Annotated in this window: 191 protein-coding genes, 5 tRNA genes and 1 other RNA gene (2 of these 197 running past the window's edge); 137 read left to right on the top strand and 60 right to left on the bottom strand. The window is 51.5% G+C overall.

Annotated elements, in window-relative coordinates; genetic code table 11:
* The 4 genes from ACR64Q_RS17860 to ACR64Q_RS17845 all read right to left on the bottom strand — a co-directional run.
* A protein-coding gene (locus ACR64Q_RS17860; protein WP_483823355.1) for a type IV toxin-antitoxin system AbiEi family antitoxin crosses the window boundary here: on the bottom strand, positions 1 to 106 show its 5' portion. The gene continues 920 nt to the left of window position 1, outside the view; only the first 106 of its 1,026 coding nucleotides appear in the window; its start codon is at positions 104 to 106; the stop codon falls past the left edge of the window.
* A 106-nt stretch (positions 107 to 212) separates the two neighbouring features.
* Positions 213 to 1,010 (bottom strand): NERD domain-containing protein, encoded by a 798-nt coding sequence (locus tag ACR64Q_RS17855; protein WP_483823354.1) that lies wholly within the window; start codon positions 1,008 to 1,010, stop codon positions 213 to 215.
* A 731-nt stretch (positions 1,011 to 1,741) separates the two neighbouring features.
* Positions 1,742 to 1,996 carry a hypothetical protein gene (locus ACR64Q_RS17850; RefSeq protein ID WP_026602273.1) on the bottom strand — a complete coding sequence of 85 codons (255 nt, stop codon included), beginning with the start codon at positions 1,994 to 1,996 and terminating at the stop codon, positions 1,742 to 1,744.
* A 652-nt stretch (positions 1,997 to 2,648) separates the two neighbouring features.
* A complete protein-coding gene (locus ACR64Q_RS17845; RefSeq protein ID WP_155931119.1) occupies positions 2,649 to 2,978 on the bottom strand; it encodes a hypothetical protein in 330 nt (109 codons plus the stop codon).
* Positions 2,979 to 3,989: 1,011 nt separating this feature from the next.
* Here ACR64Q_RS17845 and ltrA point away from each other — a divergent pair.
* From ltrA to lhgO, 27 genes are all read left to right on the top strand, one after another.
* Positions 3,990 to 5,198: a group II intron reverse transcriptase/maturase gene (gene ltrA, locus ACR64Q_RS17840; protein WP_483823304.1), complete on the top strand. Its 1,209-nt coding sequence runs from the start codon at positions 3,990 to 3,992 to the stop codon at positions 5,196 to 5,198.
* 1,252 nt (positions 5,199 to 6,450) lie between these two features.
* A complete protein-coding gene (locus ACR64Q_RS17835) occupies positions 6,451 to 7,971 on the top strand; it encodes a B12-binding domain-containing radical SAM protein (RefSeq protein ID WP_036275929.1) in 1,521 nt (506 codons plus the stop codon).
* A gap of 4 nt (positions 7,972 to 7,975) precedes the next feature.
* Positions 7,976 to 8,971, top strand: a complete 996-nt coding sequence (locus ACR64Q_RS17830) for a GHMP family kinase ATP-binding protein (RefSeq protein WP_026602270.1) — start codon at positions 7,976 to 7,978, stop codon at positions 8,969 to 8,971.
* Positions 8,972 to 9,065: 94 nt separating this feature from the next.
* Positions 9,066 to 9,884, top strand: coding sequence for a transketolase (locus ACR64Q_RS17825; RefSeq protein WP_026602269.1), 819 nt, complete (start codon positions 9,066 to 9,068; stop codon positions 9,882 to 9,884).
* Positions 9,881 to 10,843, top strand: coding sequence for a transketolase family protein (locus tag ACR64Q_RS17820; protein WP_026602268.1), 963 nt, complete (start codon positions 9,881 to 9,883; stop codon positions 10,841 to 10,843). Before ACR64Q_RS17825 ends, ACR64Q_RS17820 begins: the two co-directional genes overlap by 4 nt.
* A gap of 16 nt (positions 10,844 to 10,859) precedes the next feature.
* Positions 10,860 to 12,029, top strand: coding sequence for a DegT/DnrJ/EryC1/StrS family aminotransferase (locus ACR64Q_RS17815; protein ID WP_036275926.1), 1,170 nt, complete (start codon positions 10,860 to 10,862; stop codon positions 12,027 to 12,029).
* 10 nt (positions 12,030 to 12,039) lie between these two features.
* Positions 12,040 to 12,759 carry a nucleotidyltransferase family protein gene (locus tag ACR64Q_RS17810; protein ID WP_026602266.1) on the top strand — a complete coding sequence of 240 codons (720 nt, stop codon included), beginning with the start codon at positions 12,040 to 12,042 and terminating at the stop codon, positions 12,757 to 12,759.
* Entirely contained in the window at positions 12,750 to 13,334 is a 585-nt protein-coding gene (locus tag ACR64Q_RS17805; protein WP_026602265.1) for a D-sedoheptulose-7-phosphate isomerase, read from the top strand. Before ACR64Q_RS17810 ends, ACR64Q_RS17805 begins: the two co-directional genes overlap by 10 nt.
* Before the next feature lie 25 nt (positions 13,335 to 13,359).
* Entirely contained in the window at positions 13,360 to 14,298 is a 939-nt protein-coding gene (locus ACR64Q_RS17800) for an NAD-dependent epimerase/dehydratase family protein (protein ID WP_026602264.1), read from the top strand.
* Positions 14,299 to 14,328: 30 nt separating this feature from the next.
* Positions 14,329 to 14,928, top strand: coding sequence for an NUDIX hydrolase (locus tag ACR64Q_RS17795; protein WP_026602263.1), 600 nt, complete (start codon positions 14,329 to 14,331; stop codon positions 14,926 to 14,928).
* A 107-nt stretch (positions 14,929 to 15,035) separates the two neighbouring features.
* Positions 15,036 to 15,827: an ABC transporter permease gene (locus ACR64Q_RS17790; protein ID WP_036275922.1), complete on the top strand. Its 792-nt coding sequence runs from the start codon at positions 15,036 to 15,038 to the stop codon at positions 15,825 to 15,827.
* 59 nt (positions 15,828 to 15,886) lie between these two features.
* Entirely contained in the window at positions 15,887 to 17,194 is a 1,308-nt protein-coding gene (locus ACR64Q_RS17785; RefSeq protein WP_036275920.1) for an ABC transporter ATP-binding protein, read from the top strand.
* The gene (locus tag ACR64Q_RS17780; RefSeq protein WP_313732604.1) at positions 17,184 to 18,746 is read left to right on the top strand and encodes a hypothetical protein; all 1,563 of its coding nucleotides are present in this window, start codon (positions 17,184 to 17,186) and stop codon (positions 18,744 to 18,746) included. The genes ACR64Q_RS17785 and ACR64Q_RS17780 overlap by 11 nt, the downstream gene beginning before the upstream one ends.
* Positions 18,747 to 18,805: 59 nt before the next feature.
* Positions 18,806 to 20,677 (top strand): hypothetical protein, encoded by a 1,872-nt coding sequence (locus tag ACR64Q_RS17775; protein ID WP_313732603.1) that lies wholly within the window; start codon positions 18,806 to 18,808, stop codon positions 20,675 to 20,677.
* Complete coding sequence (locus tag ACR64Q_RS17770; protein WP_313732602.1) at positions 20,674 to 22,830, top strand: glycosyltransferase; 2,157 nt, start codon at positions 20,674 to 20,676, stop codon at positions 22,828 to 22,830. Before ACR64Q_RS17775 ends, ACR64Q_RS17770 begins: the two co-directional genes overlap by 4 nt.
* 56 nt (positions 22,831 to 22,886) lie before the next feature.
* Positions 22,887 to 23,780 (top strand): hypothetical protein, encoded by an 894-nt coding sequence (locus tag ACR64Q_RS17765; RefSeq protein WP_313732601.1) that lies wholly within the window; start codon positions 22,887 to 22,889, stop codon positions 23,778 to 23,780.
* Between the two features lie 361 nt (positions 23,781 to 24,141).
* Entirely contained in the window at positions 24,142 to 24,867 is a 726-nt protein-coding gene (locus tag ACR64Q_RS17760) for a glycosyltransferase family 2 protein (protein WP_026602256.1), read from the top strand.
* Between the two features lie 357 nt (positions 24,868 to 25,224).
* A complete protein-coding gene (locus tag ACR64Q_RS17755; protein ID WP_483823353.1) occupies positions 25,225 to 25,686 on the top strand; it encodes a hypothetical protein in 462 nt (153 codons plus the stop codon).
* Positions 25,687 to 25,699: 13 nt separating this feature from the next.
* Entirely contained in the window at positions 25,700 to 25,852 is a 153-nt protein-coding gene (locus ACR64Q_RS17750) for a DUF5989 family protein (RefSeq protein ID WP_313732599.1), read from the top strand.
* Positions 25,853 to 25,869: 17 nt separating this feature from the next.
* Complete coding sequence (locus ACR64Q_RS17745; protein ID WP_313735035.1) at positions 25,870 to 27,702, top strand: carbamoyltransferase family protein; 1,833 nt, start codon at positions 25,870 to 25,872, stop codon at positions 27,700 to 27,702.
* A 324-nt stretch (positions 27,703 to 28,026) separates the two neighbouring features.
* A complete protein-coding gene (locus tag ACR64Q_RS17740; RefSeq protein WP_483823352.1) occupies positions 28,027 to 28,914 on the top strand; it encodes an SGNH/GDSL hydrolase family protein in 888 nt (295 codons plus the stop codon).
* Between the two features lie 12 nt (positions 28,915 to 28,926).
* Positions 28,927 to 30,324, top strand: coding sequence for an MBOAT family O-acyltransferase (locus ACR64Q_RS17735; RefSeq protein ID WP_313732597.1), 1,398 nt, complete (start codon positions 28,927 to 28,929; stop codon positions 30,322 to 30,324).
* Positions 30,325 to 30,497: 173 nt separating this feature from the next.
* Positions 30,498 to 31,622 (top strand): hypothetical protein, encoded by a 1,125-nt coding sequence (locus ACR64Q_RS17730; protein WP_313732596.1) that lies wholly within the window; start codon positions 30,498 to 30,500, stop codon positions 31,620 to 31,622.
* Positions 31,623 to 31,628: 6 nt separating this feature from the next.
* Positions 31,629 to 33,992, top strand: coding sequence for a hypothetical protein (locus ACR64Q_RS17725; RefSeq protein ID WP_313732595.1), 2,364 nt, complete (start codon positions 31,629 to 31,631; stop codon positions 33,990 to 33,992).
* Positions 33,993 to 34,424: 432 nt separating this feature from the next.
* On the top strand, positions 34,425 to 35,306 hold the full coding sequence (locus ACR64Q_RS17720) for a glycosyltransferase family 2 protein (RefSeq protein WP_313732594.1): 882 nt from the start codon (positions 34,425 to 34,427) through the stop codon (positions 35,304 to 35,306).
* Between the two features lie 15 nt (positions 35,307 to 35,321).
* Positions 35,322 to 35,903, top strand: a complete 582-nt coding sequence (locus ACR64Q_RS17715) for a D-glycero-alpha-D-manno-heptose-1,7-bisphosphate 7-phosphatase (RefSeq protein ID WP_313732593.1) — start codon at positions 35,322 to 35,324, stop codon at positions 35,901 to 35,903.
* Positions 35,887 to 37,083, top strand: coding sequence for an L-2-hydroxyglutarate oxidase (gene lhgO / locus ACR64Q_RS17710; protein WP_313732592.1), 1,197 nt, complete (start codon positions 35,887 to 35,889; stop codon positions 37,081 to 37,083). The genes ACR64Q_RS17715 and lhgO overlap by 17 nt, the downstream gene beginning before the upstream one ends.
* A 76-nt stretch (positions 37,084 to 37,159) precedes the next feature.
* On the opposite strand, the gene ACR64Q_RS17705 is transcribed toward lhgO, so the two are convergent.
* Entirely contained in the window at positions 37,160 to 37,690 is a 531-nt protein-coding gene (locus tag ACR64Q_RS17705) for a methylated-DNA--[protein]-cysteine S-methyltransferase (protein WP_231499614.1), read from the bottom strand.
* An 83-nt stretch (positions 37,691 to 37,773) separates the two neighbouring features.
* On the opposite strand from ACR64Q_RS17705, the gene ACR64Q_RS17700 reads away from it, so the two are divergent.
* The 4 genes from ACR64Q_RS17700 to ACR64Q_RS17685 all read left to right on the top strand — a co-directional run bounded on the left by ACR64Q_RS17700 (position 37,774) and on the right by ACR64Q_RS17685 (position 41,069).
* The gene (locus ACR64Q_RS17700; protein ID WP_026602245.1) at positions 37,774 to 38,496 is read left to right on the top strand and encodes a DUF445 domain-containing protein; all 723 of its coding nucleotides are present in this window, start codon (positions 37,774 to 37,776) and stop codon (positions 38,494 to 38,496) included.
* A gap of 11 nt (positions 38,497 to 38,507) precedes the next feature.
* A complete protein-coding gene (locus ACR64Q_RS17695; RefSeq protein WP_026602244.1) occupies positions 38,508 to 39,281 on the top strand; it encodes an alpha/beta fold hydrolase in 774 nt (257 codons plus the stop codon).
* Between the two features lie 113 nt (positions 39,282 to 39,394).
* Positions 39,395 to 39,769 (top strand): hypothetical protein, encoded by a 375-nt coding sequence (locus ACR64Q_RS17690; protein WP_313732590.1) that lies wholly within the window; start codon positions 39,395 to 39,397, stop codon positions 39,767 to 39,769.
* A gap of 70 nt (positions 39,770 to 39,839) precedes the next feature.
* Positions 39,840 to 41,069 (top strand): pyrophosphate--fructose-6-phosphate 1-phosphotransferase, encoded by a 1,230-nt coding sequence (locus tag ACR64Q_RS17685; protein WP_313732589.1) that lies wholly within the window; start codon positions 39,840 to 39,842, stop codon positions 41,067 to 41,069.
* A gap of 86 nt (positions 41,070 to 41,155) precedes the next feature.
* Here ACR64Q_RS17685 and ACR64Q_RS17680 read toward each other — a convergent pair whose 3' ends face one another.
* On the bottom strand, positions 41,156 to 41,623 hold the full coding sequence (locus ACR64Q_RS17680; protein ID WP_313732588.1) for a nuclear transport factor 2 family protein: 468 nt from the start codon (positions 41,621 to 41,623) through the stop codon (positions 41,156 to 41,158).
* A gap of 96 nt (positions 41,624 to 41,719) precedes the next feature.
* On the opposite strand from ACR64Q_RS17680, the gene ACR64Q_RS17675 reads away from it, so the two are divergent.
* Positions 41,720 to 42,340 (top strand): TetR/AcrR family transcriptional regulator, encoded by a 621-nt coding sequence (locus ACR64Q_RS17675; RefSeq protein WP_313732587.1) that lies wholly within the window; start codon positions 41,720 to 41,722, stop codon positions 42,338 to 42,340.
* Here ACR64Q_RS17675 and ACR64Q_RS17670 read toward each other — a convergent pair.
* Positions 42,311 to 45,001 (bottom strand): cation-transporting P-type ATPase, encoded by a 2,691-nt coding sequence (locus ACR64Q_RS17670; protein WP_313732586.1) that lies wholly within the window; start codon positions 44,999 to 45,001, stop codon positions 42,311 to 42,313. The two genes, ACR64Q_RS17675 and ACR64Q_RS17670, sit on opposite strands and share 30 nt — an antisense overlap.
* Positions 45,002 to 45,190: 189 nt before the next feature.
* Here ACR64Q_RS17670 and ACR64Q_RS17665 point away from each other — a divergent pair, with 189 nt between their 5' ends.
* The gene (locus tag ACR64Q_RS17665; RefSeq protein WP_020484649.1) at positions 45,191 to 45,397 is read left to right on the top strand and encodes a hypothetical protein; all 207 of its coding nucleotides are present in this window, start codon (positions 45,191 to 45,193) and stop codon (positions 45,395 to 45,397) included.
* Positions 45,398 to 45,462: 65 nt separating this feature from the next.
* Here ACR64Q_RS17665 and ACR64Q_RS17660 read toward each other — a convergent pair whose 3' ends face one another.
* The gene (locus ACR64Q_RS17660) at positions 45,463 to 46,209 is read right to left on the bottom strand and encodes a HesA/MoeB/ThiF family protein (protein ID WP_313732585.1); all 747 of its coding nucleotides are present in this window, start codon (positions 46,207 to 46,209) and stop codon (positions 45,463 to 45,465) included.
* 205 nt (positions 46,210 to 46,414) lie between these two features.
* Here ACR64Q_RS17660 and groES point away from each other — a divergent pair, with 205 nt between their 5' ends.
* The 15 genes from groES to ACR64Q_RS17585 all read left to right on the top strand — a co-directional run bounded on the left by groES (position 46,415) and on the right by ACR64Q_RS17585 (position 67,294).
* Positions 46,415 to 46,702 carry a co-chaperone GroES gene (gene groES / locus ACR64Q_RS17655; protein ID WP_020484651.1) on the top strand — a complete coding sequence of 96 codons (288 nt, stop codon included), beginning with the start codon at positions 46,415 to 46,417 and terminating at the stop codon, positions 46,700 to 46,702.
* A gap of 56 nt (positions 46,703 to 46,758) precedes the next feature.
* Positions 46,759 to 48,399 carry a chaperonin GroEL gene (gene groL, locus ACR64Q_RS17650; protein ID WP_313732584.1) on the top strand — a complete coding sequence of 547 codons (1,641 nt, stop codon included), beginning with the start codon at positions 46,759 to 46,761 and terminating at the stop codon, positions 48,397 to 48,399.
* Positions 48,400 to 48,576: 177 nt separating this feature from the next.
* Entirely contained in the window at positions 48,577 to 49,323 is a 747-nt protein-coding gene (locus tag ACR64Q_RS17645) for a response regulator (RefSeq protein ID WP_026602238.1), read from the top strand.
* A 127-nt stretch (positions 49,324 to 49,450) separates the two neighbouring features.
* Positions 49,451 to 50,941 (top strand): glucose-6-phosphate dehydrogenase, encoded by a 1,491-nt coding sequence (gene zwf, locus ACR64Q_RS17640; RefSeq protein WP_020484654.1) that lies wholly within the window; start codon positions 49,451 to 49,453, stop codon positions 50,939 to 50,941.
* A gap of 396 nt (positions 50,942 to 51,337) precedes the next feature.
* Positions 51,338 to 51,847, top strand: coding sequence for an RNA polymerase sigma factor (locus ACR64Q_RS17635; protein WP_313732583.1), 510 nt, complete (start codon positions 51,338 to 51,340; stop codon positions 51,845 to 51,847).
* A gap of 64 nt (positions 51,848 to 51,911) precedes the next feature.
* Complete coding sequence (locus ACR64Q_RS17630; protein WP_313732582.1) at positions 51,912 to 52,886, top strand: FecR family protein; 975 nt, start codon at positions 51,912 to 51,914, stop codon at positions 52,884 to 52,886.
* A 104-nt stretch (positions 52,887 to 52,990) separates the two neighbouring features.
* Positions 52,991 to 55,450 (top strand): TonB-dependent siderophore receptor, encoded by a 2,460-nt coding sequence (locus ACR64Q_RS17625; RefSeq protein WP_313732581.1) that lies wholly within the window; start codon positions 52,991 to 52,993, stop codon positions 55,448 to 55,450.
* A gap of 350 nt (positions 55,451 to 55,800) precedes the next feature.
* On the top strand, positions 55,801 to 57,063 hold the full coding sequence (locus ACR64Q_RS17620) for a PepSY-associated TM helix domain-containing protein (protein WP_313732580.1): 1,263 nt from the start codon (positions 55,801 to 55,803) through the stop codon (positions 57,061 to 57,063).
* Between the two features lie 65 nt (positions 57,064 to 57,128).
* A complete protein-coding gene (locus ACR64Q_RS17615) occupies positions 57,129 to 57,734 on the top strand; it encodes a sigma-70 family RNA polymerase sigma factor (protein WP_483823351.1) in 606 nt (201 codons plus the stop codon).
* Positions 57,735 to 57,824: 90 nt separating this feature from the next.
* Positions 57,825 to 58,814 (top strand): FecR family protein, encoded by a 990-nt coding sequence (locus ACR64Q_RS17610; RefSeq protein ID WP_313732578.1) that lies wholly within the window; start codon positions 57,825 to 57,827, stop codon positions 58,812 to 58,814.
* 192 nt (positions 58,815 to 59,006) lie between these two features.
* Positions 59,007 to 61,496: a TonB-dependent siderophore receptor gene (locus tag ACR64Q_RS17605; protein WP_313732577.1), complete on the top strand. Its 2,490-nt coding sequence runs from the start codon at positions 59,007 to 59,009 to the stop codon at positions 61,494 to 61,496.
* Positions 61,497 to 61,705: 209 nt separating this feature from the next.
* Complete coding sequence (locus tag ACR64Q_RS17600) at positions 61,706 to 62,935, top strand: PepSY-associated TM helix domain-containing protein (protein WP_026602230.1); 1,230 nt, start codon at positions 61,706 to 61,708, stop codon at positions 62,933 to 62,935.
* Between the two features lie 265 nt (positions 62,936 to 63,200).
* Complete coding sequence (locus tag ACR64Q_RS17595; protein ID WP_026602229.1) at positions 63,201 to 63,707, top strand: RNA polymerase sigma factor; 507 nt, start codon at positions 63,201 to 63,203, stop codon at positions 63,705 to 63,707.
* 90 nt (positions 63,708 to 63,797) lie between these two features.
* On the top strand, positions 63,798 to 64,808 hold the full coding sequence (locus ACR64Q_RS17590; protein WP_313732576.1) for a FecR family protein: 1,011 nt from the start codon (positions 63,798 to 63,800) through the stop codon (positions 64,806 to 64,808).
* 128 nt (positions 64,809 to 64,936) lie between these two features.
* Entirely contained in the window at positions 64,937 to 67,294 is a 2,358-nt protein-coding gene (locus ACR64Q_RS17585) for a TonB-dependent receptor domain-containing protein (protein WP_313732575.1), read from the top strand.
* Between the two features lie 231 nt (positions 67,295 to 67,525).
* Here ACR64Q_RS17585 and ACR64Q_RS17580 read toward each other — a convergent pair whose 3' ends face one another.
* Genes ACR64Q_RS17580 through ACR64Q_RS17560 form a run of 5 tightly spaced genes read right to left on the bottom strand, consistent with a single transcriptional unit; the run spans position 67,526 to position 74,624 of the window.
* The gene (locus tag ACR64Q_RS17580) at positions 67,526 to 68,161 is read right to left on the bottom strand and encodes an NAAT family transporter (protein WP_313732574.1); all 636 of its coding nucleotides are present in this window, start codon (positions 68,159 to 68,161) and stop codon (positions 67,526 to 67,528) included.
* Between the two features lie 32 nt (positions 68,162 to 68,193).
* A complete protein-coding gene (locus tag ACR64Q_RS17575; RefSeq protein WP_313732573.1) occupies positions 68,194 to 69,516 on the bottom strand; it encodes a sulfate adenylyltransferase subunit 1 in 1,323 nt (440 codons plus the stop codon).
* Entirely contained in the window at positions 69,516 to 70,451 is a 936-nt protein-coding gene (cysD, locus tag ACR64Q_RS17570) for a sulfate adenylyltransferase subunit CysD (RefSeq protein ID WP_026602223.1), read from the bottom strand. The genes ACR64Q_RS17575 and cysD (ACR64Q_RS17570) overlap by 1 nt, the downstream gene beginning before the upstream one ends.
* Position 70,452: 1 nt before the next feature.
* Entirely contained in the window at positions 70,453 to 73,035 is a 2,583-nt protein-coding gene (locus ACR64Q_RS17565) for a YbcC family protein (protein WP_313732572.1), read from the bottom strand.
* Positions 73,032 to 74,624 carry a proton-conducting transporter transmembrane domain-containing protein gene (locus ACR64Q_RS17560; RefSeq protein ID WP_313732571.1) on the bottom strand — a complete coding sequence of 531 codons (1,593 nt, stop codon included), beginning with the start codon at positions 74,622 to 74,624 and terminating at the stop codon, positions 73,032 to 73,034. Before ACR64Q_RS17560 ends, ACR64Q_RS17565 begins: the two co-directional genes overlap by 4 nt.
* Before the next feature lie 188 nt (positions 74,625 to 74,812).
* Here ACR64Q_RS17560 and ACR64Q_RS17555 point away from each other — a divergent pair, with 188 nt between their 5' ends.
* The 9 genes from ACR64Q_RS17555 to ACR64Q_RS17515 all read left to right on the top strand — a co-directional run bounded on the left by ACR64Q_RS17555 (position 74,813) and on the right by ACR64Q_RS17515 (position 86,865).
* Positions 74,813 to 75,742 (top strand): LysR family transcriptional regulator, encoded by a 930-nt coding sequence (locus ACR64Q_RS17555; protein ID WP_051067722.1) that lies wholly within the window; start codon positions 74,813 to 74,815, stop codon positions 75,740 to 75,742.
* A gap of 400 nt (positions 75,743 to 76,142) precedes the next feature.
* Positions 76,143 to 76,457, top strand: coding sequence for a hypothetical protein (locus tag ACR64Q_RS17550; RefSeq protein WP_020484673.1), 315 nt, complete (start codon positions 76,143 to 76,145; stop codon positions 76,455 to 76,457).
* A gap of 340 nt (positions 76,458 to 76,797) precedes the next feature.
* Positions 76,798 to 77,484: a molybdate ABC transporter permease subunit gene (gene modB / locus ACR64Q_RS17545; RefSeq protein WP_020484674.1), complete on the top strand. Its 687-nt coding sequence runs from the start codon at positions 76,798 to 76,800 to the stop codon at positions 77,482 to 77,484.
* 11 nt (positions 77,485 to 77,495) lie between these two features.
* Positions 77,496 to 78,572 carry a molybdenum ABC transporter ATP-binding protein gene (gene modC, locus ACR64Q_RS17540; protein WP_409521193.1) on the top strand — a complete coding sequence of 359 codons (1,077 nt, stop codon included), beginning with the start codon at positions 77,496 to 77,498 and terminating at the stop codon, positions 78,570 to 78,572.
* A gap of 358 nt (positions 78,573 to 78,930) precedes the next feature.
* The gene (locus ACR64Q_RS17535; protein WP_313732570.1) at positions 78,931 to 80,967 is read left to right on the top strand and encodes a TonB-dependent receptor plug domain-containing protein; all 2,037 of its coding nucleotides are present in this window, start codon (positions 78,931 to 78,933) and stop codon (positions 80,965 to 80,967) included.
* A 27-nt stretch (positions 80,968 to 80,994) separates the two neighbouring features.
* Positions 80,995 to 82,083, top strand: a complete 1,089-nt coding sequence (locus ACR64Q_RS17530; protein WP_313732569.1) for a lipocalin family protein — start codon at positions 80,995 to 80,997, stop codon at positions 82,081 to 82,083.
* A gap of 153 nt (positions 82,084 to 82,236) precedes the next feature.
* Positions 82,237 to 82,902, top strand: coding sequence for a YfiR family protein (locus tag ACR64Q_RS17525; protein ID WP_313732568.1), 666 nt, complete (start codon positions 82,237 to 82,239; stop codon positions 82,900 to 82,902).
* A 4-nt stretch (positions 82,903 to 82,906) separates the two neighbouring features.
* Positions 82,907 to 85,939 carry a response regulator gene (locus tag ACR64Q_RS17520; protein ID WP_313732567.1) on the top strand — a complete coding sequence of 1,011 codons (3,033 nt, stop codon included), beginning with the start codon at positions 82,907 to 82,909 and terminating at the stop codon, positions 85,937 to 85,939.
* 2 nt (positions 85,940 to 85,941) lie between these two features.
* A complete protein-coding gene (locus ACR64Q_RS17515; RefSeq protein ID WP_313732566.1) occupies positions 85,942 to 86,865 on the top strand; it encodes a diguanylate cyclase domain-containing protein in 924 nt (307 codons plus the stop codon).
* A 48-nt stretch (positions 86,866 to 86,913) separates the two neighbouring features.
* Here ACR64Q_RS17515 and ACR64Q_RS17510 read toward each other — a convergent pair whose 3' ends face one another.
* Entirely contained in the window at positions 86,914 to 87,768 is an 855-nt protein-coding gene (locus ACR64Q_RS17510; protein ID WP_026602215.1) for an SIR2 family protein, read from the bottom strand.
* Positions 87,769 to 88,017: 249 nt separating this feature from the next.
* Between ACR64Q_RS17510 and ACR64Q_RS17505 the strand changes: the two genes are divergently transcribed.
* Both ACR64Q_RS17505 and ACR64Q_RS17500 read left to right on the top strand, forming a co-directional pair.
* Positions 88,018 to 89,202, top strand: a complete 1,185-nt coding sequence (locus ACR64Q_RS17505; protein ID WP_313732565.1) for a WD40/YVTN/BNR-like repeat-containing protein — start codon at positions 88,018 to 88,020, stop codon at positions 89,200 to 89,202.
* 5 nt (positions 89,203 to 89,207) lie between these two features.
* Positions 89,208 to 89,486, top strand: a complete 279-nt coding sequence (locus ACR64Q_RS17500) for a ubiquitin family protein (RefSeq protein WP_313732564.1) — start codon at positions 89,208 to 89,210, stop codon at positions 89,484 to 89,486.
* 39 nt (positions 89,487 to 89,525) lie between these two features.
* Here the strand turns inward: ACR64Q_RS17500 and ACR64Q_RS17495 are convergent, their stop codons facing one another.
* The gene (locus ACR64Q_RS17495) at positions 89,526 to 90,077 is read right to left on the bottom strand and encodes a hypothetical protein (RefSeq protein WP_313732563.1); all 552 of its coding nucleotides are present in this window, start codon (positions 90,075 to 90,077) and stop codon (positions 89,526 to 89,528) included.
* A 148-nt stretch (positions 90,078 to 90,225) separates the two neighbouring features.
* Here ACR64Q_RS17495 and ACR64Q_RS17490 point away from each other — a divergent pair, with 148 nt between their 5' ends.
* Both ACR64Q_RS17490 and ACR64Q_RS17485 read left to right on the top strand, forming a co-directional pair.
* Positions 90,226 to 90,708 carry a YajQ family cyclic di-GMP-binding protein gene (locus ACR64Q_RS17490; protein WP_026602211.1) on the top strand — a complete coding sequence of 161 codons (483 nt, stop codon included), beginning with the start codon at positions 90,226 to 90,228 and terminating at the stop codon, positions 90,706 to 90,708.
* A gap of 200 nt (positions 90,709 to 90,908) precedes the next feature.
* Entirely contained in the window at positions 90,909 to 91,565 is a 657-nt protein-coding gene (locus ACR64Q_RS17485) for a redoxin family protein (protein WP_036275903.1), read from the top strand.
* 242 nt (positions 91,566 to 91,807) lie between these two features.
* On the opposite strand, the gene ACR64Q_RS17480 is transcribed toward ACR64Q_RS17485, so the two are convergent.
* On the bottom strand, positions 91,808 to 92,548 hold the full coding sequence (locus tag ACR64Q_RS17480) for a VPLPA-CTERM sorting domain-containing protein (RefSeq protein WP_026602209.1): 741 nt from the start codon (positions 92,546 to 92,548) through the stop codon (positions 91,808 to 91,810).
* 489 nt (positions 92,549 to 93,037) lie between these two features.
* On the opposite strand from ACR64Q_RS17480, the gene ACR64Q_RS17475 reads away from it, so the two are divergent.
* The 5 genes from ACR64Q_RS17475 (at position 93,038) to ACR64Q_RS17455 (ending at position 97,821) form a co-directional block, all read left to right on the top strand.
* Positions 93,038 to 94,543: a helicase HerA-like domain-containing protein gene (locus ACR64Q_RS17475; protein WP_026602208.1), complete on the top strand. Its 1,506-nt coding sequence runs from the start codon at positions 93,038 to 93,040 to the stop codon at positions 94,541 to 94,543.
* Between the two features lie 82 nt (positions 94,544 to 94,625).
* A complete protein-coding gene (locus ACR64Q_RS17470) occupies positions 94,626 to 95,000 on the top strand; it encodes a VOC family protein (RefSeq protein ID WP_026602207.1) in 375 nt (124 codons plus the stop codon).
* Between the two features lie 49 nt (positions 95,001 to 95,049).
* The gene (locus ACR64Q_RS17465; RefSeq protein ID WP_026602206.1) at positions 95,050 to 95,736 is read left to right on the top strand and encodes a helix-turn-helix transcriptional regulator; all 687 of its coding nucleotides are present in this window, start codon (positions 95,050 to 95,052) and stop codon (positions 95,734 to 95,736) included.
* Positions 95,737 to 95,854: 118 nt separating this feature from the next.
* Positions 95,855 to 97,276: a phosphomannomutase gene (locus tag ACR64Q_RS17460; protein ID WP_036275900.1), complete on the top strand. Its 1,422-nt coding sequence runs from the start codon at positions 95,855 to 95,857 to the stop codon at positions 97,274 to 97,276.
* A gap of 98 nt (positions 97,277 to 97,374) precedes the next feature.
* Positions 97,375 to 97,821, top strand: a complete 447-nt coding sequence (locus ACR64Q_RS17455) for a hypothetical protein (RefSeq protein ID WP_313732562.1) — start codon at positions 97,375 to 97,377, stop codon at positions 97,819 to 97,821.
* A gap of 102 nt (positions 97,822 to 97,923) precedes the next feature.
* Here ACR64Q_RS17455 and cysN read toward each other — a convergent pair whose 3' ends face one another.
* From cysN to cysD (ACR64Q_RS17430), 5 genes are read right to left on the bottom strand one after another with little or no spacing between them, the layout of a single operon-like run.
* Positions 97,924 to 99,549, bottom strand: coding sequence for a sulfate adenylyltransferase subunit CysN (gene cysN, locus ACR64Q_RS17450; RefSeq protein ID WP_313732561.1), 1,626 nt, complete (start codon positions 99,547 to 99,549; stop codon positions 97,924 to 97,926).
* 56 nt (positions 99,550 to 99,605) lie between these two features.
* A complete protein-coding gene (locus ACR64Q_RS17445; protein ID WP_313732560.1) occupies positions 99,606 to 99,983 on the bottom strand; it encodes a type II toxin-antitoxin system death-on-curing family toxin in 378 nt (125 codons plus the stop codon).
* A gap of 2 nt (positions 99,984 to 99,985) precedes the next feature.
* Positions 99,986 to 100,189, bottom strand: a complete 204-nt coding sequence (locus tag ACR64Q_RS17440; RefSeq protein ID WP_026602201.1) for a hypothetical protein — start codon at positions 100,187 to 100,189, stop codon at positions 99,986 to 99,988.
* A gap of 19 nt (positions 100,190 to 100,208) precedes the next feature.
* Positions 100,209 to 100,616 carry an excalibur calcium-binding domain-containing protein gene (locus tag ACR64Q_RS17435; RefSeq protein ID WP_313735034.1) on the bottom strand — a complete coding sequence of 136 codons (408 nt, stop codon included), beginning with the start codon at positions 100,614 to 100,616 and terminating at the stop codon, positions 100,209 to 100,211.
* A gap of 51 nt (positions 100,617 to 100,667) precedes the next feature.
* On the bottom strand, positions 100,668 to 101,576 hold the full coding sequence (cysD, locus tag ACR64Q_RS17430; RefSeq protein ID WP_036277398.1) for a sulfate adenylyltransferase subunit CysD: 909 nt from the start codon (positions 101,574 to 101,576) through the stop codon (positions 100,668 to 100,670).
* A 90-nt stretch (positions 101,577 to 101,666) separates the two neighbouring features.
* Between cysD (ACR64Q_RS17430) and ACR64Q_RS17425 the strand changes: the two genes are divergently transcribed.
* Positions 101,667 to 102,089 (top strand): hypothetical protein, encoded by a 423-nt coding sequence (locus ACR64Q_RS17425; protein ID WP_313732559.1) that lies wholly within the window; start codon positions 101,667 to 101,669, stop codon positions 102,087 to 102,089.
* Between the two features lie 115 nt (positions 102,090 to 102,204).
* Positions 102,205 to 103,575 (top strand): O-linked N-acetylglucosamine transferase, SPINDLY family protein, encoded by a 1,371-nt coding sequence (locus ACR64Q_RS17420; RefSeq protein WP_313732558.1) that lies wholly within the window; start codon positions 102,205 to 102,207, stop codon positions 103,573 to 103,575.
* Here the strand turns inward: ACR64Q_RS17420 and trxC are convergent.
* From trxC to ACR64Q_RS17400, 4 genes are read right to left on the bottom strand one after another with little or no spacing between them, the layout of a single operon-like run.
* Positions 103,570 to 104,004 (bottom strand): thioredoxin TrxC, encoded by a 435-nt coding sequence (gene trxC / locus ACR64Q_RS17415; protein ID WP_313732557.1) that lies wholly within the window; start codon positions 104,002 to 104,004, stop codon positions 103,570 to 103,572. The two genes, ACR64Q_RS17420 and trxC, sit on opposite strands and share 6 nt — an antisense overlap.
* A 56-nt stretch (positions 104,005 to 104,060) precedes the next feature.
* Complete coding sequence (locus ACR64Q_RS17410) at positions 104,061 to 105,014, bottom strand: zinc metalloprotease HtpX (RefSeq protein WP_313732556.1); 954 nt, start codon at positions 105,012 to 105,014, stop codon at positions 104,061 to 104,063.
* Positions 105,015 to 105,017: 3 nt separating this feature from the next.
* The gene (locus ACR64Q_RS17405; RefSeq protein ID WP_313732555.1) at positions 105,018 to 105,326 is read right to left on the bottom strand and encodes a chaperone modulator CbpM; all 309 of its coding nucleotides are present in this window, start codon (positions 105,324 to 105,326) and stop codon (positions 105,018 to 105,020) included.
* Between the two features lie 3 nt (positions 105,327 to 105,329).
* Positions 105,330 to 106,274 (bottom strand): DnaJ C-terminal domain-containing protein, encoded by a 945-nt coding sequence (locus ACR64Q_RS17400; RefSeq protein ID WP_313732554.1) that lies wholly within the window; start codon positions 106,272 to 106,274, stop codon positions 105,330 to 105,332.
* A gap of 260 nt (positions 106,275 to 106,534) precedes the next feature.
* On the opposite strand from ACR64Q_RS17400, the gene ssrA reads away from it, so the two are divergent.
* From ssrA to ACR64Q_RS17345, 11 genes are all read left to right on the top strand, one after another.
* Positions 106,535 to 106,915, top strand: a transfer-messenger RNA (tmRNA) gene (gene ssrA, locus ACR64Q_RS17395).
* Positions 106,916 to 107,077: 162 nt separating this feature from the next.
* Positions 107,078 to 107,386, top strand: a complete 309-nt coding sequence (locus ACR64Q_RS17390; RefSeq protein ID WP_313732553.1) for a nucleotidyltransferase domain-containing protein — start codon at positions 107,078 to 107,080, stop codon at positions 107,384 to 107,386.
* Complete coding sequence (locus tag ACR64Q_RS17385; RefSeq protein ID WP_313732552.1) at positions 107,383 to 107,841, top strand: hypothetical protein; 459 nt, start codon at positions 107,383 to 107,385, stop codon at positions 107,839 to 107,841. Before ACR64Q_RS17390 ends, ACR64Q_RS17385 begins: the two co-directional genes overlap by 4 nt.
* A 56-nt stretch (positions 107,842 to 107,897) precedes the next feature.
* Complete coding sequence (locus ACR64Q_RS17380) at positions 107,898 to 109,661, top strand: class I SAM-dependent DNA methyltransferase (RefSeq protein WP_313732551.1); 1,764 nt, start codon at positions 107,898 to 107,900, stop codon at positions 109,659 to 109,661.
* A complete protein-coding gene (locus tag ACR64Q_RS17375) occupies positions 109,654 to 111,177 on the top strand; it encodes a restriction endonuclease subunit S (protein WP_313732550.1) in 1,524 nt (507 codons plus the stop codon). The genes ACR64Q_RS17380 and ACR64Q_RS17375 overlap by 8 nt, the downstream gene beginning before the upstream one ends.
* Complete coding sequence (locus ACR64Q_RS17370) at positions 111,174 to 111,872, top strand: DUF3800 domain-containing protein (RefSeq protein WP_313732549.1); 699 nt, start codon at positions 111,174 to 111,176, stop codon at positions 111,870 to 111,872. The genes ACR64Q_RS17375 and ACR64Q_RS17370 overlap by 4 nt, the downstream gene beginning before the upstream one ends.
* Positions 111,872 to 112,351: a hypothetical protein gene (locus tag ACR64Q_RS17365; protein ID WP_313732548.1), complete on the top strand. Its 480-nt coding sequence runs from the start codon at positions 111,872 to 111,874 to the stop codon at positions 112,349 to 112,351. Before ACR64Q_RS17370 ends, ACR64Q_RS17365 begins: the two co-directional genes overlap by 1 nt.
* 357 nt (positions 112,352 to 112,708) lie before the next feature.
* Entirely contained in the window at positions 112,709 to 115,867 is a 3,159-nt protein-coding gene (locus ACR64Q_RS17360; RefSeq protein WP_313732547.1) for an HsdR family type I site-specific deoxyribonuclease, read from the top strand.
* Positions 115,868 to 116,072: 205 nt separating this feature from the next.
* Positions 116,073 to 117,245: a methyl-accepting chemotaxis protein gene (locus tag ACR64Q_RS17355; RefSeq protein WP_313732546.1), complete on the top strand. Its 1,173-nt coding sequence runs from the start codon at positions 116,073 to 116,075 to the stop codon at positions 117,243 to 117,245.
* A 22-nt stretch (positions 117,246 to 117,267) separates the two neighbouring features.
* Complete coding sequence (locus tag ACR64Q_RS17350) at positions 117,268 to 118,248, top strand: hypothetical protein (RefSeq protein WP_313732545.1); 981 nt, start codon at positions 117,268 to 117,270, stop codon at positions 118,246 to 118,248.
* A gap of 321 nt (positions 118,249 to 118,569) precedes the next feature.
* Positions 118,570 to 123,732: a RecQ family ATP-dependent DNA helicase gene (locus ACR64Q_RS17345; RefSeq protein ID WP_313732544.1), complete on the top strand. Its 5,163-nt coding sequence runs from the start codon at positions 118,570 to 118,572 to the stop codon at positions 123,730 to 123,732.
* Positions 123,733 to 123,839: 107 nt separating this feature from the next.
* Here the strand turns inward: ACR64Q_RS17345 and gatB are convergent, their stop codons facing one another.
* Genes gatB through gatC form a run of 3 tightly spaced genes read right to left on the bottom strand, consistent with a single transcriptional unit; the run spans position 123,840 to position 127,237 of the window.
* Complete coding sequence (gene gatB / locus ACR64Q_RS17340) at positions 123,840 to 125,435, bottom strand: Asp-tRNA(Asn)/Glu-tRNA(Gln) amidotransferase subunit GatB (RefSeq protein ID WP_313732543.1); 1,596 nt, start codon at positions 125,433 to 125,435, stop codon at positions 123,840 to 123,842.
* A 54-nt stretch (positions 125,436 to 125,489) separates the two neighbouring features.
* A complete protein-coding gene (gene gatA, locus ACR64Q_RS17335) occupies positions 125,490 to 126,941 on the bottom strand; it encodes an Asp-tRNA(Asn)/Glu-tRNA(Gln) amidotransferase subunit GatA (protein ID WP_313732542.1) in 1,452 nt (483 codons plus the stop codon).
* An 8-nt stretch (positions 126,942 to 126,949) separates the two neighbouring features.
* The gene (gene gatC / locus ACR64Q_RS17330) at positions 126,950 to 127,237 is read right to left on the bottom strand and encodes an Asp-tRNA(Asn)/Glu-tRNA(Gln) amidotransferase subunit GatC (protein ID WP_256606021.1); all 288 of its coding nucleotides are present in this window, start codon (positions 127,235 to 127,237) and stop codon (positions 126,950 to 126,952) included.
* A 114-nt stretch (positions 127,238 to 127,351) separates the two neighbouring features.
* Here gatC and ACR64Q_RS17325 point away from each other — a divergent pair, with 114 nt between their 5' ends.
* The 13 genes from ACR64Q_RS17325 to ACR64Q_RS17265 all read left to right on the top strand — a co-directional run bounded on the left by ACR64Q_RS17325 (position 127,352) and on the right by ACR64Q_RS17265 (position 144,644).
* The gene (locus ACR64Q_RS17325) at positions 127,352 to 128,395 is read left to right on the top strand and encodes a rod shape-determining protein (protein ID WP_020484718.1); all 1,044 of its coding nucleotides are present in this window, start codon (positions 127,352 to 127,354) and stop codon (positions 128,393 to 128,395) included.
* A gap of 167 nt (positions 128,396 to 128,562) precedes the next feature.
* Positions 128,563 to 129,459, top strand: a complete 897-nt coding sequence (gene mreC / locus ACR64Q_RS17320) for a rod shape-determining protein MreC (RefSeq protein ID WP_313735033.1) — start codon at positions 128,563 to 128,565, stop codon at positions 129,457 to 129,459.
* Positions 129,446 to 129,934 carry a rod shape-determining protein MreD gene (gene mreD, locus ACR64Q_RS17315; protein WP_020484720.1) on the top strand — a complete coding sequence of 163 codons (489 nt, stop codon included), beginning with the start codon at positions 129,446 to 129,448 and terminating at the stop codon, positions 129,932 to 129,934. Before mreC ends, mreD begins: the two co-directional genes overlap by 14 nt.
* Positions 129,935 to 129,940: 6 nt before the next feature.
* Positions 129,941 to 131,791, top strand: coding sequence for a penicillin-binding protein 2 (mrdA, locus tag ACR64Q_RS17310; protein WP_026602178.1), 1,851 nt, complete (start codon positions 129,941 to 129,943; stop codon positions 131,789 to 131,791).
* Positions 131,788 to 132,918, top strand: a complete 1,131-nt coding sequence (rodA, locus tag ACR64Q_RS17305) for a rod shape-determining protein RodA (protein ID WP_026602177.1) — start codon at positions 131,788 to 131,790, stop codon at positions 132,916 to 132,918. The genes mrdA and rodA overlap by 4 nt, the downstream gene beginning before the upstream one ends.
* A gap of 7 nt (positions 132,919 to 132,925) precedes the next feature.
* The gene (gene mltB / locus ACR64Q_RS17300) at positions 132,926 to 133,912 is read left to right on the top strand and encodes a lytic murein transglycosylase B (protein ID WP_313732541.1); all 987 of its coding nucleotides are present in this window, start codon (positions 132,926 to 132,928) and stop codon (positions 133,910 to 133,912) included.
* 119 nt (positions 133,913 to 134,031) lie between these two features.
* Entirely contained in the window at positions 134,032 to 135,444 is a 1,413-nt protein-coding gene (locus ACR64Q_RS17295) for an MBOAT family O-acyltransferase (protein WP_313732540.1), read from the top strand.
* Positions 135,419 to 136,492 (top strand): hypothetical protein, encoded by a 1,074-nt coding sequence (locus ACR64Q_RS17290; RefSeq protein ID WP_313732539.1) that lies wholly within the window; start codon positions 135,419 to 135,421, stop codon positions 136,490 to 136,492. The genes ACR64Q_RS17295 and ACR64Q_RS17290 overlap by 26 nt, the downstream gene beginning before the upstream one ends.
* Positions 136,493 to 136,594: 102 nt before the next feature.
* The gene (locus ACR64Q_RS17285; RefSeq protein ID WP_313732538.1) at positions 136,595 to 138,289 is read left to right on the top strand and encodes an FHA domain-containing protein; all 1,695 of its coding nucleotides are present in this window, start codon (positions 136,595 to 136,597) and stop codon (positions 138,287 to 138,289) included.
* 131 nt (positions 138,290 to 138,420) lie between these two features.
* A complete protein-coding gene (locus tag ACR64Q_RS17280) occupies positions 138,421 to 138,840 on the top strand; it encodes a hypothetical protein (protein WP_313732537.1) in 420 nt (139 codons plus the stop codon).
* Between the two features lie 404 nt (positions 138,841 to 139,244).
* Entirely contained in the window at positions 139,245 to 139,904 is a 660-nt protein-coding gene (locus tag ACR64Q_RS17275; RefSeq protein WP_313732536.1) for a hypothetical protein, read from the top strand.
* A 26-nt stretch (positions 139,905 to 139,930) separates the two neighbouring features.
* A complete protein-coding gene (locus ACR64Q_RS17270; RefSeq protein WP_313732535.1) occupies positions 139,931 to 140,566 on the top strand; it encodes a DUF2026 family protein in 636 nt (211 codons plus the stop codon).
* 397 nt (positions 140,567 to 140,963) lie between these two features.
* A complete protein-coding gene (locus ACR64Q_RS17265) occupies positions 140,964 to 144,644 on the top strand; it encodes a hypothetical protein (protein WP_483823350.1) in 3,681 nt (1,226 codons plus the stop codon).
* A gap of 8 nt (positions 144,645 to 144,652) precedes the next feature.
* Here ACR64Q_RS17265 and ACR64Q_RS17260 read toward each other — a convergent pair whose 3' ends face one another.
* Positions 144,653 to 145,747: an acyltransferase family protein gene (locus ACR64Q_RS17260; protein ID WP_313732533.1), complete on the bottom strand. Its 1,095-nt coding sequence runs from the start codon at positions 145,745 to 145,747 to the stop codon at positions 144,653 to 144,655.
* Positions 145,748 to 145,964: 217 nt separating this feature from the next.
* On the opposite strand from ACR64Q_RS17260, the gene gcvT reads away from it, so the two are divergent.
* The 5 genes from gcvT to ACR64Q_RS17235 all read left to right on the top strand — a co-directional run bounded on the left by gcvT (position 145,965) and on the right by ACR64Q_RS17235 (position 154,725).
* Entirely contained in the window at positions 145,965 to 147,056 is a 1,092-nt protein-coding gene (gene gcvT, locus ACR64Q_RS17255; RefSeq protein ID WP_313732532.1) for a glycine cleavage system aminomethyltransferase GcvT, read from the top strand.
* Between the two features lie 4 nt (positions 147,057 to 147,060).
* Entirely contained in the window at positions 147,061 to 149,970 is a 2,910-nt protein-coding gene (gene gcvP / locus ACR64Q_RS17250) for an aminomethyl-transferring glycine dehydrogenase (RefSeq protein WP_313732531.1), read from the top strand.
* Positions 149,971 to 149,978: 8 nt separating this feature from the next.
* Positions 149,979 to 151,361 (top strand): 3'-5' exonuclease family protein, encoded by a 1,383-nt coding sequence (locus ACR64Q_RS17245; RefSeq protein WP_313732530.1) that lies wholly within the window; start codon positions 149,979 to 149,981, stop codon positions 151,359 to 151,361.
* Between the two features lie 182 nt (positions 151,362 to 151,543).
* Positions 151,544 to 152,236 carry an imm11 family protein gene (locus ACR64Q_RS17240; RefSeq protein ID WP_313732529.1) on the top strand — a complete coding sequence of 231 codons (693 nt, stop codon included), beginning with the start codon at positions 151,544 to 151,546 and terminating at the stop codon, positions 152,234 to 152,236.
* A 596-nt stretch (positions 152,237 to 152,832) separates the two neighbouring features.
* Positions 152,833 to 154,725, top strand: coding sequence for a diguanylate cyclase (locus tag ACR64Q_RS17235; RefSeq protein ID WP_020484736.1), 1,893 nt, complete (start codon positions 152,833 to 152,835; stop codon positions 154,723 to 154,725).
* Positions 154,726 to 154,751: 26 nt separating this feature from the next.
* Here the strand turns inward: ACR64Q_RS17235 and ACR64Q_RS17230 are convergent, their stop codons facing one another.
* The 3 genes from ACR64Q_RS17230 to ACR64Q_RS17220 all read right to left on the bottom strand — a co-directional run bounded on the left by ACR64Q_RS17230 (position 154,752) and on the right by ACR64Q_RS17220 (position 156,720).
* Positions 154,752 to 155,000: a phosphopantetheine-binding protein gene (locus ACR64Q_RS17230; RefSeq protein WP_483823432.1), complete on the bottom strand. Its 249-nt coding sequence runs from the start codon at positions 154,998 to 155,000 to the stop codon at positions 154,752 to 154,754.
* Positions 154,990 to 155,784, bottom strand: a complete 795-nt coding sequence (locus tag ACR64Q_RS17225; protein ID WP_313732527.1) for a lysophospholipid acyltransferase family protein — start codon at positions 155,782 to 155,784, stop codon at positions 154,990 to 154,992. Before ACR64Q_RS17225 ends, ACR64Q_RS17230 begins: the two co-directional genes overlap by 11 nt.
* A 183-nt stretch (positions 155,785 to 155,967) precedes the next feature.
* Positions 155,968 to 156,720 carry a proteasome-type protease gene (locus ACR64Q_RS17220; protein ID WP_020484739.1) on the bottom strand — a complete coding sequence of 251 codons (753 nt, stop codon included), beginning with the start codon at positions 156,718 to 156,720 and terminating at the stop codon, positions 155,968 to 155,970.
* Positions 156,721 to 157,370: 650 nt separating this feature from the next.
* Here ACR64Q_RS17220 and ACR64Q_RS17215 point away from each other — a divergent pair.
* From ACR64Q_RS17215 to ACR64Q_RS17180, 8 genes are all read left to right on the top strand, one after another.
* The gene (locus ACR64Q_RS17215; protein ID WP_313732525.1) at positions 157,371 to 159,395 is read left to right on the top strand and encodes a cache domain-containing protein; all 2,025 of its coding nucleotides are present in this window, start codon (positions 157,371 to 157,373) and stop codon (positions 159,393 to 159,395) included.
* Positions 159,396 to 159,713: 318 nt separating this feature from the next.
* Positions 159,714 to 161,210, top strand: a complete 1,497-nt coding sequence (gene nifB, locus ACR64Q_RS17210; protein WP_020484741.1) for a nitrogenase cofactor biosynthesis protein NifB — start codon at positions 159,714 to 159,716, stop codon at positions 161,208 to 161,210.
* A gap of 145 nt (positions 161,211 to 161,355) precedes the next feature.
* Positions 161,356 to 161,640: a 4Fe-4S dicluster domain-containing protein gene (locus tag ACR64Q_RS17205; RefSeq protein WP_020484742.1), complete on the top strand. Its 285-nt coding sequence runs from the start codon at positions 161,356 to 161,358 to the stop codon at positions 161,638 to 161,640.
* Between the two features lie 5 nt (positions 161,641 to 161,645).
* Positions 161,646 to 162,071, top strand: coding sequence for an ArsC/Spx/MgsR family protein (locus ACR64Q_RS17200; RefSeq protein WP_020484743.1), 426 nt, complete (start codon positions 161,646 to 161,648; stop codon positions 162,069 to 162,071).
* Positions 162,068 to 163,345, top strand: a complete 1,278-nt coding sequence (locus ACR64Q_RS17195; RefSeq protein ID WP_313732524.1) for an FprA family A-type flavoprotein — start codon at positions 162,068 to 162,070, stop codon at positions 163,343 to 163,345. The genes ACR64Q_RS17200 and ACR64Q_RS17195 overlap by 4 nt, the downstream gene beginning before the upstream one ends.
* A 187-nt stretch (positions 163,346 to 163,532) precedes the next feature.
* Entirely contained in the window at positions 163,533 to 163,820 is a 288-nt protein-coding gene (locus ACR64Q_RS17190) for a 2Fe-2S iron-sulfur cluster-binding protein (RefSeq protein WP_313732523.1), read from the top strand.
* A 20-nt stretch (positions 163,821 to 163,840) separates the two neighbouring features.
* Positions 163,841 to 164,191 (top strand): 2Fe-2S iron-sulfur cluster-binding protein, encoded by a 351-nt coding sequence (locus tag ACR64Q_RS17185; RefSeq protein ID WP_026602163.1) that lies wholly within the window; start codon positions 163,841 to 163,843, stop codon positions 164,189 to 164,191.
* A gap of 36 nt (positions 164,192 to 164,227) precedes the next feature.
* On the top strand, positions 164,228 to 164,833 hold the full coding sequence (locus ACR64Q_RS17180) for a nitrogen fixation protein NifQ (RefSeq protein WP_313732522.1): 606 nt from the start codon (positions 164,228 to 164,230) through the stop codon (positions 164,831 to 164,833).
* A gap of 96 nt (positions 164,834 to 164,929) precedes the next feature.
* On the opposite strand, the gene ACR64Q_RS17175 is transcribed toward ACR64Q_RS17180, so the two are convergent.
* The gene (locus ACR64Q_RS17175) at positions 164,930 to 165,502 is read right to left on the bottom strand and encodes a hypothetical protein (protein WP_313732521.1); all 573 of its coding nucleotides are present in this window, start codon (positions 165,500 to 165,502) and stop codon (positions 164,930 to 164,932) included.
* Positions 165,503 to 165,506: 4 nt separating this feature from the next.
* Positions 165,507 to 166,208, bottom strand: coding sequence for a HupE/UreJ family protein (locus tag ACR64Q_RS17170; RefSeq protein ID WP_313732520.1), 702 nt, complete (start codon positions 166,206 to 166,208; stop codon positions 165,507 to 165,509).
* A gap of 329 nt (positions 166,209 to 166,537) precedes the next feature.
* Here ACR64Q_RS17170 and ACR64Q_RS17165 point away from each other — a divergent pair, with 329 nt between their 5' ends.
* A complete protein-coding gene (locus ACR64Q_RS17165) occupies positions 166,538 to 168,316 on the top strand; it encodes a choice-of-anchor Q domain-containing protein (RefSeq protein ID WP_313732519.1) in 1,779 nt (592 codons plus the stop codon).
* Between the two features lie 261 nt (positions 168,317 to 168,577).
* Here the strand turns inward: ACR64Q_RS17165 and ACR64Q_RS17160 are convergent, their stop codons facing one another.
* Both ACR64Q_RS17160 and ACR64Q_RS17155 read right to left on the bottom strand, forming a co-directional pair.
* Entirely contained in the window at positions 168,578 to 169,279 is a 702-nt protein-coding gene (locus ACR64Q_RS17160) for a hypothetical protein (RefSeq protein ID WP_313732518.1), read from the bottom strand.
* A 110-nt stretch (positions 169,280 to 169,389) separates the two neighbouring features.
* Positions 169,390 to 169,623 (bottom strand): antitoxin, encoded by a 234-nt coding sequence (locus ACR64Q_RS17155; RefSeq protein WP_313732517.1) that lies wholly within the window; start codon positions 169,621 to 169,623, stop codon positions 169,390 to 169,392.
* 209 nt (positions 169,624 to 169,832) lie between these two features.
* Here ACR64Q_RS17155 and ACR64Q_RS17150 point away from each other — a divergent pair, with 209 nt between their 5' ends.
* Together ACR64Q_RS17150 and ACR64Q_RS17145 are read left to right on the top strand one after the other, a co-directional pair.
* Positions 169,833 to 170,048 (top strand): addiction module protein, encoded by a 216-nt coding sequence (locus ACR64Q_RS17150; RefSeq protein WP_313732516.1) that lies wholly within the window; start codon positions 169,833 to 169,835, stop codon positions 170,046 to 170,048.
* A complete protein-coding gene (locus ACR64Q_RS17145) occupies positions 170,045 to 170,335 on the top strand; it encodes a type II toxin-antitoxin system RelE/ParE family toxin (protein ID WP_313732515.1) in 291 nt (96 codons plus the stop codon). The genes ACR64Q_RS17150 and ACR64Q_RS17145 overlap by 4 nt, the downstream gene beginning before the upstream one ends.
* A gap of 82 nt (positions 170,336 to 170,417) precedes the next feature.
* Here the strand turns inward: ACR64Q_RS17145 and ACR64Q_RS17140 are convergent, their stop codons facing one another.
* From ACR64Q_RS17140 to ACR64Q_RS17080, 13 genes are all read right to left on the bottom strand, one after another.
* On the bottom strand, positions 170,418 to 170,954 hold the full coding sequence (locus tag ACR64Q_RS17140) for an AAA family ATPase (protein WP_313732514.1): 537 nt from the start codon (positions 170,952 to 170,954) through the stop codon (positions 170,418 to 170,420).
* Positions 170,941 to 171,378 carry an ASCH domain-containing protein gene (locus ACR64Q_RS17135; protein WP_313732513.1) on the bottom strand — a complete coding sequence of 146 codons (438 nt, stop codon included), beginning with the start codon at positions 171,376 to 171,378 and terminating at the stop codon, positions 170,941 to 170,943. The genes ACR64Q_RS17140 and ACR64Q_RS17135 overlap by 14 nt, the downstream gene beginning before the upstream one ends.
* On the bottom strand, positions 171,341 to 172,825 hold the full coding sequence (locus ACR64Q_RS17130; RefSeq protein WP_313732512.1) for a PIN domain-containing protein: 1,485 nt from the start codon (positions 172,823 to 172,825) through the stop codon (positions 171,341 to 171,343). The genes ACR64Q_RS17135 and ACR64Q_RS17130 overlap by 38 nt, the downstream gene beginning before the upstream one ends.
* A 218-nt stretch (positions 172,826 to 173,043) precedes the next feature.
* Positions 173,044 to 173,316, bottom strand: coding sequence for a Txe/YoeB family addiction module toxin (locus ACR64Q_RS17125; RefSeq protein ID WP_313732511.1), 273 nt, complete (start codon positions 173,314 to 173,316; stop codon positions 173,044 to 173,046).
* Positions 173,309 to 173,563, bottom strand: a complete 255-nt coding sequence (locus ACR64Q_RS17120) for a type II toxin-antitoxin system Phd/YefM family antitoxin (protein ID WP_313732510.1) — start codon at positions 173,561 to 173,563, stop codon at positions 173,309 to 173,311. Before ACR64Q_RS17120 ends, ACR64Q_RS17125 begins: the two co-directional genes overlap by 8 nt.
* A gap of 196 nt (positions 173,564 to 173,759) precedes the next feature.
* Positions 173,760 to 174,017: a type II toxin-antitoxin system Phd/YefM family antitoxin gene (locus ACR64Q_RS17115; RefSeq protein WP_313732509.1), complete on the bottom strand. Its 258-nt coding sequence runs from the start codon at positions 174,015 to 174,017 to the stop codon at positions 173,760 to 173,762.
* Between the two features lie 87 nt (positions 174,018 to 174,104).
* Entirely contained in the window at positions 174,105 to 174,458 is a 354-nt protein-coding gene (locus ACR64Q_RS17110) for a helix-turn-helix domain-containing protein (RefSeq protein ID WP_020484756.1), read from the bottom strand.
* Positions 174,448 to 174,654 carry a type II toxin-antitoxin system HigB family toxin gene (locus ACR64Q_RS17105; RefSeq protein ID WP_313732508.1) on the bottom strand — a complete coding sequence of 69 codons (207 nt, stop codon included), beginning with the start codon at positions 174,652 to 174,654 and terminating at the stop codon, positions 174,448 to 174,450. The genes ACR64Q_RS17110 and ACR64Q_RS17105 overlap by 11 nt, the downstream gene beginning before the upstream one ends.
* Positions 174,655 to 174,666: 12 nt before the next feature.
* Positions 174,667 to 175,290, bottom strand: a complete 624-nt coding sequence (locus ACR64Q_RS17100) for an inorganic pyrophosphatase (RefSeq protein ID WP_020484758.1) — start codon at positions 175,288 to 175,290, stop codon at positions 174,667 to 174,669.
* A gap of 133 nt (positions 175,291 to 175,423) precedes the next feature.
* Positions 175,424 to 176,482, bottom strand: a complete 1,059-nt coding sequence (locus ACR64Q_RS17095) for a hypothetical protein (RefSeq protein WP_313732507.1) — start codon at positions 176,480 to 176,482, stop codon at positions 175,424 to 175,426.
* A 106-nt stretch (positions 176,483 to 176,588) separates the two neighbouring features.
* On the bottom strand, positions 176,589 to 180,740 hold the full coding sequence (locus ACR64Q_RS17090) for an EAL domain-containing protein (RefSeq protein ID WP_313732506.1): 4,152 nt from the start codon (positions 180,738 to 180,740) through the stop codon (positions 176,589 to 176,591).
* A gap of 165 nt (positions 180,741 to 180,905) precedes the next feature.
* Entirely contained in the window at positions 180,906 to 181,787 is an 882-nt protein-coding gene (locus tag ACR64Q_RS17085) for a transglutaminase family protein (RefSeq protein ID WP_020484761.1), read from the bottom strand.
* A 10-nt stretch (positions 181,788 to 181,797) separates the two neighbouring features.
* A complete protein-coding gene (locus tag ACR64Q_RS17080; RefSeq protein WP_026602147.1) occupies positions 181,798 to 184,329 on the bottom strand; it encodes a circularly permuted type 2 ATP-grasp protein in 2,532 nt (843 codons plus the stop codon).
* Positions 184,330 to 184,787: 458 nt separating this feature from the next.
* Here ACR64Q_RS17080 and ACR64Q_RS17075 point away from each other — a divergent pair, with 458 nt between their 5' ends.
* The 3 genes from ACR64Q_RS17075 to ACR64Q_RS17065 all read left to right on the top strand — a co-directional run bounded on the left by ACR64Q_RS17075 (position 184,788) and on the right by ACR64Q_RS17065 (position 190,851).
* On the top strand, positions 184,788 to 186,242 hold the full coding sequence (locus ACR64Q_RS17075) for a circularly permuted type 2 ATP-grasp protein (protein WP_020484765.1): 1,455 nt from the start codon (positions 184,788 to 184,790) through the stop codon (positions 186,240 to 186,242).
* Between the two features lies 1 nt (position 186,243).
* The gene (locus ACR64Q_RS17070; RefSeq protein ID WP_313732505.1) at positions 186,244 to 187,200 is read left to right on the top strand and encodes an alpha-E domain-containing protein; all 957 of its coding nucleotides are present in this window, start codon (positions 186,244 to 186,246) and stop codon (positions 187,198 to 187,200) included.
* A gap of 174 nt (positions 187,201 to 187,374) precedes the next feature.
* Positions 187,375 to 190,851 carry a PPi-type phosphoenolpyruvate carboxykinase family protein gene (locus ACR64Q_RS17065; protein ID WP_313732504.1) on the top strand — a complete coding sequence of 1,159 codons (3,477 nt, stop codon included), beginning with the start codon at positions 187,375 to 187,377 and terminating at the stop codon, positions 190,849 to 190,851.
* A 57-nt stretch (positions 190,852 to 190,908) separates the two neighbouring features.
* On the opposite strand, the gene ACR64Q_RS17060 is transcribed toward ACR64Q_RS17065, so the two are convergent.
* From ACR64Q_RS17060 to sucC, 5 genes are all read right to left on the bottom strand, one after another.
* Complete coding sequence (locus ACR64Q_RS17060; RefSeq protein WP_313732503.1) at positions 190,909 to 192,993, bottom strand: putative bifunctional diguanylate cyclase/phosphodiesterase; 2,085 nt, start codon at positions 192,991 to 192,993, stop codon at positions 190,909 to 190,911.
* Between the two features lie 301 nt (positions 192,994 to 193,294).
* Positions 193,295 to 194,422, bottom strand: a complete 1,128-nt coding sequence (locus ACR64Q_RS17055) for a hypothetical protein (protein WP_313732502.1) — start codon at positions 194,420 to 194,422, stop codon at positions 193,295 to 193,297.
* A gap of 3 nt (positions 194,423 to 194,425) precedes the next feature.
* The gene (locus ACR64Q_RS17050; protein WP_313732501.1) at positions 194,426 to 196,072 is read right to left on the bottom strand and encodes an NAD+ synthase; all 1,647 of its coding nucleotides are present in this window, start codon (positions 196,070 to 196,072) and stop codon (positions 194,426 to 194,428) included.
* Complete coding sequence (sucD, locus tag ACR64Q_RS17045; RefSeq protein WP_313732500.1) at positions 196,072 to 196,947, bottom strand: succinate--CoA ligase subunit alpha; 876 nt, start codon at positions 196,945 to 196,947, stop codon at positions 196,072 to 196,074. The genes ACR64Q_RS17050 and sucD overlap by 1 nt, the downstream gene beginning before the upstream one ends.
* Positions 196,947 to 198,113, bottom strand: coding sequence for an ADP-forming succinate--CoA ligase subunit beta (gene sucC, locus ACR64Q_RS17040; protein ID WP_313732499.1), 1,167 nt, complete (start codon positions 198,111 to 198,113; stop codon positions 196,947 to 196,949). The genes sucD and sucC overlap by 1 nt, the downstream gene beginning before the upstream one ends.
* Positions 198,114 to 198,211: 98 nt before the next feature.
* Between sucC and ACR64Q_RS17035 the strand changes: the two genes are divergently transcribed.
* Positions 198,212 to 199,837: a sensor histidine kinase gene (locus ACR64Q_RS17035; protein WP_036275887.1), complete on the top strand. Its 1,626-nt coding sequence runs from the start codon at positions 198,212 to 198,214 to the stop codon at positions 199,835 to 199,837.
* The gene (locus ACR64Q_RS17030; RefSeq protein ID WP_313732498.1) at positions 199,834 to 201,174 is read left to right on the top strand and encodes a sigma-54-dependent transcriptional regulator; all 1,341 of its coding nucleotides are present in this window, start codon (positions 199,834 to 199,836) and stop codon (positions 201,172 to 201,174) included. Before ACR64Q_RS17035 ends, ACR64Q_RS17030 begins: the two co-directional genes overlap by 4 nt.
* Positions 201,175 to 201,233: 59 nt before the next feature.
* On the opposite strand, the gene ACR64Q_RS17025 is transcribed toward ACR64Q_RS17030, so the two are convergent.
* A complete protein-coding gene (locus ACR64Q_RS17025) occupies positions 201,234 to 201,710 on the bottom strand; it encodes a hypothetical protein (RefSeq protein ID WP_313732497.1) in 477 nt (158 codons plus the stop codon).
* A 150-nt stretch (positions 201,711 to 201,860) separates the two neighbouring features.
* Positions 201,861 to 203,696, bottom strand: coding sequence for an EAL domain-containing protein (locus tag ACR64Q_RS17020; protein WP_313732496.1), 1,836 nt, complete (start codon positions 203,694 to 203,696; stop codon positions 201,861 to 201,863).
* Positions 203,697 to 203,874: 178 nt separating this feature from the next.
* Between ACR64Q_RS17020 and ACR64Q_RS17015 the strand changes: the two genes are divergently transcribed.
* The 3 genes from ACR64Q_RS17015 (at position 203,875) to ACR64Q_RS17005 (ending at position 207,649) form a co-directional block, all read left to right on the top strand.
* Positions 203,875 to 204,726 (top strand): HDOD domain-containing protein, encoded by an 852-nt coding sequence (locus tag ACR64Q_RS17015; RefSeq protein ID WP_313732495.1) that lies wholly within the window; start codon positions 203,875 to 203,877, stop codon positions 204,724 to 204,726.
* 275 nt (positions 204,727 to 205,001) lie between these two features.
* Positions 205,002 to 206,474, top strand: coding sequence for a porin (locus ACR64Q_RS17010; protein WP_313732494.1), 1,473 nt, complete (start codon positions 205,002 to 205,004; stop codon positions 206,472 to 206,474).
* A gap of 239 nt (positions 206,475 to 206,713) precedes the next feature.
* Positions 206,714 to 207,649 carry a cation diffusion facilitator family transporter gene (locus ACR64Q_RS17005; protein WP_313732493.1) on the top strand — a complete coding sequence of 312 codons (936 nt, stop codon included), beginning with the start codon at positions 206,714 to 206,716 and terminating at the stop codon, positions 207,647 to 207,649.
* A gap of 111 nt (positions 207,650 to 207,760) precedes the next feature.
* Here the strand turns inward: ACR64Q_RS17005 and ACR64Q_RS17000 are convergent, their stop codons facing one another.
* From ACR64Q_RS17000 to hemA, 4 genes are read right to left on the bottom strand one after another with little or no spacing between them, the layout of a single operon-like run.
* Complete coding sequence (locus tag ACR64Q_RS17000; protein ID WP_313732492.1) at positions 207,761 to 208,183, bottom strand: M67 family metallopeptidase; 423 nt, start codon at positions 208,181 to 208,183, stop codon at positions 207,761 to 207,763.
* The gene (prmC, locus tag ACR64Q_RS16995) at positions 208,180 to 209,040 is read right to left on the bottom strand and encodes a peptide chain release factor N(5)-glutamine methyltransferase (protein WP_483823349.1); all 861 of its coding nucleotides are present in this window, start codon (positions 209,038 to 209,040) and stop codon (positions 208,180 to 208,182) included. The genes ACR64Q_RS17000 and prmC overlap by 4 nt, the downstream gene beginning before the upstream one ends.
* Positions 209,033 to 210,118, bottom strand: a complete 1,086-nt coding sequence (prfA, locus tag ACR64Q_RS16990) for a peptide chain release factor 1 (RefSeq protein WP_313732490.1) — start codon at positions 210,116 to 210,118, stop codon at positions 209,033 to 209,035. Before prfA ends, prmC begins: the two co-directional genes overlap by 8 nt.
* Positions 210,119 to 210,126: 8 nt before the next feature.
* Positions 210,127 to 211,377 carry a glutamyl-tRNA reductase gene (gene hemA / locus ACR64Q_RS16985; RefSeq protein ID WP_026602130.1) on the bottom strand — a complete coding sequence of 417 codons (1,251 nt, stop codon included), beginning with the start codon at positions 211,375 to 211,377 and terminating at the stop codon, positions 210,127 to 210,129.
* 146 nt (positions 211,378 to 211,523) lie between these two features.
* Here hemA and ACR64Q_RS16980 point away from each other — a divergent pair, with 146 nt between their 5' ends.
* The 21 genes from ACR64Q_RS16980 to rpsL form a co-directional block, all read left to right on the top strand.
* Complete coding sequence (locus ACR64Q_RS16980) at positions 211,524 to 213,248, top strand: tetratricopeptide repeat protein (RefSeq protein ID WP_313732489.1); 1,725 nt, start codon at positions 211,524 to 211,526, stop codon at positions 213,246 to 213,248.
* Positions 213,245 to 213,814, top strand: coding sequence for a lipoprotein insertase outer membrane protein LolB (gene lolB, locus ACR64Q_RS16975; protein WP_313732488.1), 570 nt, complete (start codon positions 213,245 to 213,247; stop codon positions 213,812 to 213,814). The genes ACR64Q_RS16980 and lolB overlap by 4 nt, the downstream gene beginning before the upstream one ends.
* Positions 213,815 to 213,819: 5 nt before the next feature.
* Complete coding sequence (gene ispE, locus ACR64Q_RS16970; RefSeq protein ID WP_036277368.1) at positions 213,820 to 214,686, top strand: 4-(cytidine 5'-diphospho)-2-C-methyl-D-erythritol kinase; 867 nt, start codon at positions 213,820 to 213,822, stop codon at positions 214,684 to 214,686.
* Positions 214,687 to 214,695: 9 nt separating this feature from the next.
* Positions 214,696 to 214,770: transfer RNA gene (locus ACR64Q_RS16965), tRNA-Gln, on the top strand.
* A 35-nt stretch (positions 214,771 to 214,805) separates the two neighbouring features.
* Positions 214,806 to 215,759 carry a ribose-phosphate diphosphokinase gene (locus tag ACR64Q_RS16960; RefSeq protein WP_020484787.1) on the top strand — a complete coding sequence of 318 codons (954 nt, stop codon included), beginning with the start codon at positions 214,806 to 214,808 and terminating at the stop codon, positions 215,757 to 215,759.
* A gap of 45 nt (positions 215,760 to 215,804) precedes the next feature.
* Positions 215,805 to 216,401, top strand: a complete 597-nt coding sequence (locus ACR64Q_RS16955; protein ID WP_026602126.1) for a 50S ribosomal protein L25/general stress protein Ctc — start codon at positions 215,805 to 215,807, stop codon at positions 216,399 to 216,401.
* A 22-nt stretch (positions 216,402 to 216,423) separates the two neighbouring features.
* Entirely contained in the window at positions 216,424 to 216,978 is a 555-nt protein-coding gene (gene pth, locus ACR64Q_RS16950) for an aminoacyl-tRNA hydrolase (RefSeq protein WP_313732487.1), read from the top strand.
* Between the two features lie 75 nt (positions 216,979 to 217,053).
* A tRNA-Tyr gene (locus ACR64Q_RS16945) sits at positions 217,054 to 217,138 on the top strand.
* A gap of 18 nt (positions 217,139 to 217,156) precedes the next feature.
* Positions 217,157 to 217,230: transfer RNA gene (locus ACR64Q_RS16940), tRNA-Gly, on the top strand.
* 20 nt (positions 217,231 to 217,250) lie between these two features.
* A tRNA-Thr gene (locus tag ACR64Q_RS16935) sits at positions 217,251 to 217,326 on the top strand.
* A 41-nt stretch (positions 217,327 to 217,367) separates the two neighbouring features.
* The gene (tuf, locus tag ACR64Q_RS16930) at positions 217,368 to 218,558 is read left to right on the top strand and encodes an elongation factor Tu (protein WP_020484790.1); all 1,191 of its coding nucleotides are present in this window, start codon (positions 217,368 to 217,370) and stop codon (positions 218,556 to 218,558) included.
* Between the two features lie 34 nt (positions 218,559 to 218,592).
* Positions 218,593 to 218,668, top strand: a tRNA-Trp gene (locus ACR64Q_RS16925).
* A gap of 37 nt (positions 218,669 to 218,705) precedes the next feature.
* Positions 218,706 to 219,086, top strand: a complete 381-nt coding sequence (secE, locus tag ACR64Q_RS16920) for a preprotein translocase subunit SecE (RefSeq protein ID WP_020484791.1) — start codon at positions 218,706 to 218,708, stop codon at positions 219,084 to 219,086.
* Positions 219,086 to 219,619: a transcription termination/antitermination protein NusG gene (gene nusG / locus ACR64Q_RS16915; protein ID WP_020484792.1), complete on the top strand. Its 534-nt coding sequence runs from the start codon at positions 219,086 to 219,088 to the stop codon at positions 219,617 to 219,619. Before secE ends, nusG begins: the two co-directional genes overlap by 1 nt.
* 99 nt (positions 219,620 to 219,718) lie before the next feature.
* Positions 219,719 to 220,150, top strand: a complete 432-nt coding sequence (gene rplK, locus ACR64Q_RS16910; RefSeq protein ID WP_020484793.1) for a 50S ribosomal protein L11 — start codon at positions 219,719 to 219,721, stop codon at positions 220,148 to 220,150.
* Positions 220,150 to 220,845: a 50S ribosomal protein L1 gene (gene rplA / locus ACR64Q_RS16905; RefSeq protein ID WP_020484794.1), complete on the top strand. Its 696-nt coding sequence runs from the start codon at positions 220,150 to 220,152 to the stop codon at positions 220,843 to 220,845. Before rplK ends, rplA begins: the two co-directional genes overlap by 1 nt.
* A gap of 190 nt (positions 220,846 to 221,035) precedes the next feature.
* Positions 221,036 to 221,530: a 50S ribosomal protein L10 gene (rplJ, locus tag ACR64Q_RS16900; RefSeq protein WP_026147170.1), complete on the top strand. Its 495-nt coding sequence runs from the start codon at positions 221,036 to 221,038 to the stop codon at positions 221,528 to 221,530.
* Positions 221,531 to 221,576: 46 nt separating this feature from the next.
* Positions 221,577 to 221,945, top strand: a complete 369-nt coding sequence (gene rplL / locus ACR64Q_RS16895) for a 50S ribosomal protein L7/L12 (protein WP_020484796.1) — start codon at positions 221,577 to 221,579, stop codon at positions 221,943 to 221,945.
* Between the two features lie 122 nt (positions 221,946 to 222,067).
* Positions 222,068 to 226,144, top strand: coding sequence for a DNA-directed RNA polymerase subunit beta (rpoB, locus tag ACR64Q_RS16890; RefSeq protein WP_026602124.1), 4,077 nt, complete (start codon positions 222,068 to 222,070; stop codon positions 226,142 to 226,144).
* 61 nt (positions 226,145 to 226,205) lie between these two features.
* Positions 226,206 to 230,417, top strand: a complete 4,212-nt coding sequence (gene rpoC, locus ACR64Q_RS16885) for a DNA-directed RNA polymerase subunit beta' (protein WP_313732486.1) — start codon at positions 226,206 to 226,208, stop codon at positions 230,415 to 230,417.
* Between the two features lie 150 nt (positions 230,418 to 230,567).
* Positions 230,568 to 230,686 carry the 5' end (the start) of a 30S ribosomal protein S12 gene (rpsL, locus tag ACR64Q_RS16880; protein ID WP_013820393.1) on the top strand. Its footprint extends 256 nt past the window's final position, so the window shows 119 of its 375 coding nt (coding positions 1–119); the start codon lies at positions 230,568 to 230,570; the stop codon falls past the right edge of the window.

Below are 230,686 nucleotides of genomic sequence, written 5' to 3'. Positions count from 1 at the left end.
CGACGTAGTCTGCAGGAAAGTATTGAGTTATTTCGACAGTAAAGCCAGTGCTTTGCTTAAACTTCGTTATGGCGTTATCGAATAACTCGATTTCTGGTGTTCTCACGGTTGTTCGGCCTGTTGCTCAATTTCTTGTTCATTATTATAGCTTGTTCATAAATAATGTACATTGTTAGAAATTGAACACGAAGTCAATGGCAGTTCCTTAATCTTCAATTTACCGATTTGACAGTCCTGCATTTTGGAAATGCGCTACATCCCCAAAATTCATTACCTTCGTTTTCCCCCTTACGGACAGTCCTTAGAACCATAGGCTGACCACACTTCGGACAAGCATTCTCGCCACGTAACTGCTGTTTTTGTTCAACGATGCTTTTGACGTGATTAACGTGCGCGATATGAGTTTTGATAGATGGAGTCAGCCTGCCTGATTCAATCTTTTTGCAGATGTTTATCACCTCAAGGTCTGACAAGATGGGCTGCTTCTTGCTCTTGATGAACCGAATATAGCCACCAGCATAAACGACATTTTCCGGCATGGGTGTTTTGAAATCGCTGTCACCGATAAACACCACCAACGAAAACATCTTCTCTGATTCCAGTTCAAGGGATGTTTTCAATGCCTCAGTATGCTTGTAGTTCTGATGAAGTGGATTCTGGAATTGCGTTTTATGGCGATAGAGTTGCTGAGTCCACATCTTTTGGTTAGCGTTACCGAAAATCCAGCCTTTAATATTTTTGGTTTCGATCACGAAAACTCCGTACTTTGACACAATCACATGATCTATCTGAGTAGTGCCGTCTTCGGTTGGCAATGTCACGTTCTTGATCAGATGGTAGACATCTTTATCCAAACGTAATTTGGCAATCAGATTGACTTGAAATTCGCCGATCACGCCTTTCATAAAAGGTGTCTTCAAGATCGCCAACGTGATGGTGATCGGTATCATCCACCAATAAGCGCTGATCATTGGAGCAAAGGCTTGCATCAGAATATGGCTTAAATCCATTGTGATTCTCAGTTGTCTAGGTAAGGTGGCTATTTATATGAATAAATGGTAGCCGATTCTATCTTACCCATGGAGCTGTGTTGATAATAGTCAAGGGACTTTGGCCAATCCTATTCACTCCTTAAGCTGCTAAGGGGGGGGCTTCTTGGCGGAGCCTTTTGCAGGCTAATGGCAATAAAAATATCTTGAAAATCTTAACATTAAGAGGAATTTGTGGTAATGTAAAAGTATAGTTAATTCAGTGACTTAGGCTTGGACTGTTTGGTGAAAAACAATCACTAACTTGTTGATAAAAAAGGGTATTAAATAGCCAATTGGTGAAAAATAGCATTATGCAACCAATTGATTTTTAATAGAAAAATCCGCTGGGGTTTTGGATTGTGATTCCGGTTGTCGTGGGTTCGAGCCCCATCGTTCACCCCACCATTCCAACTTATTTATCAGTCTGATAGATAAGAAATTCTCCAAAGATCTGATTCTGCAAGTCAATCAATACTAGCTGTTCGTCCGTTTAAAAAGGACAAAAAAAGGACAGGGCTTCGCCTTGCCTGTATCTACTTTACTTCATTTTTTTCCTTTCTTCCTGTCAGTCCAAGCAAGTTCCTGGTCAATTTCTAATTCCTAGACCCTGGGGGGGGGGATGGTTAGATCTGGGGGCGTTTGGTAAGCTAGGGGTATATGATCTATTTCTGACTCTCTCTGGATGCCAATCTAAACAGGTGATAATGGCATCATTGGAATAGACGCTGCTGAATTTGCTGCTGCTGTTGCTGTTGCAGCATTTGAGTTTCCATACGATGCATCTGACTCTCCATCTGCATTTTTTGACCTTGGATACGAGCATTCATTTCAGCTTGTCGAGCAGACATTTGCCCATGTAACGCTGCTGCCTGATCACTCAATTTATCGCTATAACTGTCTGGTACTCCTTTGAGGATTTTTAATTTTGTATCTATCAAACTTTTAAGAGAATTGGCCGTTTGCATATCCCTTCGCTCCAAAGCATCCCGATACTTTCTGTCTAGTAAAGCAATTTCACCCTCATCTCGTCTCTTGGCTACGATAGCGGCCTCATCGGCTTAGCTCGAGCCTGTTCCTCGGGCGATCTAACATGGTAAGGCTGACGCTCCTCTTTCATCAGCTTCTCACTTTGATTCTCAGTGCAAGGAGAAGATGTATAGCCGTGCAGGCTTATCATGGGGAGGCCGAAAGTCGCGGTTTGCGAGGTAACCGCCAATAGGTTTTGCCGGGCCGAAAACGCTGGCAGCACGTGCAGTAATTGCTGTCGACCGCCGGCGATTTCAGAAAGGTGGGGTCGCATACGGGCGAATATGGCAATCGTTAAGCAAACGGGCAGGCGTCAAGTCGATCAGGGTGGGCGCTCACTGAGTAAGGCAAGCGCAACGGCACCGCCCATGCGGTAGGTCATTTGTGCGCGGGTTCAGCATTTTTGGAAATCGATAAATCGCCGGTTGACGTCGGTGACTGCATCATTGAAACGGCGGATGTGGCATGCTTCCTCGTCGTGTATTTTTATGAGCTTCAACGCGTACAGTAAGTCCTGTGTCCTGGTGAGCAGGTTGCGGTTCGCTTCTCCTGGCAGTATGCCGCTTTCCCTGCTTGCTCTGTCCGTGCTCCTTAGCAAAAGCCAAAGCAGTAAACCGATGCCCAGTGCAAGCAGAGTGAGAGGGGCGACATGCGGAAGGCGACGGACAGGTAGGCAAGTGCCAGCAGAGATAGGGTAAATAGGTGCATAAGGAAAAAGGTGCCGATGCCGATTCTCTGCGTCTCGGAAGTGAGAGCGTTGAAAATTTCGTCGCTGTGCTGGTCTGTTAGAAAGCTCCAGCGCGAATGGGCTGCCTCATCATAAAGCCGTTGTCTTAAATGATCGGCGAAGCGCAATTGCAGTGAGCGGCTTTCCCGGTCCCTGAGCGGCATGAGCCAGGCTTGCGCCGTGATCAGTCCCACAAAAATACAAGCGCGGTTTCGAAATCCCAGTTTAGCTTCAGCCTGGAGAGGAGGCGGTGAGCCACTGTAAAACGGCTACCTTCAGTTTCAAATCCGCCAGCTAAGGTCAGTAGCGGCAACAGCATTAGTAATCTCGCGTGTTCAGTGCCCGCTGACATAACGCTAAACAATGTAGTGCGCCGGATTGCTGGCGGATCGAAACGTAAAAACTCACGTGGATAAGCGCGAAAAAGCCAGTTGTTCCGGTTTGGGGTGGCTTGGTTGTTCGATGCCATAGCCGGGGGTGATAGCACGCGGCGGCAAGCGCTACTTCGTTCTGAAGCTAAGCCCGATTTGCGCATTATGCTCGGTATCACCGAGCAAGATAGCTTTTGGTCTTGGGGAAATTGCGTCCGCTGAAAATCTTGGAGTGTGCCACAGGCACACAAACTGAGGCTGTAAGGAAATAGCGATCAGATGTGTATAAGCTCATTGGAAGATGATGGTAGGCCCATCAAAGTCTGTTGTCGGAAACTGGCTTTAAACCACCTCAAGCTGCTTGTATTAAGAGTGCAGGTAGTGAGCGTTGAGGAAAAGCTAATTCATAATTAGTAGGTAGGGTACAGAGAGACGAGTTAAACCGAACCTATGTTGACGCGTCGTTATTCAGAGATTTGACATCAAAACCAGGGGCGTCCAAGACTCTTGGGATTAGCCTGTAAGCGAATCCGAAGGCTGTGCAGGCGGTGTCCGGCGTATAGTGGGCGTGACTCTGTACTGGGCTTTCAATGGGAACTGTGGGAACCAGTCATCATGATGCTAAGGGAGAAATGCAAATAACTCAATTTATGAGCATGAGAGTACCGATGCGTGATACTGGGGCGGAGTTGCCCGTAGTAGCGAGGAAACGTTTGTAATGAACGTGGAGCGAAGGGGCAACATCAGGCAGCCTTTGTTGATGTCACAACTGTCTAATGGCAGGAGGATGATGTGAGCGGGGCAAAGCCATTTGTCATCTCAAAAGGACAAGTCATGCGCGCATTTGAATTGGTGAAAGCCAATGCCGGTGCCGCTGGCGTTGATAAGCAATCGTTAGCAGATTTTGAAAGAAATCTGAAAGCCAATCTTTACAAGCTATGGAACCGGCTATCGTCTGGCAGTTACTTCCCGCCGCCTGTGAAAGCGGTAGCCATACCAAAGAAAGCGGGCGGCGAACGGATTTTGGGCATACCCACCGTGAGTGATCGTATTGCTCAAATGGTCGTCAAGCTGGAGTTTGAACCCCAGGTTGAGCCGCACTTTTTGCCTGACTCGTACGGATACAGGCCGAATAAGTCAGCATTGGATGCGGTGGGCGTCACGCGAGAACGTTGTTGGCGTTACGACTGGGTGCTTGAATTTGACATCAAGGGGTTGTTCGACAATATACCGCACAATTTATTGCTTAAAGCGGTCTATCAACATACGGATACACCCTGGGTGAGGTTATATATTGAACGTTGGTTGACGGCGCCGATGCAGATGCCAAATGGAGAGTTGATCAGTCGGGGAAAAGGCACGCCACAAGGTGGGGTTGTCAGTCCCGTGCTCAGTAATCTGTTTCTGCACTATGTATTCGACAAATGGCTGCAAACTCATTACCCGAATACAGTCTGGTGCCGTTATGCCGATGATGGTCTGGTGCACTGCTGTAGCGAGGCGGAAGCCCAACGTATGCTGGAAGTATTGAAACAACGCTTTCAGTCCTGTGGACTTGAACTTCATCCGGTGAAAACCAAGATCGTTTACTGTAAAGATGGTAGTCGCAAAGGGCAATATGAGCATACATCCTTTGATTTTCTCGGATATACGTTTAGACGGCGACTTTGTAGGAATCGTAAGAGAAACAGCGTGTTTGTAAACTTTACGCCCGCAGTGAGTAAAGCGGCGCTGAAGTCAATGCGGCAAAAGATTAGAACGTTACGGGTGCGAACACGTACCGAGTTGAGTTTGGGAGAGATCGCTAAATGGTTGAATCCCATCATCAATGGGTGGCTAGCCTATTATGGTTGTTATACCCGCTCAGCGTTGTACGGACTGTGTCGCCACGTGAATATGACTCTGGTGAGGTGGGCGAGGCGTAAGTTCAAGCCGCTTCGCCAGCACAAGATCAAGGCTATGATGTTTCTGGCGAAGATTGCTGATCAATATCCAAACTTGTTCGCTCATTGGCGAGCGGGAATGATAGGTGCGTTTGCCTGATGGGAGCGGTATGAATCGAGAGGTTCACGTACCGTTCTGCGAGAGGCTGCGGGGGAAGTGCCTGCGGTCTACTCAACAACGGAGCGCCAGCGAAGTGAAGATTTTTAGTCCCCGATAGCCGTAGCGCCGGGCGGGTTTTCGCAGCGAAGCGGAGAAAACCTGCAAGGCATCGCGACACGGCGTTAAGTCATGCGAGAGCCGATGTTTCGACCCCTTGTTGGGTCGGAACGAGGTGACGCGGACGAATCGGGGCGCCGAAGGCATAAGCGGTCGCGTCATTTTTGCCGATTTTTTCCAGCAGGATGCCCGAAAAAATCTTTCGGCAAAAATAGCGACTCCCCGGAGCAGGCCGTTTTCACCAATTAGGTCCTCGGATTGTTGATAACCCGAGTAAGATCTTGAACAATTCGGTTAGGATGGATTTTGACACGACCATTTTTTCTGTTTTAATCACCAGAAGCCTTCGAACTTAAATCTGTCTATAGGTGGAAGCGGGCAAGATCGGGGTGATACGGTGTAGGATCGCTGTGCAAATAATGCTTGGTTAATTTTGACGATTCAGAGCTGATCGATCATGGTTGTATCGAATGAAGTAAGTCATGGCTCTTATTAAATGGGTTGGCAACGTAGATTGCTTTTTTACAAAAAACATTTTAAGCTCTTAATATCGTGTTGAATAAATACAATAATTCAGAGATAAAGTATAAAGTTTCTGGTCAAATACTTACGTTTTATCTTCTGCTAATCGCCTTTTCAACAGTCTATTGAAATTATTTTTCACGTTGAGTAACCATAAGTATGGTTGCTACAAAATGTTGTCTATAATTTATTGATTTTTTGTTGTTGCCGATGAGTAAGCTTTAATGGTAAGGCTATATTTGGAGGGTGATTTTTGACCGAATTGCGTTTTTAACGGGCTCTTAAATCAACTAGCACCAGAAGCTAGTCAAGGATGCTATTATTGGTTTGAAATCGAACCGATTTATTAAATTGATTGAGTTTTCAATTTTAAAGAGAAGCGGGCGGGCACACCGTAATATATACAACGCTACTAAGGCTTCGGCAAGCAGTGTAAGGGTGTTTTATCGTGTACGAGTCAGCTGTCCCTGGAGAGACTTTTTTACAGCGTATGACAATTGATGCCGAATGAAAATTGAAGCGCAATTACAAAAGCGTCGATGCTTTAGATTGTGTTTTTTCGGTTATCTAGATGAGTCGCAACAGTCCTTGGCCCTACATATTTAAATACTAGATGGATGTATTGTTCATAAACCCAGATTCGTCTAATAAGGCTTATCAGGATCTCGCTAAAACCTATTCAGCTATCGAGCCCCCTACATGGGCACTGTTACTGGCGGAGTCATGCCGAAGCAAGGGATTTGATGTCGCCTTGATGGATTGCGACGCTGAGCGTTTGACGCTTGAACAATCGGTGCAACGCATTGATGAGTTCAATCCACGTCTGGTAGTGTTCGTCGTCTACGGGCAAAATCCCAATTCCGGAACAACCAGCATGATCGGTGCATTGGCTCTGGCTAGCGCGCTTAAGGATACTGTTGGTAACCAAATACGGATTGCCTTCGTTGGTTCTCATACGAGTGCTTTGCCGTTGGACGTTCTGGCTCATAATTGCGTCGATATTGTGTTGCTCAACGAAGGCGTTTACGCATTGCATAATCTGTTGAGAGGCAATCTCGAGAGCGACTTGGCGCATGTCAAGGGCATCGGCTATAAACAGGGCTCTTCGGCCTTGCCCGTGCTCAACCCGCCTCAGTCTGTGGTACCGCAGGAACGGATGGACGAAGACCTGCCGGGTTATGCTTGGGATTTGCTGCCTTACCGCGACAAGCCACTCGACCTTTACCGGGCGCATTTCTGGCATGCCGAGTTCAGCCACGATAAACGCACACCGTTCGCGGCTATTTACACCTCGCTAGGTTGTAATTTCGGTTGCGATTTCTGCATGATCAACATCGTCAATCGGTCCGATAACAGCGTCGGCATTGATGCCTCGCATTCCCGCGGCATGCGTTTTTGGTCGCCAGCCTGGGTGATTCGCGAAATGGAAAAACTGGCGACGCTTGGCGTTCGCACGCTACGCATCAGCGACGAAATGTTCTTTCTCAATCGTAAGTACTACGAGCCCATACTGCAAAACGTGGTCGATAGAGGTTTCGACTTTAATATGTGGACCTATTCCCGCGTCGATACTGTCAGGCGCAATGCGCTCGATTTATTCAAGCGCGCTGGTGTAAATTGGCTGGCATTGGGTGTCGAGGCGGGTAATCAGATGGTGCGTCAAGAAGTTTCCAAGGGGTCGTTCAAGGAAGTCAATATCCGTGACGTGTGCGACACGATCAGCGATGCCGGCATCAGCATCATCAGCAACTATATCTTTGGCTTCCCGGATGATACGCTGGAAACGATGCAGCAAACGCTCGATCTTGCCATCGAGCTCAATACCGAGATGGCCAACATGTATCCTTGTCAGGCCTTGCCGGGCAGTCCCATGTACCATATTGCCAAACGCAACGGCTGGAAACTGCCCAAGACTTACGAAGGCTTTGCCTTCCTGTCGTATGAATGCGAACCGTTGCCGACCAAGTATTTGAGTTCGGAGGATGTGTTGCGCTTCCGTGATCAGGCATGGCAAACCTATTTTTCAAATCCCGCTTATCTTGAGCTAGCCGAGCGCCGTTTCGGCGTGCAGGAGCGCAAGAATATCGAGGACATGGCGAGCATCCGCCTTAAGCGGAAATTGTTGGGAGATTAAGCACTTGATTATCACCAGAACCCCGTTCAGGATTTCGTTTTTCGGTGGTGGCACCGACTACCCGGGTTGGTATCGTGAGCATGGCGGCGCCGTGCTGTCGACCTCGATCGACAAATATTGCTACATCAGTTGCCGCCGTCTGCCGCCGTTTTTCGACCATAAACACCGCATCGTCTATTCCCTGATCGAAAACGTCAAACATAACGACGAAATTCAACATCCCGCGGTTCGCGCGGTGCTTAACTGGGCGAATGTTGAGGAAGGCCTGGAAATTCATCACGATGGCGACCTACCTGCCCGTTCCGGCTTGGGTTCCAGCTCGTCGTTTACCGTCGGCTTGTTGAACGCCTTGCAAGCCTTGCAAGGACGAATGACCAACAAGGATGGATTGGCTAGGGACGCGATTCACATCGAACAAAACTTGATTGGTGAGAATGTCGGTTCCCAAGATCAAGTGTCGGCGGCCTTCGGTGGTTTCAACCGGATCGAGTTTCATACCAACGATACCTTCGACGTTGCGCCGGTGATTCTCCCGCAACAGCGCCAACAAGAGCTTCGTCAGCATTTGATGCTGTGCTTTACCGGCTTCTCGCGTATTGCCTCCGAAGTCGCGAAGTCGAAAATCGACAATTTGAAAAATCGCGAGAAAGAGCTGAAGCTGATGCGGGCGATGGTCGACGAGGCTATCGCATTGCTGCAGGACGGCCGCGAACCCATCGAATCGTTCGGTAGGCTGTTGGATGCCAGTTGGCATTACAAACGCAGTTTGTCTGAACGGGTGTCCACCCCAGAGATCGACGAAATATACAATGCGGCAATGGATGCCGGCGCCATCGGCGGCAAGATTTTGGGTGCTGGTGGCGGTGGTTTCTTGTTGTTGTTTGCTAAACCGGAGAAACAGGCCGCGATTCGCGAACGCCTCGACAAGCTGATTCACGTGCCGTTCAATTTCGAAGACTCCGGCAGCCGTGTAGTTCTCTACCAACCCAACGGACTTTAATTGTGATGCACCAGTTCTTATGTCTTGGTCTTCATGCCGGGGAGACCAACGGTTCGACCCATTACCGAACCAACGCCGAAATGGAGGCGCTGCTGTGAATTCCGAAACCCTTGATTTGCGCGCCAAGGCCGATTGGGTCTGGAGAGAGACGCTCGCGATCCACCGTCGCGCGCCCGAGACTCGGCTTGCTTCGTCGCTATCAGCCGTTGAAATTTTTGTCGCGTTGTATTACGGAGGCGTATTGCGTTTCGATGCCTCTCAGCCATTGGCGGCGCATCGTGACCGTTGCGTGATCAGCAAGGGTCACGGTTCAATTTGTATGTATCCGATTTTGGCCGATCTTGGTTTTTTTTCGAAAGATGAATTGTTGAGGGTTTGCCATAGCGGCGGTTTTTTGGGCGGTATTCCCGATCCGGTGATTCCTGGTTATGAGACTGTCAACGGTTCGCTCGGCCATGGCCTGGGCGTAGCCACCGGTATGGCTCTGGGCTTGAAGCGGCTCGATAGTGACCGACAAGTGTTCGTCGTGTCAGGTGACGGCGAATTGCACGAAGGAGCCAATTGGGAGGCCGCGATGTTTGCCTCTCAACACAGGCTCGACAATCTGAATCTCATCATCGACGACAACGGTATCAGCATGCTCGGCTATACCGATGATATCGTCAGCCACCATTCGCTAAGCGAGCGCTTAACCGCGTTTGGCTGGGATTGTCGGCGAGTCGATGGTCACGATGTGTTGGCTGTGCAGGCGGGTTTGTTGGAGATGAAGGTGACGGCGGCCGGTAAGCCGAAAGCGCTGATCGCCAAAACCTTGAAAGGTCGCGGTGTGCCGGGATTGGAGAATGCGCCTTTGTCGCACATTCTTAATCCCAAGCCGGAATTAATTGACAGTCTACTGGAGCAATTGCCATGACGACCAAACCGCTACCGATGCGCGACGTTCTGCTTGATCGGGTTTGGCAAGCGATGGGGCAGGATACGAAAATATTTTTCGTCAGTGCGGATTTTGGTTCGCCGATACTGGATAAAATACGCGCCGATTTCCCCGACCGTTTTGTCAACGTCGGTATCGCCGAGCAAAATTTGATCAACGTGTCTGCCGGTCTGGCGCTCGAAGGGTTTACCGTGTTTGCTTACGCGATTGCGCCGTTCATAACCATGCGCTGCTACGAACAGATTCGTGTCAGCTTGGCATTGCTGTCGGAAGTGCGGCCGATTAACGTTAACCTGATCGGCGTCGGCGCCGGTTATAGTTACGTGGTTTCCGGGCCGACGCACCAGTGCTACGAAGATTTGACCCTTATGCGCGCGATGCCGAATTTCCAAGTGTTTTCACCCGCCGACCATGTAACGGCGGGAGCATTGTTCGAGCGCTGCGTATCGGCTACCGGCCCCAAATATTTGCGCTTTGACGCTCAGGTATTGCCGGTAATCTACGAACAAACGGCACCGGACTTACGATTGGGTTTTCACGTTCACCGTCGCGGCCAGCGCGTGTGTTTGCTGGCCACCGGCTACATGTTACATACCGCGCTGAAGGTGGCGGCTCAGCAAGACCCCGAGCACGATGTCGGTGTCATCGATTTGGTGGACATTGCGCGTTTCGATGCGGATCGATTAGCTGACGAACTCGCTGGCTATCAAGGCTTGGTCAGTCTGGAAGAAGGCTTTAGTGGTCGCGGAGGGGTTGATGCCATGCTATTCGATTTCCTGGCCCGACGTAAACTGCCCTTGACACTGCTCAATCTGGGGGTCAATGGCGGCTACCGTTTCGAACTGGGTACACGGGCCGAATTACACGAACAAGTCGGCATAGGGCCGGAAGCCGTGCAACGGCGCGTTGCGGCATTCATTCAATCACTTTCTCATTAACCGGGTATTCGACAACATGAAATTCCCCCTGATGCGTAACAACATTCTGCGCGAAGATCTCGACGCAGTGATCGAACATCTCAAACAGGACGATCCGATTTTGACTCATGGCGCAAACGTGCGCGCGTTCGAGGCCGAGTGGTCGGAGTGGCTGGGTGTGAAATACAGCGTTTTCCTGAATTCCGGTGCATCGGCCAACCTGCTGACCATGGCGGTGTTGAAGATACGCCATCCCGAAGGCGGCGAAGTCATCGTGCCGCCGCTGGCCTGGGTATCGGATGTTGCATCGGTGTTGCAGAACGGATTCACCCCGGTATTTGCCGACATCGATCCGGCAACGCTGGCGATGGATACTCAACAAATTCTGAGTAAAATTACCGACAAAACCCGCGCCGTGTTTCTGACTCACGTCCAAGGTTTCGATGGCCTGACCGACGAACTGGTCGCGGAACTTGAATGCCGCAACATTCCGTTGATCGAAGATGTCTGTGAATCGCACGGCGCCCGCCATAACGGTAAATTGCTCGGCAGTATCGGCTGGATTTCCAATTTTTCCTATTACTACGCCCATCACATGAGCACCATTGAGGGTGGCATGGTTTGCACCAACGACCCCGAGGTCTATCAGCAAGTGCGCATGTTGCGTTCGCACGGCATGGTGCGCGAGGCGACTGACAATGATTTGAAGGCACGTTACATCGACGAAAATCCGCAGCTCAACCCGGATTTCATTTTTGCCTATCCGGCCTATAACACCCGCAATACTGAAATCGGCGGCATAATGGGCCGTAGCCAACTCAAGCGCCTCGATATGATCGTGCAACGCCGTACCGAAAATTTGCTGCGCTTTCTCGATAAAATTGATGCGTCCAAATACCGCACCGATTTCAAACTCGAGGGTTCGAGCAATTACGCTTTTAATCTGATCCTCAATGAGGCCGACGATAATTTGGTTCAACGGGTGATGAAAAAAATGCGCGAATCCGGCATCGAATTCCGCCGAGGTAGCGCCGGCGGCGGCAATCAGATACGCCAACCTTATTTGAGAGGCATCGTGCCCGAAGGCCATCATCTGGAATATCCGAATACCGAACACGTTCATTTTTACGGGTTTTACATCGGCAATTTCCCCGACTTGAGGTTTGACGAAGTCGACGAACTGTGCGCGTTGCTCAACGCAGCTTGATGGCGACGTCGTGACCACGGCAATTGTTCTTGCAGGCGGCTTGGGCACGCGTTTGCGTCACGCGGTACCCGATTTGCCGAAACCGATGGCTCCAATCAATGGCCGTCCGTTTCTCGAATTTTTACTCGAGTATTGGCGTACTCAGGGCGTGGAGCGTTTCATTCTATCGGTTGGCTACCGGTGTGATGCGATCATTGATTACTTCGGTAATAATTACCGTGGTGCGGTGATCGAATACGTGGTCGAACAAACCCCCTTGGGTACCGGTGGGGGCGTACTATTAGCCGCACGCAACATCCCGGTCGGCGAACGTTTTCTCTTGCTCAACGGCGATACTTTCTTCGCTGTGGATTTGGAACAGTTGATGCGTTTCGCACAACGTAGCGATGCGGATTGCTGTTTTTCGTTGTTTCGTTCCAACGAAGAAGGCCGCTTTATGGCGTTGGAAGTATCCGGTGACGGGCGCATCGAGTGTTTGCAGTCCGGCAAAGGAGGCGTCCGCAGTCTGGCCAACGGCGGAGTGTACGTCCTGCGGCGCAGCGCATTGTTGGAAGAACGGTTTACGCCGAACGCCAAATGGTCTCTCGAAGACGATATTTTTCCAGCGGCTTTGACTGCCGGCCGTCGTTTAACCGGTGTCGAGTTTCCGGGAACCTTCATCGATATTGGCATTCCCGATGATTACGCGCGCGCCGCGCAAGTGTTGAGCGGGGAGTCGGAGTGGATATAGTTTCGCGCCTCATAACTAATGTTCAGGCCTCGATTGATGCCAAAAACAGGCTGTTGGCTGATACCGACGCGTTAGCCGAATTCGGAGCGGCCGTGGAAGCTGTGATCGCTTGTTATCGCAACGGTGGCCGCATCTACATTGCCGGCAATGGCGGCTCGGCGGCCGATGCTCAGCATTTGGCGGCGGAGTTCGTCAGTAAACTGGCGCGGGAACGTGATGCGTTGCCCGCAGAAGCCCTGACCGTCGATAGTTCCATTCTGACAGCAATCGGCAACGACTACGGCTTCGAACACGTATTTTCCAGGCAACTGGCCGGCAAAGCCTGCGGCAATGACGTTTTTTTGGGCATCAGCACGTCGGGCCAGTCGCCGAACATCTTGCAAGCGCTGGCGCAGTGCCGCGCTATGTCGATACCAAGCATCGCATTTTGCGGCCGCGATGGCGGCAAAGCCCGCGAACTTGCGATGTATGCAGTAGTCGTCCCGGGAACCGCGACCAGCACTATTCAGGAATTGCACATAGTCTTGGCACATACGCTGTGCGAGTGCGTCGAAGCGGCAATCTTTGGCGAATGAATTTTTTCGAACCGAAAGGAGAGTTATGAGTTACAACATTTTAGTAACCGGCGGCGCTGGCTATTTGGGCTCTACCATGGTACCCGACTTGCTGGCTACAGGACATAAAGTTACGGTGCTGGACAACTTCATGTTCAAGCAAAGCAGTTTGAACCACGTCTGTCACCACCCGAATTTCTCGGTCGTCAAGGGTGACATCCGCTTGGAAAAAAATGTCGCGCCGTTGCTCAAAAATGCCGATATTGTGATTCCGCTGGCTGCGCTGGTGGGTGCGCCGCTGTGCAATCTGGATCCAATCGGCGCAACAACTACCAACCACGACGCAATAACGCTGATGCTGAAGTTGTTGGCCAAGGATCAAATCGTGTTAATGCCGACCACGAATAGCGCTTACGGCACCGGCGATGAAAACAACTTTTGTACCGAGGAATCGCCGTTGCGTCCGATTTCGCAATATGCAATTGAAAAGGTCAAAATCGAACAGGAATTGATGCAGCGCGAAAACGCAATCAGCTTCCGTTTGGCGACCGTATTCGGCATGTCGCCTAGAATGCGCGTCGATTTATTGGTCAACGACTTTACCTACCGCGCGGTCAACGACCGATTCGTCGTGCTGTTCGAAGGCTATTTCAAACGCAATTATGTACATGTGCGCGACGTTTCCCGCGCTTTCCAACATGCGATTACCAATTATGACGCGATGAAGGGTCAGATTTACAACGTCGGTCTTTCAGAAGCCAACGTCTCTAAAAAAGAATTATGCGAAACAATCAAAAAGCAGATTCCCGACTTCGTGTTCATCGACGCGCCGGTCGGTAAGGATCCTGATCAACGAAACTACATCGTATCCAACGCCAAAATCGAGGCAACAGGTTACAAAACCTCTGTCAGCCTTGATGCCGGTATCTCCGAATTGATCAAAGGTTTTACCATGATCAAGAATTCGATGTACGGCAACGTTTGATCCAACACCAAACTAACTATCAGCTACGGCATGCAACACGAAGATAAGGTAACGGACCAGAACTTTCGGATCGAACTTTTGGGGCGACAAGAGGTATTCGAAAACGCGCTGTTTCGGGTTTATGCCGATCACGTCGTCGATTCTCACGGCAACGAAGTGCCTCGCTATCTGAGCGTCGTGCCTCGCTGTTTAGTCGACGACTCTGTCGCCGGCGTTGCGGTACTTCCGGTTGCCGGGCACGCTATTGGCTTGATGCGAGTGCTAAGGCACCCGTTACAGCGCTGGTCCTGGGAAGTGGTCAAGGGGCATGGGGAACCCGGCGAAAGCCCAGCCGCCATAGCGGAACGCGAGCTGATGGAAGAGACGGGGTTGGCGCTATTGACCGGCGGTTTGAGGGATCTGGGGTCGCTGTCGCCGGAAGCAGGCGTTATCCAGGCTCGCTCTCGGCTGTTTGCCGCTTTGGTCGATGCCGGTGCAGCCGTCAAGGTTGAACCGGAGTTCGGCCACGGCGAATTTCGCTTTTTCGACCGATCCACCGTATTACAAATGATTGCCGAGGGTGAAATCGAAGACGCCAGTTCGTTGGTGCTGGTTTATAAGTGGTTAATCGAACACGAGTCGAATGGTTGAAGACATTGTTGATTTGTTGGTCTGCTACCGCTTTTTAAACGTGCTAATAGCGCGTTTGGGTTCAACCAAATTAATTTGCCCGGTAATCTAATCCCCGCCTTGATTCCATGTTGGATATTGTCAGTAATATTATGAAGTATCGGTCACTAATTGGCGCACTTGCCTTGCGTGATTTGCAAAGTAGGTACGTTGGGACTATGGGAGGGGCGTTATGGTCGATCATTCAGCCGGCCTCTACGGTGGCCGTGTTTTATTTTGTGTTCTCGGTAGGTTTTAAAGCGGCCGCGCCCGCCGGTTCACCTTTTATTATGTGGTTCATCACCGGACTGATGGTCTGGTTTTATTTCAATGAAACTTTGATCACCATTACTGGTTCTGTAACCAGTAACGCTCATCTGATTAAGAAAACCGTTTTTCCAACCGAAATACTTCCCTTCGTGTTCATCACGGCGGGTATTGTGCCGCATATGATCTTCATGATCTTTGTGATAGGAATGCAAGTTTGGTATGACATTGCATTTTCGCCGATGCGTTTGTTGGTGGTCTATTTCATGCTGTGCAACGCCACATTGCTACTCGGGCTGGGTTGGTTGTTTTGCGCGCTACAAGTGTTTTACCGGGACATAGCACAAGCCCTTTCCGTGATATTGAATGTCCTGTTTTGGTTAACGCCGATTGTGTGGTCAATGGAACTGTTACCGGAAAATTATCGCCATCTATTATCTTATAATCCAATTTACTATATTGTTGAAGGGTATCGTGGCTTACTTATATTTCCTGAGCCGAAATTACCAAATTTAACGGATACTGTTTTTTTTTGGTGTGTGACAATTTCGATTCTATTTTTCGGCGCTTATATTTTTCGGCGGCTCAAGCCTGAGTTTGCCGATATGCTTTGAAAAATAATGGGCCATAATGTGATTAATAAGCGTTATTTAACTGAAATTGAGGGGGGTTAATGGAGTCGTTGCCCGCAATATCAGTTTGCAACGTTAGTAAGAAATTCAGATTGTTTTCTTCTCCGAAAGAACGGTTAATCGAGGCTATTCATCCCTTCCGTAAGCAATACCACAAAGAGTTTTGGGCGCTTAGGAATATTAGTTTCGATGTACATCGCGGGGAAATCGTCGGAATTTTGGGGCGTAACGGTTCAGGCAAGTCGACGTTATTGCAGATTATCTGCGCGGTGATGCAGGCTACTGGAGGAGAGGTTAAGTCCAGCGGCAGAATTTCCGCATTGTTGGAGTTGGGGGCTGGTTTCAATCCCGAATTTACCGGGCGCGAAAATGTCATCTTGAACGGCGCCATTCAAGGTTTTTCGAAACAGGAAATGCTGGAGCGTATTGACGATATCGCAGCATTTGCCGACATCGGCGAATTCTTTGATCAACCGGTTAAGCTTTATTCCTCGGGAATGTTTGTCCGGGTCGCGTTTGCAGCGGCGATTCATATAGACCCCGAAATCCTTGTCGTCGATGAGGCTCTGAGCGTTGGCGATTCAAAATTCCAACACCGTTGTTTCCAACGCATCCGAAACTTCATGGAGCAAGGCAAGACTATTTTGGTTGTGTCCCACAGCACGGACACCCTGTTAAGGATTTGCAGTCGTGGCGTCGTTCTGGATCGGGGAGAGTTGGTACACATCGGCCCGATCACGAGTGCTGTTAATCATTATCAAAAGTTGTTGTTTGGAGAGGCTCAAAACATATCGAAGAATAGCAACGTTAAACGAAAGAAGGCCTTGCTCTTCGTAGAAAGGGCGGACAAAACCGACAAAATCCCTTTCAAGCCTACCTATAACCGTCACGAAGCCAGAATGGGCTCCGGTAAGGCCCGGATTGTCGATTTCGATCTAGTGGTCGATGGAGATTTGAATCCTCCCGAGATTGCCTCGCATGCCAATTGCGAGCTGATCGTCAAATTAGTCAGTGACGAGTTCGTGCAACTCTCTGTCGGTTTTGCCATCGTTTCGCTTGAAGGAACTTATGTTTTTGGCACCAACCTGGCAATGATGGGACATCCTTTTGTTCAAATCGAACCTGATGGCTATGTGGCGTTAAAATTTCATTGGCAAGCACATCTTACCGGGGGCGAATATTTTCTCAATCTCGGTTGTAACGAATTTGTCGATGGGCAAGATAGTTTTGTCGATGTACGACGCTCAGTGGCTCGATTGAAATTTTCGGATACACCGCAATCGGTCGGTTTTGTTGACCTTGAAGTCGTGGCTGAATTAGTGGCTGTGGACATTCTGGATGAGCAGTAGCTTAATGGTAGCTCCACGGCCGTTGGTGGTAGGTTATCCCCGTAGCGGCTTCTCTTTACTCATCAATGTGATTGCTGAACTTGTCGGCCCGGCACGGGATAGGCGTACGCTTAGCATCAAAGCGCTGTGCGACACCGCCGGATTCCAGATTTCCCGGCGAATAGAAGACGTGTTTATTCGCCGCGGTTTGTCGCACGATCTCATTTACAATTACAACTTTCGACAATTGGCCGGAGGACCTAAATGGTTGGCCGGTTCCGAGTTTCGCGATGCTCGATTTCGAAAATATATCGGCCTGCGTGGCGGCGGGGATTTCACCTTAATTACTTCTCATCCCCGCGAAATTCTCAATTATTACGAGGTTGTCCATTCGCACGTTGGACCGGCGGCTTGGTTAAGCGCGCTTGATGTCCCGAAGGGCTTGCGTTTCGCATCAATGCGTCATCCCGCGGGAACGTTAACGTCCGCCTGTTTTTCGATCAATGCGCTGGCCAGCGAATATATCCAACGTTTTGTTCCCTGTCAGGAAGATAACGACTTTCTAAGACAACGCCTCGCTCTGTACAAGCTTAGCGATCTTAACTTTTTCGAAGCGCTACTGCCGCCTTTCAAGGCTTACCTTGAAGAGTTCACTCAGCAAGATCACAACTACTATTTGATGCGCTGGGAAGACTTAATTGACAGTCCCGTGAAGACCATTCTCGGTATTGCGGGCGAATTGGGTTACAACACAAGCGTACCTCAGGCGCAAGCCTTATGGGCAAAACTCGACCACGTGAACCTAACCGGCTCCCATAAGCACAATCTGCGTCGGGGGCATGGCATCGTTGAGGGTTGGAAGGATTGGATAACCAATACTCATCTTGATATTCTGCGCGACCACGGTATCGACACGTATGCCGCCCGCTACGGTTACGGACCCATCTCGCCTTTAGACGAAAGCACTTACACGCCATTTCAGCAAACGCTTGAGGACTATATTCGGCGGGGCGAAGTATTTCGTGATTACGGCGACGAAGATTTGTTTGGATTTGCCTTCAACAAGTCCAACATCGATTTTTCCCGTTTTGGTTTTCGCCAATATCCTTGGCGAACCCATACGGCCATCGAGCGGTCCTCGTGCCGCGACGAAAGTTTGGTCATGGAAGTGTCGGATGTGGCGGAGGAGGCGTGCGGCATTTTTAATGAAGCGGCCGCTATCTGGATTAACGCGGCGCAAAATGACGGTTTAGATACGGCGGCGATAGATTCTATAACGTCGGTGGTTTCAGAGCTTTACGCTAACGATGCCGAGCTTGAAGTGTTTGTATCCGCCATGACTGCTGCCATCAACGCTGATCGAGGCTCCAATGCCGATACCGGGAAGAAATATTCGGAGCCACTTTTGTTGGATAGCCTGGGAACGACAAATGTCGTATTTTTTCAAGGTAAGTATTATGCGGTTCCACAGGCGCTAGGGCCTGTTGATTTTAGCTTGCCGAATCTCTCCGGCATTGCTTTTACGGGAATTGCAGATTCTTTTTCCGAACTCATTTTGATGGTGAAGGAATGAAAGGAAACGGCAGCGAACTTAGATTTATCGAACCGGCTGCGCCAGCCTTTGCAGAAGCCTTGCGCAACAATCCGCCATTAACCGGGCCTGTTTATCTTGTGGGTCACGGCGAGCTTGCGGATACCATCGTGCGGGATGCTACTCACGAAGGTGTATCGGTTATTGCTCACACTGATATCCCACCACTGGAAGTTCTAAAACAAGCTCGCGTGTTGTTGTTTACAGAAACTCGGGGCGAGCAACTTGGGGATCTGTTGTTGGCATGTTTGGATCTGCAACAGGTCCGGATTTTTGCGCCGAAAAGTGATTGGCACATGAGTCGCAAACCCTTGTTTATAGTCTCTATCCCCAAGGCCGGTACGCATTTGGCCTACGAGTTTGCTCGAGCGTTGGGTTATGCTGCTGGTATCCAAATCCCTGATTTTCCCAAGCCAGGCACTTGGTATTGTATCGAATACAGTAACTCGCATACGGTTGCCCGAGATTTCTTTATCGATTCGGTGCGCCGAGCGCCATTTGGTAATCGGCACCATCCGGTTACTCAAACCCCTGTGCTTTTTGTCTACCGGCACCCGTTGGATATTCTGGTCTCTGAGGCGCATTACTACCATCGCGAAGGTAAAACGGTTTTTGCGGGCTATTTTTCCGGCAAGGATTTTGAACATCGGGTGCGGCAATTAGTAGACGACGAATGGTTGTTGGGCTCCTTAAGGCAGCGTGTGGGCGGTTTTCTGCCATGGCTGAATTTTCCTAATGTCATCCCGATCGCTTTCGAGGAACTGGTGGGCGGAGCTGGCGGCGGTTCGGCACGCGCTCAACTTAAATCGATTTGGGCTATACAGTTAAAACTTCAGGCGGACGGTATTACCAAAGACATTGCGGCTCAGGTCTTCAATCAGAATTCGGCGACCTTTCGTGAAGGCCGAATTGGTGGCTATCTTTCGCAATTGCCTTCAAACCTGATCGACGAATTAGCTGATCGATGCGCTGATGTTCTTTCCGGCTTCGGCTACACGGTAAGGGGAGACTCGTTGATTCCTCGCCGGGTTGCTGAATTCCAATCACGTCCGTTGCGGTATTCCGCCAAGGACTTCAACGAGATGCCTTTAACCGTGGAACAAGACTTCATGGGTTGCAACCTTGTCCGCTATGCCCACCGTTTTTATGCCGCCCCTCTTTCGGCGGGTGTCATCGCTCTGGACGAATGCACGGCCCAGCAACTTGCGCGCTTGCCTTCGGCAGCGACGCTTGCCGAATTAAAGTCCGTATTATTGATTGGCCGTAAGGCTTATGACCGGCAATTGGCGCAGCTTAACCAAACGGGATTCGAGTTGCATTCCAACACTACGAACAACGTTTCCCTGGCCTATTGGATGGAATCCGAACAGCCTTGTCTCTTTGACACGTATAAAGGCTTCAATTTGGTTGCCTGGAAGGGACGTTATTTCGCTTTGCGTCAGTCCGTTGGCATGATCGATTTGGCGCAAAATTTACAGACCTTGCTGTCCCTTTACACGCCGGACGCTATTCTAATGGCAAGGGATGTCGATACTCTGATGGATGATATAGATGGTATCTCGACGGCGGTTCGCCTGACGAATAATGCCAACGGAAATATCTCCGGGTTGCAAGCTCAGCTAGACGACTGCACGCGTTCGATCCAAACGCAATCGGAACAGTTACAGAACGTTTATGATATGGCCCGTTTATACGGAGAAAAAATCGAAGGTTCTCTACAGGCTTTGAGCCTGCAAATTGAGGACTCCGTGGTCAAAGGTTTGCAGAATACTTTAACTAGCATTATTCAACAGCACGCGGTCTTGCAAGGTGAACTACAAAAACAAGAAGAACAAATTATGGTCTTGAATAATAAGCTCGACATTCGTAACGCGAGTTTCCTATCGCGTCTGTTTCGGAGGAACCCCCGATGAGCGAACAGATACTAAACGTCGCAATTCCCTGGAGCCTGACACACTACATACCGCTGAATGGCTTTCATCCCCTCTACCGGGCGTTGTTCGAAGAGAAGCCCGACTGGTTGAATATCGCGGCATGGGACAATGTCGAGTTATCGCAATCTTTGCGCGGTGACAATGCGTTCAGAGAATCCCTGCTCGCGGAATTTGCGAAGGATGCCGCTAAGTTGGAAAACGTTTCCTTGTCGCCTATCGAGAAGGATTACTTTGCGCATTATTGGCCCGCCAATCAGGCTTTAACCCGTTTATTACCCGGTGAGATTGAAGTTCATCACACCGCGCCGTTTCCGAGTTTGTGCCGCCCTTTTGTATTTCATTGCGAATCGTTTGCGCCGGTTTTTTTTCCATTTGCGCATCAAGGAACCGGGAGCATGGAATCGCAAGAACAGGTACGAGCTTATTACAAGCGAATATTCGAAAATCCGCTGTGTCTTGGAATTTTCTCTCATTTACCGGAGACAATCACGGATTTGAGCTGTTTTTTTGCGTCGCCGATCATTGATGCCAAGCTTCATTTATCGCGCATTGGATTCATTGGCGTATCGGGCGGAGATAGGCAATCCAAAAAAGGGCTCGCGGCAGCTAGGTTTTTGTTCATCAATTCCGCGCATCAAAACCCAGACAACTTTTTCCTACGTGGCGGACATCTTGTGTTGCGTTTTTGGCAGGCACTATGTGCCGAGTCTGGAAACGAGCGATTGATTATGCGTTGTGGCCGGCCTTCGAATGCGATGTTGTGGGAATATGGGGTCGATTTAGACTGGTTGAGCTATCACGAAGGCCGCAGCATCATCTGGATTGAGAGTTATCTGACCGCGGGCGAGCTTGACGAACTTATGCGCGCCGCACATTTTTTGCTGCTTCCAAGTGCTTCCCTACATTCTGTTTCAATCATGCAGGCTATGGCGGCGGGAGCCGTACCGATTGTCTCCGATACGATTGGGACCAACCGCTATGTCGTAGACGGAAATGATGGGATAGTTTTGTCTGGCGTCTATGCCAACAATTGGCGGCGAGACCCCGAATCCGGAGTTATGACTGATCGATATGCTCGTAATCTTGATTTGGAGGATTCGCTCGTAGAACAAATGTTTTGCAGGGTTAGTGATTTGCTTAATCATCCCAACAAGTACGAATCGTTGAGTTTAAGGGCGTACAATAAAGCTCAAGTCGAATTTTCGGGGCGCGCTTTCAGTGAAGATTTCTGGAGTAAGGTTCGAACGATCTATTTTGATTATAAACGATCAGCGTGTTCTAGTAATGCTCTTGAAGAACAGGGAGAACATTTCAATACATGTTTAATCTGTGACGATGATTGGCCGAAAATAATTTCCAGTGTGCCGCAACCGGTGCCACGGCTTCAAGCGGGAAGAGGAAGAGTATTCGAAATAGGTGGCTATTTTGTGGCGACACCCCATTCCCAGATCATGAACTTACACGACTGGTCTCCAATTGCCGAGTTTGTAGATAGTGCGGCTCCTTCATTGAGTTTCTCAAACAGCCTAAAAGGTCTCAATGGCTGTTACATGGGATGTTCGATTGAGGATAATGGTATGTCGATCACAAGACGGATCGTCAAGATTATTGCAAAGTATTTAACGCCCTATCCGCGTCTGTATCTGGTTGCTTCTCAAATGCTTAGATTGTTGAGAGCGTGGAGGCGCCAATTCACTGTGAATTTGGCCTCTTCGTCCGATGTCGGTTTGATAGATGAAGGAGTTAGGCTAGTGATGCATGATGTTCGCGGATTGAACGTCATTCGCAGTGGGAAGCGCTTTTATGCCATTCCGATGAGTGAAGGTGAATTCTCTTCAGCTCGGGTGGACAAAGGTGGTTATAGCTTTTGCGTGACGGGGGACAATCTGAGAGACCTGTTAAAAAGAATCGATAGTTTACCCGTCCGCGTAGACCAAATCCACAACGTGGAATTAGTTGAGGAGGGGATGTATGGTTTCAATATCATCCGTTGTAGCGACAGGTTTTTTGCCATACCCCAATGTGACGGCGCGTTTAACCTACAGCGAGTTCTTGATAACGGTTATAGTCAAATATTTTCAGGCAATTCGGTAAATGAGGTTAGAGCAGTGGTAGAGCGGAGCATATTGTGATCGGGAGGCCCGCTAGACACCCTGTTCATCTGTGGGTATATAACCACCCCGTGCAAATGATTAGTGATCAGATTGAGTTCTTTTTTCTGATAATGCAGCAGCATGGTTATCCCGTAACAATGGGGCGTAACCCAAAGGATACTGCACTAAACGTGGTCATCGAGAATTTTTCGGAAATGACCAGCAGGACGCTCATCGATTATTGCGAACGCACCGGTAAGCGAGTAGCCGTTATCATGACCGAGCACCTTGATCTGGTTGGGGACGAATTGTTCATCCATGGCGACCGATTATGGAACAATAATGATTACATGCACCCGGCAACTCAAGTTTCGAGAATTAAGAATCTCATGGATTGCGTGCCCTATTTCCGGGCTGTTTTTGTGTTGGGAGATCTGCCCGAATTAATTGGGTCAGGGAGTATGTTTCCCGGCCTTACAGTCAGAACCCTACCGTTTCCCGAATTATTGAGTCTTGACTTAACGAATCAGGAGCCGATGCACGAAGTCGTTTTTTCCGGCGCACTTACTGCGTTTCGGGATCAAACGCTACGGGCTATTGCCGAACGTTTTGTGTTGGCGCAAACGTCGAAGTTTCTACCGAGAAAGGGGCGAGACCGACTCAACGAGTCTGCGCGTGTCGTGTTGAATATTCCCCAGCGACCCAACTGGCGTTGGCTTTCACTGATGCGCATCATTGCCGCATTGCGTTGCGGCCGGGCGACGGTTTCGATTGGAACTCAAGATCAATCCTGTATTGCTGAATGCTGTATTCAGTTGCATGAAGCAGGGTGGGAAGATGAATTAAGGCGGGTGGTGAATAATTGGCCCCATGCCTATCAAGATTGTTTAACGCGATATGAAAGCATGCGCCAATCTTTTCTCGCAAAGCATCTGTTTCCGCATGATTTGATAGAATATTGGAGTTTATTAGAACGTTTGGACACCTGATTAATAGTCATGAGCTTACTTATGAAAAAGATAAATATCGATCAATTATAAGATGGCGTATCAGCATCCCAAATAGCGATATTTTTCTTGCCGGCAGAAGTTTCAAGGGAGTTTTGATATAACTAAAGTCTCGTGGCGCTATTTATTCCGTTAAAGTAGAAGTACCAATTTAAATGATAGGATTGTTATTAATGTGCGCGTTAGTCAAGATGGGGTTGTTTATGCTATAACTCGCCATTGTATTGGTCTATATAATTTTAAAAAAATTATTTGACAGCATATTGTTGTTGGATTTTATTAAAAATCAAAAAAAACGAGTGACAAGCTGCGGTATAATGCGGCTGTTTATTTGAAGAATAAAATGGATAATTCGAAATTAAAATTTATAACAACGCTTTTTATTCCTGTAAAAAATGAAATAGATGCATTAAAGGTTATAATGCCGCGTATTGACAAAAGTTGGTGTGACGAGATATTGATTCTTGATGGCAGTTCTGATGATGGCTCAAAAGAATACCTTGTTTCTAAAGGATATAACGTCGTTAACCAAGAATCAAAAGGAGTCAAAGCTGCTTTTTGGGAGGCGTTTGAATTGGCTAAAGGTGATGTCATTATTCCGTTTTCGCCGGACGGCAACTCTATTCCGGAGGATATTCCAAGGCTAATTGAAAAGATAAACGACGGTTATGATATAGTTGTAGCATCGAGATACAAAGGCGATGCAATTTCGGAAGATGACGATTTCGCATCGGGAATTGCCAATAAGTTTTTTACCCATCTTATTAATATACTGTTCTCAACAAAATACACAGATGGGCTCGTGATGTACAAAGCATTCAAAAAGTCTCATCTATATGCATTGGAAATAGATAAATTCAAGAGTGAGTTTTCGGAAATAATGTTATTAACCCGTGGTGCGAGGTACGGTTTGAAGATAACGGAAATTTCTTCTTCTGAACCTCCTAGGATAGGTGTACAAGGAAGCCGAGCCCATCCTGGGGTGCTAGGAAAATATAAGAGCGCTCTTGTTTTATTAAAATCCATATTGCGAGATGCATTGTTTTATCATCCTGGTCTGAATAGATAACAAAACATACCGTAGAGAATAGCTTATATTCTTTCAATACAACAGGCTAACGAACAAAATTCATCCGGTTTTGAATTGGCCGCTCTTGAGTTCATCTATGGTTTGAGTGTCGCACTCGATTTTCTTGTTCCTGGCGTGCTTTTTTGTATTGCCTATCTGGCCAACCAAATAATAAGCAGGAAAAAAGTTTGGCGGTCATCGTCGCGATGGATGCGGGAGTCGGGGTGTTGATTAGCATCCTTCACGCTATTTGGATGAGGCGTCGAGCAATGGGATAGCGTTGTTCGGCAGTGTTATCGACCACTTTTTGCCAATGGTTAAACGCCGTATCGGCCAGTGCCGGTAGTATCAAAATCTATGAGAAAATCCACTTACAAACGATCAGGCTACGTGCTTGAAAACTCGCGGCAAGAAGAGAATGCACAAAAACCAACTGAACGCGGATTTGGAATAACTTTTGCTGCCATATTTTGCATTATAGGTTTTTTGAGGCTATATAAAGTCCATGACTTGCATGATCATTGGTGGATGATATGGTTATTCTTTGCTGCAGTTTTGCTTATCCTTGCATATTTTTGGGTAGCACCACTACGACCTCTTAACAATCTTTGGCATCGTTTCGGCCTCGTTTTATCTTATTTAATTAATCCCATCATAATGGGTGTCGTTTTCTTATTAACTATACTGCCGGTTGGGCTATTAATGCGCTTCCTCAAAAAAGATTTACTTAAGCTGAAAGTTGATCGCAAATCGTCAACATATTGGCAAAATACACCGCTTATTGCGGTTAAACAACAAAATATGAAAAATCAATTTTAATGTGGAATTAGCGATGCTGAATACCTTGCGAGAACTTTGGGTTTTCCTATCCATGCGAAAGAAGTATTGGCTATTGCCGATCATATTCGTGCTAGCCTTGGTCGGCGGTCTAGTTGTTTTAAGCCAAGGCTCCGCAATAGCGCCATTTATTTACGCCATATTTTGAAGTTTGCCGAAGAACCCGTGAACATATTAGGTATCTCGGCGTTTTATCACGATAGTGCGGCCTGTCTGATTGTAGATGGGCAAATAATCGCCGCCGCGCAAGAAGAACGTTTTACGCGCAAAAAACACGATGCGGGTTTTCCTAAAAACGCGATTGAATATTGCCTGAATGCGGCTGGTAAAAAGCTGGATCAAATTGAGTATGTTGTATTTTACGACAAGCCTTTTTTAAAATTCGAACGACTTCTTGAAACCTATATTGCCTTTGCTCCGCGTGGTTTTCAATCATTTTTAACGGCAATGCCGATTTGGCTGAAAGAAAAGCTTTTTCAAAAGTTAGTATTGCGGGATGAGTTGAAAAAGTTGGGTGCGGATTCGAATGTAGAAAGCCGTTTGTTATTTGCGGAACATCATCAAAGTCACGCCGCGTCGGCTTTTTTTGCTTCACCATTCGAGGAAGCCGTTGTGCTAACAATGGATGGCGTTGGCGAATGGACAACGACTTCAGTATCGATCGGATGCGAGAATCGCTTGGAGACGGCGAAAGAGATACATTTTCCTCATTCTATTGGCCTTTTATATTCAGCGTTTACCTATTATCTTGGTTTTAAAGTTAATTCAGGTGAATACAAGGTGATGGGGTTGGCTCCCTACGGAGAAGCAAAATATGCCGACATTATTCTGGATAAACTCATTGATCTGAAGGCTGACGGTAGTTTTCGGCTGGATATGCAATATTTTGATTATTGCACCGGCCTCAAGATGACCAACAAGAAATTCTACAAGCTTTTTGGTGAGCCGCCTCGAAATCCGGATCAGCCATTGACGCAAAAGCACATGGATATTGCGGCATCTATTCAATGGGTTACCGAAGAAATAGTGCTTCGCTTGACGCGTAGCCTTTCCAGTGAAAACAGCTGCAAAAATCTTTGTCTTGCCGGTGGTGTGGCACTAAATTGCGTGGCTAACGGCAGAATCTTGCGCGACGGTAAATTTGAAAAAATTTGGATTCAACCGGCCGCCGGCGATGCCGGCGGCGCTGTTGGCGCGGCATTGGCTGCTTATTACACACATCTTAACAAGCCGCGCCGAACAAACGGGCGTGATGCGATGTCGGGCGGCTACCTTGGGCCGAGTTACAGCAATAGTGAGATTGAACGGCAACTCGTCAATGCTGGCGCTGGCTTTGAAAAATTAGATGACTCCGATTTGATTCAGGCCACCGTAGATGCTTTGGTAGCGGGAAAAGCCGTGGGATGGTTTCAAGGGCGTATGGAGTTTGGCCCTCGCGCGCTCGGGGCCCGTTCTATACTCGGAGATCCTCGCAATCCAGTGATGCAGAAAACGTTAAACCTCAAAGTCAAGTATCGCGAGAGCTTCCGTCCTTTTGCGCCGGCAGTATTACGAGAAGATATGGTTGATTGGTTTGAGCTTGATTGTGATAGCCCATATATGCTTTTCGTTGCAAATGTAGCCGAAAATAAGCGCAGAAAAATAACGGAACAGGAGTCAGCGCTATTTGGAATCGATAAGCTTAATGTACAACGCTCCGAAATACCGGCCGTGACCCATGTCGACTATTCCGCAAGAATACAATCCGTGGATCGAGAAACCAATCCGAGGTTTCATGAACTCCTATCCTCGTTCAAAGCACGGACCGGTTGCCCTGTTCTCGTTAACACCAGTTTTAATGTTCGTGGAGAACCTATTGTTTGCAGTCCCGAAGATGCTTTTCGTTGTTTCATGGGCTCGGAGATCGAATTGCTGGTTATTGAGAACTACATTCTGTACAAAGAAAAACAGGATGCCCGCCTGAAAATAAATGACAGCCCTGCCTTTGAGCTGGATTAATTGCGCCGCTCGATAGTGGTCAATTTAAAGGCGGCCGGCGAATTACGGTAAAAGCAGCAGGTTATGGCATTAATAAATTCTCTCGATAATAAAGGCGCTCAAACTACAAGCTTCGGCGGAACACAATCTATATATAACTGCATGCGGGACGCCAAGTACAACGAAGATTTTTGAAATTGGGATGCCCGGATTTATATTCAAATTCTCTCAAAAGTTTTTATGCGGCAAACCAATAAAAAATTTCACTCAATTGCTTTAGTCTGTATTTCGTTGGCAATCTCACTAGGTCTCGCAGAAGGCCTCTTGCGCATAAAAAACAGTTCGATGACCAACTACGATATCGAGATGTGGCGCTACGGCAAAGAGCTAAAAATCCGCCGTTCCGAGCCTATGCTTGATTTCGATCACGTTAAGTCGAAATCGGCGATATTGCAAAATGTCGAAATTCGCCTTAACGAGCATGGATTGCGCGGTGGCCAGCTTTCCCCTTTACCGCCTGGCGGACGAAGAATCCTCTTTCTCGGCGCCTCCATCACGTTTGGCTGGGGTGTTCCTGAACAGGATACCCTTGAAGTTAGGCTTGAGAAGGCGCTGAACGCTATCGACAAACAGCCTGTGCAAGTGCTTAACGCCGGAGTCGGCAACTACAACACGGAGCGCTACGTTTCCCGTTTTTTTGATGAACTTGCCGATCTGAAGCCGACCGATATCGTCGTGCATTATTGTCTGCGCGACGCCGAAGATCTGCCTGCTGGCGGAGATAATTTGCTGTTACGTCACAGTCAACTGGCGGTGATCTTATGGGGCGTTTATCACCGGTTCTTCGATAAGAATGGAGAACAATCGATGGTTCAGTACTATCGCGACGTCTATCAGCCAGAGGCGCCCGGCATGCTCAAAATGAAAGAAAAGCTCAAGCAGCTTTCGGAGTATGCCAAAGCGAACAATATTCGTATATATCTGGCCATGACGCCCATCACATACAACTTAGTTGACTACAAATTCGGGTTTGTCCATGACATCATGAAGCAAGTATCCGCCGAGTATGGATACACTTATTGCGACCAACTGCCCACAATGAAAGGTGTGCCTCAGAAAGACATCTGGGCGACGCCGACCGATCCGCACCCCAACGCACTCGGCCACCGACTAATGGCCGAGGCAATCCTGCCAATGCTTTCCCAATCAGGCAACGCCTCAGTCAACAAGTAAACAGGATAAGGAATGCTATTTAGTTCGCCGGTGTTTTTTGTATTTTTTTCCGTTTACTTCCTGCTCCACTTCGTCATTCCCAAGCATTTTAGAATTTACCTGATCATTCTTGGCAGCACGATTTTTTATGGATGGTGGCGAATCGAATACATATGGCTGCCATGCTTATTGACGGCGATCGCCTACTTGGGCGTAATTTGTATGAATGGCGCGGTCAATCCAGTCGCACGCAAACGCCTGGCGGTTACAACCGTCATCGGTTTATTTTTGCCGCTCGTTTTCTACAAGTACACTGATTTTTTCTTTAGGGAACTGATCGGACCGTTTGTTGATATGCACGACAATTTGCTCAATTTGCCATTGCCGCTTGGCTTGTCTTTCGTCACTTTTACCCTCGCAGCCTATGTCATCGATATCTACAAAGGTCGGTTTCAGGCGACATCCTCCCTATCGACGGTACTTGCCTACGTCTTGTTTTTTCCGCACCTGATTGCCGGGCCGATTCTGCGCCCTGCCGAATTGTTGCCGCAACTCGAGCGGCAGCGTATCGCCACGTTACGCCGGTTTGCGGTGCCACTTACAATCTTTTCGCTCGGTTTGGTAAAAAAACTGGTTTTTGCCGATCAAGTAGGTTTTGCGGTCGATGATGTTTATAAACAGAATGGAACGCTTGGTGCGCCGGATGCGCTGTTGGCAATTTACGGTTTCTCGGTTCAAATATATTGCGACTTCAGCGGATATACGGACATGGCAATTGGACTTGCGCTCGCGATAGGAATTCATCTGCCTAATAATTTCCGCCGCCCGTACGCCGCGCGTTCGCTTAGCGACTTATGGACTCGATGGCATATTACGCTTTCATTCTGGTTTCGTGACTATCTTTTTCAACCGCTCGGCGGCTACCGGCACGGACGGTTCAAGGCCGTCCGTAATATATTGATCACCATGCTGTTAAGCGGTTTATGGCATGGTGCGAATTGGACCTTTTTGATCTGGGGCTTGTTGCACGGTATCGGTATATCGGTTAATTATTTGTTGCGGCCAGTCTTACGCGATTTGCCATCCGGCAAAATGCCCGATTGGATTGGAGTGTTGCTGACATTTCATTTTTTCGCTTTTGCAGCGGTCTTTTTTCGTAGCCCGACTATTGCAAAAGCGCTAGACATCTGGGCTGCCCCTTTTATCGGTGGTTGGGGCGGGATTGCTTCATTCGCCCACAATAATATTTTTCCGTTGTTGTTGATCTTAGTGTTCTTTGCGCTACATCGGTTTGACGACATCCGGAAGGTCAAATTTGCGGCCCATTATTTGCGACCGGAGCTTCTATGGACTGCGCTGGTTTTCTGTTGGCTTATGGCGATTACAGTAAGCCAAGGAAACACGGCGGCTTTTATCTATTTCGATTTCTGACGAATCGCACGAAACAAGGCTTTACCCATAAGCCGCCTACGACCCAAAACGGCTATTAAGCACAGAGACTGGAAACACCGGATCAACCGATAAGATTGAGGAGGTTGCTTATAGGCATGATTGGAGTCAAACCCTTTAAAGAACAATAACAAACCTTACGAGAGGAAGTATTGGTGACGGTGAAATTCGACAAAATATCTAATTTGATAATTGTCCTTGTGACTCTTATAGTTACGACCTATTTAATAGAAGTATGTAGCCAGCTCATTATAAAAAAACTGCCGGTATATGAGTCCCGGTGGGTTTTCCGGGCAAAAAAACCACCGGCATATTCTGATTCGCCTTACTTTAGCGCGGAATTCATTCATGAATCCTCTAACGGAGAAAAAGCAAAATTTGATGATAAAGTCCGTAGATTAGTAAATTTTGAAGGTAAGTATATCAATGTGATTGACGGGCACCGCCGGACTGCGTTTGTCCCGGAAGACGCGACAAATACTGTGTATATCTATGGCGCGTCCACAATATATTCGCAGGAAGTACCGGACGAATACACTATCCCAAGCATAGTGCAGCGCAAGATTAACGAAATTACGACTAAATATAAGGTCGTCAATTACGGTGCCTCATCAATGAACACCAAGCAGCAACTTCTTTTCTTACACGAAACAACGCTAAAAGAAGGTGATATCGTAATATTTTTCGATGGTGGCTGCGATATTATATATAACGTATACAACGATTATGAATATGGTCTCAACACAAACACTCTACGGAATTCAGAAAAACCGGGTGTCCTTGAATCACAAATATTGCCGGTTTTAGAGAAAGTAAAATTAATACACTTTGCCGAACTGCTCAAATATATCAAACAGAAGTCGCCCCCTCTAAATACGCGTAATGCCGAAGAGGTAAACGCAAGGGGGATTAAGGCAAGCGAGAATTTTGCCAATAATATTCGGTTAGCGCATCAATACAGCAAAACGTCGGGAGCTGATTTTTATCATTTTCTTCAACCGTCCATCTTTTCTCTTAAATCTCGCACTAAGCACGAGCAATTTCTTATTGATAACTTCTTGTTGACCCCACCAGGAATGGAGTTTGTATATACGCACAGCATCGACAAGTTTGCTAACCAGAGTGACGCATTGAATGCCAATGGAATTATATCGGTAGATTTGAGAAGTATTCTTGATAATAGACAAAGTGAGGTGTTTCTGGATTTCGCCCATACGACTGAACGCGCAAATGAAATTATTGCGGCTGCTATTTTTTCTACGGTCAGGTGGAAGCGGTAGTAATTCGTGACTGAAAGCACTCCTAAAAATCTTATAGGCAACTACCTGCCTTTTGACCTAGTCATCATTCTGAGTCTGCATGCCTGCCTATTTTGGGCTCTTGCAGCAGCCAATCTGCCATTGGCTCATGACACGATGATTAACTTCCAGATGTTTGGTACGGTCTATCGTGAATTTTTACTCTCTGATGAGTTTCCACTTTGGTTACCATTTACCAATCAGGGCGTCACGGCGGATTTTGCCTATGCTTTCACGTTCACGCCGGCCTTTTATGCGGCAGTTTTTTTGGGAAAACTCTTTTCCGTCACTGACACTCTATTACTGTTTCGGTTCGGACTTTATCTCGAAGAAGCTCTGCTGCTCTATGGTCTGTACCAACTGTCCTCGCTTTTCCATAGGCACCGCATCAGCCCTATCATCATTGGCATCACTGGCGTGCTTTCGGTTTCTTGGGGGACGCAGATTCATTGGAACTTCCACCTGATTTATCTGTATCCATTGATGTTGTATCACACCGCCCGGTATCTACGTGGTGAAGGCTTGGAACACTTAGCATTCGCGCTGATTGTGATGACGCTGGGCGGACTTTTTTATACGCAGATATTCATTGCGGCCACGCTGTGCGCATTCGTCTGTATCTGGCTGCTTCTACTACGGCCTCAAATATCGTCACTTCTAAGCTTCGCGGTTCCTAATCCAGGAGGGCTGCTAATCGTCTGCTTAGCGCTGGCCATTGCTTTTATGAACGTTCAATTTGCCCGGCATGTAATCGACGGCATGCAAAGCTTCACTTCCCTGCGGCAGTCCAACGGGTCCGTCGGGCTGGATATCTTCTTAACTTATGGGGGGTATGTATCACCCGTGAAATTTATGGAGTTCATCTATGCAGCGCCGGTTCGCTTTGCTTTTACTGCCTACTGCGGTCTGTTCACCATACTGTTCTTGATATTTGCACTGGTACACGCAAGGACAAAGGTCTTTGGGGTGTTCATGCTTTTAGCCGGGTTGGTGTTGCTGTTTTCTCTAGGCACCTCGGGGGGGGTGGCGGAAATTGCCTATAGGTTTTTTCCGGCGATGGATAAATTCCGCCACATCGGATTTGTCACGCCGGTCGCGAAGATTCTGCTTATCGTTGCTTCGGGATTTGGTGTTGATCATTATCTGGAAAGCATATCCATACGCAAGCGCAACACATTAATCCTTACAGCGCTCACTATTGTAATGGGTGCAGCTTTTGTGATGGTCGATGCCGCGCACGGATGGCGGTATGCTTATGTGACTGATTCCAGCCTGGATATACCTTTCACCTTTCACTACTTGCAGTGGGTTATCGTCCTTCTGTTTGTCCTGGTGGCATTTGGGCTAAGGACTGAGCGCATTGCACACGACATACTGGGTCCCAGTCTTGTGGTTTGCGTTTTGCTGGAAATGATGACTTACAAGTTCATGCTGGAGTGGTACGCTCCGGCCATGACGCCAAATTGGTTCAGGCACTGGCAGTCTCTCCGTCACGCCTACGATGTGCGTCCGTTGCTTTATAGCCCGAAGCGTCGAAGAGAAATCGAGCAAGACATCATTCACCGGTTATCCCTGATGGACGTATGGGGGGCGCGCAACAGCTTGGGATATGGAAGCTTGTCGCTCGACCTGTGTTTTCCTGTTCACCGCGTGGATATGACAAGTACGTCGTTTGATTCCCTTATCCAGACACGTCTTGCCGTAACGGATGGGCAGTCTCCGCAGGAATATTTCACGCTCGCAAGCGTAGTAAAAGATGCTGCACTAATGGCAGCAATTGGCTGCGAAACGCCAAAACTCTATTTAGCCCGTACACCCGTTGTCGCAGATAACGATGCCCAGGCGAGACATATCGTGAATACTGCGGCGACTCTTTACGAAACGCCAGTCGTCCAGACTAGTCATCCAAGGCGGTACGACGCGATGCCAACTTCACCATCAGTCGTTTCTTCGGACGTAATCACAATTCGCCGTTTCAGTGCCAACCAACTGATAGCCAATATTGATATGCCGTCCGGTTCAAACAGTTTCCTCATTTATTTGGACAGCCTGCATCCTGGCTGGCAAGCGCAGATCGATGGTCATGCCGCGCCAATTCTTCCAGCCAATATTGCCTTTAAGGCCTTAGAATTGACTCCCGGGCACCATGAGGTGACATTCCGCTTTACAGGAGGCTCCCGATGGACCGCCGCGACGATTTGGATCAATTACATTTTGACGATTGCCCTACTCTTGACGACTGTAGGCGTCTACGTGAGGTATATGTTGTCAAGGATGTCCTCACTTTTCTTGCTGCCTAATTCAGGGAGTAGCCAATATCCCGAGGGCGCCTCGAAAAAGCCTTCGCAATAAGAGTATTGAAACTGTCGAAACAGATTGCAATCCAACGACTTGCGTTCCAACAACGGCTTTGCAAAGGCAGGTAGAGTTTTTTTACAATCTCTCGCTTTTTGATGTTGGGGGATCGATCTGGTTGCTTTTATTGGGGATTGGCTATAGAAGGTGCGATTTGTCTTCAAGTCTGGCCGTATAAAGGATTCAGTTACAATTCCAACTCGTGTTGTCAAACTAAGGCTGTTATGATTCAGTTTATGTTGCCGAAAGGCAACGTCTGTTGGTGCCAATATTGTTGCGCGCTAAAACTACCTTAGTTTATGGAAAAACGGAATATCAAATCTCTAAATTGGAGAGCGAGGAATATTTGATCATCAACTTTAAATTTTGTTTAATGATTTATTCAAGCTCGGCTGGATTTTTTGAAAAATTAGATGGTATCGGGGCATTATGAAAAATACGCTGATTTCCCTTCTATTACCTAGCCGCGGCCGCTTGCAACGCGCCAACGAATTTTTACAAAGTGTTCTTGAGAATAGCGAGTATCCGGAATATGTGGAAGTTATTGTTTACCTGGATGAGGATGATTTTACTAGCCACTCGATGGAATGTCCCGGGCTAACGATTAAACGTATTATAGGACCTAGGGCAACCATGGGCGCATACAACACCGCGTGTTATGAAATGGCTGGTGGGGATATTATCGTTCTTGCCAACGACGACATGATTATTCGCACTCGTGGTTGGGATAGCATAATACGCCAATTACATGACAGTATTCCGGATCGTATCTATCTGGCCTATGGAAACGATTTATTTAAGAAAGGAAATCTTTGCACATTCCCCATCCTTTCTCGAAAAACGTGTGAGATTTTACGAGAGCCTTTTCCAATGGTATATAAAGGGGCCTTCATCGATTATCACCTTATGGATATTTTTAAGCGCTTGGAGAAGTTGGGCCTTAAACGTATTCGCTATTTACCTGAGCTGATATTCGAGCATATGCATTATCGGGCAGGAAAGGCGCCCATGGACGATACCTACCGGCAGCGAGGAAGGTTTGCAGATGATGGAGATTTCTTGTCGTTAATAACCATGCGGGCAAATGGCGCTCGGGCATTATCTCAAGTGAATCAGAAGGAAAAAGTGCAGGCCGCTTTGGATGATGGTGTTCCGAGCTCAGTGCCTCATGGAATGGTCGGTGTCGCTAGCTATATCACACGTTTTATTTTTTTAGATAAAGGTTTGCCGTTGCGCTGGCGCTTATCGTTATGGGTATGGTTTTTGGGTCGGCAGCTGGCGGCTCACGGTTTGCTGAAACCGTTTGTTTGATGGGTCAGCCATTCTATGACGAAAACTTACGCTAAGCCCGCATTGTTCTTGGATCGCGACGGCGTCATCAACGTCGAAAAAAATTACGTCTACCGTATCGAAGATTTCGACTTCGTTGATGGTATTTTCGACCTATGCCGACTGGCAACCCGGTTGGGCTTGGTGCTGGTGGTGGTGACCAATCAGGCCGGGATCGGACGGGGTTTTTATACGGAAGCACAATTTCATGTGCTGACGGCTTGGATGAGCGAGCGTTTCGCGACAGAAGGCGCACCGTTGACTGCTGTGTATTTTTGTCCGTTTCATCCCGAGCACGGTGTTGGCGACTACAAACGTGAGTCTTTCGAACGCAAGCCCAATCCGGGGATGATGTTGCGGGCCCGCGATGAACTTGGTTTGGACCTGTCCCGTTCCCTGCTTTTAGGCGACAAACATTCCGATATCGTTGCCGCAAAAGCGGCGGGGGTAGGCGTGACGCTGTTGCTAGGCGAGGATGCCGACAACGTCCGGCCGACTGTGGCGATATGTTCGCTTGCCGAGGCTTGCGCTGTTCTCGAGCGGTATTATTTGAAGGGGCAACATGACGACGTTTTCTGATTTTTGTATTATCGGCGGGGGTATCGTCGGTTTCGCAACTGCACTGACGCTGCAGGAACGCCATCCCGACGCTCGCATTCTGTTGTTGGAAAAAGAGGAGATGCCCGGCCGACATCAGACCGGTCACAACAGTGGCGTCATACACGCAGGTATTTACTACGAGCCGGGGAGCCTGAAGGCGCGTCTGTGTAGGGAGGGTTTGGTAGCGACCAAGGATTTTTGTCGCGCGCACGGGATTCCCTACGACGAGTGCGGCAAGCTGATCGTAGCGACTGATGGCGTGGAACACGAACGGATCAATACGCTATACGACCGCGCGTTTGCTAACGGTTTGCAATTGGAACGCCTTGACGGAGCTGAGCTTGCCCGCAGTGAGCCAAATATTCGTGGGGTTGCTGCCTTGTATAGCCGGGAAACGGCGATTGTAGATTACGGCTTGGTATGCCGTAAAATGGCGGAACAAGTGGTGCAAGGCGGTGCAGTGGTACGTTTCGGTTTGCAGGTGGATCGCATTGAGGAGAGTGCTCATTACGTTGAAGTCGGGGGCGGCGGTGAGCTCTTTCGCGCAGGCCAATTGATCGTCTGTGGCGGTTTGCAAGCCGACCGGTTGGCCCGCTTGGCAGGTCTGGATGTTGATTTTCGTATCGTGCCCTTCCGCGGCGAATATTTTCAATTGCCGCAATCCAAAAACGCGGTCGTTAACCACCTCATTTATCCTGCGCCCGACCCGGCGCTGCCGTTCCTGGGCATCCACTTGACCCGTATGATAGACGGGAGCGTGACTGTGGGGCCGAACGCGGTGATTGGTTTCGCCCGCGAAGGCTATCCCAAGTTATCGTTTTCCCGGCGAGATTGCGCAGATTTTTTAGGATTTTCCGGGTTCTGGAAATTGATTTATCGCTACCGCCACCACGCGCTGCAAGAGTTGGTGACGTCGTTGAGCAAACGGGTTTACCTTCGGAAATGCCGCAAATATTGCCCGTCGTTAAGCGTCGAAGATTTATTGCCGTTCCGGGCGGGTATCCGTGCTCAGGTTGTTACCGATGAGGGCCTGGCCGTCCACGATTTTCTGTTTAAGCAGACCGAGCGGATGCTGCACGTTTGCAATGCGCCTTCGCCGGCCGCAACCTCCGCACTTCCTATCGGCAGAATTATTGCGGAACGTTGCCAAGCCATTTAGTGGGCCTTGAATCAATGGGTTTTCATCGGCGCGGGCCGCCGATTTTCGGATTATAGTTCTACCATCTGCTTTCGATTTACAGCAACTCCCTGTGTAATAACGCTGCTTTGCGTTCCAAGCCCCAGCGATAGCCCGATAATTTTCCGTCAATGCTTAATACCCGGTGGCATGGTATTGCTATGGCCAAAGGATTGGCAGCGCAAGCGCTCGCCACCGCACGCGCCGAATTCGGCGAACCTATGCGCCGGGCAATTTCGCTGTAACTAGCGGTGGCGCCGACAGGGATTTCCCGTAATGCCTGCCAAACGCGCTGTTGGAACGGTGTTCCTCCAGTATCTAAAATTAACTCCAGTCCCAGCTCTGGTATGTCGATAAATTTTCGTAATTTGGCGAAAATGCGTTCTAATTCGGGGGAGACGTCTATATATTCCGCTTCGGGATATTTGTCCTGGAAGGCTGTCGTCAGTTTATCCGGAGCATCGCCCAAGGCAATTGCGCAAACGCCGCTTGGTTTTACAGCCACAAGCAGCCAGCCCAACGGACATATCCCGGTTGCAAATCGAATTTGGCTACCGGGTTCACCGTGATGATTCGGAGAAATAGTCATGTTCATATCTAGTCCCAATTTATGCTGGCCTACGGCAACAGTGTTTGGCAAAATTTGCTGTTCGCATGTTACTTAACAAAAGAATGAAAAAATTACTAAACCAAAGCTTTTTAACCAATTTTATCTCCCTGTTGATTATCGCTGCCGGCTATGTCAGCCCGTTTTATCCGGAAACTTTGAAAGCGATCGGTTTTTTTGCGTTTTCCGGGGCAATTACCAACTGGTTGGCCATTCATATGCTGTTCGAAAAAGTGCCGTTCTTATATGGATCGGGGATTATCCCGGCGCGCTTCGAAGAGTTTAAAGCATCGATCAAGGCCTTGATGATGCAGCAGTTTTTTACCGTCGAAAACATCGAACAGTTCATCGAAAGAGAAGAGCAACAAGGAGGGCGGATTCTGAATCTGCAACCTTTGTTAAACGCGGTCGATTATGACAAAGTCTATGAAGGCTTGGTGTCGTCGATCATGGCTTCGTCGTTTGGCGGCATGTTGTTGATGATGGGCGGCGAAGAGGCGTTATTGCCGCTAAAACAACCCTTTACCGAAAAAATGCAGCACACCCTATCGGAAATGGTGGAGTCCGAACGGTTTAAACACGCTTTGCAGCACGGGTTGAATGCGCACAAGATTGGCGAGGATTTGACCGGCAAAATCGAAATGGTGATCGATAGGCGTTTGAGCGAACTAACGCCGCAATTGGTCAAAGAAATGGTGCAGTCCATCATCAAGCAGCATTTGGGGTGGTTGGTCGTGTGGGGAGGCGTGTTCGGCGGGGTGTTGGGCGCAATTTTCGGCTTTGCTTGAGCGGAGTGACGATGACCACCATCGAACTGGCTTACGATAGTTTCGGGGAGCCCGGCGGCACACCATTACTCATTGTGCATGGTTTTCTGGCCGCCTCGCGTAACTGGCGCTCCGTGGCCAAACGCCTGGCCGAGCAGCAACATGTTTATGTGTTGGATATGCGCAATCATGGCAGTTCGCCGCATGCCGAGGTGCTGGATTATCCCAGCATGGCCGCCGATCTGTTGGCTTTCATGGATGATCATGGTATAGCAAGCGCGCACCTGCTCGGTCATAGCATGGGCGGTAAGGCGGTGATGTGGTTTGCGCTGCATTATCCGGAGCGGGTTGCCGGTTTGATCGTTGCCGACATCGCCCCGGTCAGTTATCAGCATAGCTTCGACGATCTGGTCGATGCCCTTAGTCGTTTACCGGTCGATAGCATTGGTAATCGTAAGCAAGCGGAAGAGGCGCTAGCGGAAGCGGTTCCCGATCTTGCTTACCGGCAGTTTTTATTGCAAAACTTGCTGTTGAAAGACGGCAATTACTACTGGCGGATCAATCTGGATATTATTCAAAGAAATGCCCATCACATCGTCGGTTTTCCGGATGTAGGTAACAGCCGATTTTTCCGGCCGGTTTTATTTATTGGTGGTGGAAACTCAAAATATCTGGATGAAGAGGCGATTTATGCGGTGTTTCCGCAAGCCAAAATCGCGAAAATTCCAGATACCGGCCATTGGCTTTACGTTGAAGAGCCGGACGCGTTTTGTCGCTTGGTTGAGGATTGGTTGCTTGCCGCGTAGCGCTTAAGTCCTTGATCTAGGTTGATTTAGAACCTTGGTACACTGGTCAGAAATCGGAATGACGATAAGCTTACCACCGCTATTTAGCTAGTTCAGTGCGGAGTAGGTACATCATGACAGTCAATTCATCTCAACAAACTCAAGGTGTCAGACGCGGCAAGCTTGCGGTGCCACTTGAGGATTTGTTACTCACTCAGTCCGAGCACGGGCTCAGCGATTATTTGTCGCTATCAGTCAGCGATTGCGGCGAACACACCAAAGTTAGTATCACTACGACCGATGTCGAGCCGTTAACCTATTCGGCGTTTATTCATGTTTCCGCGCCGCTGGATTTTGCTTCGGTAGTGTTTGTGGCGCAGCCAGTTAAGCTGGGTGAGTTGAGCGATCATCGAACATTGCCTGATAAAAGAAAAGCTTGTGTTAGAATCGCGCGGCTTGCACCGTTTTGGCGAGTGTTGCGGCAAAAGGGATCGCAACGCCGGCGCTAAGACGCGGCGATAGCTGATGGTTGGTACGCCGAGCCATCACTTTTTTCTTAACTTTTTATTCGAAACGCTCATGAACAAACCCAAAAAAGTTGCAATCCTCACGGCCGGCGGTTTGGCGCCTTGCCTGAACTCCGCTATCGGCAGCCTGATTGAACGCTACACAGAAATTGATCCCAGTATCGAAATTATTTGCTATCGCGGCGGCTACAAAGGTCTGCTGCTCGGCGACTCCTACCCAGTAACCGCTGAGGTACGCGCCAAAGCCGGCTTGCTGCAACGTTTCGGCGGTTCAGTGATCGGTAACAGCCGCGTCAAACTGACCAATATCAAAGACTGCGTGAAACGCGGCTTGGTGAAAGAAGGCGAAGATCCACAAAAAGTCGCGGCGGACCAATTAATCAAAGACGGCGTTGATATTCTGCACACTATCGGCGGCGATGACACCAATACTGCCGCTGCTGATTTGGCGGCGTTTCTAGCCAAAAACAACTACGGCTTGACCGTGATCGGTTTGCCGAAAACCGTCGATAACGACGTATTCCCGATCAAGCAATCCCTGGGTGCCTGGACCGCCGCCGAACAGGGCGCACGTTACTTCATGAACGTGGTGGCTGAAAACAATTCCAACCCACGCATGTTGATCGTTCACGAAGTGATGGGCCGTAACTGCGGCTGGTTGACCGCCGCGACTGCGCAGGAATATCGCAAATTACTGGATCGCGCCGAGTGGTTGCCTGAGTTAGGTTTGAGCCGCGAATCGTATGAAGTCCACGCGGTGTTTGTGCCGGAAATGGCTATCGATTTAGAAGCCGAAGCGGCGCGTTTACGCGCGGTGATGGATAAAGTCGATTGCGTCAATATCTTCGTTTCTGAAGGCGCCGGCGTTGAGGCCATCGTCGCCGAATTGCAAGCTAAAGGCCAAGAAGTGCCGCGTGATGCATTCGGCCACATTAAATTGGATGCGGTTAATCCGGGCAAATGGTTCGGCGAGCAATTTGCGCAAATGATCGGTGCGGAAAAAACCCTGGTACAAAAATCAGGTTACTTTGCCCGCGCTGCCGCAGCCAACGTTGATGACATGCGTCTGATCAAATCATGCGCCGACTTGGCAGTGGAATGTGCCTTCCGCCGTGAATCCGGCGTCATGGGTCATGACGAAGATAACGGCAACGTATTGCGCGCTATCGAGTTTCCACGTATCAAAGGCGGCAAGCCGTTCAATATCGATACCGACTGGTTCACCGAAACGCTGGCGGCCATCGGCCAGAAAAAAGGCGGCAAAGTCGAAGTTAGTCATTAATACGTTTTTGGCTTGATCACAGGGGCGGATTTATCCGCCCTTTTTTGTTTATAGAGGGCGAATAAATTCGCCCCTACCGGCAAATTTCACAAGCCCAATTCTGTTAAACTGGCATGATCGTCCGGTCGCCGGCCCAACGGCCAATGGAATAAGCGGTCATCGGTCTTAATCGGTAAATCGTTGATGCTGGCAAAGCGGCGCTGCATCAATCCGTATTCGTTAAACTCCCAATTCTCGTTGCCGTAGCTGCGAAACCAGTTGCCGGCGTCGTCATGCCACTCGTAAGCAAAACGCACCGCGATCCGGTTGTCGGTATAAGCCCACAACTCTTTGATCAGCCGGTAATCCAATTCCTTGGCCCACTTGCGTTGTAAAAATTCGCGGATTTGTGCGTGACCCACCGGAAACTCGGCGCGATTGCGCCAACGACTATCTTCGGTATAGACCTGGACGACGCGATCTGGATCGCGGCTATTCCAGGCATCTTCGGCCATGCGGACTTTTTGCGCGGCGGTTTCGGCGGTAAATGGCGGTAAAGGCGGTTTGCTGTCCATTGTTGAGCTCCTGAACGGGTTGATAAAACATGTAGACAGGTTCGTCTACATTTTGCGATGGTAGCAATTGTAGACAGACTTGTCTAGAATCGAAAAATGAGCTCTGATTCCCCAACTAATCTTTCGGACCGACCGCCACGCGAGCGTATCCTCCTGACGGCGCATGATCTGTTTTATCGCGACGGTATTCGCGCCACCGGTATCGACAAAGTGATCGCCGAGTCTGGCGTGACGAAAGTGACGTTCTATCGGTATTTCCCCAGCAAAAACGATTTGATCCGGGCGTTTTTGGATTACCGGCACGACCTGTGGATGGCCTGGTTTAACGACGCCTTACAGCGTCACGGCGGGCGAGCGGGTGCGGGATTGATGCCGCTGGTGGCGACTATGGCAGAATGGTTTCGCAAACCGATTTATCGTGGCTGCGCGTTTATCAATACTGTTGCCGAATTAGGTGGTGTATTACCCGATGTGCTGGACATCTGCCAACAGCACAAACAGGATATGGTGCGGGTGATTACCGAGCTATTGCCGGATGCCCCAAACCGGCAGCAGTTGGCAAATGCGGCTGCGGTGGCGATCGACGGCGCCATAGTCAAAGCGCAGTTGGAATCACAAGATGCGCTGGATAAGCAGTCCCTAACAAGCTTGGAGACGCTATTGGCAGCGCTCGACGCGTTTGCCGGATCAATGTCGCCTCAAACGCCGAACGATTAGCTTTTCCAGCCCTATCGCCGCGTAAATGACTACGCTAACCCCCAAAATCAACAGCCACTCGTCACGCCCGATTGCCGCGCTGCCGAACAAGGCCTGCATCGGTGGCCAGTAGGTAAACAGCAGTTGCAGCAGGGTCATGCTGACCACGCCAAAAATCAGCCATAGATTGGAAAATACGCCGACGCGGAACATCGAATAATTTAGCGAGCGGCAGTTGAATAGATAAAACAACGAACCGAACACAAACACGTTGACCGCTACGGTGCGGGCTTTGGCCAGGGTTTCGTTGTGTGATAGTTCCCATTCGAACAGCCCGAACGCGCCTGCAAGCAATAAAAAGCCGACCAGACAAATACGAAACATCAGGTGTTTGGTCAAGATCGGTTGTTTGCGGTTACGCGGCTTACGCAGCATCAAGCCCGGTTCCTTGGGTTCGAAAGCCAGCATCAAGCCCAGTAACACCGCAGTGGTCATATTGATCCACAGAATTTGCAGAGGGGTGATAGGCAGGGCGACATTGGCGAATACGGCGGCAGTAATCACCAGACCCTCGCCGAGATTGGTCGGCAAGGTCCAGGCGATGAATTTCACCAGATTGTCGAACACGCCGCGACCTTCCTCTACCGCCGCTTCGATGGTAGCGAAGTGGTCGTCAGTCAATACCATGGCTGCGGCTTCTTTGGCGACTTCGGTGCCGCCCATGCCCATCGCCACGCCGATGTTGGCTTGCCGCAGTGCCGGGGCATCGTTGACGCCGTCCCCGGTCATGGCTACCACGTGACCGTTGGCTTGCAGCGCTTGCACCAATTGCAATTTTTGCTCCGGCGCGATGCGGGCGAATACATCGCAGTCCTTGACGTGTTTGCGATAGTCGGCCTCGCTGTAGTTTTGCAGTTCGGCGCCGCTGATTACGCGTTCGGTGTGGCGCATACTCAGCTGCTTGGCGATGGCCAGCGCGGTGACTGGATGGTCGCCGGTGATCATTTTCACCGAGATACCGGCCTTATAACAGGCGGCAATGGCTCTGGCAGCCTCGGGGCGGGGGGGGTCGATCATGGCTTGCAAGCCCAGAAAAGTCAGGCCGCCACCCACTTCGCGGTGTTCAACGGCATCGTCATTGTGCTCTGCGCGTGCAAAGGCCAGGACTCTCAAGCCTTGTGCGGCAAATGCTTCGGCTTGTTGGCTCAGACGATTTTTATCCAGCGGCACCAATTGCATGTCGGCGGAGAAGGCGTTGTCGCAGCGCTGCAACAGGCTTTCCAGGGAACCTTTCAAATAAATATGCCGGGCATCCGCGGCTAGATCGTGGTGCAGCGTTGCCATGAATTGGTGTTCCGATTCGAAAGGAATCGCGTCCAGACGCGGATGATCGCCGCTGACGCTGGCTTGATGCAGACCGGCTTTGTGGGCGGCTACCAACAAGGCGGCTTCGGTAGGATCGCCTTCGATACGCCAGCTGTCGGCGTCGGCGATTAATCGGGCGTCGTTGCAAAGCAGTCCGGCTTTTAGACATTCCAATAATGTCGGTTTTTGGGTTGGGTTGACCGCTTGTCTATTACTGCTGAATTCGCCGTCCGGCGTGTAGCCGCTGCCGCTGACCTCGAATACTTCACCGCCGGCCTGCACGAATTGCACGGTCATTTGGTTTTGCGTCAAGGTGCCGGTCTTGTCCGAACAGATCACCGTGGTACTGCCCAGTGTTTCCACCGCCGGCAGTTTGCGAATGATGGCATTGCGCTTGGCCATCCGCGAGACGCCGATAGCCAGGGTAATGGTCAACGCGGCCGGCAGGCCTTCCGGGATGGCGCCAACTGCCAGCGCCACCGAAGCCATGAACATATTCAGCATGGTTTCGCCGCGCCAAACACCCACCGCAAAGGTTACCGCCGCGCAGCCGACGATGACCCAGAGCAACAATTGACTGAATTGGCTCATTTTTACGGTTAGCGGCGTTTCCAGTGGTTCGGCGCTGCCGATCAGCTTGTTGATGCGGCCAATCTCGGTGTTGTCGCCGGTGCTGACGACTACGGCCAGTCCGCTGCCGTAACTGACCAGTGTCGAGGAATACGCCATATTGGCGCGATCAGCCAATAACGTAGCTGAGGGCAGGGTTTGCGCCTGTTTTTCCACGGGTACAGATTCGCCGGTGAGTGCGGACTCGTCGATTTTCAGTTCGCGGCTTTGCAACAGGCGCAAATCCGCCGGTACCTTGTCGCCGGATTGCAGGAACACCAAGTCGCCGGGCACTAATTCCGCGGCGGCGATACTCCGGCGTTTGCCGTCGCGCAGGACATTGCTGCTGATGTTCAAGGTCTGCGCCAGCGCGTTAATCGCTTTCAGCGCGTTGGCTTCCTGGATGAAGCCGATTACAGCATTGATGATGACGACACCGAAGATGACACTGCTGTCTGTCCATTCCTCCAGGAACGCGGTGGTGGCAGCGGAAAACAGCAGGATGTAGATCAAGGGCTGATGAAATTGCGCCAGTAATAAAAGCAAGGGGCCTTTGCCACGGCGAGCAGTCAGACGGTTTGCGCCTTTTGCCGCTAGGCGTTTTTGCGCTTCTCCATCACTCAGGCCTTGCCCCAGTTCTACGCCAAAATGCGTTAATACAGTTTCCGGCGTTTGGCTGTGCCAGTCGGCTTTAGGGTAATTGTCCATATGCTCAGATTGATGGTTGAAAACGGCGTTGGCGTAGTTGGCCCAGGGGCAAATAGGTCAGTGGCTAAACCCATGAATTGACAAACAGTATTTTGTACTTGTTCCCTAAAAGGTATGGGGTTATAGTCCATACCCGAGGTCTATGATCTCATTCTAAATTAAAATAAAAACAAATAGTTAGAGGTATTTATGGGCGGAGTTATCGAATTAATGGTGTTGATGTTGATTATTGCCATCTTCGCTTTCGCACCGTTAGGGTATTTCATTTACATGTATACCATGAAGAATGGCGAGCCGTTTGGCGACATCGAGCCGCACGGCGATAGCGATTCGGCGCTATTGAGAAATGTCAGTAAAGCCATTCTGATGGTTAAAGGCAAGCTGGGTAAAAATTAAATTAGCGCTTTTGTTCGTCAGTCATAGAAAGCCGGGGCCAGCCCGGCTTTTTTGTGCGGATTAGCTTATTTCGAGCCGCAGCTTGGGCAATTTGGGTTTTTCTTCAAGCGCATGCTGTGCCATTCCATACTCAGTCCGTCCAGCAACAGTAAGCGGCCCGTCAATGTGCTGCCGGTGTTGACTATCAGCTTTATCGTTTCCAAGGCCTGTATGCTGCCGACGATGCCGGTGATAGGAGCAATCACGCCATTGCGGGCGCAATTTTGCAATTCCTCGCCATCGCTTTGATAGAGGCAGTTATAGCACGGGCTATCGTTTAAGCCGGGTGTAAATACGCTGACTTGACCCTCGAAGCGGATCGCCGCGCCAGATACCAATGGGGTTTGTTGGTCTACGCAAGCCTTATTGATGGCAAAGCGGGTGGTGAAATTATCGCTACAGTCCAGCACCACGTCGGTGTCCGCCACTTCTGCCAGTAGCTGTTCGCCGGCTAATCGCTGTTTGCGAGCAAATACTTTTACGCCCGGATTAATTTTTTCCAAAGTCTGCTGGGTTGAAATAACTTTATCCAACCCTATATCGGCTGTGTTGTGAGCAATCTGCCGTTGCAAATTGGTCAAATCGACCTGGTCGTCGTCGTAAACGGTGATCTGGCCGACACCGGCCGCGGCCAGATACATAGAGGCAGGCGAGCCCAAACCGCCGGCGCCGACGATTAATACTTTGGCATCGAGCAATTTTTGCTGACCGGCAATATCGATTTGCGGCAGCATGATTTGCCGGCTGTAACGGAGTAATTGTTCGTCGTTCATAGTTTGCATGGCTTGAGTGAGGCGCAGATGATGCCAAAGAGCTTGACAGAGTGCAAAAGCCGGATATTATTAGCACTCGTTGCTAGAGAGTGCTAATAAACTTGAGGCCGCTTAAAAGCTCGCTTCTTCCGTAAGGGGTAGCTGTTTTTTAAATAGCTTTATTAAGTTTTTAACCTTTAACTTTATCTACATTAAGGAGACATTGATGAAAATTCGTCCGTTACATGACCGTATCGTCGTAAAACGCGTTGAGGAAGAAACCAAAACCGCTGGTGGCATCGTGCTGCCCGGTTCAGCTGCAGAAAAACCAAGCGAAGGTGAAGTTTTAGCAGTCGGTTCAGGTAAACCGTTAGATAACGGCCAAGTACGTGCCCTGGAAGTTAAAGTTGGCGACAGAGTGTTGTTCGGCAAATATTCCGGCACCGAAGTTAAAGTCGATGGCGAGCAATACATCGTCATGCGCGAAGAAGACATCATGGGTGTTTTGGGTTAATCCCAATTCGTTCGACACACTCTTTTTCAATTTAACCAATATCTCAGGAATAAGAAATGGCAGCAAAAGACGTAAAATTTGGTGGCGACGCTCGTGCACTGATGGTGCAAGGCGTTAACGTTCTGGCTAACGCAGTAAAAGTTACTTTGGGTCCTAAAGGCCGTAACGCTGTGTTGGATAAAAGCTTTGGCGCGCCAACCATCACCAAAGACGGTGTATCGGTTGCGAAAGAAATCGAATTGAAAGACAAATTCGAAAACATGGGCGCGCAAATGGTTAAAGAAGTTGCTTCTAAAACTTCTGATGTAGCCGGCGACGGTACTACAACTGCGACCGTTTTGGCTCAAGCCATTGTTAACGAAGGTTTGAAATCAGTCGCAGCGGGTATGAACCCAATGGACTTGAAACGCGGTATTGACTTAGCTGTTACTGCAGCGGTGGCAGCGATTCAAAACGCATCAACACCTTGCACAGACAACAAAGCTATCGCCCAAGTAGGTACCATCTCTGCAAACTCTGACGAGTCTGTCGGTAGAATCATTGCCGAAGCGATGGAAAAAGTCGGTAAAGAAGGTGTTATCACCGTTGAAGAAGGCACCGGTCTGGAAAACGATCTGGATGTGGTTGAAGGTATGCAGTTCGACCGTGGCTACCTGTCTCCTTACTTCATCAATAAACAAGAAAGCATGAGCGTAGAACTGGACGACCCGTTTGTCCTGTTGTACGACAAAAAAATCTCCAACATCCGCGAATTGTTACCGATTCTGGAAGGCGTAGCTAAATCAGGCCGTTCCTTGTTGATCATTTCTGAAGATGTCGAAGGCGAAGCCTTGGCAACTCTGGTTGTTAACAACATGCGCGGCATCGTTAAAGTCGCCGCTGTTAAAGCCCCAGGCTTTGGCGATCGTCGTAAAGCCATGCTGGAAGACATCGCGGTTCTGACCGGTGGCGTCGTAATTTCTGAAGAAGTAGGTCTGTCTTTGGAAAAAGCTGACGTTAGTCAATTGGGTACTGCAAAACGTGTCCAAATCAACAAAGAAAACACCACCATCATCGACGGTGCGGGTAACGAAGATCAAATCAAAGGCCGTGTTGCACAAATCCGCGCTCAAGCCGATGAAGCAACCTCCGATTACGATCGTGAAAAACTGCAAGAACGTTTGGCCAAATTGGCTGGCGGCGTAGCGGTTATTAAAGTTGGCGCTGCGACCGAAGTGGAAATGAAAGAGAAGAAAGCGCGTGTTGAAGACGCGCTGCATTCAACTCGCGCTGCGGTTGAAGAAGGTGTGGTGGCCGGTGGCGGTACCGCGCTGATCCGTGCATTATCTGCGCTGGAAGGCTTGAAAGGCATCAACCACGATCAAGATGTGGGTGTCAGCATTCTGCGCCGGGCGATGGAAGAACCTTTGCGCCAAATCGTCAGCAATGCTGGTGACGAAGCCTCTGTGGTCTTAAATGAAGTCAAAAAAGGCACCGGTAACTTCGGTTACAACGCGGCAACCGGCGAATACGGCGACATGATCGCAATGGGTATTTTGGACCCTGCGAAAGTCACCCGTTCTGCCTTGCAAAATGCAGCTTCGGTTGCCGGTTTGATGATCACTACCGAAGTAATGATCGCCGATGCGCCAGCCGACAACAAAGCCCCTGCAATGCCTGATATGGGCGGCATGGGCGGTATGGGCGGCATGATGTAATCGCCGTTCGGCCTCGGCCAGAAAACCCCGGTTGCCGCGAGGTGCCGGGGTTTTTTATTGCCTAGCGCTTTTGGTGTGGAACGTTTTACGATGTATTGCCATGCCATAGATTGATTTTTGCTGCGAAACATTCGATAACGGTATCAGGAAATTATTCTCAGCTCGAAGCTATTAACCATGACCAACGATTTTTCGATTCTGATTGCCGACGACAATGAAATCAATCTATGGCTATTGCGCGAGCAGTTGGAATACTGGACGACGAATATCACGTCGGCAAAAGACGGGCGGGAGGCCTGGCAATTATTGCAAAAACGCCGCTACGACTTCATCTTCCTGGATGTAAATATGCCGTTTTTGAGTGGTTTCGATGTCGCCGTAAATTTGCGCGGCACCGAAAACTACAATCGGCAAACGCCGGCAGTCGCCGTCACGGCTCACGCGCAAAATCAGCAGCAGGAACGGGCGATTGCAGCCGGGTTTAACGAATGTCTGGTCAAACCGGTCCGCCTTTACCAGTTGGAGCAATTGCTGGTGCGTTGGCGGCAACATGAGCCAGTGAATGCCGAGTATTATGCCGGGCAACTTTTGCGTAAAGCCCAGGATAATAAGCAGTTGAGCCAAGTCCTGATGGTCAAATTATTTGAGCAGTTGCCGGGATTAATACTTGAGATCGAGAAGGCCGTGGACAATGGCTTGCTGCAACAGGCTTGGGAGTTGAACCATAAACTGCATGGCACCTTTTGTTTTTACGATTTTGCCGACTGCCTGGCGGTCGTCGAGAACTTGCAAAAAGCATTGGCACAAGCCGACGCAGAGTTGGTGCGCCAGCGCTTTAGTACGATGAAAATTAAGCTGGTTCGGCTTTTGGATAATCAGGATCAAGTTCTGAAATATCTGGGTGACGATGGCTGCATACTATGACCAAGGTGAATCTGGCGTGGTTTTAACTTGGCCACTTTTAGCGACTGCCGCGCTTTCCAGTTCGACGCGCCCGCACAAATGATGCAAACTGCACCCTATATTGCAAAGTAAAGACAAGGTAGCTTTTATGAATACAGACCCCTGCACTTACGTCATTTTCGGTGCTACCGGCAATTTGGCGCGGCTGAAGCTGATGCCCGGCTTCTATCATCTGGAGCTGGAAAAAAAACTGCCGGAAGGTACGCGTATCCTGGCGGTGGGCCGCCGTCCCTGGGATAGAGCGACTTGGCTGGCGGAAGTGAAGACCTTACTGCTAGAACAGGCAAATACGCCTTTGGACGAGGCCGTATTCAACCGTTTTGCCGAAAGGCTGGATTATCATCGCGGCGATCTTGATCAGCCGGAATGCTATAAAACCCTGGCGGAAACGCTAAACGCTCAGCCGCGATTTTCCCGCAATATGGCCTTCTATCTCGCCATCGGTCCCAGCGATTTCGGCAACGTCATCGAGTCCTTGAGCCAGGTGGAACTGCTGAACGAAGAATATGGCTGGCGACGAGTGGTGATCGAAAAACCGTTCGGTTACGATTTGGAAAGTGCGCAGGCCTTGCAAAAACGCCTCAGCCGGTACTTGAGCGAAGACCAGATTTACCGCATCGACCATTATCTGGGTAAAGGTATGGTGCAGAACGTATTGGTGTTTCGTTTCGCCAATGTCATGTTGGAACCCTTATGGAATCGAAATTACATCGATCATGTGCAGATCACGCACTCCGAAGAGCTGGGCATAGGTAGCCGCGGCGAATATTACGACAGCGCCGGAGCGATGCGCGACATGTTGCAAAGCCATCTATTGCAACTGTTGACGCTGGTGGCGATGGAGCCGCCGGTGTCTATGGACGCTGAATCGCTGCGCGACGAAAAAGTCAAAGTGCTGAAGTCCATTCGGCCGATCCCGAAATCGGCCGTGCATGCACATGCCTTTCGCGGCCAATATGCCCGAGGCAATATCGACGGTCATAAGGTGGTTGGCTACCTGGAAGAAGCCAATATTCCCGCTGACAGCAGTACCGAAACCTATGCGGCGATGAAATTGTTGATCGACAACTGGCGCTGGCGCGGCGTGCCATTTTATTTGCGCACCGGCAAGCGCATGGCCAAGGGCCAATCCTCGATTTCGATCTGTTTTCGCCACCCGCCGTTTCAGTTTTTCCGCGATACCCATGTGCAGTGCATGACGCCGAACTGGATATTGTTGGGGATTCAGCCCGAAGAATGCATCCGCATCGAAATGACCGTCAAGGAGCCGGGCTTAGAAATGCGTACTCGCACCACCAGTCTGGATGCCAGCTTCCGCAATCCCGACGAACGCCGCGTGGATGCTTACGAAGATTTGTTATTGGATGTGATGAAAGGCGACCGTTCGCTATTTTTGCGTTTTGACGAAGTGGAATATGCCTGGCGCATCGTTGACCCGATTTTGCAAAATTGGGTAACCGAGCGGGACTATATCGCCACCTATCCGGCCGGCTCCTGGGGACCGGAAGAAAGCCGCCGCTTGTTCGAGAAGGAAGACCAGTATTGGCGCAGTTCCTTGATGCCGGAGTGTCAGCCGTAACAAAGGCTCCTGCGGTTTCTGTTAACCATTTTTACCATGATGCGGTAGCGTCCGGTTTCTTCCGTCTTGCGGATTATTAACTCGACCCTTAACTGCCGTTCACCCTGTCGAAGGGCAAACCAGCTTGAGCTCCGACGCGCTCAACTCGAACGGAATATCAGTGCTAAATAGGGCCGGGTTGATAAGTGTTTCGAGCCAACGAAAAACAAAACTGCGTGAAATGCCGTGGGGGTGTGGCATTTCACGCGGTTTTATGAATACCGCCAAGCCTCAGATTTTTTTTCGAACCAGCACAAAGCCCTTATTCTCAGGCGTTTAAGTCTCTGAATCCAGTCATGGCGTGAACTTTGCTGCGCCAAATGCCACGATTAACTCCAGCATGGCCTGGCTTCGCGCATGGCATTTTCAGACCACGATATTTACCGAATTTTTTTAAATACCCGCCCGCAAATCCAGCGTTTTTTGCGACAGCGCATTCGTTGCGACGACACTGCTGCCGATCTGATTCAAGACATTTTTTTGAGATTGACGCTGTTGAAGCCACCTCCCGCCAGTGAGATCGAAGTCCAGGCCTGGCTGTTTAAAGTGGCATCCAATCTATCTCTCGATCATCTGCGCACGCAAAAACGCCGTTATGAATTGCTTGATCAATATTTGGGCGACGAAACCGACATCGACGCTTCGGCAGCGCCGGAACGGACGGCGGAAGCGCAAGATCAATTGCGGCACATTCAGCTGGCACTGGCCGATTTGCCTGATCAATGCGCCGAGATTTTATACTTAAGCCGTATCGAGGGTTTAAGCCATATTGAAATTGCCAAGCAACTGAAAATCTCGACCAGTTGGGTGGAAAAACAGCTGGCAAAAGCGTTGCTGCACTGCCGGCAGGCTGTTGATAGCCAATGAGCTTAGTGTGGATTTAAGCGCCGTGGATCGTTATAGTAAATATCCCGCTCCAAACAACGCCGTAATGAACGAAACTTCTTCAACTCGCCGAGAAGCCTTGCAGCAACAAGCCGTTGCCTGGCACGTGCGCCTAAAGTCCGGTGCTGCCGATGACACGGTATTGGCTGAGTTCGAAAACTGGCGGTCGCAAACCCCCGAACACGAGCAAGCCTATCGTGATGTCGAGACCCTTTGGCAACACCTGCCGCGGCCGCTGCTCGCTGACCGGCAACGCCGCCGCGCGCTGGCGATAAGGCAGCGGCGAGGGCGTAGGCTAAAGCGCGGATTGGGCTTGGCTGCGGCCGCTTCGCTGCTGCTGAGCGTGATGAGTGGTTTTTATCCGGATTACTTGCAACATCCGCTGGCAGACTACCGTACCCGCATCGGCGAGCAGACCTCAATTACGCTGGCCGACGGCAGCATCGCGCATCTGAATACCGATACCGCCATCGATGTCTCAATCAATGCCAATGAGCGGCGCATTGAATTGCTGAGCGGCGAGGCCGAATTTGACGTGGCGCATGACGAGCACAAGCCGTTTCGGGTCGTATCCGGTTCTACGTCCACAGAAGCGTTGGGCACCCGCTTCATCGTCCGTTACGACGGCCAAGCCGGCGCGGTTACGCTATTGCAAGGCAAAGTCCGCAGTAGCAGGCCGTCCGCGCACGGTGCGCAAGCCGATAGCGCCACACTGCAACCCGGCCAACAACTAAGCTTCAATACCGAGATGTTGGGCGTGCCGCAAGCAGTCGAATTAAGCAACGCCGACGCCTGGCGCCGCGGCCGCTTGTTGATGAATTTCGTACCGTTAAAACAGGTTATCGCCGAAATCAACCGCTACCGGCGCAGCCAAATCCGTTTATTGGACGACAGTCTGGCGGAACGCGAAGTGAATATCGCCGTGGATATCAAGCAAATCGATGTCTGGCTAAAGGCTTTGCAGCAAACTTTGCCAATCAAGGCCGTTGAAGCGGGGCCGTTCGTGTTTTTGCAGTCTTGATGGCCGGCTTTGCTGCCTGCGACAATTTGCCACACATCCTTTAGTACGGCTCAGCCAGCCGCCAATCGTTCTCAGCTAAAACCCACTCAAACTGAGGACACATCATGAGAAAAACCGGAAACCCAAGCCGGACGCGAAAAGCCCAAACTAAAGGCTCATCCGCCATCGGCGCATTGCCGCTTTGTCTGGGCTTGATAGCCGCTGCGACGCTGCCGACGGCTCAGGCCGAAAGCCTCAGCGCCACTAGCGCAAGTCGCACCTACAATATCGCCGCGCAGCCTTTGTACTCCGCACTCAGCACACTGGCCGAACAGTCCGGTGTGCAGTTTGTTTACAACTCGGAGTTGGTGAAGGGTATCGATTCGCAGGGCGTCAGCGGACAGTATTCGCTGGAAGGCGCATTGAAACGCTTACTGTCCGGGTCGGGGATTAGTTATCGATTCAGTAGCGGCAACACCGTCACGCTGCAAAATACGGCCGAGTTGGAGCCGCAATCGGCTACGACGATGCCGGCTGTGACGGTCATCGGCAAAACCGATCTCGACCCCGATGATCCCTATAACCTCAGTTATACCCGCACCAACACCGCGTTGGCGACCAAAACCGACACGCCCATCATGGAAACGCCTGCCTCCATTCAAGTCGTCAACAAGGCGGTTCTGCACGACCAACAGTCCTACCGCTTACAGGACGCGATCAAGAACGTCAGCGGCGTGCAGTCCTACCACTCATACGGCGGCGACCACGAACAATTCGTGATGCGCGGTTTCCTACAAAGCACCGTCAACTATCGCAACGGCATCCGCATACCGTTCACTAAATTCGACCTGGCCAATGTTGAGCGCGTGGAAGTCATTAAAGGCGCATCGGCGATGTTGTTCGGCTTCGGCGATCCCGGCGGCTTGATCAGTACCGTGACTAAGCAACCCAGCTCGACGCCATACTATTCGCTGGAACAACGTTTCGGCTCCTACGATTTCTATCGTACCGAAGCCAGCGCAACCGGTCCGATCAGCAAGGAAGCCGGCCTGAATTACCGGCTGGACATGTCGTATCTGGATGCTGGTTCGTTCCGGCAAAACATGGGTAACGACCGGATCTTTTTCGCGCCCACCCTGAGTTGGGAAGCCACGGCGGACACCAAGTTCACCTTGTCCTACGAATACTTCGACGAGAACAACGCCTATGACTATGGTATTCCGGCGGTCGGCAATCAATTGGCGCGAATTCCGATTTCCAGAGCCTTCGTCGGCCGCTCGGATTTAAGAAACTCCACCACCAATAATTTGGTCGACTTTCGGATAGACCATCGCGTCAACGATCAGGTCAAGTTAAACGCCGGCGTAGTCTCATCGCAATACCAGAAATATTGGCAGGGCTTTTATACCGGTCGCGTCAACGAGACCCCCGGCAACTCCTTCGGGAACGCCACGCGCAATTACTGGTTTAGTCCGGAAAACGCCGAGTCCCTGACTGCTTGGGTCAACGGTACTTTCGATTTCGAAACCTACGGTGTAAAACACAAAGTATTACTGGGCGGCGAATACTATAACAGTCAACTGAAATACGAGGTTGCCAGCGGCAATGTGGACACGATCAACATCTTTAACCCGAATATCGCGGCCGTTTCCGACGTCCAGTTAAACCGAATCCGCAACGCCCGGTTCAACGACGTCATCGCTACCGAGAACACCTCAAAGGCCATTTACTTTCAGGATCAAATGACACTTTGGGACAAACTGCACATCATGGGCGGCTTCCGCTACGATTGGGTGGATCGGATGCAAGACCTCAGTTGGTGGGCGCCGGCCGGCAAGGACGCCCGTAATGACGATGTGGTCAGCCCCAGGGTCGGCATCGTTTACCAACCGTTAAAATGGTTGTCCTTGTTCGGCAGTTTCACCGAATCGTTTGGTCCGGCCAATGATTACGATACCGGCGGCGCCAAATTGTACGATTTATTCGACGCTACCCAGTTCGAGGGCGGGGTGAAAACCCAGTTTTTCGACGGCAAGTTCAACGCCAGCGTGGCTTACTTCGACTTGGAAAGAACCCAATTTTTCCAAGACCCCAACAGCAATCTGATCAATGCGCAGGTGCCGGTCAAGGGTAGCAGCAAGGGCGTCGAAATTGATGTGCAAGGGCAACTTTATGAGGGTTTGAGCGTGATCGGTACTTATGCCTACACCAACGCCAAGGTTACCGACGACGTGACGGCACCCGCCAACATCGGCAAGCGCATGCCCTTCGCGCCCAACCATCAAGGCAGCGCTTGGTTGAAGTATGACTTCGACGGTGAATTGCTGAAAGGCTTTAGTGTCGGTGCCGGGGTTTATGTTTCCGGACGTCGTTATGGCGATGCTGCAAACAGCTATTTCGATAGATCCTACGCGCGACTGGATCTAATGGCGGCGTACAAGCGCAAACTGGGCGACATGAATTTAACGACACAGGTCAACATCAACAACGTCAACGACGCTGAGTATTATGTGCTACGTTCGCGCCGCACCAACTTGCCCGCCGAGCCGTTAGCGGTGATGGGTTCGATTAAGTTGGAGTATTAAACTGCTCTGTTGGTCACGTAGGTCGGGTTAGGGCGCCAGCCGTAACCCGACGGGTTTGGCTTGGGTGAGGGTACTCTCTATCGGGCTAACCCAACCCATGCGGCCCCATCGCGGGTAGCGTCAGCACCGACAAATACGCTATGGCACGGCTCAAAAATCACTTTCTGGTAAACAAGAGACTAGGGGATTTCCCAGGCTAAAACGTCTTATTCAGCAATCGGCGCCTTTTGATTTTTCCGGTTTCCGCATGCATCGGACTAAGCCGATGGACTCAATCGGATTTTTCATAAGGCGGCGGTTTTTTCCTCGCATATTTTTCGCACCCTTTACCTGACCGTTTTACTATCGCCATGAACGCCATCCATCAACCATCGCGCTCGACCATTCCGGCGACTCCGCAAAATTCCGCCTTGTCCCGCCTGAAAGCCCGCCGCAAACGCTGGCTGGACGTGCACTTGTGGCTGGGTTTGAGCTTGGGATTTTTACTGTCGATTTACGGTATTACCGGCAGCTTTCTGGTGTTCTACGCCGAGATCGACGAATGGCTGCATCCTGACTTGCTGACGATTGAACGTCCGCAGGATGGACAATACCGGCCGCTAGCGGAAATCTTCGCCGCCGGTAAAACCGTCATGCCGCCGACGGCCAAACACGTGTTTTCGGTTTACCCGCGCAACGATAACACGGCTTTCAAGCTGCGTTACCAATTCCCAGTCTCCGACACGGAAAATGAACGCTGGATTGTTGGTGTCAATCCTTACACGGCACAAGTGACCGGAAAAATGTTGCTGACCCGCTCCGGCGATTGGTTACCGGCAACCTTCATCGATTGCGTGTTCGAATTGCACTACGCCTTGTTGATTCCGTCCGAGGACATCAGTGCTGTAGTCGTCGGTGTCTCGGCGGCATTGCTGATCATATCGACTTTAACCGGAATAATCGTCTGGTGGCCGCTGACCGGGAAATGGCGGCAGGCGCTGACTTTTAAATCCGGGGCCGGCAAAGTGCGCTTCAATTACGATCTGCATAAAATCAGCGGCTTTTACTCGGCACTGGTGATGTTGCCGGTCCTGTTCTCAGGGATTTATATGGTGCTGCCGCATAACGTGGTGCCGGTTTTGGAGTTGTTCTCGCCGGTGACATATCGCTACTGGTTTCAATCCAAACCACCTTATCCAAATGCACCGGCGATAGGCATGGACCAGGCCGTGGCGATTGCCTTTAAACAGTATCCGCAAGGCCGGCCACACTGGATTTACGGAGCCACCGAGCCTACCAAAACCTATACGGTTTGCCAGGATGGCGTCTATGCGCCAGGCAGTATTTTGCAGCGCCGTTGCACGGTGATCGACCGCTACACCGGCAAGATTCTGGATCTGGACGACCCCAGCCTGCCGACAGCCGCGGTGGGCGAAATTTTCACCCACTGGCAATGGCCTTTGCATTCCGGCCAAGCTTTCGGCATGACCGGGCGGATTTTGGTGTTTATTACCGGTCTGGCTTGCCCGGCGCTATTTGTCACCGGTGTGATCCGCTGGTTGCAAAAGCGGAGAGCAAACAGCCTACCTGCGAAGATTAATCGCGACCGAAGCGAGTCAAATAACACAGTTTAAAAGATCGAGGTGCTAACCCTCGCGGAGCTTAGAGCAAAAATTCTTCAGCATTCCAGGCTTCACCTATGCTGAGGGCCCATCAGTTCCCGTCGGGCGCGGATATTGCTATTCAAAAAGCCACACCTTGGCCGCCCTGCGTTACTTGTCCCATGCTTGAATTGACCGCCACCGACATTGCCGATCTGATGCATAAGCATCGCCGCGAATTATTGGGTTTTCTGTCGCAACGCATCAGTTGCACGGAAGCCGCGCAGGATATTTTTCAAGAGACGTTTATCCGCTACGCCGGCTACGGCGGCAAAGACCGCGTCGAAAACCCCCGTGCCTTTATTTTCCGCATCGCCGCCAATCTGGCCACCGATTATCTGCGCAGCAACAGCCGCCATTCCGGAAGAGACATCGAAACCTCCGCCGACGACGAGGCGGAGGGCGGCGAGCAATCTGCCTTATCCGTTGAACGGACCGTCATGTCGCAACAACAACTGGAGCAGTTAATCGCCGCGCTGGACGAGTTATCGCCCAAATGCCGGGAGGTATTCGTCCTGCTTAAACTCAAGCATTGCAGCTACGCGGAAGTGGAACAAAGGCTGAGCATTTCGCAAACCATGATTTTCAAATATTTGACCCAGGCCCTGCGCCATTGCCGGCAGAGGATAGGCGACCTGGATTGAACGGGATGCCTTTATCGGCAAACACGCCTATGTTTATCCGGCCGGCGTTTTATAATCCGATTCCCGAACCGACCGCGGCGCAGCCTTCTTATGAACCAACCCATCCCGCCTTTCCCCGACGCCGACGCGAATGAGCAAGCCGAATACTGGCGGGCTTTGCGCGAATCGCCGTTCTTCGACCGTGAGCAGGATCTGCGCTGGCAAGCTTGGTTGGCGGCCAGCAGGGAAAATCAGGAAGCCTGGCGCCAGACACAGCAGTTTTTTGACTGTATAGAGGGCTTAAACCCGGCGCAAATCAACCAAATCGAACGGGAAGTAAGGGCCTCGAACGGAACGCAACACAAAACGCCTGCCCGAACACTGCCCAAGCGCAGCCTCCGGATGTTGCCGATTGCCGCCTGCCTGATGCTGGCCTTTTGTTTGGGTTGGGCATTCAGCGCCGGTTTCTTTGCCGATTTCCGTACCGGCACCAGCGAACAGCGTCGAATTCAACTCAGCGACGGCTCTTCGGTAATCCTGAATACTGCTTCGTCGTTGTCGGTGGAATTTTCCGAAAGACAACGCGTCATCCGCCTGCACGACGGCGAGGCTTATTTCAAGGTAGCCGCCGATGCCGCCAGGCCGTTCGAGGTGGTGACGAGTGGTGGCCGGGTCAGGGCCTTGGGTACGGCTTTTGATGTTAAACAATGGCAGGGCGACCTGGAAGTCACGGTCTACGAGCACAGTGTGCGCGTCGCATTCGCCGATGGCGAGACCGTGGAAAGTCTGGCGGCAGGCCAGCGCGTTGCATCGGCTGGCGGTAAAGCCGGACTGCCGGAAAGCGTCAATCTAAAGCAGGCCGGTGCCTGGCAAGAACGGCGCCTGGTGTTCAAGGAAAAGCCGCTGCGACAAGTGGTGGATGACCTGAACCGCTACCGTCCCGGAAAAATAATCATCGCCGATCCGGCTCTGGCCGAGCATTTGGTCACCGGCATATTCGACGCCGACGACCCGGAAGCGGCGTTGAATGTCATCGAAAAAACCTTGGCTGTCAGCGAAACCCGCTTGACCGACGCCTTGGTGATCTTACGTCGCCAATAAGTTTTCGCCGCGCTGTGTTTTCTGGTCGATGGCCGCGAAACCGCGCCGTTTGGCCTCCGGCTAAAAAAAATTTCTCACCAGGGTTATAAAACTCACTCGCTCCGTCGTCTTTGCTTACGAACCCACACGGATACCGCGAAGGTGCGCCTTCTTCGCCAGCCGTTTTCAGCGTATTTAAAGCCAGGAGGCCGGATGAGTCAGCGTTATTCCTTTGTTAACCCGCTCTGTTTTACCCTTTTTGCCGCGACCCTAAGTGCCAGCCCCTGGTGCGTGGCGGAGAGTGAAATCAATTTTGCCATCCCGGCCGCGCCGTTGGCCGACGCCCTGCTGCAATTTTCCGAGATAAGCGGCGTCAAGGTGTTCTTCAGCTCGCAATTGACCGAAAGGCTGCGCGCCAATGCCGTGCAAGGCCGTTATACGCCGCAACAGGCATTACATAAGCTATTGGACGGCTCCGGTCTGGCCGCAAAATCAGCGGGTGACGGTACGGTAACCTTGGAAAATTCGACAAAGTCGGTAGAGCCGCAATCGGCTAATTCTACGACTTTGCCGACGGTGACGGTAACAGGCAGATCCGGCTATGCCGACAGCGATCCTTATAATCCGGACTACAACCGCACCAGCGCCAGCGCCGCCACCAAAACCGATACGCCGATCATGGAAACCCCGGTATCGATTCAGGTAGTGCCCAGGGCAGTGATGAACGATCAAAAAACCACCACCATTAAAGACGCGCTGGAAAACGTCAGCAGCATACGTCCGCAATCGTCCTTGGGTTTAAGCAACGCCTATATTGTCCGTGGCTTTAGGAACGGCCGGGTTTATCGCAACGGCTTGATATCCAGCGGCTTGAATATCGGGGAAGGCGCTCAATACGAAACAGCTAACCTTGAGAGCGTCGAGGTACTGAAAGGCCCCGCGGCGGTTTTGTTTGGCCGTATCGAGCCCGGCGGCTTAATTAACCTGGTGACCAAAAAACCTCGCGACGAGGCCTATTACTCGGTGGAGCAGCGTTTCGGCGCGTACGATTTTTATCGCACCGAATGGGATGCCACCGGACCGATGACCAGCGATAAGTCGTTGAGCTATCGTTTTTCCGGCGCCTATCAAAACAACAAATCGTTTCGGGATTTTAATTTCAATGACCGGGTGCTGGTAAATCCATCCATGACCTGGCGGCCCAGCGATGCCACCGAGCTATCATTGGATTTGGAAGCCTTGCACGAGGACACCCAGGTTGACAGAGGCTTATTTGCTATCGGCAATCGCCCGGCGCCTATTCCCGTCAGCCGCTCTTTCATCGATCCCGACGATCCTGTCGACACGAACTCCAAGGTAAACCTCGGCTTCAATCTAACGCACGCCTTCAATGAAAACTGGACCTTGCGGAATCGGTTCCTGGCTTCGTTTGTTTACGATAAAAACACCTCCGTCAAACCCGCTAACGGCTTTACCGTCGAACAGTTTTTCGATCCGAGTACGGGTAATCGCAGCTATGCGCGGAATATATTTTCTCAAACATCGGACAGCGAAACTTATACGACCAATCTGGATTTGACCGGAAAATTCAACTTAATGGGCGTCAGCCATCAAACCTTGATTGGCGTCGATTATTTGCGCGCAGTCGGCAGCTATGAATTCTACGGCAACTATCAGGACCCCGTGCCGGGTTTGGAGATAGATATTAATAATCCCCAATACGGTATAGATCCGGCCTATTACGCCAATGCGCTGGCAACGCCCTCCGACGGCGGGACTAACCACTATCTGTATAGGGACGATTGGTATGGCGCCTATTTTCAGGATCACATCACCCTGTGGGATAAAGTGCATATCACGGGTGGTGGCCGTTACGATTGGGCCAGAACCGGTGTGGGAATGGGCGATTCGGCGAGTACTGCCGACGCCGCTCTGCCTTCGCGCCGGGATGAAGGTTTCAGCCCACGGGTGGGCGTTCTCTATCAACCCTGGGCCTGGGCCAGCATCTACGGCAATTGGACCACTTCTTTCGGAGCCAACAATGGCATAACAGCCAGCGGCGCCACGATTAATCCGGAAATCGGCGAACAATTCGAAGCCGGGTTTAAAACCGAGTTTTTCGATCAGCGCTTGTCCACGACCTTGGCGTATTACCATTTGACCAAAGAAAACTTGATGACCCGTGATTTCAACAGCCCGGACCCGTTCGCTAGTGCGGCTATCGGCAAAGCGCGCAGTCAAGGTATTGAGTTGAATATGGCCGGACGGCTGACCGACGAGATCAGCATCATCGGCAACTATGCCTTTACCGATGCCCGTATCACCCAAGATTTTTCCGGCCTTCAAGGCCATCGTCTGAATAACGTGCCGGAGCATTCCGGCAGTGTGTGGCTCAAATACGATATTCATCACTACGAACCGTTGAACGGTTTGAGCTTCGGTTTGGGCATGTTTGCCGCCGGACAACGGCAAGGCGATAACGACAATACCTTTGTGTTACCCGGCTATGCCCGCTTGGATGCCTTTGCCAGCTATACCTATCAACTTGGCAAATCCCGGTTGATCACCCAATTTAATGTCCGCAATCTGCTGGATAAAACCTATTACGAATCCACCGATCCTTTCCAAAATGCGCCGCCGCGTGTCGGTATTTACCCTGGTGCGCCACTAACGGCCATGGGGTCTGTGCGCTTGGAGTTTTAGTTCGTTCCGGCAAGGCAAATTCGACATCTGAACAGGTCGGGTTTACACGCTCGACCTCTATGTTGCTAATCCACTTGACCCGCTCGCGACATCCGAGCGGACAAATATTGAGCAAATGACAATTGGCGTGGAAATTTTCTTTGCTGGGACGTCCTATTGATGACCACCCGCCTTTGCAAGCACGACCAAATTTGTTTTCGACTAAAACCATGGACATCAAAGCCAATAACCTAACGGTGATAACTCTTCGCCATACGTCAAGCCAGCGCCTGACTATTTTGAAAACCCGGCGCCAACGCTGGTTGACTGTCCATCTCTGGCTAGGGTTGACGCTGGGCCTGTTGCTGTCGATCTACGGCATCACCGGCAGTATCTTGGTATTTCACGCGGAAATAGACGAATGGCTCAATAGCGAACTGTTGACCGTGGTTCCTTCTGAACAAACCGCCAGTTACCAACCGTTAGCGGAAGTTTTTGCCGCCGGACGAGCCGCCATGCCGCCGATGGCCAAATTGAGTTTCGCCACCTATCCGCGCAATCAATTGGCCGCGTTTCAATTGTCCTATGTCTTGCCTATTAGCCCGGACGTCACCCAAAACTGGCAAGTGTATGTCGATCCATACTCCGCGAGGGTAACCGGCAAGCGTTTGATGCGAAACTCCAATGACTGGTTGCCCAACACCTTCATTGATTTGATGTTCGAACTGCACTATGCGTTGCTGATTAGGTCCGAGGGAGTCAGTACCGTTATCGTCGGCGTCTCGGCAGCATTGCTGATCATTTCCGCCCTGACCGGCCTGATCGTCTGGTGGCCGCTGACTGGCAAATGGCGGCAGGCGCTGACGTTCAAGGCGGGTGCCGGCAAGGTACGCTGCAATTACGATTTGCATAAGGTTAGTGGTTTCTACACACTGCCGGTACTGATTCCGGTGTTGTTTTCCGGGATTTACATGGTGCTGCCGCATAATGTGGTGCCGGTTTTAGAGTTGTTTTCGCCGGTGACTTACCGTCATTGGTTTCAATCCGCGCCACCCGTTGCAAATGCGCCAGCCATCAGCATGGATAAAGCCGTTGAGATGGCCATACAACGTTATCCGAGTGGCCGGCCACATTGGATTTACGGTGCAGTGGAGCCAACAGACACCTACACGGTTTGCCAGGACGGTGTCGATGCGCCGGGCAGCATCTTGCAACGCCGCTGCACCGTCATTGATCAATACAACGGCAAAGTCCTGGATCTGGACGACCCCAGCCTGCCGACCGCCAAAGCCGCCGAAGTCTTTACCCATTGGCAATGGCCTTTGCATTCCGGCCAAGCTTTCGGTATGACCGGGCGGATTTTGGTGTTTATCACCGGACTGGCTTGCCCGGTGCTGTTTGTCACCGGTGTGATCCGCTGGCGGCAAAAAGCCGCAACCCGGCACAAACGGAAGGGCTGAACTCAATCGGTTATCAGGTACTGAAACGATTGGGCAATATGTTCGACCAACAAGAGATGTCTGAATTTGCCCATGTCAGTCGCGCATCGCAGCGGGAGGCTAGTTTAAAAGTGTGTCATATGCCGCACTTTGGTCGTCGCGCTTTCGGGGATTTCGCCCTCAATGCTGCCAACTGATGGATCAATCGCCAGTTAACACTGGCTTTGCAGGCTAGTGGCTTAAAATTTGCTGTAGCAGAACACGTTTCATTGCCGACTATGTGTTCATGGATGCAATCACCGATTCCGATTTACTGGCTAGCTTTCTGCTCTATCGGAAGGAGCTCCAGCAATTTTTGACGCATAAGGTCAATTGTGCCGAAACCGCGGCCGATTTGATCCAGGAAACTTATTTGCGCATTGCCCGCTATTCCGCCGCCGGCGAGATCGCCAATCAGCGGGCGTTCGTGTTTCGGATCGCCGACAATCTGGCTCTGGACCATTTGCGCAGCAGGGCTCGGCAAGAACAACGCGACGGCGGTCCGGTCGGCGATGACATCGCTTGCAGTCAACCGCAACCGGATAGCACGCTGGAGGGGCAGCAACAAATGGAATTGTTCGAAACACTTATCTACGAACTGCCGCCGCAATGTCGGAAGGTGTTCTTGTCGTGCCGCGTGGAAGGCAAGCGTTATTCCGAAATCGCCGCCGAGCTGGGCATATCGGCGCGCACCGTGGAAAGTCATATGTATAAGGCCTTGAAGCACTTGAAAGACCGCATCGATTTCCTTTGATGCTCCGCGCGCTTATCTCATGCAACTTATCCTCGTTCTAAAATCGTGGCATCATGCCTGCCTCGGCCCAACGCTTCGCGCCCCCTAACCATGTCCGATAAGCCCCAATCCCCTTCATCCGCTTCGCTTTCGAACCAGGCTCTAGCCTGGTTTGCCCGCTTGCAAGCGGATGACGTCAGCGACGAAGCGCGTCGCCAATTTGAAATTTGGTACCACGCCGATCCCCGCCACGCCGAAGCCTACGACAAATCCCGCAAGCTATGGGACTTGCTGCAACAGCCGGCGGAGCGAGTTCAGCAACGTCTACAAGCGGATGCCGCCCAAACCAAAACAGAACGCTCTCCCGCTGGGAAAGGGTGGGGTAAGGGGCGTTTGCCACCGCCAGCTAGCGGCCGAAACCTGCACCGGGTTGCCTTGGGTTGTCTTGGGCTGTTATTGCTGGTGGCCGGCTGGCGGCTACCCGAACAATGGCAAAACTGGCGCAGCGATTATCATACCGAAGCCGGCCAACAACTCGGCGTCGATCTGGCGGACGGCTCGCGGCTGACCTTGAATACCGATACGGCCTTGGTAGTCCGTTATAGCGATAGCCTGCGCCAGATCGAATTGTTACGCGGCGAAGCCTATTTCGAAGTCGCGGCCAATAAGCAACGGCCGTTTGTCGTTGACGGCGGCCAAGCGACCGCGCGCGCGGTCGGTACCGCCTATAGTGTTCGCAGACAAGCCGACGAGCTGCGCGTCGTCGTCAGCGAAGGCACCGTGGAGGTCGGCGCCGATAGCGCCAAGGCTTTGGTGCACGCCGCCGAGCAAGCCGAGTATCGGCAAGGCCGGTTGCAAGCCGTCGCCCAGCTCGACAACGACGATGCTCTGGCCTGGCGACGGCGCCAAACCGTATTTCATCGTCAGCCGTTGACGCAAGTGCTGGCGGAAGTTAACCGCTATCGGCGCGGTCGCATCGTCGCTGTCAATCCGCAGTTGGCCGAACGCGTCGTCAACGGCGTCTTCAACAACAGCGACCCCGATGCAGTGCTGGCCGCGCTGATAAGCACGCTGCAAGCCAAAGCTTTGCGGATGCCGGGCGATCTGGTGCTTTTATATTGACGTGGTCGGTGGGTGCTTTGCGCTAGTAGTTTTAACGACTAAAAAATATTTTTTTCAGCACTAAGGGTAAGCCTGAACCTGCGTCGTCTTTGTCGGTAACACCATCCATCGACGAAGGAGATAGACATATGAAATATCCCGCACCGGCTTGCCGTGCCCCACTCTACCTAGCGTTTGCTGCCGGCCTGTTGACTTCTACTGTTACCCTAGCTGCCGAGCAAAGCTTTGATATCCGCTCTCAAGCGCTGTCCGCCGCATTGACCCGTTTTTCCGCGCTCACCGGCCTGCAAGTGCTGTATGAGGGCGACATTGCCGAACGCATCACCGCGCCGGAATTAAAAGGCCGTTATACGCCGGAACAGGCTTTGCAGAACTTGCTGCGCGGTTCCGGGCTGCACTACCGGTTCAGCAACGGCAATGCCGTCACCTTGGAAAAAGCGGCGGCGGTGGAACCGCAGTCGGCGGCCGGTACGACAACCTTGCCGAGTCTAACAGTGACGGGCAAAGCCTTAGGCAGCGAAAGCCTTAGCCTGACTACGCCGTCGATGCAAGAATCGCAAACCAAACTCAATCGAGTGGCGGGCGGCACCACGGTGATCGACGGCGAACGGATCACCGAAGGTGCGCCTTTGTCGGTCAGCGATGCCCTGGCGACGGCGCCGGGGGTTTATGTGGGCGACATTAGCGCCGGCGCGGCCGGCGGATCGCGCATCTCCATCCGCGGTTCGGACGGCAATTCCGATATTTCGCCGATTCGCGGGATCAAAATCCTGCGTAACGGCATGCCGTTTACCCACGCCAACGGGACTTTCGATGTCGAGGCGCTCAATCTTTATGCCATCGAGCATATCGAAGTTTACCGCGGTGCGAATGCCTTGGAATACGGCGGCAGCAATCTAGGCGGCGCCATCAATTACATCACGCCGACCGGTTACACTGCCGATCCCTTGAAAATCGGGATTGTCGGGGGGACCAACGATTATTACCGCCCGTATTTCAGCGGGGGCAAAGCGTTTGCAAACGGCCTGGATGTTTTCGGCACGTTTTCCTATGTCAATACCGATACGACCCGGGAAAACAATCATCAAGAGCAGTTTTTGGGGCATGGCAATATCGGCTATCGCTGGAACGAAAATCACGAAACCCGTTTATATTTCGATGCGCAAAACCATAATTTCTTATGGCCGGCATCGCTGAGCAAGCGGCAAATCGACCAAAATCCGCAACAAAACGCCAACGACTGGTCGCTGCCCAATGGCTTTTCATCCTACCGCTTCGATCTGAAACATTCGGTAAAACTGGATGGCGGCGACCGCTTCGATATCGGCACTTACTATTCGATCAATAACTATCGTTACGACTATACCGATAGCGGCAATCATGACCAGTGGCAGGATGTCGGCTTCAATTGGCGGCATGAACTCAACGGTCAATTATTGGGTTTAAAAAACCGGGTGGTATGGGGCGGTCTGACCCAATGGCAATTTATCAACGATAAAAACTACGGCGTCGTTGGCAGGCAGCTTGGGCCGTTGTCGACGGCGGAGCGCGACCGCTGGCTGAATGTCGAAGCTTTTATGGAAGACCAATTAAGTTTGACCGACGCGTTTACCTTGATAGCCGGCATTCAATTAAATTATCGCGACGTGAATTACGAGCGTTACGAGGGCTATGTAGCCAGTGCCGCCAGACCCAGCAATCAGGCCAATCAAGATTTTTTCACAGCCAATCCTAAACTAGGCTTTACTTGGCAAGCCACCGACGAAGCGCAAATTTACGGCAATGTCAGCCGCAGCTCCGAACCGCCGAAAATGGCCGATCTTGCCAATATTTATCTCCAACCCAAAAGAAATCTGCAAACCGCCAGCACCGTGGAAATCGGCACGCGCGGGCAAGCCCAGCGCTTGAAATGGGACTTGGCTTTTTATCAGGCATGGGTCAACAACGAGTACTTGATTGTTTCCAATCCCAGAAATCCAACGGCGTTTTCCTCCACCAACGCTGATAGTACGACGCTGCATCGCGGTGTCGAACTCGGCTTGGAAACCACTTTGCCTCTAAATCTGGCAGCGTCCGGTGACAACCTGCGACTCAGCGGCAACTACACCTGGAACGACTTTACGTTTGACAGCGACCCCGCGCTAGCCAATAACCGCTTGCCCGGCGTTCCCGAACACAATGCTTTCGTCGAAGCGCTGTACCAGCATCCCAGCGGTTTTTACATAGGCCCCAATGCCCGCATCGTCAGTTCCAACTGGGCGGACTTTGCCAATACGTTAGCCGCCAAGCCCTATGCGCTGTTGGGTGCGCGCATGGGTTGGGATGACGGCAAACATTGGAAGCTGTTCGTGGATGGTCGAAATTTGACCGACGAACATTACGCGTCTTCGGTTTGGGTGATAGGGAATGCCAATGGTGCCGATTTGGAACAATTCAATCCCGGCGCCACCCGGTCGGTGTTTGGCGGGGTGGAATACCGGTTTTAATCTCGAGGTGGTTTCAGGCTCCAGACAAAGCTATTAACCCGGCCCTATTCATCACGGGGATTCCGTTTGGGTTGAGTTCGTCGAAGGATGGACGAGAAAAGCCGGGCATCCGCCTCCCCAAACCGTTCATGCTTCGACTGAGCTCGACAATTGCTTCTGCATCCATGCAAGTCGAGCAAGAACGGTTTGGCCGGTAAGTGTCATTTCGGGAAGTTATTTTTAGCGCAATCCTCAGCCTCTCACCAAAATAGGAAATAGCGCCGTAATGCCGCCGGCGATAAATTCGACGGCGGTCGAGGTCAGTAATAATCCCATTACCCGCGTCACCACGTTCATGCCGGTTTGTCCCATCACGGCGATAATGCGCGGCGCCAGCAACAGAATCAGCAACACGATCAAACTGACGGACGCGATCACGCCGCTGAACAACAAATAGTGCGCCAAGGACAAATCGCGATGTGCATAGACGATGGTGGTGCTGATCGCGCCAGGCCCTGCCAACAAGGGAATCGCCAAGGGCACCACCGCTACCGAGGACTTTTCGTGCGACTCGGCGTCTTCTTCTGGTGTGTGCCGAGAACGATCATCGCTGACTCGCAGCATCGATATGCCCATCAACAGCAACAATAGGCCGCCGGCCACCCGAAAAGCCGGCAGGCCGATGCCGAAGAAATTCAGGATGGGCTCGCCCGCCAACAGCGAAGTGAACAACACCATCGCCACGGCAAATGCGGTGGTCATTGCTGTCTGCCGACGTTGCAAAGGTGATTTTGTCGCAGTCAACGACATAAAAATCGGCATGGCACTGATCGGATTGACTACGGAAATCAAGCCGGCGAGCAATTGCACATATTCGTTCCAATTCATTTGGAGGATTCCTGTTTTTAGACCCTATAGCGTTAAATAATCACGCCAGCCGCTACCGTGTGCAAAGACGCCGGATCGATGACGATGAAACTGCCGGTGGTGCGGTTATCGACATACGCATCGACTAACAGTGGCTGTTGCAATTTAAGTTTGACCCGCAGGATGTCGTTCATGACTGCCGTTTCCGGGGTGGCCTGGTGGTCCAGCGTGTTGACGTCAACCCGGTAACTCAACTCTTCGAAGAAAGCATTAACGGTGCGGGTGGTATGTTTAACCAGGTACTTACCCCGCGCTTGCATTGGCTGCTCGGACAACCAGCACATATCGGCGGTGAGTGTCTTGACGACCCGCGGCGGCTGAATGGCGTTGGACAGCATATCGCCACGCGAAATGTCGATTTCACTTTCCAGCGCCACTACCACCGCGTGATCTGCGCTTGCCATGGCCAATGACTGTTCGGCCACAGTCAAACCCTTGACGCGCGCCCGCTGGCCGGTCGGCCACACCGCTATTTCGTCGCCAATGTGCAGCTGTCCCGAAGCCAGTGTGCCTTGATAACCGCGAAATTCCGTATCGCTTGCTCCGTTGGCGGCATTGCCCAGCATCACCCGCACCACACGCTGCACCGGTAGCCTTAGCGGGGCCCGCTCGGCATCGCGCCGGGCCGGGACGGCTTCCAAGTATTCGAGCAAACTGGGACCGTGATACCAAGGAATCGCCTCCGCGCGCGTCGCCACGTTGGTACCGTTTAAAGCCGATAGCGGAATGGCTTGCACGTGATGACGACCCAAGGCGCTGACGAAGGCGTTGAACGCATCTACGATGTCTTGATATACCGCAGGTTGCCAATCCACCAAATCCATTTTGTTCACTGCCAGCACTAACTCGCGGATACCGAGTAAATGTGCCAGATAGGCGTGGCGGCGGGTCTGGGTGGTGACGCCTTTCCTGGCGTCGACCAACAAAATCGCCGAGTCGGCGCTGGAGGCGGCTGTGACCATGTTGCGGGTATATTGCTCGTGGCCGGGCGCATCACCGATGATGAATTTACGCCGCGATGTGGCGAAATAACGATAGGCCACATCAATCGTAATGCCTTGTTCCCGCTCAGCGATCAGGCCATCGGTCAACAACGACCAATCGATAGCCGCCAGCCCGCGTTTTTGCGAAGTGGCTTGAATCGCCGCCAATTGATCGGCGGCGACGTTGCCGGTGTCGTACAACAAGCGACCGATCAGCGTGCTCTTGCCGTCATCGACGCTGCCGGCGGTGATAAACCTCAGCAGGCCGGAATTAGCGGGTTGCACGGTCTCGTCAAATTGGCTTTCAAGTGTCACATAGCTAGGTGCGTTCATCAGAAATACCCCTCTTTTTTACGTTGTTCCATCGCCGCATCGGAGGCGCGGTCGTCCAGGCGGGTCGCGCCACGTTCGGTCAGCAGGCATTGGGCGGTTTCGGCGATGATGTCGGCTACATTACCGGCTGACGATGCCACCGGCGCGGTGCAGGAAATATCGCCGACAGTGCGGAAACGGCAGCTGATGGTTTCTACGGTATCGCCGGCCTGGGCCGGTGTCAGATGCGTCACCGGTACCAGAATATCGCCGCGCCGCACCACTTGGCGCGGATGGGCGAAGTAAAGCGCCGGCAGTTCGATGTCTTCGCGCTGGATGTATTGCCAGACATCCAGTTCGGTCCAATTTGAAATCGGGAATACCCTTAGATGGTCGCCCAGTGCGACGCGGGTGTTGTACAAAGACCAGAGCTCAGGGCGCTGATTTTTGGGTTCCCATTGACCGAACTCGTCGCGCACGCTGACGATACGCTCCTTGGCCCGCGCTTTCTCTTCGTCACGTCGGGCACCTCCCAGACAGGCATCGAAACCAAATTCGGCGATTGCTTCCATCAAAGTCACCGATTGATAGGCATTGCGCGATTCCAACGCATGCCGCAAACGTACCGAGCCTTTACGGATCGAGTCTTCGACGCTGCGCACGTGCAACTGGCAAGCGTAGCGTTCGGCCATCCGGTCGCGATAGGCAATCACTTCGTCATAGTTATGGCCGGTATCAATGTGCAATAGCGCGCAGCCGATGCGCTCGGGATGAAAAGCCTTGTAAGCCAGATGTAATAACACCGCCGAATCCTTGCCGCCGGAAAACAACAACACCGGATGTCGACATTCAGCAATCACCTCGCGGAGGATGAACAGCGCCTCGGCTTCCAGTAAGTCCAGGTGGTCCGCCGCTGCGTGTGTCTGGTTGACGGGTGTGTTTACTTGCTCGTTCATATTAACTCTCCTTGCCAGAATCGGTGACGGCTTGCCAGTGCTGCGGCTGTAGATAGCGATAGCAGCGGTTGTCCAACGGATCGATACGCGTCAGGTGCAACCAGTGGTTGTCGACCAATTGCCGAACCTCGGCGTGGTTTGCCAAGACTTGCTCGATCATCTCGGCGGGTGCCTCGATGACCACGGTCAAACGCACCGGCTCGTGGCGCAGGGTTTTGCCGTCATGTAGCGATTGCCAAGGCAAGCCGGTGCGCAAATCGCCGCCGTTGCCTTCGAGAATGCCGATGGTGCCGACCACATTGTGCAACGCTTTGTTACCGCTGCCGAAGCGGCGGTTATCCACGGTCGAGGCGTAGTACTGCAGATTAATCCAGCTGGCCACCACCATCGGCGCGCTCATGATCAGACTCAAAATCGCAGTATCCGAGTCTTGCCGGTAATCGTAGTTGTGTAGAAATACCCGACCGTCGAATTCAAAGTGATACGTGCGTTGTCTGGGTGCGGCAATAAAAGCCATATTCCCCGCCAGACCCCATTCCGGACGAATCTGCGACCAATCGCGGCTGCGTTGAGTAACGGCTTTCATTAGCGCAGCGGCATCGTGGCGGGGTAATCCCAAACCCGGCGCGCGCTCCTGGCGAGTGAGTTGTGAAGCCTGATTCAGCCAGCGCTGTAATAGCAACAGGTCTTCGCCGAAGCAATGCGGGATTTGCTCAAGGTCGAACAGCCGCACCTCATCCGTGGTCGTATCGTGCAAACCGGCGACAAACCAGGTATCTTTCGGGATAGTCAGTCCCTGCGCTGCCAGGCCGGCACGAACCTCGCGATCGTTCAACACCGCAGCCGCCACCCTGGCGTTGGCTTCGCCGCTGTGCCCTCCGCAGGCGCCGCAATCCAGGCCGGCGGCGTAAGGATTGTTGACGGTGCTGCTGCCGTGGCCGCACAACAACACCAGCCGGGCAAAACGGTCTGTCAGGCTCATGCCCTGCAGGGCTTTGCGCGCCAGTTCGACGCGGTCACCCAGGGCGATACCGGTTTCGACCACTGGCCCCTTGGCAATCAGACGGCCGCGCTGGCGGGTAATGACCGGTCCGATGCGGTGGACGATGGCTTTGTCCAGACCGGCGATACCCGGTTTCACTACCGGCCGGGTCAAACCCAGGCTGTCGCTGAGCAATTTGCCGGCGAAGCTCAGACCGGAAATTTCCACGTAAGAGAAACACGACACCGCGGAGTTTTTAAAGCCCTTCCAAAGCCGATTTAAACGTTTGCGCAGCCAGCGCTTTTCCAGGATGTCGCGTAGTTCGCCGACATCGGCATCGGTTACACTTTCCCGAATCCGGAATCTAGGCTTCAGCAAAACCGGACATTGCTGCTGACCATGATGGTGCCCAAGAGCGATGTATTCGATGGGGAAACCGAAGAAACCGGCAAAACCAAGGGTTTCGATAGTATGAGATTGCATTTCCAGAGCGCGCCGATAAATTTCGGAACGCACGTCGATACAAAACACTGCCTGCAGGTTTTTACGCTGGGCTTGCCAAGGGCCTGTTGAGGCCAGCGCCGACGCGAGTTTTTCGAACAAGGGGCGTTGCGTTGCCAATTCGTAGGCCGACTGCATAATATGCCGTACTTCAAGCGCTACGCCGGTATCGGTATCTGTCAACGGCGCGTCTTGCCAATGGCCTCGCCATGTCTCGACATCTTGCCGGCTTGCCACCGCCGAAATGAGCGCATAGTCATAGCTGAGCCGTATGGCCAGTAGTTGCCGCAAGGCATCCTGGTTTTTCTCGGGGCTGGTTTGCCAATGTTTGTAACACACCCAAGAACTCCAGCCGGCCACCGTTAGCAACTGCCGATGACAGGCATCATCGAGTCGGGCGCTGGGCAAACCCATTTCAGTGAGTATCTGCGTAATCGCCTCAATGGGCTCTTCAGGCAAGGCGTTTATCGTCTGACGAAACGCCGACAGGCCGGCTAATTCCGGCGTGCGATCAAAGGCCGCAGCGCGGCGCCAGGCCGCATACAGCGGCAGCCCCCGCCAGGGCATGCGCCATGCGGATTGTCCTTGATCGAAGTAGGCCGCGCACCATTTGGATATTTCCTCGGTAATCAATACCGACCACTGGCTGCCACGCATGGCGTCCAGATGCTCCGCCAAGGTCTGCCAGCGCTTGCCGGTCAACCCGAAATCCTGGCCCGACGCTTCATGCAATAGGGACAGGCATTGTTCTAGCGACATACTGCTGCCGGCAAGTTGTAGTGCCTGCCTGACATCGGACTCTTCAATGCGGCCCGAACGATAGTGTTCGGCGTAGAAACTCGCCGGCATCAGCATCTCGCCTTGACCCATCCGCGCGCTGACTTCACAAGCATCAGCAAAGCTGCGCTCAGTTAGACCCAGAAACGGATTGACCGCGACGAACTGTTGCAGGGGCCATAACGGCGCGATGCGGGTGCAGGCGCTTTCAACGGCTGCAACTATATCCGGGGTTTGGTAGGTATGCGTGCCATCGGCAACGCTGACTATCTCGGCATCAGCGAATGAGGGCTGTGTTTTAAATGACAATACGGCTGAGTTCATTGCGGCATTCCTCCAGAGTGACGATGGCTAAGACTGACGGGCTTGGACCCATACCGATGAATCATGCGGTTGGTCAGAGTACTGATGTAAAAGCCGTTGTAGATATGCACGTAGGCTGCTTGCCAAACCTGGGCAGCCGCCGGGCCCGGGTACTGAATCTGTAACATCAAAATCGTGAAAAAGCCCGCCAGTACGATGATCAGCAAAACACTATCGAACACGCTGTCTATCGGCATCTGGTCAGCAATGTCTGCGCGCAGTAAATGCAAGAAGCCGGTTTGCAGGGCGAAATACAAAAGGCTAACCCCGGCGGCAATCAGCAGGGCTTTGCCGATTTGCGCTGGACCGGTTTGATGGGCCACGGCATTCCACAACAAGTAGGTCAAGGCCATTTGCAAGATGGCACCCAACAGCACAATGCCCGGCTCTTCCCTAAATGTCAGATCGAACAAGCCGGCACTGCCAACGGTCAAGCCCAAGGCCGCTATGAACGCCAGCAACAGTTCGCCTGGATGGCGACTGTCGCGAATCGGCGGAGCCCAGGCCGCGCGAGCAATGTCCACCACGCTGCCGCTGGATAAAAAGGCGTGCGCCTTGTACAAGGCGTGGGCGACGATATGCAGCATCGCCGAGGAAAATGCGCCGAGCCCACATTGCAACATCATGAAACCCATCTGGCCGACGGTGGAAAAGGCCAGCGATTTTTTGATACTGGTTTGAGTCAGCATCACCAATGAGCCGAAAAGAGCAGTAATGGTGCCGATGACTGCCAGCAAGTGCAGTGCGACGGGCGCCTGCACCAGTATGTGGCTCATGCGTATCACTAGAAATCCGCCGGCATTGATGATGCCGGCATGCATCAACGCCGATACCGGCGTGGGGGTTTCCATGACCTCCGGCAGCCAGCTGTGAAATGGAAACTGCGCCGATTTGATCACAGCGCCAATCACCAGGGCAAAGGCTGCGGCGTTCAACAAGCCGGTGTCCGCAACCGGTCTGTCTGCAAGTGCGAACAATTCCCTGAATTCAAGGGTGCCGAAGACTTGATAAAGCCAAACCCCTGCCAAAATCAGCGCGCAATCGCCTAAGCGGCTGAAGACAAACTTCTTGCGCGCGGCGATACGAGCCCCCTGGCGTTCCGGATAAAACAACAATAATCGGTGCAAACACAGACTGGTGAGAATCCAGGCCAGCACAAATAATATGAAGTGGCCGGCGATGACTAGGGTCATCACTGCCGCGATAGTCCAGGCCAGCCACTTAAAAAAACGGCCTTGGCCGGGATCGCCATCCAGGTAATGACGCGAATAACGGATAACCACGGCGCCTATAAATGCCACCAGCATCAGCATCATGGCCGAGAGCCTATCGATATAGAACAAGTTTTCTGCGACGCTAGCAGGCCCTGAACCCTTATAGTAAATGCTGAAGCCGGCAAGCCCAGCTGTCAGCACCGCAATGATCGATAACGTTCCGCAAAGTTTGGTCATAAGTTGCGGATGACGATCCGCCCAGGTCGACGATGGAATTCCTGATAGAAACAACAGCAGCGGCGCCGACACTGCGGCGTAGGTAATCAATGATGTCATGACCGCAACTCCTGTCTGCTTAAAAATACAACGTTGTTTTGATGTTGTTCGGTGAATAAGATGGCTGAGCGGATGATGATGTTCATGAGAATCCCCGGAATGTTGACAGTGTTGTCATGCTAGCAATCGGCTATTGATTCATCCAATATATGTATTTAATCTAAATGTTCTTTTTTGTTAATGACTAAATGGCCTCACTGAACTATCACCATCTGCGTTATTTCTGGATGATCGCCAACGAAAACAATTTGACGCGGGCTGCTGAACGCTTACATGTGTCACAGTCGGCGCTGAGTATTCAATTGCGTCAGCTAGAAGAATCGTTTGGGCAAAAGTTGTTCGAGCGTGAGGGCAAACGCCTGCAATTAACCGAAGCCGGACGGATTGCCCTGGATTACGCCAACGCCATTTTTCGGGCTGGCGATGAATTGATCAGCTTGATGCATGGCCGTTCGGCGGGCGAACGGCAGTTATTGCGGATTGGTGCAGTGTCTACGCTGTCGCGTAATTTTCAGCTGGAGTTGGTCCGCTCCTTAGTCCTGCGCAGCGATGTCGAACTGGTGTTGCATTCCGGCAGCCTGCGCGAATTGCTGGCGCAAATGCATACCCACACCATCGATCTGGTGCTGTCCAACCGGCCGGTACCGCGAGATGCGCAAACCAATTGGCATTGCCATCTATTGGATGAACAGCCGGTCAGCTTGGTCGGTAAACCCTGCGCCGACAATCTGCCGTTTCAATTCCCGCAGGATCTGCATGGCAGACCCCTGCTGTTACCGAGCATTGAAAGCGAAATTAGGGCCGCGTTCGATTTCTTGCTGGAACAAGCCGGCGTGAGGCCAATTGTGGTGGCCGAAGTCGATGACATGGCGATGCTGCGCTTGCTGGCGCGCGAGTCCGGCCATTTGACCCTCGTACCGCCGGTGGTTGTGCTGGATGAATTACGCCAAGGTCTGTTGGTGGAGCGCTACCGTATCGCGGATATTCGCGAGCGCTTTTATGCCATCACGCCGAGCCGGCGTTTCCCGAATGCTTTAGTCAAAGATTTGCTGGCCAACTCGTCTGAATCAAGGGTTTCGGACGTTGATCACGTTTCAATAGCTGGCGGCGAGGCTTGAGTCGAATTAACGTGCGTAGCGGGTTTGCATGCCAATTTGCCGAGGCATTTTGGCAATGCGTGAAGTGCGCGAGCAAACCATCAATCTATTAGCGGAATGTTTTGCCTGGGTACTAAGTCTAGTGACTGGGAAAGGCATCGCTCCCATGAAAACGTCTGCACTTGTATCGCTGACAATTTTTTCTGAATGTTGCGGTCTTGTCGCATTCCTGTCTCAAAACAATACACTCAAACTGTGACACATCCCTGAAAGTCCCTGTGTTCCGGGGCTTGCGGGCGCTAAGTTCCGTGGCATTGATATTGCTGTGGGTCAATTGAGAATCACTGGGATTTTCAAGAGGGCGGCAGGCGCGTGCCAAAGCCTATCGCCGATTTTTTGGCAATGTCATTAAGGTGATGAAATGAGTGAAGTGATATGGGTCGGATTGATTATGCTGATTGTGGCTGCCTGTGCATTCGCGCCCTTGGGGTGCATGCTGTCGGCTTATGCAAAGTCCAGTAAATCCAGCGGCACTAGCAAAGCAGTAGGTGATGTCGGTGGTCCGGCGAAGGGACTGCCCGAGGATTCGGTCCTCAAACGGCATTTTTTGACGCAATTGCAAAGCGAGATTGAGGCAACCTTGTTTCCGCGGCCAACCGATTCGATGCTGCAACGGCATTACGATGCCTTGGTGGCGGCCAAGCTGGAAAACCGCTTGCAGATTATCGGAAAATAAGCCCTTGTTGTTGATTTAACTGCAATAACTTTAAATCTTTAAGATATACCCTCTTTGAAAAAGAGGGGGATGCAGCAAGTTGAAGACTACTCCGGCCCTTAAAATCGTCGCTTCCGCCTTTGCGGGCACGACGACGCCAGGGAAATTAAGGGCCGGGCGAATAACTCAATCGGGATAGGCGCTGATAATGTCGCGCCTATTGTGCCGATACTCATCGTAGCTGCGGTTTTGCTGAACGCCATTGCGTATTTTGCTGGCGTTCTACCAGCCCGATTAGCGAAAATAGACCGCAGATGTGTCGCCTCGTAGCGATTTCCCCGTCACTTAGACCAAGCCTTGCATGCTAAACGCCGCCGATCTCGACACCTTGTTTTTGACCTTTCGCGTCGCCAGTCTGGCTACCTTACTGTTGCTATTGTTGGGTACGCCGCTGGCTTGGAAGTTGGCGCGCAGCCGCTCGCGCTGGAAAGGTGTTATCAATAGCATCGTAGCTCTGCCGCTGGTGCTGCCGCCGACGGTATTGGGCTTTTACTTATTGGTGTTGATGGGGCCGGCTGGGGTGGTAGGGCAATTCACCCAGTGGTTGGGTATAGGCACTTTGCCGTTCAGCTTTGGTGGTTTGGTGGTGGCGTCGGTGTTGTATTCGTTGCCGTTTGTGGTGCAGCCTTTGCAGAACGCCTTCGTGGCAATGGGCGATGCACCGCTGGAAGCTGCCGCGACCTTGGGAGCCGGGCCGCTGGATAGATTTTTCAGCGTGGCGCTGCCTCTGGCGAAGCCGGGTTTTTTAACCGCTGGCGTGTTGGGGTTTACCCATACCGTCGGAGAATTCGGCGTGGTATTGATGGTGGGCGGCAATATTCCCGACAAAACCCGCGTCGTATCCGTGCAAATTTACAATCATGTCGAAGCCTTGGAATACGGGCAGGCGCATTGGCTGGCCGGCGGCTTGCTGATCTTCTCTTTCTTGGTGTTACTGCTGCTGTACAACAGCCAACAAACCCAAACCCTGACGCAATCCTTGAAATGACTATGTCCCAAGTGCCCAGCATTCAGGCCCGCTTGCGCCTGGCTTACGACCAATTTGATTTGGATGTGGATTTGCAATTGCCTGCCAGCGGTGTGACGGTGCTGTTCGGTCACTCCGGTTCCGGTAAGACCACCTTGCTGCGTTGTATCGCCGGGTTGGAACGGCCAACGCAGGGCTTTTTGAAAATCGGCGACACCCTTTGGCAAGATAGCGAGCAAGACTTTTTCCTGCCCACCCATAAACGTAATCTGGCTTATGTGTTTCAAGAGGCCAATCTGTTCCCGCATCTGTCGGTGCGCGGCAATCTGGATTATGCAGTGCGGCGCTTGCGAACCAAAGATAGGGCATTTTCCTTAGAGCAGGCTATCGAATTACTGGCGATAGGGCCGTTGCTGGACCGCTTGCCAGCCCGGCTGTCCGGCGGCGAACGGCAACGCGTAGCCATTGCCAGAGCCTTGGCCGCCAGTCCGGATGTGTTGTTGATGGACGAGCCGCTGGCCTCGCTGGACGAGCAACGCAAGCAGGACATCCTGCCGTATTTGACCGGCTTGCATCAGAATCTGCAAATCCCGATTCTGTACGTCACCCACTCCTTGCAGGAGGTCAATCAACTCGCGGACCACCTGCTGGTGATGGCCGCCGGTAAGGCCTTAGCCTGCGGGCCGCTGGCGGAAACCCTGACGCGGCTGGATGGGCCTATGGCTTTGGATCGGCAAGCGGCCAGCGTCTGGCAGGGTAAGTTGATCAGCCACGAAGCCGAGTATCATCTCAGCCATGCCGAATTCGCCGGTGGCAGCCTGAGTTTGCCGTATTTGGATATGCCGATTGGTAGCTCGGTGAGAATCAGAATTTACGCCCGCGACGTCAGTATTACCTTGCAACCGCCGGAAGCTTCCAGCATCTTGAATATTTTATCGGCCCAGGTTTTGGCGCTTAGCGAAATGGGGCAGGGCCAAACCGTGGTGCAACTGGCAGTCGGCGACGAGGTGCTACTGGCGCATATCACCCAAAAATCGGCGATGTTGTTAAACGTGCAGCCCGGCATGGCCGTCTATGTGCAAATCAAGGGTACTTCCATCGTTCGGTAGGCATTTCCGCTCACTTTTACGGTTCGGCGTTTGGCTGCGCTGATTTGTTCATCACCGTCGTTCCCGTCCGAACCGGAACCCGGAACATTCAAAGCTCAGGAGCTTCGCTTTCGCAGAGATGGCGCTGCAGCGTTGCCTTAGCGCGGAGCCGATTACTCGTCGCTGGCGCGCAATTTTGCCGCATGAAATGTGATAGCCCTCAAAAAACGCAATGAATTTTTCGATGTTGGCGCATTGCAGACCCTTTATCGGCATTTAGCGACTATCTTGTAAACGGTTTGCCGGAGAGGGTATCGCTGGATGGATAGCCGACGGCCCCCCGCGTCAAAATAGTTGTCACCTCAAAATAATAAAAAAAATGAAAGCAAAGATATGGCTTGATGGCCGGTATCAAATACAAGCGACGAATCGATTAAACCTGTTTCTGTTCGGTATGGCGCTTAACGTCAATCTTCTCGGTAGCGCGGTAGCCGACAACGCGCCTGATATCGAAGCATTTTCCATCAACGAACTCATGCAAATGGAAGTGTCGTCGGCGTCCAGAAAGTCGCAGACCGTATCCGATACCGCGGCGGCGGCGTTCGTGATTAGTCAGGAAGACATTCGCCGTTCCGGTGCCACCAGTATTCCCGATGCACTTCGCCTGGCGCCCGGCCTTGAGGTAGCGCAAATCAACGCCAGTGTCTGGGCGGTTACCGCGCGCGGCTTCAATAGCCGTTATGCCAATAAATTGCTGGTACTGATGGATGGTCGTAGCGTTTATACGCCGCTGTTTTCCGGGGTATTCTGGGATTTACAGGATACGCTGATGGAAGACATCGAGCGTATCGAAGTAATCCGTGGGCCGGGTGCGGTGATGTGGGGCGCCAACGCGGTAAACGGCGTGATCAATATCATTACGAAGAAGGCCAAGGACACCCAAGGCAATCTGTTTGTGGCGGGCGGCGGCAACCAGGAACGCGGCTTCGCCGGTTACCGGCACGGTGGTCGGATCGGCGACGACGGCAGTTATCGGGTGTATGCCAAAACCTTTGAGCGCGATACCTTTGTTAACGCAAGCGGAGAAAGGCTGCACGACGACTGGCGCTCGGTGCAGGGCGGTTTTCGTATCGACGACCGGATATCCAATGACAGCCGCTACACCGTGCAAGGCGATATTTACCGCAAGACCATAGGTAATACCGTGGTACCGCAAACCGTGTTGCCGCCGTTTAACCGCGAGTTCAATTTCGACGACCATGCCGATGGCGCCAACCTGCTGGCGCGTTGGGAAGGCAATTTCAGCGACGGTTCTGAATTCATGCTGCAAGGCTATTATGACCGGGTCGCTTTCAGCGCCGCAGCGCTGTCCGACAGTCAAGATATGTTGGATATCGATTTTCAGCATCGCCTGCATCCCAATGCCGACCACGATTTGATGTGGGGCGCCAGTTACCGGTTTATTCACAGTACCACGGTCAATACCTCGGCCATCGCCTTTACGCCCAACAGCTTGGGTTACCACAACGGCAGCGTCTTCGTGCAGGACGACATCACGTTGATAGACAACACCCTGCGCTTGACGCTGGGTACCAAGTTGGAAGAAAGCCACTTTGGTAATACTCAAGTGCAGCCCAACGCCCGTTTAATGTGGACGCCGGACCAAGTGCATTCGGTATGGGCTTCGGTTTCTAGGGCGTCGCGGACGCCGGCGCGCGGCGAAGCCCAGGCCAATGTGGGGCTGGGCGGCGTGCCGACCGGTTTGCCGGCGCCTTTCGATCAGATTCAAGTCATCGCTCAGCCCAACCCCAATTTGCGCGCCGAAAAAATCTTCGCCGCCGAAATCGGTTACCGCACTCAGTGGACCGAAAAATTCTCCACCGATATTACCGCCTTCAGCAACCATTACAGCGATTTGGTGCTATTCCGCCGTGGGGAGTTGGTAGGGCTCACCCAGTCGTTGATCTGGAGTAACGCCCAGCAAGATTTCACCACGCGCGGCATCGAGATCGCCAGCGAATGGCATGTGTTGGATTGGATGCGCTTCAGCGGCAATTACAGCCATCTGAAAATGGAAATTCCCCAGGACCCGCTCAATCCGGATATTGCCGGATTGAGCCCACGCCATCGCGGCTCCTTACGCTGGCAGATGGATTTGCCGGAAAAAATCAAGCTCGACTTTACACTGCGCCACGTTGGCCGCTTGCATTCCACCAGCCAGGCGGTGCCGGCCTACACCACCTTTGATGCCAGACTGGCTTACGAACCCTATAACGGCGTGGAGTTCGCCGTCATCGCCCAAAATCTGTTCTCGCCCAGCCATCCGGAATATAAAGATTCATCCGCGCTGTCCTTGCCCAGTAGTGCTGTGGAAGTGCCGCGCTCGATCTACGGCAAACTCAGCTGGCGCTTTTGATTTTTCAACCCGTAAAGAGTATCGACCATGCGTAAGCTCTGGAAAAAATTGCCCTGGATTATTGCCGGGATTGTGTTGATTGTCGGCCTGCTGAAGCCGCCGTTATTGCCTTGGCTGCTGTTAGTATTGACCGTGCTGGCGTGTTTATTTCTGCCGCGCCGCGGGCTGATCGGTCCTGTCGAATTGCCGGCCGACGATGCCTTTTTACCCAGTGAACAAGTGCAGTGGTGGTATTGGACCGGGCATTTATTCACCGACGACGGCCGCCGCTTTGGCTTTGAAATCGTGTTTTTCTCGTTCGACAGTTTGGTGATTTTTCGCGATCAGCTGGTGCAGGCGGCGGTTACCGATGTGAATGGTCAACGTTTCTCGTTTGAAGAGTTCGTCGAGTTTCATTTGCCCAATCGAACCCCAAACGGTTTCAACCTGACGTCCGGAGCCGACAATAAAGTCACAGCGGTCGGTGGCGACGGCCATGACCGCTTGCATGCGCAAGTCGGCGACTATGTGCTGGACCTGGAGCTCAATGCCAGCCAGCCTCCGGCGCTGCATTACGGCGGCGATCCGCATCCTTATCGGTTCGGCGGCTACACCTATTACTACTCCCGGCCGAAAATGGCGACCACCGGTACTATCAGTATCGGCGGCCAGACTTTTCAGGTCACTGGCAACAGTTGGTTCGACAGACAATATGGCGAGCTCTACCAAGCCATTTTGCAAGGCTGGCAATGGTTTGCGATCGAATTGGCCGACAACCGGCAAATCATGTTGTTCGACTTCAAGGGTAGCGACACTTCAGTGGAAAAATCCGGCTCGATTACCGATGCGCAAGGGCAAACCGTCACGCTGGCGGCGCACGAATTCACGGTAACCGTCCTCGGTGAATGGACCAGTCCCAACACCGGCTGTACGTATCCCTCCGGTTGGGAAGTTGAGGTGCGTGGCGAAAAATTTACCGTGCAGCCCTTGGTGCAGGATCAGGAATTACGCGCGCAGCATACTTTTTGGGTGGGGCCTACATACTGGGAAGGTGCGTGCAGCGTAGCCGGTGCCGCGGCCGGAAATGCCTACGTAGAGTTGAACGGATTTTGCCGTTGCCCTGGTAGAGGTGGTTAAATTACTGAATCATTCGACATCAAGCTTAGAAGCGCAAGCCGGTCCCTGACAGGATTGCTGGGGTTTGCGTTTCTACCTTAACAAACTTGATTGCCGGCTCCCGCCAAACAACATCATCGTTAATCTACCCGGACGGTTCTTAACCAAAACCTGATGCAAAAAGGATCTCGCATACATTACAAAATGGCCGGACAGAAAAGTTTAGGTTACGCGTCAGGCGTGATGCGGGGTATTGTCAAAAACTATCTGACCAAGCGTTTTTTCGCACCGCAATCCAGACGCTATAGGGCGCGCAAATGGATTTTCGCCTGTTTTTGCCTTTTAGTGCCTGGCTGGCAGGTGTTGCCGGCCGCCAGCCTGTCGGAGGCGCAGATCAAAGCCTCCTATCTATACAATTTTGCCAAATTCGTGGAATGGCCGGCCGACGTATTGCCGCCTGGTGCGGACATTTTGCTCTGTGTGGTCGGTAATAGCGTGCTGGACAGCGAGTTACAAGCCCTGGACGGGCGCAAAGCCGGCGAACGCACCTTGCGGTTTGTCCAACATAACTATACCGATCCGGACTTGACTAATTGCCATCTGTTGTTTCTCGGCAGTTCCGAGAAAGCCCACTTTGTGGTGACCTTAAAAGCACTGCGCGATGCGCCAGTGTTGACCTTATCCGACATCGACGACTTTGCCGAAAAAGGCGGCGGTATCAGCTTGCTGTTTCGTGAAAACAAGGTGGTATTTGAAGTGAATCTGGAACCGATTCGTAATGCCCGGCTGCATTTACCCGGCCAACTGTTGAATATAGCCGCCATTGTTTACGGGAGATAGTTTGATGCGCGTTTTGCCCAATTTTGCCAACTGGTCTCTACGGCGCAAACTGGTGTCCATCATCATGTTTAGTTGTGCGGTATGCCTGTTCGTCAGTCTGTCGGTGATGGTAGTTAGCTCGGTGGTGAGCCGCTATCGCAGCGTGTTGCACGAATTGTCCAGTTTGGCGGACGTGTTAGCCGAAAACGGCCAAGCCGCGCTGGTGTTTGCCGATAAAGCCGAAGCCAGCAGGTTGCTGGTGTCTTTGAAAGACCGGCCTGAGCTCAATGCAGCCTGGATGGTGTCCGCCGATGGCGGTGTAATCGCGTCATGGAGCCGGGGAACGGGGGATGTCGGCATACCCAGCGACTACCGGCGACCGTTTCGCGAACTGCGCACCAACTTCTGGAGCCGGCGCGCTGAGCTATTCACGCCGGTGATCAAAAATACCGAGTTGGTCGGCTATGTGTTGTTGCAAGCCGATTTCACCGCGCAATGGAACGATCAACTGGTCGATTTAGGCAAGAGTTTGGGAGCTGCGGGGCTGGCGCTGATATTGGTCTATCTGTTGGCAATACGCTTGCAGCGCATCATTTCCAGGCCGATAGAGGAGTTGGCTACGGCCGCGCGGGTTATCGCCGAGGATAAAAATTACACCTTGCGTGTGACGCAACGCGACCGAGACGAGATTGGCGATTTGGTGCAGGCCTTTAATACCATGTTGGGCGAGATCCAATTGCGCGATGAAACCCTTACCGGCCATCGCGACCGCCTGGAAGCCGAAGTGGCGCAGCGTACTGAAGAGTTATTGCAAGCCAAAGATGACGCGGAAGCAGCCTCGCGCTCCAAAGGCATGTTCCTGGCGAATATGAGTCATGAAATCCGCACGCCGATGAACGCGATCATCGGCTTGTCGGATTTGGCGTTGAACAGCGATCTGTCGCCTAAGCTGCGCGATTATCTCAGGAAAATCCACACCTCATCGCTCGCCTTGCTGGGGATTACCAACGACATTCTCGATTATTCCAAGGTCGAAGCCGGTCGCATGGAATTGCAGACCGAAGCGTTTAGTTTGGAGGATGTGCTGGAGAATGTGCTGAATCTGTTCATCGTCCGCGCCGAGGAAAAAGGCCTGGAGCTGGTGCTGGAACTGGATTCCGCTTTGCCGCCGCGCTTAATTGGCGATGCGCTGCGCTTGGGGCAAATATTGAACAATCTGGTTGGTAATGCGGTGAAATTTACCGAGGCGGGGGAAATTCATATCAAGGTTTCGCAGTTGGCAAAAACCCACGGCTACTCCACCTTGAGTTTTTCGGTACGTGATACCGGTATTGGGATGTCGGCGGAACAGCTTGAGCATTTGTTTCATGCCTTTACCCAGGCCGACGGTTCGATTACCCGCCGCTTTGGCGGTACCGGGCTGGGATTGACCATCAGCAAGCGGCTGGTGGAAATGATGGGCGGTAATTTAGCGGTGCAGAGTCAGCTGGGCGAAGGCAGCTTATTCGAGTTTACGCTGTTGCTGCCGTTTCCGTCCGAGCAGAAAGCCCGACCAATTCCCGGCCATCTGCAAAGCATGCGGGTGTTGATCGTCGACGATTTGGACATTTCCCGGCAGATGTTGCGCGATATTTTGCTGGCCTGGGGGTTTCAGGTCGAGGAAGCCGCATCCGGGGCCGAAGCCTTGGCAGCGCTGCGCGCCGCCAACGATGCCAATCGGGATTTCGAATTGGTGTTACTGGATTGGAAAATGCCCGGTCTGGATGGTGTGCAGGTTACCCGGGAAATTCGCGAGATGGTGCGCCGCACCGAGATTCGTAGCGCCCCGGTCGTGATTATGGTGACCGCCTTCAGCCGCGAGAAATTGTTAAGTGCGGCGGGCGATGCGATACCCGACGATATTTTGGTCAAGCCGGTGATGCCATCGACCTTGCTGGAAGCCTTGACGCGTTTGCAGGGCGGCAACCCGGAGCAGGGCACTGAACAAAGCCGGCCGCTGCTGGCTGGTATGGCGGCTTCAATACGTGGGGCACGCATCCTGTTGGTGGAGGACAACGAGGTCAACCAAATGGTAGCCCGGGAATATCTGGAAAGCTCCGGCTTACACGTCACGGTGGTTAATAACGGCCGGGAAGGAGTCGAGGCGGTCAGGAAAAACCGTTACGACGCCGTATTGATGGATTTACAAATGCCGGAGATGAGCGGTATCGAAGCTACTCGGCTGATCCGCCAGGATGCGCGCTTTGCCGAATTGCCCATCATTGCCATGACGGCGGCGGTACAGGAGCGCGAGCGCAACGATTGTTACGCTGCCGGCATGAACGATCATATCGGCAAGCCGGTGTTGCCGCAGACTTTGATGGCGGCGTTGGTGCGTTGGATCAAACCGTCGGGACGAAGCGCATCTCTCGAGCCGGCGCCGTCGAAGTCAGAGTCTACGGTCCCCTGCTTATCCAGGGAGTTGCCTGGATTCGATATGGCGTATATTCGGATTATGATCGGCGAGGACAGTCATAAATTACAACTTTTGTTTGAGTGTTTTAGAGATAAATTTGCCGATACAATGCAACGCCTGAGAGCGTTGCATAGCGCCGAAAAAACCGAGCAGGCGGTCGATTTGCTGCACAATTTGAAAGGAGCCGCCGGCGTGCTGGGCGCTGTAGAACTGAGCCGGGCCGCGGCGAATCTGGAGGAAGCTTTGCATGCCGGCATGCCGTTCGACACGTGCCTCGCCGCTTGCGAGACCAGTTTGGCGGAAACCCTGAACACGATTGCCGATTTCACCGCTAAGGGTGTTGTTGCAGAGGAGCAGAACCAAGCCGCCGATTGGGTAGCGGCAAACGAGTTGGCCGGCCAGTTGCGCGACTTGTTGGAGGGGAGCGATTTTGTACCGAATGACTTGATCGAGCAATTGAAGAGCGCGCTGCCTTGCCCGGAAACCCAGTTACTGATAAAAAAAATAGAAAAACAGGTCGGCAATATCGACTACGGGCGGGCTCGAGTGACGCTTGCCGAGTTGGTAACTTTGATAGCGTCACAGCGACAAAACAGAGGATAGTCATGACTACCGAGATCTCCAAGCCCTTGATTTTGATCGTAGACGATACGCCGACCAACATTCAGGTGTTGGCGGAAAATTTGATCGACGAGTATCGCATCAAGGTGGCGGTCAGCGGTGAGGCGGCGCTGGAGGCCATCGACCGGCAAGGTCCGCCCGATCTGATCTTGCTGGATGTGATGATACCGGGCATGGACGGATATGAAGTCTGCCGGCGTCTGAAAAGCGACCCGCAAACAGCGGCTATTCCGGTGATATTTGTGACGGCGATGAATGCGGCGACCAATGAAGAATACGGGCTGAATCTCGGCGCGATGGACTACATTACCAAGCCGTTTTATTTGCCGGTGGTTAAGGCACGGATTCGTAATCATATTCGCCTGAAACGGATGACCGATATGTTGGAAGCGATGGCCTGGATGGACGGTCTGACCGGCATCCCCAATCGGCGGCGCTTCGATCAGGTCTTGGAAAACGAATGGAAGCGGGCACAGCGCAATCAGTTGCCCTTGGCTTTAGTCATGGTGGATGTCGATTATTTTAAAGCTTATAACGATTGCCACGGGCATGGCGCCGGCGATATTTGTTTGCGGCAGGTGGCAACGATATTGGCGGCCTCGGTGAGTCGCTCCGGCGATTTGGTGGCGCGTTACGGCGGGGAAGAGTTTGTCATGCTGATGCCGGAAACCGACGCCGAAGGCGCCCAACGCGTGGCCGAACTGCTATGCCGGCGCATTGAAACGCAGCAAATTCCGCACACCGGCTCCAGCGCTTCGCCTTGGGTGACGATTAGCGCCGGTTTTGCGGTAGTGGTGCCGGATCTGCAACAGATGCCGTCCGAATTGTTGGACGAGGCTGATCGGCAGTTATATTTGGCTAAAGAAAACGGTCGAAACGGCGCGCGCGGACACTATTCGACCGTTTAGGTTTAGCCCGGCCGCGTGTTCTCACCGGCCGAGCTTGCGGGATTTTTTTTAAGCAGCGACAGCCGAAGCTTGTACCGATTGCAGGAAGTCCTGGCAGTCGGCGTTAATCAGCTCAAAGCCCATTTTGGCGCTAAAGCGTTTTTCCTTGTCGGTAGGGTTTTTTCTTAAAAACCAGCCTCTGTGTTCGTCGGCGCCGTAGGTGATGTCGCTCATGACCATCCGCTCGGAATCGCGATTGAGGGGCAAACCCAGCAGCAGGTATTTTTTGCCTTTGCGGTAATCCTTTAAAAAATCCGGGATCGCGAAGCCGCCCATCAGCTCTGTGATGTAATCGACGTAATCGGCATCGGAAGCAATGTAATTGGATTCGGGTTTTGGCGTGCCCATGGGTTTAAACAAAATCGGCAGGTTTCTATCAACTTGTTCCTGCGGAATTTCGAAATAGGCGCTGCCGTCGTAATGATAAATTTTGAAACGAAAAGCGGTAGCGACGATGCGGGCGACGCCGACGATCAAGGTGTGTTCTTCGTCGGCATAGCTGTCTTGCAATTGGGTGTCGCGGTTAACGTCGACCACATATTTGGGCCGCCATTCTTTTAACCAATCGTGCATCGATGCGCGGGTGTATTGAATTTGTCCGTAGGTTTTGTCGAGAAACTGCGTTACATAGTTACGGCCGCGCTTCAGTTCCTGGTTCATCGCCGCGCGCGGAAACTCGTACATCAGTTTCGGCGCCATCGGTTTGCCGCCGTTCATCGCCAAGATCAGGCTGTCGCTGTCGGCGGGCATCGGCTCTTGCGTCAGTTTGCTTTTGGCATCGAACACGGCTCCCGGTCCGAGATAGGGAATGACTTGGTTATCGTATAAACCGCTTAGAATTTCGGAAAATACCGTATTTGACATGGTTGGCCCCAGCTAAATGAAAAGTAATACTTAGCTCAAGCAAAATTCAATCCAGTTTGCTTATTAGCTTACAGGCCTTGCTCTGCATGGTTTGCAGCTTTTTGCGGCGCGGGTGGAAAGGCAACAACCGTATAAATCTAGGTGAAATTGTCGTAACTGCGACAAGTTTGCGCAGCGATGGACAACACGCGGCTGCGGTTGAAGTATTCGCTCGAATTAAAAACATCCATTGCAAAGAGAGGTATAGCCATGTCCGATATGCTTATTTTGGGTACCCGCAAGGGTACGGTCATATTTGATCGGACGAACGCCGCTTGGCGTCCGCGTCCCATTGCCCATGCCGGCATTCCGGTTTGCTACGCTGCGCGCGACCCGCGTGACGGCACCTTGTGGGCTTCGCTGGATCACGGCCATTGGGGGCCGAAACTGTCGCGGTCGCGCGATGGCGGCAAAACCTGGGAGGATTTGTCGTCCTTGAAATATCCGGAAGGCGCGCGCTACATTGCCCAATATCTGCCAACGCCGGATTTTGATCCTGAGGCCCCGGCCGGACAACCGGAATATAAGAATGCCACGGTGTTCAAGATCTGGCATCTGGCCTTCGGCAGCGCCGAACAAGCCGGCAGGATTTATGCCGGTACTATTCCCGGCGGGCTCTTTGTCAGCGACGATGGCGGCGACAGCTGGACGCTAAACCGGCCGTTGTGGAATCACGAGAGCCGAGGCGGCGATTTGTTTGCCGGCGAGGCGACCAGCGAGAATCGCTGGGGCGGCACCCCGGCCAGTATCGATTACGGCGTATTCGAGCCGGGCATTCATTCCGTTGTTGTTGATCCTCGCGATCCGAATCGGATCCATGTCGCCGTATCGTCGGCTGGCGTATTGGAAACCGCGGACGGCGGCCAGACTTGGCAAGGTCGAAATAACGGCTTGTTGATGGACTATCTGCCGAATCCAGCGGTGGATTGGGGGCACGATCCGCATTTCATGACCAGCTGTTGCGGGCAACCTGAGCATCTCTGGCAACAAAATCATTGCGGCGTGTTTTACAGCGACGACGGCGCTCGGCACTGGCGCAAGGTCAGTCTGCCGGATGCCGGCGTACATTTTGGTTTTCCGATTGCCGTCGATGAGCGTGACGGTCGCATTGCCTGGGTAGTGCCGGCACGGGCGGATTCGGAACGGATAGCAATTGGCGGCGGCTTGTGTGTGGCCCGGACCACAGACGGCGGGCAGACTTGGCAAACCTTTCGCGCCGGATTGCCGCAGGAACATGCTTACGATATTGTCCTGAGGCATGGGCTCGATATTGCCGGCGATTGCTTGTGTTTTGCTAGCACCACCGGCAACGTCTATTTGTCGGAAGACCGGGGCGAGACCTGGCAGTGTCTGGGTAACCATTTTCCGCCGGTCTATTCGGTACGTTTTGGTTAGCCGCCATGCCGACTGTAAAAATGACTTCGCATCTTTACCGGTTCTTTCCTGTATTAGAGGGCCGCGCAATAACGGTGCCGGCCGGTTCGGTGGCGGAAGTTTTGCAAGCCGTCAACCAGCTTGCGCCTGGATTCACCGATTACATACTGGATGAACGCGGGGCGCTACGCCGCCATGTTTACCTTAGCGTTGACGACACGATTGTGGTCGACAGAAAGACGCTTTCGGATCGGGTCCCGGAGCTTGGAGTTGTCTATATTTTTCAGGCACTGAGCGGCGGATAAGTGCTTTTGCCGGAAACCATCGGACTGTCCAAGCACAGACTAGTGCCAGCCACCGTATTGTGTTGTCGGGTCGCCACGAAAACCGGATGTGGTTTTATTGGCATCGGGCACATGTGCGGTGCTTTCCGCTGCTTGCACCATATTGTTATGGGTATAACCGCCCATGGCCTTGGCTTGTTTGGCGATGGCGGTGGTCGTGGGGTTTATGTCGTATTTGCTGGCGTCGGGATGGATCACCACACTGATTAATTGTGCCTCTTTCGGCGCATTGGGGCCCGGTGTGTAACTTAGAATGACCGGTAAATCGGTGCCGGCGGGTACTTGAATTTCATAGCGCTGGCTATTGTTGAGTTCGGTGCTGGCAAGCGTTTTCCCGCTTTCGGATAGTAAGCTGACAGTGCCGGTTTTCAGCGGTCCGGCGTTGTCGCTGACCGCGCCGAGCAACGATGTAGTGCGCAGGGTTTGTTTGACGGCGGCTTTGCTGGGAGCGCTTGATTTTGCTTGGTCCTGGCCGCAACCGGTCATTATTCCGCAGCTCAGCAGGGTAAGGCCGGCGATCAGGGCAAGTGTGAATGTAGTCGGGTTATTCATCTGTGTCTCCGTTGACGTCAGTTTAAGATACCCGCTAAATCGGCCAGCGACAAGTAGGGTTTGCGTGCCACGGGCGCTCAGATAGCAGTTGAATAAAGCCGCTAAGGTCGTTATAGTTGCCCAACTTTTATACTTGTAAATCAATGCTATGCCATCATTCGACATCGTTTCAGAACTCGACAGCCACGAAGTGACCAACGCAGTGGACCAGGCCAATAAAGAAGTCGCTACCCGATTTGATTTCAAAGGCTCCAATGCCTGTTTCGAACAGCAGGACGACAGCATCGTGATGAAAGCCGAATCGACCTTTCAACTGCAACAAATGTTGCCGATTTTGTATGCCAAAATGGGTAAACGCGGCATCGATATTTCCAGTTTGGAAAGTGGCAAGATTCAGGACACCGGCAAAACCGCTCAGCAACCTATCACCTTAAAGCAGGGTGTGGGCACCGATCTGGCGAAAAAAATCGTCAAGCTGATCAAGGACAAGAAACTAAAAGTCCAGGCCGCGATCAACGGCGATAAGGTGCGGGTGACCGGCAAAAAACGTGACGACTTGCAGGAAGTGATTCAAATGTTGCGCACGGAAGATTTGGAGCAACCCTTGCAGTTCAATAACTTTCGCGACTAGTTTCGGTTCCGAAGCTTTTAAGTTAACTAAGAGGGTTGTCGGCCGTCTCGCGGATTTGGATTCTTCAAGGACTTCCGTTTAATTCCTTCCGGCTGACCATGGAGGCCAGATAACAAGTTGATCTCGTTCGTGCCAGGCTTGCACAGTGAACCGCATCAACTTGTTCGAAGATTTCGTTAAAACTATCGGGGGAGAGCGATATGCGAACGGTAATGATCGGTCAAAAAGTGCCGCCCCTATCGGTTTCCGAATGGGTGCAGGGACAGTCTGTCAATTTCGAACAATTGCGTGGTCAAGTTGTGTTGGTGGCGGTGTTTCAAGTCAACTGTCCCGGCTGTTTTTTGTCTTGTTTGCCGCAGGTCTTGGCGTTAAAACAACGTTATGCCGAGAGCGGTTTGACCGTGCTGGGGTTGGCTACCGCGTTTGAGGACTTCGATAAAAATAATCTGCAAAATCTAAAACGCTTGGTTGAAACCGGCGAAGTGATCGGCGAAACCTTGCGAGTGTTAAGTGGGCGAGGTCTGTTGCAGGACGGCAAGTTACCGTATCGCCTCGATTTTCCGGTAGCAATGGATAGATTGACCAAGCGCGAATTTGGCAGTATCGAAAGCGAAATTGACGCTTTTATCAGCCAACGCTTGAGTGATTTGGAACAAGACATCGGTTTGCGGCAACCGCATGTGCGAGCGCAGGTAAAACAATATTTACAAACCCTGGATTATCACGCCGAAACCTTCGAATTTTTCCAGTTACAAGGTACCCCATCCTATATTCTGGTTGATAGAGCGGGCTTGCTGGTCCAATGTAAGTTTGGGGCGTATCCCGATCTGGAAACCGATATTCTCAAGCTGTTGTAACTCCCGTTCGGGTGCGCTAGGTTCGCTGCGTAGCCGCCAGATAGTGCGATAAACGGTATTGAATGCGGCCGGTGAATGTCACTCTGGCTCGCGCGGGGTTTTAGACGCAGCAGTTACAAAGCCAGCGACTGCTTATGACGAAATCTTAAGGCGACATCCGTGTCTAGTGTTAACGTTTTTTAGCTAGCCTAACCGGCCATTTCCGGATAAGTCAGGCTGGGGTATAGCAATACAACTTGGTCTTACTGGCTTACTTTGCGGCGCAAACCAGTCAGGCCCGCCAAAGCTGAGCCAAACAACCAGACAGCGCCAGGAACAGGCACTGCGGTTGATCCGCCTTCAACAAACGGCGTAAATACCAGACTTTGTGATGATTGTTTTTTCTCGATCAATGCGGAATCACCTACATTGAAAGATTCGGCGGTTAAGTCGTTTTGGATTCTGACGCGAACATCGGCATTACCCCAAGCAACAGGCGTATTCAACGTAGCCGAGGCCGACCAAGTGCTTAGCGGGCAGCCGGACGATGTGGCGCAGGAATCTGTCAATGGACCAGCGGAAAAGTTGGTCGCGATATGATCCACTCCATTCCACAGATTGGTTAAACGCAATTGACCGGATGCGTCGACCGAAGGCGCCAAGGTGATGCTGCCGGAACGATTGACCAGACGGTAGTCGCCGTTTTCCACCAGGCTTACGCCACTCAAACTCAGATTCGCATCGGGTCTGATGTCAAACTGCACGTTGCTGTTGGTGAACACCGTGCCTTGCGTACCGGTTGCTTGGGCCTTAAAGTTCAACGGCGAGAACAAAACGCTATTGCCGTCACCCGATAAAGTCGGGGCGCCAAACAAGCCTAAATTGGTATCGTCATAGATAGCCGTAAAGCCGTTACCGTCCAACGAAATTAATGCCGCCGAAGCGTTCCCGCTTAACATTGAAAGTACCCCGGCAAATGCCAGAAGCGAAGTTTTAAATTTCATAAAAGTCCCTAATAACTTTAAAAAGGCAAGTTGACTTCAAGTCGAACCATTAGCTTTCACTAAAGGCCTATCAAAGTCGGTTAAAGTTTGCTGGCCACATTGCGTTTGGAGCTTTTCAATGCGTTGCCGCTTCCATTGCCAGCTACCTACGTCCAGTCTTTTGTCGAGAAAAACTCGAATAAAAACAAAGTCGTCGGTATTCTTCCTAGAAATTCTGTCTTCGCGACCTAGCAGAGTTCCGGTCGGTGCGCAATCGTACGAATTGTCCAAGTCAAAACGGTTACCGAACCGTGAAGGTTTGAAGAAATGTATTACAAATGTATGCTGTCCATGGCAGGGATGGCTGTACTGAAAGCCTAAAGCGAGGCTTTGATTGTTTGAGACAAAGCCGATGAGCAGCGGACGATAATGCCAACCTATACCTAACAATTCAGGTCATGGTATGGTTGCGCGACTTTTTTATCCTTGCCGCTTTTTCAGGAAATGCCCATGACCGAACCCTTGCTGATCGCCAAATCCCAACTTGCCGAACTTTGTCTGTTGCCGGCCATGGCTAACCGCCACGGCTTGATCGCCGGCGCTACCGGTACAGGTAAGACCATCACTCTGCAAACCTTGGCCGAAGCGTTTTCACAAATCGGCGTGCCGGTATTCATGGCGGATGTGAAGGGCGATTTGTCGGGTATCAGCCGGACCGGCGGCGGCAATGCCAAAGTTGAAGCAAGGCTGGCAGAGCTGGGTATAGCCGCCGACTATGCGGCGATGCCGACGCTGTTTTGGGACGTGTTGGGTAAAAAGGGCCATCCTCTGCGTTCGACGGTGTCGGAAATGGGGCCGCTGCTTTTGGCGCGGATGCTGGATTTGAACGAGGTGCAAAGCGGCGTGCTTACCGCCGCGTTCAAGATTGCCGACGATAACGGCTGGCTGTTGTTGGATTTGAAAGACTTGCGGGCCTTGCTGCAATACGCGTCCGAAAATGCCTCCGAGTTGTCCGGCGAATACGGCAGTATCTCGGCGGCCAGCGTCGGCGCGATCCAGCGCGGTTTGCTGCAACTCGAGCATGAGGGTGGTGAGAATTTGTTCGGCGAGCCGGCTTTGGATTTCAACGACTTTCTGCAAACCGACGGCGGTAAGGGCGTGATCAATATTCTGGCGGCGGACACCTTGTATAACTCGCCGCGCGTCTACGCCACCTTGTTGTTGTGGCTGTTGTCCGAATTGTTCGAAAATCTGCCGGAAGCTGGCGATTTGGATAAGCCTAAATTGGTATTCTTCTTTGACGAAGCACATCTATTGTTTAACGACGCACCGTCCGCGCTGCTGCAAAAAATCGAACAAGTGGTGCGCTTGATCCGTTCCAAGGGCGTGGGTGTGTATTTTGTCAGTCAAAATCCCTTGGATATTCCTGACGTGATTCTCGGCCAGCTCGGCAATCGGGTGCAGCATGCCTTGCGGGCGTTTACGCCGCGCGACCAAAAAGCCGTGAAAGCGGCGGCGGAAACCTTCCGGGCGAATCCAGGTTTGGATGTTGAAACAGCCATCACCGAGCTGAGCGTTGGCGAAGCCTTGGTGTCTTTCCTCGACGAAAAAGGTACGCCGATGCCGGTAGAGCGAGCAATGATCAAGCCGCCTAGTTCCCGAGTCGGCCCTGCCAGCGATGCCGAACGCCAGGAATCGATCAGTACCTCCGTCATTGCCGGCCATTACGAAAAACAGGTCGATCGCGAATCGGCCTACGAAATTCTGAAAGGCCGCGCGGAAAAAGTCGCTCCGCCTGAGCCCGCCGCCGAGAATGGTGGTTCCGGCTCAGGTTTCAATTGGGGCGAAGTATTGCTGGGCGGCGTGGGCGCGGCTACCAAATCGCGGCGCGGTCGCAGCGGCGGGCAAAGTGTGCTGGAAGCGGCCGCGAAAAGCGCCGCCCGCAGTATCGGCCAGGAAGTGGGCAAGCAAATTATTCGCGGCGTGTTGGGCTCGTTATTAGGTGGTCGGCGCTAAGGCCTAAAACATTGCTGACATAACGCTGTCAGGAGGGCTGTTTTAGGATAACGGCTCTTTTAACCACAACGAGGACCACATCATGATCAACAACTTAGCCACTTGGTTTGAATTACCCGTCATTGATATGCCGCGCGCACAGGAGTTTTATTGCGGCGTTTTAAATGCATCGTTCAAGGAGGAGGAAATGAGCGGCTATCAACTGGGGATTTTCGATGCCGATGAAGGTGCCGTCAGCGGTATGCTGGTATTGGGCGAACATTATCAGCCTAGCGCGACCGGCGCGGTGGTGTATTTCAACGGCGGCACCGACTTAAATGAGCCGCTGGCCAAAGTGGAAGCAAATGGCGGCAGCATATTGATGCCGAAAACCCCCATTCACGACGGCGAATGCGGCTACTTTGCGATGCTGCTCGATAGCGAAGGTAACCGAGTTGGACTGTATTCCCCATCTTAACGGAAAATAAAACGGCGGGCAGTCTCGAATATGACTGCCCGTTCTGCAAATGCGCCGCGCTGACCGTCTGTTTCAAATCGTCCAAATCCTGCGTAATCGAAGGCTGGTTACCGCCAAAGCGCTCGCCGAGCGCCTGGAAGTATCCGAACGCACCATCTATCGCGACATCCAAGTGTTAAGCCTGTCCGGCATTCCTATCGAAGGTGAGGCCGGCGTCGGTTACATGCTCCGTCACAGTCTGGATATTCCGCCCATCATGTTCAGCGCCGCCGAACTGGAAGCCTTGGTAATCGGCGCGCGGATGGTGAAAACCTGGGCCGGCAAGGAGTTGGGACATTCCGCGCAGTCGGTGCTGGACAAAGTGACGGCGGTAGTGCCTACGGAATTGCGCGAACAACTGGAGCGCAGCAAATTATTCGCGCTGCGTTTTTCGCCGCGCGAAGATTTGGATGTGACCATGGATATTTGCCGCAAGGCGCTGGACGGCAAGCGTTTGCTATCCATGGATTACCGCCGTGCCGACGGTACCTTCAGCCAGCGGCGGATCAGGCCGCTGGGCTTATATTTTTGGGGCAATGTCTGGACCTTGGTGGGTTGGTGCGAACTACGCGGCGACTTTCGCAATTTCCGGCTGGATCGTATCCAGCAGGCCTTGGTACTGGATGAAGTATTTACCGACGACGCCGGGCAAACCTTGCAGGACTTTATTCGGCGGATGCATTGCCTGCCGCAGTGAGATTTCCGGTAACGCTACGATTCGGGTTGCCGAAAATCAGGTTTTCTCTATCATGTCCAATTTGACCGGTAGAATTGCCGGTATTTTCATTTCATCGACTCTCAACTGCTCCTGACTCATGACAACAATCAACATCCAACAAATGATGGCCGACAGCGGCGTGGCGTTCGGCACCAGCGGCGCGCGCGGCCTGGTTAGTCAAATGACCGGCGAAGTCTGCGCGGCTTATACGCTGGCGTTTATCCAAGGTTTAAATTTGGCGCGGCCTGGTCAAAAAATAGCATTGGGTATGGACCTCAGGCCGTCCAGTCCGGACATTGCCCAAGCGTGCGTGGCCGGCATTCGTCAGGCGGGCTGCGAAGTGGATTTTTGCGGCGTGTTGCCGACGCCGGCGCTGGCCTTGTATGCGTTGGCGAACGGTCTGCCGGCGATTATGGTTACCGGCAGTCATATTCCGTTCGACCGCAACGGCATCAAGTTTTATCGGGCCGACGGCGAGATCAGCAAGGCGGACGAAGCAGCGATGACTAGCGCAACAGTGGACGTGCAAACTGTTTCCGCCGAGCTGCCGCCAGTCAATCCGGCTGCGCTGACGCAATTTCGGCAACGTTACACCAGCCTATTCGGTCACGATTTGCTAAACGGCTGGCGAGTCGGCGTTTACGAACATTCCAGCGCCGCCCGCGATGTATTGAAAGACGTGCTGGCGGAATTGGGCGCTGAGGTAATCGGTTTGGAGCGCACAGATACCTTCGTACCTATTGATACCGAAGCGGTCGGCGAGGCGGATCGGCAACGCGGCCGCAACTGGGCTGCCGAATATAAACTGGATGCGCTGATTTCCACCGACGGCGACGGCGATAGGCCTTTGATCGGCGACGAAACCGGCGAATGGCTGCGCGGCGATATTGTCGGCTTGCTGTGCGCGAAGTTTCTCGGGGCCGATACTGTGGTGACGCCGGTGAGCTGCAATACAGCCATCGAGGCGTCCGGTTGGTTCAAGCAGGTAATCCGCACGCGAATCGGTTCGCCTTACGTGATTGCGGGCATGGAGCAAGTGCCAAGCGGTGGCGTGGCCGGATTTGAAGCCAACGGCGGCTTTCTGGCTGGGAACGGCTTGTCCGTGAACGGCAACGCCTTGGCACCATTGCCGACTCGCGATTCGCTGCTGCCGGCCTTGGCGTTACTGGCGATGGCTAGTACCCAAGGCGTGAAGTTATCGGGACTGTTGAAAGGCTTGCCGCAACGTTACACCGCCAGCGACCGTATCCAAGAGTTTCCGGTCGCTAACAGTCGGGCCTTGCTGGAACGTTTGCAGGCGGAGGCCACGGCTTATCGTAGCCTATGGGGCGATGAGCTTGGTGCGCCGGTAAGTCGCGATACTACAGACGGGCTAAGGTTGACTTTTGCCAATAGCGAGATTGTCCATCTGCGCCCCTCCGGCAATGCGCCGGAACTGCGTTGTTATGTTGAAGCCGACGACATGGCGCGCGCTGAATCACTGGTTAGTTCCACGTTAAAACGGATTGCCGGGGTTTGAGAAATTGTATGGCACGTCAGTAATAGCGTTAATCAGCCGTTAAGTTTGGCTGGGGTATTCTGTCCCCGCGTTAATAACTATTACTAAGGAGTTTCACCATGCAACACAAAAATGTATTTTTGGCTTCACTGTTGTTAATTTCTGGCTCCGCTTTCGCCGAAAGCTCTGTTTTAGGCGGTATTGCCAAGCAAGCCGCGACCAACGCCGCCACAGCGGCAGTGCCGACTGCGGTGCCGGGCGCGACAACGGCAGTCCAGGCTGTCGAATCCGCGGGCGCGGCAAAACAGGCTGTACAAACAGCGCCTGGCGTGGTTAAGGATCAGGCCCAGGATGCGGTGAAAGACGCCGCGCAGCAAAAAGTGGAGCAGGCGGTGCCGGCGGAAGCCAAGCAAGGCGTGGAAACCTTGAAAGCCGGCAAGGAAGCGGCAACGGATCTGAAAGGCAAAGTCGATGCGGCACCTAAATCAACCGGCGAAGCGACCAGCGTAGTAAAAGGCAAGGCTAAAGAAAAAGCCGCCGAGAAAGCGCTGGATCTATTGAAATAACAACTGTAGCTTGACGCGGAAACCTCTGCATTCGAGGTTTCCGCTCACTTAATCGCTAAAATCCTCGTACTGCTCACCGTCAAGCTGACGGTGAGTCCTCATTTATCGAATCACTTCCCGATTTTTCAACGCAACGTAAATCTCATCGACGTTGTATTGATCGCAATCGAAGCTTAGATCGGCGGCAGCCGGTTTTTCGTCCAGGCACAAGCACAACAAACCGGCGTTTTTGATCGCATTTGCCAGAGCATCGTTCGCTTGTTCCAACACCGTCGTGGCATGGCCGGTGTCGAACAGTTTGCGTTCCAGCTGATAAGCCACTTGCTGGGCATTGGTGCCGCTCAAGGCGATGATGCTGGCGGTTTGGCTGAAACGTATCGCCCGCTCGGCCGCGGACACCGGCGACCAGTCTTCCGCGCTGGCGTCGCCGGTAATCATGCCGGCGCCGACCGTGACGTTAGTCAGGCGGTCTATGACGATGAACGAACCAGTGGTTTTATTGCGTTTGTAAGGGTCGAACACCACCGGCGCATTGACCGTCACAGTGCAGGAGCCGATTTCGTTTAGCTTTAATTCCATGGCATCGTGGTGTTCCAGCGTATTCACGTCGATGCGGTGATGAATCATCGACACCGAGCCGGACACGCTGCGCGTCGCCAGTTTGATCACATACTGCCGGCCTGGGACCATGGCTTGCTCAGTCATCCAGACGATAGTGGCTTTGAATTTGTCGGCGATGCTGGGTGCGGCTTGCTGTTGACCCAGGATGATGTCGCCACGGCTGACGTCGATTTCGTCTTCCAAAGTCAAGGTTACGGCCATAGACGCAAAAGCTTGCTCCAAGTCACCGTCGAAAGTAACGATGGATTTGATTTTGCTGGTTTTACCTGATGGCAATGCCGTGATTTGATCACCTTTTTTGAATACGCCGGAAGCGACAGTGCCGCAAAAGCCGCGAAAATCCAGGTTGGGGCGGTTGACGTATTGCACCGGAAAGCGGGCGTCGTCGAAATTGTGGTCGCTGGCGATTTCGATGCTGTTCAGCAGTTCCATCATCGGCATGCCGGTAAACCAGGGCATATTTTCGCTGGGGTTGACCACGTTATCGCCGTCCAATGCCGACATCGGGATGAAATGTACGTCGTGCAGATCCAGGGTTTTCACAAACGCCAGATAGTCGTCCTGAATCTTGTGGTAAGTCTCTTCGCTATAGCCCACCAAGTCCATTTTGTTGATCGCGACGATGATGTGTTTCAAGCCCAACAACGAGGCGATGAAGCTGTGGCGTTTGGTTTGGGTTTGCACGCCATAACGAGCGTCGATCAAAATCACCGCCAAATCGCAAGTCGACGCGCCGGTCGCCATGTTGCGGGTGTATTGCTCGTGGCCCGGAGTGTCGGCGATGATAAATTTGCGGGTTGAAGTCGAAAAGTAGCGATAAGCCACGTCGATGGTGATGCCTTGCTCGCGCTCGGCCTGCAAGCCGTCAACCAGCAAGGCCAAATCGATCTTGCCGGCGCCGGTGGTGCCGGACTTGACGCTGTCGGCTTGTACTGCGGCCAATTGATCTTCGTAAATCATTTTCGAGTCGTGCAGCAAACGACCAATCAAGGTGCTTTTGCCGTCGTCGACATTGCCGCAGGTTAAAAACCGCAATAGCTCTTTACGTTCGTGTTGCGCCAGATAGGCGTTGATGTCGGTGCTGATGAGATCGGATTGGTGGGACATGGGATTCCTAAGTGCCTTATTTGTTTAAAAGGTGCCGCGCTTTTTTTATAAAGCGCTTACTTGCAATATTGTTTTAATAAGTCGGCTAGTTCGTCACGACTCAATTGCCGGGTTGCTACATTAATTACCCATTCGTAGAGCTGGATGTTGTCCATCGCCGGTTGTTTATGGTTGGCAGCCAGAAAAACCAGCATACAAGCAGCGGCGGCTCGCTTGTTGCCGTCCAAAAACGGGTGGTTATTAGCGAGCGAATAGCAATATTGAGCGGCAGTTTGAAAAATGTCGCCGCTGTAATGCCAGGTTTGTTGGGCTGCGCCGAGCGCCGATTCCAGCAATGATTCATCTCTAATGCCTTGCGTACCGCCGAAGCGTTCTATTTGTTGTTGATGTATCGTTAATGCCAGGGTTTTCGAGATATAAAACAAGTCGGGCATTGTTACTGCGCCAATTTTGCAAAGGCGTCTGCATATTGATCCATCAATTGTGCATGGATATTTAAGGCTTCTTCATCGTCAATTGCTGGCTTGCCTAATGATTCCTGCTGTTTTTGTTCCAAAAACAATACGAAATCCAAAACCTCGGCTTGCAGACGGGGCTCGAGTCTCACAAGATGCTGCTGTATTTCTTCATGTAATTGCATGAGTAACTCGCTAAAAGACTTATCGACACCACTGCTTTTCACAGGGAATGCCGTCATTGTTGCCATCCATTTTTGTGTCCGGACAGTTGTTGATGAAAAAAGTCGCTTCCTCGCAAGAAGTCATTTGCGAGCAATAAGTGCGGCCATCGCATACATATTTTTGTGAACGTTGCTCCGCGGCATTGCCAGTTGGCGCAGCATCCGCTTGCTCTGAGTTTGAACCGTTACGGAAAAAGCTCTTAACCTTATCGGTTATTTTGGACACAGGCTGTTGCTCGGCTTTGACTTCTGCAAGCGGCTTCAAATTCGCGGTCTTGCGATCAACTTTGGTATCGCAAGCGGTGTCTGAATAGACGATGCGGCCATTTGTATCGGTGCATTTATAAACTGCGCCTAAGCTATCCGCCGCATACAGAACGATAAACACCAATAACAAACTTTTGATCGCCATGTTCGCTGTCAACGCAGTGCCGGGCTGCTAGAAGTAGCCTTCGCGCTTCTTCTGTTCCATCGAACCTGCCTGATCATGATCAATCAAGCGGCCCTGACGTTCGGACGTGGTGGTCAGCAGCATTTCCTGAATGATTTCCGGCAGGGTGGTCGCAGTCGATTCAACCGCACCGGTCAAGGGGTAACAACCCAGCGTGCGGAAACGGACCATTTTCATTTCAACTTTATCATTCGGGCCGATCGGCATGCGCTCGTCATCGACCATGATCAGCATGCCGTCTTTTTCGACCACTGGCCGCTCTTTGGCAAAATACAAAGGTACGATGGGGATATTTTCCAGATGAATATATTGCCAAATATCCAGTTCGGTCCAGTTGGATAGCGGGAAGACGCGGATAGACTCGCCCTTATCGACTTTGCCGTTGTAGATGTTCCAGAGTTCCGGGCGTTGATTTTTCGGGTCCCAACGGTGATTTTTATCGCGAAACGAATACACCCGTTCCTTGGCGCGGGATTTTTCCTCGTCGCGGCGCGCCCCGCCGAAGGCTGCGTCGAACTGGTATTTGTTTAGGGCTTGTTTCAAGCCGTCGGTTTTCATCACGTCGGTATGTTTTTTACTGCCGTGCGTGAACGGGCCTATGCCTTGGGCGACACCTTCTTCGTTGATATGCACGATTAAATCCCAGCCCAGATCTTTCGCCATGTTGTTGCGAAACTCGATCATCTCCCGAAATTTCCAGGTGGTATCGACATGCAATAAGGGGAAGGGCGGTTTGCCGGGGAAGAAAGCTTTGCGCGTCAGATGCAGCATCACTGCGGAATCCTTGCCGATTGAATACAGCATGACCGGCTTTTCAAATTCCGCCGCCACTTCGCGAATGATATGGATGCTTTCTGCTTCGAGCTGTTTCAGATGGGTTAATTTATAATCGGTCATCAAATATCCGGGGCGCACGGCCATGTTTGCTGTGAAGTGTAAGCCCGCTATTTTAAAGGCAAACCCCCATCGACGCTATCGGCAAAGCTTATGAGAAAGATACATGGACTGGAAAAACTGGTTGAGCAACAGCCAGCGCGACTAAATGCGCAAATACTCGCCGAGCTATTGCTGACCGATTTGCACCAGTGCCGTTGCAGTATTTACGGCACTATCGGCGATGACGACAGGGTATTGCTGGCGCAGCTGGCTTTGTTGCCGGGCGGCATTGAATACGAGATGTTCGATCAGCGTATCGATTTGGTCGTCGCCGGGCCGATACTGCGCAACGATTGCGTGCCCTTGGTTTATCGCCTGCAAGGCGAGCAGTTTGCGCTCAGCGGCCGCTGCTCGATGATCGCCAGGGTCTGTGGTGTGGATTTATATTTGCAGCGCAGTTATACCGGGGTGGTCGGCGACATCGCCCGCCAGAAATTCGCTATTCCGCTCAAGCCGCTGTTGCAAATGCTGTAGCGCTTTAGTCGGCACCCCGATAAATCCGGCACTGCGGCGGATTTGGGGTACCATGAGGTTCAGGTCCCGCGCATCTTCGCGGGCCATTGGGCAGGATGGCGACGGAGTTGGGCAGATGAAATTCTATGATCGCAGTCGTAGCCTTTGCGAGTGGGAGCGGGTTGAGGAATGGCGCGAGAAAATGCGCGTTAGCCTGGCGGCTCAGGAAAGCAATAAAGTGTCGCCGTTTCATTTGTTATCGATAACGGGGGTGTCGGCCGCGGAACAACGCTTGTGCGCTGATCTCTGGTTGAAAGATCGCATCGATGCTAGTGCGCTGGAACGAGCCGATCTGGCTTTTAACTACCCTACGAGCAACCGGCCCAAAATTCGTTTGGGCTATTTGTCCAGCGATTTTCATGAGCATGCCACGGCATTTTTGCTGGCGGAGTTGTTCGAGGCGCATGATCGAGAGCAGTTTGAAGTGTATGCCTATTCTTATGGGCCGGACGACGGCTTGGGTATGCGCCAACGGCTCTGCGAGTTTTTCGATAGCTTTGTCGATCTGCAAGCACTGTCTTTATCCGAAGCCGCCCAAGCCATCCACCGAGATAACATCGATATTCTGATCGATCTAAAAGGCTATACCCGCGGCACCCGTACCGAAATCCTCAGCTACCGGCCGGCGCCGATTCAGGTCAACTATCTGGGTTATCCCGGCACTTTGGGCGGCGATTTTTGCGACTACATCATTACCGATCCTTACCTGACGCCAGCCGCCAGCGCCGCCGATTACAGCGAAGCCTTTGCTTACTTGCCCGACAGCTATCAACCGCACGGTCGGCATGCCGAAATCGGTAAGCCCACCAAGCGCGCGCAACATGGTTTGGACGAGCACAGCTTCGTCTTTTGCTGTTTCAACCAGGCCTATAAAATTACCCCGGAAGTGTTCGATATTTGGTGCAGACTGTTGTATAGCGTGCCGGGTAGCGTGTTGTGGTTGTTAAAAAATTCCAAAGCCAAAGGCCGGCTCAGAAACGAAGCCTATCAACGCGGCATTGCGCCGGATAGATTGATATTTGCCGACGATTTGCCGCAGGTCGAACACTTGGGCCGCCTGGCCTTGGCCGATCTGGTGCTGGATACCCAACCTTACAACGCGCATACCACCGCCAGCGATGCCTTATGGGTGGGGGTGCCGATAGTCACTTGCGTCGGCGATACCTTTGCATCGCGGGTGGCTGGCAGTTTGCTGTATGCGATCGGTTTGCCGGAATTGATAGCCGCCGATTTGGAAGGCTATTACGATTTGGCCCTGGAACTGGCGACCAACCCGGCACGCTTAAGCGAAGTCAGGCAAAAATTGGCAGACAATCGCTTAAGCACACCACTGTTCGATATCAAGGCTTATACCCGACATTTGGAAGCCTTGTACAAAACCATGTGGCAGCGGCACGTCGCCGGCGATTTGCCGATAGCCATCGGCCAAACCGAGCCGCGCTTATAGCTGACTAGTGACCCAGCGCACGATGTCTTGCGCGCTCAGTGCGCCGGCTTGTCTGGCCAGTTCTCTACCGCCTTTAAACAAAATCAGAGTGGGAATACTGCGAATGTTGTAACGGGCGCTGAGCTGTTGCTCCGCTTCGGTGTCGACTTTACCCAACCGAATCCGTGGTTCCAAAACCTGAGCGGCTTGGGCAAAAGCCGGCGCCATCATTTTGCACGGTCCGCACCAGTCTGCCCAGAAATCCACCAGCAGTGGAATATCGTTGCGTGCCAGATGTATTTCAAAGCTTTTCGCAGTCAACGCCAAAGGATGGCCGCTGAATAATTCTTGGTGGCATTGTCCACATTTTGGGCTTTGCGACAGACGGGCCGCCGGCAGGCGGTTTACCGCTTGGCAATGTGGGCAGACTAAATGTAGGGATTCGCTCATATTGTGTTCTCGAATATAAGTATCGGCGAATTGATTCGCCCGTCAAAATTAAGCGATTATCGCCACAAACCGCCGATGCGCCAACGCGCTGGCCGGACAATCACCCGGCTACCGTAAGCCGGCGCGATGAACGGTTCGTGCCAAAGGGTTTGCAGCCGGCTGGGGCTCAAGGCTTGCAGGCGGCGTACCCGTTCAGCGGTCGGCGGATGAGTGCGCAGCCAAGACGGTACCGGATTGCCCCAGCCTGGCAGTAGTATCGACTTCCAACCACCGCTGACTTGTTCGATATGCGCCAAGGCTGTCGCCAAGCCCAGTGGATCGCCGGTCAGCGCCGCCGCATTCAGGTCGGCATCGTATTCGCGGATGCGCGATAAGCCCAACTGCATCAATAAGGCCAAATGCGGCGAAAACAGCAGCAGCAACAAGCCAGGCCAATTGATTTGAAAGCTGATTTCGCCGAACAGCAGCAAAGGGATGGACAGCAACAAAAACAACTGTCCGGTGGCGGCGAATAAAGCGGTAATCCGGCTAATCGCATCGGCCAAACCCATCACCCGCAAATCGTTATTGGCGATATGCGCCATTTCGTGCGCCAACACGCCGGCCAGTTCCCGCGAGTTAAGTTGCTTGAATAATCCATCGGTCAACGCAATTGCCGATTGTTGGCGGCTGCCGACCGCAAAGGCATTGATAAGCGGGCTGGGAATGTAATACGGCGCCGGAACGCTGGGCAGTTCGGCGCGTTCGGCCAGCACCTGTAGCATTTGCCACAGCGCCGGCGCTTCTTGCGGATGGATAGGCCGCGCGCGATAAAGACTTAGCGTCAAGCGCCAGGCCGCCGCCGGTTCGAAGATCAGCGCAAATACGCCGGTCGCCAAGGCGATCCAGATGCCTTCTTCCCCAAACAACAGGCTGCCGGCCAAGGTGCAGATTGCCAATAGTGCCAACATTAATAGCACTGTTTGCAGGCGGTTAAGCCAGCTATGACGATGCCATTCGATGCTCTGCATAGCCTACTCCAGGCCGGCCCGGCGCAAGCGGCGGCGCAATTCGTCGATCTCTTCCTGCATATCCGCCACCAGCGCGGCCAGCTCCGGTACCGCTTCGAAATTGCGTTCCAGGCTGACGATGCGTCGCACCCGCACCAGATGCGCACTGGAAAAACGCCATTCGCTTTGCTGCTGCGGTAGCGGGTTGAGTAAGCCTTCTTCAATATGCCGGGTAATCCATTCCGGCTCTACCGCGCAGATGGCCGCCAGCTGCTGCAATGTCAGGCCGCTGTCTTCCAGAACGGCGTGTATCAAGTTCTCGGCTGATGGCATGCTTTAACTCCTGTGTTGAGCGCGCGGATCGAAAGCCAGCTCGCGCGCCATGGTTTCATAAAGTGCTCGGGCTTTGGGCGAACTAGCTGGCGGCAATACCACCTGAATATCCAGCAGCAAATCGCCCGGCGTCGAGCTGGGAATGCCCTTGCCGCGCAGTCGCAGTTGTTGACCGCTTTGCGTGCCTTCCGGGATGCGCACTTTCAGGCCGGTATCGAATAAATTCACCGGCACCATCGCGCCCAGCGCCGCTTCCCAAGGTGTGACCGGCAGACTCATATGCAGGTTGCTGCCGTCCACCCGCAAACGCGGATGCGGATTGAAATGTACCTCCAGCAACAAATCGCCGGGTTTGCCGCTGCCCATGCCCGGCGCACCTTGGCCGGCTAGACGGATGATTTGGCCTTCGTAGACGCCCTTGGGGATTTTGACGTTCAAGGTGCGCGTATCCAAAACCACATGGCCGCCGGCATCCATGCGCGGTACCCGCAAGCTGATTTGCCGGGCGGCGCCGTTAAAAGCATCGGCTATATCCAGCAGCACTTTGGCGTGATGATCCTCGCCTTGGGCATGAAAGCCGGCTTGGCCCTCAAAGGGCCCGCCGCGAGCTCGGCCGGCGCCCATCTTGCCGAATAATTCGCTGAAAAAGTCGCCGAAATCGGCAGTATCGGTGCTGGAAAACTCGAAGCCGGCATCCCAGTTCGGCGGTGGATGAAACTCCTGGCCCGGTTGATAGCCGCGTCCCAATTGATCGTAAGCCGCGCGTTTTTCCGTGTCGGACAGCACGGCATAGGCTTCGTTGAGTTCCTTCATGCGCGCCTCGGCATTCGGTTCCTTCGAAACATCGGGATGATACTTGCGGGCCAGCTTGCGGTAAGCTTTTTTGATGTCTGCCAGCACCGCATCGCGACTCACGCCGAGAATTTGATAATAATCTTTATATTGCACGCAATGGCTCCTGTTGATGCTGTGACGAGGGCTTGGGCGTTATGGTTGTCTATGACTTATAGCGGATAGCCGGGCCTCCGACAACTTATAAAACAAGGTTTAGCAACATCGAACGATATAGGGTTTGAGTTGCCGCAGATCAAGGTTTAATTTGCGGCATTACTGTTCAGGCGGTTGCGAAAAAGGCCCTCTTGAAATAATTGATTTAAAACCTATATAGCTGACAATTATTTTATCGATTTGATAAGATACAACTTCTTGGGGGCGACATGGCTTCGACGTGGGTAGCAAAACCTCAGGTGCATGCCGAGCACAGTACAGCTCGTAAAACCTACTGAAAACAAGTATTCGCAAACGACGAAAACTACTCAGTGGCCTTAGCAGCTTAAAACCTGCACCACTTCTCTGACCAGATGTACTTATGCGTCTGGAGTCTCCTTCGGGGGGCGCTCAGGGATCATATTACATAAGCTCGCGCCAAGGCTTAGTTCGGAGCCCGAAGCGCTAAATCCAATCGAAATCGCTGTTGATCCTCTTGGCCCGACGGGTAGTCAACAGTTAAATTAAAAGCGCGGGATAAGCATGTAGAGCTTGTGGCGGAGTGCTTGCGGACGCGGGTTCAATTCCCGCCGCCTCCACCAAGAATGAGTATTAAAAGTCCTAAGATGTACCGAACCCTGCGAGTTTCAAGACTTCGCGGGGTTTTTTATGTCTGGTAAAGTCTACTAAAATCACAGTACCCGTTCGTTTACCTGAGTATATGGCTGAAAGTCTTGCAAATGCTGTTGAAGGAGCAATAAACCATGCGGTTATCACAATCTCAAGCCCAAACAATACGTGAAAGTGTCTTAAGCAACTTCGGTGAAGATGCCCATGTCTGGTTGTTCGGCTCAAGAGTACGGGATGACGAAAAAGGTGGCGACATCGATCTTTATATTGAGGTCCAAATGCAATCGGCAGCGGACTTAATCAACAGTAAATTGAAGTTTCTACGTGATTTACACAAAAGGCTCGGGGATCAAAAAATCGACGTCGTGTTGCGTAAGACCAATGGCTCGGTTGACTTACCTATTTATCAAATTGCCAAGCAGACCGGGATTCAGTTGCAATGATTACAGCCATACAAGAGATCCTAAAAATCTGTGACCGTCATGCCGATAGGTTGCGTTGGGCTGTAAGTCAACTGCAATGCCATGCCCCATTTGACGAACAAGGCTTAAGTCGTTTAACCGATACTGAGATTGCCGTTTTGGATCAGTTTTCCTTGCGATTTGGGAAATTGCAGGATGCAATGGGCGCCAAGTTGTTCCCGGCGGTGTTGGAGCTGACAAAAGAACCGGGTGAGTTAAAAGCATTTATAGACAAGTTGAATCGCCTTGAAAAAATAGGTGCGATTCCATCGGCAGATGATTGGTTGCTGCTGCGTGAAGTCAGAAACACCTTTGCACACGATTACCCTGATGATCCTGAACTCAAAGCAGAAATCATCAACAAGGCGCTTGATCTAACAGCTTCCCTTCTTGATGTGTTGGATGCCGTAAAACGTTTTGTCCAACCTTATTTGTAGTGATTGGTAAACACCGATAAATCCCACTAGACGCCAGAATCAATTTAAAAAGCCTAATGCCCATGGTCAATGATGACGAACAACAGTTTTTAAACAACCTCGATAAAAAACTCTGGACCAGCGCCGACAAGCTGCGCTCCACCCTGGATGCCTCGCAATACAAACACACTGTGCTCGGGTTAATTTTTTTAAAATACGTCAGCGACTCGTTTGACATTCGGCGTCAAGAGCTTACCGATCAATTTAAAAACCCGGACCACGAATACTACCTGGACCCTACTGACTTTGGCGGCGAGGACAGCGCCGACTACCAAGCCGAAATCAACGCCGAACTGGAACAACGCGACTACTACGCCGAAACCAATGTATTTTGGGTGCCGAAAATGGCGCGTTGGGAGTTTTTGCAAAACCAGAACAAAGTCGTCATTAACAGCGTCATCTGGCTAACTAAAGCCGGTGACGTGCTGACCCAAGCGCCGGAAGATGACACCGAAAAACGCCTTTGCACCCGCATCAGCTCCGTCGGGCAATTGATCGACCATGCCCTGGAAGCCATTGAACAAGACAATGCCAAACTCAAAGGCATCCTCAACAAACGCTATACCAGCCTGCAAATCGACCCCGCCAAACTGGGTGAACTGATCGACTTAATCGCCACCATCCCGTTTAAACACGCCAGCCTCAGCAGTAAAGACATTCTCGGCCATGTTTACGAATACTTTCTCGGCCAATTTGCCTTGGCCGAAGGCAAGAAAGGCGGCCAGTTTTACACGCCCAAATCCATCGTCAGCCTGATTGTGCAAATGCTGGAACCCTTCAAAGGCCGCGTCTACGACCCGGCGATGGGCAGCGGCGGTTTTTTTGTGCAATCGGAAAACTTTATCCGCGAGCATCAAGGCCGCATTGGCGATGTGTCGATTTACGGCCAGGAATACAACCACACCACTTGGCAGTTGGCCGCCATGAACATGGTGATACGTGGCATTGATTTTAACTTTGGCAAAGAACCCGCCAACACCTACACCAACGACCAGCACCCGGATTTACGCGCCGACTTTGTGATGGCCAACCCACCGTTCAATATGCGCGAGTGGGATACCGGCGTCAGTGACGACGACCCGCGCTGGGTGTACGGCAAACCACCCAGCGGCAACGCCAACTTTGCCTGGTTACAACACATGCTGTATCACTTGGCGCCCAACGGCAGTATGGGTTTGTTGCTGGCCAACGGCTCCATGAGCTCCAACACCAACAACGAAGGCGAAATCCGCAAAGCGCTGATCGAAAACGACTTGGTGGAATGTATGGTCGCCTTGCCCGGCCAATTGTTCACCAACACCCAAATCCCCGCTTGTATCTGGTTTTTAACCAAAAACAAAGGCCCGCGTACCTCCGCCAGTGGCAAAGCCTTACGCGACCGCAAAGGCGAAATCCTGTTTATCGATGCCCGTAATCTGGGTTACATGAAAGACCGCGTATTGCGCGACTTTAGCCAAGCCGATTTAAACAAAATCACCCAAACGTACCACCTATGGCAAACCAACCGCCCTCTCCCTCAGGGAGAGGGCCGGGGTGAGGGTGAATGCTATCAAGACCAAGCCGGCTTTTGCAAAAGTGTTACCTTGGCTGAAATACAAAAACACGGTTATGTACTCACCCCTGGCCGTTATGTCGGTGCAGCAGACGCTGTGGATGATGGCGAAGCCTTTGCAGAAAAAATGGCGCGGTTGACGGCACAGCTCAAATTCCAGTTTGAACGAAGCAAAAAGCTAGAAGTGGAGATTAAAAAGAACTTGGCGGATCTAGGTTACGATGACTGAATTTGTACAAACTAAAACTGGTGGTCGAGAAGCAACTCAGGGTGTGATACCTGGTAGGTTCGCATTGTCAGTAGGTAAGCCAGATTTGCCTAAGCCAGATGGTTGGGAATGGGTTAAGTTAACAGACGTTGCACGTTTAGAGACGGGCCATACACCTAGCAGAAAACACGCAGACTATTGGGATGGTGATATTCCATGGGTTGGCATAAAGGATGCCACAAGCAATCACGGACGTGTAATACATGATACCTACCAGCATGTGACTCAAAAAGGCATTGATAATTCCTCTGCGAGAATACTTCCGGCTAATACAGTTTGTTTGTCACGCACGGCATCAGTTGGATATGTCATAGTAATAAAGAAACCTATGGCAACCAGTCAGGATTTTGTAAACTGGGTTTGTTCTGAAAAGATTGATTATAGATATTTAGCTGCAATTCTTTTTGCAGAAAACTCTAGTTTTTCGCTCTTTTCAAGAGGAACAACGCATCAAACAATTTATTTTCCTGAAGCGAAAGCTTTTCATGTGCTTTTACCACCTATAGAACAACAAAATAAAATAGCTGATGTTATTTGGTCACTAAACGACAAAATCGAACTCAACCGACAAATCAATCAAACCCTAGAACAAATCGCCCAAGCCATTTTTAAAAGCTGGTTTGTCGATTTCGAGCCGGTGAAAGCCAAAATGGCCGCCAAACAAACAGGCGCAAGTGCCGAGCAGATTGAACAAGCCGGTGTCTGCGCCATCAGCGGCAAAACCCCAGAACAACTCGCCCAACTCGATCCACAAACCCTGCAACAACTTAAAACCACCGCCGCCTTATTCCCCGATGCCTTGGTGGATTCTGAGTTGGGGGAAATGCCGGAGGGGTGGGAAGTAAAAACTCTAGAAAAACTATCTTCAACTATAGCAATGGGTCCTTTCGGGTCAAACATAAAGGTAGAAACTTTCGTTGATGAAGGTGTCCCGATTATCAATGGTCAACAACTTAAAGGCACTATGTTAGAGGACGGAGATAACAAGTTTTTAACTTATGAGCACGCTGATAAACTAATTAAATCTAATGTTTATAGAGGAGATATTGTAATTACGCATCGCGGCACATTAGGTCAGGTAAGTATTATTCCTGAAGGGTCAAAATATGAGCGCTATATTGTTTCTCAAAGCCAATGTTACATAAGGCCAGATAGAGAAGTTGTTTCTCCATTATTCATGATTTATTATTTTAAATCTGATGTAGGGCAACATGAATTATTAGCGCACAAATCTCAAGTTGGTGTGCCTTCCATTGCAATGCCTGTCACAAACTTACGAAAGATTAAGTTATTAGCGCCAAGTAAGGTGGTTTCGGACAAGTTTCAATATATTGTTGCTGACTTGCAAAGAAATATGTCAATAAACATAGATGTAATATATTCGTTGCAAGAGCTAAGAGATACATTATTACCGAAGCTACTTTCAGGTGAGCTCCCCGTTAATCCAGAATCACCCTCCTTACAGGAGGCGATATGAGTCAACTATTTAATGTCTATTGCGACGAGTCCTGTCATTTAGAAGGCGATAATATCCCCGTCATGGTTTTAGGGGCGGTGTGGTGTCCGCAAGCTATCAGCGGAAAAATCGCACGAGATATTCGGGCAATACAGGTTAAGCATGGTTTAAAGGCAGACTTTGAGATTAAGTGGACAAAAATATCTCTTGGTAAGCAGGCTTTTTATTGCGAAATAGTTGATTACTTTTTTAGCCATCCCGACCTGCATTTTCGTGGCCTGGTAGTACCCGATAAATCAAAACTGAAACATGGCGAGTTTGCTCAAGACCATAATCTGTTTTATTACAAAATGTTTTTTTATGTGTTGCGCAACATTTTAGAAAACGGCAATTGCTACCATATTTATTTGGATATTAAAGATACGTTAGGGCGTGAAAAAATTGATGACTTGAAGAAAGTATTACATAACGCCCACTATGATTTTGATCGTAAAGCGATTGAAAATATTCAACATGTTCGCTCGTATGAAATGGCGCAGTTGCAGTTAACCGACCTGTTTATTGGCGCATTGGCTTATGTGCATCGCGGATTAAATACTAATGCAGGCAAGCTGACGGTCATCGACCGTATAAAACAACGTTCTGGTAAAAGTTTGATTTACAGTACCTTGCCATCCGAAAGGAAATTCAATGTTTTTGTGTGGGAGGCAAGCTAATGGCAATGGATTTGCCAGATTTGGTTCTCTTTTGCGGAGACTGGCAAGCTTACGAAGATAGGGTTTATTCTGTATATTTTGAGACGATCATTCAGAGCAATTTACGTTTTAATAATTTACCCGTGCGCCCCCGTTACACACCTGAAACCAAGGGTAAACACTTTGGCTTTTGGCATATGGTGCAAGAGGGTGATGTTGAGGAAGAAAGGACGCCTGACTTACGGCGGTGTGAACGGATAGGCTGGGTCAGTTGGGTAATAGAAAATTGTATTGAGAATTCAGAAATCAGTTGGTGGGTGGAGAAAAGAGATAACCAGAATGAGATTGTGATTTGGATTGAGGCAGAGCAATACGTTGTCGTGTTGTCTGAACGTAGGGATTATTGGCTGCTTAAAACATCTTATCTTGCGACAAAAAGTGGAAAAATAAAGCAGTTAGAGAGGAATCGAGCTAAATATGCAAAGCCCAGAAAAAACTAGACCCGACACATGTTGCCATGAATCGGGCCCGAACGTTCTGTTCACACATGGTGAATGAAGCGGAGCAATTATTGCATGTGTACCATTATTTACAAGTAAAACTTTCGAACACTTTGATTCTTTCTGATCGCAGAAAACCAACTATGGCAGGATTATTTTTTGTCCTTAATCGGCAATTGGACGGTACTTTGACCAGCAATTGGACGGACTAAAGGCTAGGTAAAACAAGGTTTTATAAATTTACCCATCCATGAAAGCTGTTATTTCGTTGCAAATACAAGTGGAGTCATGCTTTATGGATAGGGTTCTGATAATTAACGATTATTTTATTTCATCGCAAATCGAAGTAGGTTACAAATGATCACGGAAGACCAACTGGAACAGCTTTGCCTCGATTGGTTTACAGACATTGGCTATCACTATGTGAATGGCTATGACATTGCGCCCGATGCTGAGCATCCAGAACGTGTCGATTACCGCCAAGTAGTGTTATTTGACCGTTTACTGAGCCAACTGCAAAAAATCAACCCGCATATCCCCTTTGATGTTTTAGAACGCGTCTCCCAGCAAATCGCCAAACCGGAATCCCCGGTGTTAATCAAAAGCAACCATGTGTTTCATCGCCTGTTATTAGAGGGCGTGAAGGTGGATTTTAAAATCGACGGCGAGGAGAAAACCGATTACGTGGCCTTGCTGGATTTTGCTACGGTCAGCAATAACCAGTTTCTGGTGGTGAATCAATACACGATTGCCGGCAGCAAAGGCCATCGTCGCCCGGATGTGTTGGTGTTTGTGAACGGCTTGCCGTTGGCGGTGCTGGAGCTGAAAAATCCGGTAGACCTTAACGCCGATATTTGGGCGGCGTATCAGCAGTTGCAAACTTATAAGGATGAAATTAGCGATTTATTCATCTTTAACGCGGCACTGGTCGTTAGCGATGGTTTGCATGCGCGGGTGGGTTCGCTGACCGCCAATAAAGAGCGCTTTTTGCCGTGGCGCACTCTGACAAATGAAGACGACAAGCCGCTGTTTGAATACCGTTTGGAAACCTTGGTGAAGGGCTTTTTTCAGCCGGCATTATTTTTAGATTATCTGCATTACTTTATTTTGTTTGAGCAGGACGACGGCCAGCTGATTAAAAAGATTGCCGGATATCATCAGTTTCATGCGGTGCGCGAGGCGGTAAAAGCCACGGTCATTGCTACGCAACAGATAGACGACCGTTCTGCCGAACCCCGCGCCGATTATGCCCAGCGTGTGGTGCCGGGTTCTGGGAAAGCGGGGGTGGTGTGGCATACCCAGGGTTCGGGCAAGTCGATTTCGATGGTGTGTTATGCCAGTAAGTTATTGGCGCAACCGGAGATGAATAATCCCACCATCGTGGTGGTGACCGATAGAAACGATCTGGACGGCCAGCTGTTTAATACCTTTAGCATGGCAGTCGAAACGTTGAAACAAACCCCGGTGCAGGCCGGTGACCGTGATGATTTGCGCGAGATGTTGGCCGCACGCCAAGCGGGTGGGATTATTTTTACCACCATCCAAAAGTTTGCCTTGCTGGCCGATGAAACCAGTCATCCGGTATTAAGCAATCGCCACAATATCGTGGTGATTAGCGATGAAGCACACCGCAGCCAGTATGGCGATAAAGCCAAGTTAAATGCCAAAGGCCAATATACCTTTGGATATTCCAAGCATTTGCGCGATGCCTTGCCCAGCGCCAGTTTTATTGGCTTTACCGGTACGCCGATTGCCGCGCAAGATAAAGACACCCGCGCGGTGTTTGGCGAGTATGTCTCTATCTACGATATTCAAGATGCGGTGGATGATGGCGCGACGGTGCCGATTTATTATGAATCGCGTCTGGCTAAGCTGGATATTAACTCGACAGACATTGAGGCTTTGAATGCTGACGTGGATGAGGTGATCGAAGATGAAGAAGACATCGCCAGCCGCGAAAATACCAAATCTAAATGGGCGGCCTTGGAAAAGCTGGTGGGCAGTGCGCCGCGTGTGGAACAGGTGGCTAAGGATTTGGTGAGTCATTTTGCAACCCGCATTGCCAGCATGCCAGGCAAAGCCATGATCGTGTGCATGAGCCGGGATATTTGTGTGGAGCTGTATAACGCCATTGTGGCGCTTAAGCCCGAATGGCACGATGCCGACCCCAACAAGGGCACGATTAAAATTGTCATGACCGGTTCGGCTTCTGATCATGCCAAGCTACAGCCGCATATTTACAGCAAAACCACCAAAAAGCTGTTTGAAAAACGTTTTAAAGACGCGAGCGACCCGCTGCAATTGGTGATTGTGCGCGATATGTGGCTGACGGGTTTTGATGCGCCGTGTTGTCATACCATGTACATCGACAAGCCGATGAAAGGCCACAACCTGATGCAAGCCATTGCACGGGTGAACCGGGTGTTTAAAGACAAGCCCGGTGGCTTGGTGGTGGACTATATCGGCATTGCCAGTGAGTTAAAGCAAGCATTAAAAACCTACACCGATTCCAAAGGCAAAGGCGCGCCCACGTTGGATACGCACGAGGCCTATGCACTGCTACTCGAAAAGCTGGATATTGTGCATGGCATGATGCAGGGCTTTGATTACAGTGCCTTTGCCACCCAGGCTTTGCATTTATTGCCGGGGGCGATGAATCATATTTTGAGTTTGCAAGGCAGTAATGGTGAGTTAGACGGTAAAAAGCGTTTTTTCGAGGTAATGACCTTATTAGTCAAAGCGTATAGCTTATGTAGCACGCTGGATGAAGTCGCCCCGCTTAAAATGGAAATTGCCTTTTTAAGCGCGGTGAAAGCCTCGTTAACTAAAAACACCACAGTGGATAAACGCTTAAGTGATGAAGAGAAAAACTCGGCGCTAAAGCAGATCATTGATAACGCGATTGTCGCCGAAGGCGTTGATGATATTTTTAGCTTGGTGGGTTTGGACAAGCCCAATATTGGCTTGCTGTCGCCAGAATTTATGGATGATGTCGCCCAACTGAAGGAAAAAAATCTGGCGGTGGATTTGCTGGAACGTTTGCTGCGCGATGAAGTGAACGCGCGGATGAAAACCGATGTAGTATCCGAGAAAAAATACTCTGAGCGCATTCTGGAGTCTTTGCGCAAATACCACAACCGCGCCATCGAAACCGCTCAGGTAATTGAAGAGCTGATTGCGATTGCCAAAGACATGCAGGCGGATTGGGCGCAAGCGGAAAAACTGGGTTTAAATCCAGACGAAATAGCCTTTTACCGGGCCTTGATTCAAAATGAATCGGCCGTGCGTGAGTTGGGTGATAACAATCTACGCGAACTGGCGAAATATATTACCGAACAATTACGCAATAGCACGACGGTCGATTGGGCCAAACGCGATAGCGTGCGGGCCAGATTGCGGAATCTGGTCAGAAGGGCATTGCGACGTTGGAAGTATCCACCGGATAAAGCCGATGAAGCGGTTGAGTTGTGTTTAAAACAAGCTGAGGTACTCAGTGAGGCTTGGAGTGTGGGCTAATAAGCCACCGAATGGATTTCGGTACCTGGCCCTGGTCAATTCGCTGTCGATTTTGAGTCAACTTGGTGCGTATTTTTGTGAACTCCAACGGGAAGTTCGTCCTTTTGGTGCGTCGCGTCGCTATTTTGTTTAGGGGGCATTGAGCAATATTGCTGGCGAGAAAATTGCTGGCAAATCGGCATGTCTCAACTGAAGGCGCATCAAAATGTCCGTATTGCTGATTAACTCGTTTCTCGGTCGCTTCAAGCTAAAAAGTAAGTTTGCGCTGATATTTACGCTGATTGTTTTGGCCGGCGTGCTGACTTTGGTCATGCTCGTTGATGCGGGTCTGTCAATTTCCGGGTCACAATGGTTGGTGATAGTCTCCGCTAATCTGGCTTGGATAGTGGCGTTGTTAGCATTTTATTCTTCCCTTTCGGGTGCGATTGCGGCATTGATCGGCGCACACAGGCAGTTAGAGCTTGGCAACTTCAATATGCGTCTGCAGATTACCGGTCAGGATGAGCTGTCGCAGTTGTATAGCGGTTTTAACGAAACCGCCAAAGCGTTGGGCCGGCGCCTAGGCGATGTGCATGCGTCTATTCAAGAAGTGACCTATGCCGCCGACCAACTCAACCAGGGTGCCGGTTTCGTCGCCGAAAAACTCGATAACCAACGCGAAAGAACCACGATGATGGCGGCGGCCATTGAACAAATGTCAGCCAGTATTATGGGCGTGGCGGGGCAATGCCGGGACGCTGAAAAAATATCGTCGACCACGCAGCAGCTTTCCCAGCAAGGCCATCGCGCCATCGAAAGCTTTATTGCCGATATGAAGGCGTTGTTCGGCGAAATTCAGGACTTGGCTCAATTGATGCAAAATCTGGAATTGCATTCCCAGCAGGTCGCCAGTATCTCGGAAGTGATTAAAGCCATTTCCGATCAGACCAACCTTCTGGCTCTGAATGCGGCGATAGAAGCCGCACGAGCCGGGGAATACGGTCGCGGCTTTGCCGTGGTGGCCGACGAAGTTCGCTCGCTGGCGCAGCGGGTGCGGCAATCGGCCGAGGAAATAACCGGCACCACAGAAGCCGTCAGGGAAAAAATTTATCTGGCCGCGCAGTCCATCGCCGCCACTCGGGATCAAACGGAAAAAGGCATTGACAAAGCCTTTGAAGTTGAACAATCGCTGGCCGAGATTCGGCAGTATGCGGATCAAGCCTTAAATAATGTAACGATGATAGCAACCAGCGCCGAACAGCAAACCCAGGTAAGCCAGGAAATCGGCCGCAACATCGAGACGATTGCTCAAAGCGTTGAACAAAACAGCAACGCGGCCCAGGAATCAGCGGAAATAGCCAGGCATTTGGCTAAATTGGCGCAAATCGTCGCTCATTAACCAATTTAAAGGGGAATTAGACGTGCCCGATTACGTTTCTGTATTGTTTTTATTGGCGGCGGTGATCGCCAGTGCTGCTGCATTTATGTGCTACAAAAATCGCCAGACGCGCCTTGACCATCTACGTGGGCAATTGCATAGTCTGGAAATCACCGGCGCTTTGAAAAACCTATTGACGCAGATACAACAACATCGCGGCATGGTGAGCGCTTATTTGAACGGCGATCTGAGCTTTAAATACAAAATCACGGTCTTGCAATCCGACATTGATCGGCAGCTCGATCAACTCTCTGGGCAGTTCAAGCGGTCGCCGGAATCGTGTCAGTCGTTCGTTGACATTCGCGATGCCTGGAGCAAGCTACACCCTTCCGCGTTGCATCTGACCAAGGAAGTAAGTTTCGAACGGCACTGTGTATTGGCCGGTACTATTCTCAATTTGATAAGAGATATAGCGGAGCATAGCCAATTACATCAGGAAAGTATTTGTCCGTTCAGCTTTATAGAAATTCTATGGCATCTATTGCCGGATACCGCGGAGGCGATAGGTCAGGCACGCGCTATCGGCACCGGCGTGGCCGCGGCTGGCCGCTGTCGGATCACTGATAGGATCAAGCTGGGTTTTCTGATTACGCGTATCCGTCAGGCCATCGAACGGGTTGAAGCCGGCATAGGCAACGCCGATATATCCATGGTTGCCGATAACCGCTTTCAGCAGTCTTCGGCTGCGGTTCATGTGCACATTACCAGTTTAATTGGCCATATCGAACAAAAATTGCTGACTGTGGATAAGCCGGCGATCGATCCGGCGGCCTTCTTTGACACCGCCACGGGGACATTGAACAGTATTTTTGCTCTTTACGATCAGGGCGAAGTGATTACAAGCCATGCCTTGCAAAACCAACTGGCAAGTGCCAGACGTAGTAGCAATCAGTCTTTCGCTATCGTGTTGGTAAGCTTGGTTTTTTTACTGGCTTCGTTGGTTTTGAAGCATGAGGTTTCTTAATCAGCGAGACCAAGAACCTCGTTTTCGACGGAGGCAATTAAATTTTGAGGGATGCTGTAGTACTAAATGAGAGGCATCATTTCAAATTTGTTTGATTACATTAAACAGTCTACGCCCACTTTTTTAGGGAATAATTCCGGAAAGTCAGGATGTCAGCGCGATTGGCTAAGCTAAGCTAGGCAAGACCCGTTTGTTGCGCTATGGTTAATGCCCGCTTCCTCCGGCCCAATAGCTTCGTATAGCGGGTTGGCCGAATAGCACTAAGCAATTGTCAGTCGTCGCTAACCTAAACATCTAAGTCCATCCACATTCCTCGACATAATGGCTCAACCCTCCGACAGAACCCGAGCCAAGTGCCTTTGCATAGACATAGAAACCGCGCGGCAGGATAGCTTAAAGCTGCGGGAGATTGGTGCGTATCGCCCGGACACCGATGCCCGCTTGCGCTTATCAGGTAAAGCTGCCGACTTCCGGCAAAAGCTGGATCAGATCAGCGAAGGCGCGGCGTTTGTGTTGGGGCATAACGTGATTGCCTTCGATCAACCGGCCTTATCGGTATTACATCCCGATTTGGCGCTGCATCGCTTGCCGCTGGTCGATACGCTGGAATTGTCGCCGGTGGCCTTTCCGCAAAATCCCTATCACCGCCTGGTGAAAGACTACAAACTCTGTACCACCACCCGCAACGATCCGGTTCGGGACGCGGAACTGGCTTACGAGCTGTTTCTGGATCAGGCCGAGGCCCTGCGCCTGCGGGTGGCCGAGCAGCCTGACGAAGCGCTGTGCCTGCACTTTTTATTGGCGCCGGAAAACGGTAAGGGTGTGGCGAATTTTTTTGCCACTTTACGCGCGGCGTTGCGGCCGTCGTTGAGCGATGCGCAAGCGGCCTGGCGGCGGGCTACCGACGGCAAGGTGTGCCGGGCCGGACAACAACACATCGTCAACGACTATTTGCCCGATCCTGCTTGGCATAAGTCTTTGGCTTATGTGCTGGCCTGGCTGCGAGTGGCGGGCGGCAATTCGGTGTTACCGCCCTGGGTGAGTTTGTCCTTCCCGAAAACGCGGGAGTTAATCGCGATCTTGCGCGATGTGCCTTGTGGCGATTCCGAGTGCGACTGGTGTCGGGAGCAGCATGATCTGTCGCAATTGTTGCCGCGCTATTTTCCCGGCATTACTCAGTTTAGGCCGTCGCCGACTACCGAGGATGGTCTGTCTTTGCAGCAAGTCATCGTCGAACACGGCTTTGCCGGCACGCCGACCCTGGCGATTCTGCCAACTGGTGGCGGCAAATCCTTGTGTTATCAATTGCCGGCGCTGGCGCGTTTTTATCGCAACGGCAGCCTGACGGTGATTATCTCGCCGCTGCAATCCTTGATGAAGGATCAGGTGGATAACCTGGAAGCGCGCGGCATCACCTGCGCCGGCTACATCAACAGTCTGCTGAATCCACTGGAACGGCAGGTGATGCTGGATAAGTTGCGCTTGGGCGATTTGGGTTTGATCTTTGTCGCGCCGGAACAATTTCGCAGCAGTGCATTTGGCAAGGCTTTACAGCATCGCGAAGTCGGGGCCTGGGTATTCGACGAGGCGCATTGCCTGTCCAAATGGGGCCACGATTTTCGCCCGGATTATTTATACGTGTCGCGCTTTATCAAGACCCGGCAAAAGGATAAACCGTCGCCGGTGTTTTGTTTTACCGCCACCGCTAAACCGGACGTCGTGCAAGACATAGGTGAACATTTTCGCAAGCGCCTGGGCATTACGCTGGCCTGTTTGACCGGCGGCGTCAACCGCGAAAACCTGCTGTACGAAGTGCATGCAGTGCCCGCCCAAGCCAAATACCCGGAAGTGCTGCGCTTGCTGGAGCAAAGCTTGCGTGATGAGGGCGGGGCTATCGTGTTCTGCGCGCGGCAGAAGACCGTGGAGGAAATGGCGGAATTTTTGAAACAGGCCGGCCTGGACTGCGGGTATTTCCACGGCGGTATGCAGCCTGAGCAAAAGCGCCAGGTGCAGGAAGCCTTCATTGCTGGCGAACTACGGGTGATCGCCGCTACCAATGCCTTTGGTATGGGCGTGGATAAGGCCGACGTGCGCTTGGTAATTCATTTGGATACACCGGGCTCGTTGGAGAACTATTTGCAGGAAGCCGGCCGGGCTGGTCGTGATCAAGACCCGGCCCGCTGTGTGTTGCTGTATGACGATGCCGACCTGGATGTGCAGTTTCGCTTGCTGCGTAATTCCAGGCTGACGCAACACGATATTTCCTCGATTTTAAAAGCGCTGCGCAGCATCGAGCGCAAAGATCGCAGCGAAGGTTCGGTGGTGGTCACTAGCGGCGAAATATTGCTGGAAATTCCGGACAAGCACGGCATCGATCCCGACGCCGCCGATGCCGACACCAAAGTCCGCATCGCCGTGGCCTGGCTGGAAGAGGCACGCTTGCTGGAACGCCAGGAAAATCATACCCGCGTGTTTCCGGGCAGCTTGCAGGTTGCCAGTATCGACGAAGCCCGCGTGTTGTTGCAGAAAAAGCTGGGGCCGAATGCCGACATCGAACCTTACATCGCGTTGTTGTCGCAGTTATTTTATAGCGAAGACGACGAAGGCATCAGCACCGACGACTTGATGCTGGCTACTGGCAGAAACTCCCACGAAGTGCAGAGCATGTTGCGCGACTTGGACCGTTTTAAATTGGTGTCTAACGATACCGAAATCGGCGTGACGCTGTACCGCGACCCCGACACGGCAGACCGGCTGGCGGACTTGCGCAAGCTGGAAGATGCCTTGATTGCCAGTCTGCGCGAGGCCGCGCCCGATGCCGATCAAGAGCAGTGGCAGATTCTGAATGTGCGACGGCTTTGCGATACCTTGCGGCGCGATGCCGGCGTGGAATTGACCCCGGACAAATTGACCCGCTTGATGAAATCGTTTGCCGAAGCCTTTGGCGACAGTAGCAGCCAGCGTGGTTTTTTCGCGTTGCGTCCGTTCGGTCAGGATAATCGCTATCTCAAATTGCTGCGTAGCTGGCAGGACATCGACCTGATTCGTCGTAAGCGCATGCGGCTGGCTCAGGCGCTGCTGAATTATTTTCTGGCGCAACGCCAAGGCAATAATCTGCTGGTTACCTGTAAACAAGGCGATTTGGAAGCGGCCCTGCAAGCCGATCTGACCTTGCAGGATATGGAGGTGCGTGATTGGCAGGTGGCTTTGGCAGCAGCGCTAATCTATTTGGACAGCAACGAGGTGTTGCATCTGGCGCGAGGCAAGGCAGTATTTCGGGCGGCGATGAGCATCCAACTCAATGCCGAAGCCCGGCGCCGACAGTTTAAAAAATCCGATTACGCCGAACTGGCTTTGCACTACAAGGACAAGATTATCCAGGTGCATGTGATGGCGGAATACGCCCGGTTGGCGTTGGGCAAGATTCAGGCGGCGATGGCGTTTATCGTCGATTACTTTGCCATGGACAGACACGAATTCGTGCGCCGCTATTTTGCCGGTCGTCAGGATATTCTGGAGATGGCCACCACCGAAGCCGCGCATCGGCGGATTCTGACCGATCTGCAAAATCCCGAGCAACAGGCCATCGTCGCCGCGACGCCTGAGGGTAGTCAGTTGGTGCTGGCCGGCCCCGGTTCCGGCAAAACCAAGGTCATCGTACATCGGGTGGCCTGGCTGCTACGCGAATGCATGGTATTGCCGGAAGACATTATGGTATTAAGTTACAACCGCTCAGCGGCGCTTGAAATTCGCAAACGCTTGTGGGCTTTGATTGGTGCCGATGCCGCCGGCGTCACCGTGCAAACCTTGCACGGTTTGGCAATGCGATTGACCGGCACCAGTTATGCGGTGGCCGCTGAGCATGGCGAGAGCGTCGATTTTTCGGCGGTGATCAAAAACGCCACTGCGCTGTTAAAACAAGCCGAGCAGGGTGACGAGCTGGGGCCGGGTATTCAGCGCGACCGATTATTGTCGGGCTTGCGTTATTTGTTGGTGGACGAATATCAGGACATCAATGCCGAGCATTACGAATTGATCAGCGCGCTGGCCGGCAGAGCTATCAACAGCGAGGACGATAAATTGTCGCTGTTGGCGGTGGGTGACGACGATCAGAATATTTATGCCTTTGGCGGCGCCAATGTGCGTTTCATCAAACAGTTTGCCGTCGACTATCAGGCCAAAACCTTCTACCTGATCGAAAACTACCGCTCCACGGCGCAGATCATCCATTGCGCGAACCGGGTGATTGCCCCGGCGCGGGAGCGGATGAAAACCCGGCACTCGATCCAAATCAACCACGCCCGCCGTGAAGCAGCTGAGGGCGGCGAGTTTGCCGAGCTGGATAGTTTGACTCAAGGCCGCGTGCATATTCTGGAAACCCCGGCGCTGCTGCACGGCGAAGTCGAGGTAGCGTTGGGCGAGTTAGTGCGGCTGAACAGGCTGGCGAATTTGGGGGAAACCAGCCACTGGGGCCGCTTTGCGGTGATTGCTAGACATTGGGACACGCTGGAGCCGCTGGCAGAATTGTGTCGGTTGCGAGGCATTCCGGTAAGGCTGATGCGCGACGATTATTTGCTGAATTTGCATGCCACTAGGGAAGGCCATAGTTTGCTGGCCCTGTTGAACAAGCAAAGGCGAACGTCCCGCAAACCAAGGGTGTTGCTGCGTTGGGGATCGTTGTCGCGCTGGTTCAAACGCCGCTATCGGCAAAATGTGAATGAGCTGATCGAACATCCTTATCTAGCCATGCTGGCGCAATTCATCATCGCCGCCGAGGTCGCCGCGCCGGGTTGCCAGCAGGTGGTCAGCAACCTTGTCGATGCACTCTACGAATTCGGTTCCGGCAGCCAGTCCGGTGAAAACGACAGCCGGCATGCGCCGCTACTCTTATTGACGGCGCATCGTGCCAAGGGCTTGGAGTTTGATCATGTCCTGATTCTGGATGGTGGTGGCTGGCAGCAAGCCAGCGACGAGGAGCGGCGGCTGTTTTATGTAGCGATGACCCGCGCCCGCAAAACCCTAACTTTGTGCGCCAAGCAGGGCGGGCGGCATGCTTTTGTCAGAGACTGCGAAGCGCTTTGCGTTAAAACCCCGCCGCAACAGGGGTCGGATTTTCCGCAGCTGGGACAACGCACTTCGCTGGCAGATTTGGGGCAAGTTGTGTTGTCGTGGCCCGGCTATTTCTCTGCCGACAAGCCGATTCACCGGGTGATTGCCGCGTTGGATGTGGGTAGCGAGTTGATTTTGCGGGCCAGAAGCGATGGGCAAATCGGTTGGGAATTAGCGGATTTAAATGGTGTGGCTGTGACACGGATGGCACAGGCCTTTAGCCCGCCAAAAGGCAGTATCCTCAAGGTACGGGTTGCGGCGATTTCGGTTAGGCATAAGACAGCGGGGGACTCCGAGAATCTGCGGTGCGAGCGTTGGGAAGTAGTGTTGCCGGAAATTCTATATTTGCCGCGTGCAAACGTCCGAACTACCTAGGCTTTTCGGCACAGATTTCGTCGTTCCCGCGCAGGCGGGAACCCAGTAAAGTTAAAACTCCGGATCCCCGCTTGCGCGGGGATGACGATTAATTCAGCGGCTCTGAATTAGTTTTTCAGCTTGGCGATCAACATCTTGTTGACTTCGCCTGGATTGGCCTTGCCTTGGGTTTCTTTCATGATTTGCCCCACCAGCGCCATCAGCGCCTTGTCCTTGCCGGCACGATATTGCTCAACCGGTACCGGATTGGCAGCGATGACTTTATCGACGATGGCTTCGATGGCGCCGGTGTCGGTGATTTGCTTCAGGCCTTCTTTTTCTATAACTTCCTGAGCGGTAAGTTTGCTTTCCCACATGATGGGAAATATTTTCTCTTTAGCTATTTTTTGATTGGTTTCGCCATGAACAATTTCAATAATTAATCCTCCGAATCGGTGATCTTCAATCGGTGACTCATTAATTGACAATCCGTCTTTATTGAGCTGGGCAGCGAGTACGCCCATAATCCAATTTGCAACTATGAACTTAGTTCTGTAAAGAGCAACGCCTTTATGGTTCAATTCGGTTGAGTCGGCAATTTCTTTTTCGGAAAGAAGCGTCTTTATGGTTTTATTAATATCAATATTTTTATCGACAAAATCACTTACTCCAAAAAAATAATCAGCTGTTCGCCTGTCAGAAGTGATGTAGTCGGCTTGGTCATGTGTAAGTAAATATTCATTGACTATACGCCATTTCATTTGCACCGGTAATTCAGGCATTGCATTCTTTATTTCAATCTTAAGTGCTTCATCAACAACCACAGGTAGCAAATCAGGATCGGGGAAATATCTATAGTCGTTAGCTTCCTCCTTACTCCGCATTGCCCGAGTTTCGCCAGTATCGGGATTGAACAATACTGTTGCTTGCTGAATGATATCACCTGATTCTAGTCTTTCTATTTGCCAGTTTGTTTCATATTCGATTGCCTGTTGCATAAATTTGAAAGAATTCAGGTTTTTGATTTCTCTACGAGTGCCCAGCTTTGAGTCACCTTTTTTGCGAACAGAAACATTTACATCGCAACGAAATGAGCCTTCCTGCATGTTGCCGTCGCAAATGCCAATCCACTGGACTAGCTCATGAAGTTTTTTCGCGTAGGCTATAGCTTCGGCGGCTGAGTACATGTCGGGTTCCGAGACTATTTCTAGTAATGGTGTGCCAGCACGATTTAAGTCAATGCCGGTGAAGTCATTGAAACTAAAATCTTCAGCTACATAATCTTCAGCAAAGTAACCATCCTCAGCATACTTGCCAAGGCCATGAACAGATTTGCCAGCGTCTTCTTCTAAGTGTGCGCGGGTTATTCGGATGGTTTTAATTTTGCCGTCAACCTCGATGTCCAGATGGCCGTTGCCGACGATGGGCAACTCGAACTGGCTGATCTGATAGCCTTTCGGTAAGTCGGGATAGAAGTAGTTTTTGCGGGCAAATACCGAGTGTGGCGCGATTTCGGCATCGATCGCCAAGCCGAAAGTCACGGCTTTGCGCACCGCGTCTTTATTTAACACCGGCAATACGCCAGGCAAGCCCAAATCGACCGCACAGGCTTGGGTATTGGGTTCCGCACCGTACGCCGTCGCAGCACCTGAGAAGATTTTGGATTTGGTCGAAAGTTGGGTGTGGATTTCCAGGCCGATAACGGCTTCCCATTGTGAGTTCATATGATTTTCCCGTATCTATTCAGCATCAGTAACGCGATAAATTTGGCTTTAGGCCTATTCAAAGCCTTTCGGAGCTAGATTATGCCAATCGGTGACCTGCTGGTAGCGGTGGCCGATGTTCAAGAGTTTAGCTTCGCTGAAATAGTTGCCGATTACATGCAATCCCACCGGTTTGCCGTCAATGAAACCGGCCGGAATCGACATGGCCGGCAGTCCGGCCAGGTTGATGGCTATCGTGTAGATGTCTTCCAAATACATTTGAATCGGATCGCTGGTCTTTTCGCCAATGCGGAATGCGGTACTGGGCGTGACCGGCCCCATCAATACATCGACTTCGCTCAAGGCGCGTTTGAAATCGTCACTGATCAGGCGGCGCACTTGCTGGGCTTTTAAATAGTAAGCATCGTAATAGCCGGCCGACAGCGCATAGGTGCCCATCAGAATCCGGCGCTTTACTTCGGCGCCGAAGGCTTCGCCGCGCGAGCGGGTATAAAGATCGGTTAGGTCGGCAGGGTTTTGGCAGCGGTAACCAAAACGCACGCCGTCGTAACGCGACAGGTTGGACGAGCATTCGGCGGAGGCAATCACGTAATAGGCAGGGATCGCTAGATTCAGATTAGGCATGTCCACTTCTTTGACTTCCGCGCCCAGCTTTTGATATTCGGCGATGGCGGCCTGAATCGTAGAGGCCATTTGGCTGTCCAGCTCCGCGCTGAAAAACTGTTTCGGCAGGCCGATTTTCAAGCCTTGCAGGCTATCGTTCAGGCCGGCGCTGTAGTCGGGCACAGCTTGATCGACACTGGTGGAATCTTTGGGGTCGAAGCCGGCCATAACTTGTAATAACAGGGCCGCATCTTCCGCACTGCGGGCCATCGGTCCGCCTTGATCCAGACTGGACGCGTAGGCGATCATGCCGTAACGCGACACCCGGCCGTAAGTCGGTTTTAAACCAGTGATACCGCACAGCGCGGCCGGTTGGCGAATCGAGCCGCCTGTATCAGTGCCGGTCACAGCAGGCGCCAGGCGCGCGGCAACTGCAGCCGCCGAGCCGCCGGACGAGCCGCCGGGGACGCAATCAGTAGCCCAAGGGTTGCGCACCGGGCCGTAGAAGCTGGTTTCGTTGGACGAGCCCATCGCAAATTCGTCCATGTTCAATTTGCCCAGCATCACCGCACCGGCGCTGTTAAAGTGTTCAACCACGGTGGCATCGTAAGGGGCGATGAAATTGTCCAGCATTTTCGAGCCGCAGCTGGTTTTAGTGCCTAGCGTGCAGAAAATGTCTTTTTGGGCGATGGGGATGCCGGTCAATGGGCCAGCGTTGCCGGTAGCCAGCGATTGATCGGCCGCCTGGGCTTGTTGCAATGCGCTGTCGGCGCTCACGGTAATAAATGCGTTCAGGTCCTGGTGCTGGTTGATGCGGTCCAGAAAATGTTGGGCCAGTTCCACACTGGAGAATTCTTTGCTGCGCAGCCCGGCTGCCAGTTCGCTAAGGGTTTTTTTGTGCATAATCGTCCTTAATCGATGACTTTCGGAACCAGGTACAATCCGGCTTCGGTTTGCGGGGCGATGGTTTGGAAATGGTCGCGTTGGTCGGTCTCTGTCACCGCATCTTCGCGCAGACGTTGCATTTGATCCAAGGGATGCGCCATTGGTGTCACGCCGTCGGTATTTAACTGGCCCATCTGGGTCATTAATTCCAGTACGCCCGATAGGTCTTTTGCATAGTGTTCGACATCTTGTTCAGCAATGCCCAGCCTTGCCAGGTGAGCGATTTTTTTAACGTCATTCGCCGTTAACGACATTCTTCTAACTCCAGGTTTTCTTAGTAAAACTATGATACTTTATATCTTGCTCAAATACCTGCTTGATTGTTAAAGTAGTGGGATTTTCCGTGTGCGCTTAGGGTACTGCTTACAATGTTTAAAAGAATTCGTGGCCTTTTTTCCAATGATTTGTCGATCGATTTGGGTACGGCAAATACGTTAATTTATGTTCCAGGCCAGGGAATCGTACTCAACGAGCCTTCCGTGGTGGCGATCAAGGAAGACAAAATTCGCGGCCAAAAAACCATCGCTGCTATCGGGGCGGATGCCAAAAGCATGTTGGGCCGCACGCCCGGTAATATCACCGCTATTCGGCCGTTGAAAGACGGCGTGATTGCGGACTTCGCCGTCACCGAGCGCATGCTGCGGTTTTTTATCAAAAAAGTCCACGAAAACAAGCTGTTGCGGCCCAGTCCGCGGATTTTGATCTGCGTGCCTTGCGGCTCGACCCAGGTTGAACGCCGCGCGATTCGTGAATCGGCGGCCATGGCGGGTGCTAGAGAAGTGTATTTGATCGAAGAGCCGATGTCCGCTGCTGTTGGCGCCGGTTTGCCGGTGGATACCGCGCATGGCTCCATGGTTTTGGACATAGGTGGGGGCACCTCGGAAGTGGCGGTCATTTCTTTGAACGGTATTGTTTATTCCGCCTCAGTCCGAATTGGCGGCGATCGCTTCGACGATGCCATCATCAGCTATGTGCGCCGCAACTATGGCACCTTGATCGGCGAAGCAACAGCCGAAAAAATCAAACACCAAATTGGTGCTGCCTATCCCGGTAGCGAAGTGCGCGAGATGCAGGTCACCGGCCGTAATCTGGCCGAGGGCGTGCCGCGCAGCTTTTCATTGAACAGCAATGAAATTCTGGAAGCCTTGCAAGAACCATTATCCGGCATAGTCAGCGCCGTTAAAGTGGCGTTGGAACAAACCCCGCCGGAACTGGGTGCCGACGTGGCCAGCCGGGGAATCGTGTTGACTGGCGGTGGCGCATTGTTAAAAGACATTGATCGTTTGATTTCCGAAGAAACCGGCTTGCCGGTCTACATTGCCGATGATCCTTTGACTTGTGTAGCGAGAGGCGGCGGTATGGTGTTGGAAATGTTGGATTCGAAAGGTGCGTCGGCGTTCTCTCTGGAATAAGCGCTGAGCTGAAGTATCTCTAAAAGGCCGCTGTAATCGCGAAAAGCGGTTACAGCGGCCTTTTCTACGAAATTTGTGCCGCTCGGCGATGAAAGTGCCTTGAAGCGGAAGTCCATATGCTTACTTTCGCGTCAATTGACGCCGGTCTTGATTGTTAGAGGTTTGCCATAAAACTCTTATTTGCTAAAGGCCCTTCACTTAATACCCGTTTACTGGTGGCATTGCTGGTATCAATTTCGATGTTAGTGATTGATTATCGTAGCGAGCGTCTGGACCGGTTGCGCTCCTTGTTATCGGTGTTCACTTATCCATTACAGTCGCTGGCTAGTCTGCCGGTGGATTTTTACCAGACAGTGTCCGGAACGGTCATTTCTTTTGTGGAGCTGCAAAAAGAAAACCGCCGCTTGAAAGAAGCTCAGTTCGTCAACGATGCGAAATTGTTGAAATTCGCGGCCTTGGAAAAGGAAAACACTCGTCTGCGGATGTTGCTGGAAAACTCCTTTCAGCTTGGCGAGCAGGTGCTGGTAGCCGAACTGGTTTCGGTAAAATTGGCGCCTTACGAACATACGGTGGTGGTCAACAAAGGCTCGCGTTTTGGCGTGCATCCGGAACAACCTGTTTTGGATGCCAACGGTATTGTTGGGCAGGTGGTGCGGGCCTTACCGTCCAGCTCAGAAGTGATGCTGATCACCGATCCCGATCATGCCATCCCGGTACAAGTCAACCGCAACGGCTTGCGTACCATCGCTTTCGGTACTGGCCAACCCAACCGTCTGCATTTGCCGTTTCTAGCTAATAACGCCGATATTGTGCCGGGTGATTTGTTGGTTACCTCTGGGCTTGGCGGGGTGTTTCCGGCCGGTTATCCGGTGGCGGTGGTGGATAAGTTCGAAGCCAGGCCGGACAAATCCTTCGCCAATATTTACGCCACGCCAAAGGCGGAATTGGATAAAAGCCGCGAGTTTTTGATTGTCTGGAGCCACTCCACCCCGGTTGTGCTAGGGGAGTCGGCGAAAGCTCCGGCAGAACCTGAATCCAAGGATGCAGAACATGTCGCGCCTTGATTTTGCTGCCACCGTTTACTTCATCGCTACCATAGGCGCGGCGATGGTGCTGCGGGTAATGTCGCTGTTTCCCAGTATGGATGTATTCAATCCGGACTGGATCGTATTGGTGTTGATTTATTGGTCCATTGCCTTGCCCGAACGGTTTGGCGTATTCAGTGCATGGTCGATAGGCTTGTTGACTGACGTGTTGACCGGTCGCTTGCTGGGCCAGTACGCCTTGATCTATGCGCTGATTTGCTATTTCAGTATCAACGAGCATAGGCGTTTGCGGCAATTTCCGATGGTGCAGCAATGCTTATTTGTGTTTTTGTGTTTGTTTGCGTCGCAGAGCATTATTTTCGGCACGGAAAGCATGCAAGCCGGCAACCGCTTGTCGCTGTCGTTCTGGTATCCGGTGTTATCCGGGACTTTGGTATGGCCGCTGGTGTTTGTGGTGTTGCGCTATATCCGGGTGATGGCGCGCATCTTTTAACGGGGCATGGATAGAAAATTCGCCATCAAGGATCCGCTAGCGGAGAGCCGCTTGTTCCTGAGCCGCATCGTCGCGGCGTTTATCTTGATCCTGTTTTTGATCGCCGGTTTGGTGGTGCGCTTGGTGTATTTGCAGGTGGTCGGTCACGAACATTATGCGACGCTATCCAAGGATAACCGCATCAAGATTTCGCCGTTGCCGCCCACGCGCGGGGTGATTTACGACCGCAAGGGTCGGATGCTCGCGGAAAATGTGCCGACCTACAGTTTGGAGCTGATTCCGGAGCAGATCGAAAATCTCGATGACACCCTGTTGCGGTTGCAAAAGCTGCTGGACATTTCCGAAGAAAAAATCGATCTGTTTCAAAAGCAGCGTAAGCGCAACAAATCCTTTACCAGCACGCCGTTACTGCAGAATCTGAGTGACGAAGAAGTCGCCAAATTCGCGGTGGTCAGACCGTATTTTCCCGGCGTCGATGTCTACGCCCGCTTGGTGCGGCATTACCCTTACGGCGATTTGGCTTCTCATGTGGTCGGCTACGTGGGCCGGATCAACGAGAAGGAAATGCAAACCTTGCCGCTGGCGAAATATCGGGGGACCAATCACATCGGTAAAACCGGCATCGAAAAAACCTACGAGGAGCATCTGCTGGGTACCGCCGGCTATGAAGAAATAGAAACCAATGCCCAGGCCAGGGCGGTGAATACCGTGGCCACGGTGGAGCCGGTAGCCGGGTCCAATATCTATCTGACCTTGGACATCGACCTACAAAAAATCGCCTACGATGCGTTGTCTGAGTATAACGGCGCGGCGGTGGCGATTGAGATCAAGACCGGCGGCGTACTGGTGTTCGCCAGCAGGCCCGGTTTCGACCCTAATCCGTTTGTATCGGGGATTTCCGGCAAAGAATATAAGGCCTTGCAGGATTCGCCGGATCAGCCGCTCTATAATCGGGCCTTGCGTGGCCAGTATCCGCCCGGCTCGACGGTGAAACCGTTTTTGGCCTTGGCCGGTCTGGAATACGGTGTGACTGAATTCAACCATCGCTTGTTTTGTCCTGGCTATTACAAGCTACCGAATGTCGATCACAAATACCGGGACTGGAAAAAATGGGGACACGGCATGGTGGACATGAACGATGCGATTACCCAGTCCTGCGATGTATATTTCTACGATCTGGCGCTGGCGTTAGGCATCGATAAAATGCACGCGTTCATGGACAAGTTCAGTTTCGGCCGGAAAACCGGGATCGATTTGGTCGGTGAAGTTGACGGCTTGATGCCGTCCAAGGAATGGAAAAAACATTACCGCAGTCAGGCCTGGTTTCCCGGCGAAACGCTGATTACCGGCATCGGCCAGGGTTACACGCAAGCTACGCCGCTGCAACTGGCGCACGCTACGGCTACTTTGGCGAACTATGGCAAGGTGATCACCCCCCATCTGGTGCACAGCATTATCAGTGCCGATTACGCCGACATGATTGGCGGCAAAGCCGATGCGTTGATCCCGTTGAAAACGCAGAATGTCGAAAATATCATCAAAGGCATGACCAACGTGGTGCACGGTTCCAGGGGTACCGCCGGTCGCTTGGCCAAGGCCATTACCTATCAAATTGCCGGCAAGACCGGTACCGCACAGGTATTTACCATCAAGCAGGAAGAGAAATACAACGAAGACGCCATCGATTTTAAAATGCGCGACCATGCCTTGTTCATCGCCTTCGCGCCGGTGCATGACCCGCAAATCGCGGTGGCGATTATTGCCGAACACGGCGGTCACGGCGGCTCGGTAGCGGCGCCGATTGCCGGCGAAATCATCGATGCCTATCTGAATCAGAAAAAGGAGCCGCAGCCATGAGAACCGAAATGCGCAATGAGCAGTTTCAGCCGCCGTCGCTGCTGGGCAATTTACTCAGAAAGCTGCATATCGACATCCCGCTGTTCATCGGCTTGTTACTGATTTGCGCCACCAGTTTTGTGATTTTATACAGCGCCGGCGGGCAAGAATTGCCGTTATTGATTCGGCACGCTACCCGCATGGGTTTCGCCATTTTATTGATGATCGTCTTGGCTCATATCAACCCGCGCCGCTTCCAAAGTTTTTCAGTGGCCCTCTTCACCATTTGTGTGCTGTTATTGTTGGCGGTAGCGGTGATGGGGCAGATAAGTATGGGCGCTCAGCGCTGGCTGGACCTGGGTGTTTTTCGCTTTCAGCCTTCCGAATTTACCAAAATCAGCGCGCCGATGATGGTGGCCTGGTATCTGTCGGAGCGCGCATTGCCGCCCAAGCCCAAGCACGTGTTAGGCGCGGCGACGCTTTTGATCGTGCCGGTTTTGCTGATCGCTAAACAACCGGACTTGGGTACCTCCTTGCTGGTTGCTAGCTCTGGGGCGGCGGTATTGTTCTTTGCCGGCTTATCCTGGTGGTTCATGCTGGGCATTGTGGCTTTGCTGGCGTCTTTGACACCGGTGCTGTGGCACTTCATGCGCGAATACCAACGGAATAGAGTATTGACGTTTATGAATCCGGAAGCCGATCCGATGGGCGCCGGTTACCATATCATCCAGTCGAAGATCGCCATCGGTTCCGGTGGGATAAACGGCAAGGGCTGGTTGGGCAGTAGTCAGGCAGAACTGGACTTTCTGCCGGAGAGTTCCACTGACTTTATTTTTGCGGTGTTTGCCGAGGAGTTTGGTTTGTTCGGCTGCGTGGGTCTGCTGGTACTGTATTTGCTAGTGATCAGCCGGTGTTTTTATATCGCCGTGCAAGCCCAGGATACTTACTCGCGCTTGTTAGCCGGCAGTTTGGCGTTTACTTTTTTTGTCTACGTATTTGTGAATATCGGCATGGTGATCGGCGTGTTGCCGGTGGTCGGTGTGCCGCTGCCGTTGATCAGCTATGGCGGCACCTCGATGGTGACGCTGATGGCCGGTTTCGGTATTCTGATGTCCATCCATACCCACCGTAAATTACTACCCGTCTAATTGGCTTATGAAAATTAACAAGAATAAATTCGCCTGGCTATTGGCCGTCACGTTGTTTGCTGCCGGCTCGGCGTCGGCTGAAATCGCCGAAACCGACAGTTTCAAACAATTTATCCATAACATGGTTAAACAACAGCATTTCAACGAAGCTGAGTTGCGAAATCTGTTCAAAGCCGTGCAAATCCAGCAGCCGATTTTGGACGCGATGTCCAAGCCGGCGGAAGGCAAGCCCTGGTTTCAGTATCGCGAGATCTTCATGACCGAGGCCCGGATTGCTGGCGGGGTGCAGTTCTGGAAAGACAACGAAGCAGCTTTGAAAACCGTGGAAAGCCAATACGGCGTGCCGGCGGAAATCATCATCGCCATCATCGGCGTAGAAACCAAATACGGCGCGCATACCGGCAAATATCGGGTGATCGATGCGTTGGCGACCTTGGGTTTTGCCTATCCGCCGCGTAGCGAATTTTTCCTGAAAGAACTGGAGCAATTCCTGGTGTTGGCGCGCGAAGAGCATATGGACCCGTTGCAACCTATGGGTTCTTATGCCGGTGCGATGGGCTTGCCGCAATTCATGCCCAGCAGTTTTCGCGGCTATGCCAAGGACTTTGATCTGGACGGCAAACGGAATATCTGGACTAACAGCGCCGATGCCATAGCCAGCGTGGCGAATTATTTCGTGCGTAACCAATGGCGGCCCGGCGGGGCCGTGACTTACCCGGTCAGTGCGCGCGGCGATGCCCACAGGCAAGCGCTAAGCAAGGGCGTTAAGCCTGACACAACTGTCGGCGAATTGCGCCGCCTTGGAGTGGATGTTCCTGCACAATTAGCCGCTAGCGAAACCGTCAAGCTGTTGGCTTACCAGCAGCAGGTTGGCGAAGATTTATGGGTAGGCCTGCATAACTTCTATGTGATTACCCGCTACAACCACAGCCCGCTTTACGCGATGGCTGTCTATCAACTAAGCCAAGCCATTGCCGCCCGTAAGGCTTCTTAAGCATGACTGCCATTGATGGACTATTCTTGTCCGGCGCTGGCAAAAACAAATTTGCTAGCGCTTATACCTGACTTTGCAGGGCTGAAACTGTTGGCCCTGTTTCACTTGGCAGCGGGCCTATGCAATTTGATTCGTTTTTATTTCTGATTTTTTGGTTAGTCGTTTTAGCCCTGCATTACTCTATAAGCAATTGGCGAGCGCAAAAAATCGTCCTGCTAATCGCCAGTTATCTATTCTACGCGGCCTGGAATCCGCCATTCGTGGTGTTGCTGTGGATTTCCACGACCGTGGATTTTTGGCTGGCCAAAACTATGGCGGCGGCGAAAAGCCAAGAACGCCGCAAGGGCTTGCTGACGATTAGTTTGTTGGTAAATCTTGGTTTTTTGGGATTTTTCAAATACGCGGATTTCTTGAATCAAAGTTTTGCCGGCCTGCTCGGATTGGCTGGCATCGCCTATCAACCGCAGCCTTTGGGCATTGTGTTGCCGATCGGTATTTCCTTTTACACCTTCCAAACGTTGTCATACACGCTAGACGTTTACCAGCGCAAAACGCCGGCCGAGAGCAGTTTTCTGGATTTTTCCTTATTCGTGACTTTTTTTCCGCAACTGGTCGCCGGGCCGATTGTCCGCGCACCACAGTTCTTACCCCAGTGTAAAACCCCGCAAAAAGCCAGTAGTCAACAATTTGTTTGGGGGTTAACGCTGTTTTTATTCGGCGTTTTCGCTAAAGCCATTTTGGCCGATACCGCCTTGGCGCCGGTAGTTGATCAGATTTACGCCACACCCACCGCGTTTGCCGGTCTGGATGTCTGGCTGGGTGTGTTGGCGTTTTCCGGGCAGATCTTTTTCGACTTTGCCGGTTATTCCCTATGCGCAATTGGTGCTGCGCTGACCTTGGGTTTTAGCTTGCCCGACAATTTTCATTGTCCATACGGCGCGCTTGGCTTTTCGGATTTCTGGAAGCGCTGGCATATTTCGCTGTCCAGTTGGCTAAGGGATTACCTGTATTTTAGTTTGGGCGGTAGTCGCGGTAAGCCGGTCAGGACTGCGTTCAATCTGGTGTTGGTGATGATTTTGGGTGGATTGTGGCACGGTGCTGCCTGGACTTTTGCGGTCTGGGGGTGTTTGCACGGCTTGTTTCTGGTTATCGAGCACGGTATCAAGCAAATCACGGCTTATCGCCCGGTTGGGCTGGCGCCGAAGTTGGTTTTGATCTTGGTGACATTTGTAATCGTGTCGTTGACCTGGATACCGTTTCGCGCCCAAGGCTTCGACAATTTAGCGGCAGTGCTAGGGTCGCTGACCAATACGACTGGCAGTAGCGAATTAGCCATGCTCAGCAGGATTGTAGTCGTGGCGGTAGTCGCAACAACCCTGGTTTGGCATATTGCCAGCCGGGAGATCAGGCTTGAACAACGATTCGACAATTTCTCACCCATGGTGAAAACCAGCGTCATCGCCTTGTTGATGGTTTGTGTGGGTATTTTTTCTACTGGTGACAGCCGTGCATTCATCTACTTCCAATTCTAGCGATCGCTTGCCTCAGCAAGCGCTTAAACGTAGCTGTCTGGCCGGGCTAGTTATTGCTGTGCTGCTGTTGGCGGTTGTCGAGCTAAGATTAAGGCAAATCGGTTTCCAGCCCACTGTGCAGGACAGCAAGGAGCTTTGGGCCACCGAGCGTAGCAAAGCCGCTTTGTTGGGTAAGCAGGCACTAATTTTGGTTGGCGACTCGCGCATGCAACTGGATATGGATCTGGATGTCTTGGCTGCCACAACCGGTTTAACGCCGGTACAACTGGCCATAGACGGTTCGGAGTTTTTACCGGTGTTGGCCGATTTGGCCGCTGATGAAGGTATCACCGGCACCGTCCTGGTGTCCGGCGATGTCTGGAAATTGGTCGAAAAGTCGCACACCGACCGCGCCAACGAATGGATCAGCTTTTACCACACAGAATACAAAGACCTGGTAGCACCCAAGCTGGAAACGCTATTGAAAAGTCGAGTGCAACAATGGTCGGCGTTATATGCCAGCGGCTTGCCGGCCAGCGACCTGCTGATACGCTTGATTACGCCCGGCAAAGTTAGGCCGCTTTATCTCAGCACTAAACCCAATCGGCAACGCGACGCCGATTATCAATTGGTCGAACAACCGATGTTTTATATTCAGCGGGTGTTACGCAACCTTGGGCAAACGGTCGATCTTGCTAAAGTGGCTTCGCAAGCCGATTTCGAACGCTTAGTGATAGATGCCTTGCAACAATCGGCGCCGACCCATTATGCGCCGGAGCAGTTTTTCTACGTCAATCGCCTAACCGACCGGATTCTGGACCGTGGCGGCAAAATCGCCTTTATCAATTTCCCGATGACGGGATTGATTTTCGCCATTGACGAGCACCGCAGCCCGCGCGAATTCGGCTGGGATGTATTCGCCGCCCATAGCCGAGCAATTACTTTTAATTCTCAGGATTATCCGGCGTTAAACTTTGCATTGCCGGACGGCTCGCATTTGGATGTGCGAGATAAGCAGGCTTTTACCGAACAGCTGGTTTCGGGATTGAAAGCCAAAGCGGTTTTCTGAATTCGCCGTCTGAAATGAGCGATTAATCAAGTGAATCTGCAAAACAAGATTAATGCTGGATAGCAAGCTTTGGCGCGAGCAACGTGACGATGAGGCAAGTTGATGGAAGACGATAAAACCGTTTTCATGGGAGTCAGTCCGTTTAAAGCACCGGAAGCGGATGCTGATCGCACCGTATTGGCCAAGCCGGAAACGCTTCTGGTTGAGTTACTGAATATCAGCGGACAAGCGATCGCTAGTTATGCGTTCGAAAACAGTTTCAGTGTTGGTCGTGCCCAAGAGAATTCGGTGGTTGTCAACGATCAATCCATAAGCCGGCATCATTTGGAAATCAAGCGTGAGTCCGATGGTTGGTGGGTGTATGACTTAAACAGCACGCACGGCGTGTATCTGGACAAACAACGGCTGGCTGCTAAAACCAAGTTGCATTTGCCGGTGTTGTTGGGCCTGGGTGTTTCGCCGTTTGAACTAAAAATCGCCTCCGCGAATGTAAAACCCGTTTTGCCCACCCCCAAAGACGATGCCACCTTATTTGCCGCCGCGCAAACGCCTGTTTTAAATCAGCCCAAAGCCCCAGCTCCCAAGCCGCAACAGAATTTATCGGCCGATGCCATCAAGAATCGCCTATTGTCCGAAGAAGAATCGGCGGATATGGGCGATTACACCCGCATGGTGCGGCGAGTGATCCGCGAGGATAGAACGGTCAGAACCAAAAATTACAAAAAGCTGATTTGGTCTTTGGGCATTTTGTTTGTGCTAGCCGTCGGCTTGGTGACTTATCAATATCTGGCGCTGGACAATGCCCGTAAGCTGGCGATCAATATGTTTTACGACGTCAAAACCCTGGAAGTCAGTTTGTCGCAAGCCGACATGCGACTGGCGGAGAATGTCGAGTCCTTGGCCAAAGCTTTTGAAGAATTAAAGGACGAAAAATTAAAAGTCTCGCAAGAGCGCATCAAAGCCGAGCAGGCAAAAATTCTGGAAGAGAAAAAACGCTTAGCAGAGGAACGGCAAAAGCTGAAATTGATGAAAGCCAAATATCAGGAGTATCTAAAGGAAATCGATTTTCTGCGCCTGAGCTTTCCGACCGATGAACAATACGAACGCGAGTTGATCACCCGCGTGGTCAGGGGTTTCGGCGAAAGCGAGTTGGAATTGCCGGACGAGTTTGTCACCCAGGTGCGGCAATACATCAAGAACTGGCAGGACACCGGTCGGTTGCGCGTAGCTATTAAAAACATGCAGGATAACCAATATGGCGTGATGGTCTTGGATGCGCTGGATAAGGAAGGGCTGCCGGCTTATTTTATGTATTTGCCGCTGCAGGAAAGCAATTACGACACCAAGGCGATAGGGCCGGAGACGCGCTTTGGCATTGCTAAGGGTGCCTGGCAATTTTTAGCTACCACAGGACAGGAATACGGTTTACCGCCGGGTCCGTTGGCGAATGTCAGGGAATATGACGAGCAGGACGCGCGCTTCGACTTTGCTCAGGCCACTCAAGCTGGCGCGAAATACCTGAAATATATCTACAGTAAGCAAGCGCAGGCATCAGGATTGTTAGTCATGGCCAGCTATAACTACGGCCACAATAAAGTGCGCGGCATGGTGGAAAAAATGCCCGACAACCCGCGCGACCGTAACTTCTGGAAGTTCATCCAGCAATACGAAATTCCGCTGGAAACCTACGATTATGTGTTTTACATCGTCTCGGCCGCAGTGATAGGTGAAGACCCTAAGCATTTCGGTTTCGACTTCAGCCCGCCGCTGTTACAAATATCTCAGGCCGTTAATTGATAGGTCTGATTTAATTCGGTAGCTTCGATAACACAGGGTATCTTGCACCCTTAAACGGTCCTGGGCTTGAACCTAGCGACATATACCGTAGCACCCCATTCAATTCTACCCACCACCACAAGGAAACAACGATGAGTATGACGCTTTGGTTGAATATCCGTAACGGCGAAACTTACGAGAGCAACGGCGAAGATCATTCCGCTGTCTTCTACCTGCAAGAGCCACTGGATGCGTTGGCTGACAAACTCAATGTCACCCCGCTTAGCGCCTTTTATGATGATACTGACGTTCGCTATAACATGGACGAAACCGGCGAGTTTGAAGACTGCGAAGAAGGCTGGTCGGCATCAGCCGCCAATTGGTTTCCGGCCGCAGCCGTATTGTCTTCGGTATCCGTGATATTGGACCACCTGCAAACCAATCCTAACGCGTTAACGACCGCAGACGGCTGGAAGCAAGACGATGTCATTGACGAGCTTACCGATTTTAAGTCCGAGCTTGAGCGTGTCGCAGCGCAGTCAAACACGGTCCATTTATGTATCGTCATGTGATGCCTAGCCTGGTAATCAAACGGACCTGCGCAAAAAAACCGTGCAGATCCGTAATTTCTAAGGTCGATCTCAAGGCGCCCGAATGGCTGACTAAAGCGGAAATTTGTGCCGCTGTTTGACACCATGGTACCTGTAAGGATGTGGTGGCTCCCGGGCTGGGCTCGGGCGATTTAAAATCGATCTACAACAAAGTAGACACTGACTGATTAAATTCGACCCGTTGCGGACGGTCGCCACATCTGATTCAATGTCAGCATTTTGATGTTTACCAGCCATATCTACTTGGCTCCAATGATATACAGAAGAGAAATTCATATGCTGATCAATAATTTATCGTTTCGAGGATCATTTTTCTGTAGAAATACGGAAACTACCTAATTCCTTGTTAGGCGTAAGGGAACATAATGAACGAACAATATATTTGGCCTCTTGTTGGCGTTTTCCTTGGCTGGCTTCTCAGCGCCATTGCCGCTGGTTGGAAGGCGCGCGAAGCTGACAGAAGAAGCATCGGGAAATTGCTTGCGAAACTCATTCGGATACATAGTCATGTGCGTATTTTGCAAGCAGCGTCAGAGACCTTTAAAGACAATGTTTCAAACTGGGAAGAATACGAGCAAATACGCAAGTATGTGTCAAACAAGCACTTCCTTGAACCCATTATAGATATCGAAAAGCTTCATTCGGCGGTTGACGAAATATCTGGTGTCTATCCCATGGAGTCACTTCAACTGCGCGAACTAATCGATTTGCTTTCAAAAGCAAAGTCGGCTTCGTTTATCGCTGCCTCAAAAAACAATGACGTCTATGTCCGACTTTTATCGGCACATGAAGTTGGTTTGGATCTCGCTGCGAAAGAGCTGGAGAAAGGAATTAGAGTGCTCGCACTTAAGCATTCAGTGGTCACTTACATACAAATTATTCTTAAATTGCAGAAGGGAGTTCGTGGTCTCACTGGCAATGAAGACTTCATGAAGAAATTTTCAGCCGAAACTTGGTCCGCAATCAGACAGGCCCAACAAGACGCTCAAGCCGACGGGCTCGCCTCTGGCGATCCCGCCGCTTAGCTTCCGGTTGGCGCTCATCCGTATCCATGGCCAGCCCTAAGAACCTCGTGATTACACTCCCTGACTATGAGCGCATCTTCCGTGTTATCCATGGAGTGCTGCTCAATGAGAGAGGCGATCCACTACGAGCCTGTATGTACTTCAGTGTCATCGGCTGCTCGATTCTTGAGCGATATCACCGGGTAAAGGCAGAGCCAGTCTTTGGCATGGCGGCTTATCGGCTTGATGGCAATCTCATGGTTTTCGCCGAGAACGACGGACAAACTATTCGGGCAACAGCCAAAGGGTTCCACTGCTGGATTGAAGTTGACGGAGTGGCAGTGGATTTTCAGGCGCCACTCTTCAAGGACTTTGCCGCTAAGCAACAGCCTCCAATTTCGCTGCCTCGAAAAATGATGCAGAAGCGCTTAGATCAGGCTGGCGCTAGTATCGACGAGATGACTGTTTCTGGTGCGCATTGGTACAGCAGGGATGACCAGTTACGCTCAGAACTCCTCTCGGACTTCGTTCAAAAGCCAGCGAATTCTGACTTCATTGACATCTGCCTTCAATGGTATGAGCCAACACCAAAGAAGTTCCCGGACTGCATCCAAATCGGCAATCAACATGGGCATGTCAACAATGTGCCGTTGTCGCCTTGTCGTATCAGCGGCGCATGGTAAGCACTAACAATTCATGCAAGCCGACAATACTTCGCGGCGCGGCTTTGATACAGGCGTTAACAGCAGCTTTTGGGTGTTTAACTGCTATTAGTAGAACGATGCCGATAGACAGCTACTGGCCGAAGTCTGTCTTCCCTCGCCAGCCAACATCAAAAGGTTAAGGCCTATCTGTAATTCCAATAGGCTACACCCTATTGCGTCGCAGTTTGGCTTTACTGTTTGGGCACAACAGCCTGTCATTAGTCCTCGGGCTAAAGAATTTGCGTTAGCCAAAATCTATTGGCGGCGCCGGTCAAGCTAAAGCGGAATTTTTTGCCGAGCTGTTTTATTATGGTCACTACAAGGATGTGTTCGCTCCCGGGCTGGCTCGGGTGTTTTTGACCGACAAGGATTTGCGATGCCTCCCTGCGCTGTATTCATTCGGCTGTTTTCGGCCTCTACTCGTTTCACTTTTCCCTGCCTGCTGATGATCGCTAACGCTACTGTGTGTCAGGCCGGTCTGAATGAAGCAATCAATCTACCCATCAACCCCACACCGCAGCAACCGGCCTTATTGCTCGAACTGGGCAGTGGGTCTCCAGCACAATCTGATCCCTTACCCGGTGTCCAGGTCTTGCAAGGTCAGATGCTGCAAGACCGTCAATCCGGCGTCAGCTGGCAAGTCGAGCCTGACGCCGTTAACGCGCTGCATTCAGGCTTTGGCCAATGGTCAGCGGCATTTCGTTTTAACTTAACCAAGCCTGTTGCGGGTGATTTTAAATTTTGGGCGCGCTGGCGGCAGGGCGGCGATCCGAATGTTTGCATACAGACTTTTGACATCTGGGCGGGACCGGATGCCGGCCGGTTGGCGCTGCGCGGTAGTTTGTCGCTAAAACCTAAGGGCTGGGAATATGCCTGGATGACCGGCGATAAGTCGGTGCCTCTCCAAGCCGGCGATAGGGTGATCGAGATTCGTAATAGCGGCAACGGTCACGATGCTAAAGTGTTCGACGCGTTTTTATTGGCGTCGCCGTGGGCGGTATTGCCGTTTGCGGGTAGTGTTGATCAACCGGCGGTGCTATTGGAATTGGGCAAAGCGCCGGCTTTGGGAGCGTTGCCCAAGCCGCGCTATCTTGACGTTGTTACAGGCAGTGCCACGGCGGGCCGCAATACCGGCGCACTGGCCACCGAGCAGGATGAAGCATTATTGTTTCATCAGGGCTTTGGTGAGTGGGGTGGACGTTTTCGCTTTGAATTACCGACAGCGCTTAAGCCTGGACAATACCAGCTATTGGCCCGCTATAAAAGCGGCGGCGAGGTGTCGCAGGTCAAACAAAGCTTCATCGTCAAGGCCGGAGCCAACCCTGAGGAGTTGGCGACTCGCGCCGAGTTTGCGCTGACCAATACCACGCCGTGGGAATACCAATGGTTGCCGGCTTCCACCAGCGTCACATTGTTGCCGGGCGACCGGTGGTTGGAAATCGAAAATAGCGGCAAGGCAGATGGTGCCAAAGTCTTCGATGCGTTTTTATTAAAACTGGATAAACCGCTGGGCGATTGGATGTCCGTCGAGCAGGCTCAAGCCAGAAATCGTTTCTTGGCGTTGACCAAGCCTGCCGCCGCAGGCCCGCGACGCCTTTATCTGCTGGATGGCAAGGGTGAAAACGCCGATGTAATGTTTCGTGGCTTGGCTGCAGATGTGGCGCGGCCTGTCTATGACAATTTGCCGGTGACTTATCTGATTGGCCCGGAAGCCGAAGCTATGGCTGGGCAATTGAATCTCGAGACTCTGCCTGCTGCGGTAGTCACCGACGATCATTTCACCGTGCTCGGGGTATTCACGCAGCCTAGGAACGAAACGGAGGTGGTCAAGTTTCTGGCCGAACCTGGCAAATTCGGCACGATGCCGAAACCAGCTCCAGTTGCTCCCTCGCAGCCAACTTCGCTGAACAATGGCGTGCCATCAGCGTGGCTGGTCGGCGGCTTGCAGGATGGGCAGGCCGGCCTGTCGGTGTTTGGCTTGGACACTGAAACTGTCTCAAGGCCCAATCCAGAACAACCGTATCTGAGTCTGGAAATGATGGGCGGCAAAATGCGCGATTGGCGCATCGCACCAACTCAGGCCAACGGTGAGACCGATATTGAAGCCAGCACCCAGCACGCCTATGGCTGGTCGCGCGGCACTGGGTATGCCCAGCTTTACGTTTACGCCGAACGGGCAACGCAAACGCATCTGCATTTGCGACATTCCGGTATCAAATCCGTCGGCTGGCTGGATGGCCAGCCTGTTACGTTTAGCGATGATCCAACCCCGCCGGCTGGGTTTGCCAACTCCATCGGCACCCGAGCCAATGCTCTATTGCACGGTTTGACCACCGAAGGCTTGCCGGCAACTGCATCAGCGGAGCGCACGCAGTTCCCGCAATTGGCGATGTTAAACCTGACGCCCGGCTGGCACAGCTTGTTGCTGAAACTGGTGATGCAACATGAGCAAGGGCAGCGCTTTTATTTTTCCGGTCTGTTTACCGATCCCGCCGGGCGGCCGCTGTCGGGCTTGCAAACTCAAATCGCCGATCCCGATGCCGATTTGGCTTTGCAACGTATCGCCGCCAAATTGCGGCCAATAATGTTCGTCGATGCCCCGGCCAACCTGCTGCATCCAGGGGATGCGGCGAAGTTAAAAGTGGATTTACGCTGGCAGCCGATTTTGGAAGAAACAACTTTACCGGTGCCGCTACTGCGCTTTCCGGCAAAGTTACGCCTGCGCCTGGTTGATTACAGCGGTAAACAAATCGCCGAACGGGAAGTCACTGATACCTTTCCCGGTCAGGTCGAAGCCGATTTTGGCAAGCTTCATGAGGCGGGTTATTACGCGGTTTATCCGTCCTTGTATACGAACGACGGCCGCTTGATCATGCATTATCCGGCCGACGGTTTTAGTGTGGTTGGAGGCAGTGCAGCCCAAAAACAAAGATTGGCGCAAAAGAAACTCTGGAACAACGATTACTACGCGCTGGCCGACGGCGATAAAAGTTTCAGGCAGCCCGGCGGCTATTTTGCCTGGTTGGAGCGCATGGGGATTTTTCGAAGCATCGGCAGCTATCCGGGCTTCGACGCGCAGTATCGACCATTATGGGAGCAAGCCAAGCAGCGCGGCTTGCAGCTATTCGCCGATTCCTCCGGTGATAGCAACTGGCTGAACGACAAGCCGGGCGATGGCCAAAACTTTGTCAATGCCGCCGCAGCGTACACGCGCTATTTCAAGTCCACGAACGAAATAGACATTCGCCATGAAGCCGATTGGCAAAAGCTGCGCGAGCCGGCGCATTGGGTCGAGCGGGCGAAATGGGAGTACCAACAAGCCCATCAAGCGCGCAGCGATGCGCATGTTGTCGGCGGTAGCCTGGTCAGGCCGGGCGAGGGCGATTGGTTTAAACAGGTGTTGCAGCTAGGTTTGGATAATTATCAGGATGCTTGGGACGTGCACGCCTATCCGCAACAGCCGCCGCGTTTCGGCGGACCCATTGGTAATGGTTCAAACGAAGATGAGCGCGGCGTGCTGGCAACCTATGCCAGCCTGGGCCGCAGCAACAAATTGCCGTTCTGGCTCGGCGAAGCCGGTGCCAAGGCCATGCATGGCTTCAGCGGCCGGCGCTGGCAGGCCGAGCAGGTGGCGAAAATCATCGCCTGGGTCAACAGCCGTCAGGATTATCTGGGCGTAGCGTTTTGCATCGCTCATGAATATGACTTGGCTTATGGTCGCATCTGGGATTATTCCTTGGGCCATAAGCCGGGCGAGGCGGCCATGTATACCGCTGGCGCCCTGATCGACGGGCTACCTTACCGTGCTGTCGATACCCAGGACGGCAATATTCAGGCCGCCTATTTTGGCGATACCTTCATGATCTGGCGCACAGACGAAACCAGCAGGGTCTGGACCATGCAGCTAGAGCCGAAGAAAGCCTGGGTGGCGGTGGATGTAGTCGGACATGTTCGAGACTTGGCCGTAGATGTCACGGGTAAGGCCAGTGTTTCCATTTCATCCAGCCCTGTCTATTTATTACCGCGCGCTGACTATCTAAATTTGCTTCGCGATTAATAGCTGGGCTATTTGTGTCGTCTTTGCAAGGAAAATGGTTTTTCTATCCAGCAAAATAATGCGGCCGAGGGTAATAAGGTAACCAGGAAAATCGGTGCTAAACCAATCCAGAATAGTAGTTCGCTATTGTGATGAGGGGGAAGTAATTTGGCAAATACCATGAAAATGGCTTTTAATGACAGGCCATGAATTAAATAATAAGAGTAACTCATGTTGCCCAGCCATCTAAGGTAGGGTAGGGTAAATAAATAGTTGGTAAATCCTGAAGTACAAAAACATTCCAGACAGAAAATAAAAAACAGCGTGAAAAGCAATAAATACTTTAATGAAATGTTGATGGGGTAATAGCTGGTTATTGCAAATGATGTAATAGCCAATATTAAAGCAAATAAGCCTATAGGCGGAAAGTGTTTTAAATAGCCGCTTTCAACAGTTTCGTATAAAATTATTCCGGCAACAAACATTAATAAGCGAATCGGGCCGCTATGATTGTAAAAATAGCCGAATAGTATTAGCGATGCTGATGAAAACAATAATATTCTATACTTTCTCGGCCAGGCCCGCAGCTTGAGCGTTATTATTAGCAGCGGAATCAACAGGTAGTAAAAAAATTCATAGCTCAATGACCAGGCCACGGTGATGATGGGAGTAATATCGAACAGACCGGGCATCAGCAAATAATTTTGTGTTACGAAAATAAATCCGCTTTTCCAGCCGGCAGGAATTTTAGATTCGGACGGAAAAGCAAACGAAAGTGCCAGGTAAATAATAAATACCACGGTAAAGGTGGGATAAATTCTCTGTATTCTGCGGTATAAATATTTTTTGAATTCGGTAGGCTTTTTTATCAGCATGCCGTAAATTAAATAGCCGCTTAATACAAAAAACAAATCAACGCCGGTATTGCCGATGGTATGGATATTTTTCGCAATTGCGTGAGTAATCGAATTTGTCAGCAACCACGGTTCTATTAATGTCACATAGTGAACCAGAAAAACCAGCGACACCGCAAAACCGCGTATACCTTCCATCGAGCGAATAGCGTTATGGCCGACGTGGGATATTTCGAAAGTATTACGGATCCAACTTGCGATAGTTATCATAGTGTTTGCTTAGCTCATTAAAGCAGGGTAGAGGGTAAAGGCGATTAAACTACACGCCAAGAAACGCAGCTGATTTACAAGTTGCCAAGGCCCGTTCGATACATTAACCGCACTTGGCTGAAATTTGAACGGGCAAATCAGCCGTTTGTAAATTTACTTGGTTGGAGATCCGGCCCGGCGCTAGACTAATGAAATCCCTAAACAGTATAGGATGGTCATGGTGACTAGTTCAAAGCAAACGCCCTTGTACGATTTACATCGGCAATTGGGTGCCAAGATGACCACGTTTGCCGGCTACCAAATGCCGGTGCAGTACAAAGGCGGCATCATTCACGAGCATTTGCACTGCCGCAGTCAGGCCGGTTTCTTCGATATTTCGCACATGGGCCAGTGCCGGATTGTGGGCGAAGGCGCGGCAGAAGCCTTGGAAAGGCTCACGCCCGGCGGTATTGTCGATTTGAAGCCGGGTGCGCAGAAATACACGGTATTGACCAATGCCGAGGGCGGTGTAGTCGACGACATTATAGTTACCCGCATTGAAGCGGGCTTATCCCTCATCGTCAATGCCGGCTGCAAGGACAAAGATTTTGCTTATCTACGCAGCCAGTTACCGGTCAATTGCTTGTTCGAACCATCAAACGATTTAGCTTTATTTGCCATACAAGGACCGGGCGCAGCGGCGGTAATGGCTAAGTTTTCGACCGAGGCTGGCGGACTAAAATTTATGCAGGCTTGTGCCACCGACATTGCCGGGAGCGCATGCCATATTAGCCGTAGCGGGTACACCGGTGAAGATGGCTTCGAGATTTCTTTGCCGCAAGCCGACGCGGAACGAATCGCACGTTTGTTTTTGGCGGACGAGGCTGTCGAACCGATAGGTTTGGGCGCTCGCGATACTTTGCGGCTGGAAGCCGGGCTTTGTTTGTATGGCCATGAACTGAACGAAACGATCACGCCGATAGAGGCGGGCTTGCAATGGATATTCAAAAAAGGCCACAGCGATTTTCCCGGCGCTGAGAAAATTCTGGCGCAACGGCAAAACGGCGCAGAGCGAGTGCGCGTCGGCTTGTTGGTGGATGGCCGAATTCCGGTACGGGAAGGCTGTGAGATCGTTCATCAAGACCAGCAAATCGGCTATGCGAGTAGCGGCAGTTTCTCGCCCAGTCTGAACCGGCCGGTGGCGATGGCGCTGCTTGATCGCCAATTTGCCGAACCGGGTACCGAATTAACCGCGCTGGTGCGGAACTCGGCTATTTCAGTGACGGTCACTTCGCTACCGTTTGTTCCGCATCGCTACTTGAGAAGATAAGCCCATGTCTGCAAAAAGCCCCCGTCTCGACCAACTGGAAATGCGCGGAAATTTTATTCAGCGCCATATCGGTCCCAATCCGCAGCAGACTCAGGAGATGCTGGCCGAGTTGGGTTTGCAGGATTTGGAAGATATTGTCGGTCAAGTCATTCCCGACAATATTCTCAACCGCGAACCCTTAAAACTCACCGGCACCATCAGCGAACGCGCTGTGATCAAATACCTGCGCAAGATGCGCGAGCGTAACAAGGTGCTGGTGTCGATGATAGGCATGGGTTACTACGACACCATCATGCCGGCGGTGATCAAGCGTAACGTGCTGGAAAACCCCGGCTGGTACACCGCCTACACGCCGTATCAAGCCGAAGTGGGGCAGGGCCGGCTAGAGGCGTTGTTAAATTTTCAGCAAATGATCATCGATTTGACCGGCATGGAGATCGCCAACGCCTCGCTGTTGGACGAAGCGACAGCGGCTGCGGAAGCCATGACCATGTCGCGGCGCTTAGCCAAAAGCCTGTCCAACAGGGTGTTGATCGATAAAGACTGCCATCCGCAAACCATCGCGGTGGTGCAGACCCGAGCCGGCTCCCTTGGCTATGAAGTAGTCGTCGCCGATCCGTTCGACAATCTGGCGCAACACGATTTCTTTGCCTTGATTCTGCAATACCCCGGCTCCAGCGGCGAAATTCGCGATCTTAGCGAGGCGACCGCGATTGCTCACAGCAAACAAGCGCTGGTGACGGTGGCCGCCGATTTGCTGAGTTTGGTGTTACTAAAACCGCCAGCTGCTTTCGATGCCGACATCGCCGTGGGCAGCGCCCAGCGTTTTGGTGTGCCTATGGGTTACGGCGGGCCGCATGCGGCTTTTTTTGCCACCCGCGACGACTTCAAACGTTCGATGCCGGGCCGTTTGATCGGTGTGTCCAAGGATAGTCACGGCCAGATCGCCTTGCGGATGGCTTTGCAGACCCGCGAACAACATATCCGCCGCGACAAAGCTACCAGCAATATCTGTACTTCGCAGGTTCTGCTGGCGGTGATTGCCGGTTTTTATGCGGTCTATCACGGCGCGGACGGGCTGCGTCTAATCGCCAGCCGGGTGCATCGTTACGCACAGATTTTGGCTGCGGGTTTGACGCAAAGCGGCCAGCATGTGCTCAGCCAATGTTATTTCGATACCGTGGTGGTCAGCGTGCCGAATCGCGCGCGCCGCATCGCCGCGCAGGCGGCTGACTTGAATATCAATCTGCGGATTATCGACGCCGATACGCTGGGAATTTCCCTGGACGAAACCACAAACCGTGAGCATTTGCGCACCTTGTGGCAAGTGTTTGCCTCGCCCATTGCCGAATTGCCGGATATTGGCGCGCTGGATGCAACACTGAACGAATGCATTCCTGATGCGTTATTGCGTGACGATGCGATTCTGCAAAATCCGGTGTTCAGTTTGTATCATTCGGAAACCGAGATGATGCGTTATATGCGGCGATTGGCGCGGCGCGATATTGCCTTGGACAGGGCGATGATCCCGCTAGGTTCGTGTACCATGAAACTGAACGCCGCCACCGAGATGCAGGCCATTTCGTTCCATGAGTTCAACGCCATGCATCCCTTCGTGCCGCTGTATCAGGCTCAGGGCTATCAGCAATTGTTCGCGGAGCTGGAAGACATGCTCTGCGACCTAACCGGCTTCGATGCGTTTTCTTTGCAGCCCAATGCCGGCTCCCAAGGCGAGTACACCGGTTTGCTGGTGATTCGCAAATACCATCAAGTCAACGGTCAGGGGCAACGCACCATTTGTCTGATTCCGGCGTCCGCGCACGGCACCAATCCGGCCAGCGCCAGTTTGGCCGGCTTGACCGTGGTGGTTGTGGCTTGCGACGAGCAAGGCAATGTCAGCGTCGATGACCTGCGCGCCAAGGCCCTGCAATATCAGGACACGCTGGCGGCACTGATGATTACTTATCCTTCTACACACGGCGTTTACGAACAAGCCTTCCGCGAGATCTGCGACATCGTCCACCAACACGGCGGTCAGGTCTATATGGATGGTGCTAATTTCAATGCCTTGGTCGGCATCAGCCGGCCGGGGAAAATCGGTGCGGACGTCGCGCATCTGAATTTGCACAAAACTTTTTGTATCCCGCATGGCGGTGGTGGTCCTGGCGTCGGGCCGATAGGTGTCGGTGCACATCTGGCGCCGTACTTGCCTGATCATCCGCTCGTCGAAGGCGTGAATCCGGCCAAAGGCGAGCACGGCACGGTCGGCACTGTATCCGCCGCACCCTGGGGCTCGGCCAGCATTTTGACCATTTCCTGGGCATATATCGCCATGATGGGCGCCACCGGCTTACGCCGGGCTACCTTGGCGGCCATCATGAATGCCAATTACATCGCCCGCCGCCTGGCGCCGCATTATCCGATTTTGTACACCGATGCCAACGGCTGGGTGGCGCACGAATGTATTATCGATTGCCATCAATTCCGCAAAACCGCCAATGTTACCGTCGAGGACATTGCCAAACGCCTGATCGATTACGGTTTCCACGCGCCGACTGTGTCGTTCCCTGTCGCGGATACCTTGATGATAGAACCGACTGAAAGCGAGAATAAAACCGAGATCGACCGCTTCTGCGCGGCTTTGATAGCGATTCGAGATGAGATTAGAGAAATCGAAGACGGCTTGGCCGACAGCCATAATAATGTGCTGCACAATGCGCCGCATACCCATCGTTTGCTGTTGGAAGAATGGACGCTACCGTATTCCCGGCAAAAGGCCTTCTTTCCAGATAGTCATCAGCACGACGACAAATACTGGCCGCCGGTCGGTCGCATCGATAATGTCTACGGCGACCGTAATGTGCTGTGCAGTTGCCCGACCGATTGGGCCGAGCCGATGGAGCCCACATCCTGAACTCAAATATGCAAGCCTTGGCTTTTGTTGACCTGGAAACCACCGGCGCCTCAGCTACTAAAGACCGCATCACCGAAATCGGTATCGTTTTGGTTGACGAGGATGGTGTGCGCGTGTGGAACCAATTAGTAAATCCGCAAACCCGGATTCCGCTGTTTATCGAGCAATTGACCGGCATCAGCAACGAAATGGTCGCCGAGGCCCCCAGCTTTGCGCAAGTGGCCGGTGAAGTGGCGGAATTGCTGGAAGGGCGCTTATTCATCGCCCACAACGCCCGTTTCGATTACGGCTTTTTGAAGAACGAGTTCAGCCGGGTGGGCATGACGTTTCGGCCGCAAGTGCTTTGCACTGTCAAACTGTCGCGGGCTTTGTATCCGCATTTTCATCGGCATAACCTGGACAGCCTGATCGAACGCCACGGTTTGCAGGCCAAAGACCGGCACCGGGCCTTGGCCGATGCGCAATTGATTCATCAATTTTGGACCCAAGCCTACGAGCAATTTTCCGACGAAACCGTCGATGCTGCCGTGCAGCGCTTGGTAGGGCGCTCCAGCTTGCCGTCCAACATCGATCCCTTACTGATTCACGATTTACCGGAAGCGCCAGGCGTTTACCTGTTTTACGGTGAAAACGACTTACCGTTGTACATTGGCAAAAGCGTGAATATTCGTAACCGGGTGTTAGCGCATTTCGGCGCCGATCATAAAAACAACAAGGAAATGAGCTTGGCCCAGCAACTGCGGCGCATCGACTGGATCGAAACCGCCGGCGAGTTGGGTGCGCTGTTGCTGGAAGCGCGCTTGATCAAGGAAAAAAGCCCGGTTCACAATCAGCGCTTGCGCCGTAAAAACGCTTTGTGTGCTTGGCAATTGCAACAACAGGGCGAACAGCTTAAGCCGGTATTGAGCTGGGCTGGCGAACTGGATTTTGGTTCGCAGGATAATTTATACGGCCTGTACCACAGCCTGCGCGACGCCCAAAAAGCCTTGCGCGGCGTCGCCGAACAGCACGGCCTGTGTTTGAGCGTATTGGGCTTGGAGAAAACCACCGTCGGTCGGCCGTGTTTCGGTTACCAAATCAAAAAATGCCGTGGCGCTTGCGTCGGCGCCGAAGCGCCATTGGCCCACGCCGCACGGGTGTTGATCGCCATGCAAAAACTCAAGCTCGCCGTCTGGCCTTATCCGGGTGCGATCGGCGTTTGTGAAGGCGAGGAACTGCATGTGATCGATCGCTGGTGTTATTTGGGCACGGCCAAAAACGAGGCGGAAATCGCGGAGTTATTGCAGGCCGGCGCTCCGGCGTTTGATCGGGACACTTACATGCTGCTGAGTAAGTCGTTGAGGAAGGCGGAGGTCGTCGCGTTGCCGCGAACATTGGAAATGGCTGGTTAATGACTATATTCCTCCGTTAACACTTTCCTAATTGAAAGGCAGATAAAAATAGGATTCTGTCCCTCGTTATCACGCTCCGGCGTGGAAATGCATATTGGTTTTGAAGACTGTATGGATTCCGACGAAGGACACTCGGAACCAAAAAAACCAGCAAAGATAGGCCAAAGTCGAGGAATTTTACCATGACCCATTTTTATCGCTTTCGCCAAGTATTCGATGTTATCTCATCAGGCGATTTTTGTTTGAAGAAGGCTTATCGCCCGTCGGGCAAGGAGGGCATGCTACCCATCGAGTGGACCAAGGCCATGGAAGAAATCCCTCAGAACCCACCCTGGCCGCACTGTAAGGTGTTACGTGCACCGCTGTTTCCGGCAGGTTTCGAGCAGAGATATTACATGTTCAAGCTGAAGCCCGGTACGGCCATACCGGACTTTTACGGTCCCGGCGAGCGTCTACTGGTGTCCGAAAGGGCGCGGGCGGTGCTGGAGACCTGCGACGATTTCGAGCACGAATACGTCGAAACGGAAATTCAGGACGAAAATCGGCAGCGGATCAATGAACAACCCTATTACTTGTTGAGTGTCAGGCGTTATTTAAGAATCGACGAACTGGGTGAAAAACTCAATAAGAGCCTTATACCGTTTTCCGCAGATGCATATGAAGAGGATTACTTGCCCGTCCTACAGAACCACCCCGAGCTGATGGAAAAAGTGGCGCAATTGCCGTTGTGGCGGCATCGCTTGAATGAGTCTGTGGTTTATATGAGCGAGCGAGTGCTTACCACTTTGCGGGATGCCGGCCTAACCGGCCTTAACGAATACAGTGACCCAATAGGCGAACCCGGCGAAACCATTAGCCGCTTCGAAGTCCGATAACCGAATACCGATACTGTTATAAAGCGCCATCCGCCAAATTGGCTAATCTTCAACAATATCAAACTATCGACCTAACCACGTCCCAGGCGGAACTTATTTCTTCACGGTGAATTTACTCGAGCGCAAATCTGACCTGTTATTTGAACATATCGACAAACTCAGGCACGCGGTCTGTATCGTTCGGGGAAAATAACCTTTCATATCGACGCCTGAGCGGGCATCCAGTGCCATGAATGACAAGCGTTAATCTATCGTGGAGTCTGGATTTCGGCAATCCCTGCCGAAACGACGAGCTCGTTTGTGAATCTGACAAAGTAGAAGTGAGGCTCTAAAAAAACCGAGATCGCATCCTTGTCCTCAGACCTAGGTCGCGGGCTGCAACCAGATAAAAATCCAAGCGTTTAACTCTAGTTAAGTACAGCACCATAGAAAGTTTGTTAATCCTTTCTGCGTATTAAGGCCACACCAATAGAGCTTGGCGGGCATTAGTTGCTAGCCAAAATCCAGTGTTTTTCAGTTCCGCTTCATCGGAATGCTGCTATTATCAATCTCACACGACAGACTGTTAACTTCACTGCTCGATTCCACACCAGCCGATGTCTGAAAACACCATCAAATACGCCCAACTTGTCGATCTTGCCAGTCTGCAAACGCTGATGGACGATTTGTACCGGGTGGTCGGCATACCAAACGCGATTATCGATACCGACGGCATCGTTATCACCAACGCCGGATGGCAAGATGCCTGCGTAAAATTTCATCGGGTCAACCACAACACATGCAGTAACTGCATAGAAAGCGATACGGCATTGGTTGAAAGCATGCTGAAGGGTGAGCGGTTTGCAATCTACAAATGTCTGAACGGGTTGGTGGATTCGGCCATGCCGATTATCGTCGAGGGCCAACACGTCGCCAATATTTTTACCGGTCAATGTTTTATTGAGCCTCCCGATCTGGAGTTCTTCCGCCGCCAGGCCCGGCTCTATGGGTTCGAAGAAAATAGTTATCTGCAAAGCATCAGCAAGGTACCGGTCATTGCGAAGCAGCGGCTGGAAACCATCACCGAAATGTACGCGCAACTCGCGCAAGCTTTTGCCAAACACGGCGCGGATCGGTTGCAGCAAAAGCAGGCGGCTGCGGAATTGGCGGAGCTGAATAACGAATTGAATCGGCGCGTCGAGGAAAGAACCGAGCAACTGATTCAAAACAATCAGCAACTGCTGTTGGAAAAGCGGGCCTTGGCCGCCAGCGAAGCACGCTTATCGGCACTATTCAAACACATGAGTAGCGGCGTGGCGGTATACCGAGCCAGCGAGGACGGCCGTGATTTCATTATCATCGGTTTCAACAAAGCCGCCGAGCAAATCGAAAAAATCACCCGTAAAGAATTGATCGGTAAAAAACTTACCGAAATGTTTCCGGGGGTATTCGAATTCGGCTTATTCGAAGTCTTGCATCGAGTGGCCAAAACCGGAACGCCGGAGGCTTTTCCGCCGTCGTATTACCATGACGAGCGGATTCAGGGTTGGCGGGAAAATTATGTGTATAAATTGCCCGGTGGCGAAATCGTCTCGATTTACAACGATGTCACGGAGCGCAAGCTGGCGGAAAAGGCCTTGCATCTGACGCAGTTTTCGGTGGATAGAGCCACTGAATGTTTGTACTGGATAACCGCCGACGCTAGATTCCAATTTGTAAACAACACCGCCTGCCAAGTATTGGGTTATAGCCGGGAGGAGTTGTTGACATTTTCGGTAATGGATATCGACAAGGAGCTAACAGCAGAAAATTGGCCCGCGCATTGGCAGGAAGTCAAACAAAAAGGCGCGTTAAAAATGGAAGCCATTCATCGCTGTAAAGACGGCCGGGAAATTCCGGTGGAAGTGGCCGCGAATTATCTGGTCTTCGAAGGCCTGGAGTATAACTGCGCGTTCGTGCGCGACATCAGCGAGCGCAAAGCCCTGCAAGCGGAGTTGGAGCGCCAGGCGCGCATCGATTATCTGACCGGGATTGCCAATCGCCGTTATTTCATGGAGCAGGGCGAAGCGGAGTTGGCGCGCAGTGATCGTTACGGCAACCCGTTGTCGGTATTGATGCTGGACATCGACTATTTTAAAGCCGTCAACGACAACTACGGCCATGCGGCCGGCGATCAGGCCTTGCAAAAACTGGGCTGCATTTTGGTGGAAGTTTTGCGGGAAATCGACATTCCCGGCCGCATGGGCGGCGAAGAATTTGCGATCTTATTACCGGAAACCGGCTTGCTTAAAGCCCTTGAGGTGGCGGAGCGACTCCGAAGCGTGGTGGCCGGCAGCGTGATTCCGGTTGAATCGGGGTTTGAATTGCAATTTACCGTATCGATTGGCGTGGCTACCCTGACGGATAAAAACAGCAGTATCGGCGATTTACTGAATTTGGCTGATAAGGGTTTGTATCAAGCTAAACACAGCGGCCGGAATAAGGTCTGTAGTTTTTCGCTGCAACATTAGAATTGCATCGACTCGTCAAAACCTTCTCAACTCCGCGCCGCCTCGATAAATTGCGCCAAGGCCGCCACGGAACCGAAGATTTTCACCACATCGTCGCGTTCGGCATCGATTTTTACCTGATAAGTTTTGCGAATCGCCAAGCCCAGTTCCAGCGCGTCTATGGAATCCAGGCCCAAGCCATCATTGAACAACGCGGCGTGGCTGTCGATATCTGCCACATCAACATCTTCCAGCGCCAGTGTGTCGATAATCAGGTGTTTTATTTCAGTTTCCATCTCGCTCATGGCGTTCTCGTTGTTGAGTAAAATAATCCTGTAAATACTGCGTTAAGCGCCGCACCGCTATCGAGCGCGGTTGCAGTTCCCGGAAAGGCTGTAATTCGACATCCTCGCCTACAATCATTTGCAAATGAAAACGCCGTTGCGGGATTTGGTACCAAGCTTGGGTTTTAGTGAGGGTGCTAGGTTTGCAGGTCAGCGTTACCGGCGTGATTATACTATCGGCTTGTAAGGCAATGGCTGCCGCGCCGCGTTGAAATCGATAGGCCTGGCCGGGCACTGAGCGGGTGCCTTCCGGGAAAATGATCATGGTGCCGCCGTTTTGCAGCCAAGTGGCGCAATCATTGACCATCGTTTCAGAATCGGCGTTGCTGATATAGCCGGCATTCAAGATTGGGCCGCGCATCGCCGGGTTGTGCCACAGGCTGGCCTTGACAATGCAGTTGGCTTGTTTGATTCGGCTGATCAGAAATACCACATCCACCAAGGTTGGGTGGTTGGCGACAATCAGCTGGCGGGGACGGTTGAGTTTTTCCAGGCCGATCACTTCATAGCTCATGACGCCCAGTCGGTGCATCAAGCCTATAAACCCATAAAAACTCAGATGTACCGTGTATTGCGCGCGGCAGTTTTTTTCAGCGCGGCTGCCCGGCCATATGGCCAAGAGCGGAAAAACGAGCAGCCACAGCATCACGCCGCCGATCCCGAAGCTGGTAAAGCTGATGGCTGTTGCCAGCAGACGCCAGCCGAAGTCGATTTTTTTTAGTAGTGTTTTTACCATTGCCAGCCGCAGACCTGCTCGCCAAACACACCACATTGCAATGGAACGAGTAGGAAATTGATAAAGGCCGGCAATTGTAGCTGTTGCTCGCCGTGCTGACGAGTCGTTGACGATAAATCTAACCGCACGGCTAACCCTGTTCCGTGCGTCGCGAGCAGCTAGAAATAAGGTAAAGCAGTGTGTTTATATGCAGCCCGGTAGCGGACGGGAATCCTCTTTACTGAATTGCGGCAAGGTGGCGAAGGCTTCTTTCAGCTTTTCGTGCCACATCTTGCGGATTTTGCTCAGATACTCGTTGTCCTCCTGGAAACAATAGTATTCGTCCAGTATCAGTGTATCCCGATGATAGATCAACAGTTCCACCGGAGCGCCGACGCTGGCGTTGCTGCGCATCGTCGAATCCATCGAAATCAAACAGCAGCGGCCGGCTTCGTGCAGTGAGGTATCGATTTTTAAAAATCGGTCCAGCACCGGTTTGCCGTATTTGTTTTCGCCAATTTGCAGATAAGGGGTCTGCCGGGATGTAGTGATGCAATTGCCTTCCGGGTAAATCAAATAAGCGCCGTGCGGCTCTTGGCCGATTTGCCCCGCCAAAATAAAAGTGGCGGACGGATTGAAGCTGCTTTGGCCGGCATCCACATGACGGCGCTGTTTTTCGACGCTGATCCGTCCCAGATAGGCGGCCGCTTCCGACAGATAGTTGACCGTGTCCAGATTAACTTCGGTCTCTTCCTTCATATCGCGCTTCAACTGGTCGATCACGGCCTGCGTGGTGGCCAGATTGCCGGCGCTGAGCAGCACGATTTTCCGGTCAGATGCCGTACAAAATGGGTGCATTTTGCCGTAAATACTGACGTTGTCGATGCCGGCATTGGTTCTGGAATCCGAAGTTAAGACCAATCCGTCCTTTAGGGATACAGCAATACAGTAAGTCATGTGCTCTGTGCCTGAATATAGGGATAGCCGAAGTGTACTAAAGATACAACGCAAAGGCCAAGGCAAGTCTTGCATTAACTCGTAGTTGATTATGTTCGCCGTTAGTGGTCGGGTATTTGCACCACAACGATGCGACGCGGCCGGCTTTTGGGATCAGTTAGGTGCAAAATGAGTTGGTTTAACAGCTAGTCGAAATTCCGTGTTTGTCGCGCTAGGTGGGCTGTTTTCCGCCGATAAACTTGAATGGATTCACAAAAATTTGCCAATTTGTTGCTCAATTAAGGTCTGAATAAACGCTTTTCAAGCGCCGGTTAAGACAAACTTCGTCGCTGTTTTTTTCTGGAATAATCTATGCTTGTTTACCGCAATTGTCGAAATAAGATCATTAAAACAGTGGCTTAGTGGGGTTTTTGAGCTTGTCGACAAGCGTTGGGTGCGCGCTGTCTTGTAAAAAGCGTTTTTTAATTTGAGTGAATGAGCTAGGTGCTGAGGTGTCTAGTCAGTATGAGGTTTGACAAGTTTTTAAAGGGAGGAGGATGAATGCCATTTTGTGGATTTCGTCGGGGATTGTCGGTAGGTGAAGGTGAGCCGCAGATTAGCCTGACAGAATGGCTAATCCCCGATTTTCAATTGCTAGCAAGAGGAGTTTTATGAATGATTTTTTGCAGTCCCACTCGACAAAATTATTGGGATCAATGCCGGTGGTTAAAAGTTTTGAGGGGCGGTTAGCGTCTTTAAACGATTGGTGGGGCAAAATCACGCTGATAGGGAAAATAAATAGCCACAACGTGGCGACGACTATTTTGGACGATATGAGTCGTACCCAGCTTAAATTCGGCGAACTACAGAAACAATTGACCCATAATTTACTGGTCGAAAATGTGCAAAAACTGGTGCTGGATAACTCGTCGAAAGCGCAAGTGGCTATCGATTTGTTGATTCGTAACCTATTCGAGCGCACTGCAGATGTGGGTTTTCTGGCAACCGACGACGATATCAGAGTGTTTCTTGGTTCCGCGAATGTCAGCACCGAGCAAACGCAGTTCATCGAAAACAGGCTCCGTGAATATGTCAAAAAATACAGTGTTTACGACGAGATTATCGTCTTTGATACCCAAGGGAACGTAAAGGCCCATTTAGACAAAGCCAATTCCATATCCTATTCCAATGATCCCTTGTTGGCGGCAACGCTGAAGTCAGATCAGGATTATGTCGAAACCTTTCGCTATTCCGATTTACAAAGTGAGCGGCGCCACTCTTTAATCTATTCCTGCAAAATTACCCAAACCGATGACAAGAGTTCGCCGGTGTTGGGTGTTTTATGCCTGTGCTTTCGCTTTGATGACGAAATGCATAGCATTTTCGATGGACTCTTGATGTCGGGTGATATTGGGGTTTTAGCGATTATTGATCGGGATGGACAGGTGATTGCCAGCAGCAACGAACACTTGCTGCCGCTCAATACCGGATTTAAAGGTGATGCGGGCTTGAGAATGCTGAATTATCGGCGTCAAGACTATATCGTGAATATGCGCAGCACCAACGGTTATCAGGGCTTTTATGGTCTGGGTTGGCGCGGCCAAATGATGACCGGATTGGGTATGGCGTTCGGTCGCGAAGAAAGGCAGCTGTCCCGTAACAGCTATACCGAGATCATGCATCAGGCAAGTTCTTTTCCGCAGGAATTACGGGAAATCCATCAGGCTTCTTCGGATATCAATACCGACCTTGGCTTGCTGGTGTTAAACGGACAGATTGCATCGGCCCGTAAAAATGCCACCGAATTCATGCCGGTGCTGGAGGCCATCAGACAAATTGGCTCTGATATTACCGCCATATTTAACGCGTCGGTTAAGAGCCTGCAGGAAGTGACGGTGATGTCCTCGCATCTAAATAATGCTGGATTTTTGGCGTCCTTGGCGGTCGATATCATGGATCGAAATTTATACGAGCGGGCTAACGATTGTCGCTGGTGGGCGCTCACCTCAGCCTTTAGGCGGGGCTTGACGAACGCTGAGCTTAGTTTCACCGAAGCCCGCCAAATCAGCGAAATCCTGCAATATATCAACGCACTTTATACGGTGTACACCAATCTTTATCTGTATGACAGCCACGGTCGAATTCTGGCAGTCTCCTCGCCCCAGTATCAGATGTTAGTCGGCGTCAAGTTAGACGAGTCAACCGGTGCGACCGAGACTTTAAAGCACAGCGATTCCCAACATTACACGGTATCGGCGTTTGATAAAACGCATCTCTACGGCAATCGGCATACTTACATCTATAACGCCGCAATTACCGATTTGGAGGACCCGCGTAAAGTGTTGGGTGGCATAGGCATTGTGTTCGATAGCGAACCGCAGTTTGAATCGATGCTGAACGATGTTTTGCCTCGCGATAAACAAGGTAAGGTATTGGCTGGCTGTTTTGGCGTGTTTGCGCAGAGAAACAAAACGATTATTGCCGTCGCCAATAATCCCGCGCTCAAAGTTGGAGACACCTTAGAAGTTGATGCGGCATTTTTCGGGTTGAAAACCGGTCATCGTAGTTCGGAAGTGATACAGCTAAATGGTACGAGTTACATCTTTGGTGTCGCTGTCTCAAAGGGGTACCGCGAGTACAAAGTGCAGGATGGTTATCGTAACGATGTGATTGCCATGGTGTTTATCCCTTTTTGATGGCAGCGGCATCTCCCAACCCACCGGCTGACGCCGGTGTCGCTCGATGGACTAAATAACTTGTTCGGGTTAAATCCGCAAATAGGCGGCGTGGTCAGTATTCAGGTTGGAACAGCCCGGTTAAGCGCGGTCGCTTTGTGCAACTCCTTACAATCGTTCGGCTGAGAATGTGTCTTTACAAACATTAGGCAGCCTTTTTTGCGGCTGCCTAGATGTTATCCTTAATAATTTTCATATTAATCAATAGCTTAAAATGATTTCATAACTGGCATGGCCTGTGCTTTCTCACTGCATAACCAATCAAGTGAGGTGAAGAATATGGAACTGCCAGTAATAAACGAAACTCCAGCAGCAAGCGCAGGCGGCTGCTCCTCCCATTCTTGCGGTACAAGTGATGATCAACTCGGCCATTTGTCCGACGAGATTCGCTCCAAAGTAGAAAACCATCCTTGTTACTCGGAAGACGCCCACCACTATTTCGCCCGTATGCATGTGGCGGTAGCGCCGGCTTGTAACATTCAATGCCACTATTGCAATCGCAAATACGATTGTTCCAACGAGTCACGTCCCGGTGTGGTTTCGGAATTGTTGACGCCCGATCAAGCCGTGAAAAAAACCATGGCGGTGGCTGCCAATATTCCGCAAATGACGGTACTGGGTATCGCCGGCCCCGGTGACCCATTGGCTAACCCAGAAAGAACTTTCGAAACCTTCCGCCGTTTGAGTGCCGAAGCGCCGGACATCAAACTCTGCGTATCCACCAACGGTCTGGCCTTGCCCGAATCGGTCGAAGAACTGGCCAAGCACAACATCGATCACGTCACGATCACGATCAACTGTGTCGATCCGGAAATCGGTGCGCAAATTTATCCTTGGATTTTCTGGGAAAACAAGCGGATCAAAGGCGTGAAAGGCGCGAAGATTTTGATCGAGCAGCAGCAAAAAGGCCTGGAAATGCTGACTGCCAGAGGTATTTTGGTCAAAGTCAACTCGGTGATGATTCCCGGTGTCAACGATAAGCATTTGGCGGAAGTCAGCAAAATCGTCAAAGCCAAAGGCGCTTTCCTGCACAACGTGATGCCGCTGATTGCCGAAGCCGAACACGGCACCTTCTATGGTGTGATGGGCCAACGCGGCCCGACTCAGGACGAGTTGATGGATCTGCAAGACTCTTGCTCCGGCGACATGAACATGATGCGTCACTGCCGGCAATGTCGGGCCGACGCGGTCGGTCTGCTGGGCGAAGATCGCGGCGACGAGTTCACGATGGACAAAATCGAGGCGATGGAAATCGATTACCAATCGGCGATGGAAAAACGCAAGGTCATTCACGAAGCGATTGCCGAGGAAATGCATAGCAAGCGCGCCGCCAAGGTCGAAAAAGCCGCCAGCCATGCCGACGAGCCCAAGCTGAATACCCGTCCGGTGTTGATGGCTATCGCGACCAGCGGTCAAGGCGTGATCAATATGCACTTCGGACATGCCAAGGAATTCCTGATCTACGAAGCTTCTCCGAACGGCGTGCGCTTTATGAGTCACCGCAAGACAGACTTGTATTGCGGCGGCGACGATACCTGCGGCGACGGCGAGAGCGTATTGCAACAAACCATTCGTTCTCTGGCCGGCTGTGAAGCGGTGTTGTGCTCGAAAATCGGTTACGAGCCCTGGGACTTATTGGAAAAAGCCGGCATCGTGCCAAACGGCGAACACGCGATGGAACCTATCGAAGAAGCCGTGATGGCGGTTTACAAGGAAATGGCTGCCGCCGGCAAGTTGGATGAGGCTGCGCCGCAAGAAGAGCGGGCGACGGCATAGCCCAATATTTCCTCTCCGGCCGGAGAGGGTGGGGCGAGGTGAATCAAAAAAGCTTTTGCTTATTCAATTCTCCTCTCCCCAGCCCTCTCCATCAGGAGAGGGAGATTGTTAGAAATGATTAACCATCGAATACAAAGGTAACGTCATGGCCTTACAAATTATCGAATCCTGCGTCAACTGTTATGCCTGCGAGCCGTTGTGCCCCAGCAAGGCGATCTACATGTCGGAAAAAGCCGGACATTTCCGGATTAACCCGAAAAAATGTACCGAGTGCGAAGGCGATTATAAAGATACGCAATGCGCCAGCATCTGCCCGATTGAAGGTGCCATTCTCGATGCCTTAGGCGTTCCGATTAATCCGCCAGGTTCGTTGACCGGTATTCCGCCGGAAAAAATGGCAGAGGCGATGGCGGAACTACAAGCACATTGACGGCCATGGCCACCGTGCATTTCTATGAAAAGCCGGGCTGCTTGAACAATACCCGGCAAAAGCAGTTGTTGAGTGCTGCCGGCCATTTGCTGGTGGTTTACGATCTGCTGCAACAGCCGTGGGGCAGGGAACCGGGCAAGTTGCGCTCGTTTTTCGGCGACATGCCGGTCGCGGATTGGTTTAACCGCAGCGCGCCGGCTGTCAAACAAGGGTTGGTCGATCCAAACACTGTCAGCGAAGACGAAGCTATAGCGCTGATGGTGGCGCAGCCGTTGTTGATTCGGCGGCCTTTGATGGAGGTCAACGAACAACGCGTCTGCGGTTTCGACCAACAACAGGTCGATGCCTGGTTGGGCTTGGCGACAGCCGTATCGCACAAAAATTTGGAAACCTGTCCCAAGCAGTCGCACGCCGAGGCTTGCAAGCCATGAACAGCGTCCAATTGGAGAGCGAAGACGGTGTACCGCTTGCGGTAGCCCTGTCGGAACGCGTGCATTGGGTCGGCGCGCTGGATCCGAACCTGCGTACTTTCGACATTATCCTGAAGACCGCCAACGGCACCAGTTACAACGCTTATGTGATTCGCGGCAGCGAAGGCGTAGCGGTGATCGACACCGTGAAGGAAGGCTTTGCCAACGACTTTTTCGCCCGCCTGGAAAGCGTTGCCGATTATGCGGAAATCAAAGTTATCGTCCTCAATCACTTGGAACCCGATCATACCGGCGCCTTGCCGGAGTTGATGAAACGGGCCCCGCAAGCGCAATTGTTCATTTCCCAAAAAGCCCAGTCGATGCTGAAAGGCCTGCTGAAACAGGACGAGCTGAGCTATACCCCGGTGGTGACCGGCGACAAGGTCTCTTTGGGTGACCGCAGCCTGGAATTTTTGCACACCCCTTACTTGCATTGGCCCGACACGCAATGCACCTATGCCCCGGAAGAAGCGATGCTGTTTTCCGGCGACGTGTTTGGCTGCCATTTTTGCGACAACCGCTTGTACAACGACAAAGTCGGCGATTTCCGCTTTTCCTTTGAATACTACTACGCCCACATCATGCGGCCGTTCAAGGAATATGTGGTCAGAGCTTTGGAACTGATAGAGCCTTTGCCACTGAAATTGATTGCGCCCACCCACGGCCCGATCTTGCGCGACCGCCCGCAGCATTACATCCAGCGCTACCGGCAGCTATCCAGCCCGGCGCTGCATAACGAACTGCGGCCCAACCAGAAAACCCTGCTGATTTTTTACATCAGCTCCTACGGCAATACCCGACGGATGGCGGAAGCGATTTATCAAGGCGCGATGCAAATAGAGGACGTGCGGGTATCGCTTTACGATTTGGAGGGTGGGGAAGTCTCTCCCTTTGTGGATTTGATCGAAGAAGCAGACGGTTTGGTGCTAGGCACGCCGACCATCAACGGTGATGCGGTCAAGCCGATTTGGGATCTGCTGTCTTCGCTGGCCGTGGTCAATCTAAAAAACAAACTCGGCGGTGTCTTTGGCTCTTACGGCTGGACTGGCGAGGGTGTGCGCTTGGTGGAAGATCGTTTGCGCGGCTTGAAACTGCGGGTGCCGATTCAGGGCCTGCGCGTCAAGTTGATCCCGACCGACGACGAGATCCACGAGTGCAAAGCCTTTGGCTTGGAACTGGCTCAGGAGTTAACTGGGGCCAGAGAGTCGAGAGTGATTAATTTTGCGGACCTGTAAACCGGATAAAACAGACGCCTGCTATTGAGCCTACAGCGTTATTCGTGGGCTAAACCGATCCAAGGACGCATCGGTGACCTCACCGGCCGCAAGGCCGGTGAAAATCAGGAATCGTTTCGGTTCCAAACCGGGAGTCCTCAGATTAGAGGCTGCCGAGATTACTTTTAAACCTTATGGAGTTTTTACAATGGCCAAATCGACCATTACATTTGAAGATATAAACGTGACTGTTACCGTCCCCGCCGGCACCCGGGTTATTGAGGTGTCCGAGAAAGTAGGTTCCGGTATTACTTACGGTTGCCGGGAAGGCGATTGCGGAACCTGCATCATGAAAGTGACTGCTGGTTGGAATAACTTGACCGAGCCGTCAGTACTGGAAGACAAAATTTTGCGGGAAAACATGGCTGGCAAACACAACCGTCTAGCTTGCCAAGCGCAAGTCTTGGGCGGCGAAATTTCCCTTAAACCAGTTTAAAAACGCAAAAGGAGTAACACATGGCATTAGTAACATTCACAAGTCCCGAATACCGGGATAAAACCGTCTACGCCGTTGCCGGCAGTCACACCCAGACTATTTTGAAGCTGGCTCTGGAAAACAAAATCCCCATCAATTTCGAATGCGAAGATGGCGAATGCGGCACTTGCGTGGTCCGCGTCACCAGCATCGATAAAAAAATGGAACGCATGGGTGGCACGATGACCGAGAAGGAAAAATCCCTGCTGAAACAAATCGGTAAAGTCACTACCGAACAGTTGGAGCAAATGATCGTTGACGACCTGCCGCCGGAATGGCGTCTGGCTTGTCAGATGATCGTTAGGGATGAAGATATTCGCGTCGAATATTAATTCTGCGTCATCGTTAAAAAGGCCGGAGAATCGAGTATGAGTTGCACACTTAGCATGGCACCGAACGATAGGGTAGAGCCCTCGGTTATGAAGTCGCGGCAACACATTTATCAAGATCTGATGGCCTGTGCCGACCAGTCGCCCAACAGCGTCTGGTTGGCGCAAATCATCGCCAGCTGGAGCGTCGGCGATGGAGTACTTCCCGACAGCCTGGGTTTGAACCCGGCACAATTTCAACAACTGCTCGACCGTTACTTTCCCGGCTACCCGTTAGCGCCACAAGCGTTTTCCGGAAGCAGTTTGGATTACAGTCGCATGTTGGAAAAACAGGATTTGGAAGTCCTGCTTGCGCAATTTGCCGCCAATCCCGGCGCGGAAACCGAATGGCTAATCGCATTGATTGTGGCGGCCTGTTTGGGCAGCGATCATCTCTGGCAAGACTTGGGTTTATGGTCGCGCACCGATTTGTCGGCCATGCTGGGTTACAACTTTCCGGAATTGCTGGTTCGCAACAGCAAAGATATGAAATGGAAAAAGTTTTTGTACAAACAACTGTGCGAAGCGGAAGGTTTGTACGTCTGCCGGGCGCCGTCCTGTGAGGTTTGTAAAGACTATCCGCAGTGCTTCGGGCCGGAGGATTGAACCAGTTTTGCGGTTCTGAATTATCTAAATTGCGCCCGTGCGTTGAATCTGTATTTTTCGTTCAGTACATGTTTATTTGGTCAGCGACGCGTCTGATCACATCAAGCCCAAAATCCGATAAGCCCCTTTCGTGTTTAAAACCACAGTAACCGGCGCACTGGATTTATTTTCCCAATACCAGCCGTGCGAGCCTTCGAAGGGCGCGCTTAACGAGCCACTGGATTGGCTGTCGGTCGTTTCCTTGTAGCTTTTGAAATAGCCGGTTTTGTCGCCTTGCGGCTCGCCGTGAAAATCAAAATACAGCGCCGTGCCATTGGTGGACCACGAATATTCCAGGGCCGCGCCTTTGGCTAAATGAAATTTGTATTCCAGGCCTTCGCCTGCCGGCACCACGATTTTTACCGTATCTTGCCACTGCGCGGCCGCAGCCGGTTGCGCGGCGCTTACCGCCGCCGGCTCCGCGCAAGCACTGGCTGTTCCTGGGCTGCCGGTTTTGTTTGGCGACGCTAAACTGGTTAAACCGGTCATTTCGCCAAACCCGGTCGGATCTATGCCATATTCGGCGGGCAATACGGCGGTGACCAGAACCGTGCCAGCCAAAAACGTCGCCGACAGGCTGGCGATAGTGAGAGATTTAACTGATTGCACCGGCGGGTTGCTGTCTTGCATCGAGTTATCCATGGATGATGTACCCCGTGATTTGGTAGCCGAATAGAATCAAGCCGCCGGACATTAATAGGGTGTTGCTGGCTGCGGAAAAGGCGTAATAACTGCGGTGGCGCCGCCAAAAGTCCAGCGCGATCAAGATAAATAGCAGGGCCAGAAACTGGCCGATTTCCACGCCCACATTAAAAGCCAACAAGTTTTTCCAGAGCCCGGCTGCGGGCAGCGAAAAATCCTGTAATTTGGTCGCCAAGCCAAAGCCGTGAAACAAGCCAAAAATCATCACGGCCCATTTCGTGTTGGGTTGAAACCCCAATAGACGCTGAAAACCGCCCAGGTTGTCGAAGCCTTTATACACAATGGACAGGCCGATGATGGCGTCGATCAGAAATGGATTGACCGAAATGTGGCCCAGCACACCGGCCAGCAGGGTCAAACTATGGCCCAGGGTGAACAGGCTGACATACACCAACACGTCGCGGGTGTGGAATAAGAAGAAAATCACCCCCACCAAAAACAACAAATGATCGTAGCCGGTGACCATGTGCTTGGCGCCAATGTACAAAAACGGGCCAATGGCGACGCCTTGGTTGCCCAGCAAAAACCGTTCGGTATTGGCATCGACGCCGTGGGCGAAGGCGGTAGTGCTGAGCAGGACTAGACAAAGCGGTAAGCCGATCAGTCTGATATTTCGCTGGATTGCGGGTCTCATGTTTAAAAATCCAATGGCAATGGGGGCGGAGTATATCCGACTCAGATACTTCGGTTAAATAGCCAGTCTGTTGCCGGCCGAACAAATCACAGCTTACCGTGCTTAAATTTTTATCCGCTTTGAACCTTTGCTAATTTCCGCTGATTTACAAGGTAATTGCCCTGCACGAAACCGCTAGTGTTAATCTGCTCCAGCGTATCTAGCCAAATCAGGCAAAGGCTGAGATTTTTTAAAATAAATGCTTAACGCAAAAATATCCGAAGAATAGTGCCGATTGATCGGCCACCAGTAGCCTTGTTCCAAGGCAAACCAAGCACCAAGGAAATTTTATGAACAGTTCAAAAACCAGTCTATCCGGCAACCACATGGCCTTGGCTGTGTTATCCGCGCTGATAGGTTCGCCTGCCTGGGCCAACACGATCAACGTCACCAATTTGCTTGATGTAGCCGCTGTGGCGGATGGCAGTTGCACACTGCGCGAAGCGGTCGCCAACGCGAATAGCGATAGCGATACCACCAGCGGCGATTGTCCGGCCGGAGCGGGCGCCGATATCATCACCTTTGGCGTCAATGGTACTGCTGTGCTGAGCAGCACCCTGACCATCAGCGATGTCGATGGACTGACCCTTGATAGCTTGGGTCGTAGCGTCACGCTAAGCGGCGGTAACGCCGTGCGCGTGTTTTGGGTCACACCCGGCGCGGGCTTAACGTTAAAGAATCTGACCGTCGCCAACGGTTATGCGGACCCGCAGGGCGGCGGCGTTTATAACCAATTCGGTAACCTCACCGTGTTGAATAGCACCTTCGTCGGCAATACCGCCACCCGCACCGGCGGCGGCATCGCCAACTACTCGGATACCTCACTAGCCAATCCCGGCGGCAATCTCACGGTGGTTAACAGTACGTTCTCCGGCAACAGTTCGGTTTTCGGCGGCGCGATTAGAAACTCCGGTATCTCGGCGACGATTATCAACAGCACCATTGTCGGCAATAGCGTGCAGCTACCCGTTTGCCCACCGGGCTTTTTTTGTTCACTGGAAGATAACGGCGGCGGAATCGAAAACCTGGGTACGCTGAATCTACATAACAGCATCGTCGCCGGCAATACGGCGGCGGTGGGTGATGCCGACATTGGCGGTTCGCCAACGACCGCCAGTTACAACTTGATTGGCTTTCCCGCTACCTTGTTTTATAGATGGAACGGTGTTGGCCCGATAGTGCCGGTGCACGGCAGCAATGGTAATATCACCGGTGTCGATGCGAGCACATTGGTCGCAGCTACTTTGGCTAACAACGGCGGCCCGACCCAAACCTTGGCGTTAATCCCTGGCAGCGCCGGCATTGATGCCGCCGATAACGCACTGTGCGCAACTGCACCGGTGAGCAATTTGGACCAACGCGGCTTGGCTCGTCCGCAAGGCCCGCAATGCGATATCGGTGCTTTCGAATTGGCTGCGGTACCTTCCGCGGATCTGGCGGTCAGCGGCACAGCCAGTGCGGCGATGGTGCGCGACAGCCTGACCTTGACAATTGTCGTTAAGAATAACGGTACAGCCGATGCCACCGGTGTGAAGTTAATCGATACCTTGCCGGCCTCCGGCTTATCCTCAATCACAGCAACCGCGTCGCAAGGCAGTTGCAGTGCGCCGGTCAGCGGTAAGATCACTTGTAATCTTGGTAGCCTGGCGAATACAGCCAGCGCCACGATCACCGTCAAAGCCATTCCCACCGCTGCGGTTACGTTGAGCAATCAAGTGACTGTGCTTGCCGACCAAAACGACGGCCAGCCGCTTAACAACAGCGCCACGCAAACCGTCGCGGTGCAGCCGCTATTGTGTAATGGTCTGGTGCCCACCATCGTCGGCACCCCTGGTGCGGATACTTTAGTTGGTAGCAAACGCCGCGACATCATCCACGGTTTGAGCGGTAACGACACCATCAGCGGCGGCGCGGATAACGACATCATCTGCGGCGGCCTAGGCCAAGACACGCTGAAAGGCGACGCCGGCAACGACACCCTGAACGGCGAAGCGGGGACGGATAGCTGCAACGGCGGTTCCGGCACCGATACCGCGACCAATTGCGAGGCTAAAACCGGTATTCCTTAGGCTAAGCCGGCGCTAAAAGATTAAAAAATTGTAATTATTCAGCGCGAAGGACAACAGCTCTTCTCCAGAGGGAGAGGCAGGGTGAGGGGGAATCAAAATTAGGCACTTGCGAGTTTAATTCTCCTCTCCCCAGTCCTCTCCTCGCGCACCCGCTGGGCATAAAGGATAGGGTTGGGGTGAGGAGAGCAAATCAGCAACGTAGGTTGGGTAGAACAACGTGAAACCCAGCGGAAACCATCAAAGCCGGCCTCGTTTGCCGGCTTATTTTTTTGGTATGGCCGGGTGCCGATTACCCAAGTGATCAATGTCGTCCAAGCTCATAAGCGGCGAATACATTAGGTCGTTAATATCGCTGGAGCGCTCCCAGCCCAAAACCATCTGGCCAATGGCGCGTTTGGTCATTTTTACGAATCGCGATTCGAGCTGTTGGCGACCGCCGGGCGAATTTTCCGGTTCAGGGTGCATGCGCGCGGCGGAAACCACCGAACAGCGGCAGACCTTGTCGTGGTAGGAAAACTGGAAACGAAAATTCCGGGCTCGGCTGTTGATGTCGCGGTTGGTCAAAAAAATAAAATAGGTGTTGCTATCCGCTTCCGGCAAACGCTGCATTACGGTTTTAGCCTGTTCGAAGATGTCTTCCGCCGCGAATTGTTGAGAGCCAGGCATCGGCATCAGGCCTTGCGTGCCCATCGCCACTGTACCCTTAACCCAAAGCCCGAATTCCTTACTCAAATCCCTGCCGATTTGCGCCGCAACATCTTCCGAGAAATCATTCAACGGAATCAGATAAACATTCACGGGACCGGTTTTTTCGGCAGCAGCCGACGGGTATAGCGAGGCGGTTGATAGGGATTTTGGAGCTGGAACTGGGTCGGTTACGGCTAATGGCTGGGTATAGGGAGAGCTTGTTGTGCAGCCGGCCATGGCGGCCAACAAAATAATCGTCATTAATAAATGTTTCATTGGGTGTCCTAGTCTGCGTAAGCTGAATTTTCGGCGCTGAAGGGACGCTTGATCACTGATGTTTATGGCGATGTAAATGCAGCTATTGGTGTTAGATAAATAGTAATTTTTCATTCAAGCGTTCTGCGCTCCTGGGGCAGGGTGTTTTCTCGGCCATGATTCAAAAAATCGTCAGGCAATGCGGCCAAGGCGTCGAATATTGTGGCAGCGCTGGCAGGCGTTTCTCGTAAGACGATCTCATCGCCCCGGCGAAATATTTCCACCCTGGCAGTGTTGAAACGAAATTCCTTGGGTATTAGCACCGTCTGTCTATTGCCGGATTGAAAAACTCGGGTGTAGGCCATCTAGTTCCCCTAATGGATTGTGTTACGCGAAGTATATAATTTTTGAGGCATGCGTAAATATTGCGCGCGAATAGGATGTCAGTCTGATGAAGCCAGAGGAACAGCTGCTCATGTCATTGGTGAATGGCGTGATTTATTGCACGCCTCCCTAGTATCCGGCCGTAATACCCGCTAGTATCGGTCCAACAAAGTCACAGGTGGATTTGAATATGAATATTACCGAACTACATCAGCTACCCGCCATCGAAAAACTCAAGATCATCGAAGCGCTTTGGAACGACTTAGCCGAAGACGAGACCAGTCTTCCGCCTCTGGCGTGGCACGAAGTCGAGCTAAAACAGACTGAAGCCGGGTTTTTGGTCGGAGACATTGAGGCTGTGGATTGGCGGCAAGCTAAAAAAGAATTGCGCTCGCAGTTTGAATGAAAGTCCGGGTTCTCCGTTCGGCAATCGATGATTTGGGGCGAGCGCGTAAATTTTACGAACGTCAGGAAGCAGGCCTCGGCGACTATTTTTTCGACAGCCTTTTCGCTGAAATCGATTCCTTAGCTTTATACGGCGGTGTTCATGCGGTTCATTTTGGCTTTCATCGCATGCTGGCGAAACGTTTTCCTTACGCCATTTATTACAAAATCCTTGACGGCCAAGTCGTTGTTTTTCGTGTACTCGATTGCAGGAGCATTCCAAATCGTTTTTGGGGTGGTTCTGAATAGGGTAAGGCCATAGCCGCATGAAAGGATTGGTGAAACCCATTGGAAAAGTTAAACACTCGGTTTTCCTCAGCCTGCGTCGCTGTCATCCCAACGAAAGTTGACTTGATAACCACGCTACGACATCTTCATATTCTCCAAATGCGCAAGAGTAATAGGGGACGCTTAAATGTTGGGAGATTATTTCGCTCCGGGCTTTTTCTTCATTTTGGAAATTCTCAATAACAGAAATATCTAAAGAGTTGCCGTCGCGGTTGTGTAACCGGGAGTATATTTTTTCGGGTGTGTCAGTCAGCTCTATGATGACTTCAATTGGGATGGATTCAAATATATCAATTGAAATATTTATAATATTTTCACCATCAAACAAGCAGAAGTGTCCGTCTAATAAAATATATTTCGAGTCGGTTTGTAAGTGTTTTAGGGCTGTAATTAGGTGGTCTTGATTGCTGTCTGCGTCAAGAACGTTTTTATTTGTATCAATTTCTCCGCGCTTGATGTCTTTTATGAGAGAGGATGCCGAAAATATTGGTAAGTTAATGCGCTTATTTATTTCCGAGCACAAATATCCTTTTCCAACTCCATGTACTCCTGAAACAAAAATAACTTTAAATTTGTACATGCTCACCTTTTCTTCTCTTTAGTCTATTGAAATCGTTCCGACTGATGTAGCAAAATGACTGTGGTATGCTAAAGAAACTATTTATTTCTTTTGGGTCAAAAGGTCTAGTAAATCGCTTTACAGTTTCTAGCTCAATTGCATATGCGTATTCAGAGTTATTAAAATAATTTATGTAATCATCTTTGGTAATACCTGCATGTAGGGAAACCATTTCCCATAAGTCAGAGACAGTGTTTTTGTGAATCATCTTGACTTTGGCATAACCAACAACTTTTCCAATTGGTGATGTTGCATATATTAATATGTAATCAAATGGGTTTTTGGGTAGGCGTTTTCTAAGCTCGTATTTTTTTTCGCCGCTCAAAATGCGGCTAGAATAAATAGGCTTAATTGGATAAAATGCAATTGCTAAGGTTGGCTTCATTTATTATATTTATTGTTTTCTGTTTGTTTATTTTTGTTATTGACTGAATTGGGCCGCTAACTATATCCATAGACTTTAGTTTGTTGAAGTAAATATTTTTTTGCAAATGACCAATCAATCTGAATAGTATTATTTTGGTTTGCTTACCGCGCATCTTCTGGATTTCTGCAAAAGAATATACTGTCCTTTTTGATACCCATTGAAATATTTTTTCGGGATCATTTTCGATGTAAAATTGATCAACAATTCCATAAGACGTTATGGCTTTTTCATCTTCAGTTCTGTAAAAAAACAAGACATCGCCAGCTTTAATCGAATTAGACTTCGAGTTACATAAATATGCTTTTTTTATGGTATTTCCAGCAGACGATATTTCATCGCGGAATAGGTCATTTTGCCTTGATTTTTCAGGAAATAAAATGTCATGATACTGCGGTTTTATTGGAACCAGGTAAACCGAATTATTGCTTATTTTTAGTTTTGGGAAAAACTTTATCGAATACTCTAAAGGAAGTAAGTTGTTAACTGGAAAATTTTTTGGAAAATTCTTGACAAAAACATTGTCTCGTCCCTTGCACTCAATGCCGTATAAATAAAATCCAAAGTCATAAAAAAGATCTTCCAGCATGCCATGTTTATTTGGTTCAACGGTAACGTAAATATTATCTATGTCGTTATCTGTTGCGTAATTGAAAGCCTGCTTTAATAGCAGTTCCCCTATTTTATATCCTCTCTTCAATACTTTAAATGTACATAGTTTCAATACAAGGCCTGGTAGTCCTTTATTTTCAGTTGTAACGATAGGATTTTTCTCGATATTATATATACATATTGCGTGTATATCGTTATTGCTGGTACAGATCCATGCTCTCCGGCCTGTTTTTGAGCACTTTTCAATATACCAGTCATCAAATCCGTTGTATGCTTCTCTTAAAGAGTCAAAAAACGGATTTTTTAGTTCCAGTGTATAGCAGGGCACATCTTGAACACTTGGATAGAGTTTTAATGTTTGTGATTCTGAAGTCGCTAAAACAGTTATGGCTTGATCGACAGTTAATACTCGTTCTTGAGCGCCAATGCGTTTAGCTTTTCTGTGTATGCCTTCGTCTTGAGTTATAAGCCAATGCACACAGTTTTTGTGTACGGCTAATAAAATAAGGTTGTCTATACTGTCGTTTTCTTTTTTTGGACAGCCAAATAAGGGTTCCTCTTCACCTTCCAAAAATATAGGGGGAGACTCTAATTGTGAATACTTATGTAGCCTACTAAGTATTTTTTGTTTTCTATCTTCGTTTTTATCTCTAAATAAATCAATAGCAGTTCCGGGATGTATTAAGAGTTGATGTTTACTTACTGTGAGTCTATTCAATTCAGCAATAGCGCCATTCATGCCGATAGATGAATCTTCAAGCGGTATAAAAATATTGGTATCTAATAGAATGCGCATGTTGAATATTTCTATAGAGTGTTTTTTTGTATAAAAATGTATTTATTCATGCTTATTAAACCCAAATAATCCATTAGCCACATCCGCCCAGCCCTAGAATCAGCGGAGGAGAAGAGGTGTCGTTCCATAGACCTATGAACCAAGCGCGTTTTCGGCGAGGAACGAAAAGTCTCGTAGGGTATGCACGGCATACCAATTGTTTTGCCACAAAATCCAAATCAACCGCCGCGCTGATAATGATACCGACAAGCAATGACAGTAATATGGCTATCGGAAACGGCATAAACCAAGCGATGCGTATCGTTTATACGGCGCGACCAAAAACCGGCAAGGTTTTCCTTTAACGCTTCCGGTTTGCCGATGCCTTCGAACGGTGTACGCAATACTTCCGTAATCAGCTTGTTGATCCGGATTAGGGTTTTTTTATCCTGTCCTTGCCAGTATAGATAATCGGACCACGCGGCTTCTGTCCAACCCAGCAGTCTAGTCATCCAATAAAGCTCGTTCCGTAGTTTGGCCTTGGCGGTATTGGGCAATGGATTCGGCCAGGTGGGCGGCGTTGGCGGGCGATTTCAGCAGGTGCACGGTTTCCATCAGGCTGTTGTAATACTCTAGCGACATAACTACTGCGTCCTGGCTGTCACGGCGGGTAATGACTGTGCAATCGGCGTCGTTGACTACTTGGTCTAGCAGTGCTTTAAGTCCATTTCGGGCTTCTGTGAACGAGACTATGCGCATAATTGAACCTCAGTTGTGCCTAATGTTGTACAAGTCTAGGTTGTCGGGTGGGGCTTTGCAACTTTGCGGTTAGGTAGGCCGGAATAAGCGAAAGCGTTTCCGGCAAACTTAGCAGCCAGAAACGGCTGTCGGCTTATGGCGAGTTTGTTCGGGTAACAACTTTGGCTAGCCAGCCGCCCAGAGTAAGAGATAGGTATCAAGCAGCAGTTTCATCGTCGGAGCCGAATAACTGGGCAATCTGTTCGCTGCCCATAATGTCAAAATCGTCGGGCACTTTGATATGCCCGCTTAGGAACCCCAAGCGTCGGATCTGATCGCCAGTTGAGCTGTCCAGCGCGGAAACTTTAACCAACTGTTTGCCTGCTTTGGCAATCATGAACGGTTCGCCTTTGGCGGCTTGTTCGACCAAGCGAGATAAGTGAGTTTTTGCCTCGTGGATATTTACTGTTTGCATGAAGACCTCCGATAAACCAAGTTGAGTTGGTTTAGCCGATCACGCATCTTTGCCGTTTGTCCCCTCAAAGTACTAGCGTTTGCTGATTTAGCCGGCTAATAAACTCTCGTATGGAATCGCCAAGCCGTCGTGCAGGCGTTTGATCATTCTTAGGCTTAAAGGGCGTTTGCGGTTAAGGACTTCCGATACGCGGCCGCTGCTGCCGATATAAGTTTCCAGGTCTTTTGCGCTAAGGTTTTGCTGCTCCATACGGAATTTGATGGCCTCGATAGGGTCTGGCGGGGCGATAGCGTAATGTTTGTTTTCGTAAACCTCGATCAAGGTAACCCATACCTCCATTTCATCGGCCTCCGGGGTATCCGGTTCGGCTTGGAATATGGCTTCCAGCCGTTGAAAGGCGGCTTTTAATTCATCGTCGTTTCGGATTGGCTTAATAGTCATTGACCGTCTCCACGTCAATTAGGTCGTATTGGGCATGTGTGCCAACAAACTTTATCCAGGCAATGCCGGCGCGATATTGCATTTCTAATGCTGGACGGTATTTGTTGCCGCCTAGATTTACTGAGCAGAGTGCATGTCGCTCGCTAATTGAATTTGCGTTACTGGGGATGCGCCGACTGTAGCTCGGCGCATCCATTCCAAAACAAGTCTACTCGTCGTCCTGGCAGCCAAAATGATATTGGTAATCCGCGATTGCGCGTCTGATGACCTCATGTGCCTCTTCGCGGCCGTAGACATGAGTAATTTCGCAGACGCTTTTTTCGCTGGGTAAATGTTTGTAGGTCAGGAAGTAATGCTTCAAACGATTGATATACGATTCCGGGCAGTCCGAGACGTCGCGCCATTGCCGGTAGAATTCGTCGCCTTTCATTACCGCGATGATTTTATCGTCGGCCTCGCCGCCGTCCAGTAAACGAAAGCCGCCGATGGGAATGGCTTGCAGCAGGATGTCGCCATGCGTCACGCTGCGTTCGCTCAGTACACAAATATCCAGTGGGTCGCCGTCGCCCTTGCTGACCGGTTTGCCGGATTGTGCGGCGGCATATTCGGCGATTTTTTCCGCGCAATAACTACGCGGAATGAAGCCGTACAGAGTCGGAATCATGTTGGAGAATTTTTGCGGCCGGTCGATTTTCAGATAACCGCTGTCTTTGTCGATTTCGTATTTCACCGTATCGGACGGCACGATTTCTATGAAGGCGGTGACGATATCCGGGGTGTTGTCGCCGGGCGAGATGCCGTGCCAGGGGTGGGCTTTGTGTTTTATATTCATCTAAGGTTCAGGGCTTTGGGGAACAAGGTTATAGGGATATTTACCAGGATGGGGGCAATCCGCAAGGCAATCAAGCCTAATACTAGTATCTGATTGGGCTTGCGTGATATGCCGTTGAATGTGGTTGTCGAAATTACTCTTCGCTGGCCACTGCTGCAGGTTTGAGTTTCATGTCTTTATTCAGCCGTTGCAGGCGTTTGATCATTTCTTTTTTCATCTGTTCGCGGCCTATTGAGTGCTTCAGGCTGCTGCCTATGCCCGCGACTTGATCGGTGGAGCTGCGGATCGAGTAAAACACCAGTGTGCCGTCTTTATAAGGCAAGCCGCCGGCGACCACTTGGCTGGAGTTGTAAGAGTGGCCGACGTAAAACTGTCTGGAGACGATGATGCCGCCGCCTTCGCCGATGGCGATGACGCGGTGATTGAGTACGGCGGTGGGGCGGTCTTCCACGCGCCGGTTCAACCACAAAAACTGTTCGCTGGCATTGGCCGGCAATGCGGCTGGGTAGTTTAACCAGGCTTGTTGCAATTCCGGAAAGTAACGCGCCCAGGCTTTGCTGTTCACGGCGTCGTTACGCAGTTCCGCGGCCGGGTCGGCTGTGCCGCCGTCGCGGCTGTAAGGGGCAATGCCGGCCAGGCCGCTTTTTTTATAGGCTTGCAGGCGTTGCAGTAAAAACTCGCGGTATTTTTGGTTGGCGGTTCTCAGTATGGTTTTGTTGTCGGCGTCTTCCAGTCCGGCTTGCAGACTTTTCAAACTGTCCAGTTCGGCTTTGGAGAGGTTGAATTCGTCGCCCGGCTCCGCTTCCAGAAAGGCCTTGGCTTCGTCCAATTGCTTTTCGGTAAAAGCAAACTTCTTAAAACTATCGACGCTGGCGTTATCGACCAGTATGCCGGTGGCGACGATGTCGCTCTCGCCGGCGTTGAGTTTGCCCTTTTTGATGTAATCGGCCAGTTGCGGCAAGCCTACCGGTATGATCATCGCTACGCCAATAGCGAGTTCTTTTTGGCTGGTTTCGCTGACGTCGTAACCGACGATTTCGCCGCGTTCCAATTGCGGGATTTGCGCTGCGCTGATGCCGAAGTTCTGTAGCGCTTGCTGTGGGCTCGGCGCGTCTTGAGCGTATGCCGCTTGCTGAAATAGCGCGGCGGCACTCAGTAAAAGGATGGGAAAAGACAGTTTGTGGATCAACATAAAAACTCCGTTTCAAATAGGTATTCTGATAAAAAGTATGAGGCTTTGGGCCGAAGATTGCCGAAAGCGTTTATTCTGAAAACGTGTGTGCATCGCCGCGCGCCGTTTATTTGTCCGAACCGAACAATTTAGAAATACTGGAATCGCCGCGTCCGGCCGGTTTTGCCGGCGTTGTTGCCATTGAGGTGGGCGCTGGCTGCGGTGTCGGTTGCTGATTTTCCGTATCGAACAGCCGCGCAAACTCAGAAGCAGGCAGCGGTTTGGAAAATAGATAGCCTTGGCCGTAGTCGCAGCCGGCGGCAGTTAGCAATTCCAGTTGCTGCGCGGTTTCGATGCCTTCGGCTATCACTTTCAAGCCCAGTTTATGCGCCATCACGATAATCGCTTCGCACAGCGCCAGGTCGCTGGAATCGGCTTCCAGATTGCGTACGAAACTCTGGTCTATCTTCAGATAATCGATGTCGAATTTTTTCAGATAAGACAGTGACGAATAGCCGGTGCCGAAATCGTCGATAGCCACCTGGATACCGGCATCGCGGTAGGCGAATAAATGGTCGCGGACAATATTGTCGGCATCCAGTAACAGGCTTTCGGTAATTTCGATGACGACGCATTGGCCGGATAAGCCTAGCTCATGCAAATAGTCTATCCATTTGCTGTCACCCAGATTGCTGCGCGTAAATTGTACCGGCGACTTGTTAATACCCATTTGTAAATCCGGGCGATAGTGGGCGCGCCACTCGGCGACTTGTTTTGCCGCCATCCGAAATACCCAATCGCCGATATCGACTATGAGCCCGGTCTCTTCCGCCAACGGAATAAATTCCGCCGGGCTGATCATGCCGCGCGTGGGATGCTGCCAGCGGATCAGCGCTTCGGTTTTATGCATTCTGCCGTTGCTCAATTCGATTATCGGTTGATAGTACAGGCAAAACTCTTGATTGGTCAGTGCTTGGCGCAGGTCGCTGGTCAGGCGCATGCGGTTTTGCGCGGTTTGCTCCATCTCGCTGGTGAAGAAATTGTAGCGGTTGCGGCCTTGTTGCTTGGCGGAATACATGGCCTGATCGGCGTTTTTAATCAGTTGCTCAGCTTCCAGCGCATCTTGCGGATAGAAGGTAATGCCGATGCTGACCGAGATATAGGCCAGTTCCTCGCCCAAACGAAACGGTTCGGCAAGCTGGTGCAGGATGGCTTGCGCGACGCGGTCTATGCTGGTTTGCGAGTCCAATTCGCCCAGAATGATGGTGAACTCGTCGCCGCCCAGCCGAGCCACCGTATCGACATTCCGCACGCAAGCCAAGATGCGCCGCGCGGTTTCCTGCAACAAAATATCGCCCATGCCGTGACCCAGGGTATCGTTGATCTCTTTGAAGCGGTCCAAGTCCAGCAGCATCACCGCCAGGCTGTTTTTGTCGCGCTGGGCTTTTTTGATTTCTTGGTTCAATCGATCCTGGAACATGCGTCGGTTGGCCAAGTCGGTGAGCGGGTCGAAATTGGCTTGGCGCCAGATGGTTTGTTCGACATGTTTTTGCTCGGTAATTTCCGAGAACATCGCCACCCGGCGCTCTACTTCGCCGTGTTCGCCGTAGATGGTGTTGATCACCAGCCATTCTTGGTAAATATCGCCGTTTTTGCGCTTATTCCAGATCTCGCCTTGCCAGTGGCCGGTTTGTAACAGCGAGTGCCACATGGTCTGATAAAAATCCGGATCGTGGCGGCCCGATTTTAGAATGTCGGTGGACTGGCCTATCGCGTCTTCCGCGGTATAGCCGGTCAGGTGGGTAAACGCTTCATTGATTGCTATGATGCGATTATCGGCATCAGCGACCATCACCGCTTCGCCGATAGCCTGATAAATCATCGCCATTAACTGCATTTCGTGCTCAAGGCGTTTGCGCTCGCTGATGTCCAGCACCGAGACGATAATGTAGCGACGGTTGTCTATATCGATAGGCGTCAAGCTGATTTCCACCGGAAATTCCGTGCCGTCGCCGCGTATTGCGGTGAGTGAGCGGCTGGCACTCATGGGCCGCGCTTTGTTCTCTTGTAAAAATTGCGCGCGCTGCGCCGGGTGTTTGGCGCGGGCACGTTCCGGTACCAGCGCATCGACAGTCAGGCCTATCAGCTCATCCAAAGTATAAATAAATACTTTCGCCGCGGGCGGGTTGGCGAGTTTGATGAAACCGGTTTCTCCGACTAAAAGAGTGGCTTCCGGCGAACCATCGACAATCTTGGACAATTGCAGCCATTGCAGCTGTTTGCGTTCGGTAATGTCAGTTTGGGTACCGATCATCCGCAAGGCCTTGCCCTGGGCATCGCGGCTGATCACCAGGCCACGGGTCAGAATCCAGCGCCATTGGTTGTCGCCATGTTTTACTCGATGCTCGTTGCTGAAGCGCTCGCTGCGATTTTCCAGATGTGTCTGCAAATCGGCCATCATCCGGGCGCTATCTTCCGGGTGTATCGTGGCTTCCCAATTACGGTAATCGTTTTCTCTGTCTTGTTCGCTGAAGTTCAGAATCTCCATACAGCGCGGCGACAGAAACACTTTGCCATTGGTCAAATCCCAATCCCAAACGCCGTCACCGCCGCTTTCCAACGCAAATTTCCAGCGCAATTCGCTTTCTTGTAATAATTTTTCCGATAACTTGCGTTCGCTGATGTCCGTGGAAATGCCGCACACTGCGTAAATTTCGCCTTGCGCATTGCGTAGCGGAAACTTGTGCGACAAATACGTGTGAATTTTACCGTCTTGATGGGTGAGTTTTTCTTCGAATATCTGCGCTTGGCCGCTATTGACGACCGCTAAATCGTTTTCCCACAGTAGTTTGGTGTCGTCGCCCGGAAATAAGTCGATATCCCGTTTGCCTCTGACCGTCTCGTTATCAACCGCGAACAGTTTTTCAAATTGGCGGTTGATCAGCTGGTATTGGCCTTGCAGGTCTTTGCTGTAAATCACCGTGGGCGTATTGTCCAAAATGCTTTGAAACCGCAATTCGCTAACCGACAGGGATTTGCCGAACTCGATGTTTAAGGATTCATCCTTGATCAGTTCGATAACGCCGACAATACGCTCCTGGTCGTCACGTAAGGGCATTTGCGTCGAACTGATCCAGCGGCCGTCGCCGGCGGTGAATGGGGTTTGATAGACGGTTTCGCCTTTTAACGCCTTTTGAATGCCGTCAGGGATTGGCGTTTGCGCCAGCCAGGGAAATAATTCAATGGGGGTTTTCCCCAGGCAAGCGGTTTGCGGCCGCCCCGTCAAGGTTTCCATAAAACGATTCCAGAGTTCGATACGGCCATGCAGATCGTAAACAATCACGCCTTCCTGAACCGAGCGCAGAATGTGTTTGTTGAAATCGCCGAGGGCTTTGCTGAATTGTTCCGACCGCTGGTAGCGCTCGATGGCCAGCGCCAGGGAAATACCGACGCTGGACAGTACCAGCAAAAACGACCATTGCAGCAATAGGCCGGTTTCACTGCTGTCGGCTGCAAAAAAGCCTACCTGAAAAATCGCACCGAACATGCTTTGCAGCATGACCATGCTGATCAGTAACAAGGTGCCATGCAAGCCAAAATACAGTGCGCCGTAAACCAGAAAAGCGAACATATAAAAAGCTTTGCCGTAGTGGCCAAGTTGCCACGGCCACTCCAGGAAAATCATTTGCCCCGCCAGAAACGCTGTTGTGACATAAAGCAACGCGCGCCAAACTTGATACGGGTTCCAGTTAAAACTTGGTGGCTGCCGCCAGACCAAAATAAGCGGCGTGAAAATCGCAATACCCAAGACATCGCCCATCCACCAATGCGCTAGACTGATCGGCCATTGCTGCGCCGTTATGGCGTCGAAATGTAACAGAATTAAGGAGCCCGCCATGGCCGAAACGACCGAAGCCAAGGCGCCGGCAAATAGTATGCGTAAGTAGTCTTGCGGCTGTTGCAGTTTGCGAATCTCCCCCAGCAGATAGCAGCCGACAAGTGCTTCCACGGTATTGCCGAACGCGATAGGCAAGGCCTGCTCCAGCGGATTGCCTGCCCACAGATTGCCAAGTAATGCGCCCAGGAATACGCCGGGCCACAGTTTTTTACCGCCGAGCAGCAAGGCTGCCAGTGCGATGCCGCCAGGCGGCCAGATGATGGAAACGACGTGATTGGCGGCGAAAAACATCAGCACCAGTTTGGCAACGAGTGCGTAGGCGACCGCCAGGCCAACAAGGCGGACTAGTTCTGCATTGGAAAAGGTCGAAAAACGGCGCAAGAGATTACCTTGATTTATTGAAAGCTGACGAATAGACAAACAAAATATCTTGGTTTATCTCACGAAATGCAAGGTTTTGTCACGGGCTAAGTGCTGGGATTTCGGCGCATTCCTAGCGGATGAAAGGTGGCTTCGCGTTGGTGATTTACCTGCGCCGGCTTATGTTTATACGCCCAAATTTTCAACTTCCACCGCCACTTTTAATTCGTGGTTTTGGCCGCCGAAAATCACGCCTTTCAACGGCGTGACATCGCTGTAGTCGCGGCCCCAGGCGACGATGATGTGCCTATCGCCCGGCAATTGGTTGTTGGTGGGGTCGAAATCCATCCAACCCAGGTCCGGTAAGTACACGGAGAACCAGGCATGCGAAGCGTCGGCGCCTACCAGTTTTTTCTTGCCGGGCGGCGGCAGGGTTTCGATATAACCGCTGACATAGCGGGCGGCCAGGCCTTGCGAACGGATGCAGCCTATGGCCAGATGGGCGAAATCCTGGCAGACGCCGCGCCGGTGTTGCAGGACGGTGGTCAGCGGCGTGGCCAGATTGGTGAATTCCGGATCGAAGGTGAAATCGCGGTGGATACGTTGCATCAGATCGTGTATCGCTTCGATCAACGCCTTGCCGGGTGTGAACGAGGCTTGCGCATAACCGGCTAGCTCGGCATCGGCGGCGATGAACGGCGAATCCAAGGCAAATTGCCGGGCCTCCAATAGTGGTTCGCTTCTGTCGTTCCAGAGCGCTTCCTTGACCAGTTCCCAGCTCATGCCGTGGCTGAAGTCCAACTGCACCGGTTGCGGAAAAATCTGTACTTCGCTGCTGGCGGTGACCACAAACTCCCGATGCGGCTCGCGAATCGAAAACCAGGCAACTTGATTGCCGAAAAAATCGGTGCGGGTCCGATAGTCGCAGGGCAAGGGGGTGATTTTCAGTTGCGAACTGAGCAATTGTTGATTCGGGCAGGGGCGCGGCTGCATCCGCACTTCGTTGTAGGACAAGCCTACGGCCTGTTGGTAACGATAGGTAGTGGTATGGGTAACCCGATAACGCATGGTGACTCCCTTAGGACAGCGATTGCGGCGCGTCCCCGTGGCGGAAATAATTGGCGGTCAAGGTATCGGACAACGCGGCCAACAGTGCGTAAATCTTGCTGAGTTGTTGGTCCAGTGTTTCGCGAATGCCGGATTCGGATACGCTCAATAAATCGTCGATGTTGGCGATATTTAGAAGACAACTAGCCTCTAACAGTAGCCGCTCTTCAGCGCTTATTCGGCGCGTGCTGGGTTCGCGCGGTAGTTTACCGACATGTTCCTGCAAACGGGCGATTTGATAGGCCAGTGAGCGGGGATTGTTGGGGTCCATCAGCAGCAATTCCAAAAACGAGGCCAACTCCAGATTGCTCCGGTAATGCTGGCGGTAGCAAATCAGGTTGTCGCTGGTATCCAGCAAGGATTCGATCAAGCGGGTTTCCGCCGCTTCGCTTTGCGGCATTGTAAACGCCGTTCTCAACACCGATACCAGTTGCAAGCCGCGCTCCAGGCGCCGGCCGATGTCCAAAAACAGCCAGCCGTTGCCGCGCGTCATGCTTTCCATCACCAGACCACTGAATGCGGAGAGCGTGGTGATCAGCTGATCCATTTGCTCCTGCATCGACCATAAACCGATTTTGCCGAGGCGGCGAGCTTCGGAAACCTGTTCCTCGATTTCGTCGATGACCCGCCAGGTATCCGATGACCATAAATCGCGCACCGCGTAACCGGATTGGGTCATTCTGTTTACCGTGTTGGCCAGGCTGCCCGCTCGGCTTTCGTCGACCACTACCGCCAGTAATTCGGCTTCGGGGGTGTGCAGCAAGCTTTCTTTATCTTCGGCAAAAAAACCGGGGTAGGTACCGGTCATGCTGGTGACGCAGCGCAGCTGGGTTTCCAGACTGAGCTGATAGTCCGGGCTGTCGCGGTCAGGGTTGCTGAACAGTTTTTTTATCGTGGCCCGCAACAAGCGTACGCCACCTTCTGCGCGTTCCGCGTTGCGGCCGACCCAGAAAATATTGTCTGCGGCGCGGCTGGGTAAGGCATTGCCGTGGCCGGCCAGGCTGCTGCTGCGCTTGGCCGGAATGGCCGGGTGCTGCGGCTCCGTCGCGACCACCCAGGTATCTTTACTGATGCCGCCGGTTTGGTTGGTGATCATCATATTGCCGTATTGCGGCGCGCTGCGGCTCAAGCCGCCCGGCATCAGGGTATAACCGTCTGCTCGCGCCACCATAAAGCAGCGCAGCAAGGTTTGGCGGGGTTCGTAGCCGCCGGAAACCATCGCCGGTACGGTGGAAAAGCTTTCGTATTCCTGACCGACGTAAAGCGCCGGGCGGGCCTTGATGCGTGCGCGCCAGTCCGCGAGTTGCGCTCGACTCAGTTGATGGCCGAACACCGAGTGTTCGCCGGGTTTGCGGTAGATCGGTTTGATGACCAGACGTTCCAGATTGGCAAGCACGTAATTTAACTCGCGGGCTTGGCCGCACCACCAGGTGGCTATCGAATTTAGCTTTAGGGTTTGGCCCAGGAAGTATTTGGCGATGCCAGGCAGGAAGGGCATGATGCCGGGATTTTCCAGCACGCCGCTACCCAGCGGATTAGCAATCGCCACATTGCCGCGTCTGACGACTTCCAATAAGCCGGGGACGCCTAGCCTCGAGTCTTCGCGCAGTTCCAGAGGGTCGCAGTAATTGTCGTCCACCCGCCTTAGAATCACGTCCACCCGTTGCAAGCCGACCAGCGATTTCAGCCAGACATAGCCGTCGCGAATGGTCAGGTCGTCGCCCTGTACCAGGGGGTAACCCAAATAGGAGGCCAGGTAGGCGTGTTCGAAAAAGGTTTCGTTCAGCGGACCGGGAGTCAATACCACCACGCGCGGGGTATCGGCGTCGCCGGGGGCGATGGCATTCAGGCCGGCGCGCAAGGACTGGAAAAAACGCGCCAGGCGGTGGACGTGGGTATCGCGAAACAAGCTGGGCAAGACCCGCGACATGGCCAAGCGGTTTTCCAACGCGTAGCCGGCGCCGGATGGCGCTTGAGTACGGTCGCCAAGTACCCACATCTTTTTATCCGGGCCGCGCGCCAGGTCGGCGGCGCACAGCACTAACTGATGTTGGCCGGGCAAGCTTACTTGATCGCAAACGCGCAGGAAGCCACCGTGGTTGTAGATCAGCTCCAGCGGCAGCAGGTTTTTCTTGATGAGCTGGCGCGGGCCGTACAGGTCGGCCAAAATCAGGTTCAACAGTTCGGCGCGTTGCAGTAGTCCGGCCTCAATGTCGAACCACTCGTCGCCGGAAAGCAATAGCGGTATCGGGTCGAGTTGCCAAGGGCGGTTAATACCGTCCGGGTCGCCGTAGACGTTGTAGGTGACGCCGTTTTCGCGCAGCAGCCTTAGCGCTTCCTGGTGGCGTTCACCCACTTCGCGGGGGCCGAGCTGTTGCAATGCCTGCATTAGGTGGGCCCAATGCGGTCTAACCCGGCCCGTCTCGTCCAGCATTTCGTCGTGGATGCCCTTATCGAGGCGGTATCCCGGCGCGAAAGCTTCTGGTGTGCTTAAGGTTTTCATAGGTTTAGTTTGCCGGTTTACCGGGTATAGCGCAATTTATCAAAGCCGATCTCGTTTATTTATATTTTCTAAGCCGGTTTTTTAGCGCCGATGCCGATTCTGACGAGACTTTGGATGAATGCGTAGTCCAATAAACCCGCAAGAAGCATGCCGTTACGATCAGGAATGGCCGCGCGCATGATTGACCGCGTGGGCTCGGTCACTCTGCCTAGAGTAGTCCAATATAAAGCATCGGTTTGATTCAAGCTTCTGAACTAAAGGGTATTTCCCCGCGTTAAGGTAAGATAAGTCGGTCGGGGCCGAGTATATTGATAGCCGTAGGCGCGCGACTTGGCATTGCTATTGCTTTATTTCAGGTAACTGATTAGAACCGGTTTGCGTTGAAATGGTGCGGTGGTTTTTGCACCAATTCCGCGCGGACTTGCACCATAAAAGCAACGTTCACGGATGCATACAGCATGATTACACCAACAATTTGGGCGGATTACAGCGCCGATAAGGCTTACGACGAGATGATAGCCGCAGGCGGCAAGCCACGCGATGCCTGCGCCAGTTTGAGTCAATACTTACAATCTTTGGGCATGGACGCCATTAAAGGCCGGCTGTCGGCGGCGGAAGCGGCCATCATGGAGATGGGCATCACCTTTACCGTCTACAGCGATGAGGGCAATATCGACCGGGCTTGGCCTTTCGACATCATTCCGCGCCTGATCGATTTTCAGGAATGGCAAATGGTGGAAACCGGCCTGAAACAGCGTCTGAAAGCCTTGAATTGCTTTATCAATGATGTCTATAACCAGCAGCAGATTATCAAGGACGGACTGGTCCCAGCAGAATTGATCAACAGTTCCAGCAATTTTCGCAAGGAATGTTTGGGCATGCAGCCCAAATTCGGCAGTTGGGCCAATATCTGCGGCAGTGACTTGGTGCGAGCCGGCGACGGCAAGCTGTATGTCTTGGAAGACAATCTGCGCGTACCGTCCGGCGTCTCGTACATGATCGAAAATCGGGTAATTACCAAGCGGATATTTCCGGAGTTGCTGGAAAATCTGAATATCATGCCGGTGGACGATTACCCGACCCAGTTGTTCGAAATGCTGGCCTCGTTGGCACCGGATGCCGACGACACGCCGCAAATCGCGGTACTGACCCCTGGCATTTACAACTCGGCCTATTTCGAACACGCGTTCCTGGCGCAGCAGATGGGTGCGGAACTGGTGGAAGGCGGCGATTTGTTGGTCAAGGACGACGATTGCGTCTATATGCGTACCATTAAAGGTCTGGAAAAAGTCGATGTGATTTATCGGCGCATCGACGATCTATTTCTGGACCCTGAGGTATTTCATAAAGATTCGGTATTGGGTGTGAAGGGCCTGATGCGGGCCTGGAAGGCCGGAAATGTGGCCCTGGCCAATGCGCCCGGTGCCGGCGTGGCCGACGACAAGGTGGTCTATGCCTATGTGCCGGAGATGATTCGCTACTATTTGAACGAAGAGCCGATTCTGCCCAACGTGCCTACGTATCTGTGCAGCGACCCGGAGCAGTGCGCCTATGTGCTGGCGCATTTGCCGGAATTGGTGGTCAAGCCGGCGAACGAATCCGGTGGCTATGGCATGTTGGTCGGACCGCATGCGACGCAAAAAGAAATCAAGCAGTTTCATAAACTGATTCAGGATAACCCGCGCAATTACATTGCCCAGCCGACCTTGGCCTTATCCACCTGCCCGACCTTATGCAACGACAAACTGGAGCCGCGGCACATCGATTTACGGCCTTTTATCCTGCAAGGTGGAAATAGTTTCGTTACTGCCGGCGGTCTGACGCGGGTGGCGCTGCGGGCCGGTTCGCTGGTGGTGAACTCCTCGCAAGGCGGCGGCAGTAAAGACACTTGGATTATCAATAGGGAGCAATAAGATGTTATCGCGATCCGCCGAACGCTTGTACTGGATGGCTCGTTACCTGGAGCGCACCGAAAACACCGCCCGCCTGATCAGCGCCACGATGCATCTGATCTACGACTTGCCTTACGGGGTGGAGTTGGGCTGGCGCAATTTGTTGAATATTTGCGGCGTGGAAGAGGCGTTTTACCAACGCTTTAAAAACCCCAGCGAGCAAAATACCACGCGGTTTTTGCTGGCCGACATGAGCAATCCGGGCTCTTTGCTGGCGTCCTTGTCGTTTGCCCGCGAGAATATTCGCACCAGCCGCGAGCTAATGCCCGATGAAGCCTGGCAGCAGGTCAACGAGATGTATCTTTACGCCAATAACAATCTGGATAGCCTGTCCAATCGCCGGGGTAGGGCCTTGTTTTTGCAGGAGATCATGGCCGGATGCCAACGCTTTACCGGCTTTATGGCCGGGTCTATGAGCCGCAGCGACAGCGCCCGCTTTATCTGTATCGGCCGGAATCTGGAACGCGCCGATATGACCAGCCGGATCATGGATTTTGGCACGGTGTTGTTAGCCGAAAATCGCAGCACCAAGATGCGCGAATACGAGACTATCTTGTGGATCAACGTCTTGAAGTCGCTGAGTGCGGTGTTGATGTATCGCAAGCACGTCCGCAATCGAATCAAAGGCGAGGACGTATTGAATTATCTGTTAAAAAACCCCGATTTTCCCAGGGCTGTGGTGCATTGTATCGAAGAGATAACCCACTGTATCAAGCGCTTGCCGAATGCTGTCGAACTATTCCCGCAGCTGGAGCAATTGGAACAGCAGGTACTGGCCATCGATATTAAGCAGACTACGCCCGAGCAATTGCATCAGGTGCTGGACGGCTTGCAAGCTAAGTTCGACGATTTACACAAGCAAATCGCGGCAATGTGGTTTTTGAATAATCTTGACGAGGCCGAATCGGAGAAAAATTGACACTATTGCCAACCGGAAGATTTTTACCAGCCATGCATCAGTAGTGCTGTGGGCCAGGATTGCTGAGCGGAAGTAAGCTGGATCGAAGGGGCGTTGCTTGGATTGCTACTGACCCAAACCCCAAGTTTGCTATATCATGGAAGCATCGTTTTCTAAAACTAAAGGGGGAGGATTATGGATAAGCTAAGGGCGCTGGGTCTGGGGCCGGTGGGGCAAGACGAGCAAGCTGTTAAGCAACAGTTGCATCTTTACATCAATCTGAAACTGGCTTCGTGCGGGCAGCCGACTTGTATCGATACCGAGTCGGCGCAGTTTATGGATACCGCCCAGGATTTGCTGAATAGCTATCTGGAAAAAAGCCGATTGTTGGCCAGTTCCTCCCTTTATCCCGCCGACAGACGGATTCAAGATTTCCTGGAGCGCTATTGCGCGGATCTTGGCTTGGCCAAAATCCCCAGCTTGCCGACGATGACCTTCGAGCTGGATAAGCACGGCGTGGCGCGCGAATTGTCCTTGCCCCTGGGCGAGGATGAATTTCGTTCCGAAATCGTGTCCAGCTTCCGAGTCAAGCAGGGCATTTTGCACAATCCGGCCAGTGACCGGCGTACCACACAAGGTTCGTTTCATGTTGCCGAAGGCGGCCTGCCGGTGCCTGGCGACAAAAAGCAAGTGCCCAAGCTGACTTTTGCGTTGATGTTGGGCGAGGCGCTGAATCCACCCGACGATTTGATGGTGCTGCCGTTTACCGCCCACCAACCCAAGCCGGCGCGGATGTTTGCGTCTTTGTTGATGCGGCCAGTCGTGTGTCCGGAAATCCCGGGCGTTGCTGCCGAAAAGTCTATGGAAATCCGGTTTTTTGCGCCGGGCAACCTGGTCAGCAATTTGGATTTTGTTGAGAGTATCTTCGGCAACGGCGGCAATCCGGCTTTGCCGGAATGCGATGCGGCCCTGGATGTGGAGCATTGGTCCGGCCACAGCGGCTGCGTGATTCTGGCGCCGCATTTAACTAAGCTCACCAAGAAGCAGCTCGGATTGCCGCATTGGGACGAAGCCAGCGAACGGCAACGCGCCGATGGCATGTGCTGGCAAGATCCCGAGGAACTGTATAACGACGGTCAGGCGTTTAAACTGACTGCGCGCGACCGTAGCGGTGTGATCGTCACTTTGCTGGCCGATAACTATTACGGTTATTGCAAGAAGGAAGTCAAAACCCAGATCAGCTATGCCGCCAATTTGTTCGGCTTGGCGGAAGAAGAGCATGCCGGCGGCGCATTGGCGTTTCGCCGCGTCAATCACGGCGATGAGTTTGGCATTGGCAGTTTGACCCGCGAACCGGGCTACGATTTCGATGAGATGACTTATCACTACGGCGCGATCATGGATGTGCAGCCGGAAGGCTATGCGGTAGATAGACATTTTCCGGACATTATCTACGTACCGCAGGATTTGCGGATGAGTCTGGCTACCCAGAAAATTACCTGGCTCCGTAACGGCCAAAGCCATAGCATTCGCTTGCAACCAGGCAAAATCTACGTGCAGCCCAACGGTTATAAAATCGAGATGTGTAAGCATCCCGGCGCGCCATCCTGGCGCTTGATCGGCACCGTCGCGGAAGGTACGTTTTGTCACAAGCCCTGCACAGTGTCCGGCGGCGGCAAATCGGAAATTTCCAAATCCATCGAGGATGCGGCGATCTACGGGCCGCTGTTTGTGGACGATTTGCAGCACGATCTGGATCGGGTGCAGGCGATTTTCGATAAAGATTATACCGGCCGCTTCTTGCCAGGCTTCGAGCGCGAAGACCGCGGCCCTAGCCGAACTGTGCTCAGTTCGGAGCGCAGCCTGGGTTCAGTAATCAAGTTATTGACGCCTTCTCCCAACCATACGCCGGAATTTAACGATTGGCTGCGGTCCATTCCGCCCAGTATTTTGGCTTTGGTGTTTTTGATCAAGCGCTTTTACCGGCCGGAATGGGGTAACAATTGGCGCGACAATCTGTCGGTGGACATTATCGACGGCGCGCCCGGTCACGAGTTGAAGCTGAACCAGCGCAAGATCGTCGCCACTTATTTACGGGTAGGTTTTGATCTGGACGGCGGCTGGCGAACCTTCAAGGTGCGGCAAGACTATATTGCTTGCGAGAAAGTACAGATGGAAGACGACATCAGTGCTTCGGTTGTCGTACCGAAGCAAGCCGTGCGAGCCTGTCTGCCGGACGATGGGTATGAAATGAGCTTGAAGTTGGTCAGCAACTGCGAATATCGACTGTTTCAACGCCCGGACGACGCGATTATTCCGGGTTACGACAAGCAGACCGAGCTGAACATGTCCGGGCCGGGTAATTTCATGGCCAATTTCGAGCCTTTGGATCACGAGCAGTTATCGGCGGTGGTCGAGGACGTGATGACTTTTTCCAAATTCACCGCGCCTATGCAAAAGCTATTAAGTGATGCTTACCAGGACGGTAAAGGCTATGTGGTGTGTTCCGCACATCCGCGTTTGGTGAACGGCAAACCGTCGAAAAATCCGCGCTATCTGGAAACTCGCGTGGACGTGGTGAAACCCTTACGGAAATACGTGGCGGAAATCGGTGCGCGTTTGCATCGCAAGATTCCGCTCAATCAACCGCTCTGCCATCCGGTGGACGCGGTATTGACCGGTCGCCGCAACAATCCGCCCGAACCGGGCATCCGCGCGCTGGCAGTGTACAATCCGATACATTATCAAGAATTGCCGGAACTGTTCATGGACTTTGTCTGTTCCTTGACCGGCAAATCGCCGTCTACTACCGGAGCCGGTAGTGAAGGTGCGCTGACTAAAGGGCCGTTCAATGCCTTGCGCGGCACGGTCGATTTGAACAATGCGCTGGTCTCGTTCATTTTGACCGGTTATCCGGGTTTTTCCAGCTCGGCCGGGTTTATCGGCCCGGATACCCGCGTCGATCACGACATCAGCTTGTTGATTCCGGAGATTTGGGCGCGGCTGTCGCGCGAAGAGCGCCACCCGGCATTTTTGTTGGAACATGGCTATCTGGAACCGTTAACCGATTTTGAACACAAGGGCCAAATCGTCTTGGCCAGCCGTTTGGGTTATCGCATCACCAGTCATTTCGTGCACGGCTTGATGGGTAAAATCTTCGATAATCCGTATGCGGTATTTACCGACGAGATCTTGCAGCCCGAGCGTCAGGATCTGGAGGTGTTTGTGGATGGTATCAATAATATCGTCGAAACCCAGCAGCGCGTGGCCCAGCAATATCTCGAAGATGGCAGCATAGAAGATGCCTGTCCGCCGCTGTATGCGCTGCTACATATCATGGCTGACGGTCATTATCAGGGCAAGGATGCGCATCATCCGGAGATACGGGCGATGTTTACCCGCGATTATTTGCTGGCCTCGGATTGGTATCGGGAACGCTTGCATATCAAGCAGCAACGCGATATTGCGTTATGGCAGAGACATGTCGATTATTTGGGCGGCTTCCTGCAAGAAAGCACTCACCAGACCTTGATTGGCGAATTGAAGCTGGTCGAGCGGCATCGGCAGGCGCAACAGAAGTTGGTGGAGCTGGCGTCGCCGGCTTATTTAGAATCCTTGGTCGGTACCTTGGGTGCGGATCCGCTGGGGCCGTATCGGGGCGGGGCGGATTAAATGCGACCGACCGCTGAAACGTCGGCGCGGTCATCCCGCTAGGCCTACCGCCATTATTCAGTCGAGTATGCGGTTAAACTCTTCGATAGGCAGCGGTCGGCGGAAAAAATGGCCTTGAGCCCGGTCGCAATTGTGTTGCTTGAGTAGGTCCCGTTGCTGTTCGGTTTCCACGCCCTTGGCTTCGACACGCAAGTTTAAGCTATGGGCCAGGCCTATCAGCGAACGGACGATGCAGGCGTCTTCGGGATTATTACAGATGTCGTTGACGAAGGCCGGGGCTATTATCAGGGTATCCACCGGAAAGCGTTTTAGTCTTCTTAGCGAAGACAGGCCGCTGCCGAAGTTGTTTACCGTCAGCCGGATGCCGCGTTGTTTCAAGCCTTGCATGTAGTGCTCGGCCTGTTCGGCGCGCTCCATCAATATGCTTTCGGAAATTTCGAATTCCAGCCGGGATGTCGGTAAGCCGGTTTCCGAGAGCACCCTATCGATCAGCGCCAATAAATCGGTTTGCTTGAATTGGCGATTGGCAAGATTGACCGCTAGTTTCAATTCGCTCCGGGCCTGTAAAGCCGGGCTCATATAGTCTCGGCAGGCGCTACGCAATACCCATTCGCCTATCTCGCCAATCAAGCCCATGTCTTCGGCGATCGGTACGAACTCTTCCGGCGCCACCGGGCCGATTTCCGGCAGCCAGCGCAGTAAGGCTTCGGCGCCGACAATTCGGTTGCTGTGCAAATCGATTTTAGCCTGGTAAACCAGGGAAAATTCGTTGCGTGCCAGACCGTGGCGTAACAGGTTTTCGATGGCTTGGCGCCGCAGCGACTGGGCGTTGGCGGTGGCGTTGTAAAACTCGAAGGTATTGCGGCTGCGCTGTTTGGCCAGATATAGCGCATCGTCGGCATGTTTGAGCAATTGCTGGCCGTCGCTGCCGTCGGTAGGATACACGCTGATGCCAAGACTGGTGCCGATGAACAATTGATGGTCGTCGATGAAAAACGCTTGGTTGATGGTATCGATTACCCGTCTGGCGATATCGCCGGCATCGGCCGGCGTCCGCAAATTCATGCCGATCAGCGCAAATTCGTCGCCGCCCAGTCTGGCGACGATTTCTTGCTCGCGCAAGCACTGCGTGATGCGTTTGCCGACCTCGATCAGCAATTTATCGCCGACTAGATGACCGAGGGTGTCGTTGATGTTTTTAAAATGGTCCAAGTCCAAATAAATTACCGCGAAGCGAGTCTTATAGCGTTTGGCCTGGCCGATGGCCTGATCCAGGCGCTCGTTGAATAGCGTGCGATTCGGCAGGTCGGTCAGCGGGTCGTAATAGGCCATGTGGCGGATGACTTCTTCCGAATTCTTACGATCGCTGATGTCGTGAATGATGGACACGAAATGGGTCACGTTATGGTGCTCGTCGAGCACCGGGGTAATCGATTCCAGGCACCAGAACAACTCGCCGTTTTTTTTGCGGTTTAAAAATTCGCCGTGCCAAGCCGAGCCGGCGCGTAAAGTCGTCCACAAATCTTTATAAGTCTTGGCGGAGGTCAGATCGGATTTGAGTAGATTGGTTTTTTGGCCCAGTACGTCCTGTTCGCAGTAGCCGGTTAATTTGTAAAAGGCCGGATTGCAATATTCGATGCGGGTCTTGGGGTCGGCGATCACCACGATGCTGGAGCTGAACTGCAAGGCCAGCGACAGCTTGCGCAATTCCTGCTCGGTTTTTTTATGGCTGTCGATTTCCTGGGCCAGCGCGCTATTGGCGGCCAGCAGCTGTTTCTGGCTGGGAATGGCCAACACCTTGGGAATCAAGGGCCAGATCAGGATGGCGGTGACGATGGAGCTGGCCGCGGTCGCGGCTTTGATGGCGCCGGACAGCCAGTAATCCGGTATCCAGATGTTCCAGATACTGAGCAGATGCGTGGTGCCGCACAGCAAGATAAACACGCCGAATTGCCAGTAAATCCAGCTGAACGGAATGTCTTTGCGTTTTTTTAGTACATATAACAACGCAAACGGGATGGAGTAATACGACAACACGATCAGCGCGTCGGACACTACATGCAACAACAATAAATCGCTCTGCCATAGGTAGCAATAGCCATGCGGCATGTAGCTGGTAATGTCGAGAGTATGATCTTGCATGCTTTCGATGACCGTGATGGAAGGCGGATGTCAAAAATTGGCTAGTCGGCGGCGAGCGAGCCTAGCTAGCTATTTATTCATACCTTCCTTAGCGTTATTGTATCGTGTGGCTGGCGGGGGAGCTTAACCCAAATCCCGCTAAATAAAAATAGCTAATGCCCGGATAGCGAGATGGCCGAGCTGGGGCCGCTGAAGTGGGGGGTATTAGCGCGCGAGGCTGTTCCTCGCCAGGCTTTCCATGGCCGGCTTTGGAAGAGTAACGGGATATTGAAACGATCCGTCCCTGGATGGTTTTCGGGGTTTAGCCCTTGCGTTTGGCTTTGGTTTTTCCTTTGCCTTTTGGAAATTCCTGGGCGATTAGCGAACGCGCTAGTTTACGCAGGCCGTTGGAAGAGACTTCCAGGCCTAACGGCGAGCCTATCGATTCCAATTCGTACATCAAGTCCGTCGCGGCAATCAGCGTCACATAGCGCAGGCTGCTATTGCCCGGCAACTGCGTTGACGCGTCACGTAGTAGCGGGGCGAGTACGTCCCAGGAACTGTTGAAGAACTTGCGCACCGGATCGTTTTCCGCGACATATTCCGCAGTCAGACCTTGTTCAAAGGCTACGCCGGCTTTTTGCAGTAAATCGCGCAAGCTTGCCCGGCCGGCCTCGGCGTTAGTGGCGATAGGGGCTTTCTCAATATTCTTTTCCAAAGACGCCTGCCAGCTTTGCCAGAGGCTACGCCATTGTTTCAATTCCGCTTCGTTCAATACCGGGGCCGCTTTTAAGCCGCCGGTATTTTGGTTGGTAGCGCTGTAGCCAACGTTGATTAAAATACCTTTCTCATCGGCTTTGACCTGATTGAAGCGCAGGCTGTTGATGGTGTCGTGCAACTCCTCGCTATCTTCGGCGGCGATGAAGGGAAGCAGCGTTTTAGTAATGTCCGGGCGGGATTGGTTTAAATCGATTTTCAGGGCGGCCAGCTTAGGTTCGGCGGCTTTTTTGATCAGCGATTGCAGTTGGGCGATATTTAATGGCTGGCCGTTGCGATCAAACGCATTCAGTTGGGTGACCGGGAAGCTCAGTACATTGCCGGAGGCATCCAAGGTCGGTTGTTGCAAGGTTTGCAAAATGCCGGACCATTCGATCAAAGTCATGCATTTGCCGCCCAGCGCGGTGCCGACTCGGGCTTGTACATTGTTCTGAATTTTGACCTGGCCTTGCTCGCCGCTGATTTGCGGATGGTCCAGATCCAGAAAACTGCATTGTTTGCCGTCTTTCCAGGCTCTTACCGATTCATTCGGGCCGTCGTAAAGCTCGCTAACCAGCACACTTTTGATTAAACCGTACTCCATTGGCACCGGAATATTGATTTCGCGGGCCATACCGGTCTGTGCAGTCAGCAGCAAGCCGGTGGTAAGTAACAGGGTACGCATTTTTGACATGATTTACTCCTTAACGTTGTCGGGCGCCGGTTGATTAAGCGCGGCCGTGCCGCGATAAGCGGATGAAATAGGGTAGCGGCGGTCACGGCCAAACGCTCTGGGCGTGATGCGGATACCGGGCGGCGATTGCCGGCGTTTATATTCGTTTCTATCCACCAGCGAAATAGCTCTGTGCACATCGGCAACCGCGAAGCCATGTGCTACGATCTCGGCGGCGGATTTGTCCTGTTCCACATACAAAGCAAGTATAGGATCCAACACAGAATAGGGCGGCAGGGAATCTTCGTCCTTTTGGTCCGGTGCCAATTCCGCCGACGGCGCACGGGTGATGACCCGTTGCGGAATGACTGGTGACAGAGTGTTGCGGTATTCGGCGAGTTGGTAGACCAGTAATTTCGATACGTCTTTCAACGGCGCAAAACCGCCGGCCATGTCGCCGTATAGCGTGGCATAACCCACGCTCATTTCACTCTTGTTGCCGGTGGTCAACAGTAGCTTGCCTTGTTTATTCGAAATGGCCATCAGCAATACGCCGCGGCAACGGGCCTGGATGTTTTCTTCGGTGGTGTCTTTTTGACTACCGGCAAACAGCGGGGCCAGCATGCCGTTGAACGCAGTCACCGCTGGTTCGATGGGCAGTATGTGATATTTGACGCCCAAGGCTTCGGCTTCCTGGATTGCGTCTCGGTTGCTCATGTCTTGCGTATAGCGCGATGGCATCAACACCGCTTCGACATGATCGGCGCCCAGTGCATCAACCGCCAACGCCAATACCAGCGCGGAGTCGATACCGCCGGACAAGCCGAGAATCGCGCCGTGAAAGCCGTTTTTGCGCACGTAGTCTTGAATGCCCAACACCAGCGCCTTGTATTCGCTGACCACGGGTTGATACAAGTCGGCGATGGTGGATATTTGCGGTTGTTGATCGACAAATTCGACGATACCGAGTTGCTCCGTAAATTCCGCCGCTCGAAATACTACGCTGCCGTTAGAATCAGCGACAAATGAGGCGCCGTCGAAAATTAACTCGTCCTGGCCACCGATTTGATTGACATAGACCAGAGGCACCTGCTCGGCTTTAATCTGCGAACAAATAATATCCTCGCGCTGCTGCATTTTGCCGGCATGAAACGGCGAAGCGTTCAGGGTCAGGATGATGTCAGCGCCGGCTGCGCGGTTTTGGGCAATGATGCCGGGCTGCCAGATGTCTTCGCAAATCGTCAACGCCAACTGGCTGTCTTTAACCGTAAACAGACAGGTTTGTGCGCCGGCGGTAAAGTAACGCTGTTCATCGAATACACCGTAGTTAGGCAGGGCTCGCTTATGGTACTCGGCAAGCATTCGGCCGTCACGTAAGGCTATTGCGGTATTGTAGAGGCTGTCGTCCCGCTGTTCGGGATAACCGATCACCACCGTTATGCCGGAGACCTTCTCGGCAATTTCGGCAACGGCTTGTTGCGCCTGGTGAATAAAATCCGGTCGAAACAGTAAGTCTTCAGGTGGATAACCGGTGACACATAGCTCCGGAAACACGACCAGATCGGCCTGCCGCTGTTTGGCTTGTTCAGCGGCGGCCAGAATCTTGCCGGTGTTGGTCTGAATATCGGCAACTGTTAAGTTCAGTTGGGCTAGCGCTATTTTTATCGACATTATGCTTTGGAAAAACAATCCCGCATCGCGACACCAATATCCGAAGGCGAGCTGACCATGCTGACGCCGGCTGCTTGCATCGCCGCAATTTTGCCAGCCGCTGTGCCTGCGCCGCCGGTGACAATTGCACCGGCATGGCCCATACGTTTGCCGGGCGGTGCGGTTTGGCCGGCGATGTAGCCGACCACCGGTTTGGTGACTTTTGCCTTGATAAATTCCGCAGCTTGTTCCTCGTCACTGCCGCCGATTTCACCGACCATGACAATGCCATGGGTGTCCGGGTCGTCTTGGAAACGGCTCAGTACATCGATGAAGTTCATGCCGTGGATCGGGTCACCGCCAATGCCGACGCAAGTGCTTTGTCCCAAACCTTCGCGGGTGGTTTGATGCACGGCTTCGTAGGTCAGGGTGCCGGAGCGGGAAACGATGCCGATTTTACCGGGCAGATGGATGTGGCCGGGCATGATGCCGATCTTGCATTGCCCTGGCGTAATCACGCCGGGGCAGTTGGGGCCGACCAGCAATGAGCTGGTGCCTTGCATTGCTGCTTTAACTTTTAGCATTTGCAGCACTGGGATGCCTTCGGTGATGCAGATGATGAGTTCGATGCCGGCATCGACCGCTTCCAGGATGGCGTCGGCGGCGAAAAACGGTGGCACGTAGATCATCGTTGCCGTGGCGCCGGTGGTTTTAACGGCTTGTTCGACGGTGTCGAATACCGGTAAATCCAGATGCTTGGAGCCGCCGCGTCCCGGCGTGATGCCACCAACAAGCTGCGTGCCGTAGGCAAGCGCTTGTTCGGAGTGAAAAGTACCTTGTTTGCCGGTGAAGCCTTGGCAAATGACTTTAGTGTGTTTGTCGATCAAAATGGACATTAGACAGCCTCCGCCAATTTAACCGCTTGTTCGGCGGCGCTGTTCAAATCTTCGGCCGCGTAAAGACCCAAGCCTGAGTCTTTCAACATAGCCAGCCCTTGCTCAACATTAGTACCTTCCAGCCGCACTACGACCGGTATGGTCAAATGCATTTCCTCGACCGCTGCCAGGATGCCGGCTGCGATCACATCGCATTTGACGATGCCGCCAAAAATATTGACCAGTACCGCTTTGGTGGTACCGTCGGACAGAATCAATTTAAAAGCGGCCTTAACTTTGTCTTTATTAGTGCCGCCGCCCACATCCAGGAAGTTGGCAGGTGCGCCGCCTTTGAGTTTGACCATATCCATCGTTGCCATTGCCAGTCCGGCGCCGTTGACCATGCAGCCAATATTGCCGTCCAGCGTGATGTAATTAAGATCGAATTGCTTGGCTTCCGCTTCCTTCGCATCTTCCTGCGAAGCATCGCGCATTGCGGCGATGTCAGGATGTAAGGGGATGGCGTTGTCGTCGAAATTGATCTTGCCGTCCAGCGCTACCAGTTTGCCGTCATCGGTTTGGATCAGTGGGTTGATTTCGATTTGGCTGGCATCCTTGGCTAAAAACAGTTGATACAGGCCGGACATGATAGTTTGCAGTTGGCTTTGCTGGTCCTTGCCCAGTCCTAGCGCTGCCGCAACTTGCCGACATTGATAGGGTTGCAGTCCGGCAGCGGGATGCACCGGCACGCGGACGATTTTCTCCGGCGTCTCTGCGGCCACCGCTTCGATGTCCATACCGCCGGCGGCGGAGGCGATAAAAATTAGCCGTTCGCTTTCCCGGTCCAGCAACAAACTCAAATAATATTCTTGGTTGATTGCCGAGGCTTCTTCTACCCAAACGCTATTGACCGGCAGGCCGGCGGCATCGGTTTGATGCGTGACCAAACGAGTGCCCAGCATCGCCGCGCTGAAATCCTTCACTTCATCCAGATTCCGGGCAACCTTCACCCCGCCGGCTTTACCTCTGGCGCCGGCATGGATTTGGGCTTTAACTACCCAGGCCGGACTGCTCAATGACTGCGCGGCTTGTTGCGCTTGTTCGGGCGTTGTTGCCACGGCGCCCTGCGGCGCTGGAATCGCAAACTCTTTGAAGAGTTGTTTCGCCTGATATTCGTGAATATTCATTTAGTGCTCCATGGATGGCTTAAATCGCGGCGTCTCAAGTTGGTGCTATGATTGAACTGACAAACATTCTAACTAACTCTGCATAAAAAACCCGGGCAATGCTTTCTTCATCAGTCGATACTATTTATCCCTGCCCTTTTTCCAAAGGGTACGGCATTCCCGTTCGGCAAGCGTGGTTGATGTTGAAGATTTTTGCCCTCTATCGATTCATCACCGCCAGCTTGTTTGTGATGCTGTTTTATTTGCGGTTTGGGCCGTCGTTATTGGGTTCCTACGACGCATCATTGTACCAGTTCACCAGTGTTGCCTATCTGGGGATTTCGCTGATTGCCGCGCCGGTCGCATTTCGACCGCGTTGGGCTTATGCCAGTCTGGCACAGTTATTTATTTTTACCGATATTGTCTTTATTACCTTGTTGATGCATGCCAGCGGTGGGATTGGCAGCGGCATTGGCATCTTGCTGGCAATCTCCATAGCGGCGGGTGGCTTATTGATTGGCGGGCGCTGCGCGATGTTGTTTGCAGCCTTGGCTAGTCTGGCGATTCTGGCTGAAGAAGTGTATGCGATAGAAACGCATGCTTTCGAAAATACCACCATGACCTATGCCGGCATGCTGGGGGTGTCGTTTTTTTCGATAGCATTTTTGTCGGTAATATTGGCGCAGCGCGCCGAACAATCGGCGGTTTTGGCCAGACGGCACGAGCAGACTATCGCCAGGCTGGAAAGTCTTAACCGCTATATCATCCAGCATTTGCAATCGGGCATCATGATCGTCGATGAGCGGCAGGTGACTCAGCTGTCCAATCAATCGGCGTTGCGGTTGTTGGGCTTGGTGTTGCACCCGGAGGAACTTGCCGAGGTGGCGCCTGAGCTGAGGAAGGCTTTCGAGTTGTGGCGCGCCAATCGGGACCAGGATTTTGCCATTATCCAATTAGCCAATCGCAACGAAGTGCAAGTGCGATTTTCCGAGTTGAGTATGGATGACGAAGCCCTGTATATGCTGATTTTCGAGGACATTGCTTTGTATAACCAACGCTTACAACAGAGCAAGCTGGCGTCTCTAGGCAGGTTGACCGCCAGTATTGCCCATGAAATTCGCAATCCGCTCAGTGCAATTAGTCATGCCGGGCAATTGCTATCCGAAGCGCCGGATCTGGATGTGCAGGAACTGCGGCTGACGGAAATCATTCAGCATCATTGTCAGCGCGTAAACAGCATCATCGAGGATATTCTCAAGTTGTCTCGGCGCAACCCGTCGCAGAAACAAAAAATCGCTTTGGATCAGTGGTTACCGGCCTACATTAACGACCAAAAATTGAATCTGGGTGAGCGGGCGGAGTGTTTTAAATTGGTTTTTAAGGCGCAAGGCTTGAATGCCTGTATCGATAGCGGTCACTTGAAGCAAATTCTCGACAATCTCTGCGCCAATGCGCTGCAATACGGTAGGCCTGAGCTAGGGCCTATCGTGCTTGAAGTCTCCCTGGTGCAGGATGCGCCGTGTATTAAAATTATCGATAATGGTGCCGGAATTGCCACTGAGCATCGGCAGCATTTGTTCGAACCGTTCTTTACCACCTCTCACCAAGGTACCGGCTTAGGTTTGTATATTTCCAGGGAATTGGCCGAACTGAATCAAGCGGAGTTAAGTTACGCTAGCAGTTCCGGAAAACCTTGTTTCACTTTGTTGCTGGCTAATGCCGATCACGCTGTTATTGAAATATGAATATGCCTGTCACACTGGTTGTCGACGACGAGCCCGACATCAGAGAATTACTCGAAATAACCCTAAACCGGATGCACATTCAAACCCGTTGCGCGGCCAATTTGGCCGAGGCCAAACAGTTGTTGGCGGGCGAAATGTTTGATTTGTGTCTCACCGATATGAGGCTGCCGGACGGCGACGGGCTGGATTTGGTCGATTACATCCAAACCATCGGTTTGCAATTGCCGGTAGCGGTAATTACTGCGCATGGCAGCATGGATATTGCGATTAAAGCCATGAAAAAGGGTGCCTTCGACTTCCTGTCCAAGCCGGTCGATCTGGCGGTATTGCGGCAGTTGGTCAGCCATGCGTTGCAAGCTTCGCTGACTCGGGTTTCCGACAAAGAGCGGCGCACCCGCGACATCTTGCTCGGCGAGTCGGCGCTGATGTGTGCCATTCGTTCGAAGATCGACAAGGTGGCTCGCAATCAGGCGCCGGTTTATATCAGCGGCGAGTCCGGTTCGGGGAAAGAGTTGGTGGCCAGATTGATACATCAGCAAAGCCCGCGCGGCGATAAGCCGTTTATTGCGATCAACTGCGGCGCGATTCCTCCCGAATTGATGGAAAGCGAATTCTTCGGCCATAAAAAAGGCAGTTTCACCGGCGCGGTAGCCGACAAGCAGGGATTGTTTCAAGCGGCCGATGGCGGCACCTTGTTTTTGGACGAAGTGGCCGATTTGCCTTTGCCCTTGCAAGTCAAATTGTTGCGGGCGATTCAGGAGAAAAAAGTCCGTCCGGTTGGCGAGCAGCGGGAAGTTGCAGTCGATGTGCGCTTATTGAGTGCAACTCACAAGGATTTGACCAAAATGGTCCAAGAAGGCAGTTTTAGGCAGGATTTGTACTACAGGATCAATGTCATCGAACTGAGTTTGCCGCCCTTGCGCGCCCGGCCTGCCGATATTCCTCAGCTTACCGAGCACTTATTGGCGGGGTTGGCTAATGCTAATGGTATGGATTTGCCCAGGCTCAGTGACTCAGCGCTAAACGCGTTAAAGCACTATTATTTCCCAGGAAATGTCCGGGAGCTGGAAAATATACTGGAGCGGGCGCTGGCCCTGCACGATGGCGGCGTGATCGAAGCCGACGATCTGAACCTGCCGTTGGGGATGGAGTTGGCGGCGGTCGAAGATTTTGATGCCGAGAAAATGTCGCTGGAAACTTATCTCGAAGATATTGAGAAAAAAGCCTTGAGCGCCGCGCTGGAGGAAAATCGTTGGAACAAAACCGCCACTGCTAAATACTTGGGCCTAAGTTTTCGTTCGCTACGGTATCGTTTGAAAAAGTTGGGTCTGGAATAACAAAAATCGATTGTAAGCGAGTAGTAGCCTACTACTCGCCTAAATAACTCGAAGTATCCCTATTGATATTTGCTCATGCCTTTCAGTTGTTGCAGCGCGGCTTGGATTTTGGCGTTTGCGGCGGCGTCCAGTTCGTTGTTTTTATACACTTTGTCCAGCAGGCCTTCTTCAACTAATGCATCTTTGATCCAGCGTTTAGCAAAGGCATAGCTGGCTGGAACTTTGGCAACTTCACCTGTGTTTGGGTTTTTCAGGCTATCGACAGCGGGTGTTGGAGAAGCTGCGGCGGCTTTTTTGGCCGGGGCGGATTTACTGGCTTTGGGGGCGGCGGGTTTGGGTGTGTCGGCTTTGGCTGGAGCGGGTTTTGCGGTGGTTTTTACAGCTGCGGGAGGAGGAGGTGGTGCCAGTTCGGTTTGGATTGCCGGCTTGGCGGGCTCGGGTTTACTTGTTTCCGGTTTTTCTTTTTTGCCGCCCATCACTACAAATACGACATAAGCTACAAAAATAGTCGTCGCTATAAAAAGCAATTCAGCCATAACCCTTCCCCTTTGTTTGTTTTATTTATTAAGATTCAGAACAATGTGATGACACGTTTTAAACTCCGCGGGCGAATATACCAGAGCTAGTCAAGTCGGTAAACTAATACCCCATTTGCCGAAAAGTTCGCGAATTATGTTTAATCCGTTTCAAGTGATTAAACTGGCTACCTGGCTGCTACCCAGCAAAAGGTTCAGCGAAACCTTCTGGCCATCCAGTAGATTCTGCTCGGGTTTGCCGAATGCGTAGCCTTGGCCGAAATTGACGCCGATTTCTTTCAGCTTCATCGCGGTACCTGCCGATTCGACGAATTCGGCGATGGTTTTCTTGCCGAGTTTTGAGGCAATTTCCACCATGGATTTGACGAGTATTTGGTCGGTTTCGTTGTCGAGCAGGTTTCTGATGAATTGGCCGTCGATTTTCACGTAATCAACCGGAAAGGTTTTGAGATAGTTGAACGAACAAAAGCCGGCGCCGAAATCGTCCAGCGCGAATTTGCAACCCAAGGCTCTTATTTTGTTAATCATGTGCCGGGTTTTTTCAAAATTGTCCACGGCGGCTGTTTCAGTAATTTCGAAGGTTAAACGGTTGGCGTCTATCCAGGTCATTTCCAGTTTATCCTTAATAGTGGATAGTAAATCCGGATACTGAAACGCGGTACTTGAAAGGTTGACGGCCAGGGAAATATAAGACATGTAACTGGGTAGTGCCGCCAGAAAGTCGATGGCGTTTTCAACGACCCAAAGGTCTATCGCGTGAATCAAGCCGGTTCTTTCCGCCACCGGAATAAACTGATCCGGCGTGATGACTTCATTGCCTTCGCCACGCATGCGCAACAACACTTCGTAGTGAGAGACATTGCCGTCCGACAACTGCACCACAGGCTGGAACACCAGAAATAGCTGATTATCCCGTAAGGCCTTGCGAATCAACGGCACCCAATAAATGTCCCGGCGTCTTTCCTTGACGATTAGATCATCGCTGTTGTAAACGCAGATTTTGTCTCTGCCGGTGCTTTTTGCAAAGTTGCAAGCTTGGCGCGCATGTAAAATCATTTCGCCCGGATGGAACGCGGAAACGGTATTGTCCAGGGCGGCGATGCCGATGGACACCGAGGCGCTGTAAGATACTTCTCCGGTGAAGAAACGGAAATTGTCCACGGTGGTTTTGATGGTTTCTGCGAGAATCTGTGCTTGCTTTTTGGTTTTGTTTTCCAGGAATAAACAAAACTCGTCGGCACCGATACGGGCGAATAAACTGCCGGCCGGTAATAGTTTTCGGACCAGAATGGCCATTTCGACCAGTAAACGATCACCCACTTCAAAGCCTTCCAGTTCGTTAATCAGGCTGAAGCGGTCCACATCAATGAACAATAACGACCCGTCTTTTTGCGCTTTATTGCTATGATTTAGCACCAATCTCAGTTGGCGCTCGAAACTACTGCGATTAAATAAACCGGTTAATTCGTCGTGCGCGACCAGAAACTTCAGTTTCGCATCGATAACGTTTTTGGCGGCTAATTCATTGATCAATTGTTCTTCCTGACGGTGACGCAATTGGCGTTCCTGTTTCAGGCTCAGCAAAAACTTTACTGCAAGTATCAGCTCCTGGGTGTTAACCGGCGTATTGATTTTATAAGTTAAGCAATTGTCTTGTTGCGGCTGACACCGATCAAGGTCGCAGTCAAAGCAGTCGTCGTTCAGAATCACCACCGGGATGACTGATACCGAGTTGGCGCTGGATAAGCTTTGACACATCTCCCGAGGATGGCAAAGCGGCAACATTGCGTTCAGCACGATCAGACCGATTCTGTCGGGTTGATCGGCGTAAGGCTTCAATATTTCGTATATTTGTTCGCCATTTTCAGCTATACGAATATCGGTAAAGCCTTTGGCTTTCAATGTGGATGCGATTTTTTGAGCAGAGACTTCATTATGCTCCGCAACGACAATCAGTTTTTCTTTGAGCGCGTCATTGGCAATCATCTAATACCATCCAGGTATTGGCATAAAATCGGGAGCTGTCAGCATGGTCAGGAGGAGGCCGGCATTTAATAAGCTTGTATTTTCATATAATTGGTCTAGGTTTAAGCGCAGCCTTTAATGCTATTTCTATGCTATTGGTTTTCAGTATAGGTGTAAATTTAATTTTTTAGAATTATTGATGATAGCTTACTCACCGTCCACATTGACTGTTGCCGATTTGCTTAGAGGTGATTTACAACTCGCCTCGCCGCCGAATGCCTATTTTTTGTTAAAAAAAATAGTCGAAGATCCGAATAAGACCGCGAAAGACGCGGCTGTGGTGATCGAAGCCGATGCGGCATTGGCGGTAAAGCTACTGAAGATAGTGAATAGTGCTTTTTATGGTTTTCCATCCCAAATCAGTTCGATTGCCAAAGCCATTACCATGATTGGAACCCGTGAGTTGCAGAATCTGGTGCTGGGTACTTTGATTGTCGAACGCTTTTCCGATTTACCGGGACAACATTTCTCTATACACGATTTTTGGGCCAGAAATTTGCGCTGCGCGTTGATTGCACGCGAGTTGGATATTCATTTCGGCAAGCACTATGCCGACACCGCGTTTCTGTGCGGCTTGGTCCACAACATCGGGCAATTGGTGTTTTATCGGCGGATTCCGGTATTGGCCCGGGAAGTCGACTTATTACTGCAATCGCAAACCCCGCTCGCGGTGGACGAAGAGGTCACGGTGGAGCAGAACGTGATCGGCTTCGACCACTTTCAGGCCGGTGCCGAGTTGTGCAAACAATGGATGTTACCGGACGTTATCGTGGAAAGTATTCGCTTGCATTGCTTTCCTGATCTGATCGGGCCTTACGCCGATCTGGCTGCCATGGTCAGGCTGGCCAACTGCTTAAGTCGAATCGAAAATCCCTACGATGCCCACGCTGTCAATGCTTTGAATCTGACGCCCGAACAAATCAGTTTCATCCTCGATAAAATCAGCGACGAATTCGAAGTCATTTTTAAATTGTTCTATCCCACTGTCTAAGTGCGCTTAGGCAATTGCAGCTGCTTCCTACAATTCCTCGAATATCTGTTGCTGAAAGGTGACAGCAGCCAATCGAAAAGATCTCAATAATTAGCTAGAGATAGGCTATCGACTTTTCTCGAATGCGGTTTTTGTCGCAAAAAAACAACGGATAGGCCAATTAAATTCGTTTTGTCATAAAGTTGTCATATTGCCTCCATACAATGCGCTCAAGCTCGCTGGTCGTTGTGATCTTTGAGTAACGCATTGATTTATATAATTATTGGAGAAATTTGATGAGACTTTCTAAGCTGAGCCTGGCAGTGGCAGCCGTTATAGGCTCGGGTATTTGCGCCGAGGCGATGGCGCTGGATTTGTATGTTGATGCCAAAACCAAGCAGATTTTTGCCGAGCCAGGTCCGGGTCGCACTAAGTTGGGTTCATTTGAAAAAGTCGAAGATACGGTTGCTAAAAAAGTTGAAGCCGACAATCAAACACAAAAAGCTGAGATCGACAAAATCAAGCAGGATCTCGAACTGAAAACCAACGAACTGAAAGCACTGGACGAGCATATCGTTGCGCAGCGTGAAGACAAAGCCAAGAACGACGAAAAATGGTTTAACAAAATCAATGTTCGCGGCTATACCCAGTTGCGGTATAACCAAGCACTATCCGGCGATAGAACAGCGGGTGAGCCGGAATTGAAATCGGTGGGCGATGGCTCGATCGGTAACAATCAAGGTTTCTCCTTGCGCCGAGTACGCTTGGTGTTCTCCGGCGACATTAATGAGTATATCTCCTTGTATCTGCAGCCGGATTTCGCCACCACCAACGGCGATTTACACTTTGCGCAATTACGCGATGCCTATGCCGACTTGGCTTTCGATAAGGCTCACGAATACCGAATCCGTGCGGGTCAATCCAAAGTCCCGTTTGGTTGGGAAAACCTGCAGTCCTCGCAAAACCGCCTGACGCTGGACCGTGATGACGCATTGAACAGTGCGGTGCCTAGTGAACGTGACTTGGGTTTGTTTGCCTATTGGTCGCCTAGCGATGTGCAAAAACTTTGGAAAGACCTAGCCAAGAAAAATCTGAAAACCTCGGGTGATTACGGCGTCTTGGGCTTGGGTGTTTATAACGGTCAAGGCGTAAACAAAGCTGAGGCTAACGATAACTTGTATTTGGTCGCTCATTCTACTTATCCGTTTGACCTAGGTTTCATGGGCTTGCGTGGACAAGTCGTTGAAGTGGGTGCGGATGCAATGTCAGGAAGATTTAACCGGTCAACAAGTGCTTATACCAGTAGGTTTGGATCGGGTACGCCGACTGCAAGAGACAATAGCGAAGATAGAGTTGGAGTTCATGCTGTGTTGTTCCCGCAACCGTTCGGTTTGCAGGCGGAATGGAATTGGGGTGCAGGCCCTACGCTTAATCCATCTGCCAATCGGATTGAGAGACAAAATCTGGAAGGTGGCTATGTACAAGCGATGTATAAAATCGATAACGTATTCGGTACTAAAGGTAGCATGATGCCTTACGTCAAATGGCAAACCTATGACGGTGCATGGAAAGGGATCGCCAACGCTCCAAGAGTGAATGTGGACGAAGTCGAAGCAGGTGTCGAGTATCAAATCAACAAGGCGTTGGAGCTAACCGTGGCTTATGCAACGATGAATCGTACTCAAATTCAAACGCAAACGACGGCGGCTGGATTCTTGCAACAAGCCAGCGGCGATATGATCCGCACTCAGTTGCAATTCAACTATTAAGCTATGGCGGACCGCTGTTCTCGGCGCTCCAAAAGAATTTCTGGTTTAAAAATAAAAGCCCCGTTTCTTGCGAATCGGGGCTTTATTGTTTTAATTATTTTTTCGAGTGCTCGTGTTCCGGGGGCTCTCTCACATTCACCATGATAATCACCGCATGGCGCGAATAAATCCGCACAAGGTGAGTGCTGAGTCAGGCAGTCTGCTAGACTGATCAGCTTATTAAAAAAACTCCGAAAGTTATGAGTGAACATTCCCTGGCCCGTTACGGGTGGCTATCTATTGCGGCGGCAGTCAGCACTATCGCGCTAAAAAGCTATGCCTATTGGCTGACCGATTCCGTGGGCTTACTGTCCGATGCGTTGGAGTCGCTGATCAATTTGGTGGCGGCGATCATCATGCTGGTGGTACTGACTATCTCGGCGCGGCCGCCGGACGATACCCATGCCTACGGTCACGAAAAAGTTGAATATTTTTCCAGCGGTGCGGAAGGCATCATGATTCTGTTGGCGGCTTTTAGTATTGGCTACGCAGCCTGGGAGCGCTTGTGGAATCCGCTGCCGCTACAGCAACTTGATCTGGGTATTGCGGTTTCCGTGTTTGCTTCCCTGATCAACTTGGCGGTTGCCCGAATTTTGATTGGTGTCGGCCGCCGTCGGCACTCTATTACCCTGGAAGCCGACGGTAAGCATTTGATGACCGATGTCTGGACGACAGTCGGGATTTTGGTCGGCATCGCCATTATCTCGGTGGCAAACCGTTTCGAGCCGAGTCTGGCGTTTGCTAGGCAATTAGGCCTGAACGGCTGGGAAATACTCGACCCGATTATTGCCATAGGAGTGGCGTTAAATATCGTCTGGGCCGGCTTGCAATTGATTCGCCGGACAGTGTCGGGCTTGTTGGATGCGGCGTTATGTCCGGCGGAAATCGCTGAAATTGTCGCTGTACTTGATGAGTATGTGGCCGGCGATGGCATTGCTTATCATGCGTTACGGACGCGTTACGCCGGCGCCAGGCGTTTCATGTCGGTGCATGTGTTGGTGCCGGGTGGCTGGACGGTGCAGCAGGGCCATGATTTGCTGGAAGCCATTGAGCAGCAGATCAAGGGCAAGTTCGACAATATAGATATCGATACCCATCTTGAACCTATCGAAGATGTGGCTTCCTGGGAGCACTAACTCGAAATAGTCTTTGCGGGTAGAGTAGGATGTGCTGAGCGAAAGCGAAGCGCATCAATCGCGCCCGATGCGCTTCACGTTGTTCAGCACATCCTATATTTCCTTTGAGTTTCATATCTCAATCAGACTCAACCCCAGTTCTTCCACGCTTTGTCCGGCAATTTTAAAGCCGCGCATTTCCAACACGCCCTTGGTATTTAAGGAAATGATCAAATGCAGCGCATCCGGATAGCTGGCTTCCTGGATGTCGGTCGGTGAAGGCTGGGCCGGAGTGTGCGGGTGCGAGTGGTAGATAGCAAATAGCGTTTCGCCTTTTTCGCGTATTTGGCGCATGGCTTCGATTTGCTGGCTGGCGTCCAATAGGAACCGGTTCTCTGGTGTGGCCGCGCTATTTGCCACCGGATAACAACTCACTGGCAGGCCCGCGTTATCCGCGCCGATTAGACCGCAAATCTCCGTGTCCGGGGATAGCTGCGCCAAGTGCAGTAACTGATTGGTGAGCTTGCGCGGCAGAGAAATTTCGCTGTTGTTCATAATGTGTTCCAAATTCCTGAAGTCACCCGAGGATTGCCGGATAAATCGGCATGTGTGTTGACCTGTCGGTAACCCAATTCGTTGAAAATGGCCTGTACCTCGGTTTGTTGATTGTAGCCGTGTTCGACCAATAATTGCCCATAGTCTTTCAAATGCGCACGGGCTTGTTCGGCAAGTTGCCGAATGTCTTGCAGACCATTTTCGGCGCTAATCAAGGCACTGTCAGGCTCGAAACGCACGTCTCCGATTTTTAAGTGCGGATCATTATCTGCGATGTAGGGTGGATTGCTAAGTACCAAATCAAAGCCCGTTTCCTCGATGTTGTCGAACCAACTCGATTGCACAAAACACACATTGCCGGTGTTGAGTTGCTGCGCGTTATATCGGGCGACTTCTAAAGCCGCCGAGCTTAGATCGCTGGCAACTACTTGGGCCAATGGTCGTTCGGCGGCCAGCGTGACGGCGATAATCCCGGAACCGGTGCCGAGATCGATGATTTTACAGGGCCGGTCTGTCGGTAATAGCGATAGGCTGAGCTCGACCAGCAATTCGGTGTCGGGGCGGGGAATCAACACATCCGGGCTGACTTTGAAATTGCGCGACCAGAATTCGCGCTGGCCGGTTAAGTAGGCAACCGGTGTGCCTTGCGAGCGTTGTTCGACCAGTAATTGAAACTGCGCGAGTTGTTCAGCGCTGGGCTGATGTTCCGGCCAAGCCCGGATAAATGAACGGTTTTTGTTCAGGCAGTGGCAAAGCAATACTTCGACGTCAAGTATTGCGGTTTCGGACGTTGTGCTTAGCTGTTCGTTTGCCGCGATCAGCAGGCTCAGGAGCGAATGGTCATTGCTTTTAGACATTGCCTAACTGCGTCAATAATTCCGCCTGATGTTCATGAATCAGTGGTTGAATTACATGCTCCAGTCCGCCTTCCATAATCTCTTCCAGTTTGTAGAGCGTCAGATTGATGCGATGATCGGTCAGACGGCCTTGCGGGTAGTTATAGGTGCGGATACGCTCGGAACGGTCGCCGCTACCCACTTGCAACTTGCGGCTTTCCGATTGTTCGGCGTGCTGTTTTTCCTGGGCGGCGGACATCAAACGCGCTTGCAAAACCGACATCGCGCGGGCGCGGTTTTTGTGCTGCGAACGTTCGTCCTGGCATTCGACGACCACGCCGGAAGGGATGTGCGTGATGCGGATGGCCGATTCGGTGCGGTTAACGTGCTGACCACCGGCGCCGGACGCGCGGTAGGTGTCGATGCGCAGATCGGCCGGATTAATGTCGATTTCGTCAACCGCATCGACTTCCGGCATGATCGCGACGGTGCAGGCCGAGGTATGCACGCGGCCTTGCGATTCGGTTTCCGGTACGCGTTGCACGCGGTGAGTGCCCGACTCGAATTTTAATTGCGAGTAAACATTCTGGCCGCTGATGCGCATGATGACTTCTTTAAAGCCGCCGTGTTCGCCGCGATTTTCGTTGATGATCTCGGTGCTCCAGCCTTGCCTTTCCGCATAGCGTTGATACATGCGCGCAAGATCGCCGGAGAAGATCGCCGCTTCGTCGCCGCCGGTGCCAGCCCTCACTTCCAGGAAGACGTTACGATTGTCGTTGGGGTCTTTCGGCAACAGCAGGATTTGCAGTTGCTGTTCCAGCTCGTCGCGTTGTGCCTCCGCGGCCTGGATTTCCTCTTTGGCCATTTCCCGTAATTCCGGGTCGCTGTCCTTGGCCATTTCCTGGGCTGATGCCAGATTGGCTGCGTTTTCCTGATAGGTTTTGTAACAGGCGACCAGCGGCTCGATTTGCGCGTATTCCTGGCTTAGACTGCGGAATTGGTTTTGATTGCTTTGTACTTCCGGTTGCGATAGCAGGGCGGTGATTTCTTCGAAGCGTTCGCCGAGGTTTTCCAGTTTGGTTTGTATCGAGGGTTTCATTCAGTGGCTTATCGTAATTTGAAAATTTCGCGGGAAGCGGCGATCAGGTCGTGGCGTTCATTGGCGCCAGCCTCGCGCAATTGCGCGCAGGGGGTGTGGATCAATTTATTGGTCAAGGTGTGTGCGAGGCGCTGCAATACTTCATCGGCAGCTGCGCCGCTGTTGAGTTGGGCTAAAGCCTTTTGTAAGGCTTCGTCGCGAGTTTGTTCGGCCTGGGTGCGGAAATCGCGGATGGTTTCCTGCGCGCCTTGAGAGCGTAGCCAGGCCATAAAATGTTCGACTTGAGTGTCGATAATTTCCTCAGCCTGCTCGGCGGCGCGGCGGCGCGAGTCCATATTTTGATTGACGGTGTTTTGCAGGTCGTCGACGGTATACAAATACACGTCGCGCAGTTGTGCAACCTCTGCCTCAATGTCACGCGGCACGGCTAGATCGACCATGAACATCGGTTTGTGCTTGCGGATCTTGATCGCGCTTTCCACGCGGCCTTTGCCAAGTATCGGCAATTGGCTGGCGGTGGACGACACCACAATATCGGCTTCCGCCAAATGATTCGGTAGTTCGGCTAGGTTAATCGCGTAGCCGTTGAATTGCATCGCTAAAGCGTGGGCTTTGTCGTAAGTGCGATTGGCAATAATGATGCGGCCGATACCGTGCTGGTATAGATGGCGGGCGGTAAGTTCTATGGTTTCGCCTGCACCTATCAGTAACGCGGTTTGTTCGCTGAGCTTGTCGAAAATCTGTTGCGCCAGTTGCACGGCGGCAAATGCGACCGAGACCGGGCTGGAGCCGATAGCGGTGTCGGTGCGCACTTTTTTGGCGGCGGAAAAGGTGTGTTGAAATAATTTACTGAGATTTCTGCCCAGCGTGCCGGCTTGTGAAGCGGCATGGTAGGCGGTTTTCATTTGGCCGAGAATTTGCGGCTCGCCCAGGATCATCGAATCCAGGCCGCAAGCCACTCGGAACATATGTCTTATCGACTGGCTATCTTTATAGCTGTAAAGATAGGGAGTGAAGTCGGCTGGTTTGATCTGTTTGGTGTCGGCTATCCAGTTTACCAACGAGGATTGGTTATCGCTGTCGGCCTGATAGTAAAACTCGGTGCGGTTACACGTCGATAGAATGGCCGCTTCGCTGATTTCGCGAAGATTCCATAAGTTTTTCAGGGTGTTATCGAGCATTTCCGTCGGGAACGCCAAGCGTTCGCGGATCGCGACCGGGGCGGTATTGTAATTTATCCCTACGGCAAGAAGAGTCATCGGTTGCGAACAATAGCACAAGAAAAGTCCGCTATTTTAAGGAATGCGCTGTTTTTGTCCAAATACAATGAAACGACAGTCCGATTCAGGGGCTTTTTCTGGTAATCTATCGTCAATAGTTTTTCAAAAGTGGGTCAATTGATTGCATGAAAAAATGGATAGCCATAGCAATGTTTTTATCGATGTCAGGATGTGCGGTTTCTCCTGAGAAAGAGCCTGACGCAGAAGGTGTGCCAGCCAAGCCGGAGGGTTTGGAAAGCAGAGTTAACCGCAATACGGTGATCGACGAAGAGGTGCTGTATTTGCTGATGGCCGCCGAATTGGCAGGGCAGCGCAATCAGTATCATTTGGCCATGGATGCTTATTTGCAAGCCGCTAAGCGAGTCGATGATCCGCGGATTGCGGAGCGTGCCGTGAAAATCGGTTTGTTTTTGAAAGATGAGCAGCGTACCCGCGAGGCCTTGACAGTTTGGTTGTCCAAAGACGGTAAAAATTTGGCGGCGAGAAAGTTTGCCGTGTTGTTGGCGATCAAAAATTCAGATCAAAAGGCGGCTTTAGAAAATCTCAATGCCATGCTGGCTGATGATCCGGCCGGTTTTGAGGCTGGCGTGCTGGAAATGACCAAATTGATGGAAAAGGAAGGTCGCACGCAATTTACCTACGACGTGTTGGAAGAGTTGGCTGTTGAGCATCCTAATCAAGCGAGTGTGTTTTTCTTGCAGGCGGTTTTGGCGTCGGTTTTGCAAAATAACGAGCTGGCCCAGCAGAAAGTCAGTCAAGCATTGCTGATTCAGCCTGATTGGAATAAGGCTGTGATTTTGCAAGCACAGCTGGCTGGACGCTCCGGCGACTTGGCTAAGGCGCGCGCCTCTTTGGAAAAAGCGGTTAAGGCGGCGCCGGAAGATAGAATGCTGAGAAAGATGTTGTTGGAAGTGTTGGTTAACGGTCACGACTATGACGATGCGATAAAGCTGTGCCAGAGTGTGCTGGAAGATAGGCCGGACGATGCTGAAACGCTGTTTACATTGGCTTTGGTGTATATGCAGCAAGGCCAGGTCGATAAGGCTGAAAACGTACTTGAGAAGTTGCTGAATAACCCAGAGTGGGAAGGGCAGGCTAGTTTTTACTTGGGTAAGATTGAAGTTGATCAACAGCATCCGGATAAGGCGTTAACTTGGTTTGATCGGGTGAGCGACGGCAATTATGCATTCGACGCGGATATGGCTGCGGTGTCTTTGTTGATGAATCAAAAACGCTTTGATGAGATCGAGGCGCGCATCAAGCGGATGGATAACAAGTATCCTGAGCAGCATTTGCGGGTGTTGATGGTTAAGGCGGAGCTTTACAATCAATTGGGTAAATACCAGGAAGCCTTCGATGTTTTGACGCTGGCTTTAAAAGATATGCCCGATAATCGCGAAGTGCTATATGCCAGGGCATTGGTTGCCGAGCGCTTGGACAAGCTGGATGTGCTGGAATCCGACTTGCAGAAAATTTTAGACAAAAAGCCGGACGATGTGGGTGCGCTGAATGCGTTGGGTTATACGTTGACCGATAGAACACAACGCTATGAGGAAGCGGCTAAATATTTGGAGCGCGCTCTCAGTTTGCAGCCTGATGAAGCAGTGGTGATAGATAGCTACGGATGGTTGCAATTTAAGCTCGGAAAGCCTGATCGGGCCCTGGAGTTTTTGCGTAGAGCCTACGAGAAGCAGCCGGAAAATGAAATTGCCGCGCATATTGCCGAAGTGCTTTGGTCTTTAGGTGAGAAAAAGGAAGCAAAAGAGCTTTTCGACAGTGTTTATAAAAAATCTCCTGATGACGAATATTTGTTGGAGTTTAAAAAGCGCTTTTTGCAAAACGGGCAATGATTTTTAAGGGCAGTGTATTTTTGCTGGCTGCGATGATCTTGTCCGGCTGTTCTTTATTGTCTGAGAAGCCTGAAGGTACTTACCGTTTGCAAGATATGAGGGTGTTGCAGCAGCAACAGCGGTGGTATTTTGAGGGGCGATTGGCTCTGGCTGATGAGAAGGATTCTTTTTCTGCGTCGGTGAGTTGGCGGCATCACTCTGGCAGAGACGATATTGAGCTTTCGGGGCCATTGGCTCAGGGTAAGCTGTTGATTACTGTCGAAGCTGATTTTGTGGTGCTGGATGACGGCGACAATCACAAAGAATTTCGCGGACCCGCAGAAGAGGTCCTGGCGGAGCAGTTAGGTGTCATGATTCCTGTGAACGCTTTGAGGCATTGGGTGCTCGGTATGCCTGATCCGGAGCAGTCGTTTGTCGAGCAAGTTGATGGATTTTTTCAGGCTGGATGGCGGGTTGGTTTCAGAGAAATGCAACAAGTTAACGCTGTGGTGCTGCCGAGAAAAATCAATGCGGAAAAAGATAAGACAAGAATTAAATTAATAGTGGATCAATGGGATTTGTCGTGACGGGAATGCAAGAACAGGCGGCGGGTTGGGGTGAGAAATGGCCTGCGCCGGCTAAGTTGAATCTAATGTTGAGGATCACCGGGCGTCGTCCCGATGGCTACCATTTGCTACAAACAGTATTTCAGATTATTGATTTGTGTGATTGGATAACTTTTTATCCTGCGGAAAATGGCCGGGTCTATTTGCGCCATCCAATTCCAGGTGTCCCGGAACACGAAGACTTAACTGTTCGTGCCGCCAACTTGTTGAAACAATACACCGGGTGTTCATTCGGTGTGTGTATCGACGTCGAAAAGAATCTGCCTATGGGTGGCGGCTTGGGTGGTGGTAGTTCCGATGCTGCAACTACTCTGGTGGTGCTGAATAGGTTGTGGAATTTGCAGTTACCATTAGAAAAATTGATGGAGTTGGGATTGCAGCTTGGCGCCGATGTGCCTGTTTTTGTCTATGGTTACACCGCTTGGGGTGAAGGTGTTGGGGAGGAATTAAAGCCCGTAACGATTCCGGAACAATGGGTTGTGGTGATCAAGCCTGATTGTCACGTGAACACTAAGCAGATTTTTTTGGCGGAAGAGTTGACAAGAGATAGCAAACCCATCACAATGCGCGACTTCATTGCAGGCGATTGGCGGAATGATTGTCTTCCCGTCGTTAGTAAGTTGTATAAGTCGGTGAGTAATGCATTGGATGCATTGTCTCAATATGCAGAAGCGAGATTAACTGGAACAGGGGCTTGTGTGTTTGCCCAGTTCAACTCGGAAGAGTCGGCGCGTGAGGCCTTTTCTGTGTTGAGTCAGAATTGGTCGGTTTATTTGGCTCGAGGGCTTAATGTGTCGCCTCTGCATGAAAAATTAGAACACGGATCTGTTTAGTCAATTTAATGGGCTGTCGCCAAGCGGTAAGGCACGAGGTTTTGATCCTCGCATACCAAGGTTCGAATCCTTGCAGCCCAGCCATAATCTCCACACAATAGTTCCTTAGGAGTGCTTGAATGCGTGAAGCCTCGGTAATGGTATTCTCGGGGAATGCCAATAAGGCGTTGTCTGAAGGTATTGTGAAGAAGCTCAATATGCGCCTCGGCATGGCGACTGTTGGTCGTTTTAGTGATGGCGAGATTTTTGTTGAGATAGAAGAGAATGTTAGAGGTAGGGATGTATTTGTCATACAGCCTACCTGTGCGCCTACCAACGAAAACCTGATGGAATTGTTGGTGATGATCGATGCTATGAGGCGGGCGTCTGCGGCTAGAATAACCGCTGTGATGCCTTATTATGGTTATGCTCGGCAAGATAGGCGCTCAAGATCGGCCAGGGTGCCTATTACTGCAAGATTGGTTGCGGATATGATAGGAAATGCCGGGGCTGACAGGGCTTTGACCGTTGATTTGCATGCTGATCAAATTATGGGGTTCTTTGGTATTCCTGTTGATAATGTGTATGCCTCCCCTATTTTGCTAGGCGATATTTGGCGGCAAGAATACGAAGATTTGATCGTGGTCTCGCCCGATGTTGGGGGCGTGGTAAGGGCTAGAGCCATTGCCAAGCGTCTCGGCGATGCTGATTTGGCGATAATCGACAAGCGTAGGCCTAGGCCGAACGTTTCTGAAATAATGCACATTATCGGCGATGTAGAGGGTCGGACTTGTGTCATGGTAGATGACTTGGTCGATACGGCTGGCACTTTGTGTCACGCGGCCGAAGCGCTCAAGAAAAATGGTGCCAAGAAGGTTGTTGCATACTGTACTCATCCGGTGTTATCCGGTGCGGCTGCGGAGAATGTTGAAAATTCCGTTCTTGATGAGTTGGTGGTTACTGATACGATTCCGTTGACTGCAGAATTGTCTGGGATTGATAAGATCAGGCAGCTAAGTGTTGCGGAAATGTTGGCGGAAACAATACGGCGGATAGCTGTGGGCGAGTCTGTAAGTTCGCTTTATGTTGACTGATAAGAATTAAAGTAGTGCTTGTGGAACAAGCTTTTGGAGAAAAAAATGGCTAACGTGTTTGAATTTGTTGCAGAAGCTCGCAGTGCCTCGGGCAGTAGTGCGGCCAAAGTTGTTCGTCGCCAGGGTAAAGTGCCAGCCGTAGTTTATGGCGGCAACGGTGCTCCTGAGATGTTGTTGCTGGACCATAACGAAGTGGTTAAGCATTTGGTGCATGAGGCGGTTTATTCTCATGTGCTTGATCTTAAAATCGACGGTAAAACAGAAAAAGCTGTTCTTAAGCATATACAGAGACATCCTGCAAAGCCGATAGTTTTGCATATGGACTTTATGCGTGTTGATGAGACGCATAAATTGAAAGTCCATGTTCCTTTGCATTTTATCAATGAAGCTATTTCGGTCGGCGTTAAAAAGGGCGGTTTAGTCACTCATGCAATGGCTGATGTGGAGGTGCTGTGTATGCCTTCCGCTTTGCCGGAATTTATCGAGGTAGATCTGGCTGGTGTAGATGTTGGTTCGACAATACATTTGTCTGATTTGGTTTTGCCGGCCGGTGTTGAAATTGCTGCCTTGCAGCATGGTGCTGAGCATGATCATCCGGTTGCACAAATTGTTAAGCCAAGATCTGTGGAGTCAGTTGAGTAATAGCATATTAAGCCTCTCTTGAATGATTAAGTTAGTTGTTGGTCTGGGTAATCCTGGGCGGCAATACGAAAAAACCCGGCATAATGCCGGGTTTTTGTTTGTAGAGTACCTGGCGGGATTGGCTGGTGTTGGTTGGTCGAGCAGTGGTCAGTTTTCCGGTGAAGTGGCGGAGTGCAATATTGGCGGATGTAAGCTGATATTGTTAAAGCCGATGACTTTTATGAATAAAAGCGGCATGTCTGTTGGTAAGCTTTTGCGATATTACAAGCTCATTCCAGGCGAGATGCTTGTGGTTCATGATGATCTTGAGTTGTCCGAGGGTGTTGTCAGGTTAAAGCGGGATGGAGGTCATGGGGGGCATAATGGGCTTCGCGATATTATCGCCCACATTGATTCTCGTGATTTTTACCGGCTGAGACTCGGTATTGGTCGCCCTGTCACAAGGGAAAAGGTAGCTGATTACGTATTGTCTGGATTGTCGCTAGACGGTCAGGCGAGACTGCTTGGTATGTTTGAGGGAGTGACAAAAAATATGGAGGCGCTAATTGCGGGCGATTTTGCTCTGATTAATGCCTAAGAGTCTTTAGAAAGGATTCTTAAAAAAAACTTGACTAGGATTTTATAAATAAGGATAATTGACCGAATAAGTAACGGAGGGGTTCCCGAGCGGCCAAAGGGATCAGACTGTAAATCTGCCGGTTCTACCTTCGGAGGTTCGAATCCTCCCCCCTCCACCACCAAATTTAATGGGATCTGCGGGTGTAGTTCAATGGTAGAACTCCAGCCTTCCAAGCTGATTGCGTGGGTTCGATTCCCATCACCCGCTCCATTCTCGAGGTAATGGTACTCGCTCATATAGCTCAGTAGGTAGAGCACTTCCTTGGTAAGGAAGAGGTCACCGGTTCGAATCCGGTTATGAGCTCCAGATAAGGTTGATTGTTTCTGTTGTAGTTAGGGTGTTTCATAATGGCTAAAGAAAAATTTGAAAGAAAGAAACCGCACGTAAACGTTGGCACCATTGGTCACGTTGACCATGGTAAAACCACATTGACAGCGGCATTAACAAAAGTAATGGCGGAGCTGCAAGGCGGCGAGGTCAAGGCTTTTGATCAAATCGACAACGCCCCAGAAGAACGTGCGCGCGGTATCACTATTTCTACCTCACACGTAGAGTATGAGTCAGCCAACCGCCACTATGCCCACGTTGACTGCCCTGGTCACGCTGACTACGTTAAAAACATGATTACCGGTGCGGCCCAAATGGACGGAGCCATCTTGGTTTGCTCGGCTGCGGACGGTCCTATGCCGCAAACGCGCGAACACATCCTGTTGTCACGTCAAGTTGGTGTGCCTTACATTGTCGTGTTCTTGAACAAAGCAGATATGGTAGACGACGCCGAGCTGATTGAGCTTGTCGAAATGGAAATTCGTGAGCTGTTGAACCAATATGAATTCCCTGGTGACGATACCCCTATTATTGTGGGTTCTGCATTGAAAGCTTTAGAAGGCGAGCAAAGCGAAATTGGTGTACAATCCGTAGTCCGCTTGGTTGAAGCTCTGGATAGTTACATTCCTGAGCCAGAGCGTGCGATCGACGGCAAGTTCTTGATGCCCATCGAAGACGTGTTCTCAATTTCAGGTCGCGGTACCGTAGTAACCGGTCGTGTTGAGCGTGGCATCATCAAAGTGGGCGAAGCAGTTGAAATCGTCGGCATTAAAGACACCGTTCAAACGACCTGCACCGGTGTGGAAATGTTCCGCAAGCTGCTTGATCAAGGTCAAGCGGGTGATAACGTCGGTGTCCTGTTGCGTGGTACCAAAAGAGAAGATGTTGAACGTGGTCAAGTATTGGCGCATGTTAACTCCATCAAGCCACACGCTCACTTTAAAGCAGAGATTTATGTGCTGTCCAAAGAAGAGGGTGGCCGTCATACCCCGTTCTTCAATGGCTACCGTCCGCAGTTCTACTTTAGAACAACCGACGTAACCGGTGCGGTTGATTTGCCAGAAGGTGTGGAAATGGTGATGCCTGGTGATAACATCGCTGTTACCGTAAAACTAATCTCACCGATTGCGATGGAAGACGGCTTACGTTTTGCGATTCGCGAAGGTGGTCGCACCGTTGGTGCGGGTGTTGTTGCTTCTATTATCGAGTAATAACCGGTTTTGATTCAAAAAATATTTTCTGAATAGGTCAGTAGTTCAATTGGTAGAGCAGCGGTCTCCAAAACCGCAAGTTGGGGGTTCGAGTCCCTCCTGGCCTGCCATTCAGGGAATCTTCATAATTTAATTCAAGTTGACTAAATGAACGCACAGGCAGAAGAAGTCTCCTCAGTGGTGGACATCGTAAAGTTGGCTTTATCTCTGGTTTTTGTTGTTGCCGGCATATCAGCGTTCTACTATTTTTCTGATTTGCAGCTTCTTTATCGCGTTTTAGTTTTGGTGGCGGTTTTAGCGGCTGCTGTGGCTGTCGCTTTTACGACTGCTAAAGGTCGTGGTCTATGGGGTTTTATGCTGGAGTCCAAGCAGGAATTCAAGAGAATCGTCTGGCCCACTAAAGACGAAGCGGTTCGTACTACGCTAATGGTTTTTTTAATGGTCTTCATAGTAGGCTTAATACTGTGGCTGCTAGATATGTTTTTGTTTTGGGGTGTTCAGCTTTTGATGAGCCAGGGGATTAAATAATGGCACTTCGCTGGTATGTCGTTCACGCTTATTCCAACTTTGAAAATAAAGTCAAGCAAGCTCTGGAAGAGCGCATAAAACGTGAAGGATTGGAAGAATTTTTTGGAAAAATTCTGGTTCCTACCGAAGAGGTCGTTGAAATGCGTATGGGTCAGCAGCGTAAAAGTGAAAGAAAATTCTTTCCCGGATACGTGCTTGTGCAAATGGAATTGAATGACGAAACATGGCATTTGGTAAGGAACGTCCCCAGAGTATTAGGCTTTATTGGTGGGGCATCAGATAGGCCGTCACCGATCTCTGAAAAAGAAGCGATGGCAATATTAAATCGCGTTGAAGAGGGTGTGAATAAACCGAGGCCTAAAGTGTTGTTCGAAGTTGGGGAAGTTGTTCGGATTACCGATGGCCCATTTAAAGACTTCAATGGCAACATAGAAGAAGTCAATTACGAGAAAAGCCGGTTGCGCGTATCGGTTCTTATTTTCGGTCGATCTACACCAGTTGAATTAGAATTTGGACAGGTTGAAAAAGTCTAACCTACAATCCGAGATTTTTACGAATCCCTGTCATTTATGTGGCCGGGATTTTTGTTTGTTGGGGAGCTGAAAAGCGTTTGCACCCGTTAGGAGTATAAAATGGCAAAAAAAATTGATTCGTACATCAAGCTGCAAGTTAAAGCAGGTGAGGCTAATCCTAGTCCACCAATTGGTCCTGCATTGGGTCAGCGTGGTGTCAATATTATGGAGTTCTGCAAGGCGTTTAATGCGAGAACTCAAGAAGTTGAGAAAGGCCTGCCTTTGCCTGTTGTTATCACCGTCTATAGTGATAAAAGCTTTACTTTTATTACCAAGACGCCACCCGCTTCGGTTTTGTTGAAAAAAGCAGTGGGTATTAAAAGCGGAAGCAGCAAGCCCAATTCTAATAAAGTCGGCACGGTTTCGCGTGCGCAGTTGGAAGAAATCGCTAAAACCAAAATGGAAGACTTGAACGCAGCTAATTTGGAAGCGGCGATAAGAATTATTGCGGGAAGCGCTCGCAGCATGGGTTTGAACGTGGAGGGCGTGTAATGGCAAAAGTAACTAAAAAAGCAAAGGCTATCAAAGAAAAGGTAGTTAGAAGTAAACAATATTCGGTCGCCGAAGCGGTGGCTCTTTTAAAAGAGTTCGCGAATAGCAAGTTTGATGAGTCAGTGGATGTGAGTGTTAATTTGGGTGTTGATCCACGCAAATCCGACCAAAACGTTCGTGGTGCCTCCGTGTTGCCTAACGGGACTGGCAAAACGGTAAGAGTTGCTGTGTTTACTCAAGGCCCTAATGCTGATGCAGCGCGTGAAGCGGGCGCGGACATCGTCGGTATGGATGATTTGGCCGAGCAAGTGAAACGCGGCGAGATGAATTTCGATGTGGTTATTGCTTCACCTGATGCAATGCGCGTAGTTGGTCAATTAGGTCAAATTTTAGGTCCAAGAGGACTGATGCCAAACCCGAAAGTAGGTACCGTAACGCCTGACGTCGTTACAGCAGTCAAAAATGCCAAATCCGGGCAGGTTAGATACCGCACCGATAAATCAGGCATCATTCATTGCTCTATCGGCAAAGTGTCTTTCGATGAAACCTCACTCAAACAAAATCTGGAGTTTTTGATTTCAGATCTGAAAAAAGCCAAGCCTACGGCAGCGAAAGGCGTGTATCTGAAAAAAATTGCCCTGTCGTCGACTATGGGTCCAGGTTTGTGGATCGATCAAAGCAGTATCGATATTTAATAAATTAACAGTTGTAAGGCTTTGGGTTGCCGAGTTATCGGCAGCCGTCAAAGACCGTAGGTGCGAAAGCTTAATTTTCCTACGCAGACGGGAGCTGGAGCCGCAAAGTTGGTGAAAGGGACCGTGAAAGGGGCATCGAAAGATGCGTTTCATAGATCCGATGCATAATCGGAAAGTACCGGAGGTAGATGTGGCACTCAATTTAGATAGCAAAAAAGTTGTCGTAGAGGAAGTTGCTGAATTCGCCGCTAAAGCCCATTCCGCCATTGCGGCGGAATATCGGGGTTTGACAGTTACCGAATTAACGGAGCTGCGTAAAACCGCGAGAGAAACGGGCGTTTATTTGCGCGTAGTCAAAAATACACTGGCTAAACGTGCTGTCGCTGGGACTGAGTTTGAATGTATGCAGGAAGGACTGGTTGGTCCTTTAATTCTGGCATTTTCCATGGAAGATCCAGGCTGCGCTGCACGACTCATCAGCGAATTCTCCAAAGGCCATAACAAACTGATCGCTAAAGTAGTTGCGATCGGCGGACAGGCTTTTGATGGATCGGAGCTAGATAGATTGGCAAGATTGCCAACCCGTGATCAAGGTATCAGCATGCTGATGTCGGTCATGAAAGCACCGGTCGAGAAACTCGCGCGTACTCTGGCTGCAATCAGAGACGAGAAAGAAGCGGCATAATCTCGCGTTAACCAGTTAAAACTCATTAATTTTAGAGGAATACACAATGGCAATTTCACAACAAGACATCTTGGAAGCAGTCTCTAACATGACTGTTATGGAAATCGTTGATCTGATTTCAGCGATGGAAGAAAAGTTTGGCGTTTCTGCTGCTGCGGCAGTGGCGGTTGCAGCTCCTGTAGCGGCGGCTGTTGTTGAAGAGCAAACCGAGTTCGATGTTATCTTGACCGGTTTCGGCGAAAACAAAGTAGCGGTTATTAAAGCAGTTCGCGGATTGACAGGCTTGGGCTTGAAAGAAGCTAAAGACGCTGTTGAAGGCGCACCAACTACCGTTAAAGAAGGTGTCAACAAAGCCGAAGCTGAAGCGGCGAAAAAAGAGCTTGAAGAAGCTGGCGCAACTGCCGAAATCAAATAAGCATCTTGACTGCATACCAGGCATAAGCCTACCAAACCGGGCTGACGGCATTTTGCCGTCGGCCTTTTACTGTTTCTAAAACAGTAGTAAATAATCTCTGACGACGAAGGTATAGAAGCAATATGGCCTATTCTTTTACCGAAAAAAAGCGTATCCGTAATAATTTTGGGAAGGGTTCCGAAGTATTGGAAGTCCCCTATCTTTTGGCAACACAAATTGATTCGTATGCAAATTTTTTGCAGTCCGGCATAGAGCCGGATAAAAGACGTAATCAGGGGCTGCATGCCGCATTCTCCAGTGTTTTTCCGGTAGTAAGTCATTCCGGCTATGCCGTATTGGAGTACGTTAAATATCGCTTGGGGGAACCCGCATTCGATGTAAGAGAATGTCAACAGCGCGGTGCTACATTTTCAGCTCCGTTGCGCGTTTTAGTACGTTTAGTTATCTATGATAAAGACGCGCCTGCCAATACCAAGGTCGTCAAAGATATTAGAGAGCAAGAAGTTTACATGGGCGAACTTCCGCTAATGACCGATAACGGCACTTTCGTGATTAACGGTACTGAGCGGGTCATTGTGTCGCAGTTGCACAGATCTCCCGGTGTATTCTACGATCACGACAAAGGTAAAACCCATTCGTCCGGTAAATTGCTGTTCAATGCACGGGTAATACCGTATCGTGGCTCATGGTTGGATTTTGAATTCGATCATAAAGACGCCGTCTATGTGCGTATAGACAGACGTAGAAAAATTCCGGCTACTATTTTGTTACGGGCTTTGGGATATGAAAACGAAGAAATGATCAACATTTTCTTCGAAACCAACAAGTTCTCATTGAGCGCCGAAAAATTGATGTTCCACGTTATTCCGGATAGGTTGCGTGGTGAAATGGCTGTTTTCGATATTAAGCACGACGGTAACGTTGTTATCGAAGAAGGTCGCAGAATTACAGCGAAGCATGTTCGTCAACTGGAAAAGTCCGGTGTCACTGAAATCGAAGTGCCTAGAGACTATCTGTATGGAAAAATTCTGGGCCACAATGTTGTCGATAAATCCACTGGCGAGTTGTTGGCCAGTGTTAACGACGAAATCACCGATAATTTATTGCAAAAATTGATCGACGCAGGTGTTACCGAGATAAACACCCTGTATGTCAACGATTTGGATAGGGGGCCGTATATCTCCAATTCGATGCGCCTGGATACCACCACAAATCGCTTGGAAGCCTTGGTAGAAATTTATCGCATGATGCGTCCTGGCGAGCCTCCTACCGTCGAGTCTGCGGAAAATTTATTCGAAAACCTGTTTTTCACTGACGAGCGTTACGACTTGTCAGCCGTTGGACGGATGAAATTTAACCGTCGCCTGGGTCGTGAAGAGACAGAAGGCTTAGGGACTCTAAGCAAAGAAGACATCATCGATGTACTGAAAGAACTGATCAAGATCAGAAATGGTAACGGTACCGTAGACGATATCGATCATTTGGGTAACAGACGCGTACGTTCTGTTGGGGAAATGATTGAGAACCAGTTCCGCATCGGTTTAGTGCGAGTTGAAAGGGCTGTTAGAGAACGTTTGACTTTGGCGGATTCCGAAGGCTATATGCCGCAGGAAATCATCAATGCGAAACCAGTTTCCGCTGCGGTCAAAGAGTTCTTTGGTTCTAGCCAGCTATCGCAGTTTATGGACCAAAACAATCCGCTGTCGCAAGTCACTCATAAACGCCGAGTTTCGGCCTTGGGACCAGGTGGTTTGGCCAGAGAACGCGCAGGATTCGAGGTTCGTGACGTTCACACCACTCACTATGGTCGGGTTTGCCCTATCGAAACGCCAGAGGGACCGAACATCGGTTTGATTAACTCACTGTCGGTGTATGCTAGAACCAACGAATATGGCTTCCTGGAAACCCCTTATCGGAAAGTGGTCGATGGCAAAGTTACCGATCAGGTCGATTACATCTCTGCTATTGAGGAAGGCGAATACGTTATTGCGCAGTCCAGCGTTGCGGTTGACGAAAGCGGCAAATTGGTTGAAGGCTTAGTATCTTGCCGTTACAAAGACGAATTCACTTTGGCTTCCTCCGAAACTGTGCAGTATATGGACGTATCGTCCAAACAGATCGTTTCAGTGGCGGCATCGATTATTCCGTTCCTTGAGCATGACGACGCGAACCGGGCTTTGATGGGTTCTAACATGCAACGGCAAGCCGTTCCGACTTTGCGCGCTGAGAAGCCTTTAGTTGGTACCGGTATGGAACGCGTAGTGGCCAAAGACTCTGGCGTAACCGTCGTTGCGACTCGTGGCGGTCGTATCGAAGCGGTCGACGCTGCGCGCATCGTAGTACGTGCAAACGATAATGAAACGGTAGCTGGCGTACCAGGTGTCGATATTTATAACTTGATTAAATATACCCGATCTAACCAAAACACCTGCATTAACCAGAAACCACTGGTTAAACTCGGTGACATCGTTAGAGCCGGCGATATTTTGGCGGACGGTCCTTCCACCGACATAGGCGAATTGGCACTTGGTCAAAACATGTTGATCGCCTTTATGCCATGGAACGGTTATAACTTCGAAGACTCCATTTTGGTGTCCGAGCGTGTAGTGAAAGAGGATCGCTTTACCACTATTCATATCGAAGAAAAAACCTGCGTTGCGCGTGAAACCAAGCATAGTCCGGAAGAAATTACTGCGGATATTCCCAACGTCAGCGAAGAAGCCTTATCCAAACTGGACGAATCCGGCATCGTTTATGTGGGTGCGGAAGTCAAAGGCGGTGACATTCTGGTTGGTAAAGTGACGCCAAAAGGCGAAACGCAATTAACCCCGGAGGAAAAACTGCTGAGAGCGATTTTCGGTGAAAAAGCGGCCGACGTTAAGGATACTTCTCTGCGCGTACCCGGCAATGTTCGCGGCACAGTTATTGATGTTCAGGTTTTCACCCGCGATGGTGTGAAGAAAGACAAGCGAGCATTGGAAATCGAAGATGCGGAAATCAAGCGTTACCGGAAAGACTTGGACGACCAGCTGAAAATCGTCGAGCACGATATTTTTGCGCGGGTAAAAACTTTGTTAGCGGGTAAAAAGGCCGAAAAAGGCCCGAATGGCTTGAAAAAAGGCGAAGAGATTACTGCCGATTACCTCGATGGACTGGTTCCCTCAGAGTTGTTGAAAATTCGCACACAGGACGAAGATGTCAATGTGCAGTTGGAGACTGTTGCCGAGCATGTAGAGCAGCAACGTAAAGAGTTCGACGAACGTTTCGAGCAGAAAAAGAAAAAAATCACGATGGGCGACGATTTGGCGCCAGGTGTGTTGAAAATGGTCAAAGTGTATTTGGCCGTGAAAAAACGCATTCAGCCCGGCGACAAAATGGCGGGTCGCCATGGTAACAAAGGTGTTATCTCGCAAATCGTACCGATTGAAGACATGCCTTATACAGCTGACGGCAATCCTGTCGACATTCTATTAAACCCACTCGGTGTACCGTCGCGGATGAACGTTGGACAGGTACTGGAAACACATTTGGGTTGGGCTTCCAAAGGTTTGGGTATCAAGATCGGTAAGATGCTTGAAGCTCAAGCAAAAGTCGTCGAAATTCGTGGTTTCTTGGAGAAAATTTACAATTGCAGCGGTAGAAAAGAAGATCTTAATTCATTCACCGATAAAGAAATTTTGGAGATGGCGGTCAATCTGGTTGCCGGTGTGCCGATGGCGACTCCTGTATTCGACGGTGCTTCCGAAGAAGATATTCGCACCATGTTGCGTTTGGCGGATTTGCCGGAACATGGTCAGACCGTGCTTTACGATGGTTTGACAGGTGAGCCGTTCGAGCGTGAAGTTACCGTGGGTTACATGTACATGCTGAAACTGAATCACTTGGTGGACGACAAAATGCATGCACGTTCAACCGGTCCATATAGTTTGGTAACACAACAGCCTTTGGGCGGTAAAGCGCAATTCGGTGGCCAACGTTTTGGTGAGATGGAGGTCTGGGCGCTCGAAGCTTACGGTGCCGCTTATACGTTACAAGAAATGTTGACGGTCAAATCCGACGACGTCACAGGCAGAACCAGAATGTATAAAAACATTGTCGATGGCAATCATTCAATGGAAGCCGGCATGCCGGAATCATTCAATGTCTTAGTGAAAGAGATTCGTTCGCTAGCAGTGAATATCGAAATGGAACAAGATTAATTCTGTTCTTTGCGAGATAGATTCTGGACAATATCGGATAACATTTAAAGGGGATAAGCTCTTGAAAGATTTAATGAATTTCTTAAAACGTCAAGGTCGTACAGATGATTTTGACAATATCCGCATTGGATTGGCTTCGCCGGACATGATTCGCTCTTGGTCTTATGGTGAAGTTAAAAAGCCTGAGACAATCAATTACCGTACCTTTAAGCCGGAACGTGATGGCCTGTTTTGCGCCAAGATTTTTGGACCGATCAGCGATTACGAGTGTTTGTGCGGTAAATACAAGCGCCTAAAACATCGCGGTGTCATCTGCGAAAAATGCGGAGTCGAAGTTACCCTGTCTAAGGTGCGCCGGGAACGAATGGGCCATATCGATTTGGCCAGCCCGGTTGCGCATATTTGGTTTTTGAAATCACTGCCATCTAGGATTGCTTTGTTGTTAGACATGACCCTGCGTTCTATTGAGCGGGTGTTGTATTTCGAAACATTCGTAGTGATCGATCCCGGCATGTCGCCTTTGGAAAAAGGCCAGCTGCTGACCGACGAAGAATACTTGAACGCCGTTGAAGAGCACGGCGATGATTTCGTGGCAAAAATGGGTGCAGAAGCCATCTATGATTTGCTCAAATCAATTGATTTAAAAGAAGAAATCAACACGTTGCGTGAAGAAATCAATGCGACGAATTCCGACACCAAAATCAAAAAATATTCGAAACGTCTGAAAGTTATCGATTCTTTGCTGGCTTCGAATAATCGTCCTGAGTGGATGATTATGACAGTATTGCCAGTATTGCCACCCGAATTGCGCCCATTGGTGCCGCTGGATGGTGGTCGCTTTGCGACGTCTGATTTGAATGATTTGTATCGCCGGGTGATCAACAGAAACAATCGTTTGACACGCTTGTTGGATCTGAACGCGCCAGACATTATCGTTCGCAACGAAAAACGCATGCTGCAAGAGGCTGTCGATGCCTTGTTGGATAACGGTCGCCGCGGTCGTGCTATCACCGGTAGCAACAGACGCCCGTTGAAATCTTTGGCCGATATGATCAAAGGTAAGCAGGGTCGTTTCCGGCAAAACTTGTTGGGTAAACGTGTCGATTACTCGGGACGTTCGGTTATCGTGGTCGGCCCGACATTAAGACTGCATCAGTGCGGCTTGCCAAAAAAAATGGCACTGGAGCTGTTTAAACCTTTCATTTTTAGCAAATTGCAGCTACGCGGTTTGGCGACAACGATCAAAGCTGCCAAAAAAATGGTAGAACGGGAAGGCGCCGAAGTGTGGGATATTCTCGAAGAGGTAATTCGCGAACACCCTGTGCTGTTGAATCGTGCCCCGACTTTGCATAGATTGGGTATTCAAGCATTCGAGCCGATTTTGATCGAAGGCAAAGCCATTCAGCTGCATCCATTAGTTTGTAGTGCGTTTAACGCAGACTTTGACGGCGACCAAATGGCCGTGCATATTCCGTTGTCGATCGAGGCTCAGCTCGAAGCGCGTACCTTGATGATGGCGACTAACAATATTTTGTCACCCGCCAACGGTGAGCCTGTAATCAATCCGTCCCAGGACGTGGTATTGGGTTTGTATTACATCACGCGTGAGAAAATCAATGCGGTAGGCGAGGGTAGCGTATTTGGCGACTTGTCTGAGGTGATGCTAGCTCTCGACGCTAAAGCTATTGAATTACAGAGTAAAATTGAAGTACGCGTGACGGAGAAATTGAAAACTCCGGAAGGCGACTTCGAAACCATCGTGACTAGAAAGAAAACCACAGTAGGGCGCGCAATTGTTTGGGGCATAGTCCCCGATGGCATGCCATACGAATTGGTCAACGTTGATATGACCAAAAAGAATATTTCTCGGTTGATCAACTATAGCTACCGCTATCTGGGTATCAAAGAAACCGTGATGTTGGCAGATAAGATCATGTACCTGGGATTTAAATACGCCACGCGTTCCGGCGTATCCTTCGGTATTGAAGACATGGAAATTCCGGTCAAAAAAGCCGATATCATCCGCTCAGCCGATGCCGAAGTTAACGAAATCCAGAATCAGTACGCCTCAGGCTTGGTTACCGACGGCGAGCGCTACAACAAGGTTGTCGATATTTGGTCCCGTGCCAATGACCAGGTCGCGAAAGTGATGATGGAAGGTTTGGGTGAAGACGAAGTTGTCAACTCAAAAGGCGAGAAAGTAAAACAAAAGTCGTTCAACTCTATCTTTATGATGGCTGAATCCGGTGCGCGGGGTTCTGCGGCACAGATTCGGCAGTTGGCGGGTATGCGTGGTTTGATGGCTAAGCCGGATGGCTCCATCATCGAGACCCCAATTACCGCGAACTTCCGTGAAGGTTTGGACGTATTACAGTACTTCATTTCAACCCATGGTGCGCGTAAAGGCTTGGCCGATACCGCTCTGAAAACCGCTAACTCGGGATATTTGACTCGTCGTTTGGTTGACGTCGCGCAGGATTTGGTGATTGCCGAATCCGATTGCGGTACGCAAAACGGCCTGACTATGATGCCGATTATCGAAGGCGGTGATGTCGTCGAGCCATTGGTCGATCGCGTACTGGGGCGGGTTGCTGCAATGGATGTAACTGATCCAGCCGGCAACAACGTCTTAATTCCTGCCGGCACCATGATTGATGAAAATCTGGTCACGGTTCTGGAGGATAACGGCGTCGATAAAATGTTGGTACGCTCAGTAATCACATGCGAGTCTCGTCAAGGCGTTTGCGCCAAATGCTACGGTCGCGATTTAGGGCGCGGCCATTTAGTTAATATTGGCGAAGCTGTTGGCGTTGTAGCGGCGCAGTCGATCGGTGAGCCGGGTACTCAGTTAACGATGCGGACGTTCCACATCGGAGGTGCTGCCTCCCGGTCTGCCGCGGTCAGTAACGTGCAAGTTAAATCGAGCGGTACTGCGAAGCTCAATAACTTGAAAACTGTGAAGAACAGAGAAAACAATCTTGTAGCCGTGTCGCGGTCGGGCGAGGTTGGGGTGATGGACGATTACGGTCGTGAGCGCGAACGTTACAAAATACCTTACGGTGCTGTATTGTCGGTTGGTGACGGTAGTCCGGTCAGTGCCGGCGATATCATTGTTAATTGGGATCCGCACACTCACCCAGTTATCACCGAAGTAGACGGTTTTATTCAACTGATCGATTTTATGGACGGTATTACTGTTCAAGAACAATCGGATGACGTAACTGGCTTAACCTCGCGCGTGGTTACCGATCCTAAGCAAAGAAGCTCGGCTGGTAAAGAGTTGCGGCCTATGGTTCGTCTTCTCGATGAGCAGGGTGGGCAAATCAATTTGCCGGGAACTGATATTCCAGCCCAATACTTCTTGCCGGCAGGCGCTATCGTCGGTGTTAAAGACGGTGGGGAAGTAAAGGTTGGTGACGTTTTGGCGAGAATTCCGCAAGAGTCTAGTAAAACTCGGGATATTACCGGTGGTTTGCCACGGGTCGCTGACTTGTTTGAAGCGCGTAAAACCAAAGATCCTGCGATTTTAGCTGAGGCAACCGGTATGGTCTCCTTTGGTAAAGAAACTAAGGGTAAGCAGCGCGTCATCATCACTGATTCGGAAGGCGAGCAATATGAAACACTGATTCCAAAGTGGCGGCACATCACTGTGTTCGAGGGTGAGTTTGTCGATAAAGGCGAAACCATTGCTGAAGGTGAATTGACCCCGCATGACATCTTAAGATTACGTGGTATCGAAGAGTTGGCTGACTATCTGGTAAAAGAAATTCAGGATGTCTATCGTTTACAAGGTGTGAAAATCAATGACAAGCACATTGAGGCAATCATCCGTCAAATGCTCAGAAAAGTTGAGATTACCGCGTCTGGTGATACCGATTTTGTTAAGGGAGAGCAGGTCGAGCGCACCATGATTAACGCGGTTAACGACCAGGTTGAAAGAGAAGGGAAAATTCCGGCTAGCTACGATTCTTTGCTATTGGGCATCACGAAAGCATCGTTGGCCACTGAGTCATTTATTTCGGCGGCGTCGTTCCAGGAGACAACTCGTGTATTGACCGATGCTGCGGTAAGGGGTATCAGCGATAGCTTGAATGGCTTGAAAGAGAACGTAATTGTTGGGCGTCTCATTCCAGCGGGTACTGGTTTGGCTTACCATGAACAACGGCGTAAGAGAAGAGCTGCGGACTCTGGCTCCAGCTCAGAAACGGCTACCCAGGCCATTGAAGCGGTTGACGTTGAAGAGGCTTTGAAACAAGCATTGAATGTAGAGTAGAGATTCTCAAAAATGCTTGACCTGGTTCTATTGTAAAGGTATTATGTTCTGCTCACATCAGCCAATAGGTTTGGGCGGAGCTATATTGATCTGTGATTGCGCAGATTTCTTTATTGCTTATTAAACATTGCATATTCGGAGTAGTTAAGAATGGCCACGATCAATCAATTGGTCCGTAAGCCTCGTGCTAAAAAAATAGAGAAGACTAACGTTCCGGCGTTGGAAGCTTGTCCGCAAAGACGCGGGGTTTGTACCAGGGTTTATACCAC

It is taken from the genome of Methylomonas sp. 2F7, assembly GCF_057126975.1.
This window is presented reverse-complemented; position numbering and strand designations above follow the sequence as displayed.

Coding starts and splice junctions, on each gene's coding strand:
- ACR64Q_RS17585 (WP_313732575.1), top strand. CDS start 64,937: ATGAAATATCCCGCACCGGCTTGCCGTGCCCCACTCTACCTAGCGTTT.
- ACR64Q_RS17225 (WP_313732527.1), bottom strand. CDS start 155,784: ATGGTAAAAACACTACTAAAAAAAATCGACTTCGGCTGGCGTCTGCTG.
- mreD (WP_020484720.1), top strand. CDS start 129,446: ATGTCGCGCCTTGATTTTGCTGCCACCGTTTACTTCATCGCTACCATA.
- ACR64Q_RS17510 (WP_026602215.1), bottom strand. CDS start 87,768: ATGTCAAATACGGTATTTTCCGAAATTCTAAGCGGTTTATACGATAAC.
- cysD (WP_026602223.1), bottom strand. CDS start 70,451: ATGAACGAGCAAGTAAACACACCCGTCAACCAGACACACGCAGCGGCG.
- ACR64Q_RS17850 (WP_026602273.1), bottom strand. CDS start 1,996: ATGCAAACGGCCAATTCTCTTAAAAGTTTGATAGATACAAAATTAAAA.
- ACR64Q_RS17740 (WP_483823352.1), top strand. CDS start 28,027: ATGACCAACTACGATATCGAGATGTGGCGCTACGGCAAAGAGCTAAAA.
- ispE (WP_036277368.1), top strand. CDS start 213,820: ATGCAAGAACAGGCGGCGGGTTGGGGTGAGAAATGGCCTGCGCCGGCT.
- ACR64Q_RS17085 (WP_020484761.1), bottom strand. CDS start 181,787: ATGCGTTATCGGGTTACCCATACCACTACCTATCGTTACCAACAGGCC.
- sucC (WP_313732499.1), bottom strand. CDS start 198,113: ATGAATATTCACGAATATCAGGCGAAACAACTCTTCAAAGAGTTTGCG.
- ACR64Q_RS17670 (WP_313732586.1), bottom strand. CDS start 45,001: ATGGACAATTACCCTAAAGCCGACTGGCACAGCCAAACGCCGGAAACT.
- ACR64Q_RS17325 (WP_020484718.1), top strand. CDS start 127,352: ATGTTTAAAAGAATTCGTGGCCTTTTTTCCAATGATTTGTCGATCGAT.
- ACR64Q_RS17025 (WP_313732497.1), bottom strand. CDS start 201,710: ATGGCTGAATTGCTTTTTATAGCGACGACTATTTTTGTAGCTTATGTC.
- rplL (WP_020484796.1), top strand. CDS start 221,577: ATGGCAATTTCACAACAAGACATCTTGGAAGCAGTCTCTAACATGACT.
- ACR64Q_RS17620 (WP_313732580.1), top strand. CDS start 55,801: ATGAACGCCATCCATCAACCATCGCGCTCGACCATTCCGGCGACTCCG.
- ACR64Q_RS17525 (WP_313732568.1), top strand. CDS start 82,237: ATGCAAAAAGGATCTCGCATACATTACAAAATGGCCGGACAGAAAAGT.
- ACR64Q_RS17220 (WP_020484739.1), bottom strand. CDS start 156,720: ATGACTTACTGTATTGCTGTATCCCTAAAGGACGGATTGGTCTTAACT.
- ACR64Q_RS16955 (WP_026602126.1), top strand. CDS start 215,805: ATGGCTAACGTGTTTGAATTTGTTGCAGAAGCTCGCAGTGCCTCGGGC.
- ACR64Q_RS17110 (WP_020484756.1), bottom strand. CDS start 174,458: ATGACTATTAAGCCAATCCGAAACGACGATGAATTAAAAGCCGCCTTT.
- ACR64Q_RS17130 (WP_313732512.1), bottom strand. CDS start 172,825: ATGCGCATTCTATTAGATACCAATATTTTTATACCGCTTGAAGATTCA.
- ACR64Q_RS17685 (WP_313732589.1), top strand. CDS start 39,840: ATGAACAAACCCAAAAAAGTTGCAATCCTCACGGCCGGCGGTTTGGCG.
- ACR64Q_RS17385 (WP_313732552.1), top strand. CDS start 107,383: ATGATTACAGCCATACAAGAGATCCTAAAAATCTGTGACCGTCATGCC.
- ACR64Q_RS17355 (WP_313732546.1), top strand. CDS start 116,073: ATGTCCGTATTGCTGATTAACTCGTTTCTCGGTCGCTTCAAGCTAAAA.
- gatB (WP_313732543.1), bottom strand. CDS start 125,435: ATGAACTCACAATGGGAAGCCGTTATCGGCCTGGAAATCCACACCCAA.
- ACR64Q_RS17760 (WP_026602256.1), top strand. CDS start 24,142: ATGGATAATTCGAAATTAAAATTTATAACAACGCTTTTTATTCCTGTA.
- ACR64Q_RS17035 (WP_036275887.1), top strand. CDS start 198,212: ATGCTTTCTTCATCAGTCGATACTATTTATCCCTGCCCTTTTTCCAAA.
- ACR64Q_RS17495 (WP_313732563.1), bottom strand. CDS start 90,077: ATGAATAACCCGACTACATTCACACTTGCCCTGATCGCCGGCCTTACC.
- lolB (WP_313732488.1), top strand. CDS start 213,245: ATGATTTTTAAGGGCAGTGTATTTTTGCTGGCTGCGATGATCTTGTCC.
- rpoB (WP_026602124.1), top strand. CDS start 222,068: ATGGCCTATTCTTTTACCGAAAAAAAGCGTATCCGTAATAATTTTGGG.
- prfA (WP_313732490.1), bottom strand. CDS start 210,118: ATGAAACCCTCGATACAAACCAAACTGGAAAACCTCGGCGAACGCTTC.
- ACR64Q_RS17750 (WP_313732599.1), top strand. CDS start 25,700: ATGCTGAATACCTTGCGAGAACTTTGGGTTTTCCTATCCATGCGAAAG.
- ACR64Q_RS17245 (WP_313732530.1), top strand. CDS start 149,979: ATGCAAGCCTTGGCTTTTGTTGACCTGGAAACCACCGGCGCCTCAGCT.
- ACR64Q_RS17695 (WP_026602244.1), top strand. CDS start 38,508: ATGACCACCATCGAACTGGCTTACGATAGTTTCGGGGAGCCCGGCGGC.
- cysD (WP_036277398.1), bottom strand. CDS start 101,576: ATGACCGATTATAAATTAACCCATCTGAAACAGCTCGAAGCAGAAAGC.
- prmC (WP_483823349.1), bottom strand. CDS start 209,040: ATGTCTAAAAGCAATGACCATTCGCTCCTGAGCCTGCTGATCGCGGCA.
- ACR64Q_RS17715 (WP_313732593.1), top strand. CDS start 35,322: ATGACGAAAACTTACGCTAAGCCCGCATTGTTCTTGGATCGCGACGGC.
- ACR64Q_RS17405 (WP_313732555.1), bottom strand. CDS start 105,326: ATGCCATCAGCCGAGAACTTGATACACGCCGTTCTGGAAGACAGCGGC.
- ACR64Q_RS17735 (WP_313732597.1), top strand. CDS start 28,927: ATGCTATTTAGTTCGCCGGTGTTTTTTGTATTTTTTTCCGTTTACTTC.
- ACR64Q_RS17590 (WP_313732576.1), top strand. CDS start 63,798: ATGTCCGATAAGCCCCAATCCCCTTCATCCGCTTCGCTTTCGAACCAG.
- ACR64Q_RS17095 (WP_313732507.1), bottom strand. CDS start 176,482: ATGTTGATCCACAAACTGTCTTTTCCCATCCTTTTACTGAGTGCCGCC.
- ACR64Q_RS17660 (WP_313732585.1), bottom strand. CDS start 46,209: ATGAACGACGAACAATTACTCCGTTACAGCCGGCAAATCATGCTGCCG.
- ACR64Q_RS17765 (WP_313732601.1), top strand. CDS start 22,887: ATGATTAGTGATCAGATTGAGTTCTTTTTTCTGATAATGCAGCAGCAT.
- ACR64Q_RS17610 (WP_313732578.1), top strand. CDS start 57,825: ATGAACCAACCCATCCCGCCTTTCCCCGACGCCGACGCGAATGAGCAA.
- ACR64Q_RS16960 (WP_020484787.1), top strand. CDS start 214,806: ATGCGTGAAGCCTCGGTAATGGTATTCTCGGGGAATGCCAATAAGGCG.
- ACR64Q_RS17790 (WP_036275922.1), top strand. CDS start 15,036: ATGTTGGATATTGTCAGTAATATTATGAAGTATCGGTCACTAATTGGC.
- ACR64Q_RS17755 (WP_483823353.1), top strand. CDS start 25,225: ATGAGAAAATCCACTTACAAACGATCAGGCTACGTGCTTGAAAACTCG.
- ACR64Q_RS17075 (WP_020484765.1), top strand. CDS start 184,788: ATGATTACACCAACAATTTGGGCGGATTACAGCGCCGATAAGGCTTAC.
- ACR64Q_RS17465 (WP_026602206.1), top strand. CDS start 95,050: ATGCGCCGCGCTGACCGTCTGTTTCAAATCGTCCAAATCCTGCGTAAT.
- ACR64Q_RS17145 (WP_313732515.1), top strand. CDS start 170,045: ATGAAAGTCCGGGTTCTCCGTTCGGCAATCGATGATTTGGGGCGAGCG.
- ACR64Q_RS17530 (WP_313732569.1), top strand. CDS start 80,995: ATGCGTAAGCTCTGGAAAAAATTGCCCTGGATTATTGCCGGGATTGTG.
- ACR64Q_RS17260 (WP_313732533.1), bottom strand. CDS start 145,747: ATGATAACTATCGCAAGTTGGATCCGTAATACTTTCGAAATATCCCAC.
- lhgO (WP_313732592.1), top strand. CDS start 35,887: ATGACGACGTTTTCTGATTTTTGTATTATCGGCGGGGGTATCGTCGGT.
- ACR64Q_RS17785 (WP_036275920.1), top strand. CDS start 15,887: ATGGAGTCGTTGCCCGCAATATCAGTTTGCAACGTTAGTAAGAAATTC.
- ACR64Q_RS17690 (WP_313732590.1), top strand. CDS start 39,395: ATGACAGTCAATTCATCTCAACAAACTCAAGGTGTCAGACGCGGCAAG.
- ACR64Q_RS17815 (WP_036275926.1), top strand. CDS start 10,860: ATGAAATTCCCCCTGATGCGTAACAACATTCTGCGCGAAGATCTCGAC.
- ACR64Q_RS17180 (WP_313732522.1), top strand. CDS start 164,228: ATGAGTTGCACACTTAGCATGGCACCGAACGATAGGGTAGAGCCCTCG.
- ACR64Q_RS17600 (WP_026602230.1), top strand. CDS start 61,706: ATGGACATCAAAGCCAATAACCTAACGGTGATAACTCTTCGCCATACG.
- ACR64Q_RS17565 (WP_313732572.1), bottom strand. CDS start 73,035: ATGAACTCAGCCGTATTGTCATTTAAAACACAGCCCTCATTCGCTGAT.
- ACR64Q_RS17455 (WP_313732562.1), top strand. CDS start 97,375: ATGCAACACAAAAATGTATTTTTGGCTTCACTGTTGTTAATTTCTGGC.
- ACR64Q_RS17205 (WP_020484742.1), top strand. CDS start 161,356: ATGGCCTTACAAATTATCGAATCCTGCGTCAACTGTTATGCCTGCGAG.
- ACR64Q_RS17200 (WP_020484743.1), top strand. CDS start 161,646: ATGGCCACCGTGCATTTCTATGAAAAGCCGGGCTGCTTGAACAATACC.
- ACR64Q_RS17280 (WP_313732537.1), top strand. CDS start 138,421: ATGAGTATGACGCTTTGGTTGAATATCCGTAACGGCGAAACTTACGAG.
- ACR64Q_RS17010 (WP_313732494.1), top strand. CDS start 205,002: ATGAGACTTTCTAAGCTGAGCCTGGCAGTGGCAGCCGTTATAGGCTCG.
- ACR64Q_RS17070 (WP_313732505.1), top strand. CDS start 186,244: ATGTTATCGCGATCCGCCGAACGCTTGTACTGGATGGCTCGTTACCTG.
- pth (WP_313732487.1), top strand. CDS start 216,424: ATGATTAAGTTAGTTGTTGGTCTGGGTAATCCTGGGCGGCAATACGAA.
- ACR64Q_RS17485 (WP_036275903.1), top strand. CDS start 90,909: ATGCGAACGGTAATGATCGGTCAAAAAGTGCCGCCCCTATCGGTTTCC.
- mrdA (WP_026602178.1), top strand. CDS start 129,941: ATGGATAGAAAATTCGCCATCAAGGATCCGCTAGCGGAGAGCCGCTTG.
- ACR64Q_RS17380 (WP_313732551.1), top strand. CDS start 107,898: ATGCCCATGGTCAATGATGACGAACAACAGTTTTTAAACAACCTCGAT.
- ACR64Q_RS17005 (WP_313732493.1), top strand. CDS start 206,714: ATGAGTGAACATTCCCTGGCCCGTTACGGGTGGCTATCTATTGCGGCG.
- gcvP (WP_313732531.1), top strand. CDS start 147,061: ATGTCTGCAAAAAGCCCCCGTCTCGACCAACTGGAAATGCGCGGAAAT.
- ACR64Q_RS17705 (WP_231499614.1), bottom strand. CDS start 37,690: ATGACTATTTCTCCGAATCATCACGGTGAACCCGGTAGCCAAATTCGA.
- ACR64Q_RS17420 (WP_313732558.1), top strand. CDS start 102,205: ATGAAATTCTATGATCGCAGTCGTAGCCTTTGCGAGTGGGAGCGGGTT.
- ltrA (WP_483823304.1), top strand. CDS start 3,990: ATGCGCGCATTTGAATTGGTGAAAGCCAATGCCGGTGCCGCTGGCGTT.
- tuf (WP_020484790.1), top strand. CDS start 217,368: ATGGCTAAAGAAAAATTTGAAAGAAAGAAACCGCACGTAAACGTTGGC.
- ACR64Q_RS17055 (WP_313732502.1), bottom strand. CDS start 194,422: ATGTCAAAAATGCGTACCCTGTTACTTACCACCGGCTTGCTGCTGACT.
- sucD (WP_313732500.1), bottom strand. CDS start 196,947: ATGTCCATTTTGATCGACAAACACACTAAAGTCATTTGCCAAGGCTTC.
- ACR64Q_RS17125 (WP_313732511.1), bottom strand. CDS start 173,316: ATGACTAGACTGCTGGGTTGGACAGAAGCCGCGTGGTCCGATTATCTA.
- ACR64Q_RS17855 (WP_483823354.1), bottom strand. CDS start 1,010: ATGGATTTAAGCCATATTCTGATGCAAGCCTTTGCTCCAATGATCAGC.
- ACR64Q_RS17515 (WP_313732566.1), top strand. CDS start 85,942: ATGACTACCGAGATCTCCAAGCCCTTGATTTTGATCGTAGACGATACG.
- ACR64Q_RS17195 (WP_313732524.1), top strand. CDS start 162,068: ATGAACAGCGTCCAATTGGAGAGCGAAGACGGTGTACCGCTTGCGGTA.
- ACR64Q_RS17470 (WP_026602207.1), top strand. CDS start 94,626: ATGATCAACAACTTAGCCACTTGGTTTGAATTACCCGTCATTGATATG.
- ACR64Q_RS17360 (WP_313732547.1), top strand. CDS start 112,709: ATGATCACGGAAGACCAACTGGAACAGCTTTGCCTCGATTGGTTTACA.
- ACR64Q_RS17605 (WP_313732577.1), top strand. CDS start 59,007: ATGAGTCAGCGTTATTCCTTTGTTAACCCGCTCTGTTTTACCCTTTTT.
- groL (WP_313732584.1), top strand. CDS start 46,759: ATGGCAGCAAAAGACGTAAAATTTGGTGGCGACGCTCGTGCACTGATG.
- nusG (WP_020484792.1), top strand. CDS start 219,086: ATGGCACTTCGCTGGTATGTCGTTCACGCTTATTCCAACTTTGAAAAT.
- ACR64Q_RS17370 (WP_313732549.1), top strand. CDS start 111,174: ATGAGTCAACTATTTAATGTCTATTGCGACGAGTCCTGTCATTTAGAA.
- ACR64Q_RS17615 (WP_483823351.1), top strand. CDS start 57,129: ATGCTGAGGGCCCATCAGTTCCCGTCGGGCGCGGATATTGCTATTCAA.
- ACR64Q_RS17820 (WP_026602268.1), top strand. CDS start 9,881: ATGACGACCAAACCGCTACCGATGCGCGACGTTCTGCTTGATCGGGTT.
- ACR64Q_RS17150 (WP_313732516.1), top strand. CDS start 169,833: ATGAATATTACCGAACTACATCAGCTACCCGCCATCGAAAAACTCAAG.
- ACR64Q_RS17460 (WP_036275900.1), top strand. CDS start 95,855: ATGACAACAATCAACATCCAACAAATGATGGCCGACAGCGGCGTGGCG.
- ACR64Q_RS17015 (WP_313732495.1), top strand. CDS start 203,875: ATGATAGCTTACTCACCGTCCACATTGACTGTTGCCGATTTGCTTAGA.
- ACR64Q_RS17140 (WP_313732514.1), bottom strand. CDS start 170,954: ATGTACAAATTTAAAGTTATTTTTGTTTCAGGAGTACATGGAGTTGGA.
- ACR64Q_RS17165 (WP_313732519.1), top strand. CDS start 166,538: ATGAACAGTTCAAAAACCAGTCTATCCGGCAACCACATGGCCTTGGCT.
- ACR64Q_RS17595 (WP_026602229.1), top strand. CDS start 63,201: ATGGATGCAATCACCGATTCCGATTTACTGGCTAGCTTTCTGCTCTAT.
- ACR64Q_RS17235 (WP_020484736.1), top strand. CDS start 152,833: ATGTCTGAAAACACCATCAAATACGCCCAACTTGTCGATCTTGCCAGT.
- ACR64Q_RS17240 (WP_313732529.1), top strand. CDS start 151,544: ATGACCCATTTTTATCGCTTTCGCCAAGTATTCGATGTTATCTCATCA.
- modB (WP_020484674.1), top strand. CDS start 76,798: ATGCTAAACGCCGCCGATCTCGACACCTTGTTTTTGACCTTTCGCGTC.
- ACR64Q_RS17770 (WP_313732602.1), top strand. CDS start 20,674: ATGAGCGAACAGATACTAAACGTCGCAATTCCCTGGAGCCTGACACAC.
- ACR64Q_RS17800 (WP_026602264.1), top strand. CDS start 13,360: ATGAGTTACAACATTTTAGTAACCGGCGGCGCTGGCTATTTGGGCTCT.
- ACR64Q_RS17065 (WP_313732504.1), top strand. CDS start 187,375: ATGGATAAGCTAAGGGCGCTGGGTCTGGGGCCGGTGGGGCAAGACGAG.
- ACR64Q_RS17440 (WP_026602201.1), bottom strand. CDS start 100,189: ATGCAATTACATGAAGAAATACAGCAGCATCTTGTGAGACTCGAGCCC.
- ACR64Q_RS17835 (WP_036275929.1), top strand. CDS start 6,451: ATGGATGTATTGTTCATAAACCCAGATTCGTCTAATAAGGCTTATCAG.
- ACR64Q_RS17265 (WP_483823350.1), top strand. CDS start 140,964: ATGCCTCCCTGCGCTGTATTCATTCGGCTGTTTTCGGCCTCTACTCGT.
- ACR64Q_RS17575 (WP_313732573.1), bottom strand. CDS start 69,516: ATGAACGCACCTAGCTATGTGACACTTGAAAGCCAATTTGACGAGACC.
- ACR64Q_RS17020 (WP_313732496.1), bottom strand. CDS start 203,696: ATGATTGCCAATGACGCGCTCAAAGAAAAACTGATTGTCGTTGCGGAG.
- ACR64Q_RS17105 (WP_313732508.1), bottom strand. CDS start 174,654: ATGGATGCGCCGAGCTACAGTCGGCGCATCCCCAGTAACGCAAATTCA.
- ACR64Q_RS17115 (WP_313732509.1), bottom strand. CDS start 174,017: ATGCAAACAGTAAATATCCACGAGGCAAAAACTCACTTATCTCGCTTG.
- ACR64Q_RS17230 (WP_483823432.1), bottom strand. CDS start 155,000: ATGGAAACTGAAATAAAACACCTGATTATCGACACACTGGCGCTGGAA.
- ACR64Q_RS17630 (WP_313732582.1), top strand. CDS start 51,912: ATGAACGAAACTTCTTCAACTCGCCGAGAAGCCTTGCAGCAACAAGCC.
- gatC (WP_256606021.1), bottom strand. CDS start 127,237: ATGTCGTTAACGGCGAATGACGTTAAAAAAATCGCTCACCTGGCAAGG.
- ACR64Q_RS17490 (WP_026602211.1), top strand. CDS start 90,226: ATGCCATCATTCGACATCGTTTCAGAACTCGACAGCCACGAAGTGACC.
- ACR64Q_RS17445 (WP_313732560.1), bottom strand. CDS start 99,983: ATGCCCGACTTGTTTTATATCTCGAAAACCCTGGCATTAACGATACAT.
- ACR64Q_RS17700 (WP_026602245.1), top strand. CDS start 37,774: ATGAAAAAATTACTAAACCAAAGCTTTTTAACCAATTTTATCTCCCTG.
- ACR64Q_RS17000 (WP_313732492.1), bottom strand. CDS start 208,183: ATGAACAACAGCGAAATTTCTCTGCCGCGCAAGCTCACCAATCAGTTA.
- gcvT (WP_313732532.1), top strand. CDS start 145,965: ATGGTGACTAGTTCAAAGCAAACGCCCTTGTACGATTTACATCGGCAA.
- mltB (WP_313732541.1), top strand. CDS start 132,926: ATGAAAATTAACAAGAATAAATTCGCCTGGCTATTGGCCGTCACGTTG.
- cysN (WP_313732561.1), bottom strand. CDS start 99,549: ATGTCCCACCAATCCGATCTCATCAGCACCGACATCAACGCCTATCTG.
- hemA (WP_026602130.1), bottom strand. CDS start 211,377: ATGACTCTTCTTGCCGTAGGGATAAATTACAATACCGCCCCGGTCGCG.
- rplA (WP_020484794.1), top strand. CDS start 220,150: ATGGCAAAAGTAACTAAAAAAGCAAAGGCTATCAAAGAAAAGGTAGTT.
- ACR64Q_RS17120 (WP_313732510.1), bottom strand. CDS start 173,563: ATGCGCATAGTCTCGTTCACAGAAGCCCGAAATGGACTTAAAGCACTG.
- ACR64Q_RS17030 (WP_313732498.1), top strand. CDS start 199,834: ATGAATATGCCTGTCACACTGGTTGTCGACGACGAGCCCGACATCAGA.
- groES (WP_020484651.1), top strand. CDS start 46,415: ATGAAAATTCGTCCGTTACATGACCGTATCGTCGTAAAACGCGTTGAG.
- ACR64Q_RS17135 (WP_313732513.1), bottom strand. CDS start 171,378: ATGAAGCCAACCTTAGCAATTGCATTTTATCCAATTAAGCCTATTTAT.
- nifB (WP_020484741.1), top strand. CDS start 159,714: ATGGAACTGCCAGTAATAAACGAAACTCCAGCAGCAAGCGCAGGCGGC.
- ACR64Q_RS17155 (WP_313732517.1), bottom strand. CDS start 169,623: ATGGCCTACACCCGAGTTTTTCAATCCGGCAATAGACAGACGGTGCTA.
- ACR64Q_RS17050 (WP_313732501.1), bottom strand. CDS start 196,072: ATGTCGATAAAAATAGCGCTAGCCCAACTGAACTTAACAGTTGCCGAT.
- ACR64Q_RS16980 (WP_313732489.1), top strand. CDS start 211,524: ATGAAAAAATGGATAGCCATAGCAATGTTTTTATCGATGTCAGGATGT.
- ACR64Q_RS17680 (WP_313732588.1), bottom strand. CDS start 41,623: ATGGACAGCAAACCGCCTTTACCGCCATTTACCGCCGAAACCGCCGCG.
- ACR64Q_RS17560 (WP_313732571.1), bottom strand. CDS start 74,624: ATGACATCATTGATTACCTACGCCGCAGTGTCGGCGCCGCTGCTGTTG.
- ACR64Q_RS17425 (WP_313732559.1), top strand. CDS start 101,667: ATGAGAAAGATACATGGACTGGAAAAACTGGTTGAGCAACAGCCAGCG.
- ACR64Q_RS17160 (WP_313732518.1), bottom strand. CDS start 169,279: ATGAAACATTTATTAATGACGATTATTTTGTTGGCCGCCATGGCCGGC.
- ACR64Q_RS17720 (WP_313732594.1), top strand. CDS start 34,425: ATGAAAAATACGCTGATTTCCCTTCTATTACCTAGCCGCGGCCGCTTG.
- ACR64Q_RS17170 (WP_313732520.1), bottom strand. CDS start 166,208: ATGAGACCCGCAATCCAGCGAAATATCAGACTGATCGGCTTACCGCTT.
- ACR64Q_RS17390 (WP_313732553.1), top strand. CDS start 107,078: ATGCGGTTATCACAATCTCAAGCCCAAACAATACGTGAAAGTGTCTTA.
- ACR64Q_RS17780 (WP_313732604.1), top strand. CDS start 17,184: ATGAGCAGTAGCTTAATGGTAGCTCCACGGCCGTTGGTGGTAGGTTAT.
- secE (WP_020484791.1), top strand. CDS start 218,706: ATGAACGCACAGGCAGAAGAAGTCTCCTCAGTGGTGGACATCGTAAAG.
- ACR64Q_RS17475 (WP_026602208.1), top strand. CDS start 93,038: ATGACCGAACCCTTGCTGATCGCCAAATCCCAACTTGCCGAACTTTGT.
- ACR64Q_RS17185 (WP_026602163.1), top strand. CDS start 163,841: ATGGCATTAGTAACATTCACAAGTCCCGAATACCGGGATAAAACCGTC.
- ACR64Q_RS17345 (WP_313732544.1), top strand. CDS start 118,570: ATGGCTCAACCCTCCGACAGAACCCGAGCCAAGTGCCTTTGCATAGAC.
- ACR64Q_RS17480 (WP_026602209.1), bottom strand. CDS start 92,548: ATGAAATTTAAAACTTCGCTTCTGGCATTTGCCGGGGTACTTTCAATG.
- ACR64Q_RS17215 (WP_313732525.1), top strand. CDS start 157,371: ATGAATGATTTTTTGCAGTCCCACTCGACAAAATTATTGGGATCAATG.
- ACR64Q_RS17410 (WP_313732556.1), bottom strand. CDS start 105,014: ATGCAGAGCATCGAATGGCATCGTCATAGCTGGCTTAACCGCCTGCAA.
- ACR64Q_RS17645 (WP_026602238.1), top strand. CDS start 48,577: ATGACCAACGATTTTTCGATTCTGATTGCCGACGACAATGAAATCAAT.
- ACR64Q_RS17060 (WP_313732503.1), bottom strand. CDS start 192,993: ATGCAAGATCATACTCTCGACATTACCAGCTACATGCCGCATGGCTAT.
- ACR64Q_RS17295 (WP_313732540.1), top strand. CDS start 134,032: ATGCAATTTGATTCGTTTTTATTTCTGATTTTTTGGTTAGTCGTTTTA.
- ACR64Q_RS17175 (WP_313732521.1), bottom strand. CDS start 165,502: ATGCAAGACAGCAACCCGCCGGTGCAATCAGTTAAATCTCTCACTATC.
- ACR64Q_RS17535 (WP_313732570.1), top strand. CDS start 78,931: ATGAAAGCAAAGATATGGCTTGATGGCCGGTATCAAATACAAGCGACG.
- trxC (WP_313732557.1), bottom strand. CDS start 104,004: ATGAGCGAATCCCTACATTTAGTCTGCCCACATTGCCAAGCGGTAAAC.
- ACR64Q_RS17665 (WP_020484649.1), top strand. CDS start 45,191: ATGGGCGGAGTTATCGAATTAATGGTGTTGATGTTGATTATTGCCATC.
- ACR64Q_RS17505 (WP_313732565.1), top strand. CDS start 88,018: ATGTCCGATATGCTTATTTTGGGTACCCGCAAGGGTACGGTCATATTT.
- ACR64Q_RS17500 (WP_313732564.1), top strand. CDS start 89,208: ATGCCGACTGTAAAAATGACTTCGCATCTTTACCGGTTCTTTCCTGTA.
- ACR64Q_RS17285 (WP_313732538.1), top strand. CDS start 136,595: ATGGAAGACGATAAAACCGTTTTCATGGGAGTCAGTCCGTTTAAAGCA.
- ACR64Q_RS17365 (WP_313732548.1), top strand. CDS start 111,872: ATGGCAATGGATTTGCCAGATTTGGTTCTCTTTTGCGGAGACTGGCAA.
- ACR64Q_RS17080 (WP_026602147.1), bottom strand. CDS start 184,329: ATGAAAACCTTAAGCACACCAGAAGCTTTCGCGCCGGGATACCGCCTC.
- ACR64Q_RS17275 (WP_313732536.1), top strand. CDS start 139,245: ATGAACGAACAATATATTTGGCCTCTTGTTGGCGTTTTCCTTGGCTGG.
- ACR64Q_RS17100 (WP_020484758.1), bottom strand. CDS start 175,290: ATGAATATAAAACACAAAGCCCACCCCTGGCACGGCATCTCGCCCGGC.
- ACR64Q_RS17625 (WP_313732581.1), top strand. CDS start 52,991: ATGAGAAAAACCGGAAACCCAAGCCGGACGCGAAAAGCCCAAACTAAA.
- ACR64Q_RS17675 (WP_313732587.1), top strand. CDS start 41,720: ATGAGCTCTGATTCCCCAACTAATCTTTCGGACCGACCGCCACGCGAG.
- ACR64Q_RS17635 (WP_313732583.1), top strand. CDS start 51,338: ATGGCATTTTCAGACCACGATATTTACCGAATTTTTTTAAATACCCGC.
- ACR64Q_RS17520 (WP_313732567.1), top strand. CDS start 82,907: ATGCGCGTTTTGCCCAATTTTGCCAACTGGTCTCTACGGCGCAAACTG.
- ACR64Q_RS17580 (WP_313732574.1), bottom strand. CDS start 68,161: ATGAATTGGAACGAATATGTGCAATTGCTCGCCGGCTTGATTTCCGTA.
- rplK (WP_020484793.1), top strand. CDS start 219,719: ATGGCAAAAAAAATTGATTCGTACATCAAGCTGCAAGTTAAAGCAGGT.
- ACR64Q_RS17375 (WP_313732550.1), top strand. CDS start 109,654: ATGACTGAATTTGTACAAACTAAAACTGGTGGTCGAGAAGCAACTCAG.
- rodA (WP_026602177.1), top strand. CDS start 131,788: ATGAGAACCGAAATGCGCAATGAGCAGTTTCAGCCGCCGTCGCTGCTG.
- ACR64Q_RS17555 (WP_051067722.1), top strand. CDS start 74,813: ATGGCCTCACTGAACTATCACCATCTGCGTTATTTCTGGATGATCGCC.
- ACR64Q_RS17190 (WP_313732523.1), top strand. CDS start 163,533: ATGGCCAAATCGACCATTACATTTGAAGATATAAACGTGACTGTTACC.
- zwf (WP_020484654.1), top strand. CDS start 49,451: ATGAATACAGACCCCTGCACTTACGTCATTTTCGGTGCTACCGGCAAT.
- ACR64Q_RS17795 (WP_026602263.1), top strand. CDS start 14,329: ATGCAACACGAAGATAAGGTAACGGACCAGAACTTTCGGATCGAACTT.
- ACR64Q_RS17550 (WP_020484673.1), top strand. CDS start 76,143: ATGAGTGAAGTGATATGGGTCGGATTGATTATGCTGATTGTGGCTGCC.
- gatA (WP_313732542.1), bottom strand. CDS start 126,941: ATGCACAAAAAAACCCTTAGCGAACTGGCAGCCGGGCTGCGCAGCAAA.
- ACR64Q_RS17270 (WP_313732535.1), top strand. CDS start 139,931: ATGGCCAGCCCTAAGAACCTCGTGATTACACTCCCTGACTATGAGCGC.